This window comes from Mycolicibacterium sp. ND9-15, assembly GCF_035918395.1.
Classification (GTDB): Bacteria; Actinomycetota; Actinomycetes; order Mycobacteriales; family Mycobacteriaceae; genus Mycobacterium.
This window is the reverse complement of sequence record NZ_CP142362.1, coordinates 1345787-1575175: the sequence shown is the minus strand read 5'-3', so window position 1 is coordinate 1575175 and position 229389 is coordinate 1345787. Positions and strand designations below refer to the sequence as shown.

The 229389-nt window shown below is 67.1% G+C and carries 223 protein-coding genes, 3 tRNA genes, 7 pseudogenes and 1 riboswitch (2 of these 234 only partly in view); of the genes and pseudogenes, 148 read left to right on the top strand and 85 right to left on the bottom strand.

The window, feature by feature from the left end; genetic code table 11:
• The 7 genes from QGN32_RS07710 to QGN32_RS07680 form a co-directional block, all read left to right on the top strand.
• Positions 1-319 carry the 3' portion of a type II toxin-antitoxin system VapC family toxin gene (locus QGN32_RS07710; RefSeq protein WP_326548009.1) on the top strand. 92 nt of this gene lie to the left of the window's left edge, so the window shows 319 of its 411 coding nt (coding positions 93-411); the start codon falls outside the window, past its left edge; the stop codon is at positions 317-319.
• 115 nt (positions 320-434) lie between these two features.
• Entirely contained in the window at positions 435-2150 is a 1716-nt protein-coding gene (locus tag QGN32_RS07705; RefSeq protein WP_326548008.1) for a thiamine pyrophosphate-binding protein, read from the top strand.
• Between the two features lie 166 nt (positions 2151-2316).
• Positions 2317-4104: a DUF4407 domain-containing protein gene (locus tag QGN32_RS07700; RefSeq protein WP_326548007.1), complete on the top strand. Its 1788-nt coding sequence runs from the start codon at positions 2317-2319 to the stop codon at positions 4102-4104.
• Between the two features lie 193 nt (positions 4105-4297).
• A complete protein-coding gene (locus QGN32_RS07695; protein WP_326548006.1) occupies positions 4298-4546 on the top strand; it encodes a type II toxin-antitoxin system Phd/YefM family antitoxin in 249 nt (82 codons plus the stop codon).
• Positions 4543-4923, top strand: coding sequence for a PIN domain-containing protein (locus QGN32_RS07690; protein WP_326548005.1), 381 nt, complete (start codon positions 4543-4545; stop codon positions 4921-4923). The genes QGN32_RS07695 and QGN32_RS07690 overlap by 4 nt, the downstream gene beginning before the upstream one ends.
• 381 nt (positions 4924-5304) lie before the next feature.
• Positions 5305-5625, top strand: coding sequence for a hypothetical protein (locus QGN32_RS07685; protein WP_326548004.1), 321 nt, complete (start codon positions 5305-5307; stop codon positions 5623-5625).
• Positions 5626-5973: 348 nt separating this feature from the next.
• Positions 5974-7641, top strand: a complete 1668-nt coding sequence (locus QGN32_RS07680) for an NERD domain-containing protein (RefSeq protein ID WP_326548003.1) — start codon at positions 5974-5976, stop codon at positions 7639-7641.
• 42 nt (positions 7642-7683) lie between these two features.
• Positions 7684-7795, top strand: a riboswitch (SAM riboswitch).
• A gap of 458 nt (positions 7796-8253) precedes the next feature.
• On the opposite strand, the gene QGN32_RS07675 is transcribed toward QGN32_RS07680, so the two are convergent.
• On the bottom strand, positions 8254-8511 hold the full coding sequence (locus QGN32_RS07675; RefSeq protein ID WP_326548002.1) for a hypothetical protein: 258 nt from the start codon (positions 8509-8511) through the stop codon (positions 8254-8256).
• Positions 8512-8533: 22 nt separating this feature from the next.
• Positions 8534-9550, bottom strand: coding sequence for a TIGR03617 family F420-dependent LLM class oxidoreductase (locus tag QGN32_RS07670; protein ID WP_326548001.1), 1017 nt, complete (start codon positions 9548-9550; stop codon positions 8534-8536).
• A 53-nt stretch (positions 9551-9603) separates the two neighbouring features.
• Here QGN32_RS07670 and QGN32_RS07665 point away from each other — a divergent pair, with 53 nt between their 5' ends.
• The 9 genes from QGN32_RS07665 (at position 9604) to QGN32_RS07625 (ending at position 18358) form a co-directional block, all read left to right on the top strand.
• Positions 9604-9957 carry a Fe-S protein gene (locus QGN32_RS07665; RefSeq protein WP_326548000.1) on the top strand — a complete coding sequence of 118 codons (354 nt, stop codon included), beginning with the start codon at positions 9604-9606 and terminating at the stop codon, positions 9955-9957.
• A 102-nt stretch (positions 9958-10059) separates the two neighbouring features.
• Entirely contained in the window at positions 10060-10515 is a 456-nt protein-coding gene (gene cynS, locus QGN32_RS07660; protein ID WP_326547999.1) for a cyanase, read from the top strand.
• Between the two features lie 180 nt (positions 10516-10695).
• Positions 10696-13089, top strand: coding sequence for a nitric-oxide reductase large subunit (locus QGN32_RS07655; RefSeq protein WP_326547998.1), 2394 nt, complete (start codon positions 10696-10698; stop codon positions 13087-13089).
• Positions 13086-13718, top strand: coding sequence for a hypothetical protein (locus QGN32_RS07650; RefSeq protein ID WP_326547997.1), 633 nt, complete (start codon positions 13086-13088; stop codon positions 13716-13718). Before QGN32_RS07655 ends, QGN32_RS07650 begins: the two co-directional genes overlap by 4 nt.
• Positions 13718-14545: a slipin family protein gene (locus tag QGN32_RS07645; protein WP_326547996.1), complete on the top strand. Its 828-nt coding sequence runs from the start codon at positions 13718-13720 to the stop codon at positions 14543-14545. Before QGN32_RS07650 ends, QGN32_RS07645 begins: the two co-directional genes overlap by 1 nt.
• Positions 14538-14876, top strand: a complete 339-nt coding sequence (locus QGN32_RS07640; protein ID WP_326547995.1) for a hypothetical protein — start codon at positions 14538-14540, stop codon at positions 14874-14876. The genes QGN32_RS07645 and QGN32_RS07640 overlap by 8 nt, the downstream gene beginning before the upstream one ends.
• A gap of 6 nt (positions 14877-14882) precedes the next feature.
• Complete coding sequence (locus QGN32_RS07635) at positions 14883-17426, top strand: ATP-binding protein (protein ID WP_326547994.1); 2544 nt, start codon at positions 14883-14885, stop codon at positions 17424-17426.
• A gap of 112 nt (positions 17427-17538) precedes the next feature.
• Positions 17539-17862 (top strand): helix-turn-helix transcriptional regulator, encoded by a 324-nt coding sequence (locus QGN32_RS07630; protein ID WP_326547993.1) that lies wholly within the window; start codon positions 17539-17541, stop codon positions 17860-17862.
• 1 nt (position 17863) lies between these two features.
• Positions 17864-18358 carry a hypothetical protein gene (locus QGN32_RS07625; protein ID WP_326547992.1) on the top strand — a complete coding sequence of 165 codons (495 nt, stop codon included), beginning with the start codon at positions 17864-17866 and terminating at the stop codon, positions 18356-18358.
• 3 nt (positions 18359-18361) lie between these two features.
• On the opposite strand, the gene QGN32_RS07620 is transcribed toward QGN32_RS07625, so the two are convergent.
• Positions 18362-20896, bottom strand: a complete 2535-nt coding sequence (locus QGN32_RS07620; RefSeq protein ID WP_326547991.1) for an SEC-C metal-binding domain-containing protein — start codon at positions 20894-20896, stop codon at positions 18362-18364.
• 139 nt (positions 20897-21035) lie between these two features.
• Positions 21036-22070 carry a DUF2293 domain-containing protein gene (locus QGN32_RS07615; RefSeq protein ID WP_326547990.1) on the bottom strand — a complete coding sequence of 345 codons (1035 nt, stop codon included), beginning with the start codon at positions 22068-22070 and terminating at the stop codon, positions 21036-21038.
• A 75-nt stretch (positions 22071-22145) separates the two neighbouring features.
• Between QGN32_RS07615 and QGN32_RS07610 the strand changes: the two genes are divergently transcribed.
• Positions 22146-22352 carry a CopG family transcriptional regulator gene (locus QGN32_RS07610; protein ID WP_326547989.1) on the top strand — a complete coding sequence of 69 codons (207 nt, stop codon included), beginning with the start codon at positions 22146-22148 and terminating at the stop codon, positions 22350-22352.
• Here QGN32_RS07610 and QGN32_RS07605 read toward each other — a convergent pair.
• A protein-coding gene (locus QGN32_RS07605) for an IS5 family transposase (RefSeq protein WP_326547988.1) occupies positions 22338-23235 on the bottom strand; the annotation gives its coding sequence in 2 pieces (ribosomal slippage) (positions 22338-22890 and positions 22889-23235; 900 coding nt in all). The genes QGN32_RS07610 and QGN32_RS07605 overlap by 15 nt on opposite strands.
• Positions 23236-23292: 57 nt before the next feature.
• Between QGN32_RS07605 and QGN32_RS07600 the strand changes: the two genes are divergently transcribed.
• Together QGN32_RS07600 and QGN32_RS07595 are read left to right on the top strand one after the other, a co-directional pair.
• Positions 23293-23667, top strand: a complete 375-nt coding sequence (locus tag QGN32_RS07600; protein WP_326547987.1) for a type II toxin-antitoxin system death-on-curing family toxin — start codon at positions 23293-23295, stop codon at positions 23665-23667.
• A 151-nt stretch (positions 23668-23818) separates the two neighbouring features.
• A complete protein-coding gene (locus tag QGN32_RS07595) occupies positions 23819-24829 on the top strand; it encodes an ERCC4 domain-containing protein (protein WP_326547986.1) in 1011 nt (336 codons plus the stop codon).
• Here the strand turns inward: QGN32_RS07595 and QGN32_RS07590 are convergent.
• Both QGN32_RS07590 and QGN32_RS07585 read right to left on the bottom strand, forming a co-directional pair.
• The gene (locus QGN32_RS07590; RefSeq protein WP_326547985.1) at positions 24798-26162 is read right to left on the bottom strand and encodes a flavin monoamine oxidase family protein; all 1365 of its coding nucleotides are present in this window, start codon (positions 26160-26162) and stop codon (positions 24798-24800) included. The genes QGN32_RS07595 and QGN32_RS07590 overlap by 32 nt on opposite strands.
• 141 nt (positions 26163-26303) lie before the next feature.
• A complete protein-coding gene (locus QGN32_RS07585) occupies positions 26304-27749 on the bottom strand; it encodes an ADP-ribosylglycohydrolase family protein (RefSeq protein ID WP_326547984.1) in 1446 nt (481 codons plus the stop codon).
• Between the two features lie 75 nt (positions 27750-27824).
• Between QGN32_RS07585 and QGN32_RS07580 the strand changes: the two genes are divergently transcribed.
• The gene (locus QGN32_RS07580) at positions 27825-28478 is read left to right on the top strand and encodes an NUDIX hydrolase (protein ID WP_326547983.1); all 654 of its coding nucleotides are present in this window, start codon (positions 27825-27827) and stop codon (positions 28476-28478) included.
• 31 nt (positions 28479-28509) lie between these two features.
• Positions 28510-28966 (top strand): annotated as a pseudogene (locus tag QGN32_RS07575) (dioxygenase family protein); the annotation flags it as partial.
• 283 nt (positions 28967-29249) lie between these two features.
• On the opposite strand, the gene QGN32_RS07570 reads toward QGN32_RS07575, so the two are convergent.
• The 10 genes from QGN32_RS07570 to recC all read right to left on the bottom strand — a co-directional run bounded on the left by QGN32_RS07570 (position 29250) and on the right by recC (position 47007).
• On the bottom strand, positions 29250-30884 hold the full coding sequence (locus QGN32_RS07570; protein WP_326547982.1) for a fatty acyl-AMP ligase: 1635 nt from the start codon (positions 30882-30884) through the stop codon (positions 29250-29252).
• A gap of 137 nt (positions 30885-31021) precedes the next feature.
• Complete coding sequence (locus tag QGN32_RS07565; RefSeq protein WP_326547981.1) at positions 31022-32815, bottom strand: sulfatase-like hydrolase/transferase; 1794 nt, start codon at positions 32813-32815, stop codon at positions 31022-31024.
• The gene (locus QGN32_RS07560; RefSeq protein WP_326547980.1) at positions 32808-33257 is read right to left on the bottom strand and encodes an SRPBCC family protein; all 450 of its coding nucleotides are present in this window, start codon (positions 33255-33257) and stop codon (positions 32808-32810) included. The genes QGN32_RS07565 and QGN32_RS07560 overlap by 8 nt, the downstream gene beginning before the upstream one ends.
• Before the next feature lie 46 nt (positions 33258-33303).
• A complete protein-coding gene (locus QGN32_RS07555; protein ID WP_326547979.1) occupies positions 33304-34140 on the bottom strand; it encodes a hypothetical protein in 837 nt (278 codons plus the stop codon).
• A gap of 26 nt (positions 34141-34166) precedes the next feature.
• On the bottom strand, positions 34167-36458 hold the full coding sequence (locus QGN32_RS07550; protein WP_326547978.1) for a TPR repeat domain-containing protein: 2292 nt from the start codon (positions 36456-36458) through the stop codon (positions 34167-34169).
• A 3-nt stretch (positions 36459-36461) separates the two neighbouring features.
• Positions 36462-36785, bottom strand: coding sequence for a WXG100 family type VII secretion target (locus tag QGN32_RS07545; RefSeq protein ID WP_326547977.1), 324 nt, complete (start codon positions 36783-36785; stop codon positions 36462-36464).
• A gap of 243 nt (positions 36786-37028) precedes the next feature.
• Positions 37029-38633 (bottom strand): SLC13 family permease, encoded by a 1605-nt coding sequence (locus QGN32_RS07540; RefSeq protein WP_326547976.1) that lies wholly within the window; start codon positions 38631-38633, stop codon positions 37029-37031.
• Between the two features lie 159 nt (positions 38634-38792).
• Entirely contained in the window at positions 38793-40442 is a 1650-nt protein-coding gene (gene recD / locus QGN32_RS07535) for an exodeoxyribonuclease V subunit alpha (protein WP_442791828.1), read from the bottom strand.
• Between the two features lie 38 nt (positions 40443-40480).
• Positions 40481-43768 (bottom strand): exodeoxyribonuclease V subunit beta, encoded by a 3288-nt coding sequence (gene recB / locus QGN32_RS07530; protein ID WP_326547975.1) that lies wholly within the window; start codon positions 43766-43768, stop codon positions 40481-40483.
• Positions 43768-47007, bottom strand: coding sequence for an exodeoxyribonuclease V subunit gamma (gene recC, locus QGN32_RS07525; RefSeq protein WP_326547974.1), 3240 nt, complete (start codon positions 47005-47007; stop codon positions 43768-43770). The genes recB and recC overlap by 1 nt, the downstream gene beginning before the upstream one ends.
• 106 nt (positions 47008-47113) lie before the next feature.
• Here recC and QGN32_RS07520 point away from each other — a divergent pair, with 106 nt between their 5' ends.
• Genes QGN32_RS07520 through QGN32_RS07510 form a run of 3 tightly spaced genes read left to right on the top strand, consistent with a single transcriptional unit; the run spans position 47114 to position 49059 of the window.
• A complete protein-coding gene (locus QGN32_RS07520) occupies positions 47114-47566 on the top strand; it encodes an LppP/LprE family lipoprotein (RefSeq protein WP_326547973.1) in 453 nt (150 codons plus the stop codon).
• 14 nt (positions 47567-47580) lie between these two features.
• Positions 47581-48201: an HD domain-containing protein gene (locus tag QGN32_RS07515; protein WP_326547972.1), complete on the top strand. Its 621-nt coding sequence runs from the start codon at positions 47581-47583 to the stop codon at positions 48199-48201.
• Between the two features lie 3 nt (positions 48202-48204).
• Entirely contained in the window at positions 48205-49059 is an 855-nt protein-coding gene (locus QGN32_RS07510) for a sulfurtransferase (protein WP_326547971.1), read from the top strand.
• 60 nt (positions 49060-49119) lie between these two features.
• Here QGN32_RS07510 and QGN32_RS07505 read toward each other — a convergent pair whose 3' ends face one another.
• The gene (locus QGN32_RS07505) at positions 49120-49359 is read right to left on the bottom strand and encodes a hypothetical protein (protein ID WP_326547970.1); all 240 of its coding nucleotides are present in this window, start codon (positions 49357-49359) and stop codon (positions 49120-49122) included.
• A gap of 170 nt (positions 49360-49529) precedes the next feature.
• On the opposite strand from QGN32_RS07505, the gene QGN32_RS07500 reads away from it, so the two are divergent.
• Positions 49530-50435 (top strand): haloalkane dehalogenase, encoded by a 906-nt coding sequence (locus tag QGN32_RS07500; protein WP_326547969.1) that lies wholly within the window; start codon positions 49530-49532, stop codon positions 50433-50435.
• On the opposite strand, the gene QGN32_RS07495 is transcribed toward QGN32_RS07500, so the two are convergent.
• Positions 50422-51126 (bottom strand): DUF3060 domain-containing protein, encoded by a 705-nt coding sequence (locus QGN32_RS07495; protein ID WP_326547968.1) that lies wholly within the window; start codon positions 51124-51126, stop codon positions 50422-50424. The two genes, QGN32_RS07500 and QGN32_RS07495, sit on opposite strands and share 14 nt — an antisense overlap.
• A gap of 77 nt (positions 51127-51203) precedes the next feature.
• Between QGN32_RS07495 and QGN32_RS07490 the strand changes: the two genes are divergently transcribed.
• Complete coding sequence (locus tag QGN32_RS07490) at positions 51204-52337, top strand: NAD(P)/FAD-dependent oxidoreductase (RefSeq protein WP_326547967.1); 1134 nt, start codon at positions 51204-51206, stop codon at positions 52335-52337.
• Position 52338: 1 nt separating this feature from the next.
• On the opposite strand, the gene QGN32_RS07485 is transcribed toward QGN32_RS07490, so the two are convergent.
• The 8 genes from QGN32_RS07485 to QGN32_RS07450 form a co-directional block, all read right to left on the bottom strand.
• The gene (locus tag QGN32_RS07485) at positions 52339-53319 is read right to left on the bottom strand and encodes a magnesium transporter CorA family protein (protein ID WP_326547966.1); all 981 of its coding nucleotides are present in this window, start codon (positions 53317-53319) and stop codon (positions 52339-52341) included.
• Between the two features lie 59 nt (positions 53320-53378).
• On the bottom strand, positions 53379-54968 hold the full coding sequence (locus tag QGN32_RS07480) for an HD domain-containing phosphohydrolase (RefSeq protein WP_326548978.1): 1590 nt from the start codon (positions 54966-54968) through the stop codon (positions 53379-53381).
• Positions 54969-54978: 10 nt separating this feature from the next.
• The gene (locus tag QGN32_RS07475; protein ID WP_326547965.1) at positions 54979-55716 is read right to left on the bottom strand and encodes a hypothetical protein; all 738 of its coding nucleotides are present in this window, start codon (positions 55714-55716) and stop codon (positions 54979-54981) included.
• Positions 55717-55842: 126 nt separating this feature from the next.
• Positions 55843-56544, bottom strand: a complete 702-nt coding sequence (locus tag QGN32_RS07470; RefSeq protein WP_326547964.1) for a crotonase/enoyl-CoA hydratase family protein — start codon at positions 56542-56544, stop codon at positions 55843-55845.
• A 171-nt stretch (positions 56545-56715) separates the two neighbouring features.
• The gene (locus tag QGN32_RS07465) at positions 56716-57531 is read right to left on the bottom strand and encodes a DUF8453 domain-containing protein (RefSeq protein WP_326548977.1); all 816 of its coding nucleotides are present in this window, start codon (positions 57529-57531) and stop codon (positions 56716-56718) included.
• Positions 57532-57605: 74 nt separating this feature from the next.
• Complete coding sequence (locus QGN32_RS07460) at positions 57606-58742, bottom strand: phospholipase effector Tle1 domain-containing protein (RefSeq protein ID WP_326547963.1); 1137 nt, start codon at positions 58740-58742, stop codon at positions 57606-57608.
• 167 nt (positions 58743-58909) lie between these two features.
• Entirely contained in the window at positions 58910-59623 is a 714-nt protein-coding gene (locus tag QGN32_RS07455) for an MBL fold metallo-hydrolase (protein WP_326547962.1), read from the bottom strand.
• A 34-nt stretch (positions 59624-59657) separates the two neighbouring features.
• A complete protein-coding gene (locus tag QGN32_RS07450) occupies positions 59658-60524 on the bottom strand; it encodes an NYN domain-containing protein (RefSeq protein ID WP_326547961.1) in 867 nt (288 codons plus the stop codon).
• A 120-nt stretch (positions 60525-60644) separates the two neighbouring features.
• Here QGN32_RS07450 and QGN32_RS07445 point away from each other — a divergent pair.
• The 15 genes from QGN32_RS07445 to QGN32_RS07375 all read left to right on the top strand — a co-directional run bounded on the left by QGN32_RS07445 (position 60645) and on the right by QGN32_RS07375 (position 71046).
• Positions 60645-60717: transfer RNA gene (locus QGN32_RS07445), tRNA-Thr, on the top strand.
• A gap of 32 nt (positions 60718-60749) precedes the next feature.
• Positions 60750-60823, top strand: a tRNA-Met gene (locus QGN32_RS07440).
• Positions 60824-60860: 37 nt separating this feature from the next.
• Positions 60861-61028: a 50S ribosomal protein L33 gene (gene rpmG, locus QGN32_RS07435; RefSeq protein ID WP_059101288.1), complete on the top strand. Its 168-nt coding sequence runs from the start codon at positions 60861-60863 to the stop codon at positions 61026-61028.
• Between the two features lie 51 nt (positions 61029-61079).
• The gene (gene hadA / locus QGN32_RS07430; protein WP_326547960.1) at positions 61080-61556 is read left to right on the top strand and encodes a (3R)-hydroxyacyl-ACP dehydratase subunit HadA; all 477 of its coding nucleotides are present in this window, start codon (positions 61080-61082) and stop codon (positions 61554-61556) included.
• Positions 61543-61971 carry a (3R)-hydroxyacyl-ACP dehydratase subunit HadB gene (gene hadB / locus QGN32_RS07425; RefSeq protein WP_326547959.1) on the top strand — a complete coding sequence of 143 codons (429 nt, stop codon included), beginning with the start codon at positions 61543-61545 and terminating at the stop codon, positions 61969-61971. The genes hadA and hadB overlap by 14 nt, the downstream gene beginning before the upstream one ends.
• 3 nt (positions 61972-61974) lie before the next feature.
• Complete coding sequence (hadC, locus tag QGN32_RS07420) at positions 61975-62565, top strand: (3R)-hydroxyacyl-ACP dehydratase subunit HadC (RefSeq protein WP_326547958.1); 591 nt, start codon at positions 61975-61977, stop codon at positions 62563-62565.
• 170 nt (positions 62566-62735) lie between these two features.
• A tRNA-Trp gene (locus QGN32_RS07415) sits at positions 62736-62808 on the top strand.
• Positions 62809-62828: 20 nt separating this feature from the next.
• The gene (secE, locus tag QGN32_RS07410; protein WP_326547957.1) at positions 62829-63302 is read left to right on the top strand and encodes a preprotein translocase subunit SecE; all 474 of its coding nucleotides are present in this window, start codon (positions 62829-62831) and stop codon (positions 63300-63302) included.
• 31 nt (positions 63303-63333) lie between these two features.
• Positions 63334-64146 (top strand): transcription termination/antitermination protein NusG, encoded by an 813-nt coding sequence (gene nusG, locus QGN32_RS07405; protein WP_326547956.1) that lies wholly within the window; start codon positions 63334-63336, stop codon positions 64144-64146.
• A gap of 70 nt (positions 64147-64216) precedes the next feature.
• On the top strand, positions 64217-64645 hold the full coding sequence (gene rplK, locus QGN32_RS07400) for a 50S ribosomal protein L11 (RefSeq protein ID WP_326547955.1): 429 nt from the start codon (positions 64217-64219) through the stop codon (positions 64643-64645).
• Between the two features lie 139 nt (positions 64646-64784).
• On the top strand, positions 64785-65492 hold the full coding sequence (rplA, locus tag QGN32_RS07395; RefSeq protein ID WP_326547954.1) for a 50S ribosomal protein L1: 708 nt from the start codon (positions 64785-64787) through the stop codon (positions 65490-65492).
• Positions 65493-65686: 194 nt separating this feature from the next.
• Positions 65687-67645, top strand: a complete 1959-nt coding sequence (locus tag QGN32_RS07390) for a PE-PPE domain-containing protein (protein ID WP_326547953.1) — start codon at positions 65687-65689, stop codon at positions 67643-67645.
• 90 nt (positions 67646-67735) lie between these two features.
• Positions 67736-68605: a glucose-1-phosphate thymidylyltransferase RfbA gene (gene rfbA / locus QGN32_RS07385; protein WP_326547952.1), complete on the top strand. Its 870-nt coding sequence runs from the start codon at positions 67736-67738 to the stop codon at positions 68603-68605.
• Positions 68605-69603 carry a dTDP-glucose 4,6-dehydratase gene (gene rfbB / locus QGN32_RS07380; RefSeq protein WP_326547951.1) on the top strand — a complete coding sequence of 333 codons (999 nt, stop codon included), beginning with the start codon at positions 68605-68607 and terminating at the stop codon, positions 69601-69603. The genes rfbA and rfbB overlap by 1 nt, the downstream gene beginning before the upstream one ends.
• 15 nt (positions 69604-69618) lie before the next feature.
• A complete protein-coding gene (locus QGN32_RS07375) occupies positions 69619-71046 on the top strand; it encodes a sugar nucleotide-binding protein (protein ID WP_326547950.1) in 1428 nt (475 codons plus the stop codon).
• 11 nt (positions 71047-71057) lie between these two features.
• Here the strand turns inward: QGN32_RS07375 and QGN32_RS07370 are convergent, their stop codons facing one another.
• From QGN32_RS07370 to QGN32_RS07345, 6 genes are all read right to left on the bottom strand, one after another.
• The gene (locus QGN32_RS07370) at positions 71058-73808 is read right to left on the bottom strand and encodes a helix-turn-helix transcriptional regulator (RefSeq protein ID WP_326547949.1); all 2751 of its coding nucleotides are present in this window, start codon (positions 73806-73808) and stop codon (positions 71058-71060) included.
• A 138-nt stretch (positions 73809-73946) separates the two neighbouring features.
• On the bottom strand, positions 73947-74243 hold the full coding sequence (locus tag QGN32_RS07365) for a hypothetical protein (RefSeq protein ID WP_326547948.1): 297 nt from the start codon (positions 74241-74243) through the stop codon (positions 73947-73949).
• A gap of 104 nt (positions 74244-74347) precedes the next feature.
• Positions 74348-75244, bottom strand: a complete 897-nt coding sequence (locus QGN32_RS07360) for a cyclopropane mycolic acid synthase family methyltransferase (RefSeq protein WP_326547947.1) — start codon at positions 75242-75244, stop codon at positions 74348-74350.
• A 151-nt stretch (positions 75245-75395) separates the two neighbouring features.
• The gene (locus QGN32_RS07355; protein ID WP_326547946.1) at positions 75396-76310 is read right to left on the bottom strand and encodes an alpha/beta fold hydrolase; all 915 of its coding nucleotides are present in this window, start codon (positions 76308-76310) and stop codon (positions 75396-75398) included.
• Positions 76311-77678, bottom strand: coding sequence for an ABC1 kinase family protein (locus QGN32_RS07350; protein WP_326547945.1), 1368 nt, complete (start codon positions 77676-77678; stop codon positions 76311-76313).
• 139 nt (positions 77679-77817) lie between these two features.
• A complete protein-coding gene (locus QGN32_RS07345) occupies positions 77818-78813 on the bottom strand; it encodes an oxygenase MpaB family protein (RefSeq protein WP_326548976.1) in 996 nt (331 codons plus the stop codon).
• Positions 78814-78904: 91 nt separating this feature from the next.
• Here QGN32_RS07345 and QGN32_RS07340 point away from each other — a divergent pair, with 91 nt between their 5' ends.
• A complete protein-coding gene (locus QGN32_RS07340) occupies positions 78905-79501 on the top strand; it encodes a TetR/AcrR family transcriptional regulator (RefSeq protein WP_326547944.1) in 597 nt (198 codons plus the stop codon).
• 64 nt (positions 79502-79565) lie between these two features.
• Here the strand turns inward: QGN32_RS07340 and QGN32_RS07335 are convergent, their stop codons facing one another.
• The 4 genes and pseudogenes from QGN32_RS07335 to QGN32_RS07320 all read right to left on the bottom strand — a co-directional run bounded on the left by QGN32_RS07335 (position 79566) and on the right by QGN32_RS07320 (position 81037).
• Positions 79566-79826, bottom strand: coding sequence for a hypothetical protein (locus QGN32_RS07335; protein ID WP_326547943.1), 261 nt, complete (start codon positions 79824-79826; stop codon positions 79566-79568).
• 164 nt (positions 79827-79990) lie between these two features.
• Positions 79991-80155, bottom strand: coding sequence for a hypothetical protein (locus QGN32_RS07330; protein WP_326547942.1), 165 nt, complete (start codon positions 80153-80155; stop codon positions 79991-79993).
• A 17-nt stretch (positions 80156-80172) separates the two neighbouring features.
• Positions 80173-80484 (bottom strand): annotated as a pseudogene (locus tag QGN32_RS07325) (mycothiol transferase); the annotation flags it as partial.
• Positions 80485-80506: 22 nt separating this feature from the next.
• Positions 80507-81037: a DinB family protein gene (locus tag QGN32_RS07320; RefSeq protein ID WP_326547941.1), complete on the bottom strand. Its 531-nt coding sequence runs from the start codon at positions 81035-81037 to the stop codon at positions 80507-80509.
• 92 nt (positions 81038-81129) lie between these two features.
• Between QGN32_RS07320 and QGN32_RS07315 the strand changes: the two are divergent.
• A pseudogene (locus QGN32_RS07315) lies at positions 81130-81643 on the top strand (DUF2243 domain-containing protein).
• A gap of 15 nt (positions 81644-81658) precedes the next feature.
• Here QGN32_RS07315 and QGN32_RS07310 read toward each other — a convergent pair.
• Entirely contained in the window at positions 81659-82210 is a 552-nt protein-coding gene (locus tag QGN32_RS07310) for a nucleotidyltransferase family protein (protein ID WP_326547940.1), read from the bottom strand.
• A 60-nt stretch (positions 82211-82270) separates the two neighbouring features.
• Here QGN32_RS07310 and QGN32_RS07305 point away from each other — a divergent pair, with 60 nt between their 5' ends.
• The 4 genes from QGN32_RS07305 to QGN32_RS07290 all read left to right on the top strand — a co-directional run bounded on the left by QGN32_RS07305 (position 82271) and on the right by QGN32_RS07290 (position 88816).
• Positions 82271-83038 carry an endonuclease/exonuclease/phosphatase family protein gene (locus QGN32_RS07305; protein ID WP_326548975.1) on the top strand — a complete coding sequence of 256 codons (768 nt, stop codon included), beginning with the start codon at positions 82271-82273 and terminating at the stop codon, positions 83036-83038.
• A 125-nt stretch (positions 83039-83163) separates the two neighbouring features.
• On the top strand, positions 83164-87336 hold the full coding sequence (locus QGN32_RS07300) for a glycoside hydrolase family 38 N-terminal domain-containing protein (protein WP_326547939.1): 4173 nt from the start codon (positions 83164-83166) through the stop codon (positions 87334-87336).
• Positions 87333-87902 carry a DUF7158 domain-containing protein gene (locus QGN32_RS07295; protein ID WP_442791793.1) on the top strand — a complete coding sequence of 190 codons (570 nt, stop codon included), beginning with the start codon at positions 87333-87335 and terminating at the stop codon, positions 87900-87902. Before QGN32_RS07300 ends, QGN32_RS07295 begins: the two co-directional genes overlap by 4 nt.
• Positions 87902-88816, top strand: coding sequence for an ROK family protein (locus QGN32_RS07290; RefSeq protein ID WP_326547938.1), 915 nt, complete (start codon positions 87902-87904; stop codon positions 88814-88816). The genes QGN32_RS07295 and QGN32_RS07290 overlap by 1 nt, the downstream gene beginning before the upstream one ends.
• 46 nt (positions 88817-88862) lie before the next feature.
• Here the strand turns inward: QGN32_RS07290 and QGN32_RS07285 are convergent, their stop codons facing one another.
• Positions 88863-88964, bottom strand: coding sequence for a winged helix-turn-helix transcriptional regulator (locus QGN32_RS07285; RefSeq protein WP_326547937.1), 102 nt, complete (start codon positions 88962-88964; stop codon positions 88863-88865).
• 36 nt (positions 88965-89000) lie between these two features.
• Here QGN32_RS07285 and QGN32_RS07280 point away from each other — a divergent pair, with 36 nt between their 5' ends.
• A complete protein-coding gene (locus tag QGN32_RS07280; protein ID WP_326547936.1) occupies positions 89001-89435 on the top strand; it encodes an anthrone oxygenase family protein in 435 nt (144 codons plus the stop codon).
• Between the two features lie 72 nt (positions 89436-89507).
• On the opposite strand, the gene QGN32_RS07275 is transcribed toward QGN32_RS07280, so the two are convergent.
• Together QGN32_RS07275 and QGN32_RS07270 are read right to left on the bottom strand one after the other, a co-directional pair.
• A complete protein-coding gene (locus QGN32_RS07275) occupies positions 89508-91283 on the bottom strand; it encodes a molybdopterin-dependent oxidoreductase (RefSeq protein ID WP_326547935.1) in 1776 nt (591 codons plus the stop codon).
• A gap of 374 nt (positions 91284-91657) precedes the next feature.
• Positions 91658-91891, bottom strand: coding sequence for a hypothetical protein (locus QGN32_RS07270; protein WP_326547934.1), 234 nt, complete (start codon positions 91889-91891; stop codon positions 91658-91660).
• A 617-nt stretch (positions 91892-92508) separates the two neighbouring features.
• Between QGN32_RS07270 and QGN32_RS07265 the strand changes: the two genes are divergently transcribed.
• The 15 genes from QGN32_RS07265 (at position 92509) to QGN32_RS07195 (ending at position 115199) form a co-directional block, all read left to right on the top strand.
• Positions 92509-93201, top strand: a complete 693-nt coding sequence (locus QGN32_RS07265; RefSeq protein ID WP_326547933.1) for a response regulator transcription factor — start codon at positions 92509-92511, stop codon at positions 93199-93201.
• Between the two features lie 304 nt (positions 93202-93505).
• Entirely contained in the window at positions 93506-94033 is a 528-nt protein-coding gene (gene rplJ / locus QGN32_RS07260; protein ID WP_068201382.1) for a 50S ribosomal protein L10, read from the top strand.
• Between the two features lie 85 nt (positions 94034-94118).
• Positions 94119-94514 carry a 50S ribosomal protein L7/L12 gene (gene rplL / locus QGN32_RS07255; RefSeq protein ID WP_326547932.1) on the top strand — a complete coding sequence of 132 codons (396 nt, stop codon included), beginning with the start codon at positions 94119-94121 and terminating at the stop codon, positions 94512-94514.
• A 178-nt stretch (positions 94515-94692) separates the two neighbouring features.
• A complete protein-coding gene (locus QGN32_RS07250) occupies positions 94693-95772 on the top strand; it encodes an ABC transporter ATP-binding protein (protein WP_326547931.1) in 1080 nt (359 codons plus the stop codon).
• A 71-nt stretch (positions 95773-95843) separates the two neighbouring features.
• Positions 95844-98066 (top strand): molybdopterin-containing oxidoreductase family protein, encoded by a 2223-nt coding sequence (locus QGN32_RS07245; protein WP_326547930.1) that lies wholly within the window; start codon positions 95844-95846, stop codon positions 98064-98066.
• 36 nt (positions 98067-98102) lie between these two features.
• Positions 98103-100130, top strand: a complete 2028-nt coding sequence (locus tag QGN32_RS07240; protein ID WP_326547929.1) for an alpha/beta hydrolase — start codon at positions 98103-98105, stop codon at positions 100128-100130.
• 383 nt (positions 100131-100513) lie between these two features.
• Positions 100514-104017, top strand: coding sequence for a DNA-directed RNA polymerase subunit beta (rpoB, locus tag QGN32_RS07235; RefSeq protein ID WP_326547928.1), 3504 nt, complete (start codon positions 100514-100516; stop codon positions 104015-104017).
• A gap of 35 nt (positions 104018-104052) precedes the next feature.
• A complete protein-coding gene (locus QGN32_RS07230; protein ID WP_326547927.1) occupies positions 104053-107997 on the top strand; it encodes a DNA-directed RNA polymerase subunit beta' in 3945 nt (1314 codons plus the stop codon).
• A 96-nt stretch (positions 107998-108093) separates the two neighbouring features.
• Positions 108094-109068 (top strand): calcium/sodium antiporter, encoded by a 975-nt coding sequence (locus tag QGN32_RS07225; RefSeq protein ID WP_326547926.1) that lies wholly within the window; start codon positions 108094-108096, stop codon positions 109066-109068.
• 26 nt (positions 109069-109094) lie between these two features.
• Positions 109095-109847, top strand: a complete 753-nt coding sequence (locus tag QGN32_RS07220) for a deoxyribonuclease IV (RefSeq protein ID WP_326547925.1) — start codon at positions 109095-109097, stop codon at positions 109845-109847.
• A 76-nt stretch (positions 109848-109923) separates the two neighbouring features.
• On the top strand, positions 109924-111066 hold the full coding sequence (locus tag QGN32_RS07215; protein ID WP_442791792.1) for a phosphatase PAP2 family protein: 1143 nt from the start codon (positions 109924-109926) through the stop codon (positions 111064-111066).
• Positions 111067-111116: 50 nt separating this feature from the next.
• Positions 111117-112745, top strand: a complete 1629-nt coding sequence (locus QGN32_RS07210; protein ID WP_326547924.1) for an acyl-CoA dehydrogenase family protein — start codon at positions 111117-111119, stop codon at positions 112743-112745.
• Positions 112742-113680 carry a crotonase/enoyl-CoA hydratase family protein gene (locus tag QGN32_RS07205; RefSeq protein ID WP_326547923.1) on the top strand — a complete coding sequence of 313 codons (939 nt, stop codon included), beginning with the start codon at positions 112742-112744 and terminating at the stop codon, positions 113678-113680. The genes QGN32_RS07210 and QGN32_RS07205 overlap by 4 nt, the downstream gene beginning before the upstream one ends.
• The gene (locus QGN32_RS07200; protein ID WP_326547922.1) at positions 113680-114438 is read left to right on the top strand and encodes a PaaX family transcriptional regulator C-terminal domain-containing protein; all 759 of its coding nucleotides are present in this window, start codon (positions 113680-113682) and stop codon (positions 114436-114438) included. Before QGN32_RS07205 ends, QGN32_RS07200 begins: the two co-directional genes overlap by 1 nt.
• Positions 114435-115199 (top strand): crotonase/enoyl-CoA hydratase family protein, encoded by a 765-nt coding sequence (locus QGN32_RS07195; protein ID WP_326547921.1) that lies wholly within the window; start codon positions 114435-114437, stop codon positions 115197-115199. The genes QGN32_RS07200 and QGN32_RS07195 overlap by 4 nt, the downstream gene beginning before the upstream one ends.
• A gap of 101 nt (positions 115200-115300) precedes the next feature.
• Here the strand turns inward: QGN32_RS07195 and QGN32_RS07190 are convergent, their stop codons facing one another.
• Both QGN32_RS07190 and QGN32_RS07185 read right to left on the bottom strand, forming a co-directional pair.
• Complete coding sequence (locus tag QGN32_RS07190; protein WP_326548972.1) at positions 115301-115702, bottom strand: DUF3060 domain-containing protein; 402 nt, start codon at positions 115700-115702, stop codon at positions 115301-115303.
• A 2-nt stretch (positions 115703-115704) separates the two neighbouring features.
• Complete coding sequence (locus QGN32_RS07185; RefSeq protein WP_326547920.1) at positions 115705-116139, bottom strand: DUF3060 domain-containing protein; 435 nt, start codon at positions 116137-116139, stop codon at positions 115705-115707.
• Positions 116140-116226: 87 nt separating this feature from the next.
• Between QGN32_RS07185 and QGN32_RS07180 the strand changes: the two genes are divergently transcribed.
• From QGN32_RS07180 to QGN32_RS07145, 8 genes are all read left to right on the top strand, one after another.
• The gene (locus tag QGN32_RS07180; RefSeq protein ID WP_326547919.1) at positions 116227-116760 is read left to right on the top strand and encodes a DUF3558 domain-containing protein; all 534 of its coding nucleotides are present in this window, start codon (positions 116227-116229) and stop codon (positions 116758-116760) included.
• 2 nt (positions 116761-116762) lie between these two features.
• Complete coding sequence (locus QGN32_RS07175) at positions 116763-117290, top strand: DUF3558 domain-containing protein (RefSeq protein ID WP_326547918.1); 528 nt, start codon at positions 116763-116765, stop codon at positions 117288-117290.
• Between the two features lie 79 nt (positions 117291-117369).
• Positions 117370-117957 carry a TetR/AcrR family transcriptional regulator gene (locus QGN32_RS07170; protein WP_326547917.1) on the top strand — a complete coding sequence of 196 codons (588 nt, stop codon included), beginning with the start codon at positions 117370-117372 and terminating at the stop codon, positions 117955-117957.
• Between the two features lie 291 nt (positions 117958-118248).
• Positions 118249-118623, top strand: coding sequence for a 30S ribosomal protein S12 (rpsL, locus tag QGN32_RS07165; protein ID WP_064345572.1), 375 nt, complete (start codon positions 118249-118251; stop codon positions 118621-118623).
• Positions 118623-119093 (top strand): 30S ribosomal protein S7, encoded by a 471-nt coding sequence (gene rpsG / locus QGN32_RS07160; protein ID WP_326547916.1) that lies wholly within the window; start codon positions 118623-118625, stop codon positions 119091-119093. Before rpsL ends, rpsG begins: the two co-directional genes overlap by 1 nt.
• Positions 119094-119179: 86 nt before the next feature.
• Entirely contained in the window at positions 119180-121285 is a 2106-nt protein-coding gene (gene fusA / locus QGN32_RS07155) for an elongation factor G (protein ID WP_326547915.1), read from the top strand.
• Positions 121286-121449: 164 nt separating this feature from the next.
• A complete protein-coding gene (gene tuf / locus QGN32_RS07150) occupies positions 121450-122640 on the top strand; it encodes an elongation factor Tu (protein WP_326547914.1) in 1191 nt (396 codons plus the stop codon).
• Between the two features lie 218 nt (positions 122641-122858).
• Complete coding sequence (locus QGN32_RS07145; protein ID WP_326547913.1) at positions 122859-123713, top strand: cutinase family protein; 855 nt, start codon at positions 122859-122861, stop codon at positions 123711-123713.
• Here QGN32_RS07145 and QGN32_RS07140 read toward each other — a convergent pair.
• Positions 123679-123996, bottom strand: coding sequence for a hypothetical protein (locus QGN32_RS07140; protein WP_326547912.1), 318 nt, complete (start codon positions 123994-123996; stop codon positions 123679-123681). The genes QGN32_RS07145 and QGN32_RS07140 overlap by 35 nt on opposite strands.
• Before the next feature lie 200 nt (positions 123997-124196).
• Here QGN32_RS07140 and QGN32_RS07135 point away from each other — a divergent pair, with 200 nt between their 5' ends.
• A complete protein-coding gene (locus QGN32_RS07135; RefSeq protein WP_326547911.1) occupies positions 124197-125048 on the top strand; it encodes a mycofactocin-coupled SDR family oxidoreductase in 852 nt (283 codons plus the stop codon).
• Here QGN32_RS07135 and QGN32_RS07130 read toward each other — a convergent pair.
• Together QGN32_RS07130 and QGN32_RS07125 are read right to left on the bottom strand one after the other, a co-directional pair.
• Positions 125049-125985: pseudogene (locus QGN32_RS07130) on the bottom strand (aminotransferase class III-fold pyridoxal phosphate-dependent enzyme). It abuts the gene before it with no gap.
• Positions 125982-126232 (bottom strand): annotated as a pseudogene (locus tag QGN32_RS07125) (dimethylargininase); the annotation flags it as partial. The pseudogenes QGN32_RS07130 and QGN32_RS07125, both read right to left, overlap by 4 nt.
• Before the next feature lie 99 nt (positions 126233-126331).
• Between QGN32_RS07125 and QGN32_RS07120 the strand changes: the two are divergent.
• The gene (locus QGN32_RS07120; RefSeq protein WP_326547910.1) at positions 126332-127507 is read left to right on the top strand and encodes an NAD(P)/FAD-dependent oxidoreductase; all 1176 of its coding nucleotides are present in this window, start codon (positions 126332-126334) and stop codon (positions 127505-127507) included.
• A 52-nt stretch (positions 127508-127559) separates the two neighbouring features.
• Here the strand turns inward: QGN32_RS07120 and QGN32_RS07115 are convergent, their stop codons facing one another.
• From QGN32_RS07115 to mftR, 4 genes are all read right to left on the bottom strand, one after another.
• The gene (locus QGN32_RS07115; protein ID WP_326547909.1) at positions 127560-128840 is read right to left on the bottom strand and encodes a VOC family protein; all 1281 of its coding nucleotides are present in this window, start codon (positions 128838-128840) and stop codon (positions 127560-127562) included.
• Positions 128837-129352 carry an RNA polymerase sigma factor gene (locus QGN32_RS07110; RefSeq protein ID WP_326547908.1) on the bottom strand — a complete coding sequence of 172 codons (516 nt, stop codon included), beginning with the start codon at positions 129350-129352 and terminating at the stop codon, positions 128837-128839. Before QGN32_RS07110 ends, QGN32_RS07115 begins: the two co-directional genes overlap by 4 nt.
• A 153-nt stretch (positions 129353-129505) precedes the next feature.
• On the bottom strand, positions 129506-131149 hold the full coding sequence (locus tag QGN32_RS07105; RefSeq protein WP_326547907.1) for an NAD-dependent malic enzyme: 1644 nt from the start codon (positions 131147-131149) through the stop codon (positions 129506-129508).
• A 45-nt stretch (positions 131150-131194) separates the two neighbouring features.
• On the bottom strand, positions 131195-131794 hold the full coding sequence (mftR, locus tag QGN32_RS07100; protein ID WP_326548971.1) for a mycofactocin system transcriptional regulator MftR: 600 nt from the start codon (positions 131792-131794) through the stop codon (positions 131195-131197).
• A gap of 95 nt (positions 131795-131889) precedes the next feature.
• Here mftR and mftA point away from each other — a divergent pair, with 95 nt between their 5' ends.
• The 7 genes from mftA to mftG all read left to right on the top strand — a co-directional run bounded on the left by mftA (position 131890) and on the right by mftG (position 138402).
• Complete coding sequence (gene mftA / locus QGN32_RS07095; protein ID WP_326547906.1) at positions 131890-131991, top strand: mycofactocin precursor MftA; 102 nt, start codon at positions 131890-131892, stop codon at positions 131989-131991.
• On the top strand, positions 131976-132290 hold the full coding sequence (mftB, locus tag QGN32_RS07090; protein ID WP_326547905.1) for a mycofactocin biosynthesis chaperone MftB: 315 nt from the start codon (positions 131976-131978) through the stop codon (positions 132288-132290). Before mftA ends, mftB begins: the two co-directional genes overlap by 16 nt.
• Positions 132287-133486 carry a mycofactocin radical SAM maturase gene (mftC, locus tag QGN32_RS07085; protein ID WP_326547904.1) on the top strand — a complete coding sequence of 400 codons (1200 nt, stop codon included), beginning with the start codon at positions 132287-132289 and terminating at the stop codon, positions 133484-133486. Before mftB ends, mftC begins: the two co-directional genes overlap by 4 nt.
• Before the next feature lie 3 nt (positions 133487-133489).
• Positions 133490-134680 (top strand): pre-mycofactocin synthase MftD, encoded by a 1191-nt coding sequence (gene mftD / locus QGN32_RS07080; RefSeq protein WP_326547903.1) that lies wholly within the window; start codon positions 133490-133492, stop codon positions 134678-134680.
• Between the two features lie 132 nt (positions 134681-134812).
• Positions 134813-135556, top strand: coding sequence for a mycofactocin biosynthesis peptidyl-dipeptidase MftE (gene mftE / locus QGN32_RS07075; RefSeq protein ID WP_326547902.1), 744 nt, complete (start codon positions 134813-134815; stop codon positions 135554-135556).
• On the top strand, positions 135553-136965 hold the full coding sequence (gene mftF, locus QGN32_RS07070) for a mycofactocin biosynthesis glycosyltransferase MftF (RefSeq protein WP_326547901.1): 1413 nt from the start codon (positions 135553-135555) through the stop codon (positions 136963-136965). Before mftE ends, mftF begins: the two co-directional genes overlap by 4 nt.
• Before the next feature lie 6 nt (positions 136966-136971).
• The gene (mftG, locus tag QGN32_RS07065) at positions 136972-138402 is read left to right on the top strand and encodes a mycofactocin dehydrogenase MftG (RefSeq protein ID WP_326547900.1); all 1431 of its coding nucleotides are present in this window, start codon (positions 136972-136974) and stop codon (positions 138400-138402) included.
• Here mftG and QGN32_RS07060 read toward each other — a convergent pair.
• Positions 138301-139977, bottom strand: coding sequence for an MFS transporter (locus tag QGN32_RS07060; RefSeq protein ID WP_326547899.1), 1677 nt, complete (start codon positions 139975-139977; stop codon positions 138301-138303). The two genes, mftG and QGN32_RS07060, sit on opposite strands and share 102 nt — an antisense overlap.
• 90 nt (positions 139978-140067) lie before the next feature.
• Between QGN32_RS07060 and QGN32_RS07055 the strand changes: the two genes are divergently transcribed.
• Positions 140068-140694 (top strand): TetR/AcrR family transcriptional regulator, encoded by a 627-nt coding sequence (locus QGN32_RS07055; RefSeq protein WP_326547898.1) that lies wholly within the window; start codon positions 140068-140070, stop codon positions 140692-140694.
• Here QGN32_RS07055 and QGN32_RS07050 read toward each other — a convergent pair.
• On the bottom strand, positions 140679-141941 hold the full coding sequence (locus QGN32_RS07050) for a cytochrome P450 (protein WP_326547897.1): 1263 nt from the start codon (positions 141939-141941) through the stop codon (positions 140679-140681). The two genes, QGN32_RS07055 and QGN32_RS07050, sit on opposite strands and share 16 nt — an antisense overlap.
• 124 nt (positions 141942-142065) lie before the next feature.
• Between QGN32_RS07050 and QGN32_RS07045 the strand changes: the two genes are divergently transcribed.
• The 12 genes from QGN32_RS07045 (at position 142066) to rpsQ (ending at position 149485) form a co-directional block, all read left to right on the top strand.
• Positions 142066-143652 (top strand): carboxylesterase/lipase family protein, encoded by a 1587-nt coding sequence (locus QGN32_RS07045; RefSeq protein ID WP_326547896.1) that lies wholly within the window; start codon positions 142066-142068, stop codon positions 143650-143652.
• A 359-nt stretch (positions 143653-144011) separates the two neighbouring features.
• Positions 144012-144317 (top strand): 30S ribosomal protein S10, encoded by a 306-nt coding sequence (gene rpsJ, locus QGN32_RS07040; protein WP_003883485.1) that lies wholly within the window; start codon positions 144012-144014, stop codon positions 144315-144317.
• Between the two features lie 12 nt (positions 144318-144329).
• Complete coding sequence (gene rplC / locus QGN32_RS07035; protein WP_326547894.1) at positions 144330-144983, top strand: 50S ribosomal protein L3; 654 nt, start codon at positions 144330-144332, stop codon at positions 144981-144983.
• The gene (gene rplD, locus QGN32_RS07030) at positions 144983-145639 is read left to right on the top strand and encodes a 50S ribosomal protein L4 (protein ID WP_326547893.1); all 657 of its coding nucleotides are present in this window, start codon (positions 144983-144985) and stop codon (positions 145637-145639) included. Before rplC ends, rplD begins: the two co-directional genes overlap by 1 nt.
• Positions 145639-145941 (top strand): 50S ribosomal protein L23, encoded by a 303-nt coding sequence (gene rplW / locus QGN32_RS07025; RefSeq protein WP_326547892.1) that lies wholly within the window; start codon positions 145639-145641, stop codon positions 145939-145941. Before rplD ends, rplW begins: the two co-directional genes overlap by 1 nt.
• 32 nt (positions 145942-145973) lie before the next feature.
• The gene (gene rplB / locus QGN32_RS07020; protein WP_326547891.1) at positions 145974-146810 is read left to right on the top strand and encodes a 50S ribosomal protein L2; all 837 of its coding nucleotides are present in this window, start codon (positions 145974-145976) and stop codon (positions 146808-146810) included.
• A gap of 11 nt (positions 146811-146821) precedes the next feature.
• On the top strand, positions 146822-147103 hold the full coding sequence (rpsS, locus tag QGN32_RS07015; protein ID WP_010908582.1) for a 30S ribosomal protein S19: 282 nt from the start codon (positions 146822-146824) through the stop codon (positions 147101-147103).
• A complete protein-coding gene (gene rplV / locus QGN32_RS07010) occupies positions 147104-147652 on the top strand; it encodes a 50S ribosomal protein L22 (protein ID WP_326547890.1) in 549 nt (182 codons plus the stop codon). It abuts the gene before it with no gap.
• Positions 147652-148527, top strand: a complete 876-nt coding sequence (rpsC, locus tag QGN32_RS07005; protein ID WP_326547889.1) for a 30S ribosomal protein S3 — start codon at positions 147652-147654, stop codon at positions 148525-148527. Before rplV ends, rpsC begins: the two co-directional genes overlap by 1 nt.
• A 3-nt stretch (positions 148528-148530) precedes the next feature.
• Positions 148531-148947, top strand: a complete 417-nt coding sequence (gene rplP / locus QGN32_RS07000) for a 50S ribosomal protein L16 (RefSeq protein WP_059101353.1) — start codon at positions 148531-148533, stop codon at positions 148945-148947.
• The gene (gene rpmC, locus QGN32_RS06995) at positions 148947-149180 is read left to right on the top strand and encodes a 50S ribosomal protein L29 (protein WP_326547888.1); all 234 of its coding nucleotides are present in this window, start codon (positions 148947-148949) and stop codon (positions 149178-149180) included. The genes rplP and rpmC overlap by 1 nt, the downstream gene beginning before the upstream one ends.
• Positions 149180-149485, top strand: a complete 306-nt coding sequence (gene rpsQ / locus QGN32_RS06990) for a 30S ribosomal protein S17 (RefSeq protein WP_326547887.1) — start codon at positions 149180-149182, stop codon at positions 149483-149485. Before rpmC ends, rpsQ begins: the two co-directional genes overlap by 1 nt.
• A gap of 15 nt (positions 149486-149500) precedes the next feature.
• Here the strand turns inward: rpsQ and QGN32_RS06985 are convergent, their stop codons facing one another.
• Positions 149501-150436 carry an alpha/beta hydrolase gene (locus QGN32_RS06985; RefSeq protein ID WP_326547886.1) on the bottom strand — a complete coding sequence of 312 codons (936 nt, stop codon included), beginning with the start codon at positions 150434-150436 and terminating at the stop codon, positions 149501-149503.
• A gap of 44 nt (positions 150437-150480) precedes the next feature.
• Here QGN32_RS06985 and QGN32_RS06980 point away from each other — a divergent pair, with 44 nt between their 5' ends.
• From QGN32_RS06980 to rplO, 12 genes are all read left to right on the top strand, one after another.
• A complete protein-coding gene (locus QGN32_RS06980; protein ID WP_326547885.1) occupies positions 150481-152832 on the top strand; it encodes an arylsulfatase in 2352 nt (783 codons plus the stop codon).
• Between the two features lie 53 nt (positions 152833-152885).
• The gene (locus tag QGN32_RS06975; RefSeq protein WP_326547884.1) at positions 152886-153776 is read left to right on the top strand and encodes a formylglycine-generating enzyme family protein; all 891 of its coding nucleotides are present in this window, start codon (positions 152886-152888) and stop codon (positions 153774-153776) included.
• 338 nt (positions 153777-154114) lie between these two features.
• Entirely contained in the window at positions 154115-154483 is a 369-nt protein-coding gene (gene rplN, locus QGN32_RS06970) for a 50S ribosomal protein L14 (protein WP_326547883.1), read from the top strand.
• Positions 154484-154804 (top strand): 50S ribosomal protein L24, encoded by a 321-nt coding sequence (rplX, locus tag QGN32_RS06965; RefSeq protein WP_326547882.1) that lies wholly within the window; start codon positions 154484-154486, stop codon positions 154802-154804.
• On the top strand, positions 154801-155373 hold the full coding sequence (gene rplE / locus QGN32_RS06960) for a 50S ribosomal protein L5 (protein ID WP_326547881.1): 573 nt from the start codon (positions 154801-154803) through the stop codon (positions 155371-155373). Before rplX ends, rplE begins: the two co-directional genes overlap by 4 nt.
• Before the next feature lie 3 nt (positions 155374-155376).
• Complete coding sequence (locus QGN32_RS06955) at positions 155377-155562, top strand: type Z 30S ribosomal protein S14 (protein WP_064400527.1); 186 nt, start codon at positions 155377-155379, stop codon at positions 155560-155562.
• A gap of 182 nt (positions 155563-155744) precedes the next feature.
• A complete protein-coding gene (gene rpsH, locus QGN32_RS06950) occupies positions 155745-156143 on the top strand; it encodes a 30S ribosomal protein S8 (protein ID WP_059101364.1) in 399 nt (132 codons plus the stop codon).
• A gap of 23 nt (positions 156144-156166) precedes the next feature.
• Entirely contained in the window at positions 156167-156706 is a 540-nt protein-coding gene (rplF, locus tag QGN32_RS06945; protein WP_326547880.1) for a 50S ribosomal protein L6, read from the top strand.
• On the top strand, positions 156707-157120 hold the full coding sequence (gene rplR / locus QGN32_RS06940) for a 50S ribosomal protein L18 (RefSeq protein WP_326547879.1): 414 nt from the start codon (positions 156707-156709) through the stop codon (positions 157118-157120).
• A gap of 35 nt (positions 157121-157155) precedes the next feature.
• The gene (gene rpsE / locus QGN32_RS06935) at positions 157156-157818 is read left to right on the top strand and encodes a 30S ribosomal protein S5 (RefSeq protein ID WP_326547878.1); all 663 of its coding nucleotides are present in this window, start codon (positions 157156-157158) and stop codon (positions 157816-157818) included.
• A 4-nt stretch (positions 157819-157822) separates the two neighbouring features.
• Positions 157823-158005 (top strand): 50S ribosomal protein L30, encoded by a 183-nt coding sequence (gene rpmD / locus QGN32_RS06930; RefSeq protein WP_003886889.1) that lies wholly within the window; start codon positions 157823-157825, stop codon positions 158003-158005.
• On the top strand, positions 158002-158466 hold the full coding sequence (rplO, locus tag QGN32_RS06925) for a 50S ribosomal protein L15 (RefSeq protein WP_326547877.1): 465 nt from the start codon (positions 158002-158004) through the stop codon (positions 158464-158466). Before rpmD ends, rplO begins: the two co-directional genes overlap by 4 nt.
• A gap of 62 nt (positions 158467-158528) precedes the next feature.
• Here rplO and QGN32_RS06920 read toward each other — a convergent pair whose 3' ends face one another.
• Both QGN32_RS06920 and QGN32_RS06915 read right to left on the bottom strand, forming a co-directional pair.
• Positions 158529-158948: a hypothetical protein gene (locus QGN32_RS06920; RefSeq protein WP_326547876.1), complete on the bottom strand. Its 420-nt coding sequence runs from the start codon at positions 158946-158948 to the stop codon at positions 158529-158531.
• Between the two features lie 13 nt (positions 158949-158961).
• Positions 158962-159480: a DUF2231 domain-containing protein gene (locus QGN32_RS06915; protein WP_326547875.1), complete on the bottom strand. Its 519-nt coding sequence runs from the start codon at positions 159478-159480 to the stop codon at positions 158962-158964.
• A 643-nt stretch (positions 159481-160123) separates the two neighbouring features.
• On the opposite strand from QGN32_RS06915, the gene sppA reads away from it, so the two are divergent.
• Together sppA and QGN32_RS06905 are read left to right on the top strand one after the other, a co-directional pair.
• On the top strand, positions 160124-161908 hold the full coding sequence (sppA, locus tag QGN32_RS06910) for a signal peptide peptidase SppA (protein ID WP_326547874.1): 1785 nt from the start codon (positions 160124-160126) through the stop codon (positions 161906-161908).
• 98 nt (positions 161909-162006) lie between these two features.
• Positions 162007-162240 (top strand): annotated as a pseudogene (locus QGN32_RS06905) (zinc-dependent alcohol dehydrogenase); the annotation flags it as partial.
• 88 nt (positions 162241-162328) lie between these two features.
• Here QGN32_RS06905 and QGN32_RS06900 read toward each other — a convergent pair.
• Both QGN32_RS06900 and QGN32_RS06895 read right to left on the bottom strand, forming a co-directional pair.
• Positions 162329-162979 carry an L-fuculose-phosphate aldolase gene (locus QGN32_RS06900; protein WP_326547873.1) on the bottom strand — a complete coding sequence of 217 codons (651 nt, stop codon included), beginning with the start codon at positions 162977-162979 and terminating at the stop codon, positions 162329-162331.
• A complete protein-coding gene (locus QGN32_RS06895; protein ID WP_326547872.1) occupies positions 162976-163953 on the bottom strand; it encodes an NAD(P)-dependent oxidoreductase in 978 nt (325 codons plus the stop codon). The genes QGN32_RS06900 and QGN32_RS06895 overlap by 4 nt, the downstream gene beginning before the upstream one ends.
• Positions 163954-163983: 30 nt before the next feature.
• Here QGN32_RS06895 and QGN32_RS06890 point away from each other — a divergent pair, with 30 nt between their 5' ends.
• Entirely contained in the window at positions 163984-165303 is a 1320-nt protein-coding gene (locus QGN32_RS06890; protein ID WP_326547871.1) for a xylulokinase, read from the top strand.
• A 20-nt stretch (positions 165304-165323) separates the two neighbouring features.
• Here the strand turns inward: QGN32_RS06890 and QGN32_RS06885 are convergent, their stop codons facing one another.
• From QGN32_RS06885 to QGN32_RS06875, 3 genes are read right to left on the bottom strand one after another with little or no spacing between them, the layout of a single operon-like run.
• Positions 165324-166223, bottom strand: a complete 900-nt coding sequence (locus QGN32_RS06885; RefSeq protein WP_326547870.1) for a class I SAM-dependent methyltransferase — start codon at positions 166221-166223, stop codon at positions 165324-165326.
• Between the two features lie 8 nt (positions 166224-166231).
• Positions 166232-167134, bottom strand: coding sequence for a class I SAM-dependent methyltransferase (locus QGN32_RS06880; protein WP_326547869.1), 903 nt, complete (start codon positions 167132-167134; stop codon positions 166232-166234).
• On the bottom strand, positions 167131-168093 hold the full coding sequence (locus QGN32_RS06875) for a class I SAM-dependent methyltransferase (protein WP_326547868.1): 963 nt from the start codon (positions 168091-168093) through the stop codon (positions 167131-167133). Before QGN32_RS06875 ends, QGN32_RS06880 begins: the two co-directional genes overlap by 4 nt.
• Positions 168094-168353: 260 nt before the next feature.
• Between QGN32_RS06875 and secY the strand changes: the two genes are divergently transcribed.
• The 6 genes from secY to QGN32_RS06845 all read left to right on the top strand — a co-directional run bounded on the left by secY (position 168354) and on the right by QGN32_RS06845 (position 172996).
• A complete protein-coding gene (gene secY / locus QGN32_RS06870; RefSeq protein ID WP_326547867.1) occupies positions 168354-169694 on the top strand; it encodes a preprotein translocase subunit SecY in 1341 nt (446 codons plus the stop codon).
• A complete protein-coding gene (locus QGN32_RS06865; protein ID WP_326547866.1) occupies positions 169691-170239 on the top strand; it encodes an adenylate kinase in 549 nt (182 codons plus the stop codon). The genes secY and QGN32_RS06865 overlap by 4 nt, the downstream gene beginning before the upstream one ends.
• A 13-nt stretch (positions 170240-170252) precedes the next feature.
• Positions 170253-171050: a type I methionyl aminopeptidase gene (gene map / locus QGN32_RS06860; RefSeq protein ID WP_326547865.1), complete on the top strand. Its 798-nt coding sequence runs from the start codon at positions 170253-170255 to the stop codon at positions 171048-171050.
• Positions 171051-171112: 62 nt separating this feature from the next.
• On the top strand, positions 171113-171628 hold the full coding sequence (locus QGN32_RS06855) for a sigma-70 family RNA polymerase sigma factor (RefSeq protein ID WP_326548970.1): 516 nt from the start codon (positions 171113-171115) through the stop codon (positions 171626-171628).
• A complete protein-coding gene (locus QGN32_RS06850; protein WP_326547864.1) occupies positions 171625-172341 on the top strand; it encodes an anti-sigma factor family protein in 717 nt (238 codons plus the stop codon). The genes QGN32_RS06855 and QGN32_RS06850 overlap by 4 nt, the downstream gene beginning before the upstream one ends.
• A 133-nt stretch (positions 172342-172474) precedes the next feature.
• Positions 172475-172996 (top strand): MarR family winged helix-turn-helix transcriptional regulator, encoded by a 522-nt coding sequence (locus QGN32_RS06845; protein WP_326547863.1) that lies wholly within the window; start codon positions 172475-172477, stop codon positions 172994-172996.
• A 50-nt stretch (positions 172997-173046) separates the two neighbouring features.
• On the opposite strand, the gene QGN32_RS06840 is transcribed toward QGN32_RS06845, so the two are convergent.
• Together QGN32_RS06840 and QGN32_RS06835 are read right to left on the bottom strand one after the other, a co-directional pair.
• Complete coding sequence (locus QGN32_RS06840) at positions 173047-174294, bottom strand: GAF domain-containing sensor histidine kinase (protein ID WP_326547862.1); 1248 nt, start codon at positions 174292-174294, stop codon at positions 173047-173049.
• Positions 174291-174953 carry a response regulator gene (locus QGN32_RS06835; RefSeq protein ID WP_326547861.1) on the bottom strand — a complete coding sequence of 221 codons (663 nt, stop codon included), beginning with the start codon at positions 174951-174953 and terminating at the stop codon, positions 174291-174293. The genes QGN32_RS06840 and QGN32_RS06835 overlap by 4 nt, the downstream gene beginning before the upstream one ends.
• 126 nt (positions 174954-175079) lie before the next feature.
• Here QGN32_RS06835 and QGN32_RS06830 point away from each other — a divergent pair, with 126 nt between their 5' ends.
• On the top strand, positions 175080-175880 hold the full coding sequence (locus QGN32_RS06830) for an HAD family hydrolase (protein WP_326547860.1): 801 nt from the start codon (positions 175080-175082) through the stop codon (positions 175878-175880).
• 67 nt (positions 175881-175947) lie between these two features.
• Positions 175948-176649, top strand: a complete 702-nt coding sequence (locus tag QGN32_RS06825) for a nitroreductase family protein (protein ID WP_326547859.1) — start codon at positions 175948-175950, stop codon at positions 176647-176649.
• A 2-nt stretch (positions 176650-176651) separates the two neighbouring features.
• Here the strand turns inward: QGN32_RS06825 and mmsB are convergent, their stop codons facing one another.
• From mmsB to QGN32_RS06790, 7 genes are all read right to left on the bottom strand, one after another.
• Complete coding sequence (gene mmsB / locus QGN32_RS06820; RefSeq protein WP_326547858.1) at positions 176652-177533, bottom strand: 3-hydroxyisobutyrate dehydrogenase; 882 nt, start codon at positions 177531-177533, stop codon at positions 176652-176654.
• A 16-nt stretch (positions 177534-177549) separates the two neighbouring features.
• Positions 177550-178716 (bottom strand): acyl-CoA dehydrogenase family protein, encoded by a 1167-nt coding sequence (locus QGN32_RS06815; RefSeq protein ID WP_326547857.1) that lies wholly within the window; start codon positions 178714-178716, stop codon positions 177550-177552.
• A 16-nt stretch (positions 178717-178732) separates the two neighbouring features.
• Entirely contained in the window at positions 178733-180253 is a 1521-nt protein-coding gene (locus QGN32_RS06810; RefSeq protein WP_326547856.1) for a CoA-acylating methylmalonate-semialdehyde dehydrogenase, read from the bottom strand.
• 158 nt (positions 180254-180411) lie between these two features.
• Positions 180412-181254 (bottom strand): LLM class F420-dependent oxidoreductase, encoded by an 843-nt coding sequence (locus QGN32_RS06805; protein ID WP_326547855.1) that lies wholly within the window; start codon positions 181252-181254, stop codon positions 180412-180414.
• Positions 181255-181276: 22 nt separating this feature from the next.
• A complete protein-coding gene (locus QGN32_RS06800) occupies positions 181277-182122 on the bottom strand; it encodes an LLM class F420-dependent oxidoreductase (protein ID WP_326547854.1) in 846 nt (281 codons plus the stop codon).
• Between the two features lie 43 nt (positions 182123-182165).
• The gene (locus QGN32_RS06795; protein WP_326547853.1) at positions 182166-183638 is read right to left on the bottom strand and encodes an ATP-binding protein; all 1473 of its coding nucleotides are present in this window, start codon (positions 183636-183638) and stop codon (positions 182166-182168) included.
• Complete coding sequence (locus tag QGN32_RS06790; RefSeq protein ID WP_326547852.1) at positions 183638-185305, bottom strand: NAD(P)/FAD-dependent oxidoreductase; 1668 nt, start codon at positions 185303-185305, stop codon at positions 183638-183640. Before QGN32_RS06790 ends, QGN32_RS06795 begins: the two co-directional genes overlap by 1 nt.
• 261 nt (positions 185306-185566) lie before the next feature.
• Between QGN32_RS06790 and infA the strand changes: the two genes are divergently transcribed.
• The 8 genes from infA to truA all read left to right on the top strand — a co-directional run bounded on the left by infA (position 185567) and on the right by truA (position 190222).
• Entirely contained in the window at positions 185567-185788 is a 222-nt protein-coding gene (infA, locus tag QGN32_RS06785; RefSeq protein WP_003418601.1) for a translation initiation factor IF-1, read from the top strand.
• Between the two features lie 30 nt (positions 185789-185818).
• Positions 185819-185932 (top strand): 50S ribosomal protein L36, encoded by a 114-nt coding sequence (gene rpmJ, locus QGN32_RS06780; RefSeq protein WP_003879483.1) that lies wholly within the window; start codon positions 185819-185821, stop codon positions 185930-185932.
• A 148-nt stretch (positions 185933-186080) separates the two neighbouring features.
• On the top strand, positions 186081-186455 hold the full coding sequence (gene rpsM / locus QGN32_RS06775; RefSeq protein ID WP_064345640.1) for a 30S ribosomal protein S13: 375 nt from the start codon (positions 186081-186083) through the stop codon (positions 186453-186455).
• Between the two features lie 6 nt (positions 186456-186461).
• Positions 186462-186878 (top strand): 30S ribosomal protein S11, encoded by a 417-nt coding sequence (gene rpsK, locus QGN32_RS06770; RefSeq protein ID WP_064345641.1) that lies wholly within the window; start codon positions 186462-186464, stop codon positions 186876-186878.
• Positions 186879-186891: 13 nt separating this feature from the next.
• Positions 186892-187497: a 30S ribosomal protein S4 gene (gene rpsD / locus QGN32_RS06765; RefSeq protein ID WP_326547851.1), complete on the top strand. Its 606-nt coding sequence runs from the start codon at positions 186892-186894 to the stop codon at positions 187495-187497.
• Between the two features lie 78 nt (positions 187498-187575).
• A complete protein-coding gene (locus tag QGN32_RS06760; protein ID WP_326547850.1) occupies positions 187576-188640 on the top strand; it encodes a DNA-directed RNA polymerase subunit alpha in 1065 nt (354 codons plus the stop codon).
• A 93-nt stretch (positions 188641-188733) separates the two neighbouring features.
• Positions 188734-189345, top strand: a complete 612-nt coding sequence (gene rplQ, locus QGN32_RS06755) for a 50S ribosomal protein L17 (protein ID WP_326547849.1) — start codon at positions 188734-188736, stop codon at positions 189343-189345.
• Positions 189329-190222, top strand: coding sequence for a tRNA pseudouridine(38-40) synthase TruA (gene truA / locus QGN32_RS06750; protein WP_326547848.1), 894 nt, complete (start codon positions 189329-189331; stop codon positions 190220-190222). The genes rplQ and truA overlap by 17 nt, the downstream gene beginning before the upstream one ends.
• A gap of 55 nt (positions 190223-190277) precedes the next feature.
• Here the strand turns inward: truA and QGN32_RS06745 are convergent, their stop codons facing one another.
• From QGN32_RS06745 to QGN32_RS06730, 4 genes are all read right to left on the bottom strand, one after another.
• Positions 190278-190964, bottom strand: coding sequence for a cutinase family protein (locus QGN32_RS06745; protein WP_326547847.1), 687 nt, complete (start codon positions 190962-190964; stop codon positions 190278-190280).
• Between the two features lie 64 nt (positions 190965-191028).
• Positions 191029-191688 (bottom strand): cutinase family protein, encoded by a 660-nt coding sequence (locus QGN32_RS06740; protein ID WP_442791791.1) that lies wholly within the window; start codon positions 191686-191688, stop codon positions 191029-191031.
• Between the two features lie 37 nt (positions 191689-191725).
• The gene (locus QGN32_RS06735; protein ID WP_442791790.1) at positions 191726-192418 is read right to left on the bottom strand and encodes a cutinase family protein; all 693 of its coding nucleotides are present in this window, start codon (positions 192416-192418) and stop codon (positions 191726-191728) included.
• Positions 192419-192451: 33 nt separating this feature from the next.
• Positions 192452-193231, bottom strand: a complete 780-nt coding sequence (locus QGN32_RS06730) for an EamA family transporter (RefSeq protein WP_442791789.1) — start codon at positions 193229-193231, stop codon at positions 192452-192454.
• Here QGN32_RS06730 and QGN32_RS06725 point away from each other — a divergent pair.
• Together QGN32_RS06725 and eccB are read left to right on the top strand one after the other, a co-directional pair.
• Positions 193182-193535, top strand: a pseudogene (locus QGN32_RS06725) (CGNR zinc finger domain-containing protein); the annotation flags it as partial. The gene QGN32_RS06730 and the pseudogene QGN32_RS06725 sit on opposite strands and share 50 nt — an antisense overlap.
• 44 nt (positions 193536-193579) lie before the next feature.
• The gene (gene eccB / locus QGN32_RS06720) at positions 193580-194962 is read left to right on the top strand and encodes a type VII secretion protein EccB (protein ID WP_326547845.1); all 1383 of its coding nucleotides are present in this window, start codon (positions 193580-193582) and stop codon (positions 194960-194962) included.
• Here eccB and mycP read toward each other — a convergent pair.
• A complete protein-coding gene (gene mycP / locus QGN32_RS06715) occupies positions 194930-196285 on the bottom strand; it encodes a type VII secretion-associated serine protease mycosin (RefSeq protein WP_442791788.1) in 1356 nt (451 codons plus the stop codon). The genes eccB and mycP overlap by 33 nt on opposite strands.
• Complete coding sequence (gene eccD, locus QGN32_RS06710) at positions 196282-197634, bottom strand: type VII secretion integral membrane protein EccD (protein WP_326547843.1); 1353 nt, start codon at positions 197632-197634, stop codon at positions 196282-196284. Before eccD ends, mycP begins: the two co-directional genes overlap by 4 nt.
• A 117-nt stretch (positions 197635-197751) precedes the next feature.
• Between eccD and eccCa the strand changes: the two genes are divergently transcribed.
• The 4 genes from eccCa to QGN32_RS06690 all read left to right on the top strand — a co-directional run bounded on the left by eccCa (position 197752) and on the right by QGN32_RS06690 (position 203325).
• Positions 197752-201477 carry a type VII secretion protein EccCa gene (eccCa, locus tag QGN32_RS06705; RefSeq protein ID WP_326547842.1) on the top strand — a complete coding sequence of 1242 codons (3726 nt, stop codon included), beginning with the start codon at positions 197752-197754 and terminating at the stop codon, positions 201475-201477.
• On the top strand, positions 201474-202604 hold the full coding sequence (locus QGN32_RS06700; protein ID WP_326547841.1) for a type VII secretion-associated protein: 1131 nt from the start codon (positions 201474-201476) through the stop codon (positions 202602-202604). The genes eccCa and QGN32_RS06700 overlap by 4 nt, the downstream gene beginning before the upstream one ends.
• 91 nt (positions 202605-202695) lie before the next feature.
• A complete protein-coding gene (locus QGN32_RS06695; RefSeq protein WP_326547840.1) occupies positions 202696-203019 on the top strand; it encodes a WXG100 family type VII secretion target in 324 nt (107 codons plus the stop codon).
• Positions 203020-203028: 9 nt separating this feature from the next.
• Positions 203029-203325, top strand: a complete 297-nt coding sequence (locus QGN32_RS06690; protein ID WP_326547839.1) for a WXG100 family type VII secretion target — start codon at positions 203029-203031, stop codon at positions 203323-203325.
• 104 nt (positions 203326-203429) lie between these two features.
• Here QGN32_RS06690 and QGN32_RS06685 read toward each other — a convergent pair whose 3' ends face one another.
• The gene (locus QGN32_RS06685) at positions 203430-203678 is read right to left on the bottom strand and encodes an excalibur calcium-binding domain-containing protein (protein WP_326547838.1); all 249 of its coding nucleotides are present in this window, start codon (positions 203676-203678) and stop codon (positions 203430-203432) included.
• 246 nt (positions 203679-203924) lie between these two features.
• Between QGN32_RS06685 and rplM the strand changes: the two genes are divergently transcribed.
• From rplM to QGN32_RS06655, 6 genes are all read left to right on the top strand, one after another.
• On the top strand, positions 203925-204368 hold the full coding sequence (gene rplM, locus QGN32_RS06680; protein ID WP_326547837.1) for a 50S ribosomal protein L13: 444 nt from the start codon (positions 203925-203927) through the stop codon (positions 204366-204368).
• Entirely contained in the window at positions 204365-204844 is a 480-nt protein-coding gene (gene rpsI / locus QGN32_RS06675; protein ID WP_326547836.1) for a 30S ribosomal protein S9, read from the top strand. The genes rplM and rpsI overlap by 4 nt, the downstream gene beginning before the upstream one ends.
• 243 nt (positions 204845-205087) lie before the next feature.
• Positions 205088-205513, top strand: a complete 426-nt coding sequence (locus QGN32_RS06670; RefSeq protein WP_326547835.1) for a hypothetical protein — start codon at positions 205088-205090, stop codon at positions 205511-205513.
• 135 nt (positions 205514-205648) lie between these two features.
• Positions 205649-206986, top strand: coding sequence for a phosphoglucosamine mutase (gene glmM / locus QGN32_RS06665; RefSeq protein WP_326547834.1), 1338 nt, complete (start codon positions 205649-205651; stop codon positions 206984-206986).
• A gap of 40 nt (positions 206987-207026) precedes the next feature.
• Positions 207027-207332, top strand: coding sequence for a type VII secretion target (locus QGN32_RS06660; protein WP_326547833.1), 306 nt, complete (start codon positions 207027-207029; stop codon positions 207330-207332).
• Positions 207333-207335: 3 nt separating this feature from the next.
• On the top strand, positions 207336-208724 hold the full coding sequence (locus tag QGN32_RS06655) for a hypothetical protein (RefSeq protein WP_326547832.1): 1389 nt from the start codon (positions 207336-207338) through the stop codon (positions 208722-208724).
• 679 nt (positions 208725-209403) lie between these two features.
• Here the strand turns inward: QGN32_RS06655 and QGN32_RS06650 are convergent.
• From QGN32_RS06650 to QGN32_RS06640, 3 genes are all read right to left on the bottom strand, one after another.
• Positions 209404-210726 carry a DEAD/DEAH box helicase gene (locus QGN32_RS06650; protein ID WP_326548967.1) on the bottom strand — a complete coding sequence of 441 codons (1323 nt, stop codon included), beginning with the start codon at positions 210724-210726 and terminating at the stop codon, positions 209404-209406.
• Positions 210727-210926: 200 nt separating this feature from the next.
• Positions 210927-211967 (bottom strand): LLM class F420-dependent oxidoreductase, encoded by a 1041-nt coding sequence (locus QGN32_RS06645; protein WP_326547831.1) that lies wholly within the window; start codon positions 211965-211967, stop codon positions 210927-210929.
• Positions 211968-212005: 38 nt separating this feature from the next.
• The gene (locus QGN32_RS06640; RefSeq protein WP_326547830.1) at positions 212006-212851 is read right to left on the bottom strand and encodes a dienelactone hydrolase family protein; all 846 of its coding nucleotides are present in this window, start codon (positions 212849-212851) and stop codon (positions 212006-212008) included.
• A 55-nt stretch (positions 212852-212906) separates the two neighbouring features.
• Between QGN32_RS06640 and glmS the strand changes: the two genes are divergently transcribed.
• On the top strand, positions 212907-214775 hold the full coding sequence (glmS, locus tag QGN32_RS06635) for a glutamine--fructose-6-phosphate transaminase (isomerizing) (protein ID WP_326547829.1): 1869 nt from the start codon (positions 212907-212909) through the stop codon (positions 214773-214775).
• Positions 214776-214812: 37 nt separating this feature from the next.
• Here the strand turns inward: glmS and QGN32_RS06630 are convergent, their stop codons facing one another.
• The 3 genes from QGN32_RS06630 to nthB are packed head-to-tail and all read right to left on the bottom strand — an operon-like array spanning position 214813 to position 216429.
• Positions 214813-215121 carry a nitrile hydratase accessory protein gene (locus tag QGN32_RS06630; protein WP_326547828.1) on the bottom strand — a complete coding sequence of 103 codons (309 nt, stop codon included), beginning with the start codon at positions 215119-215121 and terminating at the stop codon, positions 214813-214815.
• Positions 215114-215701 carry a nitrile hydratase subunit alpha gene (nthA, locus tag QGN32_RS06625; protein WP_326547827.1) on the bottom strand — a complete coding sequence of 196 codons (588 nt, stop codon included), beginning with the start codon at positions 215699-215701 and terminating at the stop codon, positions 215114-215116. The genes QGN32_RS06630 and nthA overlap by 8 nt, the downstream gene beginning before the upstream one ends.
• The gene (nthB, locus tag QGN32_RS06620) at positions 215698-216429 is read right to left on the bottom strand and encodes a nitrile hydratase subunit beta (protein WP_326547826.1); all 732 of its coding nucleotides are present in this window, start codon (positions 216427-216429) and stop codon (positions 215698-215700) included. Before nthB ends, nthA begins: the two co-directional genes overlap by 4 nt.
• Before the next feature lie 140 nt (positions 216430-216569).
• On the opposite strand from nthB, the gene QGN32_RS06615 reads away from it, so the two are divergent.
• The 10 genes from QGN32_RS06615 to groL all read left to right on the top strand — a co-directional run bounded on the left by QGN32_RS06615 (position 216570) and on the right by groL (position 226629).
• Positions 216570-217991 (top strand): NAD(P)H-hydrate dehydratase, encoded by a 1422-nt coding sequence (locus QGN32_RS06615; protein WP_326547825.1) that lies wholly within the window; start codon positions 216570-216572, stop codon positions 217989-217991.
• Positions 217992-218005: 14 nt separating this feature from the next.
• Positions 218006-219400 carry a glutamate decarboxylase gene (gene gad, locus QGN32_RS06610; protein WP_326547824.1) on the top strand — a complete coding sequence of 465 codons (1395 nt, stop codon included), beginning with the start codon at positions 218006-218008 and terminating at the stop codon, positions 219398-219400.
• 72 nt (positions 219401-219472) lie between these two features.
• Positions 219473-220630 carry an alanine racemase gene (gene alr / locus QGN32_RS06605; protein ID WP_326547823.1) on the top strand — a complete coding sequence of 386 codons (1158 nt, stop codon included), beginning with the start codon at positions 219473-219475 and terminating at the stop codon, positions 220628-220630.
• A 107-nt stretch (positions 220631-220737) separates the two neighbouring features.
• On the top strand, positions 220738-221859 hold the full coding sequence (locus tag QGN32_RS06600; protein ID WP_326548966.1) for an alpha/beta fold hydrolase: 1122 nt from the start codon (positions 220738-220740) through the stop codon (positions 221857-221859).
• The gene (gene tsaE, locus QGN32_RS06595) at positions 221852-222331 is read left to right on the top strand and encodes a tRNA (adenosine(37)-N6)-threonylcarbamoyltransferase complex ATPase subunit type 1 TsaE (protein ID WP_326547822.1); all 480 of its coding nucleotides are present in this window, start codon (positions 221852-221854) and stop codon (positions 222329-222331) included. Before QGN32_RS06600 ends, tsaE begins: the two co-directional genes overlap by 8 nt.
• Positions 222310-222948: a tRNA (adenosine(37)-N6)-threonylcarbamoyltransferase complex dimerization subunit type 1 TsaB gene (gene tsaB, locus QGN32_RS06590; protein ID WP_326547821.1), complete on the top strand. Its 639-nt coding sequence runs from the start codon at positions 222310-222312 to the stop codon at positions 222946-222948. The genes tsaE and tsaB overlap by 22 nt, the downstream gene beginning before the upstream one ends.
• Positions 222945-223397, top strand: coding sequence for a ribosomal protein S18-alanine N-acetyltransferase (rimI, locus tag QGN32_RS06585; protein WP_326547820.1), 453 nt, complete (start codon positions 222945-222947; stop codon positions 223395-223397). The genes tsaB and rimI overlap by 4 nt, the downstream gene beginning before the upstream one ends.
• The gene (gene tsaD, locus QGN32_RS06580; protein WP_326547819.1) at positions 223394-224419 is read left to right on the top strand and encodes a tRNA (adenosine(37)-N6)-threonylcarbamoyltransferase complex transferase subunit TsaD; all 1026 of its coding nucleotides are present in this window, start codon (positions 223394-223396) and stop codon (positions 224417-224419) included. Before rimI ends, tsaD begins: the two co-directional genes overlap by 4 nt.
• A gap of 182 nt (positions 224420-224601) precedes the next feature.
• A complete protein-coding gene (gene groES, locus QGN32_RS06575) occupies positions 224602-224904 on the top strand; it encodes a co-chaperone GroES (RefSeq protein ID WP_069416845.1) in 303 nt (100 codons plus the stop codon).
• 93 nt (positions 224905-224997) lie between these two features.
• The gene (gene groL / locus QGN32_RS06570; protein ID WP_326547818.1) at positions 224998-226629 is read left to right on the top strand and encodes a chaperonin GroEL; all 1632 of its coding nucleotides are present in this window, start codon (positions 224998-225000) and stop codon (positions 226627-226629) included.
• Between the two features lie 85 nt (positions 226630-226714).
• Here the strand turns inward: groL and QGN32_RS06565 are convergent, their stop codons facing one another.
• Both QGN32_RS06565 and QGN32_RS06560 read right to left on the bottom strand, forming a co-directional pair.
• On the bottom strand, positions 226715-227524 hold the full coding sequence (locus tag QGN32_RS06565; protein WP_326547817.1) for a GIY-YIG nuclease family protein: 810 nt from the start codon (positions 227522-227524) through the stop codon (positions 226715-226717).
• A gap of 33 nt (positions 227525-227557) precedes the next feature.
• Positions 227558-227857 (bottom strand): hypothetical protein, encoded by a 300-nt coding sequence (locus tag QGN32_RS06560; protein WP_326547816.1) that lies wholly within the window; start codon positions 227855-227857, stop codon positions 227558-227560.
• Here QGN32_RS06560 and QGN32_RS06555 point away from each other — a divergent pair.
• Positions 227851-228989 (top strand): IS3 family transposase gene (locus QGN32_RS06555; RefSeq protein ID WP_326547813.1). Its coding sequence is split into 2 segments (ribosomal slippage): positions 227851-228121 and positions 228121-228989, totalling 1140 coding nucleotides; the frame shifts between segments, so codons are not numbered across the junction. The genes QGN32_RS06560 and QGN32_RS06555 overlap by 7 nt on opposite strands.
• On the opposite strand, the gene QGN32_RS06550 is transcribed toward QGN32_RS06555, so the two are convergent.
• On the bottom strand, positions 228951-229389 hold the final stretch of the coding sequence (locus QGN32_RS06550; RefSeq protein WP_326547815.1) for a DEAD/DEAH box helicase family protein. It continues 1958 nt past the right edge of the window; 439 of the gene's 2397 nt are visible here — the last part of the coding sequence; its start codon lies beyond the right edge, outside the window; the stop codon is at positions 228951-228953. The two genes, QGN32_RS06555 and QGN32_RS06550, sit on opposite strands and share 39 nt — an antisense overlap.

Here is a 229389-nt window from a genome sequence, read left to right as displayed (position 1 = left end):
GACACCGTGGGTATCCTCGACGCTCTTGGAGATCGAACTCCCGCGCGCACTTCGCCGCACCGACAGCGCATTGCTGGCCAATGTGCCTGCGGTGGTCGCTCGCATCGCACGCTACGACATCGACGATGTGGTCCGTGCGGCCACCGCAGCGTTCCCCGATCCCGATCTGCGAACTCTCGACGCAGTTCATTTAGCCACTGCCACTGCCGTTTTCGGTCCTAGACTCACTGCGTTCGTATGCTACGACCAGCGTCTGCTCAGCGCTGCTGTGGCCGCGAGCCTTCCAGCGCAGAGCCCCGGCAGCGAATTGTCTTGTTGAGCGCGACGACGGCGCATCCCGAACTCGCCAGCTTTCATACCCGGTTATCGAGACTTCCGCAGCGGTGAGGTCCATCGTTGAACCAACGAGAATCACCCAGAGCGTGGAGGTTGGCGTGTCCGAGATCACCGGCGGCGAGTTGTTCGCCCGCGCCCTGCAAGCCGAGGGCATCGAGTTCCTGTTCGGACTGCCGTCCCCGGAGAGCGATCCGCTGCTGGCGCAACTGGGCGCACACGGCATCCGACTGGTGCCGGTGCGTCACGAGGCGGCCGGTGTGCACATGGCCGAGGGCCTCTACAAGACCACGGGCAAGGTCGCCGCGGTATTGGGCAATCCCGGCCCCGGTTCGGCCAACCTGGTGCCCGGGGTGGTGACGGCACTGCACGAGGGCGTTCCGGTGCTGGTGATCACCTCCCAGCACCGACTGGGCATCGTCTACCCGTCGCCGCCCTCGACGTTCCAGGGCCAGGACCAGCTCGACCTGTTCCGGCCGATCGTCAAGTGGGGCGGCCCGATCTTCGAGTGGGCCCGTATCCCCGAGGTGCTGCGGCTGGCGTTCCGCGAGATGCACAACGGCCGTCCCGGGCCGGTCCATGTGGAGCTGCCGGCCCCCGTCCTCTACGAGACGGGCGACCCGCTGACGGCGCCGGTGTGGCCGCCCGAAGCGTCCCGCGCCGGCACGCCGCAGCCGTCTGACCGCCAGCTCGACGAGGCCGCGGCGCTGCTGGCCGCCGCACAACGCCCGGTGGTGATCGCGGGCACCGGGGTCGACCGCGCCGGCGCGCGTGATGCCGCGCTGCAGATCGCCGAGCTGCTGGCCTGCCCGGCGATCGGCTCGATGGCCGGGCGGGCGAGCGTGCCATCCGATCACCCCAACCACGTCTTCGGGTTCGGCCCGGCCGGCGATCTGGCGCGCAGCGAGGCCGACGTGCTGCTCGTCGCCGGCTCACGCATCGGCAACCTCGACGTTCCCTACGACACCTATTGGGGCGACCCAAAAGGCAAGCGGCTCATCCAAATCGACATCGACCAACGCCATTTCGGCGTCACCCGCCCGCTGCACCTGGGCATTCTCGCCGACGCGAAGCCCGCGCTCGAGGGTATCGCCGCGCGGTTGCGTGCCGCCGACCTCGGCGCCCGCGACGGCGCAGACCTGGCGCGCTACCGCAAGCTCGACGAGCAGGTGCAGACGCAGATCGCGGCGCCCATCCTTCAGTGGCAGGGTCCGGGCATCCACCCGGCGCACGCGCTCGGCGCCATCGGCGCGGTGTTCGGCTCGGATGCGGTGTACACCGTGGACGGCGGCAACACGGCGCTGTGGGGCTACAGCTTGCTTCCGCCCACCCGCCCGCACTCCTACCACTCGATCCTCGAGCTCGGGATGCTCGGCACCGGGATCCCCTCGGCGATCGGTGCGAAGCTCGGCGCACCCGGCCGCGACGTCGTCTGCGTCACCGGTGACGGGGCGGCGGGCTTCAACGTGATGGAATTGCAGACCGCGGCCCGTGAAGGCCTCGACATCACCGTCATCGTGTTCGCCGAGGGCTCGTGGACGATGGAGGAACTCAACGAGCTTGCCTTGTACGGAACGACTTTCGGGACCGCACAGGGCGATGTCCGGTGGGATATCGTCGCGCAGGGCCTTGGCTGCCACGGTGAGTACGTCGAGCGCATCGAGGACATGGACGGTGCCCTGAGCCGCGCCCGCGAACACCCCGGCCCAAGCCTGGTCTGCGTGCGCAGCGACCATGACGCCAACTTGGCCATTCCCACCGAGATGACGGCGCGCTTCTTCGAGGTGTACTCGGGACCGGCCAAGCCGGCGGGCTAGGAGTCGCCTGGAAAGCGTAGGCGCCGGTAGCCTGTGAGAAGATTCAAGGCATTCGCATCGGCGTGATGGTGCGATCCGCGGGGGTTCCGCCTGGCCCACACCACCGACAGGGTCGTCGGTCGGCGCCTGTCACGCCTGGAACAGCCGGAAGATGTTTGGAGTCTCCATGTCCGCCCACAAAGTTTCTGAGCACGATCCTGCCGCCTCGCCGGTTGCGGCCGCGCTCATCTGGCTCGGTGGTGGCGAGCGGCGTGACCGTGGTGCCCGCCATGAGCGGTCCACCCTGGTCAGCGCCGGAGTGGTGGTGCTGGTCGCGGCGGCGCTGGCGTGGCTGGTGGCGGCCCTGGCACTGGCACCGGCCCTGGCCGGGTCGACGTCCTGGCCGTTGGCGGCCGTCGTCGCGGTGACCTCCGGCGTCGGGCTGCTGGTCGGCGCGCTGAGCCGTGCGATCGCCTCCGGCGCGATTCGTGGCGGCCTCGCCATCGCGGGACGTGCGGCCGTCGCGCTCGCCGTCGGGCTCATGATCGGCGAACTGGCCGCCGTCGTCGTGTTCTCCGGATCGATCGACCCGCTGCTCGACGAGCGGGCGGCACGCACCGCCGAGGCGACCCCGGCGGTAGCGCAGGCCACCGCCGACCTCGACCGCAGCCGCACGGCGCGCCGGGGGCTCGACGAGGCGGTGGAGCAGGCCGTGCAACGCCGCCAGGAAGCCCTGGTGGTGGCCCGCTGCGAGTTCAACCCCAGCCCGGACTGCCCGCAGACCTTGATCACCGGTGTGCCCGGCGCCGGGCCGGAAAACCGGACGGCGAACGAGTTCCTTGCCGATGCCCAGGGCGCGCTCGACGCCGCGTTGGCAGAACGGGACGGCCGCGCGCCCGAGCTTGGTGCTCAGATCGCCGACCGCGAGCAGGCGCTGGCTCAGGCCCGGCAGGCGGCGACGGCCGACCCGGACCGCGGGCTGGGCGCTCGGTGGGTCGCCATGAACGACCACACGCTGGCCAATCCGGGTGCGCTGGTCCTGCGGCTGCTCGTCGACGGGTTCTTCGTCCTGCTGAGCTTGCTGCCGCTGATCCTTCGGCTGTGGCGGGGCGAGACGTCCCAGGACCGCGGGATCGCCGCCGACGTCGAGCGGGATCGAGCGGACTTGCGGGCCGACACGGCGATCGCGGTGAAGCGGGCCGAGGTGCGCGCAGCCATCGACAACATGTGGGCCGAGCAGCAGCTGGCCAGTGCTCGCATGGCCGTCGAGGCGCAACTCCAGATCGATCGCGAGAAGCAGCGCCGTCGCGTGATCGAGGCGATCGAGCCGGCGGTGCACACACGCGCGGAGCGCATATCCGAACCCGGCGTGGACCACGTGTACCTGCCGATCGCCGCCGAGGCCGAAGCGGCGAGCTTCTCGACGGCCGAGTTGCCGGTGGCCGAAACGACCGACGCATCCGTCGGTGAGGAGGATGTCCACGTGACCGCATCAGAGAACCTGCCCGCGCGGGCTGACGACCGTTCGGTGGAGCAGGCCGGTGAGGCCGGACGTCCGTTGATCACGGCCATTCCCGATGTCACCCGGGCCGCCGCGCGCTGGCTGCGCCCTCTGGTGCCGCCGATCATCGTCAACGCGATCGACACCACCACCAGGCCGCTGCGCGGTGCGCGGCAAGTCGTCGAGGAGACCGAGGAGATTCACTTCTCGATGCGCCGCACCCGCAAGGTGAGTACTGACGTGGAAGGCGTTGCGGGAGAACCGGTTGTGGATGCGACCGGTGGGTCGGGCCCGCGGAAGGCGTCGGCCGTCAGGACCGACGATCGCGAGTACGGCCACGGCCGGCTCGACGCCGGGGCCGAACACGCATCGCAGTCAATGACACGGGGCGAGGGCCGCGCCGAACTCACCAAGCGTGGATCGCGTGAGCTGAGCGGGCATCGCGGTCCGCGGGAACTCCCGCCCGGACGCTAATTCTTCGCCGCTGCTCGCAGTTGCTTCTCGATTCGCTTGAACAGCCGATCATCGCTGAAGTCGTCGGCGCCCGCCGGGCTCGACAACGCCGGTCTTCGGTCGCATCGAACTCGAATAACCGCAGACTACCCGCAACGGCAATCACATCCGAGTGCCCAGGTGTGGCTGATAGCACATGTGCTACAGTTGGAACGTGGAAGCCGTCGGTCTGCGCGAGCTGCGCCAGAACGCATCTGAACTCGTCCGTCGTGTAGAAGAGGGCGAGGAGATTGTCATCACCGTCGCCGGCAGGCCTGGCGCCCGGCTGGTGCCCGCCGCTCCCCGGACCTGGCGCCGATGGGATGACGTAGCCGAGCTCTTCGCCGGGCCCGGCGACCCGGCGTGGCGCGCCGACCGTGAGGAACTGGCCGCCGATATCCGGGACCCGTGGGCGAACGCGTGAGAGCGCTTCTGGACACCAGCGTCGTCATCGCCGCCGACGTTCCTCCGCTGGAGGGGGACCTGGCCGTCAGCGCTATCACGTTGGCTGAACTACATTTCGGCGTCCTCGTCGCGAAAGCACAAAATATCCGCGCTGAACGACTGCGCCGCCTGCTGCTGCTTCAACGGATGTTCGATGCCGTACCGGTCGACGGCGCCGTGGCCGCCAGCTACGGACGTTTGGCCGCGGCAGTCGTCGAGGCCGGCCGCCGACGCCGAGCGCGATCCATGGACCTATTGATTGCGGCCACCGCACATGCTCATTCGGCGCGGCTCTACACTCGCAACGTCGCAGACTTCGTCGGCCTGGAGGGCCTCGTGGAGGTTGTCGCGGCCTGAATGCGCTGAGTCTCGCCCCCGAGTCGGGCAGCATAGTGCTGTACCGCTCTCCGAAACGACCCTGCTCAAGGTGGCCGGTGACCATAGATCGCGCGGTGGCCGACGGGCGGGTTACCAGTCACGGTGGTGGCAACCCATATTGGTTGAGCCCCGACGACGTAGCCGCGACATGTATAGGGGAGTGGGCCGTATCGATGATGCGATCACCGTCCTGCGTGCGAACTTTGTCCGGCAGCCGTCGGTCCAGAACTACTGTGTGCCAAGCGATTTCGCGGCGGTCGTCACCGTGTCGGTAGCGAGCGCACCTGGGCCTTCGACCACGCGCGACAGCTGGCGGTCTCTGACCGCTTCGCCGCCGGCGCGGTCCTGGCGCAACTCCATATGAACGACGGTGATATCGACGCCGCGTGGCAAGCCGCCGACCGGTACGGCCCAGGCTGGGCGTGGCGCGAATTGGCTGTCCGCGGTGCCGAAGCTCGGCCTGTCGAGGCTGCTGACCTGTATCGGCCACAGCTCGAGAACGAATTACGGCAGCCCAACACCAAGCTTTATCCCGGTATCGCCGCGACGCTGGCGACAATGGCCGAACTCTACGAGCGGGGCGGTCGCAGCGGGGATTTCGCGTCGTTCATCGCGCAGATCCGCCAAGAGTTCGGCAGGCGACCCTCGCTGATGAAGGCGCTGGACGCGAAGGGGCTCTGATTCCACGACAGTGATGCCGACGGCTCCACAAGCATGCGGTGTCTGGTTGTCGGTAGTCAGACTTGATCCCTAGTGACGAGATTGCAGCCAGGGCTGTTGCAGTTGACGCGGCGACCACAGCCCTGTGTGCAATCTCGGCTCTAGGAGCCAGCGGCCCACATTGGCTGCGCAGAGTGGCCACGAATCAATGACCCAGGACACGTAACGGCAGCCCGCCAATGGCATCGACGGAACCGCTGCTGCGCGCAGGCGGCCTCGATCAATGATCGTCGTAACATCGACAGAACGCTCATAGGGGGAGGAGTTCGACATGCGGTGGTTGCGTCGAAGCAACATGCGGGCGCGCCGATGACCGTCACACCCACCGACACCCCACGACTGGCCAACCGCGCCGAGCGCCGCGTCTACCAAGACCTCGTCGAGCAGCTCCAGCCCAACGACCTCGTCATCGCCGGCCAACGCGTCACCGACCACCTCAAGGACCACGAGGTTGACTTCGTCGTCGCCATCGAAGGCGCCGGCATCGCGTGCCTGGAGGTCAAGGGCGGCGAGGTCTGGCACGACGGCGAGAACTGGCGCCAGAAGCGCGGCGGGCGCGAGCACATCATCGAACCCGTCCGCCAGGCCCGCGAGGCCTGCTATGCCCTGCGCGACTACATCGAGAACGACCCCCGCTGGACGCAGGGGCGGCTGCGCTGGGACCACGTCGTCGTGCTGCCCAACGTCGAACTGCCCGACGACTTCGCACTCTCGGACTGCCCGCGCTGGAAGGTCATCGACCGCAACGATCTCAAAGACATCGACGGCAGGCTGCGCCACGTGCTAATCAGCCAGGAACTCGACCGTCCGTTGCTCACGAAGGACGGCATCGACCAGATCATCACCGCGCTCAGCGGGCGGGGGCTGCCGCAACGCGACGTCGTCGCCCGAGCTTTGGCCAACGAGGACGCCGCCGACGCGCTCACCGAACACCAGGCCGTCATCCTCGACGCCACCCGGCTGCTCAACCGCATCGAGGTCCGCGGCGGCGCCGGCAGCGGCAAGACGTTCCTCGCGATGGAGCAGGCCCGCCGCCTGGCTCAACGGGGGCAGCGTGTCGCCCTGGTCTGCTACTCCCACGGACTGGCGTCCTACCTCGAGCGCATCACCGCCAGTTGGCCGCGACGGCAGCAACCCGGCTACGTCGGGGAGTTCCACGCGCTCGGTGTGCAGTGGGGCGCACCCGAGGGGCCCGATGAAGCACTGCGCACCGAGGAGACCGTCCAGTTCTGGGAACACGATCTCCCGCTCCAAATGGCCGAGCTGGCAACGCAACTCGAATCCGGGCGGCGGTTCGACTCCATCGTGGTCGACGAAGCGCAGGACTTCGCCGACTCGTGGTGGGAACCGCTGCTGATCGCGCTGAAGGATCCCGACGAGGGTGGCCTGTACGTGTTCACCGACGAGGGGCAACGGGTCTTCAACCGGTACGGCTCGCCCCCGGTGCCGCTGGTACCGCTGATACTCGACCACAACCTGCGCAACACCCGCCAGATCGCCAACGCCTTCCAACCGCTCGTCGACCACCCGATGAGATTCCTCGGCGGAGAGGGCCCCGCCGTCGAGTTCGTCGCCTGCCGTAGCGAGGACGCACTCGACGTCGGTGACGACCAAATCGAGGCGCTGCTCGAAGAAGGTTGGCGCCCAGAGGATGTCGCACTGCTGACCACCGGCAGTCGCCATCCCGAACAGGCCGAGCGGCAGAAGGACGGCCACAAGGCGTACTGGGACACGTTCTGGGATGCCGACCAGGTGTTCTACGGTCACGTACTCGGCTTCAAGGGACTCGAACGGCGCGCTGTGGTTCTCGTGGTCAATGAGACCGATGTGTTCGAGCGTTCCCGCGAACGTCTCTACGTCGGGTTGTCCCGCGCGCGCGACCAACTCGTCGTGTGCGGCGATCCCGGCTTCATTCGCGAGGTGGGCGGACCGGATTTGGCTCGACGGCTCAACGTGCCCGCGGACCAGGGCCGCTGATTTCCGCTCCGCATGTCGGAGCGCCGGGTTAGCATGGCAGTGCGTCATGAGATGTCGTCGCCAAGCTCCGACTGGACGGCACGCCGACCCCACGCTCGTGGGTGGCTCGGATGACGACGCGACCCGCACCAACCGGTGAGGGTAAGAGCGCCAGGACAGCCGTTCATCGAGGTGAAAGTCGTTGCGGTCCAGGACGATGGATGCGTACACATCAAAGGTCGAGACTTGAACGTCAAGCTCCGGCACCACAATGCGGAGCGTCTGCGTGTGGCGGTTGAGAGCGATGGGCGCTGAAGTTTGATGGATCGCGGAGCCACCACCTCCGCCACGTCACCACGTCCCGGGGGAGGAGCGGAAGTGGCTCATCATGAGCCGAAGCGAAGGAACTCGCACGGGATCTCGCTGCAGCCGGCATTGCGGTGCGTGATGTCGGCGAGTGCTCGGGGTGTCGTTTCAACGCGCCCAGCAGCTGATCTCCACGTGATGACCTGACGGCCTCGGTCCGAATCCGACACGCTGCATCGTCGGCTTATTGCGGCCGGACAGGCCGCATCGCCCGGCTCCTTCGCTGCCGCCGCCATCGCCGTCCGGTGGTAACCGACGGAAAATCAGTTACTGCGCTTTGTCCGATGAAACGACGTAGTGCTCACCACTGACCTTGTGCAGCGCATATCCCGGAGGCATTCCGAACATGCCCTCGTCAGGCACCCAGTCGGCATAGCCATGCTGTCTGAAGAACTCGCGCAGCGCCTTATCCAGGCGGCGGACCTCGGTCTGACGTGAACTCGCCCGCCCTGCGGTGGTGTGCCACCGCCAGGGGCTCCCGGCGGCATCGCGCCGAAAATGTACTTGCGACGGCGTATCGGTCACCCGCGACTCATTCGCACAATGCTCAGCGGCTCGATATCCGTTGCGCTACCTCACCGTAGCGCTCGAAACGTTCGGGATCTGACAACGCGTTGTACAGCACGATGCGCGTCGCCACCCCGCCGTACTTCTCGATCAACGCATCCGTCAGCCGATCCCACGTCGACTCCATCGCGAACGTCGCGATGTGCTCGTCGGTGATCTGCGCCGCCATGCCCTTGAAGTCGCCGGCCTTCTGCTTCTCCCGTATCCGCGCCGTCGTGCCCTCGAACCCAGCCTCATCCCAAATGAACGCGTAGTTCGGCGTGCTGCCGTAAAAGCTCATGCTCGCGCGCACCAACTCGCGCTCCCGATGCCGCTCCTCGTCGTTGTCGCCGACGATCGTCATCACCGGCACGATCACCGCGATTTCCGATGCTGAGCGCCCCGACTTCATCGCGCCCTCAGTAACATTCGGTACCACATGCCGCCCGATGTATCCGGGCTCGCCGAGCGGATGAACATGGACACCGTCGGCCACCTCACCCGCCATCCGCAGCATCCACGGATTCACCGCCGCCACATCAACTTTGGGGTCCGGCGCGTCGATAGGCCCCGCGCTCCACTGCGGCGTGATGAAGTCAAGGCTGTAGAAATCGCCGCGGTGATCGAGCTTGCCGGTCCGAAACGCCCTGAAGCAGGCTTTCACCGCCAGCACGTAATCTCGCAGTCGGGGACCGGGACGCTCGAATTCCATTCCGTAGCGCCGCACCACATGCGTGCGGACCTGCGTGCCCAAGCCAAGCCGAAACCGACCGCCCGTCGCCTCCTGCAACTCCCACGCCGTCGCCGCCGTCACGAACGGGCTGCGGGGAAACGCCACGGCCACCCCGGTCGACAGTTCCAGCCCCCGCGCCGCCTGCGACGCCACCGCCGCGTTGAGATACGCCGTCCGGCCCGTCTCGGTGAACAGCAGACCGGAGAAGCCGGCCGCCTGTGTGCGCCGGGCCAGCCCGCCGATCTGGTCCAACGGCTGCGGCGTCGTCATCGCATCGACGTACACGCTCGAACAGTACGCCGCGGACCCTTGTCGCCAACTCACGTAAGCTCGGGCCCATGGAGCTACTACGCAACGTAGTTGTGTTGCTGCACATCGTCGGCTTCGCGGTCACCTTCGGCGCCTGGGTCGCCGAAGCCGCGGCGAGGCGGTTCCGCACCACCCGCACCATGGACTACGGGCTGGTGCTGTCGCTGCTCACCGGCTTGGCCCTGTCGGCGCCGTGGCCCGCCGGCATCGAGCTGAATTACCCCAAGATCGGCACCAAGCTCGCGATCCTGGTGATCCTGGGCGGTCTGCTCGGTGTGGGCAGCGCCAGGCAACGGCGCACCGGCGAGCCCGTCCCGCGCCTCCTGTTCATCTCCGTCGGCGTGCTGTCCTTCCTCGCCGCCGCGATCGCCGTGCTGTGGTGACGCGCTGACACGGGTCCGACGTCCACCGCGCGACGACTTCGCTCCGAAATGAGAACGCGCCCCCATGGTCCGGCGCACCCCGGAGCTGGCCATGATGAAGGCATGACCCGAGACCAGATCACCCAGCAGATCGTCACCGCCCGCCTGACCAGAGGCCTGACATGGCAGCACCTCGCCGACGCCATCGACAAGCCGGTCGTGTGGACCACCGCCGCTCTGCTCGGCCAGCACCCCATCCCGCCCGAGTCGGCCCGCACGCTCGTCGAGCTGCTGGGACTCGACGAGTCGGTCGTGCCGGTCCTTGGTGCCGTGCCGATGCGCGGCGGGCTGCCCACCGCGGTGCCCGCCGATCCGACCATCTACCGGTTTTACGAGGCTCTTCAGGTCTACGGCGGCGCCATCAAGGAACTCGTTCACGAACAGTTCGGCGACGGCATCATGAGCGCGATCAACTTCAGCGTCGACGTCGAGAAGAAGCCGCATCCAGCCGGTGATCGCGTGGTGGTGACCTTCGACGGGAAGTTTTTGCCCTACGACTGGACCGCTGCCGAAGCCTGACCCGGCGCCCCGGCGTCGTAGCGGCTGATGGGCTGGGGTAAGCGAACACGCGACTTTGGACAGCCTCCACTTGGTTGGCACCGCGACGCGAAGTTTCGGAACATCCACCACTTTCGCAACGCGTTCGTTAGGTTGACCAAGGACGCTGCGTTGTGAATCCAACTCTCCGGGGGTATGGCCATGACAGATCAGTTTTTGGAGCCCGCGCCGACCAAGGCCGAGCTTGCCATCTCGAAAGGTTGGGTCCAGGGCGTCGCCTTGGTCATGGTGTTCGGCTTCCTGGTCATGGGAATACTGGCCGCCAGAACCTACTCGGACTCGATGCCGCTGCCGCAGCGCGTGGTCGGTCCGGACGGTCAGACCCTCTACACCGAGCAGCAGATCACCGCGGGACAGCAGATCTTCCTGCGCCGCGGACTGCAGCAGTACGGCTCGGTGATGGGCCACGGCGGCTACCTCGGCCCGGACTACACCGCGGAGTACCTGCGGCTGTCCGCCGACCACGTCGGCCAGGAACTGCGCGACTCCGGGGCGCAGGACCCGACCGCCGCCGTCGTCGAGATGATGCGGACCAACCGCTACGACGAGGCCACCGGGACGCTGCAGTTCACCGCTGAGCAAGTGAGCGCGTTCAACGAGATCCGTGCCTACTACGCCGACTTCTTCGGCACCGACACCACCGAGCACGGCCTGATCCCGTCGGTCATCACCGACCCGCAGGAAATCCAGGACCTGACAGCGTTTTTCAGCTGGACGGCCTGGGCCAGTGCGGCCGAACGCGAGGGCCACTCCTACTCCTATACCAACAACTGGCCACCCGAACAGCGGGTCAACAACACCCCGACGGCCGACATACTGGTCTGGTCGGCGATGTCGCTCATCGCCCTGCTGGCCGGCCTCGGCGCGCTCTTCGCCCTCTACGGCCGCTGGAGCCGCAGGATCGGTTGGCACGCAACGGAAACGCCGTCGCTCGCGTTCCGCCAGCCGGGCGAGGTGGCGATCACGCCCTCGCAGAAGGCGACGTCCTGGTTCTTCCTCGTCGTCGCCGTACTCTTCCTCGGCCAAGCGGTACTGGGCGGCGCGATCGAGCACTACCGCGCAGAGCTGAGCAACTTCTTCGGATTGGACCTGGCCCAGCTCCTGCCGTTCAACCTGGCGCGGACCTGGCACGTGCAGCTGTCGCTGCTGTGGACCGCGGCTGCCTTCCTCGCCGCCGGAATCTTCCTGGCGCCGATCATCTCCGGCCGCGAACCACGGCGACAGTCATGGCTGACCTACGGGCTGCTCGGCGCGCTGTTCGTCGTCGTCGCCGGCACGCTCATCGGCACCGGGCTGAGCACCTTCGGCGTCGACTGGGCGAAGGGCTCGATCTTCTTCGACCAGCAGTGGGAATACCTTGACCTGCCGCGGTTCTGGCAGGCACTGCTCGTGATCGGGCTGTTCCTGTGGATGGCGATCATCTTCCGCGCGATCCGATCCCGGTTGAAGACAGAGAGCAAGCTGAACATGCCGTGGCTGTTCTTCTATGCCGGGCTGGCCATCCCCGCGTTTTACGCGGTCGGCATGCTCGCCGGCACCGAAACCCATCTGACCGTCGCAGAGTTCTGGCGGTTCTGGGTCGTGCACCTGTGGGTCGAGGACTTCCTCGAGCTGTTCACCACGGTCATGGTCGCCTACATCTTCGTCATGCTTGGCGTGGTGCGACGCCGGATCGCGATCCAGCTGATCTTCCTCGACATCATTCTGTACTCGATGGGCGGCGTGATCGGCACGATGCACCACCTGTACTTCTCCGGAACCCCGGTGGAGCACATGGCATTGGGCGCGTTCTTCTCCGCGATGGAGGTAATTCCGCTGACGTTCCTCACCGTCGAGGCGTGGACGTTCCTGCAACTGGGCTCGCGACAGCAGTCGCGCAGCAGTGCCCCGTTCCCGCACCGGTGGGCGGTGATGTTCCTCGTCGCGGTCGGGTTCTGGAACTTCGTCGGCGCAGGCATTTTCGGGTTCTTGATCAACCTGCCGATCGTGTCGTACTACCAGATCGGGACTGCGCTGACAGCGAACCATGCGCACGGCGCGATGATGGGCGTCTACGGGATGCTCGCCGTCGGGCTGGCGTTGTTCGCGCTGCGCTACATCATTCCGGCGAAGCGATGGCCGGACAAGCTGGCCAAGCTGTCGTTCTGGTCGCTCAACATCGGTCTGGCGTGGATGGTGTTCGCCACGCTGCTGCCGCTCGGCGTCCTGCAACTGTGGCACTCGGTCAACGACGGCTACTACGACGCCCGAACACTGGGCTATATCACGCAATCGGGCAATACCGTGCTGGAGTGGCTGCGCATGCCCGGTGACTTCTTGTTCATTCTCGGCGGCGTGCTGCCGTTCCTCTGGATCGCCTGGCTGGGTGTTCGCTACGGGATCAAGGCCACCACGCACACGCTCCCGGCCGAAACCCTGTTCGTCGAGGAGCACCCCGAAGCGGAGGAGGACCGTACGGGGCTTGCGGTGCCGGGGCGCAGCCGCTACGCCTCTGACCGCCGGGTGGCACCCGACGAGAGCGGAGACGGCCCGTGATCGCCGGCATCGGGATCGACGCGTGGCTGACGATCGGCTACGCCGTGGTGCTGGTCGCTGTCGCGTATGGGATCGACACCTTTGCCCGGCGCGCGGCGGCCAAGGTGGAGGGGCACCGCACGGGTGCGTTCGTCTACCACGAGGACCACGACGCCTGGCAGTGTCCGGAGGATCAGTGGTTGTGGCCCACGTCGTTTGACCCCGACAACCGGGTCATGCGCTATCGGGGCACGCCGTCGATCTGCAACGCCTGCCCGGTCAAGCACACGTGTACGTCTTCGCACGACGGCCGCGAGGTGAGCCGGGCGATCGACAGTTGGCCGGCCTCGGAGGCGGCGCGTTTTCACCGCGGAATCGCCTGCGCCGTCGGCGTCATCGCGGTCATCCTGCCGCTGGCGACGGCCCTCGCGGCCAAGACGGCACCGGAGGCGCTGCTGCTGCTGGGGTCTGCCGCCGCTGTCGCTGTGTTGACGTTGCCGCTCTGGTCGCACCTGCGCCGCACCCCTGCTGTGCCGAACGGGGTGGTGTTCCAGTCCCTCGACGACAACCTCGAGGAACGAAAGCGTCTGGCCGAAGCCGAGTTTCGTCGCCGCAGCTCGTATGCATCGGATCGTCGGGAGGTGAGCTGATGGGCACATGGACGGTGGTCGTCGTTTTCCTCCTCGTCGTGCTGGTGGCGCTGGCGATCGCTTCGGTCCGCGTCGTCAAGGAGTACGAGCGCGGTGTGGCGTTCCGCCTCGGTCGGCTGCGCGGACCGCTCGGCCCCGGCATCGTCGTCGTGTTGCCGGGCATCGACAAGCTCGTGCGAGTCGACCTGCGGACGGTGACCCTGACCATTCCGCCGCAGGAGGTCATCACCCGCGACAACGTGACCGCGCGCGTCAACGCCGTCGTGCTGTTCCGCGTGACCGATCCAACGAAATCGGTGATGGCCGTGGAGAACTTCGCGATCGCCACGTCGCAGATCTCACAGACCACGCTGCGTTCGGTCGTCGGACGTGCAGACCTCGACACGCTGCTCGCCCATCGCGCAGACCTCAACGAGGATCTGGCCGCCTCGATCGCGAAACAGACCGAACCGTGGGGAATCGTCGTCGAGGTCGTCGAGATCAAGGACGTCGAGATTCCGGAGATGATGCAGCGCGCGATGGCCCGCGAAGCCGAGGCGGAGCGGGAGCGGCGCGCGAAGGTGATCAGCGCACGCGGCGAGTTGCAGGCGTCGACGGAACTGCGCGACGCCGCGATCACGCTCAGCGAGAGCCCGGCGTCGCTGCAGCTGCGCTACCTGCAGACACTGCTCGAGCTCGGTGCCGACCAGAACTCCACGGTCGTCTTCCCGATTCCGATGGATATCGTGCGCCCGTTCCTCGAGGGCGAGCAGCGGAATCCGGGAGGCGGCGCGAGCGGCCCCGGTGACTCCGTCCCCCATATCAGGAGGGTGAAATCCGATGAGTAGCACGACACCTGACCGAGCAACCGTCGACGAGGCGGGCGACCTTCCGGAGCCCGGGCGTCCCGTCGTCCTCGAGGCCACCCCGCCAGGTTTGTGGCGGACGCTGTTGGGAGTGGCAGTGGCGGTGCTGGCACCGCTGTTCGGATTCCTCATCGGCGGCGCCTTCGGAGCCGGGACGATAGGCACCTCGATCGATCCGATGTTCCTGTCGTTGTTCACCGGCATCTTGATCGGCGGCATCGGGGTGCTGGTGGCGATCTCCGGCGGCGCCCGGATGTGGAGGCACCTGCACCCAGAGGACGATGTCGAGCGAGAGGATGCTGTCGAGTCCTGAGTAGTCGTGCCGCGCAGCGACCATTTGCGTGCGCGCGAAGGACTTAAGGTCATCGGTGAGCGAGCCGATGCCGCGCGGGTGGGCGTGGGCCGGGGCCCGCTGCTCGGGCGAGAACGCGAACTCGCACGACTCCAAAAGTCGTGGCGCCGTGCACAAGAAGGCACACTGCGCCTGCCAGGGTTGGTCTTTCGCGGTGCACCCGGCATCGGCAAGTCCCGACTCGCCGCCGCCGCCGTGGAGATGGTCGAGGCCTCGGGCGCGGTGGTGCTCGAGCTGATCGGATCGCCCCTGCACACCGACGCGGGGCTGTATCCGGTGCGCACGCTGCTGGAACGGCGGTGTGGGATCGGCCGGACCACCGGTCCGGCGGAGCGACTGCGGCTGCTTCGGGCGGAGGTGGCGGCGCAAGGTCTCGATCCGGCGCGGACGGTCCCGTTGCTGGGACCCGTTTTGGGCATTCCCTCCGAAGCCGGGTATGCCACGGCGAGGGCCGAGGGGCGCAGGCTTTACGAGTTGATCGCTGCGGCGGTGGAGGAGTATCTGCTGGCCTGTTTGGGCGGCGGCGCCGGACTTCTGGTTGCCGAGGACGTTCATTGGTTCGACCAATCCACGGTGGAGGTGTTGGCGCGGCTGCTCGAGGCGGGTCAGGGCAAGCTCATGGTGGCCATCACCGGACAGGAGGGAGCCTGGCTACCGCCGTGTTGGCCGGTCAAGGTGTTCGATCTCGAACCGTTGACCGAGAAGCAGGCCGACATGCTGATCACCGCGCTGAACCCACGCTTGTCCGCCGAAGACCGTGCGGCCGTGCGTGACCGCGGCGACGGCATCCCCTTCTACATCGAGCAGATCATCGGTGCGGTGAGCGATCAGCGCGGTCAGACCCAGGTCCCCGATGCGCTGTACGAGCCGCTGCTAGCCCGGCTGCATGCGAGTGCCAACGTGGTACCGGTCGTGGAGTCGGCGGCGGTCATCGGTCGCCGATTCGATCGCGACCTTCTGTGCTCGATCTGCACGCAGAGCGAAGACGAAATCGACGATGCCCTCGATGAACTCGAGGACGCGCTCGTGATCGAACCGACCGGAACCGACAGCTGGCGGTTTCGCGGCAACCTCATGCACGAGGTGGCCTGCGAACTGGCCCCGGCCAGCGTGCGAAAAACGCTGCATGCCAAGGCCGCCGACGCGCTGGTGCGCGGCGCGGTAGGCGGTGACCCGGACTGGCGGCTGGTCGCCGGCCACTACGAGCAGGCCGAGCATTTCGACGACGCGACGTCAGCCTATCGGCAGGCGTCAGCCGCTGCGCGTCGCCGCGGCGCATTGGCCGAGGCGCGCACGTATTTGAACCTTGCCCTTGCCCAACTCGAGCGCACTGCGCCCGGACCCGACCGCGACCGGCGGGAAGTCGGGCTGCGGCTGGAGCGGGGCTTCCTCGCGGCAGCCATCGAAGGCAACCAAAACCCCATCGCCGTAGACGATTTCGAACGATGCCTGCAGCTTGGCGGGACGGATCTGCGCGACGATGAACTCGTCGCGACGATGGTGGCCCTCATGGTCTACTACTTCACCCGTGCCGACCTGAACCGCGTGGTTCGAGTGCTGGAATCGCTGCGCACAGGCTTGGAGCAAGGACGGCGGTGGTTGAGTCCGGTCATCGAGGCGTCTTTCGGTGTGCTGGAGTGGTTTCGAGGCGAGTTCGACACCTCCGCTGCCCACCTTGAGCACGCCATGCCCGAGCTGCTGGAGACAAAGCAGCTCGAGGTGATGTGGTACCAGCCGAACGACCCGATCACCACGGCGCGACTTCACCTGGCATTGGCGAAATTCGTGCACTGCGACGCCAAAGGCGCGGAGGATGAACTGGCGCAGGAGGCACGCCGGCTCGGCGAACTCGGATTCCCTCAGGGCCGATTCAGCGCGGCCTTCGCGGACTTCGTCGAGATATGGATGCGGATCGAAACCGGCCAACTCGACCGGGCCGGGGTGCTGGCCGCCAACCTCGTCGACCAGGCCGAGCAGCACGGCTTCGACGCGTGGAGCCTGTGGGGCCATGCCCAACTGGCGGCCGTGCGAGCCGTCACGGCGATGGGCGACGACTCAGCCGAGTTGTCCGATCACATCGCCACCATGACCGTACTGGTCGACGTCCTGGGTAGGGCCGGGCTCAACGCCTACCTCACGTTCTTCGACGGTGTCCTGGGCCGACTGCTGACCGTAGCGGGCCAACCCGACCAGGCCCGCGCTCGATTCGACATCGCCCTCGCGCGCGCCGACGAGTCCGGAATGCATTTCTATGACGCCGAACTGCTGCGGTTGCGTGCTGCCACCCGCACCGACCCCGACGCCGGGCAAGCAGACCTACGCGCCGCTCTGGAACTGGCCCGCCGCCAGGGGGCAACGCTATTCGAATTACGCTGTGCCCTAGATGATTTCGACCGTCGTAGCGAGCCCGCGCGCGCCCCACTTGTGGAGGCCGTAGGCCGGTTGACTGCCGACGCCTTCTGCCCGGAACTTCAACGAGCCGAGGCAATTGTCGGGGGTCGTGTTCGGTAGACGCCGGCCGCGACACCACACCTCAGCCGGTGAAAAGGCCAACTGTGCTTGCCCTCTGGGCGCTCTCGGCCCACTCATCGAACGTGCATAACAGATCTGTTATAGTGTGCCTGTGGCATCTTACGGTGGTGATCTGATCCGAGAGGCACGTCGACGTGCCGGCCTCACCCAGGCCGAACTCGCCGACCGTGCCGGCACTGCCCAGCCCGCCATAGCACGCTGGGAATCGGGTCGCACCGCGGTGAGCCTCGACGACGTCATTCGGCTTGTCCGCCTCTGCGGGTTCGGCATTGAATTGCAGATCGTCGAACGCGATGACAGCGACCTCGCCCAAGCCGCCCGGCTCGCTCCACTGAGTGGTCAGCAGCGGCTTGACCGTCACGCCCGATTGGCACGTCAGCTCGAGGGACTGCGGACGGCCGGCAGCCGAGGCTGACATGGAGCTCGACCTGCCGCGCCTCCTCGCGACGCTCGATCGGTACAACGTAATCTACGTGCTCATCGGCGGACTCGCCGCCGTCTACCACGGTTCACCGTTCCCGACCGAAGATGCCGACATCACCCCAGATCTGGACGACGCCAACCTCGACCGCCTCGCGCTCGCACTACGGGCCCTCAATGCCAGGACCCGTACCGAAGCCCTTTCCGCGGGTGTGCACTTCGCATGCGACGCGCAAGGTCTGGCAGCAGCCGAGACGTGGAACCTCGTCACCGACGCCGGCGATCTCGACATATCGTTTCGGCCGTCGGGGACCCGCGGATACTCCGACCTGCGCCGCGACGCGGTGTGCGCCGACATCTATGAAGTGACAGTGCAAATCGCGTCACTGGCTGACGTGATTCGCTCGAAGCAGGCCGCAAATCGCCCGAAGGACCAACGTGTACTGCCCACGCTTCGCGAGATACTCGCCAGCCGCCGTGATGGCGACTGACGCCTACTCGAGGCCCAGGGCCTTGCGCAACCGGTCGGCGCTCATGTGTCCGGGAGTGCCGTCATCGGCGGGGAAGCTGGCCAGGAGTCTGATCAAATCACCGCGCCGAGTGGGATCGGCGGCCGCGTCGCGCGGTGTGTGACCGTCGAGAGCGGGGATGGGCGCGACGAGCCAGTTGGCTTCGTACTCGCGAACGAACTCATCGAGCATCGCGGCCACCTCGGGATCAGCGGGGTCGAGCGCCGTTTCGGAACGTGGCACCTCGTTGGCCAACTCGGCGGCGTCGCGGGTGTCGCGAATCGGGCGGCGCGATTCGTCGATGATTCGTGTCGTGGGGTCGCGCCGCAGCAACGTGGCCAGCACGCGATCCATCCGCTCGGCGCTGTTGGTTTCGACCCGAAGCGTTTCTCCCTCACGCACCAGCATTGCCCGGATACGCGACATTCCATGAGTTTTGACGTGTTCATGCCAGCGTGGCGGGTCCTCGTCGTCCAACCGGTCGTAGGCCTCGTCCAACACAGCCTCGAGCCGCTCGGGATCACCGACCCGCAACGTGGCCTCACAGATCGCCAATGGGTCACCCTCGGTGTTGGTCAGCGTCGCCGGCGCGAACCGTCGGCTGAGGGCGGCCATCAGCTCCACCGGATCGGGGCCCACGTCGAGAAGGTCGATCAACGGATCGCGTTCGTGGAGTGCGACCGGCTCGACTCCGCCGAAGAACTGCATGCCCTCGCCGTCGGGAAGCACGCGCGTGCAAATCAACTGACCGGGCTTGAGCTGCCGGCTGGCCGTCCGCTCGCGCACCTCGTGGGTGTCACCGGTGCGCACGTCGCGCACGGCAACGCTCACACCGGGATTCACGCTCTCCACCTCGAACACCGAACGGTCGACCAGCAGCCACTGCTCGGCCAACCAGCGCTCGTCGTCAGGTAACAGCGAACCCCGCGCCTCGAGAAAGTCCGCGAACGCGCCGCCCTCGACCAGCGCGATGTCCATCACCAGCGGATCCGCCATCCCGGCTTCGATCGCCTCCGGGAGATCGTGCGTGTGCCGATATCGCTCGTAGGCCAATTCGGCAAGCAGTTCCCGCCATTCCGCGTCTAGCACGTGCTGAATCGCCTTCGTGTACAACCATTGCACGCGATCGGCCAGTGCCAACTGCTCATGCCCCAGGTGGCACTTCTTGTACTTACGTCCCGACCCGCACCAGCACGGATCGTTGCGGCCGAGATCACTGCGCGGCTCGGCTCGATATGTCTGCAACAGTTCCACCAGCGGGTGGTCTGCGTCGGCGCCTGCACGACGCAACAACCTCAACCCGCGCTCGGCATCGCCACGATCAGAGGCGATGCGGGCCAGATCGATCAAGGGCGGCGGCCAATCAGGATCCATCGACTCGGCCGCGAGCAGTTCCCGCTCCGCCTCGGCGACGTCGCCGACCCGCTCCAGCGCCACCGCGCGCAGCCACCGACACGCCACCCGCGCGGCGCGCGGCACCTTGGGCTCCAGCATCTCGGCGAAGAGCTCCAGCGCGGGAGCACGGCCTGGGTCGGCGCCGACGGTTTCGGCCATCAGCAGCTCAGCCAGCAGCGGGTCGGCAAGGTGTGCCCCCATTTCGCCGAGAACGCCAGAACCGGCGGCTTCGGGGGCCGGAATTTCTGCTACATCTGCGCCATCCGACTGGGCCAGAATCCGCCACAAGTGGTCGTGGATCTCGATTAGGGCGGCAAGGGCTGACGCGTCTTGGAGGTCGAGGTCGTGCCGCTGGGCCAGTAGTTCGCATCGACCTTCGAATTGCCAACGGTCCCAGTCGAACCCGCTGGGGGCAAGCCAGTCGCCACGGTACGCCAGGCCGTGCTTGTCGAAAATCTCGCTCAGTGGCGGCAGCGGGTCGGTGAACAGTGCGGAGTCCGCGACGCACGCTGTCCATACTGCCGCGTCGGCGAAGGTCGGTTCGTCCGCGTCAAGAGCCGCGGCCAGCCGTTCGCCGGCGGTGTGCTGGGTGGTGACGTCGACCCCCTCGAGGACGAGTCCGTCGGTGGTCAGCCGCAGGCCGACCATGTCGCCTTCAGCGAGGCCGAGTCGCGCCAACGCCCCGGGTTCGAGGAGGAGTAGCGCCCCGTCCGAATCGACCACCCCGGCCGGAATGGCCCGCTCGTCGAGCAGTTCGTCGTCGTAGTCGGCCACCACGATAGAAGCGGTTGACCCGTCGCCGAGGTGCTGATATTCCTCATGCTCGCACAGCTCGGCGATCGGGCTCAGGTCCGGCCCCAGGGTGAGTACGTCGTGGGCCGCTTCATCTGTGCTGACCCGGTGGGTGAACACCCGCCCGGTCAGCAGGGCTGGCAGCCATACCCAGCGACCGTCGACCAGCTGCCTTGCCGGGCAATCCATCTCGAGCAGGTTCCACTGTAAGGCGGATGCCGGATCGTCGACGCCGTGGTCGCGCAGGTGCTGGCCGAACTCATCCTGATGCAGGGGGCCTTGGTCTGTGAGAATCTCCGCGAGGACCGCAATGAGGTCAGGCGTCGCCGTCACGTCGACCACCCTACGCGCGCGTCGGGGTTTGCTCGCCGGTTATCCACAGGAGGCAGACAGCTGAAGTATGGACGAACTGCTCGCGTACGACTTCGGACATACGGATACTGGTTCCGCACGCAATCAGTAGGGAGTCTCGCTATTTGTCGAGCATCGCGACACCGTCGCGCCATGCGTTGAGGACGTCCTCGACGCGGTTGTATACCTGCGCTCGCGCGGTATCACGATCGACGCCCGACATGAGCAGGTCGTCGTAGTCGGTGTCGAGGTGGCGGACGGACGCGGCGACCGCCAGGCGGACCGCGTCGGGATCCAACCTCCGCGCAGCCGCGCTGCGCCCCACGCGACCACTGCCGCGGACCGCGGCATGCAGTGCGATCGCCCCGGCGCGCTCGGGTGGACATCCGGGGAACTGCTCGCGGATCGCGGCGGCGAACTCGCCTTGGAAGCGCACATCCTCATCTTCCCGACGAAGCTTGTCCCGATCCCTGCGGCGCCCACGTAGATCGGCGTCCGACAGGCATTCTTGTGCCGCTTGCTCGAGCGCTGCGGGCTCCGCCAGGATGCCTTGTCGCTCGTAGCGATGGCGTCGTCTGCTCCAGCGGACCACGACGGCAGACAGTCGGCTGGCTTTCCTGGCGCGACGAGTCAGTGCTGCGTCGCCCGACGGCAGGAACTCGAGGTGGCCGAGGTCGGCGCAGTGCAGACATAGCGTGCCGATCTTGCCCTTGAGGAGGAAGTCGCCGGTGTCGCCGCAGGATGAGCACTCCCACGCGTTGTGTGGCAACAACACGACGATCTCGCGGGGACGGGCCGGCCGCTCGGTCACCGGGTCGACATGACCCGGTGTCGCCCAGTGTGTGCGGTACGCGCGTTCGACGTCGGGATTGGGATCGGTGGTGAAGACCAGGTCGCCGTAGTTTCCGTCCCGTCGCTCCAGATCACGCCCTTGAGCCCAGTCCTGCAACGCTTCCGCTGCTTCGATGACCTTTGCGCCGTCGACCTGGACCGTCATATCAAGCTTGGGTACACGGCCCCGCTCCCACCGCGCTACATTGGGCGCCGCGAGCCAGCCGAGGCCGACCAGGATGTCGACGAGGCGGACCGCTCCTCGTTCGGTCAGCACCTCCTCGGCGACTCGCGCCACTCGCGTTTCGACCTTGACCTTCGCCATGAACCAACGCTACTTCCGCGGTGCGACAAATAACGCGAACCATCCTTTGGTATCAGAGTGGTATCATGCCGAGTCATGGGTATGACTCTGCGCACGAACGAGAAGCAGACCGAGGCGTTGCGCAGGCAGGCTGCTGCCGAGGGACGGTCCATGCAGGCCGTGGCCCTATCGGCGATCGATGAGTACATCGAGCGTCGTGCTCATCAAACCGACGTGAAAGCGGTGTTGGACAAGGTCATTGAACGCGAGCAGGGTGTGCTACGGCGACTAGGGCGTGTCTGATAAATGGGGTAGCCAGAGGGTGATGGCGCGTAGGACTGCTGCGCCGCGGTAGACGATGGCGAGTTTGTCGTAGCGGGTGGCCAATCCGCGCCATTGCTTAACGACGTTGAAGTTGCGTTCAACGACGTTGCGGCCCTTGTAATCCTCGGCGTCGAAAGCCGGTGGTCGTCCGCCGCGCGATCCTCGCCGCTTGCGGTGGGCGATCTGATCGGACGGTTCGGGAATCACTGCGCCGATGCCGCGCCGGCGGAGTCGAGTGCGGGTCACGCGGCTGGAATAGGCCCGATCCCCGCGGACGCGATCAGGACGAGTACGCGCTCGGCCACCGCGGCGGCGGTCCACTTTCAAGTGCGCGAGCAAATGCTCGAACACCGGCCCGTCGTGGGCTTGGCCAGGGCCCACAAGCACCACCATGGGTCGTCCTCGGCCGTCGACGAGGTGATGGATCTTGCTGGTCAGCCCGCCGCGTGAGCGACCGATACCGTGGTCAGGCGGCTCGACGCCCGGATTCGTGTAATTCGACCCAGCCCCCTGTGTGGCGGGTGACGTTCGTGGCGTGCTGATGGGCGCGCGCAATCGTGGAATCCACGGCCACCGCCCAATCGATGATCCCGGCCTCCTCGGCGGCGGCTAGCAACCGCGCCAACACGCTGTCCCAGGTGCCATCGGCACTCATCCGTCGATGCCAGGTCCAGATCGACTGCCACGGCCCAAACGCCTCGGGAACATCACGCCAGGCGATTCCACACCGATACCGATAGATGATCCCCTCCACCATCGAGCGGGCATTCTGGAAAGGCCTGCCCCGCTTGCCCGTCCGCACTGGCAACAGATCCTCGATCAACGCCCACTGGGCATCGGACAACAACTCGAATCGCGACATCCCTCAAGCTTCAGGCACAGCACCCAAAACCTTTGTCAGACACGCCCTAGCCGACACGTGAGCGTCTACCTGGACCTCGATGACTTGCGTCTCGTCGCCGCGCACGCGATCGAGGGGGAAGCTGCCGCCCGGGACTACGGATTGTTGGAATCCGCAGTGGCCCGCCCCCAGGCCACGGTTTTCGGCTCCGAGGCCTATCCTGACATCCACACCAAAGCCGCCGCCTTGTTGCATTCCCTCTGTCGCAACCACGCTCTCGTCGACGGCAACAAACGCCTGGCATGGACTGCATGCCAGGTTCTCCTGGGTCTCAACGGCCAGTGGGTGACGGCCAGCGAGGACGACCGCTTCGACTTCATGATCGCCATTGCTTCTGGTGCAATCGACGAAGTACACGAGATCGCCGCGCAACTGCGGCCATGGTGCGGCTGAACATCGCTCCGGCGCCGTGTTGCGGGCCATGCCTCGGTACGAGCGTGCGAAGAGCAGGTATGTCCAGTTGCCGACCTGCGACGAGGGGTGGCCGCACCCGCTATAGCACGCCGGGCTGAGGTCAGGCCGACGGCACGGCACACTGGGACTCGTGGCGGAGTTGCTGATCGCGGTGAATCCGCAGCGGGATTCCCGGCTGCCCTACCTGCTGCGTGTGCCGCAGCCGGGCGGGGACCTGCTGTTTCGGACGTCGGGCACCTGGCCGCGCGTCAAGGCGCTGTACTGCCACCCGATGAGCGTCGACGAATGGCCCGCTGACGCCGAGATCGTCGAACGGCTACCGCTGCAATCGTGCCAACGGCGAGGTGCCGCGATCGACGTGATCCTGAAACGCGGCCGGGAGAACCGATCGCAGATCGTGTTTACCACCGCGCGGGGGCGCGAGACGGTGTTCTGGCAGTCGCCGCGCACGCGGAAACAGGCGCGACCCAATGTCCGCACCCCGACAGCGCGTGCTCAGGGCATCGAGCAGTTGCCGATACTGGTGGACGCGCACGAACGGTATGCGTACACGTTCGGCACCCAGCAGGTCAGGCTCGAGCGGCGGGCACTGCCGTGCGGTGACTACGGGATCGCCGTGGACGGCACGCTGGTGGCCAGCGTGGAGCGAAAGTCGTTGTCGGATCTGGCTTCCAGCCTGACCAGTGGCAAGCTCCGCTACCAGATGGGGCATCTGGCATCTCTTCCGCGCGCGGCGGTCGTCGTCGAGGACCGGTACTCACAGCTGTTCCGGGTCGACTTCGTGCGTCCGGCGGTCCTGGCCGACCACCTCGCCGAACTGCAGATTCGTTGGCCTACAGTGCCGATCGTGTTCTGCGAGACTCGGCGGCTCGCCGAGGAGTGGACGTACCGGTTCCTCGCCGCCGCACATACGTGGGCGGTCACCGAAGAGGCTGTGCTGCAGCGCATTGCGACGGTGCCGGTCGCGGTCACTTCGCCGTCGACGTCGGGGTCCAGCACGGCCTCGGTCCGCGCCTGGGCGCGTGACGCCGGGCTGCCGGTGTCCGATCGCGGTCGACTGCGCCCGGAGATCTGGCAGGCCTGGCGCGAGGCAAACGATCAGCCTCCGGTCACGCCACCGCCATCGCTTCACGCTCCATGACCTCCGCGGCGGCCCGTTCGCCCGAGCGCACGGCGCCGTCGATGAACCCGTACATCACGGCCGAGGTTTCGGTGCCGGCCCAGTGGATGCGCCCGCACGGCTCACGCAGTGCCGGACCGAACTCGGTGAGCACGCCCGGCGGGGTGTGGGCGATCATCCCGCCGCCCGAGTAGCGTTCGACGGACCAGTTCTGCTCGACGTAGTCGGTGGGCGAAAGCGCCTTGCGGCCAAATCTTTCCGCGACAGCGTTCAGTACCGCGTTCCTACGCTCGTCGTCGCCGAGGCCGCCGAGCCGGCGTGCTTCGGGGCCCTCGGTGATGACGGTCAACATCCCGGGACTGCCGGTGTCGGTGCATGAATCGATCGTGAGGTTGGCCGGTGAGCCCGGCGTGAACGACTGGCCCGACAAGCCGTCCGCCCGCCAGAACGGCTCGTCGTACACCAGCGCGATCTTGTAGACCGCCCCGCTGGGCATCCGCTGGTGCAGGAAAAACCGATCGACGGGAAGCATTGGCTCATAACGGATCTGGCTGGCTATCGAAATCGGTACGGCGACGATGGCTCGGCGCGCGTTGACCACCATGTCATCGGATCGCACGACCACCGCGTCGGCGCTCTGCTCGATGCTTCGCACGGGCTGGGACAGGTGGATGGCGTCGCCTAGTTCGGTCGCCACCGCCCGGTGGACGGCGCCCATGCCGCCGACCGGTCGCTCGTCCTCGGCCGCATCCTTGACCCCCAGCACGAAGCTGGGCCCGCCGGCCGCCGCCATCTGGTAGAGCACGAACAACAGCGAGATTTCCGACGCCGCCGACGTATACAGTCCGGCGACCGAGCTTTCCAGCAGTTGCCGGGCGGGCTTGGACAACGTGTTCCTGTCCAGCCACGCCGCCCAGCTGATCTGGTCCCACTTGTGCGCCTTGCGCGCGGCCCACGGGGCCTCCACCGGAATGGATTTGCACATCTGTGTCAGTTCGAGAAAGACGGTGCCGATGTTGGCGACGGCCCACGGGCTCATCGACAGGGGGATCGTTCCCGTGTACCGGTACTTTCTGCCGTCGACGTACATCATCGCGTCGCCGTCGGTGTACTGCTTGTAGCTCGGCACTCCGAATTCCTTCATGAGCGCGTAGATGGCGTCCTGGCCGGGGCCGATCCAGGCACCGCCGCGGTCGATCCAGGCACCGTCGTCCCGTACCTCGGTGAAGGTCCGGCCACCGACGCGGTCGCGGGCTTCCAGCAACGCCACCGAATGACCTGCCTGCTTCAGGCGCAACGCGGCGGTCAAGCCGGCGAACCCGGCGCCCACTACGCAATAGTCCACGTCCGCCATGAGTGGCCCCTTCGAATGGGTTTGCGCGGGGCCGGGCGGCCGGGTGCAAGCCTCGGCACGCCCTCCAGGACGCGAAGGCATCTAGAGCCAACGCCGAATCGTGCCGCCTGTCAACACAACGTTGCGTCGGCAAACGGATCGTCACCGCGGCCCCCCACTCCCGATGCGCCGCAACGCCTCTCGAAAGGCCCGGTTCGGGTATGCATCCGGCAGCACAGCAGTCACCTCGCGCACCGCTTCGTCGACGCTCACCCCGCGAAGCCGTGCGCCGTACAGCGCGCCCAAGGTCGGTGTGCGGCTGTACGCGGCGACGCAGTGCACGAGGACGGTGCGGCCTTCGCGACGTAGCTCCTCGACCAGCTGGACCGTGTTCAAAAGGACGTAATCCAAATGAGGGTTCTCGTCGCGGTCTGTTTGGTCGATCAGCCGCACCTGGACGTGGGGCATGTCGTCGCGCATGTCCTCGTCGGCGAGCCGGCACAGCGACACCACCGCGTCGACGTCGGCGGGCAGGTCGCGCAACACCCCGATCCCGCCGAGCACCACGCCGTCGTCGTAGGGATGGCGCGCACACGTGTCGATCGGCGAACCCGAATACGAGTGGTCGAACAGCTCCGGCTTGCCGCCGCGCTCGATCGCCGACGCCAATGAGACCAGGCGGTGCGCCGTGGCGCCGGGCCAGCCGTGCAGCACCCGTCGCCATTCACCCGGGACAGCCGACGCGCCGTGGGCTGCGCCGAGCAGACCACCCGCGATCGCTGCGACGGTGTCGGTGTCGTAGCCCGCCCGCACTGCGGCGTCCAACGCCCGCGGCAGGTGGTCGGCGCGAAACACGCCGGCGGCCGGATCATCTTCTGGCACCGGGGTCGTCGCGATCGCCGACCACGCCGCCTGTAGCGCTGTCACCACCCAACCGTTGTTCGGGAACGACGCGGGCACACCGTTCTCGGCATCGTCGAGCCGCTTGGCCCATAGCCGCTGCCGATCGGAAGGGAGGTACCGCAGTCCGATACGCGCGTCGAGCGCGCCGGTGAGCACCGCATGCCGGATCGCACTGCACCACAACACGCACGCATCACCTGTATCCGGGTCGAAATGGGTGAGCTCGCTGATCGCGCGGGCCGCTTCGACCATGGCGTCCTCATCGTCGAGATACGCCAACGCGACGGGTGCGGTCCGCATCAGCGAGCCATTGCCGGCCGCGTGGCCGGTGCGCCCGTGGTACTCCTTCGACGCGGCCCTGGCGGCCGCGGCGGTGATGGTGCCGCTGCGCGCCGCCGAACGCAGCACTGAACCTGTCTGGATGCCAATGTCTTTGGTGTGGTGCGACCACTCCAGCCATCGGTCCACGATGGCATCGTGTGCTGCCGAATCCCGCAGGTCGACGCCCGTTGCAGCGACCTCCGCAATCGCGACCGCCATCGCGGTGTCGTCGGTCCACTCGCCGCGTTCCCAGACGCCACCGCCGGTCATGGCCACCTGCTGGTCCGGCTTGCGCGGCGGCTGAAATTCGTACGGTGCGCCGAGGGCGTCCCCCGCCGCGGTCCCCAACAGCACACCCTCGACACGATCGTTGTAAGACGCCATATCCTCCGCCTCCTCCCGGGAGCCTTTTTGCGCATATCCGCGCTAATCGTCAACACTGTACGCTGAGGCACCGACATGAGCCGTCATCCGTACCGGGACGCCAGTGGGCGGACCCTCGCCGAGTATCCGCGGCCGTCGGTAGCGGTGGACACCGCGGTGCTCACGCTCGACCCCGCAGCGGGCCTGGTCGTGCTGGAGGTGCGTCGGCCACATGACAAGGGTTGGGCGCTGCCGGGCACCTTCCTGCATCAGGGTGAGGTGCTGGCCGCCGCCGTCGATCGCTCGTTGCAGGAGAAGGCCAACGTACGAGGGTTGCACCCGCGGCAGCTGCGCGTGTTCGACGACCCCAGGCGCGACGACCGCGGTTGGGTGCTCTCCGTGGCGCACGTCGAGGTGGTGCAACCCGGGCGGCTGGAGTCGCGGTTCCCTGGCCGGACCCGGCTCATGCCGATCGACAGGCACGGGCGGCTGCCGTTCGACCACGCCGGGATCATCAAGCTCGCCGTCGACCACATCCGTTCGCGCTATGCCGACAAGCCGGACCCCGACGGGCTGCTCGGCGACGAGTTCACTCTCCGCGAGTTGCGGCTCGCCCACGAGGCCGTCGCCGGGCACCCGCTGCAGCGCGACACATTCCGTCGCGCGATGGAACCGCACCTGATCGCGACGGGCGCGACGACGACGCGAGGCCGCGGACGTCCCGCGGAAGTGTTCCGGCGCGACGCTTAACCGCTCATAGCCGTCGCACAGCCCGACGGCGTGCCTTGACGCCGCGTCGCCCGAGACCGCTGGGCCGTATCCCGGTGACGGCACGAACGGGCCGAATGTGCTCGCCGAGTCCGGCGTCCTCCGCAGCGACATCCGGCCGAGCTTCGCGTCCTATACCGGTGTGGCCGAGGGGATCGCGACGCGAATGGCCTGACGCTTTTCGACCTGACCAGGGCGTGCCCCCCGGGTGCGGGCCTTGCGGTACATATCTGGCACTGCGATCGCGCGGGAAGCCACTCCCTCTACAGTCCCGACACCGCCGACCAGAACTACCTGCGCGGTGTGCAGGTCGCCGACGGGAACGGGCGAGTGTCGTTCACATCCATCTTCCCGGCCTGCTATCCCGGGCGTTGGCCGCGCATCCATTTCGAGGTGTTCGACTCGCTCGAAACAGCGGTCGCCTGCGAGAACGCCCGGCTGACTCGCAGATGGCCCTGCCGGAGGATGCCGTCGATGGTCGGGTCGCTCGCCAAAACTGCTGTACCGCCGGATCTTTGACTTCCACGGTTTCTGAAAGGGTTGTGCTTTTCGCGTACGCACGACCCTGGCCTAGAAATGGGCGACAGGTTGGTGGCGCAGGGGGACAGCGGGCGATTGAGCACACTCATCGCCCGCGAGCGTGCGCAGAATGTCGCAAACCCGCGGCGTGTCGTGTACAGACCCGCACGCTCGCGGCGAAGGGGGCTCGCGGTGAAGGGGGCTCGCGGTGAAGGGGGCTCGCGGTGAAGGGGGCTAGCTGACGAGCGACAACGCGTGCGCGCGCCGCAACTTGCCCGACGGTGTCTTCGGGATCATGCCCGGCTCCAGCACGACCACGTTGCGAGGTCGCACGTCGACTTCGGCGAACACCTCGTGCGCAACCTGCCGCTCGATGCGGCGCGCGTCGGCGGCGTCGGCGAAGTTCGTACTCTCGACGGCTACCGCGAACGTCTCGCGCGACAACCCCGCGTCCAGGCGCACCGCCACGGCGCAGCCGGGCCGCACCCCGCCGACGCGCCCGGCGGCCCGCTCGATGTCTGTCGGGTAGATGTTCCGCCCGGCCATGATGATGACGTCCTTGAGGCGTCCGCACACCACCACTTCGCCGTCCTCGGTGAGATATCCCAGGTCGCCGGTGTCATACCAGCCGCGCTCGTCCTGCGCCGGGATGAACCCGCCCACGGTGGTGTAGCCCCTGCTCACCGGATCGCCACGTACTTCGATGACGCCGACGCCGCGCGGCGGCAGTTCCGCGCCGTCTTCGTCGATCACCCGCACCTCCAGACCGTGTAAGGGCCGGCCCAACTTGACCAGCCGACGAGTATGGCCCTTGGTGGCGGGCACCGCGCGGTGCAGTACGGCCAGCAGGTCGGCGTCGACCTCGTCGACGGCCATCCCCCGGCCGCATTCGGAGAATGACACGGCCACCGTCGTCTCGGCCATCCCGTAGGCCGGTACGATCGCCTCGGCCCGCAGCCCGAACGGCGCCCCGGCCTCGCAGAGGTCCTCGACGTCGAGCGGCTCCACCTGCTCGGCGCCCGACAGTGCCCAGCGCAACGACGATAGATCGAACTCGCCCGGGCTGGCCAGCCGTCGAAGCCGCTTGGCCAACAGGGTGTAGGCGAAGTTCGGGGCGGCCGTCATGGTGCCCTTGTACTTGTCGATCAGCTTGGCCCACAACAACGTATCGTTCAGGAAATCGATCGGGGTGATCTTCACCAGTTCGGCGCCGAAGTACATCGGCACCGTCAGGTAGCCCGTCATCCCCATGTCGTGGAAGCAGGGCAGCCAGCTGACGATCACGTCGGTGTCGATGTCGAAATCGCAGCCGACCGTCATGGCCTCGGCGTTGGCGACGATGTTGGCGTGCGTGACCTGAACGGCCTTGGGGGAACCGGTGGACCCCGACGTCAGCTGCATCAGCGCGACGTCGTCGTCGGTGGTCTGGATCGGGTCGGCGGACTGGCCCGCCAGTAGCGACTCGATGGTCAGTACCGTCATGCCGAGTCCGTCCAGCACGGGCGCGGCCGCCATGAAGGGTTCACTGACAACGACGGCCCTGGCGGCGATCATGTCGATCACCGCGGTCGTTTCCTCAGCCCAGCGGACCAGGTCGGTGCGCGGCGTCGGTTGGTGCAGCATGGTCAGGCTGGCGCCGCGCATCCAGATGCCCTGGGCGGTCGGTGCGATTTCGACGGGGGCGCCGGCCAGTACGGCGATCGCGTCGCCGTGTCCAATGCCCGCCGCCGCCAGCCCACCCGAGATGCGGCCGGCCCGCTCGTTCACTTCGGCCCACGTGTGTCGGACGGGGGCGACCGGTTCGCCGGTGACCATCCCCTTGGTGCTCCACCGGGCATTCCGGTACATCGTGTCGGTGAATTGGCTCACTGGAATCTCCAGCCCCGGCGTGACAGCGCCGTACTAGGTGATCCGTCGCCACGGTCGATGCGACAGGCGGAGCTCGTCAGGCAGTCCGACTGTACACACCAGAGGCCGTCGGGCACGGTCAGCGCGCCGACGTCGGTTCAGACGCGTCTGAGCACCCGCCGGAGCAGGCCGGGATGCGCGGGGGGCGTGCGACGCGGCGAGTACGGCCACGGGTTGTTTCGTTCCGGGACGGACGCTGCACGGGCCTGCTTGAGCTCTACCCGCAGATGCTGGCGCAGTTCGTGCAGGTCCGGATCGGCCCACCGGTTGCGGGCCTCGGCCGGGTCGTCGGTCAGGTCGTACAGCTCCCACTGGTCGTCGAGCGGCGATGTCCGGTAGGCCTCACCGCCGATGCCGTTCGCCGCAAGATGTCGGACCCCGGGCTCGGTCCAGGTCGCCGGATCGTCGAAGGTGCGCACCAGTTTCCACAGATGCCCCTCGCCGCGGTGCTCATCGACACGCAGCACCAGACCCTCGAAGTTCGACGCCACATGCGCTGGTATCCGGATACGCAGCGGCGCAGGGGGATTCGTTGACCGCTTCAGTTTGCGCGCCAGACCCGACGCGCCGGTGTCGCCCTCGAGCACGTTGTCGCGCGTCATCAGGTACACGGCTCGCGACTCGTCGGCCGCGGCGCCGTCCACCACCGGCATCAGGTTGCGGCCCGGCAGTGCGTGCACCTCGGAGAAGGTCTCGGCCAGCGACGCCGCCACCGTCTCGACGTCGATACCCGCCGCGCCCAGCAGTGTCGGCACGATGTCCACGTGCGACGTCGGCGCCGACACCGCCCGCGCCGACGTCGCCCGAGCACCGATTCGGGCCACCACGAACGGGACCCGCGTCGCCTCGTCGTACAGGTTGAACCACTTCTGGTGCAGGCCGCCGTGCGCGCCGAGCAGATCGCCGTGATCGGACGTGCGTACCAGCACCGCGTTCTCCGAGCCTCCCTCGGTCACCGCACGCCGCACGCGGTCGATCGGCGCGTCGACCTCGGCGTGCAGCCGGTAGTACAGGTCGCGGTAGTGCTGGGCCTGACGGGTGTAGGTGCGGTCGATCGCCGGCGCCGGGCCGTACCCCGAGTAGTAGGCCTCCCGGTACGCGATCTGCGCGGCGGGCTTGGTCGACAGGTCCTCCTCGGCCGTCGGCGCCGGCGGTACCGGTGGCGGATCCAGCGGCGTCGGCTTCACCGGGCTGCGCCGCTGCCACGCCGGGAACAGCACGATGTCGTGCGGGTTGACGAAGCTCGCCACCAACAGGAACGGGCGCTGCGCGTCGACGTCACCCGCGTGACGCCGGGCGTAGCGGTTTTTCAACCACGCCACGATCCGGTCGGCGATGAGCGGGTCGCGCCGCACCCCCGCGTTGGCCAGCGGCGCGCCGTGCGGCTCCGGGCCGACCCATCCCGAAAACCCGTACGGCGCAAGTGGATCGGCGTCGAGGTAGCGCTGCACTGCTTTCGGGTCGACGACGCCGTTGTCGTCGTTGGTCGCCAACGGCTGACCGGTGGCGGGATCGGTGAGGTCCGCGTGCGAGATGTGCCATTTGCCGTCGTAGTGCGTGTCGTAGCCGGCCGCGCGGAACCAGTTGCCCAGTGTGGGCACCTCGTTCGGGCGCAGCCATCGCATGCGGGAGTCGTCGTAGACCTTGCCGATGCCGTCGGTCTGCGTGACGCCGTGCAGGTCGGGGTAGTGGCCGGTGAAGATCGTCGGGCGGCTGGGCACGCAGGCCAGCGAACCGGTGTAGTGCTTTTCGAAGCTGACGCCGTGCTCGTCGAACCACCTGCGCCCGGTGAGCGTGTCGCGCCGCCAGGCCAGGACTTCGGGCGCCTCGTAGGGCGGCACCGCACGCTCCTCGTCGGTCATCACGATGATGATGTCGGGGCGTTCAGTCACGAGGTTCCTCCAATCGCGTCGCCAGCGCGGCGAGCATGGTGTCGGACCCACGGGCCAATGCCCTGCAGGCCAAGCGCTCGACGAGTTGCTGCGTTCTGCCACGTCCTTTTCGGACGGTGCTGGTGATCGTCACGACGGTCTCGCCGCCGCTCGTCGGTTCCAGGGTCCAGCGGTTGCTGACCTTGCCGATGACCTTCGGCAGGCCCGCGATGTCATAGCCGAGGACGTACTGCGGGTCGCATTCCGTGATGCGTTCGACCAAGGTGTTTCGTCCGACCTGCACCCGGCGTGTCGTGCCGACCATGCCGCCGTCCGGCCCCCGGCTCAGGATGCTGGAGTGGTCGACTTCGAGCCATGAGGCGAGGGCGCCGAAATCCGCCAGCACGTCCCAGATCTGTGTGGGGGTTGCCGCGATGACGCGGCTGCGGTCGATATCGGCCACCGCCCCACGCTACGCGAAACCGACGACGTCGTCACCCATTTCGAGATCAGCGGCGGTCGGGCCAGCCGGGTTCCGCGGGGTCCGTCGTCGGCGGGGTGTCGAGGGCACTGCTGAAGTAGGCTTGGCGCCTCTCCCGGTTGGCGGGCATGCGGTCGGCGCACTTGGAGAGGCGTCGCTCGCCGTCCACGGTCTGGTCGGCAGTGAATTCGCGGGTGATCGGCGTCCCCCACTGGTAGTCGCCGGCGCCGGTGATGCGCCAGGGACCGAACACGTCGTCGACCGGTGCGGGATTCGGCCCATTCTGGGCTGTGCTGACCATCGCGGGGTCATTGGGATCGGCTGGTGTGTCGGTGAATTCGACCCGCCAGACCTTAAGGCCGTCGACGTCGTTGAGGCCGGTGCGGCCCTCGTAGCGGACGACGGACTCGAACGTTTCGTGCTGCTGACCTTCGCGGAAGATCTTGTACAGGCCGTCGCACACGTAGGCGCGGTACCCATTCTCGATCTGGGTGAGCTCGAGGACATGGAAATACTCGTTGCCGTAGAACGCGCCCGCGGGTCCGAACGGCTCGGCGTCGAGTACCGGTCGGATGCTTACCAATTGGGCGGGGGTGCTCGAGGAGAAGGGGGGCGTCGACGCCGGTGGGACGGCGCGGTCGAAACCCGGGTAGGCGGCGCCGAAGTCGGCGGTGAACTGGGCGACCCGGTACGACTCCACGTACGCCCGCAGGGGCACCGCCGGCCCTGTGACGAGATCGATGCCGGGTTCGGCCGCCCATCGGAACCGGAAGTCAGCCAGCGCCTCCGGCCAGTTGGCGAATGCCTGCTCGGGCTGTTCGTCGCTTCGGCAGCCCGCCAACCCCACCATGAGGAGGAGAACCATCCACGACCGCATGATCGTCCTCGCGTTCATCGTCCCGTGTGCGCCGGCGGTCTGGGCAGCGCATCCCGGTAGGCGTCTTCGTAGTCCTCGATACCCGACTTCACCGACGGGTCGATTCCGTTGAAGTAGTTGGTGAGTGCCGTCCGGAAGTCGGCGAAGTCGCCCTCCAACGGCTTGAGCCGGCCGGTGGTGGGGTCGATCAGGTTCGCCTCGGCGAAGAACCGCGGATCGCCGATGTCGCTGTCGAGCAGCCGCTGGGCGACGGCGTACTGCAACGCCTCTGAACTCTCCTGGACGACGTAGGTCGGGTTGTCGGGTACCGGTGCGTCTCCGACGAAGATCTGCTGCAGCGGGTCGCCGGGTATCTTGTCGGCGAAGTCGAGGAAGGTCCTGACGCCGGGGATCTCGCCACCGATCTTCTTTGCGGCGTCGAACCACTCGCCACGGCTTTCGTAGGCTCGGATGTCAGCAAGGTTGCCGTACTCGATGGCATCGTTGTCGGCGATGTTCGCGCCGGAGTCGATGATCCCGCGTAAGCTGCCCGCGGACTGCAGGTCCGCGGTGTTGACCGCGCCGCCGTCGATGATGGACTGCTCGAAATTGGCCTGGTACTGCATGCCGTTGACGTACGCCTGACTGTTCAGGGTGGCGGCGGCATCGGGATCGGTGTCGATGACCGCGAACAGGTCCCGGGTGTGCGGCATCTCGGGGTTCTTCAGATCGTCCAGGGGCGCGAAGCCTCTGGTGTTGTCGAGCGGATTGCCCAGCATGTCGTCGATGTAGGGCTTGTTGGCCTCGGCGAGGGCCTGGGTGAGTTCGGGGTTCACCTGTCCGAGCGCCTGCCCGTCGGTGCCCCGGACGTCGAGCAACTCGGGGGCGTTGTTTCCGACCCACTCGTCGACCGCGTGCATCGTTTGGCCGGCCTGCTCGGCCCGGAACAGTTGAGTGGGATCGGTCAGATCGGCCGGGACGGCGCCGGTGCCCTCGAGCAGGCTGCCGGCCGCCGCTCCGTCGTCGGCCCACTGGTGGGTGAAGAGGTCCTCGATGAAGCCGGCATTCGGTGCTGCACCGTCGGCTCCTGCCAGCGCGTCGTGCACGGCCATCGGGTCGCGTCCGGCCGCGTTGAGCATGTCCTGCACCGCCGGGTCCACCAGCCGCTGCCCGAGCCCGACGTCCTGCTTCCAGGCGATATCGGGGGCGTCGTGCATGTCGCGCAGGACCTGTTCCGACTTGTCCAGCAGCGCGGCGTCCAGCGCCGTGCCCTGCTGCAGTTCGGCGTCCCCGGCGGCGACGATCGCGGCGACGTCGCGGTACTCGTCGAGGTGCGGGAACGGCTTGTACGGGTCCGGTAACTCGATCCTGGGCTTACCGTTCGCGTCGGTCCCTTGGGTCGGAGCGGTCGGCCCGCGCAGCGGCGCCTCAAGGGTCTCCCGGATCCCTGACGGCAGGTTCTGCATGCCACCGCGGATGGGCACGTACCCGACGTCGCCGGGCTTCGCGGCGGGGTCGGCGCCGGCCACGGTGATGTTCTCGTTGGACACCAGCTGTAACGCGTCGGCGACTCGCCCGCCGTCAGGCCCGAGTTGTTCCATCATCGCGCGAATCTCGGCCGGACCCTTGCCATCCAGGGATCGTGACAGCTGGTTGAGGTAAGCCATCTGACTCGCTGGCAGCACCAGCTCGCCACGCGCCAACGCTTCCTGCTGCTCGGGGGTCAGCGTGGTGTTCTCCTCGAGCCGGGCCAGTTCTTCCGGGCTGATTTCGCCGTCCTGGAGGGATTCCCCGTCGGCGATGCCCTGCTCGCCAGGCGAAGCGGGATCGCCGCCGGTGGCCGCGGACAGCACTCGCGCCAGGTCGCCGTCGACCTCTTCCGCGGCGGCCAGAACGGCCACCATGCGGTTCTCGACCTCCGCCGTCTTGGCCGCCAGCTGCGCGATGTCCTCCTCTGCCCAGCCCGTCGTGTCGGGCGGGATCACCGTGTTGGTCGCCATATCGATCTGCACCGGAGGCGCGGCGGCGGCGTACTGCACAAGGCTGTCCAGGTCGTTCTTCACCGTGCGGGCATCCTGTGCGGCGCGCCCGGCGAACAGCGACACCAGCACGGCGTCCTTCTGGGTGACGTCGAGCTTGGTGGCCGACTGCTCGATCGCCTGCTTCGCGGCCTCACCTGCCTGGCCTTTCCATGTCCCGAACACCGAGAGATTGCGCAAGGCCTCGGCCGTCTCACCGCTCGTGCGGGCGCGGTGGGCCGCCGCTTTGGAGACCTCGTCGATCTGTTCGGGTTCCCAACGCTGAACGTCGGCCAACGTCAACCCCACGGGTCAGAGTCCCATGGAGCCCAAACGCGATGCCGCAGAGTCGATCCCGGAAGCCTCCTGGTGGTCGGTACCCACGTAGTTCGCTGCCGCCGATCGGAGATCGTCGACATGTCCGATGAGCTCGGTGTAGTGCGAGAGGGACTCTTCCTCCCATTTCGCGGTGGTTGCTGCCAGCGCCGCCGCGCTCGATCCGATCCAACCGGCCTGTGCGGCGCCAATGCGATCATGCGCCGTGCCGTGAGCCGACCGCAGAGCGTCGGCGGCCGCACCGACGTGATCGGCCGCCATCCGCACCTCCAGCGGGTCGACCTGCAGTTCCTCACTCATCGACTCACCCAACACTCGCCATGGACCAGGGGATTTTCAGCGTTTGCTGGTCAACGGTACCATCGCCGCAATACCCCCCGATGCACCAATTTTTACGGTGGCAATGCGGCCGGGGCGCGATGAAATGGTTTGCTGGTGTGCAGGTCGTTGGGTGCCCGAAGTGCCCATCTCACTCGTAGCGCTGAGTTGACCAGTCGAACTCGGTGTAGGACAACGCGACGCCGTGTCGGGCCGCGATCCCGGTCATGTGCCCAGCCCGAGCAGGCTGACCATCAGCGGCAGCATGACGATGATGAGAATCGCACCCGCGATGTCGAAGGAGATGCCCGAGCGGATCATCTTGGTGATCGGTACGACGCCCGATCCATAGGCGATCGCGTTCTGCGGCGTAGACACCGGCAGCATGAACCCGAAGGACGCCGCGAACGTCGCCGCCAGGGCGGGCACGAACGGGTTGACCCCGGCGGCCACCGCGACGGGGATGATGATCGGCACCACCACCGCCGCCGATGCGGTGTTGCTGGTCGTCTCGGACACGATGATCGCCAGCAGCACCGCGAAGACGGTGATCGCGACGGCACTCGTCAGGCCCAGCGCGTCGTCGACGGAGGTGCCGATGGTCTCGGCCAGGCCCGTCGACGAGATCAGCGAGCCGAAGATGATACCGGTGCCGAACAGGATTATTGTGCCCCAGTCGATTTCGGCGGCGTCCTTCCAGCGCAGCGTGAACTCGCGGTTCTGCCAGTCGGTCGGCAGCAGAAACAGCAGCGACGCGCCGAACACCGCGACCACGCCCTCGTCGAGGCGATCGCTGACGAACTCGTACACCTCGGACTCGGTGCCGGTGATCAACGCGACCACACCGGGCAGGATCCACAGCGTGACCGTGATACCGAACGCGGTCAGCGTGTTCTTCTCGGCCCGCGACAGCGAACCCAGCTTCTCGCGCTCGCCGGCCACATAGTCGGCGACCCCGTCGATCCGCTTGATCTCTGGTTTGTTCAGCCGCAACAGGATCAGTGCCAGCAGCAGGAACATCACCAGGCAGATCGGGATCGCCATCACCGTCCACTGGCCGAAGCTGATCCGTTCACCGGTGGCCTCCTCGATCAGCCCTCGCCCGATCAGGTTCGGTGGGCTGCCCACCGGGGTGAGCAGTCCGCCGACGCCGGCGCCGTAGGCGAGCATCAACATGAGTGCCGCGCCCACCCGCAGCCGCTGCGGGTCGAAGTCCGGTTCGACATCGCCGCGCTGCTGCAGCAGTTTGGCGATGACGGAAAGGATCCCGAGCGCCGTCGGCAACAGCATCGCCACCGTGGCGGTGTTGGAGACGAACGCCGACAGCAGGCAGGTGATCGCGCCGAACGCGAGGATCACTCCGGTGGTGGAGCGTCCCGCCCGCGGCAAGGCCAGGATGCGGAACGCGAAACGTCGTGCCACGCCATGTCTGAGCATCGCCTGGGCGAGGATGAACGCGCCGATGAACGTGAATATCGTCGACGACCCGAACGGGGCGAGCACATCGTCGACCGGTGCCACACCGAGAAAGACCGTGACCGCGACACCGAGCAGACCGCCGATCGGAATCGGCACCGCCTCGCTGATCCACAGCGTGATCACGCCGAGCAGCACGGCGCCCAGCACCTGCTGATCGCGTGGGATGTCGATCGGCAGGACCAGGAAGACGACGGCCAGCAGCGGGGCGAGGAACAGGCCGACGGTCCGCCGGACCTTTTCGAACTTCTCTTCGCGCGGGGAGAGCCTCTGCTCACCGAGGCTTCGGTAGGTCGCGCTCCCGAGCAGTGCCTTGTCGACCTCGGTCGGCGTGACCTCGTTCTCCGTGCTCATCGCAGGCTCCGTCCACCCGGTACTGAGTGCTACGCCACAACCGCCGGGAAGGAGTGCCCGGAAATCAGCCGAGCCTAAACCGAAACCAGCGCGAGCGCTCACCTATGTACGGTTTGGGTGCCGAAATCCGTACCAGATTGAGCGCTCGCGGTAAGGGAATCAGCTGCCCCGCAGGCGGCGCGCCAGACCCGACGCGCGCACCGCCCGGCGTTCGACGGCCGCTCGGATCGAGGCCTCGGGGCCGACCACCCGGATCCTCTTTTTCGCCCGGGTCACCGCGGTGTAGAACAACTCGCGGCTGAGCAGCCGAGAGTCCTCGGGCGGAAGCAGCACGGTGACCTCGTCGGCCTGGCTGCCCTGCGACTTGTGAATCGTCATCGCGTGCATCGTGTCCACATCGGCCAGTCGGCTCGTCGCGAACTCGAGCCGTTCGGCGCCGGCGATCGCCGCGCGAAGCGCGCCGTCGCGCAGCACCGTGACACCGGTGTCGCCGTTGTACAGGCCCAGCCCGTAGTCGTTCGCGGTCACCAACACCGGCCGTCCCGCGTACCACGCCGACCAGATCGGCTCGCCGGTCATCTCCGCCAGCCACCGCTCCACCTGGCGGTTCCAGTACCGCACCCCGAACGGGCCGCGGCGGTGCGCGCACAACAGCCGGTGTTCGTTCAGGATGGCCAGGGCCGCGTCGTCGGCACCGAGAATCGCCGCCTTGCGGAGCTCAACGGCGAACGGCACCAACACCTTCCGCAAATGCTCCGACGGCTCCTCGGTGTCGACCCACTCGATGTGCTCGCCGCCGGCGCGCAGCACCTCCATCACGGTGTCGGCGTCGCCGGCACGGATCGCGCCGGCCAACGCCCCGATCGACTCGCCGAACCGGTGCGACGTCTTCAACTCCGCGATCCGCCCGTCGCCGAGGCCGTCGACCAGATCCGCAAGCACCGCACCGGCTTCCACCGACGCCAACTGGTCGGGATCGCCGACCAGGATGAGCCGGGCCTCCGGCCGCACCGCCTCCAGCAGACGCGCCATCATCGTCAACGAGACCATCGACGTCTCGTCGACGACGATCACGTCGTGCGGCAACCGATTACCGCGGTGATGCCGGAACCGCGCCGAGCTGTCGGGGCGGCTGCCGAGCAGTCGGTGCATGGTCGTGGCGTGCAGGCCGGACAGCGCTTCCCGGTCGGTCGCGTCGAGCTTGTCCACCTCCAGTTGCACCGCCTCCTGCAGTCGCGCTGCCGCCTTCCCGGTCGGCGCCGCCAACGCGATCCGCAGCCGGGTCCCGCTCGCCAGCAGCGCGAGCAGCCGCGCCACCGTGGTCGTCTTACCCGTACCCGGACCACCGGTGAGCACCGTCAAACCCTGTGACGAAGCCAGTTCCGCCGCGGCACGCTGCTCCTCGAAGCCCGGCGGGAACAGCCTGCCGAGATCCGGTGCGGACGCAGACGGGGTGGTGGCGATCATCGACAGGATGTCGTCGCACACCTGCTGCTCTTCGAGCCAGTACCGGTCGAGGTACAGCAGATCCCCGTCGACCCGCAGCACCGGCGGCTCACCGGCCAGCGGGTGGGCGGCGATGGCGGTGAGCCAGGGGTCGACGGCGGGCCACGGCAGCCCGTCGACGCCGACCTGTTGCTCGACCGTCCGCAGGTCCAAGCACACCGACCCGTTGCGAAGGGCCCGCACCACCAGCGCCACCGCGAGCGATACTTCCTCGTCGGGCGCCTTGGTGAGTGCGCAGAGCCGTTGTGCGACATGCACGTCCGATGCGTCGAGAACTTCGGCGTCGGAGAAGGTGCGCAACAGGCCGGTGGCGCTGAGGGCCCGCCGCCACTCCAGGCTGGTCACGCCGCCACGCTGCCCGTATCGAGCAGGTCCGACAGCGCGGTGATCAGCGCCGCCGGGGGCGCCCAACTGAACACCCCGGCCGGGTGGCCGTCCTGCACCGGGGTGTCCGGCCCGCACATCCCGCGCAAGAACAGATACAGCACGCCACCGAGTTGCTGCCCGGGTGCGTATCCCGGCAACCGCCACCGGAGGAACCGGTGCAGCACAACGCTGTACAGCAGGGCCTGCAGCGGATAGTCCGAATGCAGCATCGCCTCGGCCAGGCGCGGTTGCGAGTAATCGGCCGCCGTCAACGGCCGATTGGGATCGCCGAGCCAGTTGGTCTTGTAGTCCACCACGACGTACCGCTGCCCGATGCGCAGCACCGCGTCCACCGATCCGGACAGGTATCCCTTCAGCGACTGCGCGCCCAGGCCGGGACCCGTCAACCGCTCCGCATACGAGCTCAGTGGGTCGTCGGCCGACAGGTGCTGCCGCAGGAGTTCACCGACGTGGGCCAGCCTGATGTCGGGCGCCGGCGCACGCAGATCACCACCGGCCAACGGGAATTCGAAGTCCATCTCCCGCATCCGGTCCGACAGCCCGATCTGCCGAAGCGTCCTGCCGTCGGCCAGCGGTCCGAGCGGGGTGTCGTGCATCGGCACCATCGCCGCTGCCAACTCCTCGGCAGATACGTCGACCGGCCACCACGCCGAGTGGTCGCGGATCTGTGTCTCCAACTCGGCGGCGAGATCGGCGGCGAACGGATCGGCCGTCTCGAGCACCGCGTGCACCAGCGTGCCGAACTTGGCGCCGCTCGGCAACTCCGCCATGGGCGACGGAACGTCGGCATCGGCTGCCGTCGTCGTCACCGGGATTTCGGCGACCTCGTCGTCCAGTTCGACGACTTCGGGTTCACTGCTGACCGGTGCCGTCTCGACCGCGCGGATGAGCCCGCTGTATGAGGTCCGGCGCCACGCCGAGTCGATCGGACGGTGGAAGTGCCGGGCCGCGAACCCGGTGGGCGCCGGCTGCGCCGGACGCTCGGGAACATCACGCGGCACCGACTCCTCGATCGCCGGGCCGCCGACGGCCTCCCATTCCTTGAGGCGTGTCATCGCGTCGTCATCGGAAACCTTCGCGGGCACAACGGCATCCGGAACCATCGCCTCGCCGGGCCGCCGACCGCGAAGCAGCCGCGACAGGCCGCCGTTGGGTTCGTCACGAGACGGCGCCCACCACGCGACCAGCTGCGACTGCGCTCTGGTCATCGCGACATACATCAGGCGGCTGTCGTCGCTGGCGTCCTCCTCGCGCCCCACCTTCGACACCGCATGGAAGTCGGGGCTGTCGACGCCGCCGACGTGCAGACACCTGGTGTCGCCCTCGTGGTACAGCACGAGCTCGGGTTCCCAGACATTGCGGTTGAACGCGAACGGCAGGTAGACGACCGGGAACTGCAGGCCCTTGGCGACGAACACCGTCATCACCGCAACGGCGGCAGCGTCGTTGTCGAGGCGGCGGAAACGTTCCGGGGTGCCGCTTCGCTCGTCGCGCTGCGCGCGTAACCAGTCCCGCAGCGCGGGCAATGTGAAGTGCTCGCGGTGCGCGGCCTGCTGCAACAGCTGGGTCATGTGGGCGAGGTCGGTCATCTGCCGCTCGCCGTTCTGCCAGGACAGCACCCGGTCGGCCATGCCGGCGAGTTGCGCGGCCTCGAAGATCGCCGCGACACCGCGTTCCCGGGCGTGAGCTGCCCACTCCCGCAACGTCTCCGCGATGCGGTCGGTCAACTTGTCGCCGCCCTCGACGAGGGATTCGGCGGTCTCGCCGAAGAACATCGTCGCGGCCGCCGCGCGCACGATGCCGGGCCGGTGCGGCTGTTCGAACGCCTCGAGCAGGGCCAGCCAGTCCGCGGCGGCGTCGGAGGCGAAGACGTCGGAGTCGCCGGTGTAGACCGCGGGGATGCCCGCCTCGCATAGCGCCCGGTAGCAGGCCCGAGCGTCGCGGTGCTTCTCCACGATCACCGCGATGTGACCGGCTTGGAGCGGCGCACCGTCGAAAGTCGCGCCGGAGTCGAGCAGGGCACCGATGTCGGCGGCCAGGTCGCGCGGGATATGACTCCGCAGCTCGCCGATGGGGATGCCGCGACTACCGCTGCGGCCCAATGTCTCCCGGCGTACCACCCGCAGCCGGAACGGGTCGCCGCACGGAGCGCCGCGCAGCCGCGAACCTCGGTGCTTGGCGACGACGTCGTGCACGACGATGCGCGGATGGCCCAGTTGGGCGCCGCGCAGCACCGCCTGTAGACGGTTCACCAGTGCTTCGTCGCTGCGCCAGTTCGTGTCCAGAGTCATCTGCACGTCGGCGGTCTCGGCGGCGCTGAGGTAGGTGACGATGTCGCCGCCGCGGAACGCGTAGATGGCCTGTTTGGGATCGCCGATCAGGATCAGCGTCGAGCGTTTGGTGAACGCGCGGTCGATCACCCGCCATTGCACGGGGTCGGTGTCCTGGAACTCGTCGACCATCACGATCGGCCAGCGCTGGTGCATGCGCAGCTGCGCGGCGGAGTCGTCGGCCTCCAGTGCGTCGGCCAGCCGGCCGAGCAGGTCGTCGTAGCCAAGAACGCCCCGGTGGCGTTTCCGTTTATCCAATTCGGCCAGAACGTCTTTCGCGAACCGGACGCAGACATCGGCGCGCGAGCCCGGCTCGGGGTGCTGAGGCCTCAGCTCGGTGGCGGGGTGCTCGACGACCTCCTTGGCCAGTCGCAACGCGTCGGGATAGCTCAACAGCGGGTTGTCGCGCTCCCGGCCGAAGTGGTGCAGGTAGAGGTCGTCGACGATCTCGGTGACCAGTTCTTCGAGGCTTTCGACCAGCGTGACGCCGGAGTCCGTGTCGCCAGCCACCCCCAGCGATTTGAGGACCAGTTGGCAGAACTGGTGTGTGGTGGCGATCGTCGCGGCGTCGAAGGCCGCCAATGCGTCGCGGAGGTTGCGCCGCCGGTCGGCGAGTTGATCGGTGGTGCCGTCGAGGAGGTGCCCGATGATCTGGTTGTCGCCGGCCCACGCGGGCTCGTCGAAAGCCTCTACCGCCTCGACGATCTGGCGCCTCACCCGGTCGCGCAGTTCCTGGGTGGCCGCGCGGCTGAACGTGATCAGCAGCATCTGGTCGAGCGTGGCCACGCCCTCGGCGAGATAGCGGGTGACAAGGCCGGCCAACGCGAAGGTCTTGCCGGTGCCCGCGCTGGCCTCCAGCACGGTGGTCGAGCGCTCGGCGGGCAGGTCGCCCAACAGGTCGAAGGGTTCCATCACGTCTCCAGCGCCCGCAGCATGGGCAGCCACAACCGACAGGCGTACGTGTCGAGGCCGCGTTCGACGAGATGCGACAGCCATGCGCCCTCGCCGAACGCGCGCTCATAAGCCTTCTCGACGTCCTCGCCGGGGTAGCGGTCAGGATGCCATTTGTAGCGCGCCGCATACTCGGGATCGCGGTGACCGTGTACCGCGTCGGCCCACGCGAACGAGGTCTTCACCGGTAGCGGCAGCGGTTCGCGCCGGCCCTGGTCGTACATCGCGACCAGGTCGGCGAGCAACTCGGTCGCGGATTCCTGCGGCCGGCCCATGACCTCCACCCGCGGAGTGGTGCCGCGTTTGGGGCGCCCGATGCCGGTCGCCTTCCACGCGCGGTCAGGGTCATGAGCCAGCAACGCCAGCAACAGAATCCACGGCTGCAGCAGATGACGGCCGTCGAGTTTGGAGTAGGTGACCGAGACGAGCCGATCGTCGTAGACCGGCGTGACGGTGCCGGTGACCCGTCGGCCTCCGCCGATCTCGACGTCGATGTCGATCGCCGCCGGGTCGGCACTGCGGTACGGCCGGGCGGCCTCGGCGATGAGCGCGGCCTGCTCGCAGATCTCGTTGGCCTTGCGCCAGCCGAGATTCCCGGGCGGCAGGGTGCCTCGCCGCCACTCGGTGTGGCGAGCCTGGTCGGCATCCATGCCGCGCAACATGTCTTGCAGCATGCGTTCGCCGACCGTCCACTCCTCGAGCGCATTGATGTCGACGGGCATCGCGTCCTCGACCCCGTCGACCTCCCACGGCAGCGTGTAGTCCAGGGCGCGGAAGAAGCCCTTCACGGGGTCTTTGAAGAACGTGACGAGGTCGGCGAGCACGACGTCGTCGGCCGGGGGGGAGGGCAACGGCCCGGAGACGAACTTCGGCCGCGTCGCGCGCTCACCGGCGCGGGTGCGCGCCGCGCGCTCGACCGTGGAGTCGAAGCTGAACGGCACGCCGGGGACCAGCTCGGCGGGCACGACGTTGCGGGTGTCGAACGGCTGCAGCGGATGCTTGACCAGGAGCGTGTCGCGGACCCTGTGCTCGGTCGTGCGGTCGAGGGTGTCGAGGAGCTCGGCGAGGGGGACGGCGGGTGGCCGCTCCTGACCGGAGTACTCGTCGGCGCCGGTGTAGGTGATCACCAGTGTCTCGGTGGCCGCACCGATGGCGTCGAGAAGCAATTGCCGGTCCTCGGAACGGATGTCGCGCTCCCCGGTCATCGGTGCGCGGGCGAGCGCGTCGTCGCCGTCGACCACCCCCAGCCGGGGGAACACCCCGTCGTCGAGACCGACCAGGCACACGACGCGGTGCGGAACCGAGCGCATCGGCACCATCGTGCACACCGTCAGCGTGCCGGTGCGGAAGTTGGCCCGGGTCGGGCGGCCGGCGAGGTGGCGGTCGAGCAGCGCGCGCACATCGGGCAGCCGCATCACGGTGTTCGTGCGGGCGGCCGCGGCGGTGAGCACATCGGCGAACTCCCGCTCGAGTTGGGCGGTCTGCCATACGTCGTCGTCGCCGACGCGGGTCAATAGGCCGATGCTCTCCGTCAGCGACCGCAGCCACTGCTCGAGCGGTCTTGCCCCGGTGAGGGATTGGACCGCGCGGCTCAGGCGGTCGACATACTCGGCGAGTTGGCCGGCCAGGTCGACCCGGTTACTGCTCACGTCGTCGAGTGGGAGCGTGGTGTCGATCCAGGCGTGGGAGTCATCCGACATGGCCACCCCGGCCAGTACCCGGTCGATCCCGAAGCGCCAGGTGTTCTGGACGAAGTCGACGCCGTAGGGTTTGCGGTGGTCGGTGTCGAAACCCCAGCGGATGTTGGCCTGGCGCACCCAGCGGGCGATGTCCTCCAGGTTGTCGTCGGTGAAGCCGAAGCGGGCCCGCACCGGCGCGGCCTGCGCGAGGTTGAGCACCTCGCTCGAGGTGGCCCGGCCCCCGGCCAGCGCCAGCAGTTGGGCCGCGACACCCAGCAGCGGGTTGGTCTGCACGAGCGAGCGGTCGGCCAGACGCACCCGCAACTGGTGCGCCGGGTGGACGCCTTTGATCATGTCGCCGAGCCCGAACCCGGCCACGATCAGCGGGGCGTAGGTCTCGATGTCCGGGCACATGACGAGGATGTCGCGCGGTTCGAGCGTCTCGTCGTCGGCGAGTAGTCCGAGTAGAACCTCACGGAGCACGTCGACCTGGCGGGCGGGACCGTGACAGCTGTGCACCTGCACCGAGCGGTCGGCGGCGGTGTGCACCCGCCCTTCTCGCCGAATCGCGTTGGCCGTGATGTCGGATTGCAGCCAGCCGAGCAGGGTGTCCGGCCGGTCGTCACCGCCCAGGTACTCGTCGGTCTGCGGGTCGCCGGGCAGGCCGCGCTGCAGTTCGCGAAGATCGCGGCCGAGCGTGGCGAGCAGGGGATGGCCGACTCGGCGGTGGGTGGTGTCCTCGCGACGCGGGATCTGGCCGTGCGTGCCTTTGAGGTGCCGCCACAGGTCGTCGCTGGGGTGGGGCAGCCACAGATGCAGGTCATGATGGGTGGAAAGCGCGTCGAGCAGTTCGATCTCGGTGCTCTGCAGCCGGGTGTGGCCGAACAGCGAAAGTCGCTCTGGCAGCTCCGTGGGCGATTCCTGAAGCCTGACAAGGGTTTTGGTGTGGCGGACGTGCGGAGTGTCGGCGTCGACGCGCTCGATGAGCGCACGCCACAGCGGTGGCTGCCAGGCGAGGTCGGAGGGGATGTCACCGGCGATACCGTGCTCCCAGTCGACCAGCAGTTGCGGGCGTTGGCGGGCGTAGGAGGCGAACAGCCCGGCGAGCCGGCGGGCGACGGCGTAGCGCCGGCCCTGCCTCAGCTCCTTCTCGTCGCCGGTTTCGAAATGGCCGAGGTGGACCGCCAACGGTCGGCACCAGCCCTCGGCGCAGGTGGCGTCGATGACCTCCATCAGCGGCCACACCATCGCGTCGGGGGACCAGGTGTCGGTGTTCAGTTCCAACAATTCGGCGATCAGCGAGCGCGGGTTGCGGAAGGAGATTCCGGCGCAGACACCGTCGTCACCGGTCCCGCGGCCGAGGACGTGGCTCAGCCGCTGGCTCAGCCAACGTTCGACACCCTTGGCGGGGACGATGACCAGTTCCTCGGCGAACGGGTCGGGCAGCGGGTCGGAAAGCAGGGCACCGAGTCCGTCAGCGAGCAGGTCGGTGCGTTCAGCCCGATGTAAGTGAAGCGCCATTGCAGCCAACCATAGGAGGTGGCTCCGACATGGGCGACGTTTGTCGGCCCGCCGGGGAGGGAAGCCAAGATCAGTGATTCGATGGATGGCCGCGACGGTAACCGGCATGGCTGTGGTCTGTATGTCGATGATCGCGCCACCGAGCGCGTCAGCTCAGCCGTCGTGCGGGCCGGACCAGGCCGACGCGTTACGTCTCGCCCTCGCGCAGTTGCCGTTCGAGCCGCTCACCGGCGCCAAATGGGACAGCACACCCGTCGACAGCAACTACGACGCGTGCGCCGAGCTGTCGACGATCCTGGTGACGACCGAAGGCGGCACCGGCAGTTCGCCGGTGCAGGCGCTGCTGTTCCATCGCGGTGAGTACCTCGGAACGGGCACCTCGAAGGCGTACGGCTTCACGTCGCTGGACGCCGCGGCCAGCACCGGCGACACCGTTGTGCTCACCTACAAGGTTCCCGGCGAGTGCAATGCCTGTATGCCCGCGGCGGTGCACAGCGCGCGGTATCAATGGAACGGTGACCGGGCCGTGATGCTCGATCCACCACCGCCGTCGGCCTGAGTAAGGGAGCACGAGTGAGCGAAACGGCATCCCCAACGGCATCGCCCCGCCTGGGCCCGAAGTTCCACGAGGCGCTCGGTTACGCCGCCGACCTGCACGGCACCCAGACCCGCAAGGCCAGCGACGTGCCCTACATCGGTCACCTGCTGTCGGTGGCCGGGCTGGTGATCGAGGCCGGCGGTACCGAGACCGAGGCCATCGCGGCGCTGCTGCACGACGCGGCCGAAGACCAGGGCGGCGACGCGACGCTGGCCCGGATCGAGGAGCGTTTCGGGCCCGACGTCGCGGCCATCGTCGAGGAGTGCAGTGACACCGTGATCACGCCCAAACCGCCGTGGCGCGCGCGCAAGGAGAATTACATCGCGCACCTGAACACGGCCTCCGACAGCACGATTCGCGTGTCGCTGGCCGACAAGCTCGACAACGCCCGAGCCATCCTGCGCGACCTGCGCCGCTTCGGGCCGCCGGTGTGGCAGCGCTTCAACACCGACGATCCGCACGAGCATCTGTGGTACTACCGCTCGCTGCTGGAGGTGTACCGGCGCCGAAGCGACAGCTGGGTGGTCGACGAACTGTACCGCGTCGTCGAGACGCTGGCCGAGGAGATCGGCCCGCCGGTCGCCGCTACCGTCTGAGATATGAGCGCGCGTGACACGGTGCTGATCACCGCCGCGGAGCTGGCGCGGCGACTCGATGCGGGCGAGCCGGTGACGCTGCTAGACGTGCGCTGGCAGCTCGCCGAACCGGACGGCCGTGCCTCCTACGAACGGGGCCATCTGCCCGGCGCGGTATACGTGTCGCTGGAGGACGAGCTGAGTGATCACACCGTCGACGGCCGCGGTCGGCATCCGCTTCCGTCCGGGGCGGCGCTTCAGGACACCGCGCGCCGGTGGGGTGTGCGAACCGGGGTGCCGGTGGTGGTGTACGACGACTGGAACCGCGCCGGTTCCGCGCGCGCGTGGTGGGTGCTGACCGCGGCCGGAATCGACGATGTCCGCATCCTTGATGGCGGGCTGGCGGCGTGGACGGCCGCGGGCGGCGCGCTGGAAACCGGCGCCGTCGCATGCGAACCCGGCGACGTGACCGTGTCTCATCACGATCTGTACGCCGGAGCCCGGCGCACGGTCACCGCCGACGCGGTACTCGGATGGGGCGGACTCATCGACGCGCGGGCACCTGAACGGTTCCGCGGCGACGTCGAACCGGTCGACCCAGTCGCCGGCCACATTCCCGGCGCGGTCAACGTGCCGAGCACCAGCCTGCTGGCCGACGACGGCACCCTGCTATCCGACGGCGATCTGGCGCGGGTGTTCGAGGACGTGGGGGCCGGCGCCGTGGCGGTCTACTGCGGTTCGGGTGTCACCGCGGCGGTGACGATCGCCGGCCTGGCCGCGACGGGGGTGGATGCGGCGCTGTATCCCGGCTCCTGGTCCGAATGGAGTTCGGACCCGTCGCGCCCGGTGGCGCGCGGGCCCGAAAACCTCTCGACATGAGGAGGCCCCCCCGGGTACGCCGCCCGGGAGGGCCTCTGTGGAGGCAAGCGCCTGGGGTGGTCAGCGGTGGTAGCTCGGCTGAACCTGTTCCAAATAAAGGACGCCGTGGCGGTAGCGAACCTGCGGAGGGTGCGCAATGGTGTTCGGTGTCCCGATGATGCCGGGCCGCGGGGTGTCGTCCGGGGTATAGGTCCCGGCGCTGGCGGCGCCGGCGAACCCGAGGGCTCCTGCGAGGATTCCGCCGGAGACGGCGGACAGCGCGACGAAGCGGGCAACCCGGCCAATGGTGTTGGTGTTCATGCTGAATGTCCTCGGCTCGTCTTTGTGGCCGGTGAGTTCCGGCGATGACCCAAGAGTGCTGCGCCGCAACGTTGTTGTATGTCGGCCGACCGGAGGATGAACCGGATGAACCGCATGTCCTCCGATCGGGGGAATCGACGGCATAGGCTGCAGACGGATAGGAGCACACCATGGACGTTCTGCGTACACCCGACGACCGCTTCGAGAACCTCGCGGGGTACCCGTTCGCGCCCCACTACGTCGACGTCACCGCAAGCGACACCGGACCGCTGCGCATGCACTACGTCGACGAGGGTCCCGGCGACGGCCCGCCCGTTGTCCTTTTGCACGGTGAACCGACGTGGAGTTACCTGTACCGCACCATGATTCCGCCACTGGTCGGCGGTGGCTGCCGCGTGCTCGCACCCGACTTGATCGGGTTCGGGCGGTCCGACAAGCCCAGCCGGATCGCCGACTACACCTACCTACGCCACGTCGAGTGGGTGACATCCTGGTTCGAGGCGCTCGACCTGCGCGACGCCACGATCTTCGTTCAGGACTGGGGTTCGTTGATCGGGTTGCGGATCGCGGCCGAGCAGGGCGAGCGCATCGCGCGCGTCGTCGTCGCGAACGGATTTCTACCCGCCGGGCAGACCCCGGCTAACCTGCCGTTCCGCATCTGGCGGGCGTTCGCCCGTTACACACCGGTGTTGCCGGCCGGCCGCCTCGTCGCGGTGGGCACCGTCACCGACGTGCCCGCGCGGATACGGGCCGGATACGATGCGCCGTTCCCCGACAAGAGTTTTCAGGCCGGCGCCCGGGCGTTCCCGGCGCTCGTGCCAACCTCACCCGACGATCCGGCGTTGCCGGCCAACCGCGCCGCGTGGGAAGCGCTGGGCCGCTGGGAGAAGCCGTTCCTGTGCGTCTTCGGCGCCAAGGACCCAATTCTGGGCCGAGCCGACCGCCCGCTGATCGGGCACGTACCGGGCGCGGCCGGTCAGCCTCATGCCCGCATCAACGGCAGCCATTTCGTGCAGGAGGACTGCGGCCCCGAGTTGGCCGACCGGATCCTCGCGTGGCGCGCTAGCCCCGCGTGACGCTGTTGTTCGACGTCACGTTCACCTCCGGATCGCCGGAGTGGTAGATCACCCGGTTGTCGAAGCCGGACGCGCCGATCTCATCGACGCTGTCGATGCTCACCTGGTTCTCGATGCCGGACACCGTGACGCTCAGGCAGTGGCCGAGCAGCGTCACGGTGTTGTTGACACCGCTGACGCTGATGTCGGCACCGTTGCACTCGATCGTCTCGTTCTCGTCGACGCCGGACACGCTGTACTGCCCACCGGCGGGTGCGAGAGCGACCTTCGGCGGTTCGCGCGACGGCCCGATCGTCACGCTTCCTTCGCGCGGACCGTCGTCTCCGCTCACGTCGGGGAGTCCGGGCCGGGCGCCGATGCCCTCCGTCGGCGACGACAACGACCACGCCAGCACGGCGATTCCGGCGACGATGAGAACCACGACCACCCCGACCAATCCGAAGATCAGCCCGAACGGTGCGCCGCTCTTGGTCGGCCTCGGCGGAAAAGAAACCCCGAACGGCGGGGTGCCGTAGGGCGACTGCTGATAGTAGGTCGGCTGGGCCGGCGGGCCGTAGACCGGAGGCGGCAGGGCCGACGTCTGGTAGTCGTTTCCGGTCGACTGCGAAGTACCCAGTTCGACTGCGCCGTAGTCGGCCAGCGGCTGCTCCAACTGCCGGATCCGGGCTTCCGGGTCGTCCTCGGGTTTCATGCGCAGATGGTGCCACAACTATGACGAATCCCTGACGACTACGGTTACCGGCGCGCTGAAGTTGGTATTCAGGACCTGTGGTGGCTCCAGGGTTCATCGCCATCGGCAGCGGTGCTGCCGGCGTGAGCGCTGCGGAGACGTTCCGCAGCAAGCACCCCGGCATTGCGGTGCGCATCCTGACCAGTGATCCCGCACTGCCGTACGCGAAGCCGCCGCTGAGCAAGGACTTCCTCTGTGGGCGCGACACCAAACTCGCCCTGCACAGCGAGCGTTGGTTCCAACACAACGCCGTCGACCTGATTCGCGGCATCACCGTCGACGCCATCGACCTGGACCGCCGGGAGGTCGTGACGGCGGGCGGACAGCGCTACCCCTACTGGCATCTGGTGGTGGCCTCCGGATCCGCCGCGGTGCGACCGGCCATCCCCGGTGTCGAGTCCGCGCTGACGCTGCGATCGTTCGGTGATGCGGTCGCACTGAAGATGGCCGCCCGGTACTCCGAGTGCGCCGTCGTCATCGGCGCCGGGTTGATCGGCTGCGAGGCGGCGTCGTGCCTTGCCGAGCGCGGCGTCGCGACGATGGTCGTGGCCGCCGAACATGTCCCGCTGCAGCGGCGGTTCGGGCACGAGGCGGGCGAGCGCGTCGCAAAGCTCCTGTCGGACAACGGGGTGCGGTTCGCCGGCGAGACCACTGTCGCCGAGATTCAAGACACCCACGTGGTGCTGGACAGCGGTGAGGCCGTAGACGCCGACCTCGTCGTATGCGCGACGGGTGTGCGGCCCGACGTCCGGCTGGCCGAAGCGGCCGGACTGCGGACCCTCGACGGGCGCATCGTCGTCGACGAGCACATGCGCACCTCGGTACGCAACGTCTATGCCGCGGGCGATGTCGCGTTGGCGCACAACGTCACCGCCGGCCGGCGCATAGCCGCCGAACACTGGCGTGACGCCGCGCACCAGGGCTACGTCGCCGGCCTGACCGCCGCCGGCTTTCCGGCGGCCTGGGAGACTGTGCCCGAGTTCTCCTGCACGATCGGCACTTCCGTGCTCAAGTACCTTGGTTGGGGCGTCGGCTATGACCGCAGCCGGTTCGTCGACCACCACACCGGGTTCACGGTCTGGTACGAGACGGGTGGCGACGTGATCGGTGTGTTGACGCTGAACGCCGACGACGACTACCGCCGCGGCGAGGAGTTACTGCGATCGCGTTGAATCACAACCAGTCTCGACGCTTGAACGTCAAGTACAGCACGATCATCATCACCGAGATCAGCGCCGTGCTGACGACGAACCCGGTCACGGTCTGGATCCCGGGGTACAGCACGTTCTGGCCGTAGAAGCCGGTGATCGCCGTCGGCACTGCGATGATCGCCGCCCATCCCGTGAGCTTCTTCATCACCGTGTTGAGCCGAGCGTCCTGCAGCGACAGGTTGGTCTCGAACACCGTCGTGATCATGTCGCGCAACGACTCCGTCCATTCCGACACCCGCAGTACATGGTCGTAGAGGTCGGCGTAGAGCGGGTCGAGCTCTGGGGCGGTCTTGGCGTCGAGCCTGCGATGCTGGATCGAGTTGACGACCTCGCGCATCGGTAGTACGTCCCGGCGTAGGTGCACGAGGTCCTTGCGCAGCCGGTATGTTTTGCGCTGCAGGCTGTTTGGCTGTCGCCGGTCCTCGAACAGCGCGTCCTCGAGCGTCTCGATCTCGTCGTCGAGTCTCTGCACCGCCTCGAAGTGGCCGTCGACGACCACGTCGAGCAGGCCGTGCACCAGCGCGCCGACGCCGTGCTCCTGGCCGCCGAGCTCGTCGAAGCGCTGCGAGACGTCGGCGACGTCGAACTCCGGCGACAGCCGCACAGTGATCAGCCCGCGCGGCAGCACAAAACCCGAGATGCGATAACTCGCCAACGGCGCGGTCTCGTCGGTCACCGTCCCGCACACCGCGTACACCGTGAAGAACGTGTGCGTCCGGTAGACGACAGCCTTGGTGCGCTCCGACTCGGCGATCGCATCCTCGACGGCCCATGTGTTGAGCCCGAGTTCCTGCGCGAGCTCCTTCAGGGTCTCGTGGTCGGGCTCGCAGATGTCGCACCAAACCAGCGCGTCGTCCTCAGCGAGGTAGTCGGAGATCGACTCGAACTCGAAATCGTCCTGTGGCTTGCCGCCGCGCCACACCCGGCCTTGCACAACCGTCACACCCACATCATGTCAGCGCCGAGCGCGCCCGCCGTTCAAACGGCGCCGGCGCAGCGATATCAACCGTCGTAGCGGTCGGCCAAGCCGTGCTCGAGGGCATACATGCTCGCGCCGATCCGGTTCGAGACGCCGATCTTGGCGTAGACGTGTTCCACGTGGTTGCGTACCGTTTTCTCGCTGAGCACCAACTTGGCGGCAATGCCCTTGTTGCTTGCGCCCTGCGCGACCAGTCGCAGCACTTCGACCTCCCGGGCCGTCAGCCCGTCCGGGCGCGGATGGCGCGTGCCGGGCGCATGCCCCGACGCCTGCAGCACCGCATCGGCAGCGGCCGAATCCAACTGTCCCTTCGACACTCGTTCGCGCAGTCGCCGTGCCGCGCCCGCGGGACCCAGCGGATCCCGGTACGGCCGCGGTTCCAGCGCGTCCTGATAGCTCACCGCGCACGCCAGCACCCGATCGGGCATCGTCAGCTGCCGCGCCGCCAGACCCCGCGGATACCCCGACCCGTCGAGAGATTCGTGATGGTTGGCCGCCACCGCCGCGATCTCGGTCAGCGCCGGTACCTGCGAGAGGATCCGCTCGGTCAGATAGGGGTGCAGTCGCATCCGCTCGAACTCCGCCATGGTCAGCGCGCCGGGCTTCGACCAAACCTGATTCGACACCCCGATGCGGCCGAGGTCGTGCACATACCCGGCCCGCCGCGTCGTCGCGACCGCGGCATCGTCGAGTCCGAGCACTTCGGCCGCGGATGCGGCCAAGTCGGCCACCGCCCGTGAATGTCCCAGCGTGAACGGGCATTTGAGGTCGACGAAGTCACCGAGTGCGATTAACAACGTATCGAGCGATGCCCCGTCGAGTCGTGTGCCGCGATCGGGCGCGTGCTGCAGCGCCGTCGCCCACACATCTCCGGTCGACGGCACCGCCAGCACACCCGCCGGGTCCGCGACGAACGCGTCGACAATCGCGGGGTCGAACTGGCCGCCGCGCCTACTGCGGGCCATCGCCACCGCGCCATCGATCCCGTATTCGCGCTGATGCACCTCGACCATGTCGGCGAGTTGAGCCACCCGCATCTCGACCGGTATCTCGTCGCCCAATGCACCGCTCGGCAGGCCGCCGCCGTCGAACCGTTCGAAGGTGTAGCGCAGCGCGTACTGCACATCGGCATCAAGGCCGATACGTTCGGCCAGCAGGCCCGCGGAGGTGCAATGCGAGTGGATCAGCTGCGAGATATGCCCGCGCGCATTGGCATACAACGTCGCTGCCGTCTTCAACCGGGTCAGCAGCGACTCGCCGTGGCCGACGTTGGTCAGCAGGAACCGTTGGAACGGCAGACCGGACCAGTCGACGAGGTAGGAGCTCCGTCGCACCGCGATGTCGTCACCGAACCACCGCGCGTACTCGTGTGAGTCGGCGTGACAGCCGATCCACATGATCAACGTCGCGTAGTAGATGCAATCGCGCTGCCGCGCAGTCAAGTTCAGCCGGTCGGCCAGCCGCATCGCGATCAACGCGGCGCGTAGCATGTGCTCGGCGGGCTGGCCCAGCCCGAGGTCGACCGCGACCGACAGCGCGGCGAGCACCTCCGCCCGGGTCGGAAGCTCTTGCGCGGTGCGACGGCTGGTCACAGCCCGATTGTGCACCCTCATCACGGTCGGGTCAGTGCGATAGGTCAAGACGGTCCGCATCGCGGTGCCGCGCGACGTCGAACGCCTCGAACCGGCCCTGCGCGATCACGCAGATGCCCTGCTGGGGCAGCTGGAAGTCGGCGAGGTTGCCCTGGATCGGGTGCGGGCCCACGGCACCGAGGTCGACGCCCCGCACGACGGCCGACGAGTCGGCGACCGCCCACACCCGCCGGGGGGCGATGCGGAACTCCTGACCGTTGGGCAGCTTGCCGGTCAGTCGCACCTTGCCGGTGCCCAGCACCGGTCCGACGAGGCGCGACATCACCCGCAACGTTCGGCGGTTGCGTGCGGCGGCGGCGGGAATCCGTGATCCCACCGCGCTCACCAGCCGCGTCGCCGGGGTGGTCTCGATATCGACGCGCCAATCCAGCACTCCGGCAATGGAAATCGCCAGTGACCACGGGGTGAGCCACTGCGCGTCGATGTCACAGACGACCGGGTCGACCGTCGTCGCCGAACTGAAGTACCGGGAGCAACTCTGCGGGCCGGGCGTGGTGGCGTAGAAGGTCCACACACCGTCGGGCGTGCGGTGCCACACGGACTTGTAACTGGGGGAGAACGACGTCTCGGGGAAGTCGCGGTATGCGAGGTAGTCGCCGCCGGCGAACGGCAGGCCCATGACGCCGAAGCCGACGACGCGCTCCTCGTCTCCATCGGGCAGTGGCATGGTCTTGGTGGCGGCCGCGAAGGCCTGGGGTGTGTTTGTCATGGCCGTCATCATGTGTCGACGAGCGGACGGCCGACATGGGGCAATCGCCTCAAATCCCGGCGATTTCGGTGCGCTACCAGTCGCTGAGCGATCGGTAGCGCGCCGAAATCACTAGATGGGGCCGGTCTAGCCGAGGTTGAATTCCGTTGCCAGCCCGTCGATTCCGGCGCGAATCGCTCCAAGCGCGGACTCGCGGGCCTTCAGCTTGGTCGCCACGTGCGCACCGGCGTGCAGAGTGGCTGCAAACTCGGTCGCCGCCTCCTGCGCTCGCACCAGCACCCGATCGGCCTCGACGATCTCGTCTAGCCACCCACCGTTGATGGCCTCGTCGCCGGTGAACATCGAGGCGAGCGCCGCGCCCCGGTGGAACACGGCGGGCGTCAACCGAAACCGCATGATCTCCAGCGCGGCGTTCGGGATCGTCATGCCGATCGCCACCTCGATGGCCTGGCATCGGGTGTTCGGCTGCCCCACCCGGTGGTCGCCCGACAGCAGCAGGAACGAGCCCATCGCGATCGCCGGGCCCGTCGCCGCCATGACCACGGGCGCCGGGAACGTCAGACACCGCACCGCTAGCTCGAACCCGCCGGCCAACATCCCGTGCGCCGCCTGCGCATCGCCGGACTGAAACACCGTGAGGTCGAAACCGCCGCTGAATACGCGTTCGTTACCCGCGAGCACCACTGCTTTGGCCGAGTCCTTCTCGGCTCGGTCGAGTGCCTCGTTGATCGCGGTCTGCATCGCCGGGCCGAGCACGTTGACCTTGCCGTCGTTCAGCCCGATCGTCGCGACGGAATCCTTCATCTCATAGCCAACGAGGCTGGTCATCGCTTCTCCTTTGAATGCGGCTGAATGCGGCGGCTACTCGTATCGATCTATGAAGCGCGGCTACGGACGCCGAGGGACTGGGGTAGTGCCTTACGCGTGTCCGTGCCCGCTGCAGCCTCCTATCGTGGCAGACAGCCCGGCAGCGAGGGGTTGTCGGGCTCCCATCCAAGGTCAGGCGATTCGGTGGCGTGCGGCGCTGTCCAGGGCTTGGGTGTGCGCTTGCTCGAAGTCCGAGTCACCGTCGGTCTGCTGACCCGCAGCCGACCCGTTATTTGGGTTGTGCGGTCGCCCAACGACTTCCGTGCGGTACCGGAGGCGCAGTTCGTCCGCGGCCTTCCTCACCCGGTTGATCTCGCCGCGCAGCACGTCTTCCCGGCTCTCGGCCGCCGCGTAGTGGTAGTACGTCAGTAGGTGGCGCAGCAACTCGAGCTTCTGCTTCTCCTGGCGCGCCAGGTCGTGGGTGGTCAGCAACTCCAGCCGTTCGACCGGGTGCAGCGTCGACCAGTCCAGCACCGCGGTCGTGCGGAACCGGGACCGCGCGCCCTTGGTGTTGGCGTGCCCCTGCTGGTCGCAATAGGTGATCGCCCCGTCGAACCTGGACGCGATGGCCTCACCGAGCTCGCGGCGGTCGAGCGCCGAGTCCCAGACGATGCGCCATTCCTGCCCGGGGGCCAGATACGGGATTTCGGCCGGCAGGTTCAGCGGGGTGATGTCGACATAGCGGTCGTCGTAAACGTTTTCGTACTTGGCCACGGTCGGCGGATGCGCGAAGTCGAACCGGATGTTGTAGGCCGGTGTCCGGCCGAAGTTCTTGACCACGAGCTCGACGAGATGCCAGTCGTTGGCGGCCGGCTCCATGAACATCGCCACGTTGGGCTGCATCAGCTCTTCGCTTTGCCGCCGGCCCCGTTGATACTGCCGCCAGGCATAGATCAGGGCAGCGATCCCCACCATGACGGCGAGCCAGGCGGCGAGCGCCGTCCACATTCCGGCCGACAAGCCGAGCAGGTCCCCATTCGCGTTCACGCACCGGTGTATATCACGCTGAAGTTACCCGCACATCATTTGCTAATTGGCTCCAGCGTCGATTTGCTGGATCGGCGCTCTTCGCCGATCGGGCAGTTCTGACCTGTGGGCGGGTGGTCGCGGCCGTTCGCCGGACTCGACTCGGCTCCATTGCTGCCAGGATCGCTGAGCGAGCCGAATGAGGCCGTGTCGACGGGGACTCGACCGGCGGTCGCGCCCTGGGTACGAACCAGTCGCTCACCGCGCGCCGCCCAGTCGCGGTCCGACCACGCGACGTGAACCGGTAGCCGCTTCCAGTACCGCGGGTGCTCGCGCAGATACAACTCGACGCTCGAGTGGATCGCCGCATTCTCCGGAAGCTTGCGGAGCGAGATCGTAGGTGGCGTTTCGGCGAGCGCATCGAACAGTCCGGGCCCCGGCACGGTGTTCATGCGTTCGGCCGGAAGCGTCAGCCCGGCGCCGAGCGCGCCGTCGAGCATCCAGTCGAAGGTGATCTCGGCCAGCGGTTCGCAGGCATCGGCCCCACCGGCGACGTCGCGGTGCGCACCGCGGAACCAGACCTCTTCGATGCGGCCCGACGCCGAGGTCACCAGCCGTTCACCCGGGCGGCCGTCGATCGCAACCGCGTGCCTTCCAACCTCGACGTTGGGCATCGGATCGGGCATCGACCAGCGAGGGACGCCGGAAACTTTCAGTGCGTCCCACAGGCCCAGGAATCGGACCGGGACGGGGACCTCGCGCTGCTGCGCGAGCCCCGATGCAACCTGGGTCACCCGCATCCAGTCTTGGCGGGTGCGTCGGGTCCGTGGCAACGCATAAGCGCCGAGCACGTAATCCATCAACTCGGGTAGTACGCCGACGGTGGACAGCAGCCGGGTCAGGGCTTGTGCGCAGTAGCCGCCCCGACCGATGCCGAACAGGTAGATCCGGTCTCCGGGCTCCCACCGGTCGATCAGGAACTGGTAGGCCTCGGTGATGGCCGCGCGAGCGTCGTCAGCGGAGGTCCTGCATCGGCGCGGCATCTTCGTCCCGCCGGGTCCGACGCTCGAGTGGTACCAGGCGAGCTGGTCGGCGCCGTCGTCGAGGAGATGGAAGAGTCGAGACGCATTCGTGGCGGTATCGGGCTCGCAATCGCGACGAGTGCGGTCAAAGCACATCACAAGCTTTTTCACACTGGCCCCCCGGCCCGAGTTGAATATGCGCTCGCGTCATAGTTTGCTCTCCCGGGCCGCCGTTGTCCATCGAATGGCGCGGCGGCTCGCGGAACGTGTCCACGGCTCGCTGCCAGGCCAGCCGCCACCCGAAGTACACGGCCACCCCAGGTACACGACGAAGAACGTCAGCCGCCCATCAGCATCCGCCACTGGTCGAGGTTGCTCGCCCGGTAGACGTAGTTGGTCTGGCGCACCTCCGACAGCGATGCGCTCGGTTCCATCGAGTACCAGTGGCCGGGGAACACGGTCGGATCACCCGACAGTTTCGCGAGCGCCTGCAGGCTGCGAAACATGTCGTCGACGTTGCCGCCGGGGAAGTCGGTGCGCCCGCAGCCTTCCAGGAACAGGGTGTCGCCCGCGACGAGTCGCCCGTCGAGCAGGAAGCACTGGCTGCCCGGGGTGTGACCGGGGGTGTGCAGTAGTTCGATGTCGATGTCGCCGATGTTGACCACATCGCCGTGCTGATGCTCGATGAGTTCGCTGCGCGCGATGCCGGTGACGTTCGAAACCCAGTCCGCCTCGAGCTTGTTGACGTGTACCGGCACGCTCGTGCGTTCCAGTAGCTCGGCCAGCCCTTTCAGCTTGAAGCCCATCATCGACCCGCCGACGTGGTCGGGGTGGTGGTGGGTGACGAGCACCCCGGACAGACGCATGCCGTCGGCCTCGAGCACGTCGACGAGATCGCCCGCTGCGTAGGCGGGGTCGACGATCACGGTGTCGCCGGTCTCGCGGTCGCCGATCAGGTAGGCGAAGTTGCGCATCTGCTGGGCGATCATGTCTTCGGCCGCGAAGTCGCGACCCGACAACAACTGACGGAAGTAAAGCCGATCCGAAGCCATGGCCGTCAGCGTATCCGTGCCTGGATGACGAGGCTCAGTCCTCGCTATGCAGCCGTACCAGCCGGGTGGTGCTGCTCTCGTCGAGTTCGACCAGGTCGGTGCGCGAGCGCAGGAAGTCGCTGAACGAGCGGAACCCCAGCGACTTCTCCGAGAACGACGGGTCCATCCGCTTCATCTGCGCCTTGACCGCGGAGTTGTGCAGCCAGTCGGAGTCAGAGTCGTCCTTACCATGGGCGACCCGCAGCGCCCGTTCCAGCAGCGCGGTCGCGGCGGCCTGCGGGTCGGGCGTCTCGGCTTCCTGCTCTTCGTCGGCCTTGGTGCGGCGCCGCTTCAGCGCGTCCGACTTCACCGCCGGAACGCCGGGCAGCGCGTCGTAGGAGACGTACTCGTCACAGGCCGCGGTCAGCGACTTGCTGATCGATCCGGTGATGCCGATTCCGACGACATAGCGGCCGAGGCGTTTGCATCGCTGCGCGAGCGGAATGTAGTCGGAGTCGCCGGCGACGATCACGACGTGGGTGAGGTCGGGCAGCCGGAACATGTCCTCGACGGCGTCGACCGCGAGCCGGATGTCGGCACCGTTCTTGCTGTAGGCGGCGGCCGGGAACAGCTGCACGAGATCGACCGCGCGGCCGACCAGCTGATCGCGGTAGTCGGCGTTGACGTCGGTAGACCAGTCGGCATAGGCCTTGGTCAGTACCAGCGTGCCGAACGAGGACGCGAAGTCGATGATCGCGCCGACGTCGACGGTCGCCTGTGTGAGCCGTCCCGGATGCTTGTGGAAGCCCGCGGCTTTGTCGCGCTGAAACGAGTTGCGCCCGTGGATCTGGTCGTAGCGAGAGATCACGATGTTGTCGAAGTCGAGGTACACCGCAACACGGGTCGCGCCGTTTTCGGTCACTGTTCCGTCCTATCACTCGGCAGCTACCGTCGGCGGAGCGGTTGTGGTGATCAGCGGTTTGGCGCGGCAATCGGCGAGACTGTACCCTCTTTAAGGCCCGCGGCGTGTCCGCCGGGTCAGGCCCCCTTAGCTCAGTCGGCAGAGCGTTTCCATGGTAAGGAAAAGGTCAACGGTTCGATTCCGTTAGGGGGCTCGGTGAGCGGGCGGACATCCGCCCGATCCCGGGGCGGTGTAGCTCAGCTGGTTAGAGCGCACGACTCATAATCGTGAGGTCGGGGGATCGAGTCCCCCCACCGCTACAGGCAACAAAGAACGCGTAGACGAAGGACGAGAACCGTGGCCTCCAGTACCGACGTACGGCCGAAGATCACTTTGGCTTGCGAGGTGTGCAAGCACCGTAACTACATCACCAAGAAGAATCGCCGCAACGACCCCGACCGGCTCGAGATCAAGAAGTTCTGCCCGAACTGCGGCAAGCACCAGCCCCACAAAGAATCGCGCTGAGACGAGCCGGCCCGGGGCGTCGCGCGGGTTGACTAGGTAGGTTCACTAACTGTGTCGTTGTCCGAGCGGATTGTCGGGATGCGCTATCGCTATCCCGATCACTACGTCGTTGGCCGCGAGAAGGTCCGCGAATACGCGGTCGCGGTCAAGAACGACGACCGCGTGTTCTTCGACGAGGACGCCGCCGCCGAACTCGGCCACAGGGCGCTGCCTGCACCGCTGACATTCACCAGCGTCCTCGGCTACATGGCGCAGACGTCGTTCTTCGAGCACGCCGGCATCGGCATCACCGACATGAAGATCGTGCAGGTCGATCAGGTGCTCAAATATGTCAGGCCGATCTTCGCCGGCGACAAGCTCTACTGCGACGTGTACGTGGACTCCGTGCGGCAGGCCCACGGCACAGACATCGTCGTACTCAAGAACATCGTCACCAACGAAGCCGGTGACGTCCTACAGGAGACATACACGACCCTGGCGGGTCGGACGGGTGACGGAGAAGAGGGTTTTTCAGATGCCACTGCGTGAGTTCGCCTCGGTGAAAAAGGGCGACGTGCTTCCCGAGAAGGTGATTCCGCTGACTCGGCAGGATCTCGTCAACTACGCCGGGGTGTCGGGTGACCTCAACCCGATCCACTGGGACGACGAGATCGCCAAGCAGGTCGGTCTCGACACCGCGATCGCGCACGGCATGCTCACCATGGGCCTGGGCGGCGGCTATGTCACCGAGTGGGTCGGCGATCCGGCGGCGGTCACCGAGTACAACGTACGGTTCACCGCGGTGGTGCCGGTGCCCAACGACGGTGTCGGCGCCGAGATCGTCTTCAGTGGCCGGGTGAAAGCCGTTGAGCCCGAGACGAAGACGGTGACCATCGCCCTCTCGGCCACCACCGGGGGCAAGAAGATCTTCGGCCGTGCGGTGGCCGTCGCGAAGTTGGCGTGACCCGTGGCTCTCAAAATCGACATCCAGGGGATGGTCTGGAAATATCCCGAGCCCTACGTGGTGGGTCATGAGCAGATCCGCCAGTACGCCCGTGCCGTCAAGGCCGATGACCCGCAGAGCCACAGCTTGGAGGCCGCCGAGGCGGCAGGCCACGATGCGCTGATCGCGCCGCCGACTTTCATGTCGATCTTCGCGGTGATGATCCAGCGGCATTTCTTCCAGCACAACGACGTGGGCTTCGAGACGATGCAGATCGTGCAGGTCGACCAGAAGTTCAAGTTCCATCGGCCGATCAAAGCCGGCGACGCGCTTACGGGGACGTTGTACATCCAGTCGGTGGACGAACGCTTCGGCGCCGACATCGTGACCACCCGCAACACGCTCGTCGACCAGAACGGCGAGCTCGTCATGGAATCGTTCACCACTCTGATGGGTCATGAGGGCGACAATTCGATCTCGGCCGGTTGGGATCCGGAGACGGGACAGGTGGTGCGCAAGCCCGTCGTACATGACCCCGTACATGACCCCGTACATGAGGCTCCTGAGGACGGCACTCCCGAAGACGGCGACGCGACCGGCGAGGCCACCGCCTAGACGAACCGGCACGCCGGTGGATTAGTAACTCAGACGGCTGGCGCGCTACACTCGGACCTCGGGGTTTTCCCAGTCCAGCGCGCTGTCCGTCGGTTTGAAGATCGGCCGATCGGGGAGCGCGCGAATTGTGTGAGCCCCGAACGGGTGGACTGCCTGTAGTGCCACCTTGAAGGGGCGTAGCTCAACTGGCAGAGCAGCGGTCTCCAAAACCGCAGGTTGCAGGTTCAAGTCCTGTCGCCCCTGCTCAACTGAATACTCGACAAGTGTGGACACTGGAGAGTGACCCCACCGAACACCAGATGACCAGACAAGGGGAGCATGCGGTGAGCGACGAGCGCGATGGTGCCGGCTCGGACACCGATGATGGCCGCAGCGCCGTCGTGACCCGACCCGCCAGGCCGTCGGGAAAGCGGTCCCGCAGAGCCGCCGTCGGCGAGGACGCCAGCGAGGCGGTCGACCTGTCGACGGGCACCACCGCTTCACCGACCAAGAACGGGTCGGGCACCGCGAAGAAGACCGCCAAGAAGCGTGCCGATGGACCGTCACGCAACCCCTTCCTGTTCGTCTGGAACTACCTCAAGCAGGTGGTCGCCGAACTGCGCAAGGTGATCTGGCCGAACCGCAAGCAGATGATCACCTACACCGGCGTGGTGCTGCTGTTCCTGGCGTTCATGCTGTCGATGATCGGCGGTGTCGACTTCGGCCTGGCCAAGCTCGTGATGCTGGTGTTCGGCTGACGACGGATGAGAATTCTGAGAGGACTGACAAGTGACTAGCTTCGAGGGCGACACGCCTTCGGCCGAGAGCGTCGATCTGATCGAGGGCGAGACGACGGACGCGACCACCGACCCCGCGACCGAGGACGCCGACGTCGCCGGTGACGCCGTGAGCGACGAGGCGGCGACCGCCGCCGGTGCGGCCGATGCCGAGGACGTCGCGGCTCCCGAGGAGGAGGACGTGGATCCGGCGGTCGCGCTGAAGAAGGAACTGCGCACCAAGCCGGGCGACTGGTATGTCATCCACTCCTACGCCGGCTACGAGAACAAGGTGAAGGCCAACCTCGAGACCCGTGTGCAGAACCTCGACGTGGGCGACTACATCTTCCAGGTCGAGGTGCCGACCGAAGAGGTAACCGAGATCAAGAACGGCCAGCGTAAGCAGGTCAACCGAAAGGTGTTACCGGGCTACATCCTGGTGCGCATGGAGCTCAACGACGAGTCGTGGGGGGCGGTGCGTAACACGCCGGGTGTGACGGGCTTCGTCGGTGCGACGTCGCGACCGTCGCCGCTGAGCCTCGATGACGTGGTGAAGTTCCTGCTGCCGCCGGCCGTGGCGAAGAAGCCCGGTAAGGCCGCCGCCAGCAGCGCGGCTGCCGCGGAGACCGGTGGCATCGAGCGCGCGCCGATCGAGGTCGACTTCGAGGTCGGCGAGTCGGTCACCGTCATGGACGGTCCGTTCGCGACGCTGCCCGCGTCGATCAGCGAGGTCAACGCCGAACAGCAGAAACTCAAGGTGCTGGTGTCCATCTTCGGCCGCGAAACACCTGTGGAACTGACCTTCAACCAGGTCGCCAAGATCTAATGCGATTTGGGTGCGCTACTGATCGCTCAGCGACTGGTAGCGCGCCCAAATCACACCAGAAAGGAAGAGCATGGCCCCGAAGAAGAAAGTCGCCGGGCTGATCAAGCTGCAGATCCAAGCCGGGCAGGCCAACCCCGCCCCGCCGGTCGGTCCGGCCCTCGGCCAGCACGGCGTCAACATCATGGAGTTCTGCAAGGCGTACAACGCCGCGACGGAGAACCAGCGCGGCAATGTCATCCCCGTGGAGATCACCGTCTACGAGGACCGCAGCTTCAGCTTCAACCTCAAGACACCGCCCGCGGCCAAGCTGCTGCTGAAGGCCGCCGGTGTGCAGAAGGGCTCGGGCGAGCCGCACAAGACCAAGGTCGCCAAGGTGTCCTGGGATCAGGTGCGCGAGATCGCCGAGACCAAGAAGGAGGACCTGAACGCCAACGACATCGATCAGGCGGCCAAGATCATCGCCGGGACCGCCCGGTCGATGGGCATCTCGGTCGAGTAATGATGTCGCCGAAATAGAATTCCCGGTCGTCAACCGCGACGATTTGCAACCCGGAATGCTATTTCGGCGCAAAGAGAAAAACCGGTGGCAGGGCTGGCATCGGCCCGCATGACCACAACTCAGCAACTAGGAGATACGAATGAGCAAGACGAGCAAGGCATATCGCGAAGCCGCCGAGAAGGTGGACCGCACCCGGCTCTACACGCCGCTGGAGGCGGCGAAGCTGGCCAAGGAGACGGGGTCGAAGAAGCAGGACGCGACCGTCGAGGTGGCGATCCGGCTGGGCGTCGATCCGCGCAAGGCCGACCAGATGGTGCGTTGCACCGTGAACCTGCCGAACGGCACCGGCAAGACCGCCCGCGTTGTGGTGTTCGCGGTCGGGGACAAGGCCGAGGCCGCCGAAGCCGCGGGCGCCGACGCCGTCGGTAGCGACGACCTGATCGAGCGCATCCAAGGCGGCTGGACGGACTTCGACGCCGCGATCGCGACGCCCGACCAGATGGCCAAGGTCGGCCGGATCGCGCGCATCCTCGGACCGCGTGGCCTGATGCCGAACCCGAAGACCGGCACCGTGACACCGGACGTCGCCAAGGCGGTCGCCGACATCAAGGGCGGCAAGATCAACTTCCGTGTCGACAAGCAGGCGAACCTGCACTTCGTGATCGGCAAGGCCTCGTTCGACGAGAAGGCGCTGGCGGAGAACTACGGCGCTGCGATCGACGAGATCCTGCGGGCCAAGCCGTCATCGTCGAAGGGCCGCTACCTCAAGAAGATCGTCGTCTCGACGACCACCGGCCCGGGCATCCCGGTTGATCCGTCGGTGACCCGCAACTTCACCGAGGTCTGAGCGCTCGAAGAGCACAACGATCGGCTCTGCGCCTCCTGCTTGTGGGCAGTGGGGTACGAGTGAAAACTGATCCGAGTCAGTCGCCGCTAGCGGCGAATGTTCCTTTGCGCGCAGAGGCATCAGCCTGACGAATTTATCCGGCAAAGTGCGCTGTTTTGGCGTGACGGTCGTCACACCTGTGTGAAAGTTGACGTATGCGTAAGTGCATTCGGGTCATTGCTCTCTCTTTGCTGGGCCTGCTGAGCGCCGCTGTCCTCGGTGCCCTGACCGCCATGATGGCGGCCGTCAGCCTGGCCGCCACCACCGCGCTGATCGTGCCGGGCACGGGAACCCCCGACGCCAACAATGTCGGGCAGTACATGGAGAACTTCCGTGACTACTACATGCAGGACACACCGTGCACAACGGAAAACGGCTGCGGTGAGTACAACCCAGACGAACCTCGAGACGGGGGCCTGCTGGGTATCAACTACTACGCGTCGTTCTGGCCGATACCGTTGCCCGGCTGGTGTGATCCCGGTCGATGCGAGAAGTTCGACGACTCGGTCGACGACGGTGTGACCAACCTACGGAACGCATTGCTGGGCATCCAGGAGCTCGACCCCGACTACGGGGGGGACATCGTGATCGCCGGCTACTCGCAGGGCGCCCGCGTCGTGACCATCGCGAAGATGCAATTCGCCAACGGCGACTGGGACGAGTTGCTCGAGCAGGTTGACTCCGTCTCGTTCGTGTTCATCGGCAACCCGAACCGCCCCAACGGCGGCATTCTGTCGCGATTCGGCGCGCTGGGCCATATCCCGATTCTGGACGTGACGACCGGGCAGCCCACCCCGACCGGGACGCCCGACTACCCACGGGATTTCCCCACCGAGGACTGGGCAATCCGATGGGAGGGCATCGCGGATTTCCCGCAGTATCTGCTCAACCCGCTGGCGGTGGCCAACTCGCTCCTCGGCTTCTACTACGACCACGGCACCTACCTGGCCATCAACCGAGACAGCGATCCCGGTGAACTCCCGGCCGGATACGATCCGGAGACGTGGAAGGCGATCACCTCGAACCCTGAGCGCTATCCCGACATCGTGGAGATCCAAAAGTACGGCGACACCACGTATTACACCATCACGCCGAAGGTGCTGCCTCTGGTGAGGCCGCTGCACTCCATCCCGTTCATCGGCAAGCCGATCGCGGACCTCATCGAGCCCGCGCTGCGCGTGATCATCGAAGAAACCGGTTACAACCGCAACATCCCGTACGGTCAACCCACGGAGATCGGCCTGATTCCGAACATCAACCCGGTCACGCTCATGTCCAAGCTGATCCCGGCGTTCTTCGTGGGCGTCAACAACTTCCTTGCCAACTTCGGATTGGCAACGGAGATCCCGCTTTCGCCGACGACGCCGGTGCCGGAGATGTCACCGATGACCGACCAGCAAGAGGACGAACCCGAGTTGGCGATCTTGGCGCGCAACGTTCTCGACGGGTCATCGAACGTCAAGTTGGCACTGGTCCAAGGCAATGGCGACCCCGAACAGCAGCTCATCCGCAAGGATGCGGGTGACGACAAGACCGTTGTCGACGCCGAGATCGCCGACGACCTCACGCTGCCCGAGGGCAACGGGACAGCTGTCGTCGAGGACGACAAGACGCCTGTCGTCGAGGACGTGACCGAGTCCGAGGGATTGCAGGCGACGGACCTTGGGCAGTCCCCGACGGGGAACGTGGAGGTTGTCAAGCAGGACGGCCAAGAAACCATCGAGGGCGGCGGCAAGGCCGTCGTGGTGGCCGACGAGTCCGAAGGCAAGAAAGAACCTGAAGGGAACACGGCTCCCGCCCAGAACAGGCTCGACGCCAACAGTCGCAGCGCGTCCTTGAACTTCTCGACGAACAACCCGGCCCAACGCTTGGCGAGGAACGGCAACGACACCCGTCGATCGGATCCCACGGTGAAGACGGAATCCGACGAAAGCCTCGAGGGCACCAAAGACCCCAGTAACCCCAGCGGTCCTACCAGCCTCGGCGGCCCCAACAGTCCTAGCAGCGCTAAGAGTCCGAGCGGCGTCAGCGGCTCCAACGGCTCCAGCACTGACGACGCCAACGCCGCCGACAACCCGGCAGACGCGAAGGACACGGCTCCAGCCGCGGCCTGACCCCGCACCGGTACTGGCGGAGGCCGCGGCAACGGTCCGGACCATCGTGTCTCTGCGAGCGCAAATTCGCTGTGTGTCACGATTGGGCCCGTGAGGGGCATTATCTTGGCGGGCGGGAGTGGCACCCGTCTGCACCCGATAACACTGGGCGTGTCGAAGCAGCTGGTGCCCGTCTACGACAAGCCGATGGTGTACTACCCCCTGTCGACGCTGATGCTGGCCGGCATACGTGACATCCTGGTGATCACGACGCCGCACGACGCGGAGGGGTTCGAGCGACTGCTCGGTGACGGGTCGCGATTCGGAGTATCGGTCACCTACGCCACGCAGCCGTCGCCGGATGGGCTCGCGCAAGCGTTCACGATCGGTGAGACGTTCATCGGCAGCGACAACGTGTCTCTCGTACTCGGCGACAACCTGTTGTACGGGCCGGGGTTGGGCAGCCAGCTGTCCCGCTTCACAACCATCGACGGCGGCGCGATCTTCGCCTATTGGGTCGCGGAGCCCTCCGCATACGGGGTCATCGAGTTCGACGACGACGGCTTGGCGATATCCCTGGAGGAGAAACCCGACCGGCCGAAGAGCAACTACGTCGTACCGGGTCTGTACTTCTACGACAACGACGTGGTCGAGATCGCACGCGACCTGAAGCCGAGTGCCCGCGGTGAGTACGAGATCACCGACGTCAACCGCTGTTACCTCGAGCAGGGTCGGTTGCAGGTGCACGTGCTGCCCCGCGGAACCGCTTGGCTGGACACCGGCACCTTCGACCAGATGACCGATGCCGCTGAGTATGTGCGCACGATGGAGCGGCGCACCGGCTTGAAGATCGGAGCCCCCGAGGAGATCGCCTGGCTACACGGGTGGATCAGCGACGACGAATTGCGGGAACGCGCCGAGCCCATGGTGAAGTCGGGCTATGGGTCGTACCTGTTGAACCTGTTGGCGAGAGGACGCTGATGGCGCGACTGCTCGTCACCGGCGGAGCGGGTTTCATCGGCTCGAACTTCGTGCGGTACGCGATCGACCGCACCGACCATCACGTCACGGTACTGGACAAGCTGACATACGCCGGAAACCGCGCCTCGCTGGCCGGATTACCGGACGATCGAATGACGTTCGTGCACGGCGATATCGCAGACGCCGCGCTGGTTGACGAGTTGTTCGGGTCCGTGGATGCGGTCGTCCACTATGCGGCCGAATCGCACAACGACAACTCGCTCGACGATCCTGAGCCGTTCCTGCACACCAACCTTGTGGGCACCTTCACGTTGCTCGAGGCCGCGCGCAAGCACGGCACGCGCTTCCATCACATCTCGACCGACGAGGTGTACGGAGACCTGCGGATCGACGACCCGAGCCGGTTCACCGAGGAGACGCCGTACAACCCGTCTTCTCCGTACTCGTCGACAAAGGCCGGCAGCGATCTGCTGGTGCGGGCATGGGTTCGGTCATTCCATGTCGCAGGGACAATCTCGAACTGCTCCAACAACTATGGTCCCTATCAGCACGTCGAGAAGTTCATCCCGAGGCAGATCACCAATGTGCTGCGCGGGATCCGCCCCAAGCTCTACGGTGAGGGCCGCAATGTACGGGACTGGATCCACGCCGACGACCACTCTTCGGCGGTGCTGACGATCCTGGAGGCCGGTCGTATCGGCGAGACATACCTGATCGGCGCGGACGGCGAGAAGGACAACAAGACGGTCATCGAATTGATCCTCGCGCTCATGGGCCAGCCGACGGACGCCTACGACCACGTCACCGACCGGGCGGGTCACGACCTGCGGTACGCCATCGACTCCACCAAGCTTCGCGAGGAACTCGGCTGGCGACCGCAATACTGCGACTTCGCGGAGGGTCTGGCCGCAACCATCCAGTGGTACCGCGACCACGAAGACTGGTGGTCGCCCGCCAAGGACGCCACCGAGAGCTTCTACGCCCGGCTGGGTCAGTGAAGAGAGCCCATAGGTGTGACTGAGTTCGGTAAACCCTTGCGCGCCAACGCAACTTCTATACCCGGATTGGTTGTTTGGGAGCTGTCGGTGCACGGGGACAACCGGGGGTGGTTCAAGGAGAACTGGCAGCGGGAGAAGATGGTTTCGCTCGGCTTGCCTGACTTCAAGCCGGTGCAGAACAACGTCTCCCTCAACGAAGCCGCAGGCACCACGCGCGGGATTCACGCAGAGCCGTGGGACAAATTCGTCTCCGTTGCGACCGGCCGAATCTTCGGTGCGTGGGTGGACCTGCGTGCCGGCCCCACCTTCGGCACCACCTTCACCACCGAGATCGACCCGTCCCGAGCGGTTTTCGTCCCCCGTGGCGTCGGCAACGGATTCCAGACCTTGGAGCCCGACACCGCCTACATCTATCTGGTCAACGACCACTACTCACCCGACGGCGAGTACACATCGGTCAATCTCGCTGACGAGGCCCTCGCCATAGAATGGCCGATCCCCTTGGGTCGCGCCGAAATGTCAGCGAAGGATCGTGGTCATCCGAGCGTGGCGGAAGTCAAACCGCTTCTCTCGCGAAAGACACTCGTGCTCGGCGCCGGTGGACAACTGGGCAGGGCGCTGCGCGAGGCCTACGCCGGCGTGCCGAGCGTCGAGTTCGCCGAACGCGCCGACATCGACCTGACCGCTGGGGGAATCGAGACCGCGCGCCGCTGGCGCGACTACGAGACGATCATCAACGCCGCCGCCTATACGGGTGTGGACTCCGCCGAGACCGCGCAAGGGCGGGCGACGGCGTGGGCCACCAACGTCGCCGGCGTCACCGCTCTAGCGCGCACCGCCGCCGACCACAACATCACACTGGTGCACATCTCCAGCGACTACGTGTTCGATGGCGAGGCACCCAGGCCCTACCGCGAGGACGACCGCTTGTCGCCGCTAGGTGTGTACGGGCAGACCAAAGCCGCCGGCGACCAAATCGTGGCCACGCTGGATCGGCACTACATCGTCCGAACATCGTGGGTGATCGGCGACGGACATAACTTCGTGCGCACCATGTTGTCTCTCGCCGATCGCGGCGTAAACCCTTCCGTCGTCAGCGACCAACACGGCCGGCTCACGTTCACCTCTGAGATCGCAAGAGCAATCCGGTATTTGACCGAGACACCCGCACCGTACGGCACTTACAACGTCACCGGTTCCGGGTCACCGATGTCATGGGCCGAGGTCGCCCGGCGGACATTCGAACTAGCCGGCCACGATCCGGGCCGCGTATCCGACGTAACCACCGAGCAGTACTTCGCCGATGCCTCGAACCCGGTTGCGCCTCGCCCCCCGAACAGCGTGCTGGACCTCGCCAAGATTGCGTCGGCCGGTTTCCAGCCCGAGGACGCGGACGAAACCCTGACGGGTTATGTCCGACTGGAAACCGCAAGAGCCCAGTAGGGATCGACGGGTCAACGGCCGTCGCTGAACACGCGCCCGAGTTCGGCCCGCGACTTGATGCCGAGCTTGCGGTAAACGCGCGACAAGTTCGTCTCGACCGTCTTCGGGCTGATGAACAGCGCCGTGGCCACATCCTTGATTTTCATTCCGGACGCGGCGAGTTCGGCCACCCGGTGCTCCGACGGCGTGAGGCCCATGCTCTTGCCGCTGGGCGCGCTCGCCCGCTTGATCTCGGCGCGCGCACGCTCGGCCCACAGCGGCGTACCCAACGTCTCGAACACGTGCAACGCCTCGGTCATCGTCGTCCGCGACAGCTCCTTCTGCCGGAGCCGCCGCTGTAACTGGCCGAGCAACAACAGCGTTCGAGCGCGCTCGAAGGGCATCGGCAGCCGCTCGTGATGGGTCAACGCCAGCTTCGCCGTCTCGGCGGCCGCGTCGACATCCCCCTGCGCGGCCAACCAGAGACTGCGGCACCGCGCGCCTATCGCCAGCATCCACGGCCGATCCAGTAAGCGACCGTTGCTCTCCAGCGCCTCGATCATCGGCTCGGTCTCGGCCGCGCGGCCAAGTGCGATCATCGACTCGACGGCGTCCGGGAGGTAGCCCACGGTGATGATCTCGGTGCTGGGGAGAAGGGGGAACCGGTCGATCAGCGGCTGCAGTACCTGCGCGGCCTGCTCGTAGCGGACGAGCGATACCTCCAAAAATGCCAGGCTGATCGACGCCCAGTCCGCCAACCGGGGTGAGCCGCACTGTCGCGCGAGGTCGACCGCGTTGTTCGCCACCTCGCGAGTTTCGTCCTCTCTGCCCGCATACGCCGCCACTGCCGACTTGATGGCTTTGGCGACGACGCGCATGTGTTCGCCGCCGAGCTGTTGTGCCCGCTCGATTGTCTCCTCGGCGACGCGGGTTGCCTCGTCGTAGCGCCCGCGCCAGATTTCGATCAGCGCGTTGAACACCGCGACAAAAATCAGGTCGGTCTCTGCACCGCGCTCGACACAGCCTCGGCGCACGACTGCCAACTGGTCGCTCGCCTCGTCCAGCCGTCCGACCCACGCCAACAGCAGGGCGTTGTTGGCCATGGCGCGGAACGCGATCGGCGTCTCGCTGTTCGGGTCTTGTAGTGCCAACGCCCGACGCATGCCCGTCCAGTCGACGCCGCGACCGCACATGAACGCGATGTTGGTTCGCAGGGCCAGCACCTGGCTGGTCAGATCGGGGATTCCGACGTCTTCCGCGTAGGCCGCGGCCCGTTCGGCGTTCTGCAGGGCCGCTCCGAACTCCCCGGCGTTCAGGCGCGCATACGCCAGCAGCAATAGCGTACGGACGCGGACTTCACGGTTGCCCTCGTCGTTATCGAGCGCCTCTTCGAGCAGGCCGACGGCACCGGTGAAGCTGTTGTTGTGAATCCGCATGCTGGCCAACAGGTTCAGTGCCATAGCCCGGTGCACGCCGCGTGGCATCCGCTCGGCCAACCCGTCCAGCAGGGAATGGGCGCGCTCGAGGTCACCTGCGTGGAGATAATGGTCGGCCGCGCGGATCCGCCGCGCCGGGACATCCCCACCGAGACCGATGGCGAGTTCGAGCAACTCGGCGGCCGCGGCCGGCGCACCGCGTGTACGCGCCGCTTCTGCGGCGACGTCGAGTGCCTCGAGGGTCGCCGGATCGGCGCTGGCGGCGGCCAGTGCCATATGTCGGGCTCTCGATTCCGGAAGCACTACCGCCTCGGCCAGCGACCGGTGCATGGCACGTCGCTCACCGGGCTTGGCGTCGGTGTAGACGCTGCGCGCCAACAGGGCGTGGGCGAACGCGACGTCGTCTCCGTTGATCGTCAGGATGCCTTTGGCTTTCGCATCGGCGAGGAGTTCGGCAGTGCGGTCGGTGGTGCTGCCTGTGACGCGCGCAAGCAGGTCGATGGTCGGCGCCGCTTCACATGCGGCTGCCAACAGCAGGACCTGGGTCTCGGGTTCCAGCCGACCGATTCGGCGTCGCATCAATTCCGCAAGCGTCGCCGGCATCACCGATTGGGAACCGCCTGCCTCGAACGCCCGAGCGAGTTCGAGGGCGTAGAACGGGTTACCTCCGGAAATCTCGGCGATCCGCACCATTGTCGGGCGAGGGAACGTCCGGCCGAGCCGCGCCGAGACAAGCGCGTGCAATCCGCCGAGACTAAGGGGGCCGACGTGAACCCGGTCCACCTCGCCCGAAGTGCCCACCTGCAGCCAACTCGCCGCGCCGGCGCCTTCGTGTTCGGTGCGTTCGGTGAGCAAAATTCCCACCCGACCGGTCAACTGCCTCGCCGCGAAGGCCACCACGGCTTGACTGGACGGGTCGAGCCACTGCACGTCGTCGAGAGCCACCAGCAATGGCCCGTCGGCGGAGAGTCGCTCGATGGCCGCGGCGAGTGCCGCGCCGACAACACCCTGGTCGGTCGGGGGGCCTTCGCCGTCGGCGCGCAACAGCACCCGGTCGACGGCGAGGCGCTGAACATCTGGCAGGTCGGCGAAGACTTCGGGGTCGACGTCGCCGAGAAGGTCCGCGACGGCGGCATACGCGAGAGCGGTTTCCGCCTGCCCGGCTCGCGCCGTCAACGTCAAAAAGCCGCGTTGGCGCGCTTCGGAGATACCGGTGAGCCACAGGGTGGTCTTACCCACTCCGGCTTCCCCTTCGATGACGAGGCCGGACGGTGCGCTCCCGGCGGATAGCAGAAACTCCGCCACCGCGCGAAACGCGGCCGGACGCTCGACAACGCCGGAAGCCAATTTTCCCACCCTCGATCGGCAGCAAATCGAGGATACCCTGCTCAACCCAGCGACGGCAGCCCTGGGTTCCGACGATTGTCCTGCTAAGTGGGGTACTGGCTGCGGTAGATCAGGCCGAGCAGAGAATTTCTGGCAACGTCAAAAATGGCGCTGCCGGATACGTGTGCCGACTTGTGCAGAGAGCCGTTGATGCGGCGCGCCCGCAGCGAGGCATGTCCGCGAGACGATGTCTTGAGAGCCCGCGCCGAATACGCCGTACAGCACCTCGTCACTGGGGACGGACACGGTGACGAGCAGTTGGACCGGCGTGCCTTCCTCGGTCACGGTCGCCGCGGCGGCGTCGAGGCGGGCAACCAAGTCGTCGACGTACTGATCATCGAGCTCAGGCAGATACCACTCCGCCAAGTAGCACGCGGCTGCGCCGCTCCCGCCCATGGGTCAAACGGTAGCTGTTTGCCACGCTAAGGGAATCGGGGGTTTCCCTACGTCTTGTCTCTATGTGGACTCGATCGGTGCTCGTGACGGCGGCCGGCTGACCCTTACGCCGCAGCACCCGGCTTCAGGTACGTGACCAGGCTGACATCGATGCCCTCGTCGATGAAGTAGTACTGGCAGCCCTTCAGATACCGCATGTAGCGGTTGTAGTTCTCCTCGTCGGTGGCCGCGATCGCGGTGTCCTTGTTGCGCTCGAGGCGATCGGCCCAGATGCCCAGCGTCTTGATGTAGTGGTTGCGCAGCGAGATCGCCTCGGGCACCACGAACCCGGCCTTCTCGCCGTGCTCGACCATCATCTGGGTGGTCGGCAGCCGGCCGCCCGGGAAGATCTCGGTGATCATGAACTTGATGAAGCGGGCCATCTCGAAGGTCAGCTTCTTACCGCGTTCGGCCAGGTCGTACGGGTGATAACCGACGCTGCTCTGGATCGTCATCCGGCCGTCCTCGGGCAGAATGTCGAAGCAGGTCTTGAAGAAGTCGTCGTAGCGTTCGAAGCCGAAGTGCTCGAAAGCCTCGATCGACACGATGCGGTCGACGGGGGAGTGGAACTGCTCCCAGCCCTCCAGCCGTACATCGAACGTGCGCTCGGTCTCGATCTTGCTCAGCAGCTCGTTGCAGTACGCCTGCTGGTTCTTCGACAGGGTCAGGCCGATGACGTTGACGTCGTATTTCTCCATCGCTCGCTGCAGCGTGAGGCCCCAGCCGCACCCCACCTCCAGCAGCGTCATGCCGGGCTTCAGGTCGAGTTTGTCCAGGTGCTGATCGACGTTGGCGATCTGGGCCTCCGACAGCGTGACGTTCGGGCCGGTGAAGTACGCGCAGCTGTACTTGCGCGTCGGATCCTGAAAGACGCCGAAGAAGTCGTCCGACAGGTCGTAATGCGCCTGAATGTCCTCGAAGTGAGGCCGCATATCCTTGGTGCCGGTTGAGTTGTCAGACATATTTCTCCTGCTTGGCCTTTCCCGATGACGCGACGCTGCGCTGCGCTCGTCACGCGTGGTCTGGTCGTACACCCTAGCGGTCGCCGAGACCTAGACCCTAATTCGCCAGGCCGCCACTTTCGCCGCTATCAGGCGAGCAGCCCCGCCGGCGCTAGCCGTATGTGGCAAAGTTCGCCTTGAGCTCGCCGACGATGTCGTCCCAGAGCGGCTCGGGCAGCTCATGACCCATGCCGTCGAACAGCACCAGCCGGGCGTCTTTGATCGCCTTGGCGATCGCGCGGCCACCGAACGGGCGCATGAGCCTGTCTTCCTTGCCGTGCAGCACCACTGTGGGTGCCGCGATCTCCCGGTTGTAGCGCAGCAGGCTGCCGCTGCCCAGGATCGCCGCGAAATGGCGTCCGACGCCGGCGGGATAGTAGGACCGGTCGTAGGCCTCGATCGCGTCGGCGCGGAGCCGCTCGTCGGGCGCCGGGAAGCCGGGGCTGCCGATGATTTTGCTGACCCTGACGGAGTTGGCGATGACGGCCTCGCGGGTGGAGTCTTTCGGCCGCTGCAGGATCGCGAGCAGATGCCGTGGGCCCGGCGGCGGCAACAGCGGTTGGTTGTTGCTCGAGAAGATGACCGCCAGCGTCTGGGTGCGTGGCTTGTGGCGGGCGGCGAAGACCTGGGCGATCATGCCGCCCATCGACGCGCCGACGACGTGGGCTCGGTCGATGTCGAGATGGTCGAGCAACGCGGCGGCGTCGTCGGCCATGTCTTCGAGCGTGTAGCCCGCCGCGCTGCGCAACCCGAGGACCGAGCGCACCATCCGCGGCAGCAGCGGGGCACCGGTATGCAGGCCGTCGAGTTTCGATGACAGCCCGACGTCGCGGTTGTCGTAGCGGATCACCCGCAGGCCCTGGTTGACGAGCTTCTCGCAGAACTCCTTGCGCCACAACAGGAGTTGCGCACCGAGGCCCATGATGAGAACCACCGCCGGGTCGTTCGGATCGCCCATGTCCTCGTAGTGGATGTCTACTGGATGGGGGGAGCCGCCGACCCTTGCGAATCCGGTTCGGATCTCCACTTAGCCCTCAACCTCGCTGTCGAACTGGTCGTCGTGCTCCCTGCGGACCTCGACCATGAAGTTGGCGAAATAGCCGGTCAGCTGCGGATCCGACATCATCTGCCACCTCGGCGCGAGCAGCTTCATATAGCGCTCCACGTAAAGGAACTGCTTGCCGATCAGCACCAGTTCGCGCGGCAGCTTGACGTCGTAGGCCTCGGCGAGCGTCGAGAGCTGCTTGCCGATCTCGGCGTAGCTCATGTCGCCCAGCGTCGACATCGTCAGCGGCGTCGCGAACTTCTCCAGGTCCTTGGCGGCCTGCGCCTCGGGCTTCATGGTGCCGACGGCGCCCATCAGTACGACGATCTTGCCCGCCGCGGCATGGTCCTTCTTCACCAGCAGCGCGTACACCAATTCCCTCAGCAGCCAACGGGTGCGAGGGTCGATACGGCCCATGATGCCGAAGTCGAAGAACACGATCTTGCCGTCGTCGTCGACGTAGAGGTTGCCGGCGTGCAGGTCACCGTGGAACAGGCCGTGGCGTAGACCGCCTTCGAAGACGCTGAACAGCAGGGCCTTGACGAGTTCGGTGCCGTCAAAACCCTTCTGCCGGACGCCTTTCACGTCGTCGATTCGGGTGCCCTGGATGCGTTCCATGGTCAGCACGCGCTCGCTGGTGAGATCCCAATAGACCTGCGGTACACGGATGTTGCGGCCCAGAGGGGAGGCGTGCATATGCGATACCCACGCGTCCATCGACTGCGCCTCGAGCCGGAAATCGAGTTCCTCGGCGAGGTTGTCGGCGAAATCGGCGACGACGTCCTGCGCGCTCAGGCGTTGACCCAGCTTGGCGAACTCGACCAGACGCGCGCCGCGCTTGAGGATTTGCAGGTCCGCGGCGACCCGTCTGCGGATGCCGGGCCGCTGGATCTTGACGACGACCTCTTCCCCGCTGTGCAGCGTCGCGTAGTGCACCTGCGCGATCGACGCGGACGCGAACGGAGTCTCGTCGAAGCTCTTGAACAGGTTCGCCGGCTCGTCGCCGAGATCCTCGACGAACAGCTTGTGCACCTCTTTGGGGTCTGCGGGCGGAACCCGGTCGAGCAGGCTGCGGAACTCCTTGGACAGCGGCTCGCCGAACGCGCCGGGACTCGACGCGATGATCTGGCCGAACTTCACGTAGGTGGGGCCCAGGTCGGCGAACGTCTGCGGGATCTGCTTGATGATCTTCTGCTGCCACGAACCACGGCCGGCGATGTTCGTGACCACCCGCGCGCCGGTGCGGGTCACCTGCCAACCCGTCGCCCCGACACGAGCGGCCTCGATCGGCAGCGGGACCCGGTCCAGCCTGGCTATGTCGCGGTGCTGCGCTTTTCGCGTGCCACTCATAGTCTGCAGTGTCTCAAAATCGGCCGTGGGCCGCGAAAAGCTGTGGACGGGCTCACAGTGGGGTGGTTTGCGCCGAAACTGTATTCCAGCATGCGTCCACTCGACTTTTCGCTGCTGGAATACCGTTTCGCGGCGGAACTCAGGCCTCGGCGAAACTGCGCTCGACCTCGTCGCGCGTGCGGACCGGGTCGTCGCCCAGCCGGTACGTCGGCAGCGTGTGCGGTACGTCGGTGCCCGACGCGACCCTGGCCTGTGCCTGCCGGAACTCAGGGATCGGCCCCTGCGCCACGTGCAGGCCGTTGATCACCGACCAGACGGCGGCCCGCCGGGCGGTGCGCTCGACGATGTTGGGGTCCTTGTGCTGGATCAGCTGCTTGGCCCAGCGCGGCATGGTGTCGCGGATGGCCCAGTTCATGGCGGCTTGGGCCGGCGGCAACTCCGGGCCCGTCGCCACCGCGGTGCCGTGCGTGACGGCCAGCCGCGGCAGATAGGACTTGAGGCATTCGGCGACGTCGGCCTTGGTCTCGGGTAGCTCGGTGCCGCCCAGCGCGTGACCGACCCGCACGAACTCGCGGTAGTAGCGGTCGATCTTCTTGCCGCGCAGGGGGTTCGGGTGATAAAGCTCATGTGCGGTGGCCAGGCCCCAGACGACGGTGGCGTAATTCCACCGCAGCCAGTCCGGGTCGTCGGCGTCGTAGCGGGCGCCGTCCGGGCGCGTGCCCTTGATGGTGTGATGCATGGAGCGCACCGCCTGCGCCAGGCGCTCGGCGGTCTCGGTGGATCCGTAGGCCGTCCCGATGAAGAACGCGATCGAATGGCCGAGGCGCACCGCCGCGCCCTTGGGATCGATCTCCGGCCGGCCGACCCCCTGCTCGTCGCGCTTCACCAGCCGCGAGTGGTGCATGCCCATCCAGTAGATCGACGGGTCGAGTCGCTCCATGAACGCCGCGCACTGCAGACCGAAGATCAGCGCCTGCATGTGTGAGTGGACGTGCCAGACGGCGCTGCCCGGGCCGAACCACCCCGGGTCGCCCACCGGCGCCGTGAACTCCATGCCGCGGAAGTAGTTGCGCCGCACGTCCTTGTCGAAGCGCTGGTTGAGCACTTCTGCGATGAACTGATGCGGCAGCAGAATCACGTCGGCTCCTCTGGTCACGACTGTAGCCAGAATACATTTTGGTCACGTATGTGACCAGAGTTGGGGATGGTCGGCTTACCCTGAGGCGGTGTCGAGTCCCACCCGTTGGGCGGGCGTACCGCTCACCGACCGCCGCGCCGAGCGCCGCGCGCAGCTGATCGACGCCGCCTTTCGCCTGTTCGGTGAGGGTGGTGAGGCCGCGGTCTCGGTGCGCTCGGTGTGCCGCGAATGCGGGCTGAACACGCGTTACCTCTACGAGAGCTTCGCCGATGTCGACGACCTGCTGGGTGCCGTTTACGACCAGGTGAGCGCCCAGTTGGCCGAGGCGGTCGGGGCCGCGATGTCACAGGCGGGCGATTCCCTACGGGCGAGGACGCGCGCGGGCATCGCGGCGGTGCTCGGGTTCAGTTCCGAGGACCCCCGCCGCGGCCGGGTGCTGTTCACCGACGCGCGATCGAATCCCGTGTTGGCTGCGCGCCGGGCGGCGACGCAGGACCTGCTGCGTGAAGGCGTGCTCACCGAGGGCTGGCGGCTGCGGCCGGACACCGAATCGATCGCTGCCGAGGTCGGGGCGGCGATGTACACCGGCGCGATGGCCGAACTAGCCCAGCAGTGGCTGGCGGGCCGGCTGGGGACCGACCTCGACGCGGTCGTCGAGCATGCCGTCAGTCAGGTGCTGCGGTAGGAAATAGGCCCGCGAGCGACCGTGTCTGTACATCGACGCGCTGCTAACACTGGGCATTTCGGGGTCACTCGCGCGGCGCGGACGTCGCAAAGTCCTCCACAAGCACCTCGAGAACCGGGCGCCATACCGGCTCGGGCAGGTCGTGGCCCACGCCATCGACGACACGTAAGGCGCGACCTCTACGGCGCGCGCGACGTTGTGCCGGTTGCGCGGCCGCATCATCAGCTCCTTCGAGCCGTGGATGACGACGGTCGGCGCGGTGTGATGCGCCGCTGTGGAACAACAGGCTGCCGGAGCCGAGAATCGCGTCGAACTCGCGCAGCATGCCCTGTCGGTCACCGCGGACTCGGAGCTCGCACACCCGTCGCTGCAACTGCTCCGCGGGCGGAAGAAAACTGGGCCTGTTGCTGACCGCGGTGTTGCAAACCTCGTGCGCCAGCCGCTCTTCGAAAGGTGCGTCGCGGGCCGGCGCGCCGAACGCCAGGCGGATCACCCGCAGCGCAGGCGCCGACGGAACGACGTATCCGCGCTCGTCTTCACCAACCCCGACGAGAGCACGCGGGTGGGGTGACGGACTGCCAGTACCTGGCCGATCATCCCGTCCATCGACGCGCCGACGACGCCACCGGTTGCTTGCCCCACGGCGTCAGCCACGGCGTCGGCTCCCAGTCCTAGAGACCGGCGAGCAGTTCGTAAAGCGTTGCGCCATCGATGGTTTCACGGATGATATCGGCATGGTCGGCATGCCGGGCGAGCTCTTCGATCAGCTGGACGATCACCCAGCGCACCGACCCCGCCGGAACGCCTTTGGGGAACCAGGGGACATGCTGCGGGCTCGGCACCGCCGCGTCGAGGTCGGCCGCGTCGATCAGCCGGATGGTCTCGGCGTTCTGCTCGTCGAACCTGGCGAGGATGTCGGCGAGCGTCTCGTCGTCTCGCATGACGAACTCGTTCTGATAGTCGGCCTGCTGAGCGTCCATCGGGGTGGGGGAATTGCGGGCATGCTCAGTTTCCTTCCGGATTCCTATGGGCGTAAAGGTCTCGGATACAGGCGATTTCGGCGCCATGATGGATGAACTCTCGGTTGATGTGGAGCACCAGCGTGATGAACGGATGGTCGGCGTAGGGGCCCTCGGCGGGGCCGCACGGCCGGTTCAGGTCGTCGTCGGACAACCCGCGCACACCGCCGACCCAGATACCGTACTGCTCGTCGAGTTGCTGCAGCGCGGTCGCGGCATCCGTCGCGTAATGCCACGACTGATAGTCGGCCCGCGGCGCGCCGAAATGGCTGTGGTTGCGCATCGCGAACACGCCGACGATGACGTGTGCGAGCCGCCAGGCGATCGTCGTGAACGGTGCCGGTGTCGGCTCGGGGTGGCTGAAGTCGATCGAGCCGTCCCGGTGCACGGTCCAACAGTCGGGCACCGGCTGCCAGAAGTACTCGTCTTCGGTGAGCCCGTGGAACCGGGGACGCAGGAAGTTCGTCCAGTGGAAGTCGGCCTGCTCGGCCAGCTCGTCGGTGATCTTCGTAGCCATACGATCAGCCTGACAGGTTGATGGGACAGATTTCCTCCTGAAAGTTGCTGCGTCGGGGTGCATAACCGGCCGATCCGGGGCACCCGCAGCGCATGGAAGAAGATCGTCGCTATTCGATGCCGACGAAGGCACCGGGTCTGCTCTTGGGGCTGGGACTCGGTGGTTTCGTCGACGGCATCGTGGTGCATGAAATCCTGCAGTGGCACACATGGTGAGCAACGTCGAGTCCTATCCGCCCGACACGCTTACCGGGCTGGAGATCAACGTCGTCGCCGATGGGTTTTCCACGTCGTGACGTGGTTGCTCGTGGCACTTGCGACGTCGCTGACCCTGTTGGCCTGGCAGCAGCGCCGGCTCGCGCCCAACTGGTCGTTTCATCTGGGGCTGCTCTTGACGGGCTGGGGAATCTTCAACCTCGTCGAGGGTGTCATCGACCACCAGATCCTGGGCGTACACCATGTGCGCGACGACCTCGGCGCACCGCTGTCGTGGGATATCGCGTTCTTGATCTTCGGCGCGCTCCTCATCGCGGTCGGATGGCCGGTCTACCGTCGCGGAGCGCGTCAGCTGCAGAAAGTGGCACTCAGCGGACAGAAATCATCCTGAACCTGTGACAGCCTTTCAGCCGGTGAGCTGCAAGCGGTCCGCGAGCATCAGGAACGCCCCCGCGAACGGATTGTCGGCGGTCTCTGCGCGGAGTCGGGCCCAGTCCAGTTGCTCCCGCACCGCGCGCACGGCCGGCAACAGCGCGGCGAAGTCGCAATGGTGTTCGTTGAGGGAGTTCAGCTTCTCGCGCAGCACCTGGGTCGGCGGCAGTACGCGCATCCGGACCGCGAGCACGTCGTACTCCTCGGCCGACAGGATGCTTTCCTTGTCGACGGGGACACCGTTGAGCCGGTGCAGCACGTCGATGACGAAGTCCTGTTCGACGCACGCCTTGAACAGCCAGTCCTCCGGGGTGCGCTCGATGCGGAACCCGGCCTCCTCCAGCGTGGCGGCGGCCTTCTCGGTGTCGGGTTCGGCGACCACGAAGTCCACGTCGTGCACCGGTTCCGGGCCGCCGAACACCCACAGCGCATAGCTGCCGGCCAGCGCGAAATCCGGGCCCTGCGCGCGCAGTGCCGACGCCGCGCGCTTGAGCGCGTCGCGCAGATCATCGTTTCGCTGGGGCACTACTCTCCTGGGGCCGACCGATGGGCTAGCGGCCATTGTGGGTAGCTAGTACCCATGCAGATGCGGATGGCCACCTTCAACATCTTGCACGGACGCAGCGTGCACGACGGCATGGTCCATCGAGACCGGCTGGTCGAGTCCGTCCGGGAACTCGACGCCGACATCCTGGCGCTGCAAGAGGTCGACCTCGATCAGCCGCGGTCGGGTATGGCCGACCTGACCGCGGTCGCCGCAGAGGCGATGGGAGCGGTGAGCCACCGGTTCGTGGCGGCGATCTCCGGCACCCCCGGCGCCACCTGGATGGCCGCGACGGGCCAAGAACAACCCGGGACCGCCGCTTACGGGATAGCGCTGCTGTCGCGGTTTCCCGCCGAGTCATGGCAGGTGGTGCGGCTGCCTCGGATTCCGATGCGGTTCCCGATGTATCTACCCGGCCCGAACCGGGTTCAGATCGTCAACGAGGAACCCCGCTCGGCGATGGTGGGGCGGCTGAACACCCCTCTGGGCGCCCTGACCGTCGCCAACACGCATCTGTCGTTCGTGCCGGGATGGAACCGGGTGCAGCTGTGGCGACTACTGCGCGATCTGCGGGGCTTCGCGGCGCCCTGTGTCCTGATGGGCGATCTGAACATGGCACCGCGCCCGGTCCGACGATGGACGCGGCTGCGGGCGCTTGCCTCGGCGCTCACGTTCCCCGCCGACGAGCCCGACCGTCAGCTCGACCACATCGTCACCAATGATCGCGGCCTGCGGGTGGAGCGATGCTGTGCTCCGTCACTGCCGATCTCAGACCACCGCGCTCTGGTCGTCGACGTCTCCCGCTCCTGACGTGCCGACCGACGGCCGCAACAGTCCCGGCTTCGCGTGAGCCCACACGAAGCGCGGGCGCACGAGTTTTCGCGATCTGTCCGCAGTCTCGATCACCGCTGCCGTGCACGTCGTAGGGTTTGGGTGTGCGGGTCATTTCGGCGGAGTCGACGGATCTGTTCGTCGGGCCGGCGGAAGCGCCGCGGCAGATCGTGCGGGTCGACTACACCGGCGGAGCGGGCGAGGTGCGCATCGACGGCGACGGCCTGGCGGGCCACGCCCGGGCGGCGGCGGAGGACGGCAGCCTGGAGGTGGCGGTCACGGTGACCGGTGCCGTCGCCGGCGAGCAGCGGCCGGCGCGGGCGGTCACCAGCGAGGGGATCTCGCCGTTCGTCTTCACCGTTGCCGAACCGGGCTGGACCATGTACATGATCAGCCACTTCCACTACGACCCGGTGTGGTGGAACACCCAAGCGGCCTACACCAGTATGTGGAGCGAGGACCCGCCGGGCCGTTGCCGACAGGCCAACGGCTTCGACCTGGTGACTGCGCATCTCGAAATGGCCCGCCGCGAACCGGAATATAAGTTCGTGCTGGCCGAGGTCGACTACCTCAAGCCGTTCTGGGACACCCACCCAGAAGACCGCGACGATCTGCGCCGATTCATCGCCGACGGCCGCGTCGAGATCATGGGCGGCACCTACAACGAGCCGAACACCAACCTCACCAGCCCCGAGACGACGATCCGTAACTTCGTGCACGGCATCGGTTTTCAACGCGACGTGCTGGGTGCCGACCCGGCGACGGCCTGGCAACTCGACGTGTTCGGCCACGACCCGCAGTTTCCGGGCATGGCCGCCGACGCCGGGCTGACGTCGAGCTCGTGGGCCCGTGGTCCGCACCACCAGTGGGGCCCGATGAGCGGCGGCGGCGACCCGGAGCGCATGCAGTTTTCCAGCGAGTTCGAGTGGATCTCCCCGTCCGGGCGCGGGCTGCTGACGCACTACATGCCCGCACACTATGCGGGCGGCTGGTGGATGGATTCGGCACCGACGCTGGAGCAAGCCGAAGCCGAGACGTACCGACTGTTCACCTCGCTGAAGACGGTGGCGCTGACCCGCAACGTGTTACTGCCCGTCGGCACCGATTACACGCCACCGAACAAGTGGGTCACCGCTATTCACCGGGATTGGAGTGCCCGCTACACCTGGCCCCGGTTCGTCTGCGCATTGCCCAGGGAGTTCTTCGCCGCGGTGCGCGCCGAACTGGCCGAGCGTGGTGTCGACGCGTCACCGCAGACGCGCGACATGAACCCGATCTACACCGGCAAGGACGTCTCGTACATCGACACCAAGCAGGCCAACCGGGCGGCCGAGGACGCCGTGCTCGACGCCGAGAAGTTCGCGGTGTTCGCCGGACTTCTCGGCGGTGCGACGTACCCGCAGGCGGCGCTGGCCAAGGCGTGGGTCCAGCTCGCCTACGGTGCGCACCACGACGCGATCACCGGGTCGGAATCCGATCAGGTGTACCTGGATCTGCTGACCGGCTGGCGTGAGGCGTGGGAACTGGGTAGGACGGCCCGGGACAACGCGCTGGCCATATTGTCAGGTGCGATCGAGGGATCGGCCGTCGTATGGAACACATTGGCGCACAAGCGTACCGACGTCGTCACCGCCCGGCTGCCGCGACCCGTCGGCGCGGTGCGCGTTCTCGACAGTGCCGGCGAGGAGGTGCCCGCTCACGTCGGGCACGGAGGGCGCACGGTCAGCTGGCTTGCCCGTGACCTACCGTCGCTGGGTTGGCAGTCCTACCGATTCGAGGAATCAGATGCGTCGCCCACTTGGGAACCGTTGAGCGGCAATGAGATCGGCAACGACCATTACCGGCTGCGGGTGGACCCCGCGCGCGGCGGTGCCGTCGACTCGTTGGTCGAATGCGGTTCGGGCCGTGCGCTGATCACACCGGGCAGGGTCGGAAACGAGTTGGCGGTGTACGAGGAGTATCCGGCGCACCCGGAGGCGGGTGAGGGTCCGTGGCACCTGCTGCCCAAGGGGCCGGTGGTCTGTTCGTCGTCCTTTGCGGCCACGGTTCGGGCCTACCGGGGACGGCTCGGTGAGCGCTTGGTGATCCACGGCTCAGTCGGTGAAGTGCTGCGCTACACACAAGTTCTCACCCTGTGGCACGCCGTGGCGCGCGTCGACTGCCGGACCGCGATCGACGAGTTCACCGGCGTCGACCGGTTACTCCGGGTGCGCTGGCCGTGCCCGGTGCCTGGCGCACTGCCGGTCAGCGAGGTCGGCGACGCGGTGATCGGGCGGGGATTCGGGCTGCTGCACCAGGGCGGAGAGGAACTAGCGGTCGACTCCGCAACGCATCCGTGGACGCTGGACAATCCGGCCTACCGATGGTTCGGGCTGTCGTCGGCGGTGCGGGTACGCGTTGGCGACGGGTGCCGCGCGGTGTCCGTTGCCGAGGTGGTGACGCCGACCGAGACTGTGTCAGCGATGGCTCGTCCGCTGATGGTGGCGCTCGCGCGGGCCGGGGTCACCGCGACGTGCAGCGGTGCCGACAAACCCCGGTACGGCGACCTCGCCGTCGACTCCAACCTGCCCGATGCGCGGATCGTTCTGGGCGGCCCTGAGCAAAACCGGTTCGCGGCAGCGGTTCTCGCCGCAGCTGATTCGTCTTACACGCTGGAGCTGAAGCGACAGCTGGACACGACCGGCACGGCCAGGGTGTGGGTACCGGCGGTCGCGCCGCTGTCCGACGCGTGGGTGCCGAGCGCGGATCTGCGCGGCGTGCGGACCCTGCCGGTGCTGATCGTTGCGGGTTCGGCGTTGGACGATGTGGTGGCAGGTGTGGTCGACGACTTGGCCGACTGTGAGATCGGCGTCGATCAGGCCGCGCCGGCGGGTCTGGCCGACTTCGAGAACCGCACGGTGGCACTGCTGAACCGCGGATTGCCCGGTTTTGCCGTCGAACCGGATGGGACACTGCATCTCTCGCTGATGCGATCCTGTACGGGTTGGCCTTCGGGCACGTGGATCGACCCGCCGCGGCGGACTGCGCCGGACGGATCGAACTTTCAGCTGCAGCACTGGACACACACCTTCGACTACGCGCTGATCTCCGGTGACGGGGACTGGCGGGCCGCAGGTGTTCCGGCGCGCAGCGCGGAGTTCTCCCGCCCGTTTCTGGCGGTCACGGAGAAGTCTCCAGTGGCGGGCGGCCTGCCACCGTCGGGCTCGCTGCTGGAGATAGAGCCGGCGGGGTCGGTGCAACTCGGTGCGCTCAAGGCCGCCGGTAACCCGCTGGCCAGCGGTAGCGTTCGGCCGGTTCACCCGTCGGAGGGTGTGGCGATGCGCCTGGTCGAAACCACCGGAGCCGCGGCCGAAGTCACGGTCACATCCGGATTGCGGCGAGTCTCCGCCGCGGTTCGGGTGGATCTTCTGGAGCGACCGCGTGTGCAGGAGGTGACACCGGACGGGTTGTCGTTGCACGGCTTCGAGATCGCCACCGTGCTGGCGCGGTTCAATCTGCCGCAGGCCCTGGAGGCCGACCATGCGGTGTTGGCGGCCGACGCCGAGGAGGCCCAGCCGCTTTACGCGCGGTACTGGCTGCACAACCGCGGTCCGGCGGCGCTGGGTGGCCTGCCCGCCGTCGCCTACCTGCATCCGCAGCACGTCGTGGCGTCGGAATCGCCTGTGCAGCTTCGCCTTACCGCAGCCAGCGATTGCTCCGACGAGGTTCTCCATGGGCGGGTGCGCCTGCTGTGTCCGGACGGCTGGTCGGCAGAACCGGCGGTGCTGCCGTTCATGTTGCCGCCCGGTGAGTACCTGGACACCAGTGTGAGCGTGACCGTGCCGGCCGGTGTGGTGCCGGGGTTGTACCCGGTGCGTGCGGAGTTGGCGTTGACGGGCGCCCATGTCTCGATCCCTCCGTCCTGGCGCCAGGTGGTCGAGGACGTCTGCGTCATCGCGGTCGACGCGCCCCCGGACGACGTGCTGCTCCGGTTGGTCGGTGGACCGGAGCCGGTCGACGTCGTCGCCGGCGAGGCGGCGCGACTGGAGGTGACCGTCGGCACCGACGCATGGGCCGACATCGCCGTCGAAGCGCACTTGATCAGCCCGTGGGGTACCTGGGAGTGGTTGGGGCCGGCGGCATCCGGAGTCGAGCTGTCGGCTCGCGGCACCGCCGAGATCGGTTTCGACGTCGCGCCGCCGGCCTGGGTCGAGCCCGGCGAATGGTGGGCGCTGGTCCGGTTGGCCGCCGCTGGGCATCTCGTGTACTCGCCCGCTGTGAAGGTGACGGTCCGGTGAGTCAGACGGGTCGATGGGCAGGCGTTGCAGCGACGGTGGACGGTGTGCCGGTGTCGGTCGAGCAGGTCGACGCTCGGGAGGCTGCCATGCGCGGATCGCCGATCGCCTCCGCGCTCCCGCGGCCCGGGACCGGCGAGGGCCGGCAGCTGCGACGATGGCTGACCCAGCTTCTGGTGGCCGAGCGTGTCGTGGCGGCCGAGGCTGTGGCGCGCGGGTTGACCGGCGACGACGCACCGACCGAGAGTGAGCTGCTACCCGACATGACCGTGCGGATGGAGGTCGGCAGCTTGGCGGCGTCGGTGCTGGGCGACCCGCTGGCTCGCGCGGTGTTCGCCGAGGTGACGGCCGGGATCGGCGTCACCGGCGCCGAGGTCGCGTCGTACCAGAATCGAAACCCGTTGCGGTTCAACGACACCGCGGAGGTCGCGGCATATCTCGCCGCCGCCTCCCGGCGCCGCGCGTTTCGGCTGTGGCTGGACGCCCGATGCGCAGCCGTCGCCCGCCTCGCCCCGGGGTACGAGCATCCCGGCGACCCCCGTCAGCCCGATAACACCCACCGACACTGATGGACGATCTCACGCTGGCGCTCGACATCGGCGGCACGAAGATCGCGGTGGGTCTCGTCGACGACGAGGGCACCTTGATGCATCAAGGCAAGCTGCCGACGCCCGACGGCGACGCCGAAGCGATTTGGGCAGTGGTGGACTCGCTGCTTACCGAGGCCCTGGCGGCCGCCGGCGGGCGCGTCCGTGCTGCGGGTATCGCATCGGCCGGGCCGATCGACCTGCCGACGGGCACCGTCAGCCCGATCAACATCCCCGAGTGGCAACGGTTTCCGGTTGTCGAGCGGGTGTCGATGGCCATCGGTGCCACGGCGCGGTTGGCCGGCGACGGATTATGCATGGCGCTGGGGGAGCGGTGGCGTGGTGCGGGTCGTGGCGCCGACTTTCTGCTCGGAATGGTGGTGTCGACTGGAGTCGGCGGTGGCCTGGTGCTCGACGGCGCCGCTTACGACGGCCGGACCGGCAATGCCGGGCACGTCGGCCACGTCGTCGTCGATCCGCAGGGCGCGCTGTGCAGCTGTGGCGGCCGCGGCTGCGTCGAGACCATCGCCGCGGGCCCGCGCATGGCGCAGTGGGCTCGCGAACAAGGGTGGGACGCGCCCGTCGACGCCGACGCCAAGGCGTTGGCCGAAGCGGCCAACGCCGGTGATGCCGTCGCATTGCGGGCGTTTCGCCGTGGCGCGGTGGCGGTGGCTGCGATGGTCGCGTCGGTCGCGGCGGTCTGCGACCTGGACCGAGTCGTCATCGGCGGTGGGGTAGCCAAGTCCGGGGCGCTGCTGTTCGACCCCGTCCGAGATGCGCTGGCGTCTTACACCGGGCTGACCTTCCTGCGTGATCTGCAGGTGGTGCCCGCCGAGCTCGGTGGCGAAGCGGGCCTGGTCGGCGCAGCGCAGTTGGTGACTTCGGTGCCCTACTGATCGCGCAGCGATACATAGCGCACCGAAATCACTAGTCGCACAGGCTCTACAGCACCGGCGCAAGCGTCATGCCGTACTCCGATATCGAATAGTGCACACACGGCGGGACGGAGCGAGCGTCGCGGCGGTCGATGATACCGTCATCCACGAGCTAACGAAGGTGGCGGATGAGCATTCTCGGGTTATGAGGGAAAGCATTGAGATCGCTGTCTTGCTGATCGCCGGCCCGATGGTCGGTGTCGAGATCGCCGTGGCTGTGTTCACCCACCCGGTTATCGGTCGACTACCCGATGATGCGTTCCGCCAGGCGCGCAGCGACGACAGTCGAGTGCTGGGCAAAGTGATGCCATTCTGGTACATCACCACGCTGGCACTCTTGATCGTGGCGGCTGTCGTCACGTGGCAGAATTGGCTCATTATCGCTGCGGCGGCGGTGCTGGCGCTCGTCGTGCTGATGACGGTGACGCTGATGGTGCCGATCAACAACCGCATTGGTCGCTGGTCGGCGCCCGCTGACACCGACCGCGACGACGCCCGACTCTGGGATCGGCTGCACTGGCGGCGGGTGTTCCTGCTCGTCGCGATGCTTGTCCTGCTGACTGTGGGCCTGACCGTCTAGCAACGTTTTCCGCATAACCAGGGCGGTGCACACCAGCGCGGTGTGCCGCTGTCGCACGCTCAAGTCATCCAGTTAGATGGGCATGCGGTAGCCGTAGTACTCATGGTCCTCGTTGTACCCGCCGTGTCCCCATCCGACATCACGGAAATCCGCAACGAGTTCGATGGCCTCGATCCACTTGACTTGTTTGAAGCCGAGCTCCAGTTCGTTGCGCAGACGCAGCGGTGCACCGTGAGCCTCGCTGAGCGGTTGCCCGTTCATCTCGTACGCCAGCAAGGCCATCGGTTCACGCATGTGCTCGATGCGGTGGCAGTCGTAGTACCGCCCGTGACCGGGTTCGGCGCCGTCGGCGAACGAGTAGAACACCACCCATCGAGCCTGCGGTAACGGGCGCACCATCGCCAGGATGTCGGCCATCCGGACGCCACCCCATTTGGCCACCCCCGACCAGCCCTGAATGCAGTAGTGCTGGGTGATCTGCTCGTGTTTGGGCAGTGCAAGCAGTTCTGAGTAGGACAACTCAGTCGGAGTGGCCACCAGGCCGCCGATTCGCAGCGTGTATTGCGACCATCCCCCTTGCTGCAACCAGCGGTAGTGCTCGGAGACGGGCAGGGTGCCGTTGGCCCACAAATAGGGCGAGATGTCCTTGTCGGTGTACGACGCCCGCGGATGGGTGCGCTCCATCCCGGCTTTGGCCCACCCGACGATGAACCGTCCGATGGTCTGCACCACCCTCGGGTAGCGGATCGTCAACGGCGAGGCGACCAGCCACAGCGTGATGACCACCGCGGCGGCCAGCACGAATATCGCTACGGCCCAATATGATCGGGTGTCGGTGCCCAGCGTCATGTGGGTGAGGTTTTTCACTGCGCCCGTGGTGAACACCATGGTGACGTGGATCAGGATGAAGCTGACCATCCACAGCCACACCATGAAATGTACAGTGCGGGCGACCTGCCGGTTGAGCGGCCCGCGGCCGGTGCCGAACCGGGCGGCGACCGCAGGCGCCTGGAGCAGGCCGGTGAGAAACGCCAGCGGTGCGGCGATGAACACCGTGATGAAGTAGGCCAGCATCTGCAGCCCGTTGTAGGCGATGAACCCGTGGTTGTCGGGAAAATCCAGCGAGGCGTACTGCACCGCGGTCGACAGCGCATTCGGGAACACGTCCCAGGACTGGGGCACGATCCGCTGCCATTGTCCGGTGCTGAACAACAGCACATAGAACACCGCACCGTTGATCAGCCACAACAGGTCGAAGCTGAAATGCCACCACCGGGCCAGGCCGATGGAGTGACGGAAACCCGGGAGTCCCAGCCATTTCGGAAGGGTCACCGCGTCATCCTTGGAGGTCCAGACCCGTGGTGGGTCGGTCTTGTCCATCCGGTCGGTGGGTACCTCTGAGCGCAGCCGGAACCACTCTGTGTGGGGACGGCAGCCCGAGTTCAGATACAGCCGTGGATGGTCGGCCAGGATCTGCAACCCTGAGCGCAGGATGAACATCATGAACACGATGTTGAAGAAATGCTGCCAGCGCAGCCAGGCCGGGAAACCGCTTCTCACTGCGGGCGCGAAACTGGGCGATGTGCCCGGATAGCGGGTGAGGAAGTCCTGCATCCAACCGTACTGGCGCAGTTGTTGGGCCACTGCGACCATTACGAGCAACACAGCCACGCCGATCGGCAGCAACCACAAGGCGCTAATCCAATGCCGGCCCAGCCGGATCGTGGGGAAGCGTGCCGGGACTTGGGGAATGCCGCCGCCGAAGCGCTGTGGGTCGACGCGGTCGCGCAGCACGGGTTCGGGGTGGTGCCGATCCAACAGCGACTCCAACCGATTACCGGTTGTCATATCCGGCACCTCCTGACCACTACCCCAAACTCCGGCCGATCATGTTTCCTCCCAAAAGGATTGGCCCAGTCAACCCCTCACAGAATCACGGGAAGCCCGCATGCCGGGCGCATGATCCGCACCTCCAATACATTTATGTATGTACGGTACGAAGTCAGGCTAGCGCCCTTAGCTGGACGTTTCCTGTGGCCATCCTGAGCGGATGCGAGGACTGGCGGCGATCCGGAGCGGTTGTCGGCGAAGATAATTGGAGTGGTCCGAGAGATTCCCGAGCCGCCATATAGATGGAAGCCCACAGTGGGGACGCAGTGACCTGTTGTCCCCCAACGACGCAGTGACCATGGAAGCGTCGGCGTCGGCCGGTCAGCCCGCAGTCACATGATCCACGGGAGGTGCCCGTACATCGGGAAGTTGTCGACGAACGGGGGAGCGTCGTTGATCTGTGCGTTGCCCGGTGAGACGCATTCACTGCCGGCATTGGTAGTGGTGCAAATCTGCGGGGCCGGTTTGATGTGCTGGACCGCGGTCGGTGCACCGGCCGTTGCGGCGCCCGCCAGAGGCGCCACAATGACCGATACCGCGACGCCGACCGCCCCTAGCACGGACACAAGGGGATGCTCGCATGATCGGCCACCTTCCATTAGATCGCCGACTGGGCCCCTGGCTCGGGCATTTTGTTAGGTGCATCGGCTCATTCCCAGCCGGCGCTGACCGACGTACTAAGCGAGCGGCGGTACGTTGCCCCATGACCCGTAGGGTCCATTGGCGCCGATGCCCATTCCTGGGCTGATGCTCGGCGGCTCTGAGTACACCTGCGCGTTGCCCGGGCTCTGGCATACCACTGAACCGCCACCATTCGTACAGTTGGCCGAGGGTGCTGCGAAAGCACCTGGTGCGAAAGCGATTCCCGCCATCACACCAGCACCTGTCAACAGCGACGCCACAGCAACCGCCATCGACGGCATCACAGATCGTCTCGATGTCCTATTCATGGTCCACGCTCCTTTGTCGCCATCCGCCTCTGTAATCAAGCGTTCTCCTCGAGCGCGGCGAATTCATTGGCGCTGGCCCCCAACTCGGACCCGGCTAGCCGGTACAGCGCATCCAGGACGCATAGAGATCACGCCCGAAGGCATTGGGAGACACAGCGGACCGACGAGGAGGAAGATGAGCCGGTGCCGGGTACATCTAACTCAGTGACAGAGGCGGTGTGTGGAGGAGCGCGATGACGGACCCGACCGGTAGTCGGCCATCCTCGACGACGAGAGCGGCTGCGGAGCGGGTGATCGTGGCGGGAGACGACGTACTCTTCCGCGAAGGTTTGGCGTGTCTTCTCCAGCGCTGGGGTTTCAACGTCGTGGCGAAGGCCGGTCGTGTAACCGACCTGCTGCCGCTCGTGCGAGCGACCGCGCCTGAACTCGTGGTGATCAGCATCCCCGTACCGGCCGATCGCCCGGAGGAATACCAGGCGGCTCGGTTGATCCGCAGCGAATTCCCAGGAGCCGGTGTCCTGGTCCTGTGCGCTCACGTCGAAGTTCAACACGCCATCGACGCGCTGTCCGGAGGCGGCGGAATCAGCTACCTGCTGGGCAGTCGGGTGGCCGACATCGAGGATTTCGTTGACATCCTCAAACGCATTGCCAAGGGCGCGTGCATCATAGGCCCCGCGGTCGCTCAAGCTCTGGTCTCGGCGCGCGAGAACAAGGACCCGCTCGCCACGCTCAGCGCGCGAGAACACGAGGTGCTCAGATTGATGGCTGAAGGCCGCTCGAACATCGGCATCGCACGCCGGCTGTTCCTGGCGGAAGGCACCATCGAAAAGCATGTGCACAGCATCATGACCAAGCTGGGAATCCCCGAGACCACAGATGATCATCGGCGGGTCCAGGCAGTCATCGCCTTTCTTCACGGCCGGTGACCGCCGAGCGTCCTGCTTCCTCGCTCGCCGGAGAAGGTTGGCGTTTTGGCTGATGAGTGAGTGGCAGGCTATTCTTGACGGCGTTCCACCGAAGACCGTCGGTCACCGAGCAATCGGTTGAAGGTCCGGACGTATCCGTTGTTCTCGCGAAAGCGGGCTCATCAGATGCCCGGCGGCCCACGCAGGAGGACGAGGCTAACGCTCATTGCTGCGCCCCGACCTGTCTGCGTCGGGGCGTTCGTCGTTTCCGGCCCTGAAAGCCTTGCAAGCCGACCGATGATCACCCATCCACGAGGAGGCAAGCATGGCCAAGGCTGACAAGGCCACCGCGGTTGCCGACATCGCCGAGCAGTTCAAGGAGGCTTCGGCGACGCTCGTCACCGAGTACCGCGGGCTGACGGTGGCCAACCTCAAAGACCTGCGCCGCTCGCTCGGTGATTCCGCCACCTATACGGTCGCCAAGAACACGCTGGTCAAGCGTGCCGCGGCGGAGGCGGGCATCGAGGGGCTCGACGAGTTGTTCGTCGGCCCCACTGCGATCGCGTTCGTCAAGGGCGAGGCCGTCGACGCCGCCAAGGCGATCAAGAAGTTCGCCAAGGACAACAAGGCCCTCGTCATCAAGGGCGGCTACATGGACGGCCGCCCGCTGAGCGTGTCCGAGGTCGAGCGCATCGCCGACCTGGAATCGCGCGAGGTGCTGCTGGCCAAGCTGGCCGGCGCGATGAAGGCCAATCTGTCCAAGGCCGCCGGCCTGTTCAACGCGCCGGCGTCGCAGGTCGCCCGGCTGGCCGCCGCTCTGCAAGAGAAGAAGGCCGGCGAAGAAGCCGCTTAACCCCCGCGACTTGTGGAGCCGCACCGGCGCTCACCGCCGGTAAGACTCCACAAATCGCAACGAAGAAACCACGAAAGGACCAAACATGGCCAAGCTGTCCACCGAAGAGTTGCTCGACGCGTTCAAGGAACTGACGCTGCTGGAGCTCTCCGAGTTCGTCAAGAAGTTCGAGGAGACCTTCGAGGTCACCGCGGCTGCTCCGGTCGCCGTTGCGGCGGCTCCGGGTGCTGCCGCCGGTGGCGCCGCCGCCGAGGCCGCCGAAGAGCAGTCGGAGTTCGACGTCATCCTCGAGGGCGCCGGCGACAAGAAGATCGGCGTCATCAAGGTTGTCCGCGAGATCGTCTCCGGTCTGGGCCTGAAGGAGGCCAAGGACCTGGTCGACGGCGCTCCCAAGCCGCTGCTCGAGAAGGTCGACAAGGCGGCTGCCGACGACGCCAAGGCCAAGCTCGAGGCGGCGGGCGCGACGGTCACCGTCAAATAACACCGCCACTACCACAACTGTGGGGCCGATCCAGCAAATGGGTCGGCCCCACGGTCGTCTTCTCAATGGGTCACAATCTGACGGCAGACCCGTGCTGTGGCCAGTCGGGGTAGGCTACAGTGACTCAAGCCACAAGCGGGAACCGGTGGCGTGATGATGATTGGCGGAAGGATTTCGCGTGGGCATTGGTATCCAGATTGAGGGACTGACCAAGTCCTTCGGCCCCCAGCGAATCTGGGAGGACGTCACGTTCGACCTGCCGGCGGGTGAGGTGAGCGTTCTGCTCGGCCCGTCTGGTACCGGCAAGTCCGTGTTCCTGAAGTCGCTCATCGGGTTGCTGCGTCCCGAGCGCGGCAAAATCATCGTCGACGGCACCGACGTAATCCAGTGCACCGCCAAGGAGCTCTACGAAATCCGCACGCTCTTCGGCGTGATGTTCCAGGACGGCGCGCTGTTCGGTTCCATGAGCCTCTACGACAACACCGCTTTCCCCTTGCGTGAGCACACCAAGAAAAAGGAAAGCGAAATCCGCCAGATCGTCATGGAGAAGCTCGAGCTGGTCGGTCTGGCCGGCGACGAGAACAAGTTCCCCGGCGAGATCTCCGGTGGTATGCGCAAGCGCGCGGGGCTGGCCCGCTCGCTGGTCCTCGACCCGCAGATCATCCTCTGCGACGAGCCCGACTCGGGTCTGGACCCGGTCCGCACCGCGTACTTGAGCCAGCTGCTGATCGACATCAACGCGCAGATCGACTGCACGATCCTGATCGTGACCCACAACATCAACATCGCGCGCACCGTGCCCGACAACATGGGCATGTTGTTCCGCAAGCACCTGGTGATGTTCGGCCCGCGCGAGGTGCTGCTGACCAGCGACGAACCCGTCGTCCGCCAGTTCCTCAACGGTCGCCGTATCGGCCCGATCGGCATGTCCGAAGAGAAGGACGAGTCGACGATGGCCGAAGAGCAGGCCATGTTCGACGCCGGCCACCACGACGGTGGCGTCGAGGAGATCGAGGGTGTGCCGCCGCAGATCCAGGCGACGCCCGGCATGCCAGAGCGCCAGGCTGTCCACCGCCGTCAGGCCCGGGTACGCGAGATCATGCACACCCTGCCGCCCAAGGCGCAGGAAGCAATCCGCGACGACCTCGAGGGGACCCACAAGTACCACTCGACCTCGTTCACCAGCGAGCCGACTGCACGGCACGGCACGGTCGACGATGAGGCACCGACGGGCGCCATCCCGCGCGCGCAGCAATAAGGCCACCCGGTGAGCGTCGATGAGCGCTCACGCGAAGTGGGGCCACCTCCACCCGAAAGGGCTGGGGGACAATGACGCACGAGCAGAAACCGACCTTTTGTCGGATTTGCGAGCCGCTGTGCGGCATGATCGCGACCGTCGAGGACGGCCGTCTCACCGAACTGCGTCCCGACCGGGACCATCCGCTCTCGGCGGGGTTCGCCTGCCAGAAGGGCATCGCGTTCAGCGAGGTGGTCAACGACCCCGACCGCGTCACCACGCCGCTGCGCCGACGGGCTTCCCCGGAAGGCGGCTTCGAGCCCGTCGGCTGGGACGAGGCGATGACCGACATCGCCGCACGGCTCGTCGCCATTCACCGGACGTACGGAGCGGGTGCGATCGGCTGGTACTTCGGTAACCCGGGCGCGTTCAGCTACTCCTACACGCTGAGCCTCACCACGCTGACGACCGCTTTCGGCCCGCGCCTGCACGTGTTCACGGCCGGCTCCCAGGATGTGAACAACCGCTTCGTCGCCAGCCAGTTGCTCTACGGATCACCGCTCGCGTTGCCGGTACCCGACGTGCTGCGCACGGACCTGCTCGTCGTCATCGGCGCCAACCCGGTCATTTCGCACGGCAGCGTGCTCACCGTGCCGCGGATCAGGGACCGCATGCACGACATCGTCAAACGCGGCGGCCGCGTGCTGGTGATCGACCCCCGCAAGACCGAGACCGCCGCCCAGTTCGAGTGGCTGGGCGTCGTCCCCGACGGCGACGCCTTTCTGCTGCTGTCGCTGCTGCATGTGATGTTCGGCGAGAACCTGGTCGACCGGCGCCGGCTCGAAGCACAGGCCGACGGCGGGGCCTGGCTCGAGCGGCTGGCGCGGCCGTTCAGCCCGGAGGTGACCGAGGCGCACACCGGAATCGACCCGCAGACCGTCCGCTCACTGGCCCGCGATCTTGTCCGGACCGAGCGTGCCGCGGTGTACGGCCGCGTCGGTACCAGCACCGGCGAGAACGGAACCTTGACGACGTATCTGCTCGACGCGGTCAACCTGGTAGCGGGCAATCTCGACGTGGTCGGCGGCAGCATGTTCGGCCGACTGGGGGTGCCGGGGGAGCGGTGGCTCAACAAGGCGGGCGGCGCGTTGCTGCGAGCCGTCTACTCGCGCAGGCGCTCGCGCATCGGCGGGTTTCCGTCCGTACTGGGTTCGGAACCGGCAGGGGTGATGGCCAAGGAGATCACCACGCCTGGCCGCGGTCAGGTAAGGGCGCTGTTCGTCGGCGCGGGCAACCCGGTGCTGTCGGTGCCCAACGGCGACGAACTAGAGGCGGCCCTCGAATCGCTTGACCTGATGGTCGGCATCGACCTCTACGTCAACGAGACACTGGCCCACTGCGACTACGTGCTCCCCGCCACGTCGATGTACGAGCGCGACGACTTCCCGCTCCCGTTCCAGACCCTGCAACCCACCCCGTTCCGGCAGGCCACCGAGGCTGTCATCGCGCCGGTGGGGCAGGCTCGTGCGGAATGGGAGATCGTCGAGGATCTCACCGCCAGGATGTGGCGGTCGACGCCCGGACTGGCGATGCTAGCTGCTACTCGAAAAGTAGTGTCGGCGTTCGGCATTCGGCTCTGCCCGCGGATGTTCATCGACGCCGTGATCCGGCTGGCCGAGGGCGGTGACCGGTTCGGTCTGCGGCCGGGGTTGAGCTTCGCCAAGCTCACCGCCCGTCACCCGCACGGCACCGTGCTGGCGGACAATCTGCGCGCAGGCGTGCTGCGCGACACCGTGGTGTACCGCGGTCGCCGGGTGCGGTTACAGCACGACGAGATCGCCGCCGAGGTCGACAAACTGTCGCGGCGCAGGGTTGCCGACGGCTACCCGATGCGGCTGATCGGCATGCGCGAGGCGCGGTCGGAGAACTCGTGGATGCACAATTCACCGCTGCTGATGCGCGGCGAGCGCACCCAGCAGGCGTGCATGCACGTCGATGACGCGGCCGCCGCGCACATCGTCGACGGTGACGTCGTGCGGATCGCGTCGCCGCACGGCCAGATCGAGCTTCCGGTCGTGGTGACCAAGGATATCGTCGCCGGGGTGGTCGCGGTCCCCCACGGCTGGGGGCACAAGGGCACGGCCGGATGGCGGGTGGCCAATGACGCCGGCGGCGCGAACGTCAACCGGCTGATGTCGAGCGACCCGGCCGACATCGAGAGTCTGGCCGGAATGGCGCGGTTGACCGGCGTGCCGGTGCGTGTCGAGCGCGTTGCATCTGGGATTCGGCAAACCTCTGCCGCTACTGACAACTAGCGCTACGTTTTGACGCGGTCGTCGAATGGAGAGGTCATGGTCGCCCGGTTCTGGGTGTGGTTGAGCGCTGGTGTCGTCACCGCCGGTATGTCGGCAGCGATGCTGACGGGCGCGGGTGTGGCGGCCGCCGACGACGGGCCATCCTCGGACGCCGGCGGTTCGAAGACTTCGGAGACGTCGAAGTCGGTTGAGAGTCAAAAGGATTCCCCTGGAAGCGGCGTGACAGGTGGCCGCGTGTCCGATGGCGATGCGACAGGTGCCAGGGTGTCCGGTGGCGCGCCGGGTGCCCGGGTGTCCGGTGGCGCGCCGAGTACTCGCGTCGGCGCGCGCACTCCCGCCGCCAAGACCGACGACTCGAAAGACGCCGACCGAACGGGCCGCGGCGACAACGAGAAGAAACCCGCCGAGGACCCGAAAAAGGACGACACCGCGGCAGACCAGAGGGCGAAGGGCGGGAAGCCGTCCGACGCACCGACCGACGACGCGGCAGCCCAAGGCGCGGCAGCCCAAGGCGCGGCAGCCCAAGGCGCGGCAGTTCAAGACGCGGCAATCGAGGAGCCGGCCACTACAGAGCCGGCCACTGCGGAGGCGGCCACCGTGGAGCCGGCCACCGAGGAGCCGGCAACGCGTGACGCCGCTACCGAGGAGGTTGTCAGCAAGTCCGGCTCGGACCGCGACCGCACCGCCGCGCAGCTATCCGCCGCGGTCGCCCCGAACCCCACGACGGACCCATCGGAGGAGGCCGCCACCGTCCGGGTCGAGCCCGAGAAGAAAGCCGTCATCGACACGGAGATCGACAACAGCCCCGTCCAGGTCGCAGCCGAAGAGCGCACGACGGTCGCCCTCGACAAGGCCGTTGAGACCACCGAAGAATTCGCAATGCGAGCGGTGGCCTTCGCGTCGGCCCCGCCGGCGGCGAACGCCGTGTCGGTACCTCCACTGACCAGGTTGCTCGATCTCGTCGGGACCATCGTGTTCGACCTCTACGCCGTCGCGACCCGACTCATCGGCGGACCACCGATCCTTCCTCCCAACAGCACCGTCACGGTGCAGAGTCGTACCCTGCGGATCGATTGCGGTTGCGCTCCGGGAGAAGGCACCGAGGTGCCGGTCGACTGGTACTTCCCGGAGGTCAAGGAAGGCGCGCCGCCACCGGATCGGCTCATCTACCTACAGCACGGCTTCCTGGCCAGCGGTCCGTGGTACAGCCACACCGCGGCTGCCCTCGCCGAGCAGACGAACAGCATCGTGGTGGCGCCGTCCATCACGTCGAACTTCCTGGCGTCCGACGGCTGCTGGCTCGGCGCGGCACCGATGCACCAGGCGATCGGCAATCTGTTCGCCGACGACAACCCGGCACTCGCCGCCAGCCTCGCCTCGACCGGGTATGAAGGCCAGCTCCCGCAACGGGTCGTGTTGATCGGCCATTCCCTCGGTGGCGGCGCCGTCTCCGGCGCAGCCGGCTACATGTCGAACGATCCCGACACCGCCGACGAGCTCGCCGGGGTGGTCCTGCTCGACGGTGTCGGCATGGACGGCAAGATGGCGGACTCGTTGAGGGAGGTGCCCTCGACAGTCCCCGTCTATCAGCTGGCCGCGCCGAAGTACCTGTGGAATATGTTCGGGGTCGGCAGCACCGCGCTGGAGCAGGCGCGGCCCGACGCACCCTTCATCGGTGTCACGTTGGTCGGTGGCTCGCATGTCGATTCGATGCGGGGCGGAAACCCGCTGATCCAGTTTGCGCAGCAGCTGGTCTCCGGCTTCTCCCAGCCGCAGAACGTCGCGGCAGCGCAGATCCTGATGGTCGGTTGGGTCAACGACATGTTCGCCGAGGAGGGCGATCCGAGAGTTGGCATCTACCCCGTAGGTGACCAGCAGGAGATCAGCATTCTCACCCCTGCGGGAACGGCCACGGCGGTGCTGCTGCCCAATTCGCTGACCAAGCCGTACCTGCTGAACTTCCTGCAACCGTTCATCTCGCTCGGGCAGGGCTTGTTCACGTTCGAGCCGACGTGCGGCGAGGAGGCACCGAGCGGCTCGTGTGCGGGTTCGATGGCTGCCTGACACCGAAAGATTGCGGATATCCACACCAAACGCCGCGTTATCTCTTGACGGAACAGGCTGGACGCGCCAATCTGTTGAGCAGCAATGTATGGACGGGTGAGAAGGATCGAGTCGCCAGCCAGCGCCCCGATGCGTGCCATACATGCGATTGGGTTGTGGATGTTGAGGAATACGCCGTCCTGCGGTACTGTTGGACGTTGCGCTGGCTGCATCCTGCCCACCTAAACCCGCACCTGACACCGGTGTCCTAGCCTGAGCCCCGCTCAGTGATCTAGTCGCGTGCCGTGAGTTCGGGAAGTTGTGGTCGTGAGTGGCCAGCCGAACCGACGCAGATTCGCGGCGCACGAGGATCCGGAAAGAGCCGGCCCTCTTGGTCGCATGAGGTGCTGGAAGGATGCATCTTGGCAGGGTCCCGCCCAAGCAAGACAGCAGAAGCTACGAAAAACTCCGTCCCAGGAGCACCAAACAGAATTTCCTTTGCAAAGCTCCGTGAGCCCCTTGAGGTTCCCGGGCTTCTTGATGTTCAAACCGAGTCCTTCGAGTGGCTGATCGGCTCCGAGGCGTGGCGGGAGAAGGCCCGCGAGCGCGGCGAGGACACGCCTGTGGGCGGCCTCGAAGAGGTGCTCTCCGAGCTGAGCCCGATCGAGGACTTCTCCGGCTCGATGTCGCTGTCCTTCACCGATCCGCGCTTCGACGAGGTCAAGGCCCCGGTCGACGAGTGCAAAGACAAGGACATGACGTACGCGGCCCCGCTGTTCGTCACGGCCGAGTTCATCAACAACAACACCGGCGAGATCAAGAGCCAGACGGTCTTCATGGGCGACTTCCCGATGATGACCGAGAAGGGCACGTTCATCATCAACGGCACCGAGCGTGTCGTGGTGAGCCAGCTGGTCCGCTCCCCGGGCGTCTATTTCGACGAGAGCATCGACAAGTCCACAGAGAAGACGCTGCACAGCGTCAAGGTGATCCCCGGCCGCGGTGCATGGCTGGAGTTCGACGTCGACAAGCGCGACACCGTCGGTGTGCGCATCGACCGCAAGCGGCGTCAGCCCGTCACGGTGCTGCTCAAGGCGCTCGGCTGGACCAACGAGCAGATCACGGAGCGGTTCGGCTTCTCCGAGATCATGATGTCGACGCTCGAGAAGGACAACACCGCGGGCACCGACGAGGCGCTGCTGGACATCTACCGCAAGCTGCGTCCGGGCGAGCCGCCGACCAAGGAGTCCGCGCAGACCCTGCTGGAGAACCTGTTCTTCAAGGAGAAGCGCTATGACCTGGCCCGCGTCGGCCGCTACAAGGTCAACAAGAAGCTCGGCATCACCGCGAACCCGGCCGAGACCACGTCGACGACGCTGACCGAAGAGGACGTCGTCGCGACCATCGAGTACCTGGTGCGGCTGCATGACGGTCAGAGCACCATGACGGTTCCCGGCGGAGTAGAGGTTCCCGTCGAGGTGGACGACATCGACCACTTCGGCAACCGTCGGCTGCGCACCGTCGGTGAGCTGATCCAGAACCAGATCAGGGTCGGCCTGTCGCGCATGGAGCGGGTCGTGCGTGAGCGCATGACCACTCAGGACGTCGAGGCGATCACGCCGCAGACCCTGATCAACATCCGCCCCGTCGTGGCGGCGATCAAGGAGTTCTTCGGCACCAGCCAGCTGTCGCAGTTCATGGATCAGAACAACCCGCTGTCGGGTCTGACCCACAAGCGCCGCCTGTCGGCGCTGGGCCCCGGCGGTCTGTCACGTGAGCGCGCCGGCCTCGAGGTCCGCGACGTGCACTCGAGTCACTACGGCCGGATGTGCCCGATCGAGACGCCGGAAGGCCCGAACATCGGCCTCATCGGGTCGCTGTCGGTGTACGCGCGGGTCAACCCGTTCGGCTTCATCGAGACGCCGTACCGCAAGGTCAAGGACGGTGTGGTCACGGACGACATCGAATACCTGACCGCCGACGAGGAGGACCGCCACGTCGTGGCGCAGGCCAACTCCCCGATCGATGACAAGGGCCGCTTCGCCGAGGCGCGCGTGCTGGTCCGCCGCAAGGGCGGCGAGGTCGAATACGTGTCCTCCGCCGAGGTCGACTACATGGACGTGTCGCCGCGCCAGATGGTGTCGGTCGCGACGGCCATGATCCCGTTCCTCGAGCACGACGACGCCAACCGTGCGTTGATGGGCGCCAACATGCAGCGTCAGGCGGTTCCGCTGGTGCGCAGCGAGGCCCCGCTGGTCGGCACCGGTATGGAGTTGCGTGCCGCGATTGATGCCGGTGACGTCGTCGTTGCCGACAAGGCCGGCGTGATCGAGGAGGTCTCGGCCGACTACGTGACCGTGATGGCCGACGACGGCACCCGGCACACCTATCGGATGCGCAAGTTCGCCCGCTCCAACCACGGCACGTGCGCCAACCAGCGTCCGATCGTCGACGCGGGCCAGCGTGTCGAGGCGGGCCAGGTCATCGCCGACGGGCCGTGCACCGAGAACGGCGAGATGGCGTTGGGCAAGAACCTGCTCGTCGCGGTCATGCCGTGGGAAGGCCACAACTACGAGGACGCGATCATCCTCTCCAACCGCCTGGTGGAAGAGGACGTGCTCACCTCGATTCACATCGAGGAGCACGAGATCGACGCCCGCGACACCAAGCTGGGCGCCGAGGAGATCACCCGGGACATCCCGAACGTCTCCGATGAAGTGCTAGCCGACCTCGACGAGCGCGGCATCGTCCGCATCGGCGCCGAGGTCCGCGACGGCGACATCCTGGTCGGCAAGGTCACCCCGAAGGGTGAGACCGAGCTGACCCCGGAGGAGCGGCTGCTCCGCGCGATCTTCGGTGAGAAGGCGCGCGAGGTCCGCGACACGTCGCTCAAGGTGCCGCACGGTGAGTCCGGCAAGGTCATCGGCATCCGCGTGTTCTCCCGCGAGGACGACGACGAACTGCCCGCCGGCGTCAACGAGTTGGTCCGCGTGTACGTCGCGCAGAAGCGCAAGATCTCCGACGGCGACAAGCTCGCCGGACGCCACGGCAACAAGGGCGTCATCGGCAAGATCCTGCCCGTCGAGGACATGCCGTTCCTGCCCGACGGCACCCCCGTCGACATCATCCTGAACACCCACGGTGTGCCGCGCCGGATGAACATCGGCCAGATCCTGGAGACCCACCTCGGGTGGGTGGCCAAGAGCGGCTGGAAGATCGACGGGTCGCCCGATTGGGCGAGCGCGTTGCCGAAGGAGCTGCTGGAGTCCGAGCCGGGAAGCATTGTCTCAACCCCGGTGTTCGACGGTGCTCGCGAGGCAGAGCTGCAGGGTCTGCTGGGGTCGACGCTGCCCAACCGCGACGGAGTCAAGCTCGTCGACGACGACGGCAAGGCCGAGCTGTTCGACGGCCGCAGCGGCGAACCGTTCCCATATCCGGTGACGGTCGGCTACATGTACATCCTCAAGCTGCACCACTTGGTGGACGACAAGATCCACGCCCGGTCCACCGGCCCGTACTCGATGATCACCCAGCAGCCGCTTGGCGGTAAGGCGCAGTTCGGTGGCCAGCGGTTCGGCGAGATGGAGTGCTGGGCCATGCAGGCCTACGGCGCGGCGTACACGCTGCAGGAGCTGTTGACCATCAAGTCCGACGACACGGTCGGCCGGGTCAAGGTGTACGAGGCGATCGTCAAGGGCGAGAACATCCCCGAGCCGGGCATCCCCGAGTCGTTCAAGGTGCTGCTCAAGGAACTGCAGTCGCTGTGCCTCAACGTCGAGGTGCTGTCCAGCGACGGTGCCGCGATCGAGATGCGCGACGGCGACGACGAGGACCTGGAGCGCGCCGCGGCGAACCTCGGAATCAACCTGTCGCGCAACGAATCTGCCTCTGTTGAAGATTTGGCCTAATAGTTTTCTAATCCCGAAAGGGGAAAGGGAGTTACGTGCTAGACGTCAACTTCTTCGATGAACTCCGGATCGGCCTGGCGACCGCTGACGACATCCGTCAGTGGTCCTACGGCGAGGTCAAGAAGCCGGAGACCATCAACTACCGCACGCTGAAGCCGGAGAAGGACGGCCTGTTCTGCGAGAAGATCTTCGGACCGACTCGCGACTGGGAGTGCTACTGCGGCAAGTACAAGCGCGTCCGCTTCAAGGGCATCATCTGCGAGCGCTGCGGCGTCGAGGTGACCCGCGCCAAGGTGCGTCGTGAGCGGATGGGCCACATCGAGCTGGCCGCTCCCGTCACGCACATCTGGTACTTCAAGGGGGTGCCCTCGCGGCTGGGCTATCTGCTCGACCTGGCGCCGAAGGATCTCGAGAAGATCATCTACTTCGCTGCCTACGTCATCACCGCCGTCGACGACGAGATGCGCCACAACGAGCTGTCCACGCTCGAGGCCGAGATGGTCGTCGAGCGCAAGAGCGTCGAGGACCAGCGCGACCTCGATCTGGCCGAGCGGAGCCAAAAGCTCGAGGCCGACCTGGCCGAGCTGGAGGCCGAAGGCGCCAAGAGCGACGTGCGCCGCAAGGTGCGCGACGGCGGCGAGCGTGAGATGCGCCAGATCCGCGACCGGGCCCAGCGCGAACTGGACCGGCTGGAGGAGATCTGGACGACCTTCACCAAGCTGGCGCCCAAGCAGCTCATCGTCGACGAGGTGCTTTATCGCGAACTGCAGGACCGCTACGGCGAGTACTTCATCGGCGCGATGGGCGCCGAGGCGATCAAGAAGCTCATCGAGAACTTCGACATCGAGGCCGAGGCCGAAGAGCTGCGCGAGGTCATCCGAAGTGGCAAGGGGCAGAAGAAGCTCCGCGCGCTGAAACGGCTCAAGGTCGTCGCGGCGTTCCAGCAGTCTTCCAACTCGCCGATGGGCATGGTGCTCGACGCGGTTCCGGTGATCCCGCCGGAGCTGCGCCCGATGGTGCAGCTCGACGGTGGCCGGTTCGCCACGTCGGACCTCAACGACCTGTATCGCCGCGTGATCAACCGCAACAACCGGCTCAAGAGGCTGATCGATCTCGGCGCGCCCGAGATCATCGTCAACAACGAGAAGCGCATGCTGCAGGAGTCGGTGGACGCGCTGTTCGACAACGGCCGTCGTGGCCGTCCGGTCACCGGACCGGGCAACCGTCCGCTCAAGTCGCTGTCGGATCTGTTGAAGGGCAAGCAGGGCCGGTTCCGCCAGAACCTGCTCGGTAAGCGCGTCGACTACTCCGGCCGTTCTGTCATCGTGGTCGGCCCGCAGCTCAAGCTGCACCAGTGCGGTCTGCCGAAGCTGATGGCGCTCGAGCTGTTCAAGCCCTTCGTGATGAAGCGGCTCGTCGACCTCAACCACGCGCAGAACATCAAGAGCGCCAAGCGGATGGTCGAGCGTCAGCGTCCCCAGGTGTGGGACGTCCTCGAAGAGGTCATCGCCGAGCACCCGGTGCTGCTGAACCGCGCACCGACGCTGCACCGCCTCGGCATCCAGGCCTTCGAGCCGCAGCTGGTGGAGGGCAAGGCGATTCAGCTGCACCCGCTGGTCTGTGAGGCGTTCAACGCCGACTTCGACGGTGACCAGATGGCCGTGCACCTGCCGTTGTCGGCGGAGGCGCAGGCCGAGGCTCGCATCCTGATGCTGTCGTCGAACAACATCCTGTCGCCGGCGTCGGGCCGGCCGCTGGCCATGCCGCGTCTGGACATGGTGACCGGTCTGTACTACCTGACCACCATGATCGACGGCGACGCCGGCGAGTACGCGTCGGCCGCCAAGGATGCACCGGAGAGCGGTGTGTACAGCTCGCCGGCCGAGGCCATCATGGCGATGGACCGCGGTGCGCTGTCGGTGCGCGCCAAGATCCGCGTGCGGCTGCCGCAGCAGCGTCCGTCCGCCGACGTCGAGGCCGAGTTGTTCCCCGACGGCTGGAAGCCGGGCGACGTGTGGACGGCGGAGACGACGCTGGGCCGGGTGATGTTCAACGAGCTTCTGCCCCAGGACTATCCGTTCGTCAACGAGCAGATGCACAAGAAGATCCAGGCCCGGATCGTCAACGACCTGGCCGAGCGCTACCCGATGATCGTGGTCGCGCAGACGGTGGACAAGCTCAAGGACGCCGGCTTCTACTGGGCCACGCGTTCGGGTGTCACCGTGTCGATGGCCGACGTGCTGGTGCCGCCGCAGAAGCAGGAGATCCTGGACCGCTACGAGAAGGAAGCGGACCAGATCGAGAAGAAGTACCAGCGCGGTGCGCTCAACCACGACGAGCGCAACGACGCCCTGGTCAAGATCTGGCAGGACGCCACCGAAGAGGTCGGCGAGGCCCTGCGGGCGCACTACCCGAAGGACAACCCGATCATCACGATCGTCGACTCGGGTGCGACGGGTAACTTCACGCAGACCAGGACCCTGGCCGGCATGAAGGGTCTGGTGACCAACCCGAAGGGTGAGTTCATTCCGCGTCCGATCAAGTCCTCGTTCCGCGAGGGCCTGACGGTGCTGGAGTACTTCATCAACACCCACGGTGCTCGAAAGGGCTTGGCGGACACCGCTCTTCGTACGGCCGACTCGGGTTACCTGACCCGTCGTCTGGTCGACGTGAGCCAGGACGTCATCGTTCGCGAGACCGACTGCGAGACCGAGCGAGGCATCACCGTCACGCTGGCAGAGCTTCAGGGTGACGCTTTGGTGCGCGATCAGCACATCGAGACGTCGGCCTACGCGCGCACGCTTGCCACCGACGCCGTCGACGCCGAGGGCAACGTGGTCGTCGAGCGCGGCCACGACCTGGGCGACCCGGCGATCGAGGCGCTGCTGGCCGCCGGCATCACCGAGGTGAAGGTCCGCTCCGTGCTGACCTGCGCGACTGGCACCGGCGTGTGTGCGATGTGCTACGGCCGCTCGATGGCGACGGGCAAGCTCGTCGACATCGGCGAGGCGGTCGGCATCGTCGCCGCGCAGTCGATCGGCGAACCCGGCACCCAGCTGACCATGCGCACGTTCCACCAGGGCGGCGTGGGTGAGGACATCACCGGTGGTCTGCCTCGTGTGCAGGAGCTGTTCGAGGCCCGTATCCCGCGGAACAAGGCGCCGATCGCCGATGTCACCGGCCGGGTGCGGCTCGAGGAGGGCGAGCGCTTCTACAAGATCACCATCGTTCCCGACGATGGCGGCGAAGAAGTGGTGTACGACAAGCTCTCCCGTCGTCAGCGCCTGAAGGTGTTCAAGCACGACGACGGCACCGAGCGCCTGCTCACCGACGGTGACCACGTCGAGGTGGGCCAGCAGCTGATGGAAGGTGCTGCCGACCCGCACGAGGTGCTGCGTGTCCAGGGCCCCCGCGAGGTGCAGATCCACCTGGTCAAGGAGGTCCAGGAGGTCTACCGCGCTCAGGGCGTGTCGATCCACGACAAGCACATCGAGGTCATCGTCCGGCAGATGCTGCGTCGGGTCACGATCATCGACTCGGGCTCGACGGAGTTTTTGCCCGGTTCGCTGACCGAGCGCGGCGAGTTCGAGACCGAGAACCGTCGGGTGGTCGCCGAGGGCGGCGAGCCCGCGGCCGGCCGCCCGGTGCTGATGGGCATCACGAAGGCGTCGCTGGCCACCGACTCGTGGCTGTCGGCGGCATCGTTCCAGGAGACCACCCGCGTGCTGACCGATGCGGCGATCAACTGCCGCAGCGACAAGCTGCAGGGTCTGAAGGAGAACGTGATCATCGGCAAGCTGATCCCGGCCGGTACGGGTATCAACCGCTACCGCAACATCCAGGTGCAGCCGACCGAGGAAGCCCGCGCTGCGGCGTACACGATCCCGTCCTACGAGGATCAGTACTACAGCCCGGACTTCGGCCAGGCCACCGGTGCCGCGGTGCCGTTGGACGACTACGGCTACAGCGATTACCGCTAACGCCTAACCGCGCGAGCGCTCACCCTTGTACGGCTTCCGGCCCGGATTTCGTACGAGGGTGAGCGCTCGGCGAGTAGAAGACCGGCACCCGGCTTGATGCTGGCGAACATCGCGTGGTTTCTCTCCGGACTGACCGCGCTGATCGTCGGCGCCGAGGTGATGGTCAAGGGCGGATCCCGGCTGGCCGCCCGGCTGGGCATCAGCCCGATCGTCGTGGGACTGACGGTGGTGTCGATCGGCACCAGCATGCCCGAACTCGCCGTCGGGGTGGTGGCCGCCGGTCAAGGGAGCGGGGCGCTGGCGGTCGGCAACATCGCGGGCACCAACGTCGTCAACCTCTTGCTCATCCTCGGGCTCAGCGCGGTCATGGCCCCATTGGTGCTCCAGCTGCGGACCATTCGCTTCGAGCTGCCGATGATGGCCGCGGCGGCACTGTTGCTGTGGGCACTGGCCGCCGACGGGGTGATGTCGCGGGTCGACGGCGCCATCCTGCTCACCGGTGCGGTCGCCTATACCGCTGCGGTGATCCTGTCTGCGCGCCGGGAGTCGCGGGAAGTCTTCGACGAATTCTCCGATGAGTACGGGCACGTGGCGACGGTGGCCGTCCGCAACCAGACGCTGCGTGAGCTGATGATGCTCGTCGGCGGCGTCGCGCTCGTCGTGGCCGGTGCGGACTGGCTCGTCGACGGAGCGGTCGGAATGGCGCGCGAGTTCGGCGTCTCCGATGCGCTGATCGGGCTGACCGTGGTGGCCATCGGGACCTCGGCGCCCGAACTGGCGACCACGGTGGTCTCCACGCTGCGTGGCGACCGCGACATCGCGATCGGCAACCTGCTGGGCAGCAGCATCTACAACATCGCGTTGATCCTCGGCGTGACGTGCCTGGTGCCCGCGCACGGTCTGCTGCTGCCATCGAGCTTGGTGCGCATCGACATCCCGATCATGGTGATCGTTGCGCTGGCCTGCATCCCGATCTTCATCACCGGCCGACGTGTTTCGCGCGGCGAGGGCATTGCGATGGTCACCGCGTACGGGGCCTACCTGGTCTTCCTGCTGGCCACACAGACCTGAGGGAGCGGGTAACTAGACTCGGCGGCGTGCTTATCGGTTCTCATGTTCACGGTGACGACCCGCTCGCTGACGCACAGGCCGACGGCGCCGAGGTCGTGCAGTTCTTCCTCGGTAATCCGCAGAGTTGGAAAAAGCCCAAGCCGCGCGAGGACGCCGAACTGCTCAAGGCGTCGAGCATCCCGCTGTACGTGCATGCGCCGTATCTGATCAACGTCGCGTCGGCCAACAACCGGGTTCGCATCCCGTCGCGCAAGATCCTGCAGGACACCTGTGATGCGGCGGCCGACGTCGGGGCGACGGCCGTCATCGTGCACGGTGGCCATGCCGACGACAAGGACTGGGAGGCGGGCTTCGAGCGGTGGGTCAAGGCGCTCGACTACCTCGAGACCGACGTGCCCGTGTACCTGGAGAACACCGCCGGCGGTGAGCACGCGATGGCGCGGCACTTCGACGTCATCGCCCGGCTGTGGGACCACATCGGCGGCAGGGGCATCGGGTTCTGCCTGGACACGTGCCACGCCTGGGCCGCCGGTGAGGCGCTCATCGACGCCGTCGACCGCATCAAAGCGATCACCGGGCGCATCGACCTGGTGCACTGCAACGACTCGCGCGACGCCGCGGGCTCCGGCGCCGACCGGCACGCCAACTTCGGCACCGGTCAGATCGATCCGCAGTTGTTGGTCGCGGTGGTCAAGGCGGCCGACGCCCCGGTGATTTGCGAGACGGCCGACGAGGGTCGCAAGGACGACATCGCGTTCCTGCGCGAGCACCTCGGCTAGGGCGTCGTGGTCACGATCCGCTAACCGAATCGCCCTCTAACCGCCGGTGACGTCGAGGTGAACTAGATTCAGCTGAGTGGCCGTGCTCGACGAGTCATCTCCTGTGGCGCCGGATGCCCTCAAGCCACCCCAGCCATCCGAGCAGTCCGGCACGCCGACGCGTCGGGCACGTTGGCTCACGATCATCCGGCGCATCGCGGTCGCCATCTGGGCGATCGTGATCGTCTATCGGACCATCACAACCGGTTTCGCGTTCAACCGCGAACTGCTGCTGCTCTACATCGCCACCGGGCTGTTGGTCGCCAGCATCGGGCAGGGCCGTCGGATGCTCTACGTCATTCGCGACTGGTTGCCGTTCGCGCTGGTGCTGATCGCCTACGACCTGAGCAGGGGAGCGGCCGACATCGTCGGGCGACCGACGATGTGGCACTGGCAGATCGATGCCGACCGCTGGCTGTTCTTCGGCACGGTACCCACGGTCTGGCTGCAGGAGCGCCTCAAGTTGCCCCATCCGCCGTGGTGGGAGATCGTCATCAGCTCGGTCTATATGTCGTTCTTCATCCTGCCTTACGTGATCGCGGCGGTGCTGTGGCTGCGCAACCGCGAGGAGTGGAAGGCGTTCGTGCGGTTGTTCGTCGGGTTGTCGTTCGCGGCGTTGGTCATCTACGCGCTGCTTCCCGCCGCGCCCCCGTGGGCCGCCGCGCGGTGCACGGCCGCCGACGTCGAGGGCGGGCCGGCCGGGCCGCGCTGCATGTTCCGGACGGCGCGCGGTGTGGCCGACGGCGGTCTGCTCGGTGCGATGCAGAGCGCCCACGACGGCGCCAACGGCTGGATCGAGCGGATCGTCGGGCGCGGCTGGGGCAAGCTCAACCTGCACTCCGCGAGCGCACTGATCGACCAGGGCCAGTCCAGCGTCAACTTGGTGGCGGCGATCCCGTCGCTGCACGCCGGGCTGTCGCTGGCGATCGCGGCGTTCCTGTGGAACCGTGTGCAGCGCCGCTGGCGGCCGGTGCTGGTGACCTACGTGCTCACCATGGCGTTCACGCTGGTATACACCGCCGAGCATTACGTCGTCGACATCCTGCTGGGCTGGGTGCTGGCCGCGGTCGTCATCACCGCGATCCACCGATTCCAGAGGCTTCGCCTTAGCGCGAGCGACCGCAAAATGTCGGTCGATGGCGGCGTGTCGGGAGCAGACACGGTCGCTCGCGCAGACTGAGCGTGTTACAACGGTTGTGCAGTTGTCGGCGAAAGTGTAATAGTGGTGTCATGCCAGACACGCACGCCGTCACCAACCAGGTCCCCCCGCTTCAGGACTACAACCCGGCGACGTCCCCGGTCCTGGTCGAGGCGCTGATCCGCGAGGGCGGCGAGTGGGGCATCGACGAGATCACCGACCTGGGCGCGCTCTCCGGAAGCGGGCAGGCGCAGTGCTGGGGCGAACTCGCCGACCGCAACCGGCCGATCCTGCACACCCACGACCGCTACGGCCACCGCATCGACGAAGTCGAGTACGACCCCGCCTACCACTCGCTGATGTCGGTGGCCGTCGGTCATGGCCTGCACGCCGCACCGTGGGCCGACGACCGGCCCGGCGCCCACGTCGTACGCGCCGCCAAGACTTCGGTGTGGACGCCCGAGCCGGGCCACATCTGCCCGATCTCGATGACCTATGCCATCGTCCCGGCGCTGCGCCACAATCCGGAGTTGGCTGCGGTCTACGAACCGCTGCTGACCAGCCGGGTGTATGACCCGGAGTTGAAGGTACCCACGATCAAGGCCGGCATCACCGCGGGCATGTCGATGACCGAGAAGCAGGGCGGTTCCGACGTCCGCGCGGGCACCACGGAGGCGACACCGAACGGCGACGGCAGCTACTCGCTGCGCGGCCACAAGTGGTTCACCTCGGCACCGATGTGCGACATCTTCCTCGTGCTCGCGCAGGCACCCGACGGCCTCAGTTGCTTTATGCTGCCGCGGATTCTGCCCGACGGCAGCCGCAACCGGATGTTTCTGCAGCGACTCAAGGACAAGCTCGGCAACCACGCCAACGCCTCGTCCGAGGTGGAGTACGACGGCGCTGTGGCCTGGCTCGTCGGCGAAGAGGGTCGCGGCGTCCCGACCATCATCGAGATGGTCAACCTCACCCGGCTGGACTGCACGCTGGGCAGCGCGACCAGCATGCGCAACGGCCTGGCCCGCGCGATCCATCACGCACAGCACCGAAAGGCATTCGGCGAGTACCTGATCGACCAGCCGCTGATGCGCAACGTGCTGGCCGATCTCGCGGTCGAGGCCGAGGCGGCGACCATCGTCGCGATGCGCATGGCCGGGGCCACCGACGCGGCGGTACGGGGTGATGACCGCGAGACCCTGCTGCGGCGAATCGGACTGGCCGCCAGCAAGTACTGGGTGTGCAAGCGGGCCACCCCGCACGCCGCCGAGGCGATGGAGTGCCTGGGCGGCAACGGCTACGTCGAGGATTTCGGTATGGCACGGCTGTACCGAGAGGCGCCGCTGATGGGTATCTGGGAGGGTTCGGGCAACGTCAGCGCACTGGACACGTTGCGCGCCATGGCGACTCGGCCGGAGTGTGTCGACGTGCTGTTCGACGAGCTCGCCGCTACCGCAGGAGCCGACCCACGACTGGGCGCGCATGTCGACGCCCTGCGAACCGACCTCGGCGATCTGGAGACCATTCAGTACCGCGCCCGTAAGGTCGCCGAGGACATCTCGTTGGCGCTGCAGGGCTCGTTGCTGGTGCGGCATGGACATCCCGCTGTCGCGGAGGCGTTTCTGGCGACCCGGATGGGCGGCGCGTGGGGCGGTGCCTTCGGAACGCTGCCCACCGGACTGGATCTCGCGCCGATCATCGAGCGTGCGTTGGTCAAGGGATGACGCACGCGATCAGGCCCGTCGACTTCGACAATTTGAAAACGATGACCTACGAGGTCACGGATCGGGTCGCCCGCATCACGTTCAACCGGCCGGAGAAGGGCAACGCGATCGTCGCGGACACGCCTTTGGAACTGTCCGCGCTCGTCGAACGGGCGGACCTCGACCCGGCCGTGCACGTGATTCTGGTTTCCGGCCGAGGTGAGGGGTTCTGTGCCGGATTCGATCTCTCCGCCTACGCCGAGGGCTCATCGTCGGCCGGCGGCGGTAGCCCGTACCGCGACACGGTGCTGTCGGGAAAGACGCAGGCCGTCAACCATCTACCGGATCAGCCGTGGGACCCGATGATCGACTACCAGATGATGAGCCGCTTCGTCCGCGGCTTCTCCAGCCTGGTGCACTGCGACAAGCCGACGGTGGTCAAGATCCACGGTTACTGCGTGGCCGGTGGCACCGATATCGCGCTGCATGCCGATCAGGTGATCGCGGCGGCCGACGCCAAGATCGGCTATCCACCCACCCGTGTGTGGGGTGTGCCGGCGGCCGGGATGTGGGCGCATCGACTTGGTGACCAGCGGGCCAAACGCCTTCTGCTGACCGGTGATTCGATCACCGGCGCGCAGGCTGCCGAGTGGGGGCTGGCGGTCGAGGCGCCTTCGCCCGAGAATCTCGACGAGCGCACCGAGCGGTTGGTGGAGCGGATCGCCCGCGTGCCGATCAATCAGCTGATCATGGTCAAACTGGCGATGAACTCGGCGCTGTACTCGCAGGGCACAGCCAACAGCGCGATGGTCTCGACCGTGTTCGACGGTATCGCACGCCACACACCCGAGGGGCACGCGTTCGTCGCGCAGTCCCGAGAACACGGCTTTCGCGAGGCGGTCCGGCAGCGTGACGAACCGTTCGGCGACCACGGCCGCAAGGCGTCCGGCGTGTAATGGCGAACTCGCTGTCGCGGATGACGGCCCGCTCCGTCGTGCTGAGCGTCTTGCTCGGAGCGCACCCGGCATGGGCTACCGCGAGCGAATTACTCAAGCTCACAGCGGACTTCGATATCAGAGAGTCGACTGTGCGAGTGGCGCTGACCCGAATGGTCAGCGCCGGCGACCTGGTGCGTTCGGAGGACGGCTATCGGTTGTCGGACCGCCTGTTGGCGCGGCAACGGCGTCAGGACGACGCGATCAACCCGCGGCTGCGTCCGTGGAGCGGCGACTGGACCACGGTGGTGGTCACCAGTGTCGGCACCGATGCCCGGACCCGCGCAGGGATACGAAGCGCGCTGCAGGACGGCCGGTTCGGCGAGTTGCGCGAAGGGGTGTGGTTACGGCCCGACAACCTCGACACGGCGTTGCCGCCGGAGGTGCTGCGCCGGGTACGGGTGATGCTTGCGCGTGATGCTGAGCCCGCGGAGTTGGTGGCCCGGCTCTGGGAGCTACCGGACTGGATAAGGACCGGGTGCGCTCTGCTCGACGAAATCGGCTCGGCCGTAGACGTTCCCGGTCGGTTCGTCGCTGCTGCCGCGATCGTGCGCCACCTGCTCACGGATCCGGTGCTGCCGACCGAACTACTGCCCGACGACTGGCCCGGAGCCGCGCTGCGCCAGGCGTACAACGACTTCGCCGCGGAGTTGTCCGCTCGGCGTGACAGTCCTGGATTGTCGCTCACGCGACGTGACCAACTGATGGAGGCGACATGACCGGTGGAGTTCGGGTCGAGAAGAACGGTGCCGTCACCACGGTGGTCATGGATCGCCCCGAAGCGCGCAACGCGGTCAACGGCCCGGCGGCTGCGGGGCTGCACGCGGCCTTCGACGATTTCGACAGGGACGACTCGGCGTCGGTCGCGGTGCTGTGTGGCGACAACGGAACCTTCTGCGCCGGAGCCGATCTCAAGGCATTCGGTACGCCCGACGCCAATCCGGTCCACCGCACGGGTCCCGGTCCGATGGGCCCCAGCCGGATGGTGTTGTCCAAACCGGTGATCGCCGCGGTGAGTGGTTACGCGGTCGCGGGTGGTCTGGAGTTGGCGCTGTGGTGCGATATGCGCGTCGTCGAGGAGGACGCGATCATGGGTGTGTTCTGTCGCCGCTGGGGTGTGCCGCTGATAGACGGCGGAACCGTACGGTTGCCGAGGCTGATCGGGCACAGCCGGGCAATGGATCTCATCCTCACCGGCCGCGCCGTCGATGCGGCCGAGGCTTTGGCGATGGGTCTGGCCAACCGCGTGGTGCCGAAGGGAGAAGCTCGGCAGCGGGCCGAGGAACTCGCGGCGGAACTGGCCAAGCTGCCACAGCAGTGCATGCGCGCCGACCGGCTGTCGGCGCTCAACCAGTGGGGCCGTCCGGAGGCCGAGGCGATGGACTTCGAGTTCGGCAGCATGTCTCGCGTCGCGGCCGAATCATTGGCGGGGGCAGCGCGTTTCGCGGCCGGAGCGGGCAGGCACGGCGCCGACGCCTAGCGGCAACTTGTGCACAGTCGCGTCGGCGTGAGCGTGCGCGAAGTGCTGTTTATCGGTGGCGTGTCGTGTGCAAACACGCACGCTCGCGCCAAGAGCGAGGGTCAGCCCTTGGTGATCTTGTTGTTGTTGCCGGTGTCGTTGACCTTCGGATCGCCGTCTCGATAGGTCACCCTGTTGTTCAGGCCGACGACGCTGATCTCCTTGGAGATCCGTTCGAAGTCGACCTTGTTGTCCGCTCCGCCGATGTTCACGTTCGCGCATGTGCCCTTGACGGTCAGCGTGTTGTTCGACCCGCCGATGTTCAGCGATTTGCCGTCGGCGCAGTCGATGTCGGCGGTGGTGCCGAATGAGCCGTAGTTGATCGTGTTGCCGATCTCGACCTGGGCGCCCGAAGTGCCTGCCGTCCCGGTGGGCGTATTGGTGTCGGAGCTTTCGGAGCCGCAGCCGGCGAGCAGCAGCGCGGCGGCGGCGAATCCGGCCGCCGTGATGGAGTAGATACGCATGCTCATGCGGGTACCCGATTGATGCGGTTGGTCATGCCGAGTTCGCGACCGCGGTCCAAGACGACCGGCGCCCCATTCTTGTAGAGCACGGTCTGATCCCAGCCGTAGACCGTCACGTCGTTGACGACGTTGTCGGCCACGACGATGTTGCCGTTGCCCTGCATCGTCACCGCCCAGCAACTGCCCAGTGCGGTGATCTGATTGTTTGCGCCGTTGACGAGCAGCGTGGAGTTCTTGCAGTCGATCGTCTCGACGACGCCGATGCCCGTGATGGTGGTATCGGTCCCCTGGTGGCGACCGACGACGCTGTTGTCGGCGCACTCACGCGCCAACGGGTTGCAGACCACCGGTTCCGCATGCGCGCCGGGAGCGGCGAGGATCAGCGGGGACACCATGGCGGATGCGGCTAGTGACCGGGCGACAACAGTCCACATCATGGGGGAGAGCGTACTTTGCCGGACGCCGGTCTTGGCATGGTTCGCCCGAGTCGCTATCGACGGTCGTGCTGGGTAGCGTGAGCGGCGATGCGCTGGCGGGTCGGTTCGATTGCTGTCGCGGCGGCGGTAGCGGTGTCGACGGCGGCAGGGTGTGCTGAGACCGTCAGGGGAAGCGCGCAACGGGCTTCGTCGGTCGTCTCGGATCCTCAACGCAACTACGGCTACGCCGACGACCGCTGCGCCCTGCTGGACGACGAGACCGTCCAGGAAATCCTGCGCGCCGAGAGCGTCGTGCGGCCCTACAGCGGTGCGGTCTGCCAGTACGTGGCGTTCAGCGGCGACGTGACGATCGACGCGACTTTCTCGTGGTTCGAGACCGGCAGCCTTGACCGCGAACGCGCGCTGGCCGGCGAGCACGGCGCGCAGGTCACCGAGACCGTCGTCGAGCAGCACTCCGCGTTCGAGGCCCGTCGTGACATCACCGGCGCGGCCTGCTCGGCCACCGCCGGGGCTGGCGGCGGAGTCTTGAGTTGGTGGGTACAGTTTCGCGGTCGGTCCGCTGGTGACCCGTGTGTCGCGGCGGAACGGCTCCTGTCGGCGACCCTGAAATCGGAGATGTGACCATGTCCGCCGGCTGGAGGTACCGACTTGTCGCGCTGGCCGCCTGCGGCGCGCTGGTCGCGGCGTGCGGGTCGTCCGACGAGACGCCGATCTCGTCACCGGCGGCCGGCCCCGGCGGCGGCTTCCGCAGTGTCGACTGCAACGGCATCACCGACGCCGACATCGCGGCCGCGGTCGGCTCGGCGCAGTTCACCAAGGCCGTCGTCAGCGACGCCGGCTGCTTCTGGCAGGAGGACACGGTGTTCGGCACCGTGGGCGCGGGCATGGGGATCTCGACCTGGTGGTATCGCGGCAGCGACATGGACACCGAGCGATCGCTGGAACAGCAGGCCGGCCGCACATTGACCGAACTGTCGGTCGACGGGAACAAAGGGTTCAAGGCGTTCGACGCAAATGCGTGCAGTTTCTATGTGGCCAAGGGCGGCGACGTCATCACCTGGTCGACCCAGACGATGAACCCCACAACGCTGCCCGATCTGTGCTCGATTACCGGGCAACTCGCCGAGCTCAGTCAGGAGCGCGTCAACTGAGTCGGTGGAAACTAGAGGTGTTAGTTTTCTCGCGCGGGATCAACTCGGATCCGACGAGACGGCAGGGGGCGACGCGCACATGGCACAGCCCTCGAACGCGTCGGCCAGGCGACCGCACCGGCTCAGCCGCGAATCGATCGTCAACGCCGCGCTGACCTTTCTGGACCGCGAAGGCTGGGACGCGCTCACCATCAACGCGCTCGCCACCCAACTCGGCACCAAGGGGCCGTCGCTGTACAACCACGTCAACAGCCTCGAGGACCTGCGCAGAACGGTGCGGATGCGCGTCGTCGGCGACATCATCGGCATGCTCACCAACGTGGCCGAGGGCCGCACCCGCGACGACGCGGTGACCGCGATGGCCAGTGCCTACCGCAGCTACGCCCACCACCATCCGGGTCGCTATTCGGCCTTCACCCGCATGCCGTTGGGCGGTGACGACCCCGAGTTCACCGAGGCCACCAGGGCGGCGGCTACACCCGTCATCGCGGTGCTGGCGTCCTACGGACTCGAGGGTGAGAACGCGTTCTATGCGGCGCTGGAGTTCTGGTCGGCGATGCACGGCTTCGTGCTGTTGGAGATGACCGGCGCGATGGACGGTGTCGACACTGACGCGGTGTACAGCGACATGGTGATGCGGTTGGCCTCCGGCATGGAGCGCCGGTAGCGCGGAGGAAGGTAACCTGACCTGCGGTTAGGGCGCGGCCGACGGGTTTGGAGCGCCGCCGCTGTGCTGGTATTGTGGACGATCGTGCCTGGCAGATAAGGCGCTTGCATTGGTGTTTCGAGTGCAAGCGCGCCTGCACGCCGGGCTGATTCGCATGTCGCCCTGCCCAATGCCTTGAAATTCCCGGGGCGGGCGCCTGCGACACACCCGATCGCGGGGTACGTGACGGGGGTAAAACTGCAGTACACAGACTTGACCAGAACGAAAAGCAGCAACACAGAAAGCCGGTAGATGCCAACCATCCAGCAGCTGGTCCGCAAGGGTCGCCACGACAAGCCCGCCAAGGCGAAGACCGCGGCCCTCAAGGGCAGCCCGCAGCGTCGCGGAGTGTGCACCCGCGTGTACACGACCACCCCGAAGAAGCCGAACTCGGCGCTTCGCAAGGTCGCGCGCGTCAAGCTGACCAGCGCGGTCGAGGTCACCGCATACATCCCGGGCGAGGGGCACAACCTGCAGGAGCACTCGATGGTGCTGGTGCGCGGTGGCCGTGTGAAGGACCTGCCGGGTGTGCGCTACAAGATCATCCGCGGCTCGCTGGACACCCAGGGCGTCAAGAACCGCAAGCAGGCTCGTAGCCGCTACGGCGCGAAGAAGGAGAAGAGCTGATGCCGCGCAAGGGACCCGCGCCCAAGCGTCCGTTGGTCAACGATCCGGTGTACGGGTCGCAGCTGGTCACCCAGCTGGTCAACAAGGTTCTCCTGGACGGGAAGAAATCACTGGCCGAACGCATTGTCTATGGTGCGCTCGAACAAGCCCGCGAGAAGACCGGCACCGATCCGGTGGTCACCCTCAAGCGCGCCATGGACAACGTCAAGCCGGCTCTCGAGGTCCGCAGCCGCCGCGTCGGTGGCGCCACCTATCAGGTTCCGGTCGAGGTCCGGCCGGACCGTTCGGTGACGCTTGCTCTGCGTTGGCTGGTGAGCTTCTCCAAGCAGCGCCGCGAGAAGACCATGATCGAGCGCCTGGCGAACGAGATCGTCGACGCCAGCAACGGCCTGGGTGCCGCCGTCAAGCGCCGTGAGGACACCCACAAGATGGCCGAAGCAAACCGCGCTTTCGCGCACTACCGCTGGTGACGTACGAAGCTCCGCTTCGTGCGCGGCGCAGCCGCAACCAAGACGAATACAGCCTTTAGTCCGTATTACTTCCCGAAGGGAATCCCGTGGCACAGAAGGACGTGCTGACCGACCTGAACAAGGTCCGCAACATCGGCATCATGGCCCACATCGATGCCGGTAAGACCACGACGACCGAGCGCATCCTGTACTACACCGGTGTCAACTACAAGATCGGTGAGACGCACGACGGCGCTTCGACCACCGACTGGATGGAGCAGGAGCAGGAGCGGGGTATCACGATCACCTCCGCCGCAGTCACTTGCTTCTGGAACGACAACCAGATCAACATCATCGACACCCCGGGCCATGTCGACTTCACCGTGGAAGTCGAGCGCTCGCTTCGGGTTCTTGATGGCGCAGTCGCCGTCTTCGACGGCAAAGAGGGCGTGGAACCGCAGTCCGAGCAGGTCTGGCGGCAGGCCGACAAGTACGACGTCCCGCGCATCTGCTTCGTCAACAAGATGGACAAGATCGGCGCCGACTTCTACTTCACCGTGCGCACCATCGAGGAGCGACTTGGGGCGACTCCCTTGGTGATCCAGCTGCCGATCGGCGCCGAGAACGACTTCATCGGCGTCGTCGACCTGGTCGAGATGAAGGCCAAGGTGTGGCGCGGCGAGACCGCCCTCGGGGAGAAGTATGAGGTCGAGGACATCCCGGCCGAGCTCGCCGAGAAGGCCGAGGAGTACCGGACCAAGCTGCTCGAGACCGTCGCCGAGACAGACGAGGAGCTGTTGGACAAGTACGTCGGCGGCGAGGAGCTCACGGTCGCCGAGATCAAAGCGGCGATTCGCAAGCTGACCGTCACCTCCGAGCTGTACCCGGTCCTGTGCGGCAGCGCGTTCAAGAACAAGGGCGTGCAGCCCATGCTCGACGCGGTCATCGACTACCTGCCGTCGCCGCTAGACGTGGAGTCCGTGCAGGGTCATGTGCCCGGCAAAGAGGACGAGGCCATCAGCCGCAAGCCGTCGACCGAGGAGCCGTTCTCGGCGCTCGCGTTCAAGATTGCGGTGCACCCGTTCTTCGGCAAGCTGACCTACGTCCGCGTCTACTCGGGCACCGTCGAGTCCGGTTCGCAGGTCATCAACTCGACCAAGGGCAAGAAGGAGCGGCTGGGCAAGCTGTTCCAGATGCACGCCAACAAGGAGAACCCGGTAGAGCGGGCCTCGGCGGGGCACATCTATGCCGTCATCGGCCTCAAGGACACCACCACCGGCGACACCCTCTCCGACGCGAACGAGCAGATCGTGCTGGAGTCGATGACGTTCCCCGATCCGGTGATCGAGGTGGCCATCGAGCCCAAGACCAAGAGCGACCAGGAGAAGCTCGGCACCGCGATCCAGAAGCTCGCCGAGGAGGATCCGACGTTCAAGGTCCACCTGGACCAGGAGACCGGCCAGACCGTCATCGGCGGCATGGGCGAGCTGCACCTCGACATCCTCGTCGACCGGATGAAGCGCGAGTTCAAGGTCGAGGCCAACGTCGGCAAGCCGCAGGTGGCCTACCGCGAGACCATCAAGCGCAAGGTCGAGAAGGTCGAGTTCACCCACAAGAAGCAGACGGGTGGCTCGGGCCAGTTCGCGAAGGTGCTCATCGACCTCGAGCCGTTCACCGGCGAGGACGGGGCGACCTACGAGTTCGAGAACAAGGTCACCGGCGGTCGTATCCCGCGCGAGTACATTCCATCGGTCGACGCCGGCGCCCAGGACGCCATGCAGTACGGCGTGCTGGCCGGCTATCCGCTGGTCAACCTCAAGGTGACGCTGCTCGACGGCGCCTACCACGAGGTGGACTCGTCGGAAATGGCCTTCAAGGTCGCAGGTTCGCAGGTGCTCAAGAAAGCGGCACAGGCTGCGCAGCCGGTGATCCTCGAGCCGATCATGGCGGTCGAAGTGACCACACCCGAGGACTACATGGGTGACGTGATCGGCGACCTGAACTCCCGCCGTGGTCAGATCCAGGCCATGGAGGAGCGATCGGGTGCCCGCGTCGTCAAGGCGCTGGTACCGCTGTCGGAGATGTTCGGCTATGTCGGCGACCTTCGGTCGAAGACCCAGGGCCGGGCAAACTACTCCATGGTGTTCGACTCGTACGCCGAAGTTCCGGCGGCCGTGTCGAAGGAGATCATCGCGAAGGCGACGGGGCAGTGAGCATCGACGGCCGCCAGGCCGGAGGAGCGGAGCTGAGCCGGAGCCGAGCAATGTGCGGCGCGAAGGCGACGGGACAGTAACCCCGGTTGCTCCGCGGCGAGAAACAACTGCAAAGATCAACACTGCTTTAGACAAGCACCAACACAGTCCAGGAGGACCACACAGTGGCGAAGGCGAAGTTCGAGCGGACGAAGCCGCACGTCAACATCGGGACCATCGGTCACGTTGACCACGGCAAGACCACGCTGACCGCAGCAATCACCAAGGTGCTGCACGACAAGTTTCCCGATTTGAACGAGTCGCGCGCATTCGACCAGATCGACAATGCGCCTGAGGAGCGTCAGCGCGGCATCACGATCAACATCTCCCACGTGGAGTACCAGACCGACAAGCGGCACTACGCCCACGTCGACGCCCCCGGTCACGCCGACTACATCAAGAACATGATCACCGGCGCCGCCCAGATGGACGGCGCGATCCTGGTGGTCGCGGCGACCGACGGCCCGATGCCCCAGACGCGTGAGCACGTGCTGCTCGCCCGCCAGGTCGGTGTGCCCTACATCCTGGTCGCGCTGAACAAGGCCGACGCGGTCGACGACGAGGAGCTCATCGAGCTCGTCGAGATGGAGGTCCGCGAGTTGCTGGCCGCCCAGGAGTTCGACGAGGAGGCCCCGGTCATCCGCGTCTCGGCGCTCAAGGCACTCGAGGGTGACGAGAAGTGGGTCAAGAGCATCGAAGAGCTCATGGAGGCCGTCGACGAGTCGATCCCGGATCCGGTTCGTGAGACCGACAAGCCGTTCCTGATGCCCGTCGAGGACGTCTTCACGATCACCGGCCGCGGCACCGTGGTCACCGGTCGCGTCGAGCGTGGCGTGATCAACGTGAACGAGGAAGTCGAGATCGTCGGCATCCGCCCCGACACCACCAAGACCACGGTCACCGGTGTCGAGATGTTCCGCAAGCTGCTCGACCAGGGCCAGGCCGGTGACAACGTCGGTCTGCTGCTGCGCGGCATCAAGCGTGAGGACGTCGAGCGCGGCCAGGTCGTCGTGAAGCCCGGCACCACCACGCCGCACACCGACTTCGAGGGCCAGGTCTACATCCTGTCCAAGGACGAGGGTGGCCGGCACACGCCGTTCTTCAACAACTACCGTCCGCAGTTCTACTTCCGCACCACCGACGTGACCGGTGTGGTGACGCTGCCGGAGGGCACCGAGATGGTGATGCCCGGTGACAACACCGACATCTCGGTGAAGCTGATCCAGCCCGTCGCCATGGACGAGGGTCTGCGCTTCGCGATCCGCGAGGGTGGCCGTACCGTCGGCGCCGGTCGGGTGACCAAGATCATCAAGTAGTCATCTGCGTAAAGCGGCGCTCACCTTCGGGTGGGCGCCGCTTTCGTCGTTGTCCATCGGCGCGAGCGCGCATGTTTGCATACGACACACCGCTGTTGAGCGGCATTGTGCGCACGCTCGCGGCGTGTCAACGTCCGCATTCGCGTACCCGTAACGCCCGCCGACGCTCCGCCGATGTACTTCGCGTATGCCCTGGCCGGGGCTGGAAGGGTTGGGTCATGTTCGGTCGTCTCACTGCGTTGGCCAGCGCCACCGCGATTGCCGGCGCAGCCTTCGCCGGCGTCTCTGCAGGCGTGGCCCAAGCCGACCCCGGTTGCCCCGACGTGCACTGGTTCGGTGCGGCGGGCTCGGGTCAGCGCGACGGCGATCTGACCGCAAACGCAGGCATGGGCGACGACATCTACCAGTCCTACCGCGACCTGCAGCAATTGGTGCAGCGCGACGGACGCACCATGACCGCCGAGGCCGTCGAGTATCCGGCCGTTGCGGTTCCCGATGACGGCGGCGGCATCGGGGAGTGGCTCGGCTTCATGGGCAGTGTGGACGCCGGCGCCGCCGCGCTCGGGTCGCAGTACACAGCGTTCACGCAGCGCTGCCCGGAGTCGAAGGTGGTGCTCGCCGGTTACTCGCAGGGCGCGATGGTGGTGCACCGCAATCTGCAAGTGGCCGGCGCGAATCCGAACATGGTGGCCGCGCTGCTGATCGCCGACGGCGACCGCCTGCCCGCAGACCCGACGATCAACATCGGCTCCGTCACGAGCGTCCCGGGCGCCGGAAAGGGCGTCGCCCAGGACTGGCCGATCCTCGCCCGCGCCCCGAAGCCGCTGTCGCCGGCCATCGGTGCCCGCACGATCAGCGTGTGCGAACTCGGTGACGCGGTCTGCGACTACGACCCCGATGCCGAAGAAGTGTCGAAGGTATCGGCTCTCATCCACACCGGTTACACGAGGTCGAGCGGCGGATACCGGTGGACGAAGCCGCTGTATCAGCTTGTCGGACCGGCGCCTTCGGTGCCGGAGGTGCCCGAGGCGCTTCCGATCACACCACTTGGTGCGACGGCACCGATCGCCTGACCGTTCGACGCGCGGTCCACAGCACGACCGCACCGGCGGCGAGGAGCGGTGCCGCAAACACGGCGAGGGCCGCGCTCGGAGCGGTTATTCTGTTGTACTGCAACATCTCCAGCACGGTCGATGACATCGCCACTTCGACGCCGGCCAACGTCGTCGGCCGCATCGATTGCATGAATTCGAAACGCTGCGTGACGACATCACCACGGTGATCAGCTATTGCATGTGGGGCAGGAACACCGGTCGTTTTGCGCGCTGAGCGGTGGAGCGTGCGCAGGAGGTGCATGCGATCAACCTGTTAGTAGTGCCTACGGGGGCGGGCAGCGGCGCGGACCACGACCGGACTAGAACACGTTCCAATTAGGCTGTTAGCCTGTCCGCAGGCTCTCACCTCCGGCGAGCGACCGCGGATGTACGCGCCGGGACGGCGTTTCGGGGTACAGACACGGTCACTCGCGGTGGGGCAGCATCCCGAAAGGAGCAGCCGTGACGGCGACGAACCGCCCCCTGGACGGCCGAGTGGCGTTCATCACCGGCGCTGCGCGCGGACAGGGCAGGGCGCACGCGATCCGGTTGGCCAGCGACGGTGCCGACATCATCGCGATCGACGTGTGTGCCCCGATATCCGAGACGATCACCTACCCGATGGCGACGTCGGAGGAATTGGCCGACACGGTGCGCGCGGTCGAGGCGACGGGTCGCAAGGCGCTCGCCCGCGAGGTGGACATCCGGGACCTGCCCGCGTTGCAGCAGGTGGTGGCCGACGGCGTCGAGCAGTTCGGCAGGCTCGACATCCTGGTCGCCAACGCCGGTGTGCTCAGCTGGGGTCGCACCTGGGAGATGTCCGAGGAGCAGTGGGACACGGTCATCGACGTGAACCTCAACGGGACATGGCGCACCATCCGTGCGGCCGTGCCGGCGATGATCGCCGCGGGCAACGGCGGTTCGATCATCATCGTGAGCTCGTCGGCCGGACTGAAGGCCACCCCGGGCAACGCGCACTATGCGGCGTCCAAGCACGGCCTGACCGCGTTGACGAACTCTTTGGCGATCGAGGCCGGTGAGTTCGGGATCCGGGTGAACTCGATCCATCCTTACTCGATCGAGACTCCGATGGTGGAGAAGGACGCGATGATGGCGATCTTCGCCAAACACCCCGGCTACCTGCACAGCTTCGCGCCGATGCCGTTCAACCCGGTCGACGAGGAGAACAAGGGTCTTCAAGGCTTCATGGAGCCCGAGGAAGTGGCCGACGTTGTCGCGTGGCTGGCCTGTGATCGGTCGAAATCGCTATCCGGAAACCAGATCGTAGTCGACCGCGGCGCGATGAAGCACTGATCAGGCGGCCAGCACCGCGGCGAACCGGCCGACGGCCCAATCGATCTCGGCTGCGGTGATCACCAGCGGTGGGGCGAACCGCAGGGTCGGCCCATGGGTGTCCTTGACCAGCACACCGCGGCGCGCCAAGTGCACGCTGACGTGTTTGGCCGAACCCAACGCCGGATCGATGTCCACCCCCGCCCACAAGCGCTTGCCGCGCACGGCGACGACACCGCGGCCCACCAGCTCACTCAGCCGGCGGCGCAGGTGCTGGCCGAGATCTGCTGCACGTTGCGCTCCGTGCACAGCGACCGAAGCCGTGGCAGGAAGTCGTCGGGCGGAACGATGATCCCGGCCTCGCCCTGGATGGGTTCGACCAGTACCGCGACGGTGTTCTCGTCGATCGCCTTGGTGAATGCGTCGGCGTCGCCGAACGGTGCTGCTCGGAACCCGGGGGTGTAGGGGCCGAATCCGCGCCGGGCGGTTTCGTCGTCGGAGAAGCTGATGATCGTGGTGGTTCGGCCGTGGAAGTTGTTGTGTGCCACCACGATTTCGCCGCACCGGCGGGTATGCCCTTGACGTCGGTGCCCCACTTGCGAGCCACCTTGAGTCCGCTTTCCACCGCTTCGGCGCCGGTGTTCATCGGCAGCACCATGTCTTTGCCGCAGAGCTCGGCCAGCGCCGCGCAGAACGGAGCGAGCCGATCGGAGTGGAAGGCGCGGCTGACCAACGTCACGGTGTCCAGTTGGGCGTGCGCGACGGCGGTGATGTCGGCGTTGCGGTGGCCGAAGTTGACCGCAGAGTAGGCGGCCAGGCAGTCCAGATAGCGGCGGCCCTCCACGTCGGTGATCCATGCGCCCTCAGCGCCGGCGACTACCACTGGCAACGGCGAATAGTTCTGTGCCACAGAGCGATCATCGGTCGCGAGTACAGTCGTCGCTTCCAGCGTCGTCACTGATGCACCTCCAACGTGCAGCACTTGATGGAGCCGCCGCCCTTGAGCAGCCGGAGAGGTCGACGCCGACGGGTACGAACCCGGCGTCGTGCAGTTGGTCGGCGAAACCGATGGCAGATGCGGGCAGCACGACGTTGCGACCGTCGGAGACCGCGTTGAGGCCGAGAACATAGGCGTCGGTGCTGGCGACTTCGATCGCGTCGGGGAACAGCTCCCGCAGCCGAGCCCGTGAGGCGGCGCTGAACGCCGTCGTGCTGACGAAGGTCATCGATCGCGATTGCGGCTGACGGCACGATTGGCCGGGGTGGCGGACAAATCGCCGTGGGCATCGTGTAAGAAACTGCCCATGACCACTTCAGGGGGCATCGTCATCGTGGGCGGCGGACTGGCGGCCGCCCGCACCGCCGAACAGTTGCGCCGGTCCGGGTACGGCGGCCCCGTCACGATCGTCAGCGAAGAGGATCATCTGCCCTACGACCGGCCTCCGCTGTCCAAGGAAGTGCTGCGCGCCGAGACCGACGACGTCACGCTCATGCCCGCGGAGTTCTACGAGGAGAACGACATCGTCGTGCGACTCGGAAACGGTGCACGGTCGATCGACACGGCCGCACAGACGGTGACACTCGCCGACGGCAGCGAACTCGGCTACGACGAGCTCATCATCGCCACCGGCCTGGTGCCCAAGCGCATTGCGTCGTTCCCTGACCTCGAGGGCATTCATGTGCTGCGCAACTACGACGAGAGCGTGGCCCTACGGCAGGAGGCCGGCTCGACCCGGCGCGCCGTCGTCGTGGGCGCCGGGTTCATCGGCTGTGAGGTGGCGGCGAGCCTGCGCAAGCTCGGCGTCGAGGTGGCGCTGGTGGAGCCGCAGCCCGCACCGCTGGCGTCGGTGCTCGGTGAACAGATCGGTACGCTGGTGGCCAGGCTGCACCGCGCCGAGGGGGTCGACGTGCGCTGCGGCGTCGGCGTATCGGAGGTGCGGGGCGGCGATCGAGTCGAGAGGGTGGTGCTCAGCGACGGCGCCGAACTCGAAGCGGATCTGGTGGTCGTGGGTATCGGTTCGCAACCGGCGACCGCGTGGCTCGAAGGCAGCGGCATCGAGGTCGACAACGGCGTCGTCTGCGACAACCACGGCCGTGCGAGCGCACCACACGTCTGGGCGATCGGCGATGTCGCTTCGTGGCGGCACAATCTCGGTCATCAAGTGCGCGTTGAGCATTGGAGCAACGTCGCCGATCAGGCCCGTGTCCTGGTGCCGACGATGCTCGGGCAGGAGCCGCCGACCGCGGTCTCGGTGCCGTACTTCTGGAGCGATCAGTACGACGTCAAGATCCAGTGCCTCGGCGAACCGGAGGCGGGCGACACGGTGCACGTCGTCGCGGACGACGGCCGCAAGTTCCTCGCCTACTACGAGCGCAACGGCGTGGTGGCCGGGGTGGTCGGCGGCGGCATGCCGGGCAAGGTGATGAAGGTGCGCGGCAAGATCGCGGCGCGCGCACCGATCGCCGACCTCCTGGATTGAGCGGTTTCGGTGCGCTACCGATCGCTGCGCGACCAGGAGCGCACCGAAATCCCTAGAGTTCGCCGAGGTAGAAGCGGGTGCCCTGGTCATCGGCGCACAGCGCCGACTTCCCATAGGACTGTTGCGACGGCTCCTCGAGCACGACGCCACCGGCCTCGCGCACCCAAGCCACCGCGGCGTCGATGTCGGCGACGGTCCACATCGGCACGGTCACCGCTTCGGCGTTGCCGCCGGCGCAACCCGACATCGGATGGGCCTCGCGCACGCCCCAGCCGTCATCGACGCGCCCCGGCTCGAACGTCCAGAACAGCACTCGGCTGTAGAACGCCTTGAACGCGCCGGAGTCTGGGACCTGGTAGGTGATATACGAAAGTTCGCCCGGCCCTGTGCCGTTGAGCGCGGGGCGCGGCGTGGCGGGCGCCGGCCGGAACACCGCGAACGCCGTACCGGTGGGATCGGTGGCGTCGAGCACGGTGCCGTAATCGAACTCCTGCGCCTGGCCGACCGCGCCGCCGCCGTCGAGGATGGACCGCTGTGCGCCACCGAGGTCGGTGACGGCGTAGGCGCAGAACAGCGTCGGTGCTCCGGCGACGCTGTGGATGCCGATCCGCTGATCGGTATTGGTCACCCGGCGGGTCGCCGGGTCGTAGACCCAACCCAGCACGTGGCCGTAGAACGCCGCGGCGCGGTCGGCGTCGGGCACCCACACCGCGACGTATCCGACGTCGCCGTGGTGTATCGGCACGGCCGTTCCGGTCGCCGGGCCGCTGAGCATCCAGCGGTGGCCGAACGGATCGACGATCGCGGCGTTGCGCGCCCCGTAATTCTCATACGGTTCGCGCTGCACCTCGGCGCCGCGTTGGCGCGCCCGCTCGAGGACCGCGTCGGTGTCGGGGACCGCCAGCATCAGGCTCACCGAAACCGATTGCGGGACAGGACCTCTGAGGCCGATCTCGGGGTACTCGTCGGCGAGGTAGAGCACACCGTCGCCGATGGCCAGCTCGGCGTGTCCGATGCGGCCGTCATCCATCTCGAAGGGCTCGCCGACCACCGTGGCGCCGAACGCATCGACGTACCAGGCGATCGCCCCGCGCGCGTTGGCGACGGTCAGATACGGCAGCGCGGCGGCGCGCGGCGGCGCCGTCGGGGCCGTCGGTTCGGTCATTTCGGCGATGGCGGTATCGGTACCACTCATTTGCACTCCTTGCGTCCGGTTAGGCAGTGACAGGGCCGACTCCAGGCGTGCCCGCAGCCGGGCGGCGAACGCGGGGTCTGGTGCGACCGGAAGCTCGTCGCCGTGCAGCACGTCCAGCGGATCGTGGCTGTTGTTCACGACTTCCTCCCTTCCGGGTAGTGAGCGCGAAAAGCCCTGCGGGCGCGCACCAGCAGCGCCTCGGTGGCGTACACGGTGCGACCGATCAATTCCGCGCACTCGGGCACGGTGCAGTCGTCCATGTAGCGCAACGCCAGCACGGTGCGGTGCTGCTCGGTCAGTCTGGCCAGCACACTCTCGGCGACGATGCGGTCCAGTTCGGCGTCCCAGTGGTCGGATTCCTCGCGCTCGGGCACCTCGGCGACGGGAACGCTGAACCGGTCGTGGCGGCGGCGGTAGTGGTCCGCCAGCTTGTGGCGCGCCACCCCGAGTAGCCACGGCACAGACAGCGGCGGTGGAGCGGACTTTCTGGCGGCGTCCATCGCCGCCAGAAAGGTCTCCGACGTCAGGTCTTCGGCGGTTCCACGGTCACCACAGCGGCGGACGAAGTATCCGTACACAACCGGTAGCGCGTCGTCATACAGCGCCAGCAGTGCCCGTGGAGCGTCGGTGCCATTCGGTTCGGCGCTCACACCCTTATCGTCGCCGTCGCGTGCCGAACTCCGACGGGTCAATGCGAAAAACTTTTCATCCTCTGGTGAGCGCTCATCCCGGTACGCATTTCGGGGCTCAAACCGTACGTGGGTGAGCGCTCGCGAAATGGGGGGCTCGCGGAGATAGGGCGCTCAGCCCCGGTATCCAGGCGTCCACCGCACGTCGGTGACCCGCTGTGCCAGCTCGTCGTGGCCGCGATCGGGCGCGACCCCGTCCGCGACGGCCTGCGCGGCGACTGCGAGCGCAATCCGCCCGGCGATGTCGGGAACGTCGGACCACGCGGGCAGCAGCGGTGCGTTCGGGTCGCCGAGGGCGGGGGAGGCGTCGCCGAGCGCAGCGGCGGCGGTCCGCATCATCTCCTCGGTCACCCGGGTTGCCTGTGCCGCGGTGACCGCCAACCCGATCGCCGGGAAGATGTAGGCGTTGTTGCACTGGGCGACGGGGCACTCGACGCCGTCACGCTTCAACGTGAACGGCGAGCCGGTCGCGATCAACGCGCGTCCGCCGGTCCACCTGTCGAGCTCGGCGGGATGGGCTTCGGCGCGGCTGGTCGGATTCGACAGCGGGAAGATGATCGGCCGGTCGACCTTGGCGGCGAGCTCTCGCACCAGTGGCTCGGTGAAAGCGCCTGCGGTGGTGGATAACCCAAGTAACACACCAACGTCGACGTGGTGGACGACGTCGGCCAGCTGGGCGGGTCCGGACAGGCCCCAACCCGCGGTCCGGCCCGCGGGCTGGGCGAACTGCCGTTGCCCGGGGGACAGGTCCGTACGGTCGTCGGTGAGCAGTCCGTCGATATCGACGACCCAGATCTGCGCCGACGCCTGCTGCGCGCTCAGCCCCTCGGTGACCATCTGACGGTGCACCATCTTGAGCACCCCGATGCCCGCCGAGCCGGCACCCAGTGACACCACGTGCTGTTGGGACAGCGGTCGGCCGGCGACCTTGGCGGCGCCGTGCAGTGCACCCAGCGTGACGGCGGCGGTGCCCTGGATGTCGTCGTTGAAGGTGAGCAGCTTGTCGCGATAGCGCTCGAGGATCGGCAAGGCGTGCGCGGTGGCGAAATCCTCCCACTGCAGCAGCACGTCGGGCAGTTCCTCGTGCACCGTGGTGACGAAATCGTCGATGAACGAGTAATACTCGTCGTCGTCGATCCGGCGGTGCCGCCAGCCCAGATACTGCGGGTCCTCGAGCAGTTCGACGTTGTCGGTGCCGACGTCGAGCAGGATCGGCAGCGTGCGCGCCGGGTCGATGCCCCCGATCAGCGTGTACAGCGAGAGCTTTCCGATGGGAATACCCATACCGCCGATGCCCTGATCGCCCAGGCCGAGAATGCGCTGGCCGTCGGTCACCACGATGACGTCCACCTCCGGGCGGGGGCGGTTGCGCAGCACCTCCCGCAGTGAATCGCGGTCCGGGTAGGAGACGTACAACCCACGCGGGCGCTGGTAGATCTCGCTGAACCGTTGGCACGCCTCCCCGACGGTCGGGGTGTACACGATCGGCATGGTCTCGGCGATGTGGTCGCGCAGCACCCGGTAGAACAGCGTCTCGTTACGGTCCTGCAGGCTGCGCAGATAGATGTGTTTGTCGAGCGGCTCGCGACGCCTGCTGAACTCACGCCACGAGTGTTCGGTCTGCTGGTCGAGAGTCTTCTCGGCGGTGGGAAGCAGCCCCAGTAAACCGAATTCGCGGCGTTCTTCATGAGTGAAGGCCGTGCCCTTCGTCCACAGCGCATCGAACAACAGGTCCTGTCCCGTCTTCTTCTCCGGCATGCGCTTCCTTTCCGCGACGGTCCAAAGCTATCGCGGCACCGCGGTTCAGCGATCGAGGGCCCACAGCCCGTCGGCGACGGTGTCGAACGCCGCACCCAGCGCCTGATCCAGCGGAACCGATTCGTCGGCCAGCCAGTGCTCGTATGCCGAGAGCGCGGCGCCGAGCATCGTCCATGCCACCGTCTGCGGCACCAGATCGCTCGCCTTGGCCTTCAGTCGCTTGGCGACGAACGCCGCGACCACGCCTCGCCAGCCGGCGTACATGGTCATCGAGTACGCCTGCAGCGCGGCGGTCTCCAGGATGACCCGCATGCGCCGACGGTGCCGCGCCGTCTCCGCCGCATCGAAGGTGTTGAACGCCAGCAACGCCGTGCGCAGGGCCGCACCGATCGGCACCTCGGGGTCGACGTCGGCCAGCAGATCCCGCATATGGGCCAGGTGCGCGTCGAAATCACCCCAGGGCAGGGCGTTCTTGGACGGGTAGTAGCGGAACAGCGTGCGCCGGGCGATGCCCGCGGCCGCGGCGACGTCCTCGACGCTGACGTCCTCGAAGCCGCGGGCGGCGAACAGGTCGATGGCCACGTTGCTGATGTGGTCCCACGTCGTCGAGCGCCGGCGGCCCACCCGGTGCTGGTCCGGCCCCATCGGGGGTCCCCTTTCCATTTAGGCACTCGATGCCATATTATTGCGACCTCGATCACAGTTGTCGAGAACGGGTGAACGGAAAGGCTGGCAGCCCAATGGACCAAGTGGAGAAGGATCAGCAGGTGGACAACGATGAGCTGGTCACCGAGACCCTCGTCGAAGAGGTGTCGATCGACGGGATGTGCGGGGTCTACTGATCGTGACCTCGTCGGCGGCGGCGCCTGAGGAGGGGGCCTTCGACCCGGAGCTCGGCTGGCGGCTGCACCACCAGGTGGCGGTGCGGCCCGAGCCGTTCGGCGCGCTGCTCTACCACTTCGGAACACGCAAGCTGTCGTTTCTGAAGAACCGGACCATCGTGGACGTCGTCAACACGCTGTCCGACCATCCCGACGCCCGATCCGCCTGCCGTGCCGTCGGTATCGACGACACGGAGCAGGCGCCGTATCTGCAGGCGCTCCGTGTGCTTGCTCAATCGAAAATGCTGGTGCCGCAATGACTTCTGTAGAACCCGTGCCCCGGCTGATCGAGCAGTTCGAGCACGGTCTCGACGCCCCGATCTGCCTGACCTGGGAACTGACCTACGCGTGCAACCTGACGTGTGTGCACTGCCTGTCGTCGTCGGGTAAGCGCGATCCACGTGAGCTGACGACGCAGCAGTGCAAGGACATCATCGACGAGCTCGAGCGCATGCAGGTCTTCTACGTCAACATCGGCGGCGGTGAGCCGACCGTACGTTCGGACTTCTGGGAACTCGTCGACTACGCCACCGCCCACCACGTCGGCGTGAAGTTCTCCACCAACGGCGTGCGCATCACGCCCGAGGTCGCGGCGCGGCTGGCGGCCAGTGACTACGTCGATGTGCAGATCTCCCTCGACGGCGCGACCGCGGAGATCAACGACGCCGTGCGCGGCGCGGGCTCGTTCGCGATGGCGACCAGGGCGCTGCAGAATCTCGCCGACGCCGGATTCAAAGACGCCAAGATCTCGGTGGTCGTCACCCGCCACAATGTCGACCAGCTCGACGAATTCGCCGCTCTGGCAGCACAGTACGGCGCAACGCTACGGATCACGCGGCTGCGGCCGTCGGGTCGCGGTGCCGACGTGTGGGACGACCTGCACCCCACCGCCGGACAGCAGATCGCGCTCTACGACTGGCTGGTCGCCAAGGGCGAGAAGGTGCTCACCGGTGACTCCTTCTTCCACCTCGCCGGGCTGGGTGAGCCCGGTGCGCTCGCGGGGCTGAACCTGTGCGGAGCCGGCCGCGTCGTGTGCCTCATCGACCCCGTCGGCGACGTCTATGCATGCCCGTTCGCCATTCACGATCGATTCCACGCCGGAAACATCCTCTCCGACGGTGGTTTTGACCACCTGTGGAAGAACGCCCCGCTGTTCCGTGAGCTGCGCGAGCCGCAGTCGGCCGGCGCATGCAGCGGTTGTCGACATTTCGACAGCTGCCGAGGCGGGTGCATGGCCGCCAAGTTCTTCACCGGGCTCCCCATGGACGGCCCCGACCCCGAGTGCGTGGAGGGTTACGGCGCTTCCGCCTTGGCCCGCGACCGGGTCAAGCCGAAGTCCAGCGTCGACCACTCGCGTTCCGGACCGGTGATGCTCAAGCTGCTCACGACGCCTCCGCGGTCTCAGGTCGGCGCCGAAGCGCCTCCGAAGAGGTTCTGCAACGAAAGTCCGGTGTAAGTCATGGCCGACACGTGGTTCGAAACGGTCGCTGCCGCTCAGGAGCGTGCAAAGCGCCGACTCCCCAAGCCGGTGTACGCGGCGCTGATCGCTGCGAGCGAGAAGGGTGTGACGGTCGCAGACAACGTCGACGCCTTCGCCGAGTTGGGCTTCGCCCCGCACGTGGTCGGGGCGACCGAGAAGCGTGATCTGGCGACCACCGTGATGGGCCAGGATATCTCGATGCCGGTGCTCATCTCGCCGACCGGCGTGCAGGCGGTCCACCCCGATGGCGAGACCGCGGTCGCGCGCGCCGCCGCCGCGCGCGGCACCGCCATGGGGCTGTCCTCGTTCGCCAGCAAGCCGATCGAAGAGGTGATCGCGGCCAACCCCAAGATCTTCTTCCAGGTCTACTGGCTGGGCGGCCGGGACGCGATCGCGGCACGGGTCGAGCGGGCCCGCGAGGCCGGCGCCGTCGGCCTGATCGTGACCACCGACTGGAGCTTCTCGCACGGCCGTGACTGGGGCAGTCCGAAGATCCCCGAACAGATGAACCTGCGCACCACCGTGCGCATGCTCCCCACAGGGCTGACCAGGCCGCGGTGGATGTGGCAATGGGGAAAGACGTTCCGGCCGCCGAACCTGCGAGTGCCCAACCAGGCCGCGCGCGGGGAGCAGGGCCCGCCGTTCTTCGCGGCCTACGGCGAGTGGATGGGCACCCCGCCACCGACCTGGGAGGACATCGCCTGGCTGCGCGAGCTGTGGGGCGGTCCGTTCATGCTCAAGGGCGTGATGCGGGTCGACGACGCCAAACGGGCTGTGGACGCTGGTGTTTCCGCGATCTCCGTGTCCAACCATGGTGGCAACAACCTGGACGGAACACCTGCCTCGATCCGCGCCCTGCCGCCGATCGCCGAGGCGGTCGGTGACGACATCGAGGTGCTCCTCGACGGCGGTGTTCGCCGGGGCAGCGACGTGGTGAAGGCGGTGGCGCTCGGCGCCCGCGCGGTGATGATCGGCCGGGCGTATCTGTGGGGCCTCGCCGCCAACGGGCAGGCCGGTGTCGAGAACGTGCTCGACGTTCTGCGCGGAGGCATCGATTCTGCATTGATGGGTCTGGGCCGCGCGTCGGTGCATGATCTCGAGCCCGGCGACGTCCTGGTCCCTCCCGGCTTCGTCCGGGCGTTGGGGGTACCCGGGGGTCCGACCTCCTGACGAGCGCCCCGGCTGGCGGGAACGTGCTGGTACGGACGATGCTCAGGGGGCAGGCGGGACTGCGTCGCCGTCGACGGCGGAAATAACCGTGAACCAATCGCTGCGCATGCGCCAACAATTGGCGCACGGCAGGTGAATTCGGCCTACCATCGGCGAGTGCCATCTGTCAGCGAGCTCGCGAACGCGACGTCGAAGCAGCTGCAGAGCACCCCGTCAGCGCTGCTCGTCCCCGTGGGATCCACCGAGCAGCACGGCCCCCATCTCCCGCTGGACACCGACACCCGGATCGCGACGGCAGTCTCTAGAGCTGTTGCTGACCGGCTGGCCGAACGGGACGGGGTGAACTGGATGGTCGCGCCCGCCATCGCCTACGGCGCGAGCGGCGAGCACGAGGAGTTCGGCGGCACCGTCTCGATCGGAACCTCGGCGCTGCGGCTGTTGCTGGTGGAGTACGGCCGATCGGCGTCGCGGTGGGCGTCGCGGATGGTCTTCGTCAACGGTCACGGCGGCAACGTCGAGGCGCTGGCCGCCGCGACCGCTTTGCTTCGGTACGAGGGCCGAGACGCGGGCTGGTGCCCGTGCACCGTGGCGGGCGCCGACGCGCATGCCGGCCATACCGAAACATCTGTATTGCTACATATTTCGCCACAGGACGTGCGGGTCGACGAACGGGTGCCGGGCAATGTGGCGCCGCTTCGTGAGCTCATACCCGAACTGCGCCGGGGCGGCGTCGCCGCGGTGAGTGAGGTCGGCGTACTCGGCGATCCCACCACCGCGACCGTAGCGGACGGCGCCCGGATTTTTCCCGATATGGTCGAGGCATGCTTTCGGCGGATCACGCGCTGGTTACCTGACCGCGACGGGATGCTGACATGACGGGTCCGCGTCTGCCCGACGGATTCGCCGTCCAGGTCGATCGCCGGGTGAAGGTGCTCGGCGAGGGGTCCGCGTTACTCGGTGGATCGCCGACCCGCCTCCTTCGTCTGGCGCCGGCGGCGCAAACCATGCTGAGCGGCGGCAGGCTGGAAGTGCACGACGCGGTCAGCGCGCAGTTGGCGCGCACGCTGCTCGACGCGACCGTGGCGCACCCGCGTCCGCCGTGTGGCCCGTCCCACCGCGACGTGACCGTCGTGATACCGGTGCGCGACAACGCTTCCGGGGTCCGCCGGCTACTCACCGCCGTACAGGGCCTGCGTGTCATCGTCGTCGACGACGGCTCGGCCACCCCGCTCGACCAATCGGACCTCGCTGGTGCCCACAGCGAAGTACAGCTGCTCCGGCACGACCGCAGCAGAGGCGCGGCAGCGGCCCGCAACACCGGCCTGGCCGCGTGCAGGACCGACTTCGTGGCCTTTTTGGACAGCGATGTCGTGCCGCGCCGCGGTTGGCTGGAGGCGCTGCTCGGGCACTTCTGCGATCCCGCCGTGGGCCTGGTCGCGCCCCGCATCGTCGCCCTCCGCGAACCAGACAACGTCGTCGCCCGGTACGAGGCGGTGCGCTCGTCGCTCGACCTGGGTCTTCGGGAGGCCCCGGTGATGCCGTACGGCACGGTGTCCTACGTCCCCAGCGCCGCGATCATCGGCCGCAGCGCCATGCTCGCTGATGTCGGCGGCTTCGACGAGACGCTGACGTCCGGTGAGGACGTCGACCTGTGCTGGCGCCTGATCGAGTCGGGTGTGCGCCTGCGCTACGAGCCCATCGCGCTGGTCGCACACAACCATCGGACACAACTGCGAGAGTGGTTCTTGCGCAGGTCTTTCTACGGCGAGGCCGCCGCACCGCTGTCGATCCGCCATCCCGGCAAGACCGCCCCGCTGGTGATCTCGGGCTGGACCCTGGTGGCGTGGATGCTGATGGCGATGGGTTCCTCGATCGGGTATCTGGCCTCGGTCATCGTGGCGACGATCACCGGGCGCCGCATCGCCAAGTCGCTGTCCAGCGCCGAGACCGAACCGAAGGACGTCGCGGTGGTGGCCGCACATGGACTGTGGTCCGCCGCCATGCAGCTCGCGTCCGCGATCTGCCGGCACTACTGGCCGCTCGCTCTGATCGCAGCACTGTTGTCCCGGCGATGTCGGCAGGTGGTACTGCTGGCCGCGGTCGTCGAGGGTGTCGTCGACTGGTTGACCCGCAACCGGAACGTCGAAGACGACGTGCCCCGGGTCGGGCTGCTCACCTACATCGTGCTCCGGCGCCTCGACGACATCGCCTACGGGGCGGGTCTGTGGACGGGTGTGGTTCGCGAGCGACACCTCGGCGCGCTCAAGCCCCAGATCCGGACCTAAGGCGCCTTGCACAGCGACGTGCTGATCGTCGGTGCGGGCAGCGCTGGATCCGTGTTGGCCGAACGGCTCTCGGCCGATCCCAGCTGCCGGGTCACGGTCGTCGAGGCCGGTCCGGGCCCGTCCGACCCCCGGGCGCTGAACCAGATCAGCGACGGTTTGCGCCTGCCGATCGGCACCACCAGTTCGGTGGTGCGCCGGTACCCGACGACGCTGACCGATGCCCCCGAACGGCATGCCCAGATCATGCGCGGCGCGGTGGTCGGCGGTTCGGGCGCCGTCAATGGGGGCTACTTCTGCCGCGGCCTGCCGGCGGACTTCGACGGGTGGGGACTGCCGGACTGGACCTGGTCGAAGGTGTTGCCCCACTTTCGGGCCGTCGAAACAGATCTCGACTTCGACGGTGGTCCCCTGCACGGTGCGGACGGACCAATCCCGGTGCAGCGGGTATCCGAATTCCGCGGCTGCACAGCGGAATTCGTTGATGCCGTGACAGATGCCGGGTTCGAGTGGGTGCCGGATCTCAACGGCTCGACACCCGAGGTGCCCGTGCCGCCGGGGTTCGGTCGGGTCCCGCTGAACATCCGCGGCGGCACCCGCGTCGGCCCTGGCGACGCCTATCTGCGCCCGGCGATGCACCGGCCCAATCTCGCGCTGCTGACCGGCACCCGGGCGCGACAGGTGCAGATCGACAACGGCCGGGCGAGCGGGGTGGCATGCGTGGGGCCCGACGGCCCGGTAGATCTGAGCGCGGATCGAATTGTGCTCGCCGCCGGTGCGATCGCATCAGCACACCTGCTCATGCTGTCCGGGGTGGGGCCGCAGGCACACCTGCGCGATTTCGGCATTGCCGTGACGGCCGACCTGCCGGTCGGTGCGGCGACGGTGGACCACCCGGAGTGGCTGCTGCCGGTGACCTGGTCCCAGGCATCCGGCCAACCACCGCTGGAGGTGGTGCTGACCACGCCGGACGACATCGAAATGCGGCCCTTTACAGCGGGATTCGGAGCGATGATCAGCGGACGCCGCGATGGTCCCGCCGATCACCCGCACATCGGGGTGGCGTTGATGCGCCCACAGTCCCGCGGTAGCGTCCGGCTCGTCTCGGCCGACCCCGACGTGTTGCCTGCCGTCAGGCACCACTACGACAGCGAGCCGGCCGATATCGCGATGCTGAGGACGGGCGCCCTGTTGGCCCGCGACCTGGCCGGCGCCGCGGCCGCCGCCTCCGTGTCGTGGTCGACCTCGCAGCATCTGTGTCGCACCGCGCCGATGGGCCGCGATGACGACGAGGAGGCCGTGGTCGACCCGCGGTGCCGGGTGCGCGGGATCGACGGGCTATGGGTGGTCGACGGCTCGGTCCTTCCCAACATCCCCAGTCGCGGCCCGCACGCCACCATCGTCATGATCGGCCACCGGGCCGCCGAGTTCGTCGCCTGACATTCGCGAAGTCCACCGTTCGATGAACCGGAACTGCCTCCCGTCGCGTCCGGGCGCCCACAGTGCGATGAACGCCGCCGCCACCGCGCACAGGACTCCCAGGGCGATCAACGAGACGTGCATGGCCTCCAGGAAGGCCAACCGGGCGAACTCCGAGAGCCGGGCGCCCTGCGGGCCCAGTCGTGCGGCCACCTCGAGCGCCTCGGCCAGCGAGTTCGACGCCGGCCCGCGGACCGATTCGGGTAGGTCACCCAGATAGGGCCGCAACCGGTCACCGTACTGAGCGGCGAGCACCGAACCCGCCACCGCGATGCCCAGGGCCGCGCCGACCTCGCGAGTCGTGTCGTTGACCGCCGACGCGACGCCCTGCTTTTTGTCGGGCACTGCGCCCATGATCGCCGAAGTCGTTGGCGCCGTGCATAACCCGATACCGGTCGACATGATCAGCAGCGGCAGGGCCAGGTCCACGTACGGCGAGGCGACCTCGAGTGTGCGCGCGTAGAACAGCCCGACCGCGATCAGCGCCAGGCCCGTGGACACCACCGTCCGAAGTCCCAGCCGGGGCAGATACCACGGTGTCGCGAGACTGAGCAGCAAGACGGGAGCCATCAAGGGCGCCAGCGCAAACGCCGTCTGCAGCGGGCTGTAACCCAGCAGCAGTTGCATGTACTGCATCGACACGAAGAAGAACCCGAAGTTCGCCAAGAAGAAGAACGTCACCCCGATAGCACCGGTGGCGAAATCGGGTTTGGCGAACAGTCGAACGTCGAGCAGTGGATGCGCGCTGCGCAGTTCCCACACCGCGAAGGCGCCCGCCATCGCGACCCCGGCAGCCATGCATCCGTATACGACCGGGTGGGCCCAGCCGTGGATGGGTGCCTCCAGCACGCCGTAGACGAACAACGCGACGGCCCCGCCGATCAGGACCGCGCCGGGCCAATCCAGCGGCGCGGCTTCCCGGTCACGTGACGAGGCCACCGTGCAGGTGAGGGCGAACAGCCCGGCACCGGAGACAGCGAAGGCCCAGAAGACCGACTGCCATGGCCAGAAGTTAAGCAGCACACCAGATCCCAGAAACCCAACCACGGCGCTCGAGCCCGCGACACCGGCCCAGATCCCGACGGCCTTGTTGCGCGCCGCCTTCGGGTACGCGGCGGTCAACAACGACAGCGTGGCCGGCATGACGAACGCCGCGCCGATGCCGGCCACCGCACGGGCCACGATCAGCGCGACCGGACCACCGAAGATCAGCGGCGCGGCCGAGGCGAGCGTGAAGATGCCCAGACCTGCCAGCAGCGCGCCGCGGCGGCCATACCGGTCGCCGACCGCACCCGCAGGCAGCAACAGGCATGCCAGCACCAAGGTGTAGCCGTCGACGACCCATGTCAGCTGAGCCTGCGTGGCAGTGGTCTGCAGGGCGATGTCGGGCAGGGCGGCGTTGAGGGCCACCATCGAACTGATGACCAGCGCGACACCCATGCACGCCACGGTGAGCAACCAGACGCGTGCGCGAGTGGACAGACCGGCGACGCTCGCCCCGATATCCTGATCGGACCGGCTGAGGGTGTCGACCATGCGTCGCTCTCTTTCGATGGACAGTTTTGAGACTAACAGTCTCGTACAGAGACTCATAGTCTTGTTCCCCTACGGGAGGTAGGTGAAACGATGGCGACCGTCACAGGCGACCCGAGGCCCGCCCGGTCGCGGGCCCGCCTGCTCGAGGCCGCAGCGGCGCTGCTGCGCACGGGTGGCCCCAGCGCGGTGACCATCGACGCGGTCACCCGGAGCGCCAACGTGGCCCGCGCGACGCTGTACCGCCATTTCTCAAGTGCGAACGACCTTCTGGCCGCCGCGTTCACCACTCTGTTGCAGCCGGCGCCGATGCCTCCCGCGGAGGGCGGCCTGCGCGATCAGTTGCTCACCGTGGTGGTGGGCTGGGCCGAGACGATCGCCGACGTGCCCGCCACGCTCACCGCGATGACGTGGCTGGCGTCAGGGCCCGATGCCGGAGTCACCGCCGAGGTTCGGCGGACCGACTCCGAGGCCGTCGGCACCCTGCGGTCGCGGATCATCCAGTTCTACTCGGTGCCGTTCGACGCGATCTTCGACAGCCCGCAGGCCACGGCCGAACTCGAGCAGTTCGATCGCATCGAAGCGATCGCATTGCTCATCGGCCCGCTGATTCTCGGAAAGCTCTCGACCGTCGCGGATTTCGACTACCAGCGGTGCGCGGAGGCCGCAGTCGACGGTTTCCTGGCCACCCACGCCAAGAAGGCTCAGCGCAGCGAATAGCGAATCGGCAGGTGCTTGAGCCCGCCGACGAACACCGTCGCGGCGAGTTCGGGTGCACCGGCCAGTTCGATCGAGTCCAGTCGCCGCAGCAACTCGGAGAACAAGCTGTTCATCTCCATGCGGGCCAGCGCCGCGCCCAGGCAGAAGTGCACCCCGTAGCCGAAGGACAGGTGCTTGTTGGGGTCGCGTCCCACGTCGAAGCGGAACGGCTCGTCGAACACCTCCTCGTCCCGGTTCGCCGAAACGTAAGAGAGATAGACCGATTCGCCCTTGGCGATCGGCACGGCGCGCACCTCGGTGTCCTCGGCGGCGGTGCGCATGAACTCCTTGACGGGGGTGGTCCAGCGGATCATCTCCTCGACCGTGGTGCCCATCAGTTCCGGCTGCGCCTTGAGACGCTCGAGTTCCCGCGGGTTCTCGATGAGCGCGAGCAGGCCGCCGGAGATGGCGTCCTTGGTGGTGTCGTGGCCGGCGGTGGCGACGATGACGTAATAGGACGCGGTGTCGACGTCGGAGAGCGGTTCACCGTTGATGCGGCCGTTGGCGATTGCCGAAGCCAGGTCGTCGGTCGGGTTCGCCCGGCGTGACGCGGTCAGATCGTTGAAGTAGGCGAAGAAGTCCAGCAGCGTGGCCATCTTCTCTTCGGGCGTGGTGCCGCGCTGATATTCCTCGTCGTCGCCGCCGAACAACTCCTGGGTGAGCTTGAGCATGCGGGGGAAGTCCTCTTCGGGCAAGCCCAGCAGGGAGAGGATCACGTACAGCGGGTAGTTGACGGCGATTTCGGTGACGAAGTCGCATTCCGGGCCGATATCGCGCATCTTGTCGACGTAGATCTTGGCCAACTCGTCGACGCGGACCTTCAGGTCGCGCATGGCCTTGGGCCGGAACCAGTCCGCACCGATCTTGCGCAGGTCGCGGTGGTGCGGATCGTCCAAGTGCACCAGCGTGCGCAATCCCATGCCGGCCTCCAGTTGGGCCCTGGCGAGGTCGTCGGCCTCGGCGGTGGCCAGAAGCGGGCGCGGTTCGCTCAGCCACAGTTCGTTGTCGCGCTCGATGTCCATGATGTCGGCGTGCTTGGTGATCGCGTAGAACGGCCGGTACGGCGCCTCGTCGACATAGGCGACCGGGTGGTGCGCACGGAGGTGAGTAAGCGCGGCGTGCAGTCGGTCGTCGTCGGCGTACGCCTTGGGGTCGGCGAAGACCTTCGCGGCGTCCTTAGATTTCTGGTCCATCGTCGGCGTGCTCATGGGGCTCCTCGCGAACGTACTTGACGGGTGTCAAGCACAGTGTATGTGACTGTCGCCACTCCGCTCCGCGGGGTTGGTGTCGATCACAACGACCCGAAGTCGTCGCGTCAGTACGCTCGCGTCCGTGTCGAGCGGAACGGTTGGCCGGCGGCGCCGCCGCGTGGCGGCGCTGCTCGCGCTCGCCGTCGCGCTGTCCGGCTGTGGCAAGGGCGAGACCGCCGCGGTGGACCTGCCCGCCGACCCGGCCGTCGTGCGCACGCAGGCTGGTGCGGTGCGTGGAGCGGTAGCCGACGATCATCGCTACTTCGCCGGAATCCCTTACGCCGCAGCACCTGTCGGTCCACTGCGGTGGCAGGCGCCGCAGCCCGCGCCGGCGTGGAGCGGGTTGCGCGACGCGACGCGTCCGGGGCCCCGGTGCATCCAGGACACCAGCACCGACGTCGACCCCAGCCCCACCAGTGAGGACTGCCTGACCCTCAACGTATGGACGCCGCCGCCGTCGCGCGGACCACGACCGGTGATGGTGTGGATTCACGGCGGCGGGTTCACCAACGGCAGCGGTGAGTTCTACGACGCCCGCCGGTTTGCCGCGCGCGGCGACATCGTCGTCGTCACCATCAACTACCGGCTCAGCACGCTGGGCTTTCTGGCGCACCCGGCCCTCGGGGCGCCGGGCGAGGTGGGCAACTACGGGCTGCTCGACCAGCAGGCCGCGTTGCGCTGGGTTCGCGACAACATCGCCGGCTTCGGCGGAGACCCCGGCAAGGTGACGATCGCGGGAGAGTCCGCGGGGGCCATGTCGGTCTGTGACCACCTCGTCGCTCCCGGCTCGGCGGGTTTGTTCAGTGCGGCCATCATCCAGAGCGGGCCGTGCCAGGCTCAGTACGACCTGCCCACCGCCGAGAAGGCGAGCCTGCAGTACGCCGCCGAGGCGGGTTGCGGCGATCCGGCCACCGCCGCACAGTGCCTGCGTGACCTGCCGCCGGAGCGGCTGGAGAAAGCCCTGCTGTACGCCCGCATCGGTACCGAGCAGCTCAGCGGTCCCGTCACCGGTACCAAGACGCTGCCGGTCGATCCGGCAACCGGTGCGGCGCAGGGGCGGGCAGCGCGGGTGCCGGTGATGATCGGCACCACGGCCGACGAGTTCAACGTCTTCACCGGAATGCAGTTCGTTCGCGGGCGGGCGATGGGCCCCGCGCAGTACCCCGAGCTGCTCGCCGAGGCGTTCGGCCCGCAAGCCGCGGCGGTCGGGGCGTACTACCCGCCGCAGAACTTCGGGGACAGTGTGCCGCTGGCCTATTCGGCAGCCGCCACCGACGGCATCTTCGCCTGCGTCGCGGACTGGCTGGGAGATGTGCTCGCGGAGAATGCCCCGGTGTACTCCTATGAGTTCGATGATCCCGGCGCTCCGGCGCCCGAGCCGTTGCTGCAGGCCCCCTTTCCCGTCGGTGCGGGCCACTCGCTCGAACTGCGCTATCTGTTCGACGTCGGCGGGGCGCCGCCGCTGGATCCCGCGCAGCAGCGGCTGTCCGAACAGATGGTCGACTACTGGAGCGAGTTCGTGTCGACGGGGTCGCCGGGTCCGGACTGGCCGGCGATGAACAGCGGTGACGCGGGGCAGCGCATGTCGCTGCGGTCCGACGGGAACCGGGTGATCACCACGTTCGAGCAGGCCCACCAGTGCCCGTTCTGGGCCCATCTCAACGGCTGACCACAGGCAGGGTCGAGCGGGGCGGGCTACCGCCCCGGTTTCCCATGGCCAGGGATGTGGCCGGGATTTGGAGCAGTCCAGGATCTAGGGCATACTGTTCGGGTTGCCTTGAGTCGGGTTTGCGCCTGGCAGGGGCATACGACCGGCGCCCGAGCGGGCGCGTCCGGTCCCAACCTCGATCGCGACGAAATCTCGACGCGGGAGAGCGTGTGCGAGGGCGACACACCCGAGCGCGGGGGCCGGTGAACCACAGACAGGTAAACAGCGGCGGCAAAGCCTGCGCGACCGGGTTGGTCCTGGCGCGCGGCACTGACCAGGCCCCTCGGAACGGGGCCCAGTATGAGTGAGGTAGGAGAAGCGTGGCGGGACAGAAGATCCGCATCAGGCTCAAGGCCTACGACCACGAGGCGATCGACGCCTCGGCGCGCAAGATCGTGGAAACGGTCACCAGGACCGGCGCCAGCGTGGTCGGCCCAGTGCCGCTGCCGACCGAGAAGAACGTGTACTGCGTCATCCGGTCCCCGCACAAGTACAAGGACTCGCGGGAGCACTTCGAGATGCGCACTCACAAGCGGCTGATCGACATCCTCGACCCGACGCCGAAGACCGTTGACGCCCTGATGCGCATCGATCTGCCGGCCAGCGTCGACGTCAACATCCAGTAGGAGACCAGAAAAATGGCTAGAAGAGGCATTCTGGGCACCAAGCTGGGCATGACGCAGGTGTTCGACGAGAACAACCGGGTCGTGCCGGTGACGGTCGTCAAGGCCGGGCCCAATGTCGTGACGCGCATCCGCACGCCGGAGCGCGACGGCTACAGCGCTGTGCAGTTGGCCTACGGCGAGATCAGCCCGCGCAAGGTCAACAAGCCTGTCACGGGCCAGTATTCGGTCGCCGGTGTCAATCCGCGTCGGCATCTGGCCGAGCTGCGGCTCGACGATGAGGCTGCCGCCGCCGAATACGAGATCGGCCAGGAGCTGACCGCCGAGATCTTCGCCGACGGCACCTACGTCGACGTGACGGGCACGAGCAAGGGCAAGGGTTTCGCCGGCACGATGAAGCGGCACGGCTTCCGCGGTCAGGGCGCCAGCCACGGTGCGCAAGCCGTGCACCGCCGTCCCGGCTCCATCGGCGGCTGCGCCACACCCGGTCGGGTGTTCAAGGGCACGCGCATGTCGGGCCGGATGGGCAACGACCGCGTGACGACGCAAAACCTGTTGGTGCACAAGGTGGATGCGGAGAACGGCGTGTTGTTGATCAAGGGCGCCATTCCCGGCCGCAACGGCGGGCTGGTGATGGTCCGCAGCGCGATCAAGCGAGGCGAAAAGTAATGACTCTCAAAGTTGATGTTTACACCCCGGGCGGTACGAAGGACGGCTCGGTGGAGTTGCCCGCCGAGCTGTTTGACGTCGAGGCGAACATCGCGTTGATGCACCAGGTGGTGACGGCGCAGCTCGCGGCGGCGCGGCAGGGCACGCACTCGACAAAGACCCGCGCCGAGGTCCGTGGCGGCGGGAAGAAGCCGTACCGGCAGAAGGGCACTGGTCGCGCCCGTCAGGGCTCGACCCGGGCGCCGCAGTTCGCCGGCGGCGGCATCGTGCACGGTCCCAAGCCGCGCGACTACAGCGAGCGGACCCCGAAGAAGATGATCCGCGCCGCATTGCGCGGTGCGCTGTCGGACCGGGCGCGCAACGACCGGATTCACGCGGTCACCGAGATCGTGGAGGGTCAGACTCCCTCGACCAAGAGCGCCAAGGCGTTCCTGGCGACGTTGACCGACCGCCGCAAGCTGCTCGTGGTCATCGGCCGCACCGACGAGGTAGGCGCGAAGAGCGTGCGCAACCTGCCTGGAGTGCATGTGCTTTCGCCCGATCAGCTCAACACCTACGACGTGCTGAACGCCGACGACGTGGTGTTCAGCGTCGAGGCCCTGACTGCTTACATCGGCGCGAATACCGACCAGACCGAAGAGGAGGTGTCGGCCTGATGGCGACCATCACTGACCCACGCGACATCATCCTGTCCCCGGTCATCTCCGAGAAGTCGTACGGGTTGATCGAGGACAACGTGTACACGTTCATCGTGCACCCCGACTCGAACAAGACGCAGATCAAGATCGCGGTCGAGAAGATCTTCGGCGTCAAGGTCGACTCGGTGAACACCGCGAACCGGCAGGGCAAGCGCAAGCGCACCCGCACCGGCTACGGGAAGCGCAAGAGCACCAAGCGAGCCATCGTCACGCTGGCCGCCGGCAGCAAGCCCATTGACCTGTTCGGAGCACCGGCTTGATCAGCCGGCGACGGAGGAAGACTTAGAGAAACATGGCAATTCGCAAGTACAAGCCGACGACCCCCGGTCGCCGCGGTGCCAGCGTCTCCGACTTCGCTGAGATCACCCGCGACCATCCGGAGAAGTCGCTGGTTCGGCCGCTGCACGGCAAGGGCGGACGGAACGCGCACGGCCGCATCACCACCCGGCACAAGGGCGGCGGGCACAAGCGCGCCTACCGGGTGATCGACTTCCGGCGCCACGACAAGGACGGCGTCAACGCCAAGGTCGCGCACATCGAGTACGACCCGAACCGCACCGCGAACATCGCGCTGCTCCATTACTTCGACGGCGAGAAGCGCTACATCATCGCCCCCGAGGGAATCAAGCAGGGCACCGTCGTCGAGTCGGGTCCCAACGCTGACATCAAGCCGGGCAACAATCTGCCGCTGCGCAACATCCCGGCGGGCACGCTCGTTCACGCGGTGGAGTTGCGACCCGGTGGCGGTGCAAAACTCGCGCGCTCGGCCGGCTCCAGCATTCAGTTGCTGGGCAAGGAAGGCACTTACGCGTCGCTGCGTATGCCGTCGGGTGAGATCCGTCGCGTCGATGTGCGCTGCCGCGCCACGGTCGGGGAGGTGGGCAACGCCGAGCAGGCCAACATCAACTGGGGTAAAGCCGGCCGGATGCGGTGGAAGGGCAAGCGCCCCACGGTTCGTGGTGTCGTGATGAACCCGGTCGACCACCCGCACGGTGGCGGTGAGGGTAAGACCTCCGGTGGTCGCCATCCGGTCAGCCCGTGGGGTAAGCCCGAGGGCCGCACCCGTAAACCGAACAAGACGAGCAACAAGCTCATCGTCCGACGCCGGCGCACCGGCAAGAAGCGCTAGGAGTTACCACGATGCCACGCAGCCTGAAGAAGGGCCCGTTCGTCGACGACCATCTGCTCAAGAAGGTCGACGTGCAGAACGAGAAGAACACCAAGCAGGTCATCAAGACCTGGTCGCGTCGGTCGACCATCATCCCCGACTTCATCGGGCACACCTTTGCGGTGCACGACGGCCGCAAGCATGTCCCGGTGTTCGTCACCGAGGCGATGGTCGGGCACAAGCTCGGCGAGTTTGCGCCGACCCGCACCTTCAAGGGTCACATCAAGGATGACCGGAAGGCGAAGAGGCGCTAAATGACTACAGCGATCGAATATCCATCCGCGACGGCGAAGGCGCGCTTCGTACGCGTCTCGCCGACGAAGGCGCGCCGGGTCATCGACCTGGTGCGCGGTAAGACGGTGTCCGACGCGCTGGACATTCTGCGGTGGGCACCGCAGGCCGCCAGCGAACCGGTCGCCAAGGTCATCGCGAGCGCCGCGGCCAACGCGCAGAACAACGAGGGCCTGGACCCGTCGACTCTCGTGGTCGCCACCGTCTACGCCGATGAGGGCCCGACCGCCAAGCGCATCCGGCCGCGCGCGCAGGGTCGTGCCTTCCGGATCCGCAAGCGCACCAGCCACATCACGGTGATCGTCGAGAGTCGGCCGCCCCGCGAGGGTGGGCGGGGCGGCGCATCGTCGAGCCAGTCGGCCAGTGCCGCTCGCGCACGCCGCGCACAGGGCAGCAAGGCGGCCGCAGCCAAGAAGGCGCCCGCGAAGAAGGCCGCAGACAAGGCGCCTGCCAAGAAGGCGGCCCCGAAGACGACTGCGCAAGCGTCCGATGCGAAGGAGGGCTCGGAGTAGTGGGCCAGAAAATCAATCCCCACGGCTTCCGGCTCGGTATCACCACCGACTGGAAGTCCCGGTGGTACGCCGACAAGCAGTACAAGGACTACGTCAAGGAAGACGTGGCGATCCGACGGCTGCTCGCGACGGGTCTGGAGCGTGCCGGCATCGCCGACGTGGAGATCGAGCGCACCCGCGACCGGGTCCGCGTCGACATCCACACCGCGCGTCCGGGCATCGTCATCGGCCGCCGCGGCACCGAGGCCGACCGCATCCGTGCCGACCTGGAGAAGCTGACCGGTAAGCAGGTGCAGCTGAACATCCTCGAGGTGAAAAACCCGGAGTCGCAGGCACAGTTGGTGGCTCAGGGTGTCGCCGAGCAGTTGAGCAACCGCGTGGCGTTCCGCCGTGCGATGCGCAAGGCGATCCAGTCGGCCATGCGGCAGCCCAACGTCAAGGGCATCCGCGTGCAGTGCTCGGGCCGCCTCGGCGGCGCCGAGATGAGCCGCTCGGAGTTCTACCGCGAGGGCCGGGTGCCGCTGCACACGCTGCGCGCCGACATCGACTACGGCCTGTACGAGGCGAAGACCACGTTCGGCCGCATCGGCGTGAAGGTGTGGATCTACAAGGGCGACATCGTCGGCGGCAAGCGCGAACTCGCCGCCGCGGTGCCCGCGGGCGCGGATCGTCCGCGCCGCGAGCGTCCCTCGGGCACCCGGCCGCGCCGCAGCGGTGCGTCGGGCACCACCGCGACGAGCACCGATGCCGGTCGTGCCGCCGCCGGCACCGAAGGCGCGCCCGCCGCCGCAGAGGCGACGGGCGGAACCGAGGCTGCTGCCGCCGAGGCTTCATCTTCTGGATCCTCTGGACCCACGGAAACTACGGAGAGCTGAGTCATGTTGATTCCCCGTAAGGTCAAGCACCGCAAGCAACATCACCCGAGGCAGCGCGGCATCGCCAGCGGCGGCACGACGGTGAGCTTTGGCGACTACGGCATCCAGGCACTGGAGCACGCCTACATCACCAACCGGCAGATCGAGTCCGCTCGTATCGCGATCAACCGGCACATCAAGCGCGGCGGCAAGGTGTGGATCAACATCTTCCCCGACCGCCCGCTGACCAAGAAGCCGGCCGAAACCCGCATGGGTTCCGGTAAGGGTTCGCCGGAGTGGTGGGTGGCCAACGTCAAGCCGGGTCGCGTGCTGTTCGAGCTGAGCTACCCCGACGAGGCGACCGCTCGGGCAGCGCTGACTCGCGCGATCCACAAGCTGCCGATCAAGGCACGCATCGTTACCCGAGAGGAGCACTTCTGATGGCAGTGGGAGTGACGCCGGGCGAACTGCGCGAGTTGAGCGACGATGAGTTGAAAGACCGGCTACGCGAGTCCAAGGAGGAGCTGTTCAACCTGCGCTTCCAGATGGCGACCGGCCAGTTGGCCAATAACCGTCGGCTTCGCACGGTGCGTCAGGAGATCGCGCGCGTGTACACCGTGCTGCGCGAACGTGAGTTGGGTCTGGCCTCCGGACCCGTCGGTGAGGATTCGTAATGGCAGAGACCAAGGGGGCCAAAGGTCCCAAGCACACCCCGCGCAAGGAAGAGCAGCGCGGCCGCCGCAAGACGGCCATCGGGTACGTGGTGTCGGACAAGATGCAGAAGACGATCGTCGTCGAGTTGGAGGACCGCAGTCGTCATCCGCTCTACGGCAAGATCATCCGCACCACCAAGAAGGTCAAGGCGCACGACGAGAACGATGTCGCGGGCATCGGCGACCGCGTCTCGCTGATGGAGACCCGTCCGCTGTCGGCCACCAAACGCTGGCGGCTCGTCGAGATCCTCGAGAAAGCCAAGTAGCCAAAGCCGCTGCACCTAGCCGGTCAGCAGGTGCCGCCGCAGGAAGTCCAGATGATCGGCGGCCACCCGGTCGCGCATCGCGCCGTGATACATCTCGAAGTGCCGGGCGGGATACTCCCGGATCTCGTGGCGCGGCGCCTTGGCCGCCTTGTCGGCGACGAACGCGCTGGAGATCACCTCGTCGTCACGCGCCAGCGTCACCAGCAGCGGAGCGGTGATCCGCTCCATCGTGCCCTCACGGTAGCGCGGCGCGGTGAACAGAAACCGCGGCGTGATCTCATTGCGCCAGGTGGGCGAGTTCTGCTCCACATTGCGGAACAGCTCGGCCAGCCCCGGATCCATGAACACCGCTTCACCCAGGCGACCGTAGACCGCGATGTAGTGCGGGGAGAGCCCGAGCGCACCGCGGGCCGCGTCGAGCACCGCGGCGCCCAGCAGCCGACCGGTGGCCGCGACCGCCCGCGCGGTGCTCACCCGATAACCGGGAGTTTCAGCGCGGCCGAGCGCGCCGCGAAACACGTCCAGCCCCGGCACATTCGCCACCACCGCCGCGACAGCCGGATCCCGGCCGGCCAAGTTTACGACATGGGCGCCGCCCAGCGAGGTGCCCCACAGGGCGATCCGACGCGCGTCGATGCCGTCGCAGCCGCGGGCGAATTCCACCGCATGCGCCAGGTCCGCGCGCTGGCGCGGGGTGCTGATGAGCTGACGCGGTTCGCCACCACTGGCGCCCAGATATCGGTAGTCGAACGTCAGCGCCGCGATGCCGCCCGCGGCGAACCGTTCGGCGAAGTCGGGCACGATCCAGTCCATCGTGCCGGAGAAGCCGTGCGCCAGGACCACGCACGGCACCGGCAAAGCTGTCGCGGCCGGTCGGTAGAGCATCCCCGCGCAGCGGGTGCCGTCGGAGTCGAACCAGACCGGCTGAGTTGCGTACGAGTCAGTGCCCATCATGCGACGATACGGCGGCGTGGACGACGACAGAACGGGGCGATATGGCAACGGAATTCAACGGCAGGATCGAGCTGGACATCCGCGATTCCGAGCCGGACTGGGGGCCGTTCGCGGAGCCGACCGCGCCGCTTGACGCGCCCAACATCGTGTACCTGGTGTGGGACGACACCGGCATCGCGACGTGGGACTGCTTCGGCGGGCTGGTCGACATGCCCACCATGACCCGCATCGCCGAACGCGGCGTGCGGCTGAGCCAGTTCCACACCACCGCGCTCTGCTCGCCGACCCGCGCGTCCCTGCTCACCGGGCGCAACCCCACCTCCGTGGGCATGGCGACCATCGAGGAGTTCACCGACGGCTTCCCCAACACCAGTGGGCGCATCCCCGAGGACGCTGCGCTGATCTCGGAGGTGCTGGCCGAACGTGGCTACAACACCTACTGCGTCGGCAAGTGGCATCTCACCCCGCTGGAGGAGTCCAATCTCGCTGCCGCCAAACGGCATTGGCCGCTGTCGCGGGGCTTCGAGCGGTTCTACGGTTTCATGGGCGGCGAAACCGACCAGTGGTACCCCGACCTGGTCTACGACAACCATCCGGTGGCACCGCCGGCGACACCGGAGCAGGGCTACCACCTGTCCAAGGACCTCGCCGACAAGACCATCGAGTTCATCCGTGACGCCAAGGTCATCGCTCCGGACAAGCCGTGGTTCACCTACCTGTGCCCGGGCGCCGGGCACGCACCACACCATGTGTTCAAGGAGTGGGCCGACCGCTACGCGGGCCGCTTCGACATGGGCTACGAGCGCTACCGCGAGATCGTGCTGGAGAACCAGAAGAAGCTCGGCATCGTGCCACCGGACACCGAACTGTCGCCGATGAACCCCTATCTGGACGTCAAGAGCCCCAGCGGGGAACCGTGGCCGCTGCAGGACACCGTTCGGCCGTGGGACTCGCTGTCCGACGAGGAGAAGAAGCTGTTCTGCCGGATGGCCGAGGTGTTCGCCGGCTTCCTGTCCTACACCGACGACCAGATCGGCCGCGTGCTGGACTATCTCGAGGAGTCCGGTCAGCTCGACAACACGATCATCGTGGTGATCTCCGACAACGGTGCCAGCGGCGAGGGTGGTCCGAACGGTTCGGTCAACGAGACGAAGTTCTTCAACGGCTACATCGACACGGTCGAAGAAAGCATGAAGTTCTACGACACCCTGGGCAGCCCGCTGACCTACAACCACTATCCGATCGGCTGGGCGATGGCGTTCAACACGCCCTACAAGCTGTACAAGCGCTACGCCTCCCACGAGGGCGGCATCGCCGACACCGCGATCGTCTCGTGGCCGAAGGGCATCCGCGCGCACGGCGAGGTGCGCGACAACTACGTCAACGTGTGCGACATCACCCCGACGGTGTACGACTTGCTCGGCCTCGCTCCGCCGGAAGCCGTCCGGGGCGTCGCCCAGCGGCCGCTGGAAGGCACGAGTTTCAAAGCTGCCCTTGACGATTCAACTGCCAGGACCGGTAAGCAGACCCAGTTCTACAGCATGCTCGGCACGCGCGGCATCTGGCACGACGGCTGGTTCGCCAACACCGTTCACCCCGCGATGCCGTCGGGCTGGGGCAACTTCGACAAGGACCGCTGGGAGCTGTACCACATCGAAAGTGACCGCAGCCAATGCCACGACCTGGCGGCCGAGCAGCCCGAGAAGCTCGAGGAACTCACCGAACTGTGGTTCGCCGAGGCCGAGAAGTACAACGGGTTACCGTTGTCGGACCTCAACATCCTCGAACTGACCAGCCGGCGACGGCCCACCCTGTCCGGCGAACGCGACTCCTACGCCTACTATCCGGGCACCGCGGAGATCGGGCTGGGCGCCTGCGTCGAGTTGCGCGGCCGGTCGTTCGCGGTGCTCGCGGAGGTCACCATCGACGATGCCGGGGCGCAGGGCGTGCTGTTCAAACACGGCGCCGCGCACGGCGGGCACGCGCTCTTCGTGCAGGACGGCCGGCTGCACTACGTCTACAACTTCATGGGCGACGTCGAACAGAAACTCTCCTCACCCGAACCGGTCCCGTCCGGCCGGCATGTGTTCGGCGCGCGATACGAGCGGACCGGGACGGTCGAGGGCAGCCACACCCCGCTGGGCGACGTCACGCTGTACATCGACGACCAGGCTGTCGCCACCCTGGCCGCGGTCAAGACGCACCCGGGCATCTTCTCCCTGGCCGGCGGCGGGATCTGCGTCGGGCGCAACCCCGGGTCGCCGGTGTCCCAGAGCTACCCGCCACCGTTTCCGTTCACCGGCGGGACCATCGCCAAAGTGGTCGTGGACGTGTCGGGCACGCCCTACCTCGACGTGGAGAAGGACCTTGCCGCGGCCTTCGCCAAGGACTGAGCGCCGATGAGACGGCTGTGGGCCGTCATCCCGTGAGGCCTAGCCTGAACCGCGTGCTGACCGAGCTCGCCGAACTGCCCGGCGCCAGCTTCCGGATGGGCTCGACCGCGTTCTATCCGGAAGAGGCGCCGGTGCACACCGTCACGGTCGGCGCCTTCGCGATCGAGCGGCACCCGGTGACCAACGAGCAGTTCGCAGCGTTCGTCGAGGACACCGGCTACGTCACCGTCGCCGAGCAACCGCCCGATCCGGCGCTCTATCCGGGCGCCGCCGCCGAGGACCTGGTGCCCGGCGCCCTGGTGTTCCGGCCCACCAGCGGGCCGGTCGACCTGCGCGACTGGCGGCAGTGGTGGCAATGGGTGCACGGCGCCGACTGGCGACACCCGTTCGGGCCCGGCAGCGGGATCGAGGACCGGCTGGAGCATCCCGTCGTGCAGATCGCCTACCCCGACGCGGCCGCGTATGCGCGGTGGGCGGAACGGAGGCTGCCGACCGAGGCGGAATGGGAGTACGCGGCGCGCGGCGGGACCACCACCACCTATCCGTGGGGTGAGGAGGCCGCGCCCGGCGGCCGGCTCATGGCCAACACATGGCAGGGCGACTTCCCCTACCGCAACACCGGTGCCCAGGGCTGGGTCGGGACGTCACCGGTGGGCGCCTTCCCGCCGAACGCGTTCGGGTTGGTGGACATGATCGGCAACGTGTGGGAATGGACGACGACGCGGTTCTCGGCGCACCACCGGTTGGGCGGCCCCGTCCCGGCCTGCTGCCCCCCATCGGTTCAGGTCGAGGGGCCGGACCCGGCGGTCAGCCAGGCCCTCAAAGGCGGCTCACACCTGTGCGCCCCGGAATACTGCCACCGTTACCGCCCGGCGGCCCGCTCGCCGCAGTCGCAGGACAGCGCCACCACCCACATCGGGTTCCGCTGCGTGGCTGACCTCTAGCGCGAGCGTGCGTGTCCGCATCCGACACACCGCCAAAACGCAGCACTTTGCGCACAGTCGGTGCTGGGCGAGGGTGCGTAAAGTGTCGACGATTCCCGGCGTGTCGTCGTCGGACACGCACGCTCGCGCCACGGCCAGAGACACATCGGGGGCGCAAACGGGACCTGATCAGCGGCGATTTGGTTTCCCGCAGGTCGTCCCATAGAATCAGGCGGTTGCCTTGGGCAGACCTCGGCCAGTCGTTCCGGCAGGCCCCGCGTGCTCATAAGTGACAGCAAGACCGCGCACGTCCAGGTCGGTATCTGGCGTGCATACAAAAACCAGGTCGAGGAGATCGAGTGATTCAGCAGGAATCGCGGCTGAAGGTCGCCGACAACACGGGTGCCAGGGAGATCCTGTGCATCCGCGTGCTCGGCGGCTCGTCGCGGCGCTATGCCGGCATCGGCGATGTCATCGTCGCGACCGTCAAGGAAGCCATTCCCGGCGGCAACATCAAGCGTGGCGAGATCGTCAAAGCCGTCATCGTGCGCACCGTCAAGGAGCGCCGTCGCGCCGACGGCAGCTACATCAAATTCGACGAGAACGCCGCCGTCATCATCAAGGCCGACAACGACCCGCGTGGTACGCGCATCTTCGGCCCGGTTGGCCGCGAACTGCGCGAGAAGCGCTTCATGAAGATCGTCTCGCTTGCTCCGGAGGTGTTGTAGATGAAGGTCCACAAGGGCGACACGGTCCTGGTCATCTCCGGTAAGGACAAGGGCGCCAAGGGCAAGGTGCTGGTCGCCTACCCGGCCCGCAACAAGGTGCTCGTCGAGGGCGTCAACCGGATCAAGAAGCACACGGCGGTGTCGAGCAACGAGCGCGGCGCACAGTCCGGCGGCATCGTCACCCAGGAGGCGCCGATCGACGTCTCCAACGTGATGGTCGTCGACTCCGACGGCAAGCCCACCCGCATCGGGTACCGGGTTGACGACGAGACCGGCAAGAAGGTCCGCATCGCCAAGACCAACGGCAAGGACATCTCATGACTAGCACCGAAGGCTCCGTGAAGACCCTCCCGCGCCTCAAGCAGCGCTACCGCGAAGAGATTCGCGAGACGCTGCTCAAGGAGTTCGGCTACGAAAACGTCATGCAGATCCCGGGCGTGGTTAAGGTCGTCGTCAACATGGGTGTCGGCGATGCCGCCCGCGACGCCAAGCTGATCAACGGCGCCGTCAACGACCTCGCGCTGATAACCGGCCAGAAGCCGGAAGTGCGCAAGGCTCGGAAATCTATAGCCCAATTCAAATTGCGTGAAGGCATGCCGATCGGTGCGCGCGTCACATTGCGTGGCGACCGGATGTGGGAGTTCCTCGACCGGCTCATCTCGATTGCGCTGCCGCGTATCCGCGACTTCCGCGGTCTGTCGCCCAAGCAGTTCGACGGCACCGGAAACTACACCTTCGGGCTGACCGAGCAGTCGGTGTTCCACGAGATCGATGTGGACTCGATCGACCGTCCCCGTGGCATGGACATCACCGTCGTCACCTCGGCGACGACCGACGACGAAGGACGAGCGCTGCTGCGGGCGCTGGGCTTTCCGTTCAAGGAGAACTGAGTAATGGCAAAGAAGGCTCTGGTCAACAAGGCCAACAAGAAGCCGAAGTTCGAGGTGCGCGCTTACACCCGCTGCCAGCGGTGCGGGCGCCCGCGTGCCGTCTTCCGTAAGTTCGGCCTGTGCCGGATCTGCCTGCGCGAGATGGCACACGCCGGCGAACTGCCAGGCGTGCAGAAGAGCAGCTGGTAATCCAGCGAACAACCAGACCAACCCAAACAGGTTGCGGCAGGCCCGATATCAACATTCAAGACTGGGAACCGCCGCGAGAAAGGTGAACCGGCTGTCATGACCGCGATGACGACGATGCGGTGGGGGTGCCCCCAGCCGCGCAGCTGCGAGGGGGACGCAGCGACGAAGAGGAGCAGCGCTCGATGACTATGACGGACCCGATCGCAGACTTCTTGACACGTCTGCGCAACGCCAATTCGGCGTATCACGACGAGGTGACGCTGCCCCACTCCAAGATCAAGGCCAACATCGCCGAGATCTTGAAGAAGGAGGGCTACATCGCCGACTACCACACCGAGGACGCACGGGTTGGTAAGTCGCTTGTCGTGCAACTGAAGTACGGCCCCAGCCGGGAGCGAAGCATCGCCGGGCTGCGCCGGGTGTCCAAGCCCGGTCTGCGGGTGTACGCGAAATCCACCAACCTGCCGCGAGTCCTGGGCGGCCTCGGCGTGGCGATCATCTCCACGTCGTCGGGCCTGCGAACCGACCGCCAGGCAGCCCAAGAGGGCGTGGGCGGCGAAGTCCTCGCATACGTGTGGTAGGCGAGAAGGGGAGCAGAGCTTAAATGTCGCGTATTGGAAAACAACCGGTTCCGGTTCCCGCCGGAGTCGACGTGTCTATCGACGGGCAGAACGTGTCGGTCAAGGGCCCCAAGGGCACCCTCGAACTGGCGGTCGCCGAGCCGATCATGGTGGCGCGCGACGACGACGGTGCCATCCTGGTGACCCGACCCGACGACGAGCGGCGCAGCCGTTCGCTGCACGGGCTCTCCCGCACGCTTGTATCGAACCTGATCACCGGCGTCACCGAGGGGTACACCACCAAGATGGAGATCTTCGGTGTGGGCTACCGCGTGCAGCTCAAGGGATCCAACCTCGAGTTCGCGCTGGGCTATAGCCACCCCGTGACGATCAATGCCCCCGAGGGTGTGACGTTCGCGGTGGAGACACCGACGAAGTTCTCGATCTCCGGCATCGACAAGCAGAAGGTCGGCCAGGTCGCGGCGAACATCCGCCGCCTGCGGAAGAGCGACCCCTATAAGGGCAAGGGCATCCGCTACGAGGGTGAGCAGATCCGCCGCAAGGTCGGAAAGACAGGTAAGTAAATGGCTTCTACCACTAAGGAATCGGCGCCGCGGACGCGTAAGCCCGTGGGCCAGAACATTTCTGAGACTCGGCGGGTGGCGCGGTTGCGTCGGCACGCGCGGTTGCGCAAGAAGATCTCGGGCACGGCCGAGGTGCCGCGGTTGGTGGTCAACCGTTCGTCGCGGCACATTCACGTGCAGTTGGTGAACGACCTCAACGGCACCACGTTGGCCGCCGCGTCGTCGACCGAGGCCGATGTGCGGGCCGTCGACGGTGACAAGAAGGCCCACAGTGTGCGGGTCGGTCAGCTGATCGCCGAGCGCGCCAAGGCCGCCGGGATCGGCAAAGTCGTGTTCGACCGCGGTGGCTACACCTACGGTGGACGGATCGCGGCGCTGGCCGATGCTGCGCGCGAAGGCGGGCTGGAGTTCTAGATGACTGACGTCAACAAAATGGGAAGGATTGCATGATGGCCGAACAGGCAACTGCCGGCGGCCCCCAGGACGGTCGCGGCTCACGGGGTGACCGCGACGGACGTGGCCGCCGCGACGACCGTGGCGGTCGTGGCCGCGACGGTGGCGACAAGAGCAACTACCTCGAACGCGTCGTTTCGATCAACCGTGTCTCCAAGGTGGTCAAGGGCGGCCGCCGGTTCAGCTTCACCGCGCTGGTGATCGTCGGTGACGGCAAGGGCATGGTCGGCGTCGGCTATGGCAAGGCCAAGGAAGTTCCCGCCGCCATCGCTAAGGGCGTCGAGGAGGCACGCAAGAACTTCTTCCGGGTTCCGCTGATCGGCGGCACCATCACTCACCCGGTGCAGGGCGAAGCCGCCGCCGGTGTCGTGATGCTGCGTCCGGCCAGCTCCGGTACCGGTGTGATCGCCGGCGGTGCTGCACGTGCGGTGCTGGAATGCGCTGGCGTGCACGACATCCTGGCCAAGTCGCTCGGCAGCGACAACGCGATCAACGTGGTGCATGCCACCGTCGCCGCGCTGAAGCTGTTGCAGCGTCCGGAAGAGGTCGCGGCCCGACGCGGGTTGCCGATCGAAGACGTGGCACCTGCGGGCATGCTGCGGGCGCGCCGAGAGGCCGAGGCGCTTGCCGCGTCGGCCGCGCGGGAAGGGTCGTCTTAGAACCATGGCTGAGCTGAAGATCACCCAGGTGCGCAGCACCATCGGTGCGCGCTGGAAGCAGCGGGAGAGCCTGCGGACGTTAGGGCTGCGGAAGATCCGCCAGTCCGTCGTCCGCGAGGACAACGCGCAGACGCGTGGTCTGATCAAGACCGTGCATCACCTCGTAGAGGTCGAGGAGGTCAAGTGACTATCAAACTGCACGACCTGAAGCCGGCACCCGGGTCGAAGACCGCCAAGACCCGCGTGGGTCGCGGTGAGGGTTCGAAGGGTAAGACCGCGGGTCGCGGCACCAAGGGCACCAAGGCCCGCAAGAACGTCCCCGCGACGTTCGAGGGCGGTCAGATGCCGATCCACATGCGGCTGCCGAAGCTGAAGGGATTCCGTAACCGGTTCCGCACCGAGTATGAGGTCGTCAACGTCGGAGACATCAACAAGCTGTTCCCCAAGGGCGGCGACGTCGGCGTCGACGAACTGGTGGCCGCGGGTGCGGTGCGTAAGAACACGCTGGTGAAGGTGCTCGGCGACGGTAAGCTCACCGTGAAGGTGAACGTCACCGCGCACAAGTTCAGCGGTAGCGCACGCGAGAAGATCACATCCGCGGGCGGATCATGCACTGAAGCCGCGGGCGGTTCCGCGACCGAGCTCTGAGTCTATTTCTAAGCGACGACCCGCACGCTCAGCGTGCGGGTCTGTCGCTTTCGCGCGGTTTGTCAGCCGCCGATCTCGGCCAGCGCGAGCAGCGCAAGCACGATCGTCGCTACAGCCAGCACGCCATGTGCGACCACCACCGGTACGGGGAACGAGCGCTCAGGCGGCAGTTGAGCGGACGAGGGCGCCGCGGCATTGTCGCGACGGGTGGGCAGCCAGCGGGCGAGCATGATGAAACCCAGGATCGCGGCCGGGGCAAGCAATGCCACACCGATCCAGCCGATCGGGTGGTTGTCGGTGATCACGTAGATAACCCAAAGCACCAAGCCGGCGGCGGCGAGCGCGAAGTGCCCGAAAACCACGCCGGGCGGTAGCTGCGATGTGGTTGTCCCGCGGTGACCTCCGCCACTCACCCATTTCGCGAGCAGGAATGCGCCCCCTCCCGCGGTAAGAACCCACAGAATCAGGGATGCGATGGCCATAGCAGTCCTCCTGTCAGCTCTGCTTTTGATATCCCTCCGCCTGCACCGACTCCCTGGCGACCCGTACGCCGTACCGGTACGAGAGCATGCCGCCCAGATAGCCGGACAATCCGAGCGCCGCCAACGAAATCAGCGAAAGCACCAGCGGTCCCAGACTCACGGCGGTGTCGTCGACCGGGGTGCTGTGCCGCCATGCGAAATTGGCGATGTAACCGACGGTCACCGCCAGGTTGAGCGTCATGTGGATGAGCGCGATGCGGAACGCCGGCGTGCCGGACGGGATGGCGATCAGATCGAGCAGGCCGATCATCGCTGCAGCACCGGCGCCGACCACTCCGATGCCGATCAGCCACTTCGAACCCTCCGTAAGGAAGCCGGGACGGTCGACGAGGTGAGAGGCGATGTCGAATACCAGGCTGCACACCCAGGCACCGATGGGGATGGTCACGAGAATCGGATGAAACGGGTGCCCGTAGGGGCCCGCCAGGAGTCTGCTGACCGGCTGCTTTGCTTGCTCGAGGTACTCGCTCACCGTGAATCCAACTGCGTCGTTTCGACAACTAATGTTGGTCCTACCCGCTCGGTCTAGTCAAGGCCGGTGCGACGCTGCGAACTCCGGCGCAGATTCTGGCTTCGACGGTGCGCGAGGCTGAGCATGGATCGGCGGTGCCGAACGGGGCATGGCATTGGCCGAAAACCTGCTCGCGCCGCAGGGTTTCGAGCTCTACCGTAGTCCTGCGGCATGTATGCGTTCGAGTAACTACCACGCGTTCATTTTCGCTCGCTGCCCCGCGAGTGACGCACGCCCTCGCTTAGCCCGATCGTTGAAATCTATTCGGCGGCAGGTTGTTTCGTAATGCCTGGTGCATCGGCGAGGTCTTTTTTCCGACGGGGTTCTGCGCGCCACCACCGATGTGTCTTGCACGTGTACGGCATCGCCGGTGTGCCAGGCACCTGCCATGCTGCCCCTGGATGCGGTGCAGCCGGTCCAGCACCGGCTGGCTGGCGCGCGTCCTCGCCGACCACCAGGTATACCGGCCGTGCCCCGCGTCAGTACAGACTGGTCTGGGGCCGCGAGCGTGCGCTTCTGATTGAGTCTGCCCGGTGTGTCGTGTGCAAACGTGCACGCTCGCGAAGGAAAACGTGGGCATCTTGCGGGTCGGTAGTCTCGGGGCATGCTCGCTTTCCTGCCCGGCATTCCCGGAGTCGACGATCTGCGCGCGGTGGTCCGCAAGGTGGATACCGCCCGCCACCGCGGTGTGCCCGACGGATGCCTGCTTGAGCTCGACCTCATGTCGGCGCCGAACGAGACCGGCGGCTTCGATCCGTTCGCGTTGATCGCCGGCGGCGGACGCCCGTTGTTGTTGCGCGAAACCATCGCCGCGATTCACCGAGCCGCCGAGGATCCGCGGGTGTCCGGCATGATCGCTCGGGTTCAGCTCTCGGCTGCCGCGCCGGGGCCTGTGCAAGAGTTGCGCGAGGCGGTCGTCGCCTTCAGCGACGTCAAGCCGTCCGTGGCGTGGGCGGAAACCTACCCCGGCACGCTTTCGTACTACCTTGCGTCGGCGTTTCGTGAGGTGTGGATGCAGCCGTCGGGCACCGTGGGCCTGGTCGGCTTCGCCACCAGTGCGCTGTTCCTGCGCGGTGCGCTGGACAAGGCGGGCATCGAACCCGAGTACATCTCTCGGGGTGAATACAAGACCGCGGTGAACCGTTTGACCGAGGAGAAGTACACTGACGCCGATCGTGAGGCGGTCAGCCGGATCCTCGAGAGCCTGCACAGTCAGGTGTGGCAGGCGGTTGCCGAGTCCCGGCACCTCGACGCCGCGCAGATCGACGCGCTGGCGGACAAGGCGCCCCTGCTGCGCGAGGACGCCCTCAGCGGACGGTTGATCGACCGTGTCGGCTTCCGCGACGAGGCATACGCGCGCATCGGCGAACTCGTTGGTGCGCCCGGCATCTCGCCGGAAACCGGAGATGCGGACTCCGAGGACGCACCTCCGCGGCTGTACCTGTCGCGGTACGCGCACGCCACTGCTCCACGACCGATGCCCCCGATACCGGGGCGTAAGGCCAAGCCCACCATCGCCGTCGTCACCGTGCATGGTCAAATCGTCAGCGGCCGAGGCGGCCCGCAACTGCTTCCGGTGGGCAGGTCGAGCATTGGGGCCGACACCCTCGCCGCGGCGCTGCGGGACGCCGCTGCGGCCGACGCGGCGGCGATCGTGCTCCGAGTGGACAGCCCGGGCGGTACGGTCACCGCCTCGGAAACCATCTGGCGCGAAGTCGGTCGCGTGCGCGAAGGCGGGATACCGGTGGTGGCATCGATGGGCGCGATGGCGGCGTCGGGCGGTTATTACGTGTCGATGGGCGCCGACGCGATCGTCGCCAACCCGGGAACCATCACCGGCTCCATCGGTGTCTTTACCGGCAAGCTGATCGCTCGTGGACTCAAGGAGCGCCTGGGCGTGGGCATCGACTCGGTGCGCACCAACGTCAACGCCGACGCATGGTCCATCGACCAGCCGTTCACCGAGGAGCAACGCGCAGGGGTGGAGGCGGAAGCCGACCTGGTTTACGCCGACTTCGTCGAGCGAGTCGCCGCGGGCCGCAACATGACGGTCGAGGCCGTCGAGGCGGTCGCGCAGGGCCGGGTATGGACGGGCGCCGACGCACTGGAGCGGGGCCTGGTTGACGAACTCGGGGGCCTGCGCACCGCGATCGCCCGGGCGAAGGTGCTGGCCGGCCTGAAATCCGACGCCGACGTCCGCATCATCGGCTACCCGGGGTCGTCGCTGATGGACCTGTTGCGGCCCAGGCCGTCGTCGCAGCCGGCCGCCGCGTCGCTGCCCGACGCGGTCGCCGTGCTGCTCGGCCGGTCCGTGGCCGCGATGCTGGGCCAGGCGCAGCAGTCGCTGAGCGGCGTCAGCGCACTCCAGCTCGGCGAATATCGCTTCTAGCCCAGCCTGCAGGGATGGCGTTCTCGGCGGCCGGCAAGCGGGTGCTCATCACCGGCGCCTCATCGGGTATCGGCGCTTCGCTGGCCCGGCGGCTGACGCTGTACTTCGAAGAGATCAGCTTGGTCGGCTCGAACGCTTTTCGGTCTGGAGGAGGTCGAAGGTGTGCGCGGGCATGCGATCGCCCATTATCTCGACATGGCCGCCGACGGTCGAGTGGATCTGCGCCCCATGCTGACTCACACGTTCCGGCTCGAGCGGTGGCGAGACGCGTTCTGGGCACTCGCCAACCAGGGCGAGTCGGGCGCCGTCAAGTCGCCATCGACCAGCGCTGACCGAGCGGTGGTTCTGGCGCGAGCGACCGCTGTTGTACAAGATTCTGCGGCGTGTTCGTGTGCAAACACGGTCGCTCGCCGGGATTGGTTAGTTGGAGCGCAGGTAGCCGTAGACCGCGGCGAAATTGTTGTTCACCTCGTCGGGTATCGGCACCGCCCCACCGAGTGCTCTTGCACCCCAAACGATCTGGGCTGTCCGCTCGACGAGGGCCGTCACGTGCAGAGCCTTGTCGGGGCGGGGTGCAACCGCGACGAGTCCGTGGTTGGCGATCAGCGCGGCGGCTCGGCCCTCGAGCGCCTTCACCGCATTGCGGCCGACATCGGGAGTGCCCGAGACGGCGTAGTCGGCGCAGCGGATCTCCCCGCCGCAGTACACCGCGAACTCGTCGACACAAGCCGGAATGGGTTGGTGCGCAACGGCGAACATGGTGGCCCACACGGGGTGGCTGTGGATTACGCTGCCGATGTCGTCGAACGCGCGGTAACACGCCAGATGCAGCGCCATCTCCGTTGACGGTGCCCGGCCCTCTTTCGCTGCCAAGACCGCGCCTTCGGGGTCGACCACGACGAGGTCGTCGAGCGCCATGTCGCGATAGTCGACCGACGACGGAGTGATGACGATGTTGCCGTCCTCGCGTCTGGCCGAGATGTTTCCAGCTGTGCCCTCCACCAGGCCACGGCGCAACATGTCCTTGGCCGCGGTGAGCACGGCGTCTTCGGGGTGATCGACGAATCTCATCCGGTCAGCACCTCCGGGTTGACGAGGTTGACGGGCCTGCGGCCGGCGACGAGTGCCTCCAGGTCGTCGGCGACCATCTGCGCCTGGCGCGCCTCAGTGTTCCACGTCGCCCCGCCGATGTGCGGCGTGAGCACGACGTTCGCCATGGTGGTCAGCGGATGGTCGCTCGGCAGGCACTCGCCGACGAAGTGGTCCAGCCCGGCCGCCGCGACCTTGCCGCTGCGCAGCGCCGCGACGAGCGCGTCGGTGTCGTGCAGTTGCGCGCGGGCGGTGTTGAGGAACACCGCGCCGTCGCGCATCGCGGCGAACTGCTCGACGCCGATCATGCCGATCGTCTCCTCGGTGACCGGTGCGTGCATCGACACGATGTCCGCCTCGGCCAGCAGGCGTTCCAGGCTGTGGCGGGCTTCGTCCTGATATGGGTCGTGCGCGATCACCGAGACCCCGAGACCCTGCAGCCGCCACCGCAGCGCGCGCGCCACCGCACCCAACCCGACCAGACCGGCCGTCCGCCCCGCGATCTCCCACGCCCGAAACCGTTGATAGGGGATGGTCCCGTCGCGGAACACCTGGCCCGCGCGGACGTCGGCGTCGCCGGACAGTACGTGCCGGGTAGCCGCGAACAGCAGTGCGACCGCCATCTCGGCGACGGCGTCGGCGTTGCGGGCTGGGGTGTGCAGTACCGGGATACCCGCCGCGGTCGCACCGGCGACGTCGACGTTGTTGGGATCGCCACGGGTGGCCGCGATCGCCCGCAGCGGCAGCTCGAACACCGGCCCGCTGATCGAGTCGCCCTCCACCACAAGCGCATCGGCCCGCTCGGTCGCCGCACGCTCGGCCAGCTGATCGGCACTGTAGATCCGCAGCGGGCGCAGCTCGATCCAGGGGTCGTAGACGACATCGGCCAGTTCGTTGAGCTTGGCGAAACCCGGCCCGCGAAGCGGGGCGGTCACGAGCACGCGAAGTCGGGTCACATCTGCCCATGCTGGCGTACGGTGACGCGCGTGTCAGCCAAAGAGGTGACAATCGGTCTCGACATCGGCACCACCGCCGTCAAGGCCGTGGCCGCCGACGCGGACGGTCAAGTGGTCGCCAGGACACGGATCCCTCACCAGTTGCGCGTGCCCGGCCCAGATCGCTTCGAGCATGATGCCGACCAGGCGTGGCGGCAGGGTCCGCTGACCGCGTTGCAGCAGCTGGGCCGGCCCGACGCCGCCGCGCTCGCCGTCACCGCGATGGTGCCGTCGCTGACGGCTGTCGACGTCGAGGGCAGGCCGCAGACACTGGGGCTGTTGTACGGCGACGTTCGTGGTCGCGCAGCGGCGGGTCCGGACTCGAGATTCCTCTCCGGGGAGGCGATGGAGTTCCTGCGCTGGACCGCGGGGCAGCTGCCGGACGCGCACGGCTACTGGCCGGCGGCGGCGGTGGCCAATCACGCGTTGGCCGGTGAGCCGGTCATCGACACCGCCACGGCAAGCACGATGTATCCGTTGTTCGACGGTGCCGAGTGGAATGAAAAGGCTTGTGTCGAAGGAGGTGTGACGTCGGATCGGCTGCCGCGGGTGGCGGCGACGGGTAGGGAGGTGGGGCGGGTTCTCGGCACCGGTACCGTGCTCGGCACCGCTGCGGTGGACGCGATGTGTGAGCAGATCGTGGGGGGAGCCGACCGCGACGGCGACGTGCTGGTGCTGTGCGGCACCACGCTGATCGTGTGGCTGACGATTCCGGAGTACCGCGAGGTGCCCGGCCTGTGGACGCTTCCGCACACGATGCCGGGGAAGTATCAAATCGGCGGGCCGAGCAACGCCGGCGGGCTGTTCCTCAACTGGGTGGACCGCGTTGTGGCACCGGGGGAGACCGACGCCGACCCGCGGCGAGTTCCGGTGTGGACGCCGTACCTGCGCGGTGAGCGCGTCCCTTTGCACGACCCAGACCGCCGGGGGATGCTGCACGGCCTGGACCTGACGCACGACGGCGCATCCGTGCGGCGGGCCGCGTTCGAGGCGTCGGCATTCACGGTGCGCCGACTCATCGAGATGGCCGGGGCGCCGACGCGGCGAATCGTCGCGACGGGTGGCGGCACGCACGTCGCCTCATGGATGCAGGCCATCGCCGACGCTACCGGATTGCCGGTCGAGGTGTCGGCGGTCGCGGAGGGCGCCGCACTTGGTGCGGCGTTCCACGCCCGGATGGCTGCCGGCCTGGAGTCGTCGATCACCGATGCCGCTCGCTGGGCCGGCACCGACCGCGTCGTCGAGCCGGATGCCGCGTGGGTCGAGCCCACACAGGAGCGCTACGGCAGGTTCCTGGGCTTGGCGAAGTGAGGGAACGGCGACGATAAGAGTCAGTGCTTGATCGCAGACAGGTAGCTCATGTCGCTGAACAAGCCGATCGTACTGTCCTCGTCGAAGGTAAAACCGTTGGCCGCGTAGGCGTCCGGCATCTTCTGCGTGGTGACGTCCCAGCCGTGGCCGGTCAGATAGTCGACGACGTCGTTGCGGTCGCCGTGATAGATGAGCTCACTCATCTCGATCTCGTGCCCATAGGTCTTGAGGCGCTCGGCGATCTCCCGCGACCGTTCGTCGGAGAACATGCTGACGTCGGGGATGTGTTCGCAGGCGACCCGACTGCCCGGCGCACTGAGTTCGTCGATCCGGTCGAACAGCAGATCCTGCGCCTCGGGTGGTAGATAGATGAGCAGTCCTTCGGCGATCCAAGCGGTGGGTTGCGCCGGGTCGAACCCGTTGTCCAGCAATACTTTGGGCCAGTCGTCACGCAGGTCGACCGCCAACGCGCGCCGCTCCGCCGTCGGCTCGGCGCCCAACTCCGCCAGTGTCCGACTCTTGAACGCGATGACCTCTGGCTGATCCAGTTCGAACACCGTCGTGCCGGCCGGCCAGGCCAGCCGATAGGCGCGTGCGTCCAGACCCGCGGCCAGGATCACCGCCTGGCGCACACCTGCTTTCGCGGCATCGGTGAACAACCGATCGAAGTGGCGGGTCCGCACCGCCATGCCCTCTGCCGCGCGGCGGGTGTTGAACCGTGGGTCGACGTCCTCGAGGTTGATCTCGCCGTCGAGTGCGCGCACGAAGAATTCCAGCCCGACCGTCCGCACCAGTGGTTCGGCGTACGGGTCCTCGATCAAACCCTCGCGGTGGCTCAGTACGCGCTGTGCGGCCACCATCGTCGCGGTCGAACCGACGCTGGACACCAGGTCCCAGGAATCGTTGTCAGTGCGGGCCATGCTGCTCCTCAGTTTCGGGTCGCGACGATCGCTAGCGAATCACGCATCGGTGTAAGTAAATCCGTGTCCGGGAACTCCCGGCCGTAGGCGGCGAACACCTCGGGGCGGGTCCTGGCGGACACCTGCCAGCCGCGCTCGGCGAGATAGTTGACGACGTGGTGACGCTCGCCGGAGTAGAACAGATCGGAGATGTCGACGTTCGCGCCGCGCTCGCCGAATTGCCGGCTGATCGCCTTGCTGCGTTCGCCGATCGTCGCTGCGCCGTCCGGGTGGTACTCGGTCGCGAGGCTGCTCCCCGCGGCGCTCAACGCGGTGATGTCGTCGAACAGCCGGTCCTGCGCATCCGGCGGCAGGTAGACCAGCAAACCCTCGGCGCTGAACGCCGTCGGCTGTGAAGAATCGAAACCGCTGTCGCGCAACGCCTTCGGCCAGTCCTCGCGGAGATCGACGCCCACCGCGCGCAATTCCGCCGCCGGGGCAGCGCCCAGCGTCGCCATCGTCGTGGTCTTGAACTCGATGACCTGTGGCTGGTCGATCTCGTAGACGACGCACCCGTCCGGCCACGGCAGCCGGTAGGAGCGCGAATCCAGCCCGGACGCCAGGATCACCGCCTGCCGGATGCCGGCGGTCGTCGCTCCAACGAAGAAGTCGTCGAAGAACCGCGTCCGCACCGCGATCAGGTGGGCCATGAACTCCGCCCCGGCTCCGTCGATGTCGTTGACCTCGACCTCACCGTCGACTAGGCGCGTGAAGAAGTCCAGCCCGACGGCACGCACCAGCGGCGCGGCGAACGGATCGTCGAACAGCGGGTCCGGCGCACGGCTGGCCAACGCGCGGGCAGCGGCGACCATGGTCGCGGTGGTGCCCACGCTGGAGGCGGGGTCCCAGGTGTCCGAGTCCGTGCGTGTCATGCCTCGAGTATCCCGGTGACGTACTGCAGCTCCCCGAAATTGCCGGCCTCGTCGTCCTCGGGCAGCGGCGGCAGACCGTTGTCGGCCAGCAGTTCGCCGATGGTGCGCCGGCTGACCCGCCAGCCGCGGTCGGCCAGGTAGGCGCCGGCCTCGTTGCGATCCCCGAGGTAGACGAGCTCGGCGAAGTCCAGCTCGAAGCCGTGCTCGCGCCACCGCTGCGCAGCCTCCTGCATCCGCGCCACGGCCTTGTCGCGATCGGCCTCGTCGATACCGCTCGGCCCGCTCTCGACGGCGACCCGGCTCCCGGGAGCGCTCAGCTCGGTGATCGTGTCGAGCAGCTTGTCCTGCGCCTCCGGCGGCAGATAGCCGAGCAGGCCCTCGGCACTCCATGCCGTGGGCAGCGACGGATCGAATCCGGCCGCCGTCAAGGCCGCCGGCCAGTCGTACCGCAGGTCGATCGCCACGGTCCGGCGCTCAGCGGTCGGTACGGCACCGAACTCGGCCAGCGCTCGACTCTTGAACGAGATGACCTCCGGCTGGTCGATCTCGTAGACCGTCGTCCCGGCCGGCCAGGCCAATCGGTAGGCGCGCGCGTCCAGGCCCGACGCCAAAATCACCGCCTGCCGGATGCCCGCCGTGCCGGCGTCGGTGAAGAAGTCGTCGAAAAACCTCGTCCGCACGGCCATGTTGTCGGTCATCCGCGCCATCCCGACCGACGCCCCGGAATCTGCGGAGTCCGCATCGAGGTCCTCGATCCTGAGCTCACCGCTGGCGAGCCGGGAAAAGAAGTCCACCCCGACGGCGCGCACGAGCGGTTCGGCGTACGGATCGCAGATCAGCGGCTTATCGCCGGTGCTGGCGATCGCCCGCGCCGCTGCGACCATGGTCGCCGTCGCGCCGACGCTCGAAGCGAGGTCCCAGCTGTCTCCCTCATATCGTGAGCCCGTCCTCGTCACCATCGACTCCTATCGGTATTAATTAGTGGCTATAACGAGATCGCTCCACGTTATGTTCCCGCGCTGAGAAGCGGCTGTGAGAGCCGACCATCAGCGAGATGCAGGCCAACGGAGCCCTAACTGTTACTCTCGTAGACTGTTTGACGGGCAACTCCGCAGGCTGCGCGCTTGACGGGGGTCCGCATACGACTTAACCAAGACGCTGGTCGAATCCAGCCCCATCCGCACGCCGCGATCAACAGGCCGGCTGCGCAGGAGGAAGAGTGCTCTCGGCTTTCATCTCATCACTGCGGACGGTCGACCTGAGGCGAAAGATCCTGTTCACCCTGGGCATTGTGATCCTTTACCGGGTCGGCGCCTCGATACCGTCGCCGGGGGTCAACTACCCGAATGTGCAGCAGTGCATCGCTGAGGTCAGCGGTGGCGAGGCGGGGCAGATCTACTCGTTGATCAACCTGTTCTCGGGTGGCGCGCTGCTCCAGTTGTCTGTGTTCGCCGTCGGTGTGATGCCCTACATCACCGCGAGCATCATCGTTCAATTGCTGACCGTGGTGATCCCGCGGTTCGAGCAACTGCGCAAAGAGGGCCAGTCCGGCCAGAACAAGATGACGCAGTACACGCGCTATCTGGCTATCGCGCTGGCGATCCTGCAGAGCACCAGCATCGTGGCGCTCGCCGCGAACGGCGGGCTGCTCCAAGGCTGCTCCCTCGACATCATCCAGGGCCAGCACGAGGGTCTGAACATCTTTACGCTGGTCGTCATGGTGCTGGTGATGACCGCCGGCGCGGCGCTGGTGATGTGGATGGGCGAGCTGGTCACCGAGCGGGGCATCGGCAACGGCATGTCGCTGATCATCTTCGCGAGCATCGCCTCGGCGATACCGGGCGAGGGTCAGGCCATTCTCGAGAGCCGGGGCGGCCTGGTGTTCGCCCTGGTCTGCGCGGGCGCGCTGGCGATCATCGTCGGTGTGGTGTTCGTCGAGCAGGGCCAGCGCCGGATCCCGGTGCAGTACGCCAAGCGGATGGTCGGCCGCAAGATGTACGGCGGCACGTCGACGTATCTACCGCTGAAAGTCAACCAGGCCGGCGTCATCCCGGTGATCTTCGCCTCGTCGCTGATCTATATCCCGCAGCTCATCACCCAGCTGATCCAGAGCGGCAGCTCCAACCCCAACGCCAACAACTGGTGGAACTCCCTCGTCGCGAACTACCTCACGGACCCCACCAGCCCGGTGTACATCGCGGTGTACTTCGGTCTGATCGTGTTCTTCACCTACTTCTACGTGTCGATCACGTTCAACCCGGACGAGCGCGCCGACGAGATGAAGAAGTTCGGCGGCTTCATCCCGGGCATCCGGCCGGGTAAGCCCACCGCGGACTACCTGCGTTACGTGCTGAGCCGGATCACCCTTCCCGGCTCCATCTACCTGGGCACCATCGCCGTTCTGCCGAACCTGTTCCTCTCGGTGGGGAGCAGCGGGCCCGTGCAGAACCTGCCGTTCGGCGGTGTTGGCGTTCTGATCCTCGTCGGGGTGGGCTTGGATACCGTGAAACAAATCGAGAGCCAGCTGATGCAACGCAATTACGAAGGGTTCCTGAAGTGAGAGTCGTTCTGCTCGGACCACCCGGTGCCGGTAAGGGCACCCAGGCTCAGAAGCTCTCCGAGAAGCTCGGCATCCCGCAGATCTCGACAGGCGACCTGTTCCGGAAGAACATCGGCGACGGCACCCCGCTGGGGCTGGAGGCCAAGAGCTACCTCGACGCCGGCGATCTGGTGCCCTCGGAGTTGACGAACAAGCTGGTCGAGGACCGCATCGAGCAGCCCGATGCGACCGACGGCTTCATCCTCGACGGTTATCCCCGCTCGGTGGAGCAGGCCAAGGCGCTGGACGAGATGCTCACGCGCCACGACACCAAGCTCGACGCGGTGCTGGAGTTCAAGGTCTCCGAGGACGAACTGTTCAAGCGGCTCAAGTCCCGCGGCCGCGAAGACGACACCGAAGAGGTCATCCGCAACCGGATGCAGGTCTATCGCGACGAGACGTTCCCGCTGCTGGAGTACTACCGCAGCAACAACCTGCAGCAGGTCGACGCGGTCGGCGGGCTGGACGAGGTCTTCGCGCGCGCGCTGCAGGCGCTCGGTCGGTGATCTGGAGTAGTCGATGATCGGCCTGCCCGGCCTGCGGGGCCGCAAGGTCGTAGCGCAGCGCACCTCCGATGAACTCGATGCGATGGCCGCCGCCGGAGCTCTGGTGGCGGCGGCGCTGACCGCGGTGCGCCGGGCCGCTGTCCCGGGTGCTTCCACGCTCGCGCTCGACGAGGTCGCCGAGTCGGTGATCCGCGGCGGCGGCGGCGTACCGTCCTTCCTCGGCTACCACGGCTATCCGGCAAGCATCTGCTCGTCGGTCAATGACCGTGTGGTACACGGTATTCCGTCGGCGAGCGAGACGCTGGCACCCGGTGACCTGGTGTCCATCGACTGTGGCGCCATCGTCGACGGCTGGCACGGCGACGCGGCCATCACGTTCGGTGTGGGGGCACTGATCCCCGTCGACGAGGCCTTGTCGCAGGCGACCAAGGAAGCCATGGAGGCCGGCGCCGCCGCGATGGTGCCCGGCAACCGGCTCACCGACGTCTCGCACGCCATCGAGACCGCGACGCGGGCCGCCGAAAAGCGTTACGGCCGTAAGTTCTCGATCGTCGACGGCTACGGCGGCCACGGCATCGGCAGGCAGATGCACATGGACCCGTTCCTACCCAACGAGGGCGCCCCCGGCCGCGGACCGCATCTGGCGGTCGGCTCGGTGTTGGCCATCGAGCCGATGCTGACCTTGGGCACCACCAAGACGGTGGTGCTCGAGGACGAATGGACCGTCGTCACCGCCGACGGATCGCGGGCGGCGCACTGGGAGCACACGGTCGCCGTCACCGCGGACGGGCCGCGCATCCTCACGCGATAACGCTCACAGGCGCGATACTGAACCCGACGACCGGCAACCTCGTGTCCATGACGGAGGTTGAGTTGGACGACCCGGAAGCGACCGTCATGCGGGTGCTCTACGCGGAGCACGCCGCCGCTATCTGGCGCTACGCGGTGCGGCTGACGGGCGATTCGGCCCGGGCGGAGGATGTCGTGCAGGAGACGCTACTGCGGGCGTGGCGTCACCCCGAGGTGACGGCGGATCGCTCGAGGTCGGCGCGGGCCTGGCTGTTCACGGTGGCCCGTAACCTGATCATCGACGAACGGCGCAGCGCCCGGTTTCGCAGCGAGTCCGGCACCGCCGACATGGAGACGACCGCGGACCGGGCCGGACCCGACGAGGTGGAGGCCGCCTTGGACCGAATGATGCTCGGCGAGGCCATCGGTGAACTGTCCGAGGAGCACCGCGCGGTCATCGACCGCGCGTACTACCAGGGCTGGAGCACGGCGCAGATCGCAGCCGACCTGCACATCGCCGAGGGCACCGTGAAGTCGCGACTGCACTACGGAGTGCGAGCACTGAAGCTGCGGCTGGACGAGATGGGGGTGACACGATGACGGAATTCGAACCGTCCCCCGACCGGGCGGACGAGGATCGGTACGTGACGTGGGACGCCGCCTACGTTCTGGGCTCGCTCTCCAGCGAGGAGCGTCGCCAGTACGAGGAGCACCTGCAGACGTGCGCGCGCTGCAGGGCCGCGGTCACCGAACTCAGCGGAATCCCCGCGTTGTTGAGCAAGGTGAAGCCTGGCGAGTTCCATGACTCGGCGTCCCGCGAACCGCCTCCGGAATTGCTGCCTGACCTGCTGGCCACGGTGCGTGCGCGGCGTCGGCGGTCGCGCTGGATGGCCGCGGCCGCGATCGGCCTGGCCGCCGCGGTCCTGGCGGTTGCCATCGCGATCATGGTGTGGCCGGGCGCATTCGGGGCACCGACCGGCACGCCCCCTCAGGCGGGTCAGCAGTTGGAGATGTCCAAGGTGTCCGAGACGCCGATCAACGCGACCGTCTCGATGACGGGTTTCGGCTGGGGCACCCGCATCGACATGGCATGCACCTACGGTGACTGGGGCAGGCGGGACGCGCCGCCGCAGAACCTGGCGATGGTCGTGGTGAGCCGTGATGGCAGCCACAATCAGGTGGCCACGTGGCTGGGACTGTCCGGCGCCACCGCGTTGCCCAGCGCGAACACCTCGCTGCAGATGGACGAAATCGCTGCGGTGCAACTGGTTTCGCCCGACACCGGCGAGGTGCTTCTCGAACGTTCGCTGTGAATCGCTTTGACGGCCGAACTTGGTCACGCGGTGTCCGAATGTCGCCGTGGGCGACCGCAAGTCCACGCGCGGCGGTGGCGAGGCTGCGGGCCCAAATGTGCTGACTGCGCCGACTGATGCGGTATGAAGGGGCGTGCCCCCAGAACCGTCCCGACCGCCGCGGCAGGACGACGACGACCCGATCGCGCTCGCGCGGGACAACTGGGAACGCTCCGGATGGGGCGATGTCGCCGACGGCATGGTCGCGGTGACGTCCGTGATGCGGGCGCACCAGATTCTGCTGGCCCGCGTCGAAAGCGCACTACGGCCTTATGGCCTGAGCTTTTCTCGGTTCGAATTGTTGAGGCTGTTGGCATTCAGCCGCAACGGCGCACTGCCGATCACCAAGGCCTCCGACCGGTTGCAGGTGCACGTCACCAGCGTCACCCACGCGATCCGTCGCCTGGAGACCGACGGGCTGGTCGAGCGGGTCCCTCATCCGACCGACGGCCGCACCACGCTCGTGCAGATCACCGATCTCGGCCGCTCGATCGTCGAGGACGCCACGGTGACGCTGAACAACGAGGTTTTCGCCGACATCGGGATGTCGGCCGCCGAGTCGCGCGCGCTGGCCGATTCGATCCAGACGCTGCGCCACAACTCGGGAGACTTCTAGTAGCTCAATTCCCCGCCGAAATAGCATTCCTGGTCGTGATCCCGGCGGTTTTACAACCCTGGCTTCTCGCTCGCGGGTATCGACGGCAGCGGGATCGTCGCCGTCACCGCGGTGCCCGCTCCCGGTCGCGACCTGATGTTGAGCCGACCGCCGACGATCTCGGCGCGCTCGGCCATCGACAACAAGCCGTAGCCGCCCATGTCGTCGCCGCCGAGCGGATGCTCGAAGGTGTCGAAACCGATTCCGTCGTCGACGATTTCGAGGCGGGCGACGTCACCGGCATCCGCCGCGTCGACCGTGAACATCAGCCGCGCGGATGTGGCCTTGGCGTGTTTGACGACGTTCTGCAGGCACTCCTGCGCGATCCGGTACAACGCGAGCTCGATGTGGTCGGGCAGCCGCCGCTCCACCAAATCCACCTCGATGCCGATCTGCGGTATCGATCGCGCGAGGCTGGCCAGCCCCCCGGCCAAACCGAGGTCGTCGAGCACGGGCGGACGCAGCCCGCTGATCGCCGCGCGGGCCTCCTGCAGTGTCAGTTCGACCAATTCGCGGGCCTTGGCGAGCTGTTCGGCCACGAGGGCGGGGTCATCGGATCTGGTGGCCGCATCCAGCCGGTAGGACAGCGTCACCAGGCGCTGCGAGATGCCGTCGTGGATATCGCCCGCGAGCCGGCGCCGCTCGAGTTCCTGGGCCTCGATCACCTGCTCGACGAAGTTCTCGTGCGCCCGCTCGCGCGCCACCAGTTGCCGGTGCAGCCGGGCCTGATGCATGGCGCCGGCGATCAACCTGCCGATCACCACGAGCAGCTCGACGTCACGCTCGGTGAACTCGCGGCGCTCGACGGTGTGCACGTTGAGCACGCCGACCAGCCCACCGGGATCGGTCTCCATCGGCACCGACACCATCGACGTGAAGTCCGAGCCGCGCAGCGACTGGAACGGCATGTAGCGCGGATCGGACTCCTTGTCCTGGGTGATCACCACGGGCTCGCGGTGGCTGGCCACCCAACCCGAGATCCCTTGCCCCAGAGGCAGTCTGATCTTGCCGATCTCCGCGTCGAAGGGCGGTGTGGCGCCTGCCAAGGTCAGCGATCGGTCGCTGTCGTCGAGGACGTGCACGAAGCACACGTCGCTGGCGGTCGCGGCGGTGATCATCCGCGCGGCCGCCGCGGCGAGCGGTTCGACACCGGGGCCTTTCGACGCCGCCTGGATCAACTCGCGCAGCAGCGCCAGCTCGCGGTCGGCGGCCAGTGGGTACTGGCTCAGTTCACGCACGGGATCGCCACGACCGTTCACTTGTAGATCCCTTCGCGCAGCGCGGTCGCCACGGCGCCGGTGCGGTCGCTGACACCGAGCTTGCGGTAGATCGAGCTGAGGTGGGTTTTGACCGTCTCGTCACCGATCACCAGCTTGGCGGCGATCGCCCGGTTGGACAGCCCGTTGACCACAAGGGACAGGATCTCGCTCTCGCGCTGCGTCAGGCCCTGCCGCGCACCCGGCCAGAACTCATCCCGCTGCAGCCGTGCAGCCGTGTCGACCGCCCTGGCGGCCATGCCCGGATCGATCGCGGTCTCTCCGCGATGGACGAACTCGAGCTGACGCACCAGTTCGTCGCTGCTGATGCTCTTGAGCAGGTAGCCGGCCGCGCCGACGCGTAATGCCTGGAACAGGTACTGCTCGTCGTCGTATACCGACAGCATGACGACCTTGCGGCCGGTGTCGCGCTCGCGCAGCTCGGCGCACAGGTCCAGGCCGCTGGCACCTTGCATGCGGACGTCGCACAGCACGATGTCGGGGTCGAGATCGTCGATGACGGCGACGGCGCGCTCGGCGCCCACGGCCTGCCCGACCACCTGCACCCGGTCGCTGAACGCCGCCAGCATGGCCTTGAGGCCCTCGATGACCATTTCGTGGTCGTCGACCAGCACAAGACGCACCGGTGGGCTGCTCGGCATGTACCTACCTTAAAGGTGTCTTTTCCAGGCGAAATTAGCAGGTAGGACCAGTTGGTGGGCAAGTCGCCACCGCTGATCCCCCGATTGGGGGAGGTCTGATCGCGGGAGGCGCGCCACTCTTTACCTATGCCGACAACGCAGGAGACGACGTGGCGCGCGGGCCGGTTCTGGTGGGACTGTGCTTCACCTGGTTCTGGCTGTTCGGTGCGTGGTTTGGTGTTCGACCTCGACGCCCTGACCGACATCGAATGCGACGGCCACCGGTTGGCCTACAACGCGGCCTTCGAGATGCACGGGCTGGACTTCGGATGGTCGGTGGCTCGCTACCGGCAACTGCTCGCGCTCAGCGACGAACGGCAGCGAGTGGCGGCCGAACTTCGCAAGCGGTGCGTGGCCAGCGAGTCCGACGTGCTCACCAAGCTGCTCGCCGACGAGATCTACACCACCAAGACCATGTTGTTCGACGAGCTGATCCTCGAGCGTGACCTCATACCGCGGCCGGGGCTGGTCGACTTCGTGATGGATGCGGTCGGTGCCGGCGTCCAGGTCGCCGTCGTGGTGAACGGTCAGCGCGGGTGGGCCGAGCCGCTGGTGCGACAACTGGTCGGCGAAGGCCTCGTGGAGGTCGTGGTCGCCGCCGAGGACGTCGTGAAGCCGACGCCCGATCCCGAGGCGCACCGCCACGCACTGTGGGAGCTTGGCCTGTCCCCGGAGGACGCCATCGCCGTCACCGGTTCGGCCTCAGGACTGCGGGCCGCGACCGCCGCCGGTCTGGCGACCGTGGTGATCACGGGCGAAGGTACGCCGGATATCCCCACCGCGGTCGCGGTCCGGCCGGACTTCGATGGCGCCAATCCGCTGCGCCTTGCCGATTGCCAGCGCCTGCATGCCAACTGGTGGCGCACCCGCAAGCCGACGGCCGCGTAGCGGCCAATCCGGCTGCGGCCGCGTAGCGGCCAATCAGGGGCGGTTACCGGGGCGGTAGTTTCGTGGCATGACCGACATCCCCACTACCGGCGATGCGCTTGCCCGCCTGGACATGCCGCTGGTCGACGCGATGATGACTCAGCGTGCCGTGCGCCGCGTCCTTCCCGACCCCGTCGACGACGCTGTCGTGTTGAGGTGCATCGAGTTGGCGCTACGAGCCCCTACCGGATCGAACGGCCAGAATTGGGAGTTCATCGTGGTGAAGGACCGGGCCGTCAAGGACCAACTCGGCAAACGCTATCGCCAAGCGTGGTCGCTCTACGGCGGGATCGGCCGGCGCCTCACTGCCGGTGACGAGTCGATGCAGAAGATCCTGCGGGCCGTGCAGTGGCAGGTCGACCACTTCAGCGAGATCCCGGTCCTCGTGGTGCCGTGTCTGCGCGGCGGCATGCGGTTGCCGTATATGCCGACGCCGTTCGTGAGCGAGTCGTCATTCTTCGGATCGATCTACCCCAGCGTGCAGAACCTGCTGCTCGCCGCGCGGGCGATGGGACTCGGTGCATCGTTGATCACCCTGCCGCTCTGGAGCGTGACATCTGCCCGCCGAACCTTGGGCCTGCCGTTGACGGTGACACCTGTCTGTGTCGTGCCCCTCGGTTGGCCCCGTGGCCGGTACGGGCCGACGACGCGTAAACCGGTCGGCAAAGTCGCCCATCTCGACCGGTACGGCAACCGCGCGTGGACCGACGCGTCGGGTGGCCAAGACTGAGTTCAGCTGCGTAGCTGTTCGATCACTGCGCTGAAATCCAGCGCCGCGTGATTCTCGTCAGACTCTGCGAACTTCGCGTAGATGTCGGCGGCGTGGCTGCCCAGTGGGGCATTCGAGCCCGTCGACTTGACCGCGTCCATGGCCAGCCCGAGATCCTTGTTCATCAGCGCGGTCGCGAAGCCCGCCTTGAAGTCGTTGTTCGCTGGCGACGTCGGAACCGGTCCCGGCACCGGGCAATTCGTGTGCACCGCCCAGCAGTTACCGGTCGCACCGGTGATCACGTCGAACAGCGACTGTGCCGACAGGCCCAGCCTCTCCGCCAACACGAACGCTTCGCCGATCGCGATCTGCTGCACCGCGAGCACCATGTTGTTGCACAGTTTGGCGGCCTGACCGGTGCCGGAGGCACCGCAGTGAATGATCTTGCCGGCCAACGGTTCCAGCACCGGCCGGGCCCGCTCGACCGCGGCCGCCTCACCGCCGACCATGAACGCCAGCGTGCCGGCGGTCGCACCCTTGACCCCGCCCGACACCGGGGCGTCGAGTTGAGCCAACCCGCGGTCGGCCGCGTGCCGGTTGATGGTGCGGGCGTCGTCGACGGAGATGGTGGAGGTGTCGATGAACAACGTGTCGGCCTTGGCGGCGGGCAGCACTTCGGCGTAGCAGGCCTTGACGATGTCGCCGTTGGGCAGCGAGGTGATCACGACGTCGGCGTCGGCGACCGCCTCGGCGCCGCTGTCGAACACCGATGCGCCCTTCTCGGCGGCAGCCGATTTGAGCGCGGGCACGGGATCGAACGCACGCACGGTCTGGCCGGCGGCGACGAGGTTCGCTGCCATCGGCCCGCCCATGTGGCCCAGCCCCAAGAACGCGATCGTCGTCATCGATATCCTTCCTGCGTTACGCGGACGCGCGCACCTTGGCGGCCTGCGACCGCCCGATGACGACGCGCATGATCTCGTTGGTCCCCTCGAGGATCCGGTGCACCCGCAGGTCCCGGACGATCTTTTCCAGCCCGTACTCGTTGAGGTATCCGTAGCCGCCGTGCAACTGCAGCGCCTGGTCGGCGACCGTATAGCAGGCGTCGGTGACGTAGAGTTTGGCCATCGCGCACAGTTCGACCTTGTCCGGATGGTTGTTATCGAGCGCAGCGGCCGCACGCCACAACAGGTTTCGCGATGTTTCCAGTGCGGTAGCCATCTCGGCGAGGGTGAACCGGATGGTGGGTTCGTCGAGCAGGGCGCCGCCGAACGCCTCGCGGTCCCGCACGTAGGCCGCGGCCTTGTCGTAGGCGGCCCGGGCGCCGCCGAGCGAGCACGCGGCGATGTTGATCCGTCCGCCGTTGAGCCCGTTCATCGCGATCCCGAAGCCGGTGCCCTCTCCGTCCGCGCCGCCCAGCATCGCATCGGCGGGTACGCGGACGCCTTCGAAGATCACTTGAGCGGTGGGCTGGGCGTGCCAGCCCATTTTTTCCTCGTCGGGTCCGAAAGTCAGCCCGGGCGTTCCCTTTTCGACGAGGAACGCAGAGATGCCCCGCGGTCCTTCGCCACCGGTGCGAGCCATCACCACGTACACGTCCGACGAGCCTGCGCCGGAGATGAACTGCTTGACCCCGTCGAGCACGAAGTGGTCGCCCTCACGAACGGCCCTGGTGCGCAACGCGCTTGCGTCGGAGCCGGCGCCGGGTTCGGTCAGGCAGTAGCTGGCGATCAGCTCCATCGACGCCAGCCGCGGCACCAGGCTCTTGCGCTGCTCGGGGGTGCCGTAGGTGTCGACCATCCAGGTGCACATGTTGTGAATCGACAGGAACGCGGCCACCGTCGGGTCCGCCGTGGCGAGCTGCTCGAAGATCCGCACCCCGTCCAGGCGGCGCAGCCCGCTGCCCCCGACGTCCTCGTTGCAGTACACCGCCGCCATTCCCAACTCGGCCGCCTCGCGCAACACGTCGGTGGGGAAGTGGTGCGAAGAATCCCACTCCAACGCGAACGGCGCGAGGCGCTTCTCGGCGAACGCGGCGGCCGTCTCGGCGATCACCCGTTCGTCGTCGTCCAAGCCGAAGTAGTCCATCGAGGTGCCTAGCGGCCTACTTCATCGTGGGAATGACGAACTCGGCGCCATCCTTGATGCCCGACGGCCACCGCTGGGTGACGGTCTTGGTCTTGGTGTAGAACAGGATCGAATGCGGCCCGTGCTGGTTGAGATCGCCGAAGCCGGAGCGCTTCCATCCGCCGAAGGTGTGATACGCCACCGGAACCGGGATCGGCACGTTCACGCCCACCATGCCGACCTGGACCCGCGAGACGAAGTCGCGGGCGGCGTCGCCGTCGCGGGTGAAGATCGCCACGCCGTTGCCGTACTCGTGCTCTGACGGAAGCGCCAGCGCCTCCTCGTAATCCTTCGCGCGCACGATGCACAACACCGGACCGAAGATCTCGTCGGTGTAGATCGACATATCGGTGGTGACGTGGTCGAAGAGCGTCGGCCCGATGAACCAGCCGTTCTCCAGGTTCGCATCGCCGAATTGCATGTCGTCACTGGTGCGTTCGCGTCCGTCGACCACGATCTCCGCGCCCGCCTCGACACCCGCGTCGATGTAGCCGCGCACCCGCTTGAGCGCCGCCTCGGTCACGAGCGGGCCGTAGGTGGCCTTGGGGTCGAGACTGTGTCCGACACGCAGTTCGGCGACCCGCTCGGTGAGGCGGGCGCGCAGGCGGTTCGCGATTTCCTCGCCGACCGGCACCGCCACACTGATCGCCATGCAGCGCTCGCCTGCGCTGCCGTAGCCGGCCCCGATGAGTGCGTCGACGGCCTGGTCCAGGTCGGCGTCGGGCATCACGATCATGTGGTTCTTCGCGCCGCCGAAGCACTGTGCGCGTTTCCCGTTGGCCGTCGCGGTCGAGTAGATGTACTCGGCGATGTCGGAGCTGCCGACGAATCCGACCGCCTGGATCGCCGGGTGCTCGAGGATGGCGTCGACGGCTTCCTTGTCGCCCTGTACGACCTGGAACACCCCCGGCGGCAGCCCAGCGTCGAGGAACAGCTCGGCCAGCCGCAGCGGTACCGAAGGGTCGCGTTCGGACGGCTTGAGGATGAAAGCGTTGCCGCACGCCAACGCGGGCCCGGCCTTCCACAGCGGGATCATCGCCGGGAAGTTGAACGGGGTAATCCCGGCGACGACGCCGAGTGGCTGACGCAACGAGTACACGTCGATACCGGGCCCCGCGCCCTCGCTGTACTCGCCCTTGAGCAGATGCGGGATGCCGACGGAGAACTCGATGACTTCCAGCCCGCGCTGGATGTCGCCGAGCGAGTCCGCATGAGTCTTGCCGTGCTCGAGGCTCAGCAGCTCGGCGAGCTCGTCGGCGTTCTGGTTGACCAGGTCGATGAACTTCATCAGCACGCGGGCGCGACGCTGGGGGTTCCACGCCGCCCACGCCTTCTGCGCCTCGGCGGCACCGGCGACCGCTGCGTCGACGTCGGCGGCCGAAGCCATCGATACCTGCGCCTGAACTTCACCGGTGCTGGGGTTGAAGACGTCGGCGGTGCGGCCGGACTGGCCGTTCGTGCGCTTGCCGTCGATGAAATGCGGAACCTGGTTGGTCATGAACGTGCCCCTCACTACTAGATAGTTGGATATCCTAGTAATGCGGTGGCCAGCGACGCAAGAGCTCCCTGGTGGCGAGAGCGAGTCAGTCGCGAGATAGCAGCCACGGTCGTTGGTGGGCAGCGAACGCAGCCGTGAGAGCTATCTCGCGTGTGATATCAGCCCTCCAACCCGAGCGGGCCGGCCAACTCGGCCAGCGTCGGGAGCAGGACGTCCCACCCGCCGAGCACCTGGATCGCCACGTGATCGGCCCCCGACTCCAAGTGCTCGTTGAGTCGCGCGACGATCGCGTCGGGCGTGCCGTGCGCGACGACTGCGTCGATGAAGCGGTCGCTGCCCGGCTTGGCCAGGTCGTCATCGGTGAAGCCCAGCCGTTTCCAGTTGTTCAGGTAGTTCGACAGGCCGAGATAGAAGTCGACTGTCTGCCTGCCGATCTCGCGAGACGCCTCGGCGTCTCGCGCCAACACGACCTTGTGCTCGGGTGCGATGAACACCGTGGGGCCCAAGAGGTTTCGGGCCTCCCCGGTGTGCTGGGGAGTGGTCAGATACGGGTGCGCCCCGGCGCTGCGCTGTGCCGACAGCTTGAGCACCCTGGGACCCAGCGCGGCTATCACCCGACGGCTCGTCGGCACCTTCTTCGCATCGAGCGCGTCAAGGTACTCCACGAGCACGTCGTAGGGTTTGCGGTACTCCTCGGTGTGCTCGGGATGACCGATGCCGATGCCGAGCACGAACCGCCCCGGATAGGCGTCCTCGACACGGTGATAGGCCTCGGCGACCTCGTCGGCGGGCGCCGTCCACACGTTGATGATGCCGGTGGCGACCGTGAGATTCTCGGTGCGCTCCAGGATGGGCTCGACGTACTCGAGGTTTCCGGCGGGCGATCCGCCGATCCACACCGCGCCGTAGCCGAGTTTCTCGATCTCCTCGGCCTGTTCGGGTTTCGGTACGCCGAACGTCCAGACGCCGTAGCGGCCGAGGTCGGGCTTGAGCTCAGTCATGTGGATCCCTTCGGTGGTGACGTCACTTCAGGCCGAGCGGATCCGCCAATTGAGCCAACGTATCCACCAGCTTGTCGGGTCGGGTGAGCACCTGCACGGGCACGTGGTCGGCGCCCGCGTCGAGATGCTCGTCGAGCCGTGCGGCGATGGCATCGACGGTGCCATACGCCACCACGGCGTCGACAAGCCGGTCACCGCCCGGTTTCGCAATCTCCTCGTCGGTGAAACCCAACCGCTTCCAGCTGTTGAGGTAGTTCGTCAGGTTCAGGTAGATCTCGAGCGCCTTGCGACCGACGGTGCGGGCCTTCTCGGCATCCGTCGTCGGCACCACCTTGTGTTCCGGAGCGATGTACGCGTGCGGGCCGAGTAGTTTTCGTGCCTCCGCGGTGTGTTCTGGCGTCGTCAGGTAGGGATGCGCACCCGCCGAGCGCTCGGCGGCCAACTTGAGCACCCGTGGACCCAGCGCGGCGACCACGCGCCGGTCCTTCGGAACCCCATACTCGTCGAGCTTGTCGAGGTAAGCGACGAGCGCGTCGTACGGCTTCTGGTACTCGGTGTGCGCTTCGGGGTGGCCGACACCGACGCCGAGCAGGAAGCGGCCGGGGTAGGCCTTCTCAATGCGGTGAAAGGACTCACTGACCGGCCCGGCGTCAGCGGTCCAGATGTTGACGATGCCCGTCGCCAGTTTGAGCTGGCTCGTCGGCTCCAGGATCGGTTCCACCCAGGACAACTCGGCCGCGGGTGAACCGCCCGCCCAGATCGCGCCGTAGCCCAGGTCTTCGATGGCCCGCAGTTGCTCAGGCCTCACTTGCTGCCACATCGAATGGTGGCCGAAGGCGCCGTATCGGCCGAGATCGGGTTTCGTCATAGTTGCTCCAACTTTTCGGTGCCGACGGGCTATTCCTCATTCCTCAGTTCAGGGTCGGCGCCTCGGGGGCGGGTGCGACCAGCGGCAGCACGATGGCGAACCGCGTGTTGCCGGGCGCCGACTCCACCCGAATGTCGCCGTGGTGCTTCTCGACGACGATGCGGCGCGCAAAGTCCAGGCCCAATCCGGTGCCCTGATCGAACGGCTTGGTCGTGAAGTACGGCGTGAAGATCCGGTCGATGTTCTCTTCCGAGATGCCCGGTCCGTCGTCGCAGATCTCGACGCAGACCATGTCGTCGTTCTTGCGCGAGGTCCGAATCCTCAACGTGCCCTCGCCGCCCATGGCCTGAATCGCATTGTCGATGATGTTGGTCCACACCTCTTTGAGATCGTTTGGATAGCACAGTAATTGGGGCAGCGAGGTGTCCTTGTTCCACACCAGCTTGATCGGCTTGTCCTTGCCGACCCTGTCGCCGAAGATCGTCTTGACTGTGTTGAGTAGGAGCTCGTGCACGTTGGCGGCCTGGTACTCGCTTCGGTCCATCCGCGAGTACTGCTTCGCGCCTGCCAACAGCGTCGAGATCCGCTTGCTGGCATCGGCTAGCTCGTTCATGCGCAGTTCGGCGTCGATGGTGTACTTCAGCCAGCCGAACGCGCCCGGTAGCGTCGCCGAGCAGTCCACGTCCTCGATGGAGGCTTGGACGCGTTCGAGCCAGTCGAGGTCGAGGCCGGCCTCGACGAACGTCGGGGCGTAATCCCAGGCGCCGACGATGCCGCGCTGCTCGAGCCAGTTGCCGACCTGCTCTTCGCGGTCGGAGAGCTCGAGCGCGCTGAGTTCAAGGGTCTTCGCCTTGGCCACCTGCTCGGCCACCTCGTCCTGAATCCGCATCAGCACGCGCAGCGCCTCGGGGGTGAACTTGCCGTCGGCGAGCATCGCCAGCTTGTGCCGCATCTTGCCGACGCCCTCGCGCAGATCGGCGACCGCACGGGCGGCCGCCGCCGCCGGGTTGTTCAGCTGATGGGTCAGCCCGTCGGTGATGGTGCCGAGCGCCAGCAACTTCTCCCGCTGGCCGAGGATCTGGCTCTGCCGGCGACCGCCGACCTTGTGGCCTTCGAGCAGGTGCACGGCCATTGGGAACTCGGACTGCATGAACGTGGCGAACGCGTCGGCGTCGAGCACGAAGAAGCGCGACGGCTTGGTGACGCGCACCGATGCCTCATAGACATGCTCCTCGCCGGGTACGTAGGCCGACCATGCGCCGCAGTACACCCCGCGCTGTGACGTGCGGTTGGTCTCGATGTCCACGCCGCCCGAGCGTTTGGACATCACCAGTTCACCGTCGAGCATCACGTAGAAGCACGTGGCGGGGTCACCTTCCACACACACCGGCCCGGGCTCGAAGGTAGCGATGTAGCCGTTGTCGCACAGCACCTGTAGTTGTCGGTCGGTGAGGGCTTCGAACAGGAACAGGGTGCGCAGTTCGTCTGGAAGGCACTCGTGTTTCTTGTCGCCCATCACGCCTCCGCCAGGTATCGGTGCACCAACATCACCGCCATCGACCCTTCGCCGACGGCGGCCGCCACCCTCTTGGCGGATTCGGAGCGAACATCTCCTGCAACAAACACACCCGGCACGCTTGTTTCCAGGTGGTGCGGCGGACGGTCGAGCGTCCAGCCGGCGACATTCCGCAGATCGGGCCCGGCGACGATGAAACCGTGGTCGTCGCGGGCGATACCCGCCTGCTCCACCCAATCGGTGCGCGGTTCGGCCCCGATGAAGATGAACATCCGCCCGCAGCAGTGCTCCTCGCGCTCGCCCGTGCGCAGGTTCTCCACGCAGATGCGCTCCAGGTGGCCGTTGCCCTCGACCTTGTGCACGGCGGTGTGCGGCAGCTCGCGGATGTTGTCGGCCGCCCGGATCTGCTGGATCAGGTAGTAGGACATCGAGTCCTCCAGCGTGCGACGGCAGACGATGTTCACGTTCTTGGCGGTCTTCGACAAAAACATCGCGGCCTGCCCGGCGGAGTTCGCGCCGCCGATCACGAAAACCTCTTCGTCGTCGCATTCGGCGGCCACCGAGGCGGTGGCTCCGTAGTAGACACCCGCGCCGGTCAGATCGGCGCAGCCCTCGGCGGGCAACTGCCGGTACTCCACGCCCATAGCGAGGATCACGGCCCGCGTCCCGATCGACCGGCCGTCGGACAGGTGGACGGTGCGTGCGTTCCCGTCGATCTCGAGCGCGGTGACCTCGGCCGTCGTGATGAGCTCGGCCTCGAACTTCTCGGCCTGCCTGCGGGCTCGTTCGGCGAGCTGGGAGCCGGAGACGCCGTCGGGAAAGCCCAGGTAGTTCTCGATCCTTGAGCTCTGTCCGGCCTGCCCACCCGTGGCCGTGCGCTCGATGAGGACCGTCTTGAGGCCCTCGGAGGCGCCGTAGACCGCCGCGGCCAGGCCCGCCGGGCCGCCACCGATGACGACCAGTTCGTAGAAGTCCTCCGCCGGTGTGGTCGACAAGCCGAGTGTCGCGCCGAGTTCGGCGTCGTCGGGCGCGACGAGCGTCTCACCCTGCTCGGTGATCACCACCGGAAGTGTCAGACCGTCGAGGCCCGCAGCGTCCAGCAGCTGTTTGCCCTTGGGTTCGTCGGCGCGAAACCACGTGTAGTACAGCCGGTTGCGGGCCAGGAACTCGCGCACCTCCGACGAGCGCGCGTTCCACGGATGACCGATGATCTTGGTGTGTGGGACGGCGCGGTCACCGGTCTCGCGCCAGGCCTCGATCAGCGCGTCGATCACCGGGTAGAGCTTCTCCTCCGGTGGGTCCCACGGTTTGAGCAGGTAGTGGTCGAGGTCGACGACGTTGATCGCGTCGATCGCGGCGTGAGTGTCCGCGTAGGCGGTCAGCAGCACCCGCCGGGCCATCGGGAAGATGTCCATCGCCTCTTCGAGGAACTCGATGCCGCTCATCTGCGGCATCCGGTAGTCGGCAACGAACACCGCGACGGTCTCGCCGCGCAGCTTGAGTTCGTTCAGCGTCTGCAGGGCGTCTGGGCCGGTCTCGGCGCGCACGATGCGAAAGCCCTCGCCGTAGTGGCGTCGCAGATCACGGGCGACCGCGCGGGACACCGCGGGGTCGTCGTCGACGCTGAGAATGACGGGTTTACGGGGCGGAGGCGACGAGCCGGTCATCGGATACCAGTATGCGCCCGTCGTCCAGCGATTATCGGGGCGTGAGAGGCGATGGATCGGGTCCTCCCCGCGGGTGGCCTCATGCCTGCTCCGGCATTTTGGTCATCCGGTGGTCAGCGGGTATTCTCTACCAACGGTGCGGTGAACGCGCCGACTCTTTGCGTGCCCCTGTTCAGGAATTTCTGGCTACTGGCTCACGTTTTGTAGTCGAAGCGAATGCTGCGCCGAGCAGGGCGCCAACTATCAGGGACAACGGAGGACATGGCCAAGAAAGACGGTGCCATCGAGGTTGAGGGTCGCGTGGTCGAGCCCCTGCCCAATGCGATGTTCCGCATTGAGCTTGAGAACGGACACAAGGTCCTTGCCCACATCAGCGGCAAGATGCGGCAGCACTACATCCGCATTCTGCCCGAGGACCGCGTCGTGGTGGAGCTGTCTCCCTACGACCTGTCCCGGGGCCGCATCGTTTATCGGTACAAGTAAGACGACACAGAGAACAGGATCGAACCAGCCGTGAAGGTGAACCCGAGCGTCAAGCCGATTTGCGATAAGTGCAGGGTGATCCGCCGGCATGGGCGGGTCATGGTGATCTGCTCAGATCCACGCCACAAGCAGCGCCAAGGGTAGAACGCGCTAGCTGCTCACAACTCAATGACGAAATCCCAGTACCACTGAGCGGATAGGCCCGCTCATCGACGTCCGGCACGGAGGCCGGACCCCATTTGAGGGAACGGACTGGGACCAGACCTCCGCATAGAAGAAGGAACACTGCCCGATGGCACGTCTCGTGGGCGTCGACCTCCCGCGCGATAAGCGCATGGAGATCGCCCTGACCTATATCTACGGCGTCGGCCGTACCCGCTCCCAGGAGATCCTGGACGCCACCGGTATCAGCCGGGATCTGCGCACCAAGGACCTGACCGATGATCAGGTGACCCAGCTGCGCGACTACATCGAAGCCAACCTCAAGGTGGAGGGCGACCTGCGCCGCGAGGTGCAGGCCGACATCCGTCGCAAGATCGAGATCGGCTGCTACCAGGGCCTGCGGCACCGCCGCGGCCTGCCGGTGCGTGGCCAGCGGACCAAGACCAACGCGCGTACCCGCAAGGGTCCCAAGCGCACCATCGCCGGCAAGAAGAAGGCCAGGTAATTCACGATGCCACCAGCCAAGAAGACCGCGGCCGGTCCCAAGAAGGGCCAGAAGACCCGTCGCCGGGAAAAGAAGAACGTCCCGCACGGCGCCGCGCACATCAAGAGCACGTTCAACAACACGATCGTGACGATCACCGACCCGCAGGGCAACGTCATCGCGTGGGCGTCGTCGGGCCACGTCGGCTTCAAGGGCTCGCGCAAGTCCACGCCGTTCGCCGCGCAGTTGGCCGCCGAGAACGCCGCGCGCAAGGCGCAGGAGCACGGCGTCAAGAAGGTCGACGTGTTCGTCAAGGGCCCGGGCTCGGGGCGCGAGACCGCGATCCGATCGCTGCAGGCCGCCGGCCTCGAGGTCGGCGCGATCGCCGATGTCACGCCGCAGCCGCACAACGGCTGCCGTCCGCCCAAGCGGCGCCGGGTCTAGGGAGGATCAGGAAATGGCTCGTTACACCGGACCCGCGACCCGCAAGTCACGCCGCCTCGGCGTCGACCTGGTCGGCGGCGATCAGTCGTTCGAGAAGCGTCCCTACCCGCCCGGCCAGCACGGCCGCGCGCGGATCAAGGAGAGCGAATACCGCCTGCAGTTGCAGGAGAAGCAGAAGGCCCGCTTCACCTACGGCGTGATGGAAAAGCAGTTCCGTCGCTACTACGAAGAGGCCGTGCGCCGGTCGGCCAAAACCGGCGAGGAGCTGCTGAAGATCCTGGAGAGCCGGCTGGACAATGTGGTGTACCGCGCCGGCCTGGCGCGGACGCGCCGGATGGCCCGCCAGCTGGTCAGCCACGGCCACTTCACGGTCAACGGTGTCAAGGTCGACATCCCGAGCTACCGGGTGTCGCAGTACGACATCATCGACGTGAGGGAAAAGTCGCTTAACACCGATCCGTTCGTCATCGCCCGGGAGACCGCGGGGGATCGGCCGATCCCGTCGTGGCTTCAGGTCGTCGGCGAGCGTCAGCGCATCCTGGTGCACCAGTTGCCTACCCGTGAGCAGATCGACGTGCCGCTCGCCGAGCAGCTGATCGTCGAGTTCTACTCGAAGTAAACCCACCCTCAGGGGGCTCCGCCCTCCGAGTACCCCCCGAAAGACGTCAAATAGTGGGCGTCGAAAGGAAAGATAGAAATGCTGATCTCTCAGCGACCCACACTGTCCGAAGAAGTCCAGGCCGAGGACCGCTCCCAGTTCGTCATCGAGCCGCTGGAGCCCGGCTTCGGTTACACCCTTGGCAACTCGCTTCGGCGCACGCTGCTGTCGTCCATCCCGGGCGCGGCGGTCACCAGCATCCGCATCGACGGCGTGCTGCACGAGTTCACCACCGTGCCCGGTGTCAAGGAGGACGTCACCGACATCATCTTGAACCTCAAGGGCCTGGTCGTCTCGTCCGAAGAGGATGAGCCGGTCACCATGTACCTGCGGAAGCAGGGCCCGGGCGAGGTCACCGCGGGCGACATCGTTCCGCCCGCAGGCGTGACGGTGCACAACCCCGAGATGCACATCGCCACCCTCAACGAGAAGGGCAAGCTCGAGGTCGAGTTGGTCGTCGAGCGCGGCCGCGGCTACGTGCCCGCTGTTCAGAACAAGGCGTCGGGCGCCGAAATCGGCCGTATCCCGGTCGATTCGATTTACTCGCCGGTGCTCAAGGTCACCTACAAGGTGGAGGCCACCCGCGTCGAGCAGCGCACCGACTTCGACAAGCTGATCCTCGACGTCGAGACCAAGAACTCGATCACGCCGCGTGACGCCCTGGCGTCGGCCGGTAAGACGCTGGTCGAATTGTTCGGCCTGGCACGGGAACTCAACGTCGAGGCCGAGGGAATCGAGATCGGCCCGTCGCCGGCCGAGGCCGACCACATCGCCAGCTTCGCGCTGCCGATCGACGACCTGGACCTCACGGTGCGGTCGTACAACTGCCTCAAGCGCGAGGGTGTGCACACGGTGGGCGAGTTGGTCGCCCGCACGGAGTCCGACCTGCTGGACATCCGCAACTTCGGACAGAAGTCCATCGACGAGGTGAAGATCAAGCTGCACCAGCTGGGTCTGTCGCTCAAGGACAGTCCGGCCACGTTCGATCCGTCCGAGGTCGCGGGCTACGACGTCGCCACCGGCACCTGGAACAGCGACGCCGGCTACGACTCGGCCTACGAGGCTGACGACAACCAGGACTACGCCGAAACCGAACAGCTGTAAAGAAATCCGTCCCGGTCCTACCTGATACGGGGGCCGGCCCCGAATAGGAGATAGCCGCAATGCCCGAGGTTTCAAATCCCCCTGAGGTTTCTAATGCCTAAGCCCACCAAGGGCCCTCGCCTCGGCGGGGGGTCCGCTCACCAGAAGGCGCTGTTGGCCAACCTGGCCACCGCGCTGTTCGAGCACGGCCGGATCAAGACCACCGAGCCCAAGGCGCGGGCGTTGCGACCCTATGCGGAGAAGCTCATCACCCACGCCAAGAAGGGCGCGCTGCACAATCGGCGTGAGGTTATGAAGAAGATCCGCGACAAGGACATCGTGCACACGCTGTTCGCCGAGATCGGGCCGTTCTACGCCGACCGCGACGGCGGCTATACCCGCATCATCAAAGTGGAGGCGCGCAAGGGCGACAACGCCCCGATGGCCGTCATCGAGCTGGTGCGGGAGAAGACGGTGACCTCTGAAGCTAGCCGGGTGGCCGATCGCGCTCGCCGGGCATCGGCGTCGAAGGCGCAGAAGAAGTCCGAACAGCCGGTCGCCGCGGCGGCCGCGCCGCAGGCCGCAGTCGAGCCCGAGGCCGCCGAGGGCCCGGCGGAGGTCGAGTCGGTCGAGGAGGCGAAGGTCGAGGACGCCGCGATCGAAGAGGCGCAGACCGCCGAGGCTGCCGACGAGGCCGAGGCCGGCAAGGATGCCGACGAGTCCTGAGAGCCCCGTGAACGAGCCCGCCATCGATTCCGGTGGCGGGCTTGTTCGTCTTCGGCTCGACATCGCTTACGACGGAACCGAATTCGCTGGTTGGGCGGTGCAGGCGGGGCAGCGCACCGTGGCCGGCGTCCTCGAGGACGCGCTGTCCACGGTCTTCCGCATCCCGGTGATCTTGCGCGCGGCGGGCCGCACCGATGCCGGGGTGCACGCCACCGGACAGGTCGCCCATGTCGACGTGCCGGAAGATGCGCTGCCGCATGTCTATCCGCGCGCGAGACGTTCCGGCGACGGCGAGTTCCTGCCGCTGGTGCGACGCCTCGGGCGGTTTCTGCCACCCGATGTCCGCGTGCTCGACGTCACACGGGCCGCGGCGGGTTTCGACGCTCGGTTCTCGGCGCTGCGCCGCCACTATGTCTATCGGCTGTCGACGGCGCCGTACGGGGTCGAACCTCACGATGCGCGCTACGTGACCGCATGGCCGCGCCCCCTCGACGTCGACGCGATGACCAAGGCGTCCCGGGAGTTGTTGGGCCTGCACGACTTCGCGGCGTTCTGCCGGTACCGCGAAGGCGCCACCGCCATCCGCGACCTGCAGCGCCTGGACTGGTCGAGCGAAGGGACACGGGTGACGGCCCGCGTCACCGCAGATGCGTTCTGCTGGTCGATGGTCCGGTCGCTGGTCGGTGCGCTGCTGGCGGTCGGCGAGCACCGACGCGAACCGGGTTGGTGTGCAACGCTGTTGACGGCGTCCCGGCGCTCCAGCGAGTTCGCGGCGGCGCCACCGCAGGGGCTGACGCTCGTCGGTGTCGACTATCCGCCCGACGACCAGCTCGAGGCGCGTACGAAGGTCACCCGCGATCTGCGAGTCGCCGAGTAGTGTTTTCGGTGCGCTACCGATCGGGCAGCGACGGTTAGCGCACCGAAACCACGTGTCAGATGCGGCCCACGATGAAGTCGGCCGCCTGGTTGACCATGCCCGCGTTCACATACGCGCGTGCCGCGTGGTCGGGCCAGTTGCCCTGCCAGGTTTTGGGATCGGCCGGGTTGCAGATCGGATCGGCCCCATGGCACAACTCGATGGTGCGCTCGCGGTACAGCGGGCTGAAGTTCGTGATCGGTCCGACCCAGGCGGCACCATTACCGAACAGCGCGACCGCCGCGATGTGCGGGTCCATGCCCGCCGGCAGCGGGTTCTTGAATCCGAACGCCGCGATCGGGGCGGCCAACACGATGTCGGTCACCGCGGCGCCGAGCGAGTACCCGCCCAGCACCAGCCGGGTATCGGGGCACCGTCCCGCCATGTCCTGGATGCGGGCGCTCATGTCGTTGGCGCCGACGTCCACCTCGGTGTCGGCGGGGTACCGCACGGAGTAGAGGTTGATGTTCTTTCCGGTCTTGCTGCGAAGCGCGCTGACGAGCGCATTGCCGATCACGCCTGCCCCGGGCGCTTCGGTTCGACCCCGCGCGAAGATGAGTTCCGCGTCGGGGCACGACTGCGCCGCGGCGACGGGCGTGAGCCGTTGATCGCCCGGCGCGATCAGTCCGGTGACCGCGAGTACGACTGCGCCGACGAGCAGCAACCCGCGACGTAGCCGACAGCGAACAAGATCGTTTTGCACCCCGCCGATCCTATCGGAACTAATCAACGCGCACGAAGCTAAATCCGCCCGCGATGCCGCGACCTCAGACGAGGCGCGCCACGAAATTCGCAGCGTGGCTCGCCATCCCGGCACCGACGTAATCGCTGTGCGCGAACGGATTGCGCCCGCGTGAGCAGATCGGATCGCCGTCGGTGCAGAGGTCGATCGCGCGCCCGCCGAACACGGGGGCCGAGGTGATCGGGTTGCCGAACTTCGTCGCGGGATTGCCGAACACGGCGACGGCGGCGACGTTGGGGGCGACGTTCGGGGGCAGTACCTGGCCCACGGCGCCGAGGCGATTACCCAGTGGCGGAACACCGGCGAGCATGTCGACGACCGCGGCACCCTGAGAGAACCCGCCCAGCACGATTCGGGAGTCCGGGCACGACTGCGCGGTATTGGCGACATACGCCGCTGCGTCGGCGGCACCGTCGGCTGCGAGCGCGAAGTCGTAACTGGCCGGGTAGGTCACCCCGTAGGCGGACAGTGTCCGGTCCGCGAGTTGTGTGCGCAGCGCGTCGACAAACGCCTGACCGACCCGGCCGATGCCCGGCGGTTCGCCGGTGCCGCGGGCGAACACCACGGTCACGTCGGAACAACCCTGTGCCGAGGCGGCCGCAGGCGGCAGAAGCGGAAACGTCAATCCGAGTGCCGTGATGAGGGCGGCGGTGCTGAACCGACGACGAAGTCGAACGACATCCACGAGGGGCGATGATATCGCCCGGCTGACACGGGCCGGGTCAGACCAGGCCGGCGACGAAGCTAGCGGCCTCCTGAACCATCCCCGCGCTCACGTAGTCGTTGTGCGCGAACGGGTTGCGGCCGCCTGAGCAGATCGGGTCGCCGTCTTTGCAGAGGTCGATAGCCCTGCCCGCGAACACCGAACTGGTGATCGGGTTGTTGAATTTGGCCGCCGGGTTCCCGAACACCGCGACGGCGGCGATGTTGGGATGCAGGCTTGCAGGCAACGGAGGAGCCGAACCGATGGAGCCGATCTTGTTGCCGAGCGGCGGCACGCCGGCCAGCATGTCGATCACCGCGGCCCCCTGCGAGTACCCGCCGAGCACAAGGCGGGTCGAGGGGCACTGCTGCGACATCATCGCGACCCGGTTGGTCGCGTCGGTCGCTCCGTCGGCGGCGGCGAGGAAGTCGTACGAGGCGGGATAGTTGACCGCGTACGTGCTGATGCTGCGGCCGTTGGTCAAGCTCCGCAGCGCATTGACGAAGGCCGTACCGGGCGTCCCGAGGCCCGGGGTGTCGTCGGTGCCGCGAGCGAAGATCACCTCGATATCGCTACACGCGGAGCCGGAGGAACCGTATCCGGGGCTGACCGGACCGGGTTGGGCCGCCGCCGTCGGGGCCGCGACGCCGACGAGTGCGGCGACGGCACCCACAGCCGCCGCCAGTCGGGCCGTCTCGCGCAGCAAAGTCACGCGCACATACTCACACACCGAGGGCTCCGGTGGCTAACAATTCGCCCGCGTGGGCGTCTGCTCCAGCGGGCCGTCCGGCCACGTCGCCTCGGCAACCGCCTCCGAGGCCTGCGAACGGTCGCCGGCCCGCGCCAGTGCCAGCCCCGCCAAGACGACGACGGCGTCGTCGGCGGTGAACTTCAGCGGCATCACCCCCGTCACGCCGAGGAGGGTGACCGCGCCCGAGCCGACGATCAGCCCCGCCCCGGCCAGGGTGACCGGGTTGATGCCGTCGTCGTCGGCCGCGTAACCGGCGTTAACCGACATCAGGAAGTAACCCGCCGCGCACACCGCCGCCGCGAGTCCCCAACCCACGCCGACAAGGTTGATGTGGGCACCGGAGAAGACGTCGAGGACCAATATGATTCCGGCGATCGCCAGCACGCCACCGGCCAAGGTCAGCGTGGTCGGCCGGCGCTCGGTCGCCGCCCACACCCAGCCGACCACCAGGATCGGCGCGGTGTACTCCAACAGCAGCGCGACGCCGACCGACAGGTGTGCGACCGCGTTGTAGTAGCACAGCTGCGCCCCGGCGATCGGTACCACCCCGTATGCCAGCACCGTCGTCGGGTGCCGCAGCGCCTCGCGGACCCAGCCGCGTTTGACGATGGTGGCGAAGACCGCCATTGCCAACGCGCCGCCGGCAAGCCGGGCGACGACCGCCGCGGTGGGGCTCCAACCCGCCTCCATCAAAGACTTCGCGAGCGGTCCCGAACAGCCGACCGACGATGAGGAGCGCACGGTGGCCCTCGTCAATGCGTTGCTCAGGAACACGAACGCCGCGCCGTGGTTGACGCGGCATCCCGAGATGCCGGAATGGCACTTGCACCTGGCGTCGGTGCACGATCCGTTGTGGCAGCGGATGGGAGCCGAGATGGCCATGGCGCTCGCCGATCTCATCCGCATCGGCGAACTCCGCCGGCTCAAGGTCTGCGCGGCTTCGGACTGCGAGGCGGTGTTGGTTGACCTGTCCCGCAACCGGTCCGGGAAGTTCTGCGACACCGGCAACTGCGGCAACCGCCAGCATGTGGCCCCGTACCGGGAGCGCAGGGCCGTGGACCACGGCCGGAATCGGTGACCGGCGGGGCGCTCCTCAGGCCTTAGGCTTGCCACGGGGGAGTGATGACGGGGCGATCGACCACCAGGCTGCAGATCAGCGGACACCGGTTCCTGCTGCGACGAATGACGCACGCCCTCGTCCGGGGCGATGTGCAGATGTCGGACGATCCGATGCGCGCGCAGGCACTTTCACTGATCACCGGCGCGGTGTTGGCGGTCATCGGAATCGCAGCGGCCGCCGTCCTGGCCTTTCTCCAACCGCGGGGAGCGCTCGGCGAAGCGTCGATCGTAATGGTGCGCGACACCGGAGCCCTTTACGTGCGAATCGACCAAACCCTGCATCCGGTGATGAATCTCGCGTCGGCACGGCTGGTCACCGGTTCGTCGGACAAGCCACAGCTTGTCAGCGGGTCGGCGGTCGCCGGTGCCCAGCGCGGTGCGATGTTGGGTATCCCCGGTGCACCCGACGCGATCGCCACACCACTGACCCACGCCGAATCCGGCTGGACGGTGTGCGACGACGAATCCTCGACGACCACGGTCGTGGTGGGACCGGCCGACGAGTTGCCCGCCGCGCGAGGGAGCATTCTCGTCAGTGCCGCAGGCGAAGGTGCGGCGGCGACGTACCTGCTCTTCGACGGGCGGCGCGCGAAGGTGGACCTGCGCAACCCGGCCGTGGTTCGGGCGCTCTCGCTCGATGGCGTTGCGCCGCGGCCACTTTCGCGCACGGTGCTGAATATCCTGCCTGAGGCCCCCGAGATCGCAGCGCCGAACATCCGCGACGCCGGTGCGCCAGGACCGGCGCCTCTGCGCGGTGTGCGGGTCGGCACGGTGGTGCGCGTGCCACAGGCCGACTCGGCGGAGCTGTACGTGGTGCTCGCGGGGGGCGTACAGCGGGTAGGCGTGGTGGCGGCCGATTTGATCAGGTTCACCCAGCCGCAGAATGCGCACGAGATCGCGACCGTCGAGCCGGGCGCCATCGGTGCGGTGCCGGTGGTCGATGATCTGCCTGTCGGGCAGTTTCCCGAGCGCTCTGCGACGGTGGATGATCCGATGCTGTGCGTGCGGTGGCGATGGTCGGTCGCCGCGAAGTCCGTTGCCATCGCGGCGATCACCGTCGATGCGCTTCCCGGCCGCGGCGCTGCGTCACTTGCGCAGGCCGACGCCGCAGCCGCCGGGATCGACCGCTTCGCGATGAGCGGGGGCCGCAGTGCATATGTGCGAGCCGCAGGCGTCAGCGGCGACGGTGCGCGAAACGGATCGCTGTTCCTGGTCAACGACGCCGGGGTGGTCTTCGGTGTCCGTGACGAAGATACTGCCGAGCGGCTCGGTCTGACCGGTGACCCGGTACCCGCCCCGTGGCCGCTGCTGGCGCGGCTGCCGCGGGGTCCGGAGCTGAGCATCCAGGCCGCGTCAATTGCGCGGGATGCCTTGCAAGCACCGTAACCGTCCGCGGCACAGCGTCGTTGACAGCACAACCGCCACGATCGCCAGGCAGACGGCGGCACCGCGGACCGCGATGCCGGCGGCGTGACCGTCGCGCGGGGTCGGGTTCGGCAGCGACACCACGGACCGGCGATTCGGGTTCGTAACGGGCGCGGCCGAACCGGTCACGGCGGCCAGCACATCGACGACGCCATGGCCGACGAGGGGATCCCAGCCGGCGGCGGGACGGCGGGCTGTCTCCTCGATGCGCTCCATCGCCTGCCGGGCGGTCAACTCCGGTGACCGCGAACGCAGGAGCGCGACGACGCCCGCGACCACGGGTGCGGCGTAGCTGGTTCCGGCGAGCGGCTTCTCACCGGCGGACGTCGGTGCCGCGGCGACGAACCCCTCGCCGTCGCGATCCAGCGAGACCACCCGCTCACCCGGCGCGGCGACGTCGACCCAGGGCCCGGCGAGGCTGAACGCCGATGGCGTCCCGTCGGGGCCGATCGATCCGACCGTCAGGACATAGTCGTCGTACCAGGCCGGACTCACCACCGCGTTGACGTCAGCCCACTCGGGTGCTCCCGGGCGGACGGGGTTCTGCTGCTGGCATTGCCCGGGCGCACCGACGTTGCCCGCCGCCGCCACCACGACGACGTTCTTCACGTCGACCGCATACGACAGCGCGGCGCCCAAGGCCCGATCGTCCAGTTGCGCGTCGGGTGCGACGCATGCGACGGTGGACACGTTGATCACGGTGGCCCCCATGTCCGCCGCGGTGCGTACTGCCCTGGCGAGGGTGTCGACGTCGCCGAACCCGGATCCACCCGGATCGTCTACCGCGCGGAACTTGTTGCTGGACTGTCGGATACCGATGATCGTGGCATCCGGAGCGATGCCGATGAGCGCGTTCGTCGAATCCGGTGTGGCGCCGATGATGCCCGCGACGACCGTGCCATGACCATCGCAGTCCTCGGTGCCGTCGCCGCGCGACACATAGTCGCCGCCGGGGACGAGATGAGGCAGCAGGCGATGACGTGACACCCCGGTATCGATCACCGCGACGGTCTGGCCGGCGCCGCGGGTGAGTCGCCATACCGACCGCAGATCCAGGCCCTCGAGTTGGCCCCCGACGTCGTCGCCGGGCGCGACACCCCGAGAAGTCGCACACTGCTCCGTCTGCTCGGTGCGTTGCGGCGGAGCCGGAGATTGCGCATGGGGCAGCAACGAATCGTCCACCGCCGGCGGCGTGATCGCGGCCGCTTCGGGAGCGGCGGCCAGCGGGGCGACTGCGAACGCCGCGAGCACGATACGACAGATCCGCACGGCTGCCCACCTCATGTCAGCGCCAAGTCGCGGACGACGCCGAAGACGCCCGCAACCCAGCAGGCCAGCGGTATCACCGCCGCTAGCATTGCGTACTCGGCCAGTTCGGCGGCGCGGCGCGCGGTGAGGCTGGGCGTGAGGCCGAGCAGGGGAATCAAGAAGACGGCGCCTGCGACAACCCCCAGAGCGCCGAACCAGTGCCCGCGCTGCGGCGCGCTCGCGACCGCCACCGCGAATACCGTTGCGATACAGACGAACCCGCTCACCGTCAATGCACAGCGTCGGACGGTCCCGATGTGCGTGCGGGCGCGCAGGAGCAACGTCGTCCCGACGACACCGCAGAACGCCGCCACCGCGACGGAGACTTCGTGTGCATACGCCGAACCGATACCGACCAGCAAAGTGCCCACCGCCGCGACCACCGCAGCACCGACGATCATTCCCGTCAGCATGTCGTGGGCGAGCGTCGGGCGGTCCTCTCCGACCGTCGCTTCAGCGTCGGGACCGTCCGCATCGGGCGGCGTGGGCCCGATGCGGGTCAGCAAGATCGCCACCCGCGGAGCCGAACTCAGCCCAGCCAGCGCCAGCGCGGCGAGCAGTGCGCCGGACGTGACGGCGTCGAGATCCCATGCGAGCGCACCGGCCGACGTCGCTGCGCACAGCAGCGAAGCGGTGACGATCCCGGTCAAGGGGGTATGCCCTCGGCCGGTGAATCGCAGACACACCACCGCGACGGTCAGTGCTGTCGTCGACGCCAGCAGGAGGTGTGCGGCGGGCGGCCCCGCGGGCACGGCGACGGCACCCGTGGCCGCGGCCAATATCGCTGCCAGCGCGCTGAAAGCGATACACAGCAACGGTTCGCGGAGTGTCCGGCGAGCGACGATCGCGGCGGTGACCGCAGCGACGGACAGGCCGGCGCCGGTCACGACCGGTCCGGTACCCGCGACGCAGCGCGCCGACCACACGATCGCGGTGCCCCCGATACCGGCGGCGACCAGGCTGGCGCCGACGTACACCTGCCGCGGCACGGAACCCTGTGACGGTCCGAGCCTGGCTACCGTACGGGTGGAATCGCGGTCGAGGACGACAGGTGCTGGAACGAGGTTGGTGGTGAGCCACAGCAGTTCGCCGTCGCGAATGTTGTTGCCGGGCAGCGTGAGCGATTCGTCCAAGGGAAGCCCGCCGACCCGGCGGAGCCGCCAGCGCTCACCGGTCCAGGGGTCGGTGCGATCGGCGTGGACGAGTTCGACGATTGCCGGCAGCATCTCGCCGAGACACGCCGTCTTCGGCAGCGCGAGATCGACCGCCTGCGGGTTCTGTGTGTGTCCGAGGTGGACGGTGACTCGGCACAGTGAATCAGGCATCGCATCCCCCCGATGACGCCGGTGTGCTCACCGTAACGCAGCCGATGAGGCGAGTCGCGCAGCAGTTTTCCGGTTGGGGATGGAACCGAACGGGCGTCGGCCGCGTCCAGTTCATTGATGGAGCCGTATCGTGAGCCGCAGGGTGTCGTGGTGAAACCACCACCGGCACTTCCGAAAGCGGCATCGGGCAATCCCGTCGCGCGGCTGCTGCCGGTGGCCATGCTCGTCGCAGCCCTCGGCATGATGGCCGTCTACTTCACCTCAGGAGCGAGCGCGAACCGCACACCCATGTTCGTGTTCTTCCCGGTGATGATGGTCATGTCGGTTCTGGGCTCGGTGCTCTACGGTGCCCGCGGCGGGGCGAACCGATCGGCCGAGATCGACGGCAACCGGCGATCGTACCTGCGCTACCTCGACTGTCTGGACGACGACATCGCGGCGACGACGGCCGACCGACGCCGGTCGCAGCATTCGCGCCACCCGGCCCCCGAGTCGTTGTGGGCACTTGTCGGAAGCCCTCGACAGGTCGAGCGGGAGCCCGGCGACGAGGACTTCTGCTGGGTCCGGGTGGGGATCGGTGATCAGCCCCTGGGCACACCGCTGCTGGAGCCCGATCTCGGCGCCACCGACGACCAGGACCCCGTGACGGTGTCCGCGGTGCGCGCGCTGCTCCGGCAGCGGTCGGTTGTCGGGCGGCTGCCGGTCGCGTTGCCGCTGCGCGAGTATCCCGTCATCGCGGTGGACGGCGAAGAACAGTACGCGCGAGGACTCGTGCGGGCGATGGTGTGTCAATTGGCGGTGCAGCACGGGCCGCACGTACTCGCGATCGCCGCCGTCACCGACGAGCGGACACATGCGAACTGGGAGTGGCTCAAATGGCTTCCCCATCGGGAACATTCGCCGCGAGTCGGCGGTGACCCGGCGGGGCGGCACCTCGTGGTGATCGCCGACGGTGAACCGGCAGCAGACGCGGTTCGGCTCGCCGCCACGGGTGGAGCCACCGTTGTCAGGATCGGTGCCGACCCGTCGCCGCGCGTGTTGTCTCTGCGCCTCGACGCCGACCGGCTGACGTTGCGCACCGCCGACGGACGCGCGACGAGCTGCCGGCCGGACTCGTTGACACCGGTGCAGGCCCTCACATGCGCGCGTCGGCTGGCGGGCCGTCGACGTGCGCCGGCGAGGGCTACGTACCGCTCGTCGACCCTGGGCGGCTGGCTCAATCTGATCGGCATCGAGGACCCCAACCAGATGAGCATCGAAAACCTCTGGGCGCGATGCACCGACCGCCAACTCCTGCCGGTGGCGATCGGCATCGCGAACGACGGGACACCGGTGCGCATCGATATCAACGAGGCCGCCCGTGACGGCATCGGCCCGCACGGGCTGTGTGTCGGCGCCACCGGCTCCGGCAAGTCGGAGCTCCTGCGCACCCTGGTCCTCGGCATGATCACCACCCATCCGCCGGATGTCCTCAACCTGGTGCTGGTCGACTTCAAGGGCGGCGCGACGTTCCTCGGCCTGGAGCGCGCGAGGCATGTGGCCGCGGTGATCACCAACCTCGCCGACGAAGCTCACCTCGTCGCACGGATGAACGACGCGCTCACCGGCGAGGTTCATCGCAGGCAGGAATTGCTTCGCGCAGCAGGCAATTTCGTCAACGTCACCGATTACGCGCGGGCCCGGTCCCGCGGTGCGCCGCTGCCGCCGTTGCCCGCCCTGTTCATCGTCGTCGACGAGTTCTCCGAACTGCTCAGCCAGCACCCCGACTTCGCCGAACTGTTCGTCGCGATCGGCAGGTTGGGCAGATCGCTGGGCATCCACCTGCTGTTGGCCAGTCAACGGCTCGACGAGGGCAGGCTGCGCGGGCTGGACACGCATCTGTCCTACCGGATCTGCCTGAAGACGTTCTCCGCGAGTGAATCCCGCGCAGTGCTGGGTGTGGCCGACGCGCATACCCTGCCCGGTAACCCGGGCGCGGCCCTCCTCAAGACGGCTGCGGGTGACCTGATCCGATTCCAGGCGGCTTTCGTCTCCGGTCCGTCCCCGCGACCGCACGTCGAATACCGGTCCGATGCGCCAGTGCCACAGCTGTTCACCGCCGCCGCACCCACCGCGGTCAGCGATGTCCGGGCCGAACAACACAGTCTCACCCTCTTGGATGCGGTGTTGGACAGAGTTGCCGGGCGAGGCCCGGCAGCACATCCGGTCTGGCTTCCGCCGCTGGCTGCGCCACCCACGCTCGACCTGATCATGCAAGCCGGTGGCGGGCACGAGCTCAGTGTGCCGATCGGGCTGGTGGACAGCCCTTTCCAACAGCGCCACGATCTGCTCGTCGCGCCGGTGGCGGCGGCCAACGTCGCGGTCGTCGGCGCGCCCCAGTCGGGCAAGTCGACGGCCGTGCGCACGCTGATCATGGCCCTCGCGGAGGCGCACAGTCCCGACGAGATCGGCTTCTACTGCCTCGATTTCGGTGGCGGTGCGCTGGCCGGGCTCGGCGAACTGCCACACGTCGGGGCGGTCGGGGGTCGGACCGATGCGGATCTGTGCCGACGCACTGTTGCCGTGGTCGAATCGCTGATCCGGGCGAGGGAGATTCGCTTCCGCCGTGGCGGAATCGATTCGATGACGGAGTACCGCGCGCTACGGTCCGCGGATGCGGCGGTCGGGTCCGACGACCCCTACGGCGACGTCTTCCTCGTTGTCGACGGCTGGGCGCACCTTCGCCAGCAATTCGAGGGTTTGGAGGCGCCGATCACCGCGATCGCCGCACGGGGACTTGCGTTCGGCGTGCACGTCGTCGTCACCGCCTCCCGATGGGCCGAGCTTCGCCCGGCGCTGAAGGACCAGATCGCGACCCGGATAGAACTACGACTCGGCGATCCCGCTGAGTCGGAGATGGATCGCCGACGGGCACGCACCCTGACGAATGCGCCGCCGGGCCGGGGGCTCACCGCCGACGGCCGGGAAACGGTGATCGCCCTGCCGCGCTGGGACGGCGTGTGCAGTATGGCCGGACTGGGCGAGGCGCTGGCCGCTACCGTCGAGCGGCACCAGCAGCGATGGGCCGGGCAGTCCGCGCCGCGCATAGAACTCCTCCCGGTTCTGGTCGAGCATGCGCAACTCGTCGAATCCGCCTCGGATGGGCGGTCTTCCGAGTTCACGGTCGGCCTCGGCGAGCGGGAACTGCAGCCGATGACGGTGGATTTCGCTGAGCAAGCACATCTGCTGGCGCTCGGAGAGGCCGGCTGCGGCAAGACCTCGCTGCTGCGGTTGCTGTGTCACGAGATCGTACGGACGCGTGGCGCCGATGGGGCGCGGTTGGAGATCGTGGACTTCCGGCGCTCACTGCTCGGCGTCGTCGAATCCGAGCACCTGTGCGGATACGCGGCGTCGCCGGCGGCGCTGGCCACAAGGATGCCCAAACTGCTCGCCATGTTGGAGGCGCGCATGCCGGGCGAGAGCGTGACACAGCAGCAGCTGCGGGACCGGTCGTGGTGGTCGGGTCCGGAAATCTTCCTCGTCGTCGACGATTACGATCTGGTCGCCGCGTCGACGGGCAATCCGTTGACACCGCTGGCCGACTTCCTGCCGCACGCCACGGACCTCGGCCTCCACGTCGTCGTCGCCCGCCGATCCGGAGGCGCCGCGCGGGCGATGTTCGATCCCCTCCTCGCGCGGATGCGCGAACTCGGATGCATGGGCGTGATGATGAGCGCAAGCCCCGACGACGGTGTCCTCCTGGGCTCGGTTCGCCCGTCATCGCAACCGCCAGGACGCGGCACGCTGATCACCCGCCGCGACGGCGAGCACCTCATCCAGGTCGGCTGGACCGAGCCGCCGTGAACCCTGCCGTCATCGAGGTGGGGCCCGCCACAATCCGCAGCCCCAACCCCCTTGATCCAGACCTGGTTTCGGTGGCCCTGGGCGCCATCGACGACGACTTGGCGCTACTTGCCGAACACGCGGTCTGCGTGCCGGACTTGTGGACCGACCTGATGCGAACCGCACTCGGCGACGCCGACGCGGTTGTCCTCGTCTGCCCGACATGGTGGCCGAGCACACGAACCGACCGCGTGCGGAGGGCAGTCGTGGCGGCGACCAGCGTCGAGGTGGTCGGGCGGACCTCGGTGCTTCAACGCGAGGGGTGCACGACCGTCGTCGAGTTCGGCCCCGAGTTGGTGGTGGTCACCCGTGCCGGCGCTCGCCCGGTCGTCATTGCCGACGTCGACGCGGAAACGGCGGACACAGTGGCTGCCGCGGTCGGGCTCACCGGACCCGTCCTCCTCGACGCGCCTTACCCCGATCGGTTGGCGGAGGAAGTCGTGAAACGACTGGCGGCCAGCGGGATTCAGGTCCGGTCGGCCGACGCGGGGGCCGTTGTTCGGGCCGCCGCGCGGCAGCCGCCGTCGTCCGACGATGTCGTCCCCGGTCCCGGCGGGAACCGACCTCGTCGGAGAGCGGTGCTGACGGGTGTCGTGGCGGTGACGGTATGCGCCGCGTTCGCGCTGCGCGGGGGTGCCGCCGAGCCGCCGAGCGCCGCGGCCACCCTGCTGGTGGAGGGCCGGGTCCAGGTGGCGGTGCCCGCGGGCTGGCCGGTGCAGCGGATCACCTCGGGGCCGGGATCGGCTCGAGCTCAACTGAACTCGCCCTCCGACGGCGACGTCGCGCTGCACCTCACCCAATCGGTGGGACCGCCACGGGCAGGTCTCGTCGAGACCGCCGTCTCCTTGCGGGCCGCGCTTGCCGACGAACCGAGCGACGTCTTCGTCGACTTCAACGCCTCCGGCTCCCCGGCGGGGCGCGCCGGGGTGACGTACCGGGAACTCCGCGCCGATCATCACGTCGCGTGGACGGTTCTCGTCGAGGACGGCATCCGCATCGCGATCGGCTGCCAGAGCGCACCGGGCCGCGACTCCATGGTGCGCGAGGTCTGCGACCAGGCAATCAGGTCTGCACACGTGATCTCTTGACTCTGGTGGAACCGAATCCGCGCCGGCTGCGTCGTATCAGACAGAACAGGTCGTATCAGACAGAACAGAAGCAAGAACTGAAGGGATACCCATGACGACACCGCAAGGCGGTTCGCTGAACACCGATTTCGAGTTGATGACCGTCGTCGCGAACCAGACGGACGCGCGGAACGAGGAGATTCGCGCGATGCTGCAGTCGTTCATCGGGCGGATGAGCGCCGTACCGCCGTCGGTCTGGGGCGGTGTCGCGGCGACCCGCTTCCGCGACGTGGTCGACCGGTGGAACGCCGAATCGCTGAAGCTCCATGCCTCGCTGGAGCGCATTGCCGAAACGATACGGCTCAACCAGCAGACGCTTCGAGAAGCCAACGAAAGCCACGCGCACCGCATCGGCGCGGTGGCCAACCACCTTTAAGGAGTCGCGATGGATCACGTGTTGTCGTACAACTTCGACGAGATCGAGTACACGGTCCGCCAGGAGATCCACGCGACCTCCACCCGCTTGAACGGCGCGCTTGAGGAGCTACGCGCCCAGATCGCCCCGCTGCAGGAGGCGTGGACACGCCAGGCAGCCGATGCGTACCGCCTCGAACAGGCCAGGTGGGAGCAGGCAGCGGCCGCACTCAACGAGATTTTGTTCAGCCTCGGCAACGCGGTCCGCGACGGCGCGGACGACGTCGCCGCGACCGATCGCAGCGCCGCGAGCGCGTGGGGCGCATAAGCACGACAAGACCTGTGCGGTCCGCACTGGAGGGGAGCCAGGGAACGCACGGTTGGCGCCACCGTGGCCGAGGAGAGCGGCCACGGTGGCGCACCACCTTTCGACTACTCGCAGGCGATACCGTCGCCGTCGCGGTCCAGGTGCGCGGCATAACCGTCTTCGCCCTGCAGGATCGGCGCCACGCCGGCCTCGCGCGCGGCGGTGCAGTTCTTGTAATACACATCGGCAGATGCGGTCGCTGCTCCGGCCGCGGTTGCGGCGATGACGAGCGCGGCGACGATCAGACCACGAATCAATGTCACTCCCTTGAGATCTTGAATTTCCGGTTGCGGGCCGGGCGGTTTGCCGGTCACTCCCGCGACGACGGTAGGCCGGCGGCGACGCGAAGGAATCCGGGATTTCCCTATGCTTGTGTCTGTTCGCCGCCGGACCGTTTTGACCTGCGACGACGCACCCAGGTAAGCTGCCTCGTTGGCGTGCGGTAAGCACGGGTTCTCGGGTCAACGTCGGTCGCCGAGAGCAAACCCCGCCGACCACGCCTGACCGGCACCCGGGTCACCGGGATTCGAAACCCGAGAGGGCAAAGGGAAGGTAGCGCTGTGCCTACGTACACGCCGAAGGCGGGTGACACCACGCGTTCGTGGTACGTCATCGACGCCACCGACGTGGTGCTCGGCCGGCTCGCCGTCGCGGCAGCGAATCTGCTGCGGGGCAAGCACAAGCCGACATACACGCCGAATGTCGACGGTGGCGATTTCGTCATCGTCATCAACGCCGACAAGGTCGCCATCGGCGGCGACAAGCTGCAGAAGAAGTTCAGCTACCGCCACTCGGGGTATCCCGGCGGTCTGCGCAAGCGCTCGCTCGGCGACGAGATGGAAAAGCACGCCGACCGGGTCGTCGAGAGGGCGATCCTCGGCATGATCCCCCACACCAAGCTCGGCCGGCAGATCCAGAAGAAGCTGCGGGTCTACGTCGGGCCCGAGCATCCGCACACCGCGCAGCAACCGATTCCGTACGAGATCAAGCAGGTGGCGCAATGACCGAAGCGACGGGGACCGAAACCGTTGAAAACACTGAAGCCGTGACGGAAGCAGCCGCCGAAGCGACTCCCCGCGAGCCGGTCTTCATCGATCGTCCGATCCAGACCGTGGGCCGCCGCAAGGAAGCCGTGGTGCGGGTCCGCCTGGTCCCCGGAACGGGCCAGTTCAACCTCGATGGCCGCAGCCTCGAGGACTACTTCCCGAACAAGGTGCATCAGCAGCTCATCAAGGCTCCGCTGGTCACCGTGGATCGGCTGGAGAGCTTCGACATCTACGCCCACCTCGACGGTGGCGGCCCATCCGGGCAGGCCGGCGCGCTGCGTCTGGCGATCGCCAGGGCGCTGATCCTGGTACAGCCCGAGGACCGGCCCGCGCTGAAGAAGGCGGGCTTTTTGACCCGCGACCCGCGGGCCATCGAGCGCAAGAAGTACGGCCTGAAGAAGGCGCGCAAGGCGCCTCAGTACAGCAAGCGCTGATCGTTGCGCGAAACCGCCGGGTGTGCACCGCACATCCGGCGGTCTTGCATTCAAATCCGCCCGCTCCCTGCGGTCTATGTCACATTCGCGCGAGTCAGGTTTCGGACATCCGATTGTCGTAAACACCTCGGTGCTGGAGGCGGCGGCGCTGCATGCGCTGGCAGACCGCAACTGTCACCGGTACGAGCCAGTCACGTCGTTGGGGGGCCGGATCGTCGTCTCCGGACTGAAAAGGAGCTGTAGATGATGAGCCTGATCAACACCGCGAAGAACGCGAAGACCGCTAGGACGCTGACCGCAGGCGCCGTGTTGGGCGGATCGCTGCTCTTCACTGCCGGCCTGGGAATGGCGATGGCGCAGCCGGCCACGGCTCAGGACGGCCGAGTCAATGTCTCGATCGGCAACGCTGGTGTCCTCGAGGACGTCGACGTGACCGCCGTCGCGCAGATCGCGGCGGGTGTGTGCGACGTCGACGTGAACTCGGCCAACGCTCTGGCGCAGGCCGCCGACACCGAGGGCACCGATCAGACGGTGTGCACGAACAACCTGGGTACCGTCGCGATCCAGCAGAACGGCCCCGGCCACTCCGAGAACGCGCCGGGTCAGGCCCAGGAGGCCCCGGCGACTTCTGAGCCGGCCACCCCGACCGCCGAAAACGGCGGCAGCTAGGCAGCGCCACCCTCACCGCCCGTATCCGTCCCGGACGCGGGCGGTGAGTCGCATCTGGATACCGATTCGGCGACGGCGCGGCCGTCGACGCCCGCAATTAACCCTCCAGCGGGCATTTATGAGAAGTTTGTCGGCATGGCTCGACTTTTCGGCACCGACGGAGTGCGCGGAGTCGCCAACCAGGATCTGACCGCTGAGCTGGCCTTGGCCCTCGGTTCAGCGGCCGCGCGTCGGTTGGCCACCGCCGGTGGACACGCCAGGCGGGTGGCTGTCGTCGGCCGTGACCCGCGCGCCAGCGGCGAGATGCTGGAGGCGGCGGTCATCGCCGGGCTGACCAGCGAAGGAGTCGACGCTTTGCGCGTCGGGATCCTGCCGACTCCGGCGGTCGCCTATCTGACCAGCGCTTACGACGCCGACTTCGGCGTGATGATCAGCGCCTCGCACAACCCGATGCCCGATAACGGCATCAAGATTTTCGGCCCGGGCGGGCACAAGCTCGACGACGCCACCGAGGACCGGATCGAGGAACTCGTCAATCAGGGCCCGGGAAACCGGCCCACCGGTGCGGGGATCGGACGTGTGGTCGATGCCGAGGACGCTCTCGACCGCTATCTTCGGCACGTCGGCAAGGCCGTCGCCACCAGGTTGGACCAACTCACTGTCGTCGTCGACTGCGCTAACGGCGCCGCCTCGGCCGCCGCGCCGCAGGCTTACCGCGCCGCGGGTGCCAATGTCATCACGATCAACGCACAGCCGGACGGCCTGAATATCAACGACCGCTGCGGCTCGACCCATATGGAGACGCTGCGGTCCGCGGTTGTCTCGTCCGGCGCCGACCTGGGCCTCGCTCACGACGGCGACGCCGACCGTTGCCTCGCCGTCGACGCGCACGGGCGTGTCATCGACGGCGACGCGATCATGGTGATTCTCGCCCTCGCCATGCAGGAGAGCGGCGAACTGGCGTCGAACACGCTGGTGGCGACCGTGATGAGCAACCTCGGGTTGCATCTGGCGATGCGGACGGCCGGGGTCGAGGTCCGCACCACCAGCGTGGGGGATCGCTACGTCCTGGAGGAACTCCGTGCCGGAGCGTACGCACTCGGCGGCGAGCAGTCCGGTCATATCGTCATGCCGGCATGGGGTACGACGGGCGACGGCATCGTCACCGGGCTGCGGTTGATGTCGCGGATGGCGCAGACCCGGTCTTCGCTCGCAGCGCTGGCTGCGCCGATGCGGACGTTGCCGCAAGTCCTGATCAACGTCGAGGTAGCAGACAAGGCGACCGTCGCCGACGCCCCGTCGGTCCGCACCGCGGTCGCCGAGGTGGCAGCGGAGCTCGGTGACACCGGCCGAATCCTGTTGCGCCCGTCGGGGACCGAACAAGTCGTGCGGGTGATGGTGGAGGCGGCCGACGAAGACACCGCGCGGCAACTGGCGGTCCGGGTCGCCGAACAGGTCAGCGCTCAACGCTGACGATGGAACCGGCGGGAGTCGCCGCGCGTCCAAGTCATACATGGGAGAAGCGGACGCATCCCGCGTCGACGTCGCCGCACTGTTGAGCGTCGCGCGGGAGTACCAGGTTGCCGCCGACATCGTCGACGCCGCCATACGAACGCATCTGAGCGGCTTGGCGTTTGACGGTGCCCGCGCGGGCCGGGCGTACGTCGCCCACGGCGAAGCGGTGCGGTCCGCGGTTGAGGACATCGTGAACCAGATGCGGCGATGGTCCCGCGCTTCGGCGGAGATCGCCGTCGCGCTTCGGGTGTCCGCGAACCGGTACGCCGAAGCCGACGCGCACGCCGCCGGTCGGTTGGGGTGACAGATGACCGAAACACTCGATGCCACAGCGCGGTTGGCCGACGGTATGCCTGGCGTAACCGATATCCAGCAGTACGTCCTGGCTTGTCAGTGTCTCGGTTACCAGCACCCCGACCTGACGGCGCACCCTGCCCAGGTTCATGACTGGTATGCCACCGAGGACGGCATGGATCTGGGTGCCCTCGAGACCGATTGCGTTGCCCTGCAGGCCGCAGCGGCGGCAGCCGAGGATGCGCTTGCTCGGCAGAACGATCAGCTGAGCACTCTCGCGGCGGCCTGGCAGGGCGGCGGCGCGAACGCGTCACGGGAGTTCCTGCGCCGCCACGGCGAAGCGTCTGCGTTTGCCGCGACCGCCCTCCGGACCGCCGCGCACGCGTTCGCCGACCTGCGCGACCACCTCTGGCAGTCCGTGGATGGCAAGGTCGCACGCGTGCTGACCATCGGTGACGGTGCGCAGGCCCGGCGCACGGACTGGCTGGCCGCGTCGCAGGTCGTCACCACCGGCGCCGGTGACCGCGCGGCCGCCAGTGAACTGATCGATCAAGAGGTGAAGCCGTTCGTCGACAACGTGATCGGTGGCGACTGGGTCGCGGCGATGCGTGCGGCCGTCGGCGCGGTGCAGGCGGCCTACGAGGCGGCGTCAGCGCAGATCGCATCGGAGGCCGAAGCGATATTCGACGTGCCGGGTGCACTAGGGCCGGCATGGAGCCCGTCGCCGTCGGCCGACGGTGTGGTGCCGACTTCACCCGCGGGGACTGCTACGGCGCCGGCCCCGAGCGCAGCATTCGCCGCGCCGGCCCCCGTCGCACCGGCGGCTTGGGGTGGCACAGCGGCTGCGGCTCCGCCTCCCGTCGGGCCACCGCCTCCTGTTGCCGCACCGCTACCGAATGACTCCGCGATGGCGCAGCCGACGGCGGCTCCGCCGCTGCCGTCTTTGGGCGGTGGCTTGCCCGATACCGGAAGCGGCCTTTCGGGTTTCGGCCAACAGCTTCGTGACTTGTTGGGCGGAATAATCGGCGGCAGCCCGTTCGACGATTCCATGGCGGTTGACGATCCGCTCGACACGGCGGATATCGGTGAGTCCGAGGCCGAAGAGGGGTCGGACGTCGATGAGTCGGACGAGGCCGAAGACCAGGCCGAAGAGGACGGCGAGACCGACGAAGCGGAGGACGTCGAGGAAGAATCGGAGGAGCCCGTCGAACCGGCGGTGGCCGAGTCCGCCTGTCCACCCGAGCCGGTGCCGGCCGCCGCCGACGATGTGCCGGCCGACGAGCCAGTCCCAACGCCGCCGCCGCAACCCTTGGGGGTGACGTCGACGCCGCTGCCTGAGGGGTCGGACGCTGGTACGCCTTGTGAGATCGCGGCCGATGAACTACCTCAGGTCGGTGAGTGACGTCGAGCGCGATGCTCTGCCGTGACCAAAGGTTTCGTGTCTAGAACGAGTGTTTCGCGGCCCGAGAGCATGGGCTGCATGATCCCGCGCTGGCCGCGTCGTGCCTTCGACCCCGTCCGGGTGTCGCTCTGCGGACGGTGTGCAGGCTCATGCGCTCATATCCGGCCAGTCGGAGCCGTTGACAAGCAAGCGGACGCACTCGTCTGCCACCACTTGGTTTCGGTGGCTCGTGCCGCAGTGTTCGCACCAACGATGAACGACCGCACCCGCGGTCCTCCGGCGGTTACAACTCAGGGCCAGCGCTACACCTGCTCCTGTCGCCAGACGTCGGCAGGCCAGTAGTTGTGGGGATGACGGCCGCGCGCGAATCTCGGTCCCGCGGTGTGGTAGGTATGCGTCGGATCTCATTTGCCGCACCCCCTTCTGGAGTGCAACCCGGAGTACCCACATATTTGGGGTTAATGCCGGGAACTCGTCGGTAACATACAGCCGGCCCCTGGCGGAACTGCGCGTTCATTTGCCCGCGCCGCACTGACCGGCACATAAGTCACGACCGCTCTGGCCCATACCGCTCTGATCGTGCCGGCACGGTGCCGGTCATCGAGATCGTCCTCGTAAAGATCGACGTGTTCGCCCATCACGAGGGCTGCGACGGCCCATTCGGCGTCGCACGGCCGCTCTACTCCGCGTTCGGCGTGGTCGTCGCGTTACTGCCGGAGGTAGCGGCCCGACGCCTTGATCGCGTCGGGCGTCGCCGCCGCTGCTGATGTCCCCTGGCCGACGAAGGCTGGTGCGGACGCGCGGGTTCGGGCCGGCTGGCGACAATCGAATCTCCGAAAGTCCGCTTACCCGGCGCGATTTCGTTCAGCACCGGGTGTGATGAGCCGCTGAAACGGGTGATCGTCGGCTTCACGCCGGCCTTACGTGTCAACTGCCGCACATCGGACACCTGCTCGTCGAGCATCAGCGTGACCACCGTGCCGTCGGCCCCGGCGCGTGCCGTCCGGCCCGAGCGGTGTAGATACGCCTTGTGCTCGACGGGCGGGTCGGCGTGCACCACGAGGCTCACATCGTCGACGTGGATACCACGCGCGGCGATATCGGTCGCCACCAGCACGGTGGCCGAACCATCGGAGAAGGCCGCGAGATTGCGGGTACGCGCATTCTGCGACAGGTTGCCGTGCAACTCCACTGCGGGCACACCGCGTGAGTTCAACTGGCGGGCAAGGTTCTTGGCACCATGCTTGGTGCGGGCGAACACGATGGTCCGGCCGGGAGACGCGGCGAGGTCGGCCAGCACGCCGAGTCGGGCGGCCTTGTCGACGTGCAACACGTGGTGCTCCATCGCGGTCACCGGCGACTGCTCCGAATCGACGCTGTGCACAACGGGATTGTTCAGGTACCGCTTCACCAGCACGTCGACGCCGCCGTCGAGGGTGGCCGAGAACAGCATCCGCTGGCCGTTACGAGGGGTCTTGTCCAGCAGCCGTTTCACCGGGGGAAGGAAACCGAGGTCGGCCATGTGGTCGGCCTCGTCCAGCACGGTGATCTCGACGGCCGACAGGTCGGCATGGCGCGATTTCACATGGTCCTCGAGCCGTCCCGGGCAGGCGATCACGATGTCGACGCCTTGGCGCAGCGCCTGGATCTGCGGGTTTGGGCCGACGCCACCGATGATCGTCACCGACCGCAGGCCGGTGGCCGCCGCGAGCGGCGCGAGCGACGCGCTGATCTGCGCGGCCAGTTCGCGGGTGGGCGCGAGGATGAGGGCACGTGGGCGGACCGGCGCACGTTTCACCGGCTTCGCAGTGAGCCTGGTCACTACGGGCAACAGGAACGCGTAGGTTTTGCCGGATCCGGTGCGACCGCGGCCGAGAACGTCGCGACCCGCTACCGAGTCGGGCAGCGTCGCGGCCTGAATGGGGAAGGGCGAGTCGATGCCGTTGGCGGCGAGAGTGTCGACGACGGTCTTCGAAAGGCCGAGGTCGGCGAAGGTGGGCACGGTTGTGCCACTGGGGATTTGCACAGACAAGTAAAACTCCGGAAGTTCGGTGTGGTCGTCCTGCCCGGCGCGGATGATCCGCGGCGCTCGGTATGACGATCGAACTGGGTCGATTATCGCCTTCGGCGATGCGGCAAAAGGCAGAACAGAAGATGCCGCTGCAGACACTGTACAGGGGTGCGGCGCTTCGGCGTAATCGGCTACGGCAGCAGGCCGTGCAGTTCCTCGACGAACCGGACGATTTCGCGGCGGTCGCCGGAAAGCGGCTGCAACAGAAGCGTCGTCGCACCGGCTTCGGCGACGGCGGCCACCCGCTCCTTGACGAATCCGCGTGGGCCCACCAGCGACACGTTGCGCACCAAGTCATCCGGCACCGCCGCGATCGCTTCGGCCTTCTTGCCGGCGAGGTAGAGATCCTGGATGGTGTCGGCGACCTCGCCGTACCCGTACCGGGTGGCGAGGTCGTGGTAGAAGTTGCGTCCCCGCGCGCCCATACCGCCGATGTACAAGGCCAATTGCGGTTTCACCCACGACAACCGGTCGTCGACGTCGTCACCGATGGCCAGGGGAGCGCTGACCATAACATCGAGTGGGGCCAACGAGGGATCGCGTTTGGCGAACCCGGCCCGCAACGACTCACCCCACACGGCGTCGGCTTGCTCCGGATAGAAGAACACCGGCTGCCAACCCTCGGCGATTTCTGCGGTGAGTTCGACATTCTTCGGGCCGAGAGCGGCGATCGTGATCGGAATACGATCGCGCACAGGATGATTGATCAACTGCAGTGGCTTGCCCAGACCCGTGCCCTGATCGGCGGGCAACGGAATCTGATAGTACTTGCCGTCGAATTGCACGCGCTCGCGCCGCCACACCTGCCTGCAAATCTCGACCACTTCCCGGGTGCGCCCCAGCGGCGCGTCGAACGGAACGCCGTGGAAGCCCTCCATCACCTGCGGACCGGACGTCCCGATGCCGAGCCGGAAGCGGCCGCCGGAGACGTAGTCGAGCCCCGCCGCCGTCATCGCCAGCAGCGTCGGTGTGCGGATATAGATCGGGACGACGCCGGTACCAAGTTCGATGCGCGATGTCTTGGCCGCCAGGAAGCCGAGCTGGCTGATCGCGTCGTACGAGTACGCCTCGGCCACCAGCGCGAGGTCCACCCCGACCCTCTCCAGCTCGACGACCTGGTCGACCGCGTCGAGAAAGCCGTCGGTGTAGTTGAGGAAGATCCCGGTCCGCATCATCGAGTTATACACCCCCAACCGGTTGGTTGGTGACCTCAGGGCTTCAGCAGCGCGACGACTTTGTTCTCCAAGTCCACCGGGTCATCGGAGAAGGGGTCGACAGTCGGGGCCTTCGGCAGTGCGACCTCGGGGTCGGCGAAGTCGCGGTACGTCTTGTCGCCGGTCAGCGTGTGCATCAGGTATCCGGTCAGCAGTGCCCGAACCACCTTCTGAGTGCTGCGGTCGGCGCCCGGCAGCCCGACGACGCGCGCCAGGCGACGGCCCTCGATCAAGCCGCCCGGCTTGGCCTTGGCCACGGTGCGGAACGTGGCCGCCTTCCAGGCCCGGGCCAGTTCCACCGCGTTGGACCGCAGCGTCATCGGATCGCCCGGCCCGCTGAGCACCAGGCCGGGAACCTGCAGCGTCGCCGCGGGCTCCTCGGCGGGCGGAGAAGTGACTGTGGGGAATATCGCAACGACAGATTTCGGTTTGGCGGGCATCCCCGCCGCCGCGAACACCGCCGCCGAGCCGCCGAACCCGTGTCCGACGACGCCGAGCTTGGAGCGGTGCACGCTGATCTCGCCCCCTCCGAGGCGGACGCCGGTGATGATGTCGAGCGTCGTGCCCAGGTCATAGGCGAAGTTGAGGGCCGACGGGGCAAGACCCGTTTCGGTCGCCGGCGCCGCCGCGACGATCCCCCACGACGCCAAATGCTCCAGCGTCCCCTGGTAGCGGTCCGCTCCGGCAAGCCAGTCGTGGCCGAAGGCGACCCCGGGCAGATTGAATCCGGCTTCGGGGGTGAACACGACACCGGGAAGGCCGGCGAAGGCCAGGTCACCACGTAGAACGCGGTACGGGCCGCGGCGGGTCAAGGCCGTGAAGAGCTTCTTCGTGCTGGCCACCAGACGACCGTAGCCCACAGGGTTCTGAGCGGCTCTTGCACTACCCTGAATGCCTATGTGCGGAATCGTCGGCTACGTCGGGCAGCGTCCTGCCTGCGACATCGTCGTCGACGCGCTGCGTCGGATGGAGTATCGCGGATACGACTCCTCGGGCGTCGCCCTGCTCGACGGCCACGGCGGCCTCACCGTCCGTCGCCGGGCCGGGCGGCTGGCCAACCTCGAAGCCGCGCTCACCGACACCGATTCCGTCAGGCTCGCGGGCAGCACCGGCCTGGGCCACACCCGCTGGGCCACCCACGGCAGGCCCACGGATCGCAACGCCCACCCGCACCGCGACGCCGACGGCAAGATCGCCGTCGTCCACAACGGGATCATCGAGAACTACGGCCCGCTGCGCGCCGAACTCGAGCAGTCCGGGGTGGAGTTCGCCAGCGACACAGACACCGAGGTCGCGGTGCATCTGGTCGCCCGGCAGTACCGCGACGGTGACACCGCCGGCGACTTCGCGGCGTCGGTGCTCGCGGTCCTGCGGCGGCTGGAGGGGCACTTCACGCTGGTGTTCGCCAACGCCGACGAGCCGGGCACGATCGTGGCGGCACGGCGCTCCACACCACTGGTGCTCGGCGTCGGCGACGGCGAGATGTTCGTCGGTTCGGACGTCGCCGCGTTCATCGAGCACACGCGCGACGCCATCGAGCTCGGTCAGGACCAGGCGGTGGTCGTCACCGCCGACGGCTACCGCATCACCGACTTCGACGGCGTGGACGACGCCGCGAACGCCCGCACCTTTCACGTCGATTGGGACACGTCGGCGGCCGAAAAGGGCGGATACGAGTACTTCATGCTCAAGGAGATCGCCGAACAGCCCGCCGCGGTCTCCGACACGCTGCTCGGCCACTTCGCGGACAACCGCATCGTGCTCGACGAGCAGCGGCTGTCCGACCAGGAACTGCGCGAGGTCGACAAGGTGTTCGTGGTGGCCTGTGGCACGGCGTACCACTCCGGGCTGCTGGCCAAGTACGCGATCGAGCACTGGACCCGGCTGCCCGTCGAGGCGGAGCTCGCGAGCGAATTCCGTTATCGCGACCCGGTTCTGGACAGGCACACGCTCGTGGTGGCGATCTCACAGTCCGGCGAGACCGCCGATACTTTGGAGGCGGTACGGCACGCCAAGGAGCAGAAAGCCAAGGTGTTGGCGATCTGCAATACCAACGGCAGCCAGATCCCGCGCGAATGCGATGCGGTGCTCTACACTCGCGCGGGACCGGAGATCGGCGTGGCGTCGACGAAGACGTTTCTCGCGCAGATCACCGCGAATTACCTTGTCGGCCTTGCGCTGGCGCAGGCGCGCGGCACGAAGTATCCCGACGAGGTCGAGCGCGAGTACCGCGAGTTGGAGGCCATGCCGGATCTGGTCGCCCGCGTGCTGGAGACCGTCGAACCGGTCAGGACGCTCGCACACCGCTTCGCGCAGTCGCAGACCGTGCTGTTCCTCGGCAGGCATGTCGGCTACCCGGTCGCGCTCGAAGGCGCGCTCAAGCTCAAGGAATTGGCGTACATGCACGCCGAGGGCTTCGCGGCCGGCGAACTCAAACACGGTCCGATCGCACTGATCGAGGACGACCTTCCGGTGATCGTGGTGATGCCGTCGCCGAAGAACTCGCCGATGTTGCATGCCAAGCTGCTGTCGAACATCCGCGAGATCCAGGCGCGCGGCGCGGTCACCATCGTGATCGCCGAGGAGGGCGACGACACCGTTCGTCCGTATGCTGATCATCTGATCGAGATACCCGCGGTGTCAACGCTTTTACAGCCGCTGCTGTCGACGATCCCGCTGCAGGTGTTCGCCGCAGGCGTCGCGCAGGCCCGCGGCTACGACGTTGACAAACCGCGCAATCTGGCCAAGTCGGTCACCGTCGAGTAGTACGGGTCGAGTCCCGTTCTGACCGGTTGTTGACGGGTCAGTGGCCCTGCGGACGCTGCAGCACCTCGTCCTGGCGGTCGTCCAGTTCCGTCGGCGTGACGATCGACCGGTCGGTCAGCGTGTCCTCGAGAGCGTCCGCCCAGCTCTGCCAGTACGGTCGAGCCCCGTCGTCGGCGATGCGGCGAATGAGGTGGCGGCGAAAGCTCTCCCACTCGCATGTCTCGGACCGACACAGCGCCACAGTGAGGCCGAATATCCGCTGCTCCCAAGGAGATTCGAAAACGATGTCCCCGTTGTCGCGCGGTAGGGACAGCGGGCCGGCCAGGTCTGCGTCGATGTCAGGCATCGGCCTGCGGCGACGATGCCTGCGCCACCCCGATCATCGCGTCGCGTGTCACGAGGCCGGCCAACGCAGCCTCGTCCAGGCCGTCGGTGCCGGGCGGACGCTGGGGTACGACAAGATAGCGAGCCTCCGCGGAGCTGTCCCACACCCGGATCCGTACGCCGTCCGGCAGCACCAGCCCCATCTCGGCCAGCACGGCGCGCGGTTGGGCGACCACACGCGCGCGGTACTGCGGCGCTTTGTACCAGCGCGGCGGCAGGCCGAGCACAGGCCACGGGTAACACGAACACAGCGTGCAGACCACCACGTTGTGGACCTCGGGCGTGTTCTCTACGGCGACGATCCGGTGCCCCTCCGGGCCGCCGAACCCGAACTCGGCGACAGCCTTGGTTCCGTCGGCGAGCAACCGGTGCCGGTAGGCCTGGTCGCTCCACGCCCTGGCGACGACCTTCGCACCGTTGAGCGGGCCCACGTTGGTCTGATAGTGCTCGATGACGTCGTCGACCACCCTTCGGTCGACGATGCCCTTCTCAACCAGCAGGTCCTCCAGGGCCTGCGCTCGAGCCGCCGCCACTTCGGTCACGACGCCTCCGGACGCGGTTTCAGATAGCACTCGAAGAGGTCGACCCGCATCTCGGTATCCGGTTCGGCGGCGTCGCCCCACAGGTCGGTGGCGTCGAAGGCGACCGTGTAAAGGTGTTGCGGTCGGCTGCGCCGGTGCACGGCATGGGCGTCCGGAAGCAGCGCGGAGCCGTGCTCGCCGACGACGACGCCCGGCTTGCCGGTGACGTACCCCGGTTGGCGGGTATGGCCGGACGCCCGGTGATCGCGTACCTGGACCTGGTCGCCGGCCCGAAAGCGGGGACGCCCGAATGCGGGTCGTGCGCTGCCCAGCACCCTCGGCAGCACGTACGCGGCCAACCAGCGTGGCAGTCGAGGCCGCAACAGCGCAGTCAAGGCCCGCGAAGTGATCTCTCGGCGGGCGGCCGACGCGCATCGTGCACCGGGTTTCGCGGGCCTGCCCTCGATCCGCGCGTCCACCTCGGCCGGGCCGAGATAGCCGGCCTCGACGAGCATTGCCTCGAAGCCTCCGAGCCAGCGCCGGTAATAGCTCGACAGGTACGTCTCGCGCGGCAACCGCTCCAGCGCGAAGCGGAAAGCGTCGATATTGCGGCCGAACAGCAGGAGCACGAACCACGAGATTCCGAAGACCCGGCCTTCCCACCGTTCATGGAAGACCGGCTCATCGGGCTCACGGACGATCGGGCCGAAGAATTCTGTTCGACCACCCATATCGTGCAGGGCCGCCATAACAGCAGCGTAGCCCAGCCGTGCCGGGCGCGGTTGAGCATAAACGCAGACCGGGCTCGGGGCGCGAGAACCGAATGGATGGGCAATGCCTTTCGCTGTCATGGGCGCACAAAGCCGCCGAACATGGAATCCTGGTTGTGATGCGGTACTACTACTCGGCTGACACCATCCGCGCCGCCGAGGCTCCGCTGCTCGCTTCGCTACCCGACGGTGCGCTGATGCGCCGTGCGGCTTACGGCCTGGCCACCGTGATCGCCCGCGAGCTGGTCCTGCTGACCGGCGGCGTGTCGGGCCGGTGGGTCTGTGCGGTGGTGGGCTCAGGCGACAACGGCGGCGACGCGCTGTGGGCGGCGACGTTCCTGCGCCGTCGCGGCGCGGCGGCGACGGCGGTGCTGCTCAACCCGGATCACACCCACCAGAAGGCGTTGGCCGCATTCACCCAGTCGGGTGGCAGGGTCGTCGAAAGCGTCCCAATGGCAACCGATCTCGTGATCGATGGCGTCGTCGGAATCTCGGGCTCCGGGCCACTTCGGCCGAACGCCGCCGAGATCTTCGCCGCCGTCGACGCGGCCGCTGTTCCCGTAGTGGCGGTCGACATCCCCAGCGGCATCGACGTGCACACCGGCTCTACCGATGGCCCATATGTGCACGCAGCGCTGACGGTCACCTTCGGCGGTTTGAAACCCGTTCACGCCCTGGGTGTCTGCGGTCGCATCGAGCTGGTGGACATCGGGCTCGATCTGTCGCCGACCGATGTGCGCGAGTTCGAGGCGGCGGATGTCGCAGCCCGTTGGCCGGCGCCCGGGCCGAAGGACGACAAGTACACCCAGGGTGTCACCGGCGTCCTCGCGGGCTCCGCCACCTACCCCGGCGCCGCCGTGCTGTGCACCGGGGCGGCGGTGGCGGCGACCTCAGGCATGGTGCGGTACGCGGGATCTGCTGAACAGCAGGTTCTTTCGCAGTGGCCGGAGGTGATCGCCGCACCGAACGCGAGCGCATCGGGACGGGTGCAGGCGTGGGCCGTCGGCCCGGGTATCGGAACCGATGACAGCGGTGCGGCCGCGTTGTGGTTCGCGTTGGAGAGCGACCTGCCGGTGATCGTCGACGCCGATGCGTTGACCATCCTCGCCGCGCATCCCGACCTGGCTGCCAATCGCGCCGCGCCGACGGTCCTCACACCGCACGCCGGGGAGTTCGCGCGGTTGGCCGGCGCACCGCCCGGTGACGACCGCGTCGGCGCCACCCGCAAGCTCGCAGACGTCCTCGGCGTCACGGTGTTGTTGAAGGGCAACGTCACCGTCATCGCCGAGCCGGCCGGACCGGTCTATCTCAGTCCGGCGCACCAATCATGGGCCGCCACAGCGGGGTCCGGTGACGTGCTGTCCGGCATCATCGGGGCCCTGCTGGCCGCCGGCCTGCCCGCCGGTGAAGCTGCGGCCGCGGCGGCCTTCGTGCATGCCCGCGCGGCAAACCTGTCCGCGGCCGATCCCGGCCCCCGATCCGCGCCGACCTCCGCGTCGCGCATCCTCGCGCACATCCGTGCCGCAATCGCAAGTCTGTGACCGAAAGGAATGTCATGTCGCCCACGCGCAGTCACGCGCCGCAGGTTGCCCCCGCCTACACCGGACGGCTGGCGATGGCGCCGGTGCCGTCGCTGCGGCTGCCCGACGACGCGATGGATCCCGATGCCGCGTACCGCTTCATCCACGACGAGCTGATGCTCGATGGCAGTTCCCGGCTGAACCTCGCGACGTTCGTCACGACGTGGATGGATCCGCAGGCCGAGAAACTGATGGCCGAGACCTTCGACAAGAACATGATCGACAAGGACGAGTACCCGGCGACAGCAGCGATCGAGCAGCGGTGCGTATGCATGGTGGCCGACCTGTTCCACGCCGAGGGGCTGCGCGACGACGACCCGTCGAGCGCGGTCGGGGTGTCCACGATCGGTTCCAGCGAGGCGGTGATGTTGGCCGGGCTCGCGATGAAGTGGCGGTGGCGTGACCGCGTCGGCCGCGGAAAGAATGAAGCCTGGAAGGGCCGCACGCCGAACCTGGTGATGGGTTCCAACGTTCAGGTCGTCTGGGAGAAGTTCTGCCGCTACTTCGACGTCGAGCCGCGATATCTGCCGATGGCGGAAGACCGCTACGTCATCACGCCCGAGCAGGTGCTCGAGAACATCGACGAAAACACCATCGGTGTGGTGGCGATCCTCGGGACCACCTACACCGGTGAGCTCGAACCGATCGGCGAGATCTGCGCCGCGCTCGACGATCTCGCATCCGGCGGGGGACTGGACATCCCGGTCCACGTCGACGCGGCCAGCGGCGGCTTCGTGGTGCCGTTTCTGCATCCCGACCTCGAGTGGGACTTCCGGCTGCCGCGCGTGGTGTCCATCAATGTCAGCGGCCACAAGTACGGCCTGACCTATCCCGGGATCGGGTTTGTGGTGTGGCGCAGCGGGGAGCACCTTCCCGAGGGCCTGGTCTTCCACGTCAACTATCTGGGCGGTGACATGCCGACCTTCACGCTGAATTTCTCGAGGCCCGGAAACCAGGTGGTGGGACAGTACTACAACTTCTTGCGGCTCGGCCGCGGTGGGTATTCGCAAGTGATGCAGAGTCTTTCGCAGACCGCGCGGTGGCTCGGCGACCAACTTCGCGACAGCAAGCACTTCGAGGTGGTCGCCGACGGATCGGCGATACCGGTGCTCAGCTTCAAGCTCGCGGGCGACTTCGGCTACACGGAGTTCGACGTGTCGCAGGCGCTGCGGGCCTATGGCTGGCAGGTGCCCGCCTACACGATGCCGGAGGGCGCCACCGACGTCACGGTGTTGCGCATCGTGGTGCGGGAGGGTTTCTCGGCGGACCTGGCGCGGGCGCTGTACGACGACATGGCGACGGTGCTGACCCACCTCGACGAACTCAAGCCGCAAGGCCACTTCAACACAGAGCAGCCCTTCGCACACTGACCAGCGTTGACCGTGCGGTGTGATGCGCGTCACCGCCGCCCGTTCTGGGACAATCGACGGCGGTGACATGACATGGAGACGACCGAGCTGACGAGATCGACTCCCATCGCTGAGGCGGTGGTCGACCTCGACGCGATCGCGCACAACGTGCGGGTGCTGCGGGAACACGCGGGTTCGGCACAGGTGATGGCGGTCGTCAAGGCGGACGGCTACGGCCACGGCGCCGTCCCGGCCGCGCATACCGCGCTGGCCGCGGGCGCCACCGAACTGGGTGTTGCCACCGTCGACGAGGCTATGGCGCTGCGCCGGGCAGGCATCACCGCGCCGGTGCTGTCCTGGTTGCACGCGCCCGGCACCGACTTCGCCCCCGCATTGCAGGCCGATGTGCAGTTCGCGGTGTCCTCGCTGCGACAGCTGACCGAAGTCCTCGATGCCACCCGGCGGACCGGGCTTCCCGCGACCCTCACCCTGAAGGTCGACACCGGGCTCAACCGCAATGGCGTCGGCGTGGCGGCCTACCCGCAGGTGCTGGAGGCAGTGCGCCGCGCACACGCCGAACAAGCGATCCGGCTGCGCGGCATCATGAGCCATCTGGTGTCTGCCGACGACCCCGACAACCCGATCAACGACCTGCAGGCGCACCGCCTGATGGCGATGGTCGCGCAGGCCCGCGAACTGGGGCTGCAACCCGAGATCGCCCACCTGGCCAACTCGCCGGCCGTGCTGACCCGGCACGACCTGGCGTTCGACATGGTGCGGCCGGGTGTCGCCGTGTACGGGCTGAACCCGGTGCCGCAGCGTGGCGACATGGGCCTGGTTCCCGCCATGACGCTGAAATGCCAAGTCGCGCTGGTGAAATCGGTACGCGCAGGCGAAGGGGTTTCGTATGGGCACACCTGGGTCGCCGACCAGGACACGACGGTCGCACTGTTGCCGATCGGCTACGCCGACGGGGTCGTCCGCGCGTTGAGTGGGCGCCTGGAGGTGTTGATCAACGGACGGCTACGTCCCGGCGTGGGTCGGATCTGCATGGATCAGTTCGTCGTCAACCTCGGCGCGGCGGCATCCGACGTCCGCGAGGGCGACGAGGCAGTGCTGTTCGGTCCGGGTGCCTCAGGCGAGCCGACCGCCCAGCATTGGGCCGACCTGCTCGACACGATTCACTACGAGGTCGTCACCAGCCCGCGTGGTCGGGTGGTGCGCAGTTATCGAAAGGCGGGTGCACGGTGACCGATACTCCCGACGATGCGCAACGCAAACGGCGGGTCCGTCGCAATCCGGTCAAGCAACTGGCACGCCGTAGCACCAAGAACGCCGCGCAGTTGGCCGAGAACACCATGGCCGCCGACGCCGACTCGGCGGGCCGGAAGGCCAAGAACGCCGGGTTGATGGCGGGGGTGGCCGGTCTGACAGCGGTCGGCACGGCGGCCGGTGTCTCGGCCGCCCGCTCGCTGCGTTACCGCAACTACATCGAAGACGCCTATACCGGTGAGGATTTCGAGCTGCTCAACGCCGACCGCGGCTCGGTGGTGATGACTGTCGACGGGGTGCCGTTGGTCGTGCGCGAGGTGGGACCGGTAACCGCGCCGCTGACCGTGGTGTTCGCTCACGGCTGGTGCATGCGGATGGGGTCGTTTCACTTCCAGCGCGCGCGGTTGGAAGCCGAATGGGGCTCGCAGGTGCGCATGGTGTTCTACGACCAGCGCGGCCACGGCCAGTCCGGGGAAGCGCCGATCGAGACCTACAACGTGACCCAGCTAGGCCGCGATCTGGAGACGATTCTGCAGGTGATGGTGCCGAGCGGCCCGGTGGTGCTGGTCGGGCATTCGATGGGCGGCATGACCGTACTGTCGCAGGCCCGGCAGTTCTCGGAACATTACGGCCCCTGTGTCGTCGGCGCCGCGCTGATCTCCTCGGCCGCCGAAGGTCTGCCCAGGTCTCCGATCGGTGAGATCCTGCAAAACCCGGCGCTGGAAGCGGTCCGGTTCACCGCCCGGTACATGCCGAAGCTGGTGCACCGCACCCGCGCTGCCGGCTGGGCGGGCATCAAGCCGATCCTTCGCGCCGCGTCCTACGGCGACGAGAAGGTAAGCCCAAGTGTCGTCTCGTTCTCCGAGAGGATGATTCACGACACCCCGATCGCGACGCTGGTCGAGTTCCTGCACGCGTTGGAGGTGCACGACGAATCGGCGGCGTTGCCGGTGCTCGCCAAGATCCCGACGCTGGTTGCGTGCGGCGACCGCGATCTGCTCACCCCGGTCGTGCATTCTCAGCAGATGGCCGCGGCCCTGCCCAAGTCCGAGCTGCTGATCGTCCCCGGCGCCGGCCACCTGGTGCAGTTGGAAGAACCCGAGGTGATCAACGATGCACTGGTGCGCCTGGTGGAACGGGCGATGCCGTCCAAGCTCGTCGCGATGACCCGTCGACTGCAGGGCAAGGTCAAGCGGTCCAATGGCTGATGTCCCGGTGCACGCCCGCAGCGGCACCGCCGAGCTGCCCACCGCCGAGGACACCATCGCGTTAGGTGCTGAGCTCGGTGAGCAGTTGCGCGCGGGCGACGTCGTGGTGCTGTCCGGTCCGCTTGGCGCTGGAAAGACCGTGTTGGCCAAGGGAATAGCGCGGGCGATGGACGTCCAGGGTCCGGTCACCTCGCCGACGTTCGTGCTGGCCCGCGTGCACCGGGCACGGCGAGTCGGTACCCCGGCCATGGTGCACGTCGACATGTACCGGCTGCTCGATCACGTCGGCGCCGATCTGCTCGCCGAACTGGATTCGCTGGATCTCGACACCGATCTCGATGACGCGGTCGTCGTCGTGGAATGGGGTGAGGGCCTCGCCGAACGGCTCTCCGACAGCCACCTCGACGTCCGGCTGGAACGGTTGTCCGACAGCGAAGTGCGCACGGCCGTATGGAACTGGAGCACGCCGTGACGCTCGTTCTCGCCATCGACACGGCCACACCGGCCGTCACCGCAGGCATCGTGCGCGTGGACGGACTCGAGGTGTTGGCCGAGCGGGTCACGGTCGACGCACGGGCGCATGCCGAGCAGCTCACGCCGAACACGGTCGGGGCGCTGGCCGATGCCGGGCTCAGCGTCGACGACCTGGACGCGGTCGTCGTCGGCTGTGGGCCCGGGCCGTTCACCGGTCTGCGCGTCGGTATGGCGACCGCTGCCGCGTACGGCCATGCCCTCGGCGTGCCGGTCCACGGCGTCTGCAGCCTGGACGCGATCGGCATCGAAACCGTTGGAGAGGCACTCGTGGTGACCGACGCGCGCCGTCGGGAGGTGTACTGGGCGCGCTATCGCGACGGGGTGCGCGTCGACGGACCCGCCGTCTGCGCACCCGCGGACGTGCCCGCGGGCGCTGCAGCGGTCGCCGGGTCTCCTGAGCACACGGCGCTGTTCGACCTGCCGCGGCAGGCACCGGTCTATCCGACCGCTTCGGGGCTGGTGCATGCGGTCGCTGACTGGACGTCTGAACCGGCTCCGCTGGTGCCGCTGTATCTGCGCCGCCCCGATGCCAAACCGTCGGTTGTGAGCCGGTGAGCATCGAGTACGGGCCGTTGAAGCGCTCCGACGCGGCCAGGTGCGCCGAGTTGGAGGCCCAACTGTTCGACGGTGATGATCCGTGGCCCGAGCGGGCGTTCCTCGCCGAACTCGCCGCCAAGCACATCCGTTATGTCGCGGCACGCGATGCGGACAAGCTCGTCGGTTATGCCGGTATCGCCCGGCTGGGCCGAAAAACACCGTACGAGTATGAGATTCACACGGTCGGGGTGGATCCGGCCTACCAGGGGCAGGGTATCGGCAAACGCATGGTGGCCGAGCTGCTGGACCGCGCTTCGGGCGCCACCGTGTTCCTCGAGGTTCGCACCGACAACGAACCGGCGATCAAGCTCTACGAGAGCTTCGGCTTCGTCAATGTCGGGCTGCGCAAGCGCTACTACCGGGCCAGCGGTGCCGACGCCTATACGATGCGGCGAGACCCGACATGACGATCATCCTGGCCATCGAGAGCTCCTGCGACGAAACCGGCGTCGGCATCGCCGAATTGGGTGCCGACGGGTCGGTGACGTTGCTCGCCGACGAGGTGGCCTCCAGCGTCGACGAACATGTTCGGTTCGGCGGGGTGGTGCCGGAGATCGCGTCACGGGCGCACCTGGAGGCGTTGGGCCCTACGATGCGCCGCGCGCTGCTCGCGGCCGGTGTGGACAAACCGGATATCATCGCGGCGACGATCGGTCCCGGCCTGGCGGGCGCGTTGTTGGTGGGAGTGGCTGCGGCGAAAGCGTATTCGGCGGCGTGGGGAGTGCCGTTCTACGCCGTCAACCACCTCGGCGGGCACCTGGCCGCCGACGTGTACGACCACGGCCCGCTGCCGGAGTGCATCGGGCTGCTGGTGTCGGGCGGGCACACCCATCTGCTGCACGTCCGGTCGCTGGGCGAGCCGATCATCGAGCTCGGCAGCACCGTCGACGACGCCGCGGGCGAGGCTTACGACAAAGTGGCGCGGCTACTGGGCTTGGGCTATCCCGGCGGCAGGGTGCTCGACGACCTGGCCCGCGAGGGCGACCCTGACGTGATCGTGTTCCCCCGCGGGATGACCGGCCCCCGCGATGATCCGTTCGCGTTCAGCTTCTCCGGCCTGAAGACCGCGGTGGCGCGCTACGTAGAGAGTCATCCCGAGGCGTCGACGGCGGACGTGGCGGCCGGATTCCAGGAGGCGGTGGCCGACGTGCTGACGCGCAAGGCGGTGCGCGCGGCCAAGAGCCTGAACGTGTCGACGCTGCTGATTGCCGGCGGGGTGGCGGCGAATTCGCGGCTGCGTGAGTTGGCCCAGGAGCGGTGCGCCGCCAACGGGCTGACCCTGCGGATTCCGCGGCCCCGGCTGTGCACCGACAACGGGGCGATGATCGCGTCGTTCGCCGCGCACCTGATTGCGGCGGGCGCGCCGCCGTCGCCCCTGGACGTGGCAAGCGATCCGGGGTTGCCGGTGGTGCAGGGCCAAGTCGCATGATCTTGTCGCAGCCCGACCTTGAGTGCTAGCACTCTCGTGTATAGAGTGCTAGGTGGCACGCGACCAATCCCTGCGCCGGCACCCGCGACGACGGTGCGTGGGCACGGACGCATGCCGAACACCTGATAACTGAAAGATCCGGAAACCCGGATCGACTACCCGAACTAGTGGAGGGCTCCATCGTGGCGAGCGTGAACATCAAGCCACTCGAGGACAAGATCCTCGTTCAGGCCAACGAGGCCGAGACCACGACCGCTTCCGGTCTGGTCATCCCCGACACCGCCAAGGAAAAGCCGCAGGAAGGCACCGTCGTCGCAGTTGGCCCCGGCCGCTGGGACGACGAGGGCGAGAAGCGCATCCCCCTGGACGTTGCCGAGGGCGACACCGTCATCTACAGCAAGTACGGCGGCACCGAGATCAAGTACAACGGCGAGGAGTACCTGATCCTGTCGGCCCGCGACGTGCTGGCCGTCGTCAACAAGTAAGCACCCGTGTTCCGCCCCGGGAATCCCCGTCTACGCGGGTGATTTCCGGGGCGGCATGCGTCTATAGCGAATTGCATCCCGAGAAAGACACCTATGAGCAAGCAGATTGAGTTCAACGAAACTGCGCGCCGCGCAATGGAAGCCGGTGTGGACAAGCTGGCCGACGCGGTGCGGGTGACCCTGGGCCCGCGTGGCCGCAACGTGGTGCTGGCCAAGTCGTGGGGCGGACCGACCGTCACCAACGACGGCGTCACCATCGCCCGCGAGATCGACCTGGAAGACCCGTTCGAGAACCTGGGTGCGCAGCTGCTGAAGTCGGTCGCCACCAAGACCAACGACGTCACCGGCGACGGCACCACCACCGCGACCGTGCTGGCACAGGCGCTGGTCAAGGGCGGCCTGCGCAACGTCGCCGCCGGCGCCAACCCGATCGCGCTGGGTGCGGGCATCGCGAAGGCCGCCGATGCGGTGTCGGAGGCGCTGTTGGCCTCGGCCACACCAGTGTCGGACAAGAACGGCATCGCCCAGGTCGCGACGGTCTCGTCTCGTGACGAGAAGGTCGGGGAGTTGGTCGGCGAGGCGATGACCAAGGTCGGCACCGACGGCGTCGTGTCCGTCGAGGAGTCGTCGACGCTGGAGACTGCCTTGGAGATCACCGACGGTGTCGGCTTCGACAAGGGTTACATCTCGGCGTACTTCATCACCGACTTCGACTCGCAGGAGGCGGTGCTCGAAGACGCGCTGGTCCTGCTGCACCGCGAGAAGATCAGCTCGCTGCCCGACCTGCTTCCGCTTCTGGAGAAGGTCGCCGAGGCCGGTAAGCCGCTGTTGATCGTCGCCGAGGATGTTGAGGGTGAACCGCTCTCGACGCTCGTGGTCAACGCTATCCGCAAGACGCTGAAGGCCGTCGCGGTCAAGGCACCGTTCTTCGGGGACCGTCGAAAGGCATTCCTCGAGGACCTCGCCGTCGTCACCGGCGCTCAGGTCGTCAACCCGGACGTCGGACTGGTCCTGCGCGAGGTCGGACTCGATGTGCTCGGCGCGGCGCGGCGTGTGGTGGTGGACAAGGACAGCACCACGATCGTCGACGGCGGCGGCACCAAGGAGGCGATCGAGGCGCGAACGGCGCAGCTGCGGGCCGAGATCGAGGCGTCCGATTCCGACTGGGATCGCGAGAAGCTCGAGGAGCGGTTGGCCAAGCTGGCCGGCGGCGTCGCGGTCATTCAGGTCGGCGCGGCCACCGAGACCGACCTGAAGAAGCGCAAGGAAGCCGTCGAGGACGCCGTAGCGGCGGCCAAGGCGGCCGTCGAGGAGGGCATCATCGCCGGTGGTGGTGCGGCCCTGGTCCACGCGCGTGGCGCGCTGGACAAGCTGCGCGACAGCCTGACCGGTGACGAGCGCCTCGGCGTCGAGGTGTTCGACTCCGCGCTCGCTTCGCCGCTGTACTGGATCGCCGCCAACGCGGGTCAGGACGGCGCTGTCGTAGTGAACAAGGTCGCCGAACTACCTGCTGGACAGGGCTTCAACGCGGCCACGCTGACGTACGGCGATCTGGCGGCCGAGGGTGTCGTCGACCCGGTCAAGGTGACGCGGTTGGCGATCCTGAACGCGGCATCGGTGGCCCGCATGGTGCTGACGACCGAGACGGCAGTTGTCGAGAAAGTAAGCCAAGAGGAGGATGACCACGGTCATGGCCACGGCCACCACCACGGTCACGCTCACTAGGTAAAACAGCACCTCAGGGATGCCCTCGGCTATTCAGGCCGAGGGCGTTCCGTCTGTTGCGGAAGTGTCTCACCTGGGCGAGCGCCTATTCGTCGTCCACTTCCGAGGATGCAACTACCTCGATTTCTAGATCGAGCATCTTTGCGACCTCATCGAGGAAGCGAGTGCTCGTGACGAACCACTCGCGGCCTGCTGTCCTGGCCACGCTGCGGTAATGATCTGCAGCCTCCAGCAGTCGGTGGAACTGGCCTTCCACTCCCGCTGACGAGCGGCCTTCTGGGACGCGATAAATCCTCAGCAGGATCGGCTCTTCTGGGAGTGCTGTAGTCCGCACTTGATTCCTGAACCGCCTGATCGGGTCGCTCTCGCTATGTCCGACTTTCATCAGGGTTCGGCCGCTCGCATCGAACCGGTATCTCAGGTAGTGGGGTAGCGCATAGACGTAGATGCCCGGGACGTTCTTGGCCTCTGCCAGTTCGGTCTTGATCTGGGCTTGCTCGTCCTCAACTTTCCGAGCTGCTTCATTATCGGCAACGGTCTGCAACTCGTTCATGTTGTGCTGCAGATACTTGCGGGTTTCTTCTGACCAGTCACCCTCGCGAAGGAGGCGGCGGAAGGTCCTGGCGCTGGCGAGCGCCATAGAAGGCGAGGATGGCAGCTTGCCGTTTGTGAGGGCGTTGAGCGTCTGCGAGTAGTTCCAGACGAAGGTGAAAGTCGAGACCTCAAGTTCCGTGGCGATTTGCTCGGCTGAAAGTCCTTTCTGGAGACCTTCATAGACTGGCCAAAGCCGAGTTGCATCGCGATGTTCAAGGTGGTGCAGGATCTCTGCAGTGACTTCGGGAGTCGGCTCAATGGGGCCTAAGTCACTTGCTCGCGCATCGCTTGCCTCATGCAAAGTTGCCCCAAGGGGATTTCCTGCTGCCGATAATCATTCCCGCGCGACCACCGTGTCATAGAGGCCGTAGTGGCTCAGACCCTCATGGCTGTCGATGCCGGTGTAGGACAGCGATGCGTCTTCGTAGCGGCGGAACGCAAAGACCGCCTGATTCATGTGTGCGCTGTTGAAGACATTTAAGGACACCAGGAGGTTGAAGTCATCAACCGTCAGACCCGTAACCGCTTTGAACAGTTGCGGCTCCAGTGAGGTGAGCCCACTGTAGTGGTCCAGTCGTTGTGGGACTCTGTTGCCCGAGTGTTTGGGCAGGAAGAATCGACGACGACATGGCATCGAACAAGCGCCGGCGGCATACCCCGGATCAGATCATCCGCAAGCTCGCCGAGGGCAACAAGCTGCTCGCATCGGGCCAAGAGCTGGCCGAGGTGTGCCGGCATCTGGAGATCGCGGAATCGACGTGGCATCGCTGGGTGGCCCAGTACGGCGGCATGAAGGCCAACGACGCCAAGCGGCTCAAGGAACTCGAGGCCGAGAACGCCCGGCTCAAGAAACTGGTCGCCAACCAGGCCCTCGACATCGACATGCTCAGGGAGATTTCGGCGGGAAACTTCTGACCCCGAACCGCAAGCGCCGCGCAGCAGCGATGCTGCGTGAGCGGTTCGGGGTCTCTGAGCGCCGCGCGTGCACCGTGGTGGGTCTGCACCGCTCCACGATGCGCCTGGCCCCGCCGTCGATCAGCACCGAGGAGGCCCAGCTGCGGGCGTGGCTGCGTCGGTTCTCCACCGACCGGCCGCGTTGGGGGTGGCGTCGCGCTGCCAAGATGGCCCGCCGCGCGGGTTGGCAGGTCAACAACAAGCGGATCCGCCGGCTGTGGCGCGAGGAGGGGCTTCGGGTGCCGCAGCGGCGCCGCAAGAAGCGGCTGAATGGTATCGGCGTGGCCGTGGGCGCGATGTCGCCTATCCGTCCGAATGTCATCTGGGCGATGGACTTTCAGTTCGACACCACCGCCGATGGCCGCACCCTCAAGATGCTCAACGTCATCGACGAGTTCACCCGCGAGGCCCTGGCGATCGAAGTCGACCGCAGCATCGACGCCGACGGCGTGGTCGCCGTGCTGGACCGCCTCGCCCTGGTACACGGTGCACCGCACTACGTGCGTTTCGACAACGGGCCCGAGTTCGTGGCGCACGCCGTGAGCGATTGGTGCCGATTCAACAGTGCTGGTTCGCTTTTCATCGATCCCGGCTCGCCGTGGCAGAACGCTTTCATCGAGTCGTTCAACGGCCGGCTTCGTGATGAACTGCTCAACTCGTGGCGGTTCGACTCCCTACTGGAAGCCAGGGTGATCATCGAGGACTGGCGTCGTGACTACAACGCCAATCGGCCCCACACCGCCCACGGCGACCTCACCCCGGCCGAGTTTGCCCTACAGTGGGCCACGACCCATCAACCGAAAGTCGCATAACGACTGGACCACCAAACGGGTCCCCCTCACCAGCTTCGTGATGACGTCCTTCAGCGTGTTCTCGCGGAAGTCCGTCAAATACATGAACGCAGGAATACGGGTAGCGAACTTGATCAACTTCTCCTGGATTTGCTTTCGCTTCGACTTGTACTCCTTCTCCTCGGCAGAAAGCTCTTTCTTCTCTGCCGGTGTTATGTCGTCACCCTTACTCTTCTTGGTTTCCTTGACCTTCTCACTCTTGTTGATGACCGTCTCAAACACATCGCTACCGAGCGCCCGGAAACCCTCGATCTTCATAACCGCTTCTATGGCTTGGGGATTGGCAAGAATCTTCCGGAGGGTGTCGTTGTCCACGTTGACGAGTAACGCGGACTCCCACTTGCGCGCTAGGAGAGTCGCG

Excerpts from the sequence above, each read along its gene's own strand:
- QGN32_RS06885 (WP_326547870.1), bottom strand. The coding sequence starts at position 166,223 with ATGGCCCGCACTGACAACGATTCCTGGGACCTGGTGTCCAGCGTCGGT.
- QGN32_RS07500 (WP_326547969.1), top strand. The coding sequence starts at position 49,530 with ATGGACGTTCTGCGTACACCCGACGACCGCTTCGAGAACCTCGCGGGG.
- rpsL (WP_064345572.1), top strand. The coding sequence starts at position 118,249 with ATGCCAACCATCCAGCAGCTGGTCCGCAAGGGTCGCCACGACAAGCCC.
- mftD (WP_326547903.1), top strand. The coding sequence starts at position 133,490 with ATGGCCGACACGTGGTTCGAAACGGTCGCTGCCGCTCAGGAGCGTGCA.
- QGN32_RS06655 (WP_326547832.1), top strand. The coding sequence starts at position 207,336 with ATGACCGAAACACTCGATGCCACAGCGCGGTTGGCCGACGGTATGCCT.
- QGN32_RS06630 (WP_326547828.1), bottom strand. The coding sequence starts at position 215,121 with ATGCCTGACATCGACGCAGACCTGGCCGGCCCGCTGTCCCTACCGCGC.
- QGN32_RS07210 (WP_326547924.1), top strand. The coding sequence starts at position 111,117 with ATGCCAGACACGCACGCCGTCACCAACCAGGTCCCCCCGCTTCAGGAC.
- QGN32_RS07615 (WP_326547990.1), bottom strand. The coding sequence starts at position 22,070 with ATGGCGAAGGTCAAGGTCGAAACGCGAGTGGCGCGAGTCGCCGAGGAG.
- QGN32_RS07655 (WP_326547998.1), top strand. The coding sequence starts at position 10,696 with ATGACAGATCAGTTTTTGGAGCCCGCGCCGACCAAGGCCGAGCTTGCC.
- QGN32_RS06955 (WP_064400527.1), top strand. The coding sequence starts at position 155,377 with ATGGCAAAGAAGGCTCTGGTCAACAAGGCCAACAAGAAGCCGAAGTTC.
- QGN32_RS07275 (WP_326547935.1), bottom strand. The coding sequence starts at position 91,283 with ATGACAACCGGTAATCGGTTGGAGTCGCTGTTGGATCGGCACCACCCC.
- rplL (WP_326547932.1), top strand. The coding sequence starts at position 94,119 with ATGGCCAAGCTGTCCACCGAAGAGTTGCTCGACGCGTTCAAGGAACTG.
- QGN32_RS07245 (WP_326547930.1), top strand. The coding sequence starts at position 95,844 with ATGACGCACGAGCAGAAACCGACCTTTTGTCGGATTTGCGAGCCGCTG.
- rpsD (WP_326547851.1), top strand. The coding sequence starts at position 186,892 with ATGGCTCGTTACACCGGACCCGCGACCCGCAAGTCACGCCGCCTCGGC.
- QGN32_RS07050 (WP_326547897.1), bottom strand. The coding sequence starts at position 141,941 with ATGAGCACGCCGACGATGGACCAGAAATCTAAGGACGCCGCGAAGGTC.
- QGN32_RS06835 (WP_326547861.1), bottom strand. The coding sequence starts at position 174,953 with ATGCCGAGCAGCCCACCGGTGCGTCTTGTGCTGGTCGACGACCACGAA.
- QGN32_RS07350 (WP_326547945.1), bottom strand. The coding sequence starts at position 77,678 with ATGAGTGGCACGCGAAAAGCGCAGCACCGCGACATAGCCAGGCTGGAC.
- glmM (WP_326547834.1), top strand. The coding sequence starts at position 205,649 with ATGGCTCGACTTTTCGGCACCGACGGAGTGCGCGGAGTCGCCAACCAG.
- QGN32_RS07480 (WP_326548978.1), bottom strand. The coding sequence starts at position 54,968 with ATGAGGGTGCACAATCGGGCTGTGACCAGCCGTCGCACCGCGCAAGAG.
- QGN32_RS07685 (WP_326548004.1), top strand. The coding sequence starts at position 5,305 with ATGAACGACGGTGATATCGACGCCGCGTGGCAAGCCGCCGACCGGTAC.
- QGN32_RS07175 (WP_326547918.1), top strand. The coding sequence starts at position 116,763 with ATGTCCGCCGGCTGGAGGTACCGACTTGTCGCGCTGGCCGCCTGCGGC.
- rpsE (WP_326547878.1), top strand. The coding sequence starts at position 157,156 with ATGGCCGAACAGGCAACTGCCGGCGGCCCCCAGGACGGTCGCGGCTCA.
- QGN32_RS06920 (WP_326547876.1), bottom strand. The coding sequence starts at position 158,948 with ATGGCCATCGCATCCCTGATTCTGTGGGTTCTTACCGCGGGAGGGGGC.
- QGN32_RS06690 (WP_326547839.1), top strand. The coding sequence starts at position 203,029 with ATGGATCACGTGTTGTCGTACAACTTCGACGAGATCGAGTACACGGTC.
- QGN32_RS07475 (WP_326547965.1), bottom strand. The coding sequence starts at position 55,716 with ATGACAAACACACCCCAGGCCTTCGCGGCCGCCACCAAGACCATGCCA.
- QGN32_RS06645 (WP_326547831.1), bottom strand. The coding sequence starts at position 211,967 with ATGCGGACCGGGATCTTCCTCAACTACACCGACGGCTTTCTCGACGCG.
- QGN32_RS06795 (WP_326547853.1), bottom strand. The coding sequence starts at position 183,638 with ATGGGCGACAAGAAACACGAGTGCCTTCCAGACGAACTGCGCACCCTG.
- QGN32_RS06880 (WP_326547869.1), bottom strand. The coding sequence starts at position 167,134 with ATGACACGCACGGACTCGGACACCTGGGACCCCGCCTCCAGCGTGGGC.
- rplF (WP_326547880.1), top strand. The coding sequence starts at position 156,167 with ATGTCGCGTATTGGAAAACAACCGGTTCCGGTTCCCGCCGGAGTCGAC.
- QGN32_RS07170 (WP_326547917.1), top strand. The coding sequence starts at position 117,370 with ATGGCACAGCCCTCGAACGCGTCGGCCAGGCGACCGCACCGGCTCAGC.
- QGN32_RS07280 (WP_326547936.1), top strand. The coding sequence starts at position 89,001 with ATGAGGGAAAGCATTGAGATCGCTGTCTTGCTGATCGCCGGCCCGATG.
- QGN32_RS07320 (WP_326547941.1), bottom strand. The coding sequence starts at position 81,037 with ATGGCTACGAAGATCACCGACGAGCTGGCCGAGCAGGCCGACTTCCAC.
- rpmD (WP_003886889.1), top strand. The coding sequence starts at position 157,823 with ATGGCTGAGCTGAAGATCACCCAGGTGCGCAGCACCATCGGTGCGCGC.
- mftA (WP_326547906.1), top strand. The coding sequence starts at position 131,890 with ATGGACCAAGTGGAGAAGGATCAGCAGGTGGACAACGATGAGCTGGTC.
- QGN32_RS07105 (WP_326547907.1), bottom strand. The coding sequence starts at position 131,149 with ATGCCGGAGAAGAAGACGGGACAGGACCTGTTGTTCGATGCGCTGTGG.
- QGN32_RS06790 (WP_326547852.1), bottom strand. The coding sequence starts at position 185,305 with ATGACCGGCTCGTCGCCTCCGCCCCGTAAACCCGTCATTCTCAGCGTC.
- QGN32_RS07185 (WP_326547920.1), bottom strand. The coding sequence starts at position 116,139 with ATGATGTGGACTGTTGTCGCCCGGTCACTAGCCGCATCCGCCATGGTG.
- QGN32_RS07190 (WP_326548972.1), bottom strand. The coding sequence starts at position 115,702 with ATGCGTATCTACTCCATCACGGCGGCCGGATTCGCCGCCGCCGCGCTG.
- QGN32_RS07625 (WP_326547992.1), top strand. The coding sequence starts at position 17,864 with ATGGAGCTCGACCTGCCGCGCCTCCTCGCGACGCTCGATCGGTACAAC.
- nthB (WP_326547826.1), bottom strand. The coding sequence starts at position 216,429 with ATGGCGGCCCTGCACGATATGGGTGGTCGAACAGAATTCTTCGGCCCG.
- QGN32_RS06900 (WP_326547873.1), bottom strand. The coding sequence starts at position 162,979 with ATGAGATTCGTCGATCACCCCGAAGACGCCGTGCTCACCGCGGCCAAG.
- QGN32_RS07060 (WP_326547899.1), bottom strand. The coding sequence starts at position 139,977 with ATGGTCGACACCCTCAGCCGGTCCGATCAGGATATCGGGGCGAGCGTC.
- rplB (WP_326547891.1), top strand. The coding sequence starts at position 145,974 with ATGGCAATTCGCAAGTACAAGCCGACGACCCCCGGTCGCCGCGGTGCC.
- QGN32_RS07205 (WP_326547923.1), top strand. The coding sequence starts at position 112,742 with ATGACGCACGCGATCAGGCCCGTCGACTTCGACAATTTGAAAACGATG.
- QGN32_RS07610 (WP_326547989.1), top strand. The coding sequence starts at position 22,146 with ATGGGTATGACTCTGCGCACGAACGAGAAGCAGACCGAGGCGTTGCGC.
- QGN32_RS07645 (WP_326547996.1), top strand. The coding sequence starts at position 13,718 with ATGGGCACATGGACGGTGGTCGTCGTTTTCCTCCTCGTCGTGCTGGTG.
- rplQ (WP_326547849.1), top strand. The coding sequence starts at position 188,734 with ATGCCTAAGCCCACCAAGGGCCCTCGCCTCGGCGGGGGGTCCGCTCAC.
- gad (WP_326547824.1), top strand. The coding sequence starts at position 218,006 with ATGTCGCCCACGCGCAGTCACGCGCCGCAGGTTGCCCCCGCCTACACC.
- rpsM (WP_064345640.1), top strand. The coding sequence starts at position 186,081 with ATGGCACGTCTCGTGGGCGTCGACCTCCCGCGCGATAAGCGCATGGAG.
- QGN32_RS07520 (WP_326547973.1), top strand. The coding sequence starts at position 47,114 with ATGGCTGTGGTCTGTATGTCGATGATCGCGCCACCGAGCGCGTCAGCT.
- rpmC (WP_326547888.1), top strand. The coding sequence starts at position 148,947 with ATGGCAGTGGGAGTGACGCCGGGCGAACTGCGCGAGTTGAGCGACGAT.
- QGN32_RS07265 (WP_326547933.1), top strand. The coding sequence starts at position 92,509 with ATGACGGACCCGACCGGTAGTCGGCCATCCTCGACGACGAGAGCGGCT.
- mftF (WP_326547901.1), top strand. The coding sequence starts at position 135,553 with ATGACGGGTCCGCGTCTGCCCGACGGATTCGCCGTCCAGGTCGATCGC.
- QGN32_RS06980 (WP_326547885.1), top strand. The coding sequence starts at position 150,481 with ATGGCAACGGAATTCAACGGCAGGATCGAGCTGGACATCCGCGATTCC.
- QGN32_RS07590 (WP_326547985.1), bottom strand. The coding sequence starts at position 26,162 with ATGGCGGACGTGGACTATTGCGTAGTGGGCGCCGGGTTCGCCGGCTTG.
- eccB (WP_326547845.1), top strand. The coding sequence starts at position 193,580 with ATGACGGGGCGATCGACCACCAGGCTGCAGATCAGCGGACACCGGTTC.
- QGN32_RS06805 (WP_326547855.1), bottom strand. The coding sequence starts at position 181,254 with ATGACTGAGCTCAAGCCCGACCTCGGCCGCTACGGCGTCTGGACGTTC.
- recC (WP_326547974.1), bottom strand. The coding sequence starts at position 47,007 with ATGGCGCTTCACTTACATCGGGCTGAACGCACCGACCTGCTCGCTGAC.
- truA (WP_326547848.1), top strand. The coding sequence starts at position 189,329 with ATGCCGACGAGTCCTGAGAGCCCCGTGAACGAGCCCGCCATCGATTCC.
- QGN32_RS07505 (WP_326547970.1), bottom strand. The coding sequence starts at position 49,359 with ATGAACACCAACACCATTGGCCGGGTTGCCCGCTTCGTCGCGCTGTCC.
- QGN32_RS07465 (WP_326548977.1), bottom strand. The coding sequence starts at position 57,531 with ATGTGGACGGCGCTCGCCGCCTGGCTCGCCGTCATGGTGGGGATCGCT.
- QGN32_RS07360 (WP_326547947.1), bottom strand. The coding sequence starts at position 75,244 with ATGTCTGACAACTCAACCGGCACCAAGGATATGCGGCCTCACTTCGAG.
- QGN32_RS06660 (WP_326547833.1), top strand. The coding sequence starts at position 207,027 with ATGGGAGAAGCGGACGCATCCCGCGTCGACGTCGCCGCACTGTTGAGC.
- rplW (WP_326547892.1), top strand. The coding sequence starts at position 145,639 with ATGGCGACCATCACTGACCCACGCGACATCATCCTGTCCCCGGTCATC.
- QGN32_RS07470 (WP_326547964.1), bottom strand. The coding sequence starts at position 56,544 with ATGACCAGCCTCGTTGGCTATGAGATGAAGGATTCCGTCGCGACGATC.
- QGN32_RS06815 (WP_326547857.1), bottom strand. The coding sequence starts at position 178,716 with ATGGACTACTTCGGCTTGGACGACGACGAACGGGTGATCGCCGAGACG.
- QGN32_RS07335 (WP_326547943.1), bottom strand. The coding sequence starts at position 79,826 with ATGCTGCGCGAGTTCGACGCGATTCTCGGCTCCGGCAGCCTGTTGTTC.
- rpsI (WP_326547836.1), top strand. The coding sequence starts at position 204,365 with ATGACCGAAGCGACGGGGACCGAAACCGTTGAAAACACTGAAGCCGTG.
- QGN32_RS07555 (WP_326547979.1), bottom strand. The coding sequence starts at position 34,140 with ATGGTTCTCCTCCTCATGGTGGGGTTGGCGGGCTGCCGAAGCGACGAA.
- sppA (WP_326547874.1), top strand. The coding sequence starts at position 160,124 with ATGCTCGCTTTCCTGCCCGGCATTCCCGGAGTCGACGATCTGCGCGCG.
- rpsS (WP_010908582.1), top strand. The coding sequence starts at position 146,822 with ATGCCACGCAGCCTGAAGAAGGGCCCGTTCGTCGACGACCATCTGCTC.
- QGN32_RS06875 (WP_326547868.1), bottom strand. The coding sequence starts at position 168,093 with ATGGTGACGAGGACGGGCTCACGATATGAGGGAGACAGCTGGGACCTC.
- QGN32_RS07055 (WP_326547898.1), top strand. The coding sequence starts at position 140,068 with ATGGCGACCGTCACAGGCGACCCGAGGCCCGCCCGGTCGCGGGCCCGC.
- rplX (WP_326547882.1), top strand. The coding sequence starts at position 154,484 with ATGAAGGTCCACAAGGGCGACACGGTCCTGGTCATCTCCGGTAAGGAC.
- QGN32_RS07585 (WP_326547984.1), bottom strand. The coding sequence starts at position 27,749 with ATGGCGTCTTACAACGATCGTGTCGAGGGTGTGCTGTTGGGGACCGCG.
- rplR (WP_326547879.1), top strand. The coding sequence starts at position 156,707 with ATGGCTTCTACCACTAAGGAATCGGCGCCGCGGACGCGTAAGCCCGTG.
- groL (WP_326547818.1), top strand. The coding sequence starts at position 224,998 with ATGAGCAAGCAGATTGAGTTCAACGAAACTGCGCGCCGCGCAATGGAA.
- QGN32_RS07680 (WP_326548003.1), top strand. The coding sequence starts at position 5,974 with ATGACCGTCACACCCACCGACACCCCACGACTGGCCAACCGCGCCGAG.
- map (WP_326547865.1), top strand. The coding sequence starts at position 170,253 with ATGATCGGCCTGCCCGGCCTGCGGGGCCGCAAGGTCGTAGCGCAGCGC.
- QGN32_RS07180 (WP_326547919.1), top strand. The coding sequence starts at position 116,227 with ATGCGCTGGCGGGTCGGTTCGATTGCTGTCGCGGCGGCGGTAGCGGTG.
- QGN32_RS07495 (WP_326547968.1), bottom strand. The coding sequence starts at position 51,126 with ATGAAACCCGAGGACGACCCGGAAGCCCGGATCCGGCAGTTGGAGCAG.
- QGN32_RS07390 (WP_326547953.1), top strand. The coding sequence starts at position 65,687 with ATGCGTAAGTGCATTCGGGTCATTGCTCTCTCTTTGCTGGGCCTGCTG.
- QGN32_RS06695 (WP_326547840.1), top strand. The coding sequence starts at position 202,696 with ATGACGACACCGCAAGGCGGTTCGCTGAACACCGATTTCGAGTTGATG.
- QGN32_RS06810 (WP_326547856.1), bottom strand. The coding sequence starts at position 180,253 with ATGACCAACCAGGTTCCGCATTTCATCGACGGCAAGCGCACGAACGGC.
- rplC (WP_326547894.1), top strand. The coding sequence starts at position 144,330 with ATGGCTAGAAGAGGCATTCTGGGCACCAAGCTGGGCATGACGCAGGTG.
- QGN32_RS07700 (WP_326548007.1), top strand. The coding sequence starts at position 2,317 with ATGTCCGCCCACAAAGTTTCTGAGCACGATCCTGCCGCCTCGCCGGTT.
- infA (WP_003418601.1), top strand. The coding sequence starts at position 185,567 with ATGGCCAAGAAAGACGGTGCCATCGAGGTTGAGGGTCGCGTGGTCGAG.
- QGN32_RS06800 (WP_326547854.1), bottom strand. The coding sequence starts at position 182,122 with ATGACGAAACCCGATCTCGGCCGATACGGCGCCTTCGGCCACCATTCG.
- rpsK (WP_064345641.1), top strand. The coding sequence starts at position 186,462 with ATGCCACCAGCCAAGAAGACCGCGGCCGGTCCCAAGAAGGGCCAGAAG.
- rpsG (WP_326547916.1), top strand. The coding sequence starts at position 118,623 with ATGCCGCGCAAGGGACCCGCGCCCAAGCGTCCGTTGGTCAACGATCCG.
- QGN32_RS07665 (WP_326548000.1), top strand. The coding sequence starts at position 9,604 with ATGGAGCTACTACGCAACGTAGTTGTGTTGCTGCACATCGTCGGCTTC.
- tsaE (WP_326547822.1), top strand. The coding sequence starts at position 221,852 with ATGGCTGATGTCCCGGTGCACGCCCGCAGCGGCACCGCCGAGCTGCCC.
- QGN32_RS06830 (WP_326547860.1), top strand. The coding sequence starts at position 175,080 with ATGCCGACAACGCAGGAGACGACGTGGCGCGCGGGCCGGTTCTGGTGG.
- QGN32_RS07240 (WP_326547929.1), top strand. The coding sequence starts at position 98,103 with ATGGTCGCCCGGTTCTGGGTGTGGTTGAGCGCTGGTGTCGTCACCGCC.
- rplV (WP_326547890.1), top strand. The coding sequence starts at position 147,104 with ATGACTACAGCGATCGAATATCCATCCGCGACGGCGAAGGCGCGCTTC.
- QGN32_RS07195 (WP_326547921.1), top strand. The coding sequence starts at position 114,435 with ATGACCGGTGGAGTTCGGGTCGAGAAGAACGGTGCCGTCACCACGGTG.
- rpsH (WP_059101364.1), top strand. The coding sequence starts at position 155,745 with ATGACTATGACGGACCCGATCGCAGACTTCTTGACACGTCTGCGCAAC.
- QGN32_RS07225 (WP_326547926.1), top strand. The coding sequence starts at position 108,094 with ATGCTGGCGAACATCGCGTGGTTTCTCTCCGGACTGACCGCGCTGATC.
- QGN32_RS06600 (WP_326548966.1), top strand. The coding sequence starts at position 220,738 with ATGGCCGCCGACGCCGACTCGGCGGGCCGGAAGGCCAAGAACGCCGGG.
- tsaD (WP_326547819.1), top strand. The coding sequence starts at position 223,394 with ATGACGATCATCCTGGCCATCGAGAGCTCCTGCGACGAAACCGGCGTC.
- QGN32_RS07140 (WP_326547912.1), bottom strand. The coding sequence starts at position 123,996 with ATGCACCTCCTGCGCACGCTCCACCGCTCAGCGCGCAAAACGACCGGT.
- rplJ (WP_068201382.1), top strand. The coding sequence starts at position 93,506 with ATGGCCAAGGCTGACAAGGCCACCGCGGTTGCCGACATCGCCGAGCAG.
- QGN32_RS06760 (WP_326547850.1), top strand. The coding sequence starts at position 187,576 with ATGCTGATCTCTCAGCGACCCACACTGTCCGAAGAAGTCCAGGCCGAG.
- rfbB (WP_326547951.1), top strand. The coding sequence starts at position 68,605 with ATGGCGCGACTGCTCGTCACCGGCGGAGCGGGTTTCATCGGCTCGAAC.
- QGN32_RS06615 (WP_326547825.1), top strand. The coding sequence starts at position 216,570 with ATGCGGTACTACTACTCGGCTGACACCATCCGCGCCGCCGAGGCTCCG.
- rplA (WP_326547954.1), top strand. The coding sequence starts at position 64,785 with ATGAGCAAGACGAGCAAGGCATATCGCGAAGCCGCCGAGAAGGTGGAC.
- QGN32_RS07305 (WP_326548975.1), top strand. The coding sequence starts at position 82,271 with ATGCGGATGGCCACCTTCAACATCTTGCACGGACGCAGCGTGCACGAC.
- QGN32_RS06850 (WP_326547864.1), top strand. The coding sequence starts at position 171,625 with ATGACGGAATTCGAACCGTCCCCCGACCGGGCGGACGAGGATCGGTAC.
- QGN32_RS06560 (WP_326547816.1), bottom strand. The coding sequence starts at position 227,857 with ATGCCATGTCGTCGTCGATTCTTCCTGCCCAAACACTCGGGCAACAGA.
- QGN32_RS06670 (WP_326547835.1), top strand. The coding sequence starts at position 205,088 with ATGATGAGCCTGATCAACACCGCGAAGAACGCGAAGACCGCTAGGACG.
- alr (WP_326547823.1), top strand. The coding sequence starts at position 219,473 with ATGGAGACGACCGAGCTGACGAGATCGACTCCCATCGCTGAGGCGGTG.
- QGN32_RS07145 (WP_326547913.1), top strand. The coding sequence starts at position 122,859 with ATGTTCGGTCGTCTCACTGCGTTGGCCAGCGCCACCGCGATTGCCGGC.
- glmS (WP_326547829.1), top strand. The coding sequence starts at position 212,907 with ATGTGCGGAATCGTCGGCTACGTCGGGCAGCGTCCTGCCTGCGACATC.
- QGN32_RS07510 (WP_326547971.1), top strand. The coding sequence starts at position 48,205 with ATGAGCGCGCGTGACACGGTGCTGATCACCGCCGCGGAGCTGGCGCGG.
- QGN32_RS07545 (WP_326547977.1), bottom strand. The coding sequence starts at position 36,785 with ATGAGTGAGGAACTGCAGGTCGACCCGCTGGAGGTGCGGATGGCGGCC.
- hadB (WP_326547959.1), top strand. The coding sequence starts at position 61,543 with ATGCCACTGCGTGAGTTCGCCTCGGTGAAAAAGGGCGACGTGCTTCCC.
- rplD (WP_326547893.1), top strand. The coding sequence starts at position 144,983 with ATGACTCTCAAAGTTGATGTTTACACCCCGGGCGGTACGAAGGACGGC.
- QGN32_RS07640 (WP_326547995.1), top strand. The coding sequence starts at position 14,538 with ATGAGTAGCACGACACCTGACCGAGCAACCGTCGACGAGGCGGGCGAC.
- QGN32_RS07580 (WP_326547983.1), top strand. The coding sequence starts at position 27,825 with ATGAGCCGTCATCCGTACCGGGACGCCAGTGGGCGGACCCTCGCCGAG.
- rplP (WP_059101353.1), top strand. The coding sequence starts at position 148,531 with ATGTTGATTCCCCGTAAGGTCAAGCACCGCAAGCAACATCACCCGAGG.
- QGN32_RS07455 (WP_326547962.1), bottom strand. The coding sequence starts at position 59,623 with ATGGCTTCGGATCGGCTTTACTTCCGTCAGTTGTTGTCGGGTCGCGAC.
- mycP (WP_442791788.1), bottom strand. The coding sequence starts at position 196,285 with ATGAGGTGGGCAGCCGTGCGGATCTGTCGTATCGTGCTCGCGGCGTTC.
- QGN32_RS07365 (WP_326547948.1), bottom strand. The coding sequence starts at position 74,243 with ATGGGCGGGAGCGGCGCAGCCGCGTGCTACTTGGCGGAGTGGTATCTG.
- QGN32_RS07290 (WP_326547938.1), top strand. The coding sequence starts at position 87,902 with ATGGACGATCTCACGCTGGCGCTCGACATCGGCGGCACGAAGATCGCG.
- QGN32_RS07200 (WP_326547922.1), top strand. The coding sequence starts at position 113,680 with ATGGCGAACTCGCTGTCGCGGATGACGGCCCGCTCCGTCGTGCTGAGC.
- QGN32_RS06825 (WP_326547859.1), top strand. The coding sequence starts at position 175,948 with ATGACCGACATCCCCACTACCGGCGATGCGCTTGCCCGCCTGGACATG.
- mftC (WP_326547904.1), top strand. The coding sequence starts at position 132,287 with ATGACTTCTGTAGAACCCGTGCCCCGGCTGATCGAGCAGTTCGAGCAC.
- tsaB (WP_326547821.1), top strand. The coding sequence starts at position 222,310 with ATGGAACTGGAGCACGCCGTGACGCTCGTTCTCGCCATCGACACGGCC.
- mftR (WP_326548971.1), bottom strand. The coding sequence starts at position 131,794 with ATGGGGCCGGACCAGCACCGGGTGGGCCGCCGGCGCTCGACGACGTGG.
- QGN32_RS07120 (WP_326547910.1), top strand. The coding sequence starts at position 126,332 with ATGACCACTTCAGGGGGCATCGTCATCGTGGGCGGCGGACTGGCGGCC.
- rplK (WP_326547955.1), top strand. The coding sequence starts at position 64,217 with ATGGCCCCGAAGAAGAAAGTCGCCGGGCTGATCAAGCTGCAGATCCAA.
- rpsQ (WP_326547887.1), top strand. The coding sequence starts at position 149,180 with ATGGCAGAGACCAAGGGGGCCAAAGGTCCCAAGCACACCCCGCGCAAG.
- eccCa (WP_326547842.1), top strand. The coding sequence starts at position 197,752 with ATGGAGCCGTATCGTGAGCCGCAGGGTGTCGTGGTGAAACCACCACCG.
- cynS (WP_326547999.1), top strand. The coding sequence starts at position 10,060 with ATGACCCGAGACCAGATCACCCAGCAGATCGTCACCGCCCGCCTGACC.
- recB (WP_326547975.1), bottom strand. The coding sequence starts at position 43,768 with ATGGAACCCTTCGACCTGTTGGGCGACCTGCCCGCCGAGCGCTCGACC.
- eccD (WP_326547843.1), bottom strand. The coding sequence starts at position 197,634 with ATGCCTGATTCACTGTGCCGAGTCACCGTCCACCTCGGACACACACAG.
- QGN32_RS07540 (WP_326547976.1), bottom strand. The coding sequence starts at position 38,633 with ATGAGCACGGAGAACGAGGTCACGCCGACCGAGGTCGACAAGGCACTG.
- mmsB (WP_326547858.1), bottom strand. The coding sequence starts at position 177,533 with ATGACGACGATCGCGTTCTTGGGGCTGGGCCACATGGGCGGGCCGATG.
- rplE (WP_326547881.1), top strand. The coding sequence starts at position 154,801 with ATGACTAGCACCGAAGGCTCCGTGAAGACCCTCCCGCGCCTCAAGCAG.
- QGN32_RS06985 (WP_326547886.1), bottom strand. The coding sequence starts at position 150,436 with ATGGGCACTGACTCGTACGCAACTCAGCCGGTCTGGTTCGACTCCGAC.